General features: G+C 75.9%; 184 protein-coding genes and 4 pseudogenes (2 of these 188 only partly in view). 88 read left to right on the top strand and 100 right to left on the bottom strand.

The window, feature by feature from the left end:
* Together IE106_RS14075 and IE106_RS14070 are read left to right on the top strand one after the other, a co-directional pair.
* On the top strand, window positions 1-290 hold the 3' portion of the coding sequence (locus IE106_RS14075; protein WP_189533685.1) for a phage tail protein. Its footprint begins 4,318 nt before the window's first position; 290 of the gene's 4,608 nt are visible here — the last part of the coding sequence; the start codon falls outside the window, past its left edge; the stop codon is at window positions 288-290.
* Window positions 287-946, top strand: a complete 660-nt coding sequence (locus IE106_RS14070; protein ID WP_189533683.1) for a hypothetical protein — start codon at window positions 287-289, stop codon at window positions 944-946. Before IE106_RS14075 ends, IE106_RS14070 begins: the two co-directional genes overlap by 4 nt.
* Here the strand turns inward: IE106_RS14070 and IE106_RS14065 are convergent.
* Genes IE106_RS14065 through IE106_RS13965 form a run of 21 tightly spaced genes read right to left on the bottom strand, consistent with a single transcriptional unit; the run spans window position 934 to window position 25,406 of the window.
* Window positions 934-1,206 (bottom strand): hypothetical protein, encoded by a 273-nt coding sequence (locus IE106_RS14065; RefSeq protein WP_189533681.1) that lies wholly within the window; start codon window positions 1,204-1,206, stop codon window positions 934-936. The two genes, IE106_RS14070 and IE106_RS14065, sit on opposite strands and share 13 nt — an antisense overlap.
* A gap of 5 nt (window positions 1,207-1,211) precedes the next feature.
* Complete coding sequence (locus IE106_RS14060; protein WP_189533679.1) at window positions 1,212-3,410, bottom strand: ATP-binding protein; 2,199 nt, start codon at window positions 3,408-3,410, stop codon at window positions 1,212-1,214.
* A gap of 5 nt (window positions 3,411-3,415) precedes the next feature.
* Complete coding sequence (locus IE106_RS14055) at window positions 3,416-5,152, bottom strand: hypothetical protein (RefSeq protein ID WP_229840405.1); 1,737 nt, start codon at window positions 5,150-5,152, stop codon at window positions 3,416-3,418.
* The gene (locus IE106_RS30695; protein WP_189533677.1) at window positions 5,149-5,679 is read right to left on the bottom strand and encodes a hypothetical protein; all 531 of its coding nucleotides are present in this window, start codon (window positions 5,677-5,679) and stop codon (window positions 5,149-5,151) included. The genes IE106_RS14055 and IE106_RS30695 overlap by 4 nt, the downstream gene beginning before the upstream one ends.
* A 2-nt stretch (window positions 5,680-5,681) precedes the next feature.
* The gene (locus IE106_RS14045) at window positions 5,682-6,821 is read right to left on the bottom strand and encodes a hypothetical protein (protein WP_189533676.1); all 1,140 of its coding nucleotides are present in this window, start codon (window positions 6,819-6,821) and stop codon (window positions 5,682-5,684) included.
* Window positions 6,818-8,869 carry a hypothetical protein gene (locus IE106_RS14040; protein ID WP_189533674.1) on the bottom strand — a complete coding sequence of 684 codons (2,052 nt, stop codon included), beginning with the start codon at window positions 8,867-8,869 and terminating at the stop codon, window positions 6,818-6,820. Before IE106_RS14040 ends, IE106_RS14045 begins: the two co-directional genes overlap by 4 nt.
* A 2-nt stretch (window positions 8,870-8,871) precedes the next feature.
* The gene (locus IE106_RS14035; protein ID WP_189533671.1) at window positions 8,872-10,185 is read right to left on the bottom strand and encodes a hypothetical protein; all 1,314 of its coding nucleotides are present in this window, start codon (window positions 10,183-10,185) and stop codon (window positions 8,872-8,874) included.
* Between the two features lie 12 nt (window positions 10,186-10,197).
* On the bottom strand, window positions 10,198-12,159 hold the full coding sequence (locus tag IE106_RS14030) for a phage tail protein (protein WP_189533669.1): 1,962 nt from the start codon (window positions 12,157-12,159) through the stop codon (window positions 10,198-10,200).
* Window positions 12,156-14,195 carry a putative baseplate assembly protein gene (locus IE106_RS14025; protein ID WP_189533667.1) on the bottom strand — a complete coding sequence of 680 codons (2,040 nt, stop codon included), beginning with the start codon at window positions 14,193-14,195 and terminating at the stop codon, window positions 12,156-12,158. The genes IE106_RS14030 and IE106_RS14025 overlap by 4 nt, the downstream gene beginning before the upstream one ends.
* The gene (locus IE106_RS14020) at window positions 14,192-16,132 is read right to left on the bottom strand and encodes a putative baseplate assembly protein (RefSeq protein WP_189533665.1); all 1,941 of its coding nucleotides are present in this window, start codon (window positions 16,130-16,132) and stop codon (window positions 14,192-14,194) included. Before IE106_RS14020 ends, IE106_RS14025 begins: the two co-directional genes overlap by 4 nt.
* On the bottom strand, window positions 16,129-16,551 hold the full coding sequence (locus tag IE106_RS14015; protein ID WP_189533663.1) for a GPW/gp25 family protein: 423 nt from the start codon (window positions 16,549-16,551) through the stop codon (window positions 16,129-16,131). Before IE106_RS14015 ends, IE106_RS14020 begins: the two co-directional genes overlap by 4 nt.
* Complete coding sequence (locus IE106_RS14010) at window positions 16,548-17,249, bottom strand: phage baseplate assembly protein V (protein WP_189533661.1); 702 nt, start codon at window positions 17,247-17,249, stop codon at window positions 16,548-16,550. Before IE106_RS14010 ends, IE106_RS14015 begins: the two co-directional genes overlap by 4 nt.
* A complete protein-coding gene (locus IE106_RS14005) occupies window positions 17,246-18,427 on the bottom strand; it encodes a phage late control D family protein (RefSeq protein WP_189533659.1) in 1,182 nt (393 codons plus the stop codon). Before IE106_RS14005 ends, IE106_RS14010 begins: the two co-directional genes overlap by 4 nt.
* 10 nt (window positions 18,428-18,437) lie before the next feature.
* Window positions 18,438-19,109 carry a CIS tube protein gene (locus IE106_RS14000; RefSeq protein ID WP_189533657.1) on the bottom strand — a complete coding sequence of 224 codons (672 nt, stop codon included), beginning with the start codon at window positions 19,107-19,109 and terminating at the stop codon, window positions 18,438-18,440.
* Window positions 19,106-19,282 (bottom strand): putative phage tail protein, encoded by a 177-nt coding sequence (locus IE106_RS13995; protein ID WP_229840403.1) that lies wholly within the window; start codon window positions 19,280-19,282, stop codon window positions 19,106-19,108. The genes IE106_RS14000 and IE106_RS13995 overlap by 4 nt, the downstream gene beginning before the upstream one ends.
* Before the next feature lie 14 nt (window positions 19,283-19,296).
* Window positions 19,297-19,815: a phage tail protein gene (locus IE106_RS13990; RefSeq protein WP_189533653.1), complete on the bottom strand. Its 519-nt coding sequence runs from the start codon at window positions 19,813-19,815 to the stop codon at window positions 19,297-19,299.
* Window positions 19,812-21,335: a phage tail sheath subtilisin-like domain-containing protein gene (locus IE106_RS13985; protein WP_189533652.1), complete on the bottom strand. Its 1,524-nt coding sequence runs from the start codon at window positions 21,333-21,335 to the stop codon at window positions 19,812-19,814. Before IE106_RS13985 ends, IE106_RS13990 begins: the two co-directional genes overlap by 4 nt.
* Window position 21,336: 1 nt before the next feature.
* On the bottom strand, window positions 21,337-21,792 hold the full coding sequence (locus tag IE106_RS13980; RefSeq protein WP_189533650.1) for a phage tail protein: 456 nt from the start codon (window positions 21,790-21,792) through the stop codon (window positions 21,337-21,339).
* Window positions 21,793-21,823: 31 nt separating this feature from the next.
* Window positions 21,824-24,088 carry a phage tail sheath C-terminal domain-containing protein gene (locus tag IE106_RS13975; RefSeq protein ID WP_189533648.1) on the bottom strand — a complete coding sequence of 755 codons (2,265 nt, stop codon included), beginning with the start codon at window positions 24,086-24,088 and terminating at the stop codon, window positions 21,824-21,826.
* Window positions 24,089-24,099: 11 nt separating this feature from the next.
* Window positions 24,100-24,831: a carboxypeptidase-like regulatory domain-containing protein gene (locus IE106_RS13970; RefSeq protein WP_189533646.1), complete on the bottom strand. Its 732-nt coding sequence runs from the start codon at window positions 24,829-24,831 to the stop codon at window positions 24,100-24,102.
* Window positions 24,828-25,406: a Pvc16 family protein gene (locus IE106_RS13965; RefSeq protein ID WP_189533644.1), complete on the bottom strand. Its 579-nt coding sequence runs from the start codon at window positions 25,404-25,406 to the stop codon at window positions 24,828-24,830. The genes IE106_RS13970 and IE106_RS13965 overlap by 4 nt, the downstream gene beginning before the upstream one ends.
* A 222-nt stretch (window positions 25,407-25,628) precedes the next feature.
* Between IE106_RS13965 and IE106_RS13960 the strand changes: the two genes are divergently transcribed.
* From IE106_RS13960 to IE106_RS30975, 3 genes and pseudogenes are all read left to right on the top strand, one after another.
* On the top strand, window positions 25,629-25,826 hold the full coding sequence (locus IE106_RS13960; protein WP_189533642.1) for a hypothetical protein: 198 nt from the start codon (window positions 25,629-25,631) through the stop codon (window positions 25,824-25,826).
* Window positions 25,827-25,999: 173 nt separating this feature from the next.
* A complete protein-coding gene (locus IE106_RS13955) occupies window positions 26,000-26,728 on the top strand; it encodes an AfsR/SARP family transcriptional regulator (RefSeq protein ID WP_229840401.1) in 729 nt (242 codons plus the stop codon).
* Window positions 26,729-26,795: 67 nt separating this feature from the next.
* Window positions 26,796-26,975 (top strand): annotated as a pseudogene (locus tag IE106_RS30975) (transposase); the annotation flags it as partial.
* A gap of 46 nt (window positions 26,976-27,021) precedes the next feature.
* On the opposite strand, the pseudogene IE106_RS30970 reads toward IE106_RS30975, so the two are convergent.
* Window positions 27,022-27,315 (bottom strand): annotated as a pseudogene (locus IE106_RS30970) (glycosyltransferase); the annotation flags it as partial.
* Window positions 27,316-27,512: 197 nt separating this feature from the next.
* Here IE106_RS30970 and IE106_RS13945 point away from each other — a divergent pair.
* Window positions 27,513-27,839, top strand: coding sequence for a hypothetical protein (locus IE106_RS13945; protein ID WP_189533636.1), 327 nt, complete (start codon window positions 27,513-27,515; stop codon window positions 27,837-27,839).
* A 33-nt stretch (window positions 27,840-27,872) separates the two neighbouring features.
* Here the strand turns inward: IE106_RS13945 and IE106_RS13940 are convergent, their stop codons facing one another.
* Entirely contained in the window at window positions 27,873-28,100 is a 228-nt protein-coding gene (locus IE106_RS13940; RefSeq protein WP_189533635.1) for a hypothetical protein, read from the bottom strand.
* A 186-nt stretch (window positions 28,101-28,286) separates the two neighbouring features.
* On the opposite strand from IE106_RS13940, the gene IE106_RS13935 reads away from it, so the two are divergent.
* Window positions 28,287-28,553: a hypothetical protein gene (locus IE106_RS13935; RefSeq protein ID WP_189533633.1), complete on the top strand. Its 267-nt coding sequence runs from the start codon at window positions 28,287-28,289 to the stop codon at window positions 28,551-28,553.
* A 612-nt stretch (window positions 28,554-29,165) separates the two neighbouring features.
* Window positions 29,166-30,008: an alpha/beta fold hydrolase gene (locus tag IE106_RS13930; RefSeq protein WP_189533630.1), complete on the top strand. Its 843-nt coding sequence runs from the start codon at window positions 29,166-29,168 to the stop codon at window positions 30,006-30,008.
* Between the two features lie 223 nt (window positions 30,009-30,231).
* Here IE106_RS13930 and IE106_RS13925 read toward each other — a convergent pair whose 3' ends face one another.
* The 4 genes from IE106_RS13925 to IE106_RS13910 form a co-directional block, all read right to left on the bottom strand.
* Window positions 30,232-31,188, bottom strand: a complete 957-nt coding sequence (locus IE106_RS13925) for an anti-sigma factor RsbA family regulatory protein (RefSeq protein WP_189533628.1) — start codon at window positions 31,186-31,188, stop codon at window positions 30,232-30,234.
* Window positions 31,185-32,057 (bottom strand): MEDS domain-containing protein, encoded by an 873-nt coding sequence (locus IE106_RS13920; protein ID WP_229840399.1) that lies wholly within the window; start codon window positions 32,055-32,057, stop codon window positions 31,185-31,187. Before IE106_RS13920 ends, IE106_RS13925 begins: the two co-directional genes overlap by 4 nt.
* A gap of 219 nt (window positions 32,058-32,276) precedes the next feature.
* Window positions 32,277-32,564 (bottom strand): STAS domain-containing protein, encoded by a 288-nt coding sequence (locus IE106_RS13915; protein ID WP_189533626.1) that lies wholly within the window; start codon window positions 32,562-32,564, stop codon window positions 32,277-32,279.
* Window positions 32,564-36,538 (bottom strand): SpoIIE family protein phosphatase, encoded by a 3,975-nt coding sequence (locus IE106_RS13910; protein ID WP_229840468.1) that lies wholly within the window; start codon window positions 36,536-36,538, stop codon window positions 32,564-32,566. The genes IE106_RS13915 and IE106_RS13910 overlap by 1 nt, the downstream gene beginning before the upstream one ends.
* Before the next feature lie 739 nt (window positions 36,539-37,277).
* Between IE106_RS13910 and IE106_RS30330 the strand changes: the two genes are divergently transcribed.
* Window positions 37,278-37,634: an STAS domain-containing protein gene (locus IE106_RS30330; RefSeq protein WP_229840396.1), complete on the top strand. Its 357-nt coding sequence runs from the start codon at window positions 37,278-37,280 to the stop codon at window positions 37,632-37,634.
* Window positions 37,635-38,135: 501 nt separating this feature from the next.
* Here IE106_RS30330 and IE106_RS13900 read toward each other — a convergent pair.
* Window positions 38,136-39,170, bottom strand: a complete 1,035-nt coding sequence (locus tag IE106_RS13900; RefSeq protein ID WP_189533620.1) for a DNA topoisomerase IB — start codon at window positions 39,168-39,170, stop codon at window positions 38,136-38,138.
* A gap of 260 nt (window positions 39,171-39,430) precedes the next feature.
* Between IE106_RS13900 and IE106_RS13895 the strand changes: the two genes are divergently transcribed.
* Entirely contained in the window at window positions 39,431-40,003 is a 573-nt protein-coding gene (locus tag IE106_RS13895) for a GNAT family N-acetyltransferase (RefSeq protein WP_189533618.1), read from the top strand.
* 77 nt (window positions 40,004-40,080) lie between these two features.
* Here the strand turns inward: IE106_RS13895 and IE106_RS13890 are convergent, their stop codons facing one another.
* The 3 genes from IE106_RS13890 to IE106_RS13880 form a co-directional block, all read right to left on the bottom strand.
* Window positions 40,081-41,106 (bottom strand): hemolysin family protein, encoded by a 1,026-nt coding sequence (locus IE106_RS13890; protein ID WP_189533616.1) that lies wholly within the window; start codon window positions 41,104-41,106, stop codon window positions 40,081-40,083.
* The gene (locus IE106_RS13885) at window positions 41,103-42,455 is read right to left on the bottom strand and encodes a hemolysin family protein (protein WP_189533614.1); all 1,353 of its coding nucleotides are present in this window, start codon (window positions 42,453-42,455) and stop codon (window positions 41,103-41,105) included. Before IE106_RS13885 ends, IE106_RS13890 begins: the two co-directional genes overlap by 4 nt.
* A 337-nt stretch (window positions 42,456-42,792) precedes the next feature.
* The gene (locus IE106_RS13880) at window positions 42,793-47,064 is read right to left on the bottom strand and encodes a hypothetical protein (RefSeq protein WP_189533612.1); all 4,272 of its coding nucleotides are present in this window, start codon (window positions 47,062-47,064) and stop codon (window positions 42,793-42,795) included.
* A gap of 268 nt (window positions 47,065-47,332) precedes the next feature.
* Between IE106_RS13880 and IE106_RS13875 the strand changes: the two genes are divergently transcribed.
* Window positions 47,333-47,536 carry a hypothetical protein gene (locus IE106_RS13875; RefSeq protein ID WP_189533610.1) on the top strand — a complete coding sequence of 68 codons (204 nt, stop codon included), beginning with the start codon at window positions 47,333-47,335 and terminating at the stop codon, window positions 47,534-47,536.
* Window positions 47,537-47,906: 370 nt separating this feature from the next.
* On the opposite strand, the gene IE106_RS13870 is transcribed toward IE106_RS13875, so the two are convergent.
* A complete protein-coding gene (locus IE106_RS13870; protein WP_189533608.1) occupies window positions 47,907-48,302 on the bottom strand; it encodes a VOC family protein in 396 nt (131 codons plus the stop codon).
* 309 nt (window positions 48,303-48,611) lie between these two features.
* Here IE106_RS13870 and IE106_RS13865 point away from each other — a divergent pair, with 309 nt between their 5' ends.
* From IE106_RS13865 to IE106_RS13855, 3 genes are read left to right on the top strand one after another with little or no spacing between them, the layout of a single operon-like run.
* Window positions 48,612-49,295 (top strand): HemK2/MTQ2 family protein methyltransferase, encoded by a 684-nt coding sequence (locus IE106_RS13865; RefSeq protein ID WP_189533606.1) that lies wholly within the window; start codon window positions 48,612-48,614, stop codon window positions 49,293-49,295.
* Window positions 49,279-49,494, top strand: a complete 216-nt coding sequence (locus tag IE106_RS13860; protein WP_189533604.1) for a CDGSH iron-sulfur domain-containing protein — start codon at window positions 49,279-49,281, stop codon at window positions 49,492-49,494. Before IE106_RS13865 ends, IE106_RS13860 begins: the two co-directional genes overlap by 17 nt.
* A 3-nt stretch (window positions 49,495-49,497) precedes the next feature.
* Complete coding sequence (locus IE106_RS13855; RefSeq protein WP_189533602.1) at window positions 49,498-50,511, top strand: iron-containing redox enzyme family protein; 1,014 nt, start codon at window positions 49,498-49,500, stop codon at window positions 50,509-50,511.
* 258 nt (window positions 50,512-50,769) lie between these two features.
* Here the strand turns inward: IE106_RS13855 and IE106_RS13850 are convergent, their stop codons facing one another.
* The 3 genes from IE106_RS13850 to IE106_RS13840 form a co-directional block, all read right to left on the bottom strand.
* Complete coding sequence (locus IE106_RS13850) at window positions 50,770-50,940, bottom strand: DUF5670 family protein (RefSeq protein ID WP_023591223.1); 171 nt, start codon at window positions 50,938-50,940, stop codon at window positions 50,770-50,772.
* Window positions 50,941-51,026: 86 nt separating this feature from the next.
* Window positions 51,027-53,315 (bottom strand): ATP-binding cassette domain-containing protein, encoded by a 2,289-nt coding sequence (locus IE106_RS13845; RefSeq protein ID WP_189533600.1) that lies wholly within the window; start codon window positions 53,313-53,315, stop codon window positions 51,027-51,029.
* Window positions 53,316-53,486: 171 nt separating this feature from the next.
* On the bottom strand, window positions 53,487-54,194 hold the full coding sequence (locus tag IE106_RS13840) for an RNA polymerase sigma factor (RefSeq protein ID WP_189533598.1): 708 nt from the start codon (window positions 54,192-54,194) through the stop codon (window positions 53,487-53,489).
* Between the two features lie 153 nt (window positions 54,195-54,347).
* On the opposite strand from IE106_RS13840, the gene IE106_RS13835 reads away from it, so the two are divergent.
* The 4 genes from IE106_RS13835 to IE106_RS13820 all read left to right on the top strand — a co-directional run bounded on the left by IE106_RS13835 (window position 54,348) and on the right by IE106_RS13820 (window position 59,143).
* On the top strand, window positions 54,348-55,376 hold the full coding sequence (locus IE106_RS13835) for a MerR family transcriptional regulator (protein ID WP_189533596.1): 1,029 nt from the start codon (window positions 54,348-54,350) through the stop codon (window positions 55,374-55,376).
* 259 nt (window positions 55,377-55,635) lie between these two features.
* Window positions 55,636-56,856, top strand: a complete 1,221-nt coding sequence (locus IE106_RS13830) for an FAD-dependent oxidoreductase (protein WP_189533595.1) — start codon at window positions 55,636-55,638, stop codon at window positions 56,854-56,856.
* Window positions 56,853-57,587, top strand: a complete 735-nt coding sequence (locus IE106_RS13825) for a methyltransferase (protein WP_189533593.1) — start codon at window positions 56,853-56,855, stop codon at window positions 57,585-57,587. Before IE106_RS13830 ends, IE106_RS13825 begins: the two co-directional genes overlap by 4 nt.
* Complete coding sequence (locus IE106_RS13820) at window positions 57,584-59,143, top strand: FAD-dependent oxidoreductase (RefSeq protein WP_189533591.1); 1,560 nt, start codon at window positions 57,584-57,586, stop codon at window positions 59,141-59,143. The genes IE106_RS13825 and IE106_RS13820 overlap by 4 nt, the downstream gene beginning before the upstream one ends.
* Window positions 59,144-59,261: 118 nt before the next feature.
* On the opposite strand, the gene IE106_RS13815 is transcribed toward IE106_RS13820, so the two are convergent.
* The 6 genes from IE106_RS13815 to IE106_RS13790 form a co-directional block, all read right to left on the bottom strand.
* Window positions 59,262-60,266 carry a Rieske (2Fe-2S) protein gene (locus IE106_RS13815; protein WP_189533589.1) on the bottom strand — a complete coding sequence of 335 codons (1,005 nt, stop codon included), beginning with the start codon at window positions 60,264-60,266 and terminating at the stop codon, window positions 59,262-59,264.
* Window positions 60,263-61,270 (bottom strand): phytoene/squalene synthase family protein, encoded by a 1,008-nt coding sequence (locus IE106_RS13810; RefSeq protein WP_189533588.1) that lies wholly within the window; start codon window positions 61,268-61,270, stop codon window positions 60,263-60,265. The genes IE106_RS13815 and IE106_RS13810 overlap by 4 nt, the downstream gene beginning before the upstream one ends.
* Complete coding sequence (crtI, locus tag IE106_RS13805; protein WP_189533586.1) at window positions 61,257-62,807, bottom strand: phytoene desaturase family protein; 1,551 nt, start codon at window positions 62,805-62,807, stop codon at window positions 61,257-61,259. Before crtI ends, IE106_RS13810 begins: the two co-directional genes overlap by 14 nt.
* A complete protein-coding gene (locus IE106_RS13800; protein ID WP_189533584.1) occupies window positions 62,804-63,955 on the bottom strand; it encodes a polyprenyl synthetase family protein in 1,152 nt (383 codons plus the stop codon). Before IE106_RS13800 ends, crtI begins: the two co-directional genes overlap by 4 nt.
* A gap of 175 nt (window positions 63,956-64,130) precedes the next feature.
* A complete protein-coding gene (locus IE106_RS13795; protein ID WP_189533582.1) occupies window positions 64,131-65,021 on the bottom strand; it encodes an SDR family oxidoreductase in 891 nt (296 codons plus the stop codon).
* 293 nt (window positions 65,022-65,314) lie between these two features.
* The gene (locus IE106_RS13790) at window positions 65,315-65,878 is read right to left on the bottom strand and encodes a rhodanese-like domain-containing protein (RefSeq protein ID WP_189533580.1); all 564 of its coding nucleotides are present in this window, start codon (window positions 65,876-65,878) and stop codon (window positions 65,315-65,317) included.
* Between the two features lie 75 nt (window positions 65,879-65,953).
* On the opposite strand from IE106_RS13790, the gene IE106_RS13785 reads away from it, so the two are divergent.
* Complete coding sequence (locus IE106_RS13785; RefSeq protein WP_098750301.1) at window positions 65,954-66,235, top strand: metal-sensitive transcriptional regulator; 282 nt, start codon at window positions 65,954-65,956, stop codon at window positions 66,233-66,235.
* Window positions 66,236-66,265: 30 nt separating this feature from the next.
* Here IE106_RS13785 and IE106_RS13780 read toward each other — a convergent pair whose 3' ends face one another.
* The 4 genes from IE106_RS13780 to IE106_RS13765 all read right to left on the bottom strand — a co-directional run bounded on the left by IE106_RS13780 (window position 66,266) and on the right by IE106_RS13765 (window position 71,155).
* Window positions 66,266-67,018, bottom strand: a complete 753-nt coding sequence (locus tag IE106_RS13780; protein ID WP_189533578.1) for a TSUP family transporter — start codon at window positions 67,016-67,018, stop codon at window positions 66,266-66,268.
* 270 nt (window positions 67,019-67,288) lie between these two features.
* A complete protein-coding gene (locus IE106_RS13775; protein ID WP_189533576.1) occupies window positions 67,289-68,665 on the bottom strand; it encodes an MBL fold metallo-hydrolase in 1,377 nt (458 codons plus the stop codon).
* 337 nt (window positions 68,666-69,002) lie between these two features.
* On the bottom strand, window positions 69,003-70,052 hold the full coding sequence (locus IE106_RS13770; protein ID WP_189533574.1) for an NAD-dependent epimerase/dehydratase family protein: 1,050 nt from the start codon (window positions 70,050-70,052) through the stop codon (window positions 69,003-69,005).
* Window positions 70,049-71,155, bottom strand: a complete 1,107-nt coding sequence (locus tag IE106_RS13765; protein WP_189533572.1) for a GNAT family N-acetyltransferase — start codon at window positions 71,153-71,155, stop codon at window positions 70,049-70,051. Before IE106_RS13765 ends, IE106_RS13770 begins: the two co-directional genes overlap by 4 nt.
* Window positions 71,156-71,460: 305 nt before the next feature.
* Between IE106_RS13765 and IE106_RS13760 the strand changes: the two genes are divergently transcribed.
* The 8 genes from IE106_RS13760 (at window position 71,461) to IE106_RS13725 (ending at window position 79,718) form a co-directional block, all read left to right on the top strand.
* A complete protein-coding gene (locus IE106_RS13760) occupies window positions 71,461-73,266 on the top strand; it encodes an AMP-binding protein (RefSeq protein WP_189533570.1) in 1,806 nt (601 codons plus the stop codon).
* 47 nt (window positions 73,267-73,313) lie between these two features.
* Complete coding sequence (locus IE106_RS13755; protein ID WP_189533568.1) at window positions 73,314-73,595, top strand: acyl carrier protein; 282 nt, start codon at window positions 73,314-73,316, stop codon at window positions 73,593-73,595.
* An 18-nt stretch (window positions 73,596-73,613) separates the two neighbouring features.
* Window positions 73,614-74,825 carry an aminotransferase class I/II-fold pyridoxal phosphate-dependent enzyme gene (locus IE106_RS13750; protein WP_189533566.1) on the top strand — a complete coding sequence of 404 codons (1,212 nt, stop codon included), beginning with the start codon at window positions 73,614-73,616 and terminating at the stop codon, window positions 74,823-74,825.
* Window positions 74,822-77,047 carry an MMPL family transporter gene (locus IE106_RS13745; protein ID WP_189533564.1) on the top strand — a complete coding sequence of 742 codons (2,226 nt, stop codon included), beginning with the start codon at window positions 74,822-74,824 and terminating at the stop codon, window positions 77,045-77,047. The genes IE106_RS13750 and IE106_RS13745 overlap by 4 nt, the downstream gene beginning before the upstream one ends.
* A gap of 370 nt (window positions 77,048-77,417) precedes the next feature.
* Window positions 77,418-78,062 carry a tryptophan 2,3-dioxygenase family protein gene (locus tag IE106_RS13740; RefSeq protein ID WP_189533562.1) on the top strand — a complete coding sequence of 215 codons (645 nt, stop codon included), beginning with the start codon at window positions 77,418-77,420 and terminating at the stop codon, window positions 78,060-78,062.
* 159 nt (window positions 78,063-78,221) lie between these two features.
* Window positions 78,222-78,572, top strand: coding sequence for a PRC-barrel domain containing protein (locus IE106_RS13735; RefSeq protein ID WP_189533560.1), 351 nt, complete (start codon window positions 78,222-78,224; stop codon window positions 78,570-78,572).
* Window positions 78,573-78,606: 34 nt separating this feature from the next.
* Window positions 78,607-78,756, top strand: coding sequence for a hypothetical protein (locus tag IE106_RS13730; protein WP_189533558.1), 150 nt, complete (start codon window positions 78,607-78,609; stop codon window positions 78,754-78,756).
* Between the two features lie 188 nt (window positions 78,757-78,944).
* Window positions 78,945-79,718 carry an aminoglycoside phosphotransferase family protein gene (locus IE106_RS13725; RefSeq protein WP_189533556.1) on the top strand — a complete coding sequence of 258 codons (774 nt, stop codon included), beginning with the start codon at window positions 78,945-78,947 and terminating at the stop codon, window positions 79,716-79,718.
* A 752-nt stretch (window positions 79,719-80,470) separates the two neighbouring features.
* Here IE106_RS13725 and IE106_RS13720 read toward each other — a convergent pair.
* The gene (locus IE106_RS13720) at window positions 80,471-80,674 is read right to left on the bottom strand and encodes an MbtH family protein (RefSeq protein WP_189533554.1); all 204 of its coding nucleotides are present in this window, start codon (window positions 80,672-80,674) and stop codon (window positions 80,471-80,473) included.
* Between the two features lie 193 nt (window positions 80,675-80,867).
* Between IE106_RS13720 and IE106_RS13715 the strand changes: the two genes are divergently transcribed.
* The 9 genes from IE106_RS13715 to IE106_RS13675 all read left to right on the top strand — a co-directional run bounded on the left by IE106_RS13715 (window position 80,868) and on the right by IE106_RS13675 (window position 105,211).
* Window positions 80,868-83,309, top strand: a complete 2,442-nt coding sequence (locus IE106_RS13715) for a lantibiotic dehydratase family protein (protein WP_506004943.1) — start codon at window positions 80,868-80,870, stop codon at window positions 83,307-83,309.
* Entirely contained in the window at window positions 83,309-84,811 is a 1,503-nt protein-coding gene (locus IE106_RS13710) for an amino acid adenylation domain-containing protein (RefSeq protein WP_189533552.1), read from the top strand. Before IE106_RS13715 ends, IE106_RS13710 begins: the two co-directional genes overlap by 1 nt.
* A 20-nt stretch (window positions 84,812-84,831) precedes the next feature.
* On the top strand, window positions 84,832-85,824 hold the full coding sequence (locus IE106_RS13705) for a threonine ammonia-lyase (RefSeq protein ID WP_229840394.1): 993 nt from the start codon (window positions 84,832-84,834) through the stop codon (window positions 85,822-85,824).
* Window positions 85,821-86,111 carry an acyl carrier protein gene (locus IE106_RS13700; protein WP_189533548.1) on the top strand — a complete coding sequence of 97 codons (291 nt, stop codon included), beginning with the start codon at window positions 85,821-85,823 and terminating at the stop codon, window positions 86,109-86,111. Before IE106_RS13705 ends, IE106_RS13700 begins: the two co-directional genes overlap by 4 nt.
* A 5-nt stretch (window positions 86,112-86,116) precedes the next feature.
* Entirely contained in the window at window positions 86,117-88,426 is a 2,310-nt protein-coding gene (locus tag IE106_RS13695) for a lantibiotic dehydratase (RefSeq protein ID WP_189533546.1), read from the top strand.
* A gap of 345 nt (window positions 88,427-88,771) precedes the next feature.
* Complete coding sequence (locus tag IE106_RS13690; protein ID WP_189533544.1) at window positions 88,772-95,125, top strand: non-ribosomal peptide synthetase; 6,354 nt, start codon at window positions 88,772-88,774, stop codon at window positions 95,123-95,125.
* A gap of 132 nt (window positions 95,126-95,257) precedes the next feature.
* Window positions 95,258-102,577, top strand: a complete 7,320-nt coding sequence (locus IE106_RS13685; protein ID WP_189533542.1) for a non-ribosomal peptide synthetase — start codon at window positions 95,258-95,260, stop codon at window positions 102,575-102,577.
* On the top strand, window positions 102,574-103,914 hold the full coding sequence (locus IE106_RS13680; protein WP_189533540.1) for a cytochrome P450: 1,341 nt from the start codon (window positions 102,574-102,576) through the stop codon (window positions 103,912-103,914). Before IE106_RS13685 ends, IE106_RS13680 begins: the two co-directional genes overlap by 4 nt.
* Window positions 103,915-103,954: 40 nt before the next feature.
* The gene (locus IE106_RS13675; RefSeq protein WP_189533538.1) at window positions 103,955-105,211 is read left to right on the top strand and encodes an MFS transporter; all 1,257 of its coding nucleotides are present in this window, start codon (window positions 103,955-103,957) and stop codon (window positions 105,209-105,211) included.
* 93 nt (window positions 105,212-105,304) lie between these two features.
* On the opposite strand, the gene IE106_RS30690 is transcribed toward IE106_RS13675, so the two are convergent.
* The 3 genes from IE106_RS30690 to IE106_RS13660 all read right to left on the bottom strand — a co-directional run bounded on the left by IE106_RS30690 (window position 105,305) and on the right by IE106_RS13660 (window position 111,861).
* On the bottom strand, window positions 105,305-108,214 hold the full coding sequence (locus IE106_RS30690) for a helix-turn-helix transcriptional regulator (RefSeq protein WP_189533537.1): 2,910 nt from the start codon (window positions 108,212-108,214) through the stop codon (window positions 105,305-105,307).
* A 96-nt stretch (window positions 108,215-108,310) separates the two neighbouring features.
* Window positions 108,311-108,541 carry a hypothetical protein gene (locus tag IE106_RS13665; RefSeq protein WP_189533535.1) on the bottom strand — a complete coding sequence of 77 codons (231 nt, stop codon included), beginning with the start codon at window positions 108,539-108,541 and terminating at the stop codon, window positions 108,311-108,313.
* 65 nt (window positions 108,542-108,606) lie between these two features.
* A complete protein-coding gene (locus IE106_RS13660; RefSeq protein WP_229840392.1) occupies window positions 108,607-111,861 on the bottom strand; it encodes a type 2 lanthipeptide synthetase LanM family protein in 3,255 nt (1,084 codons plus the stop codon).
* Between the two features lie 459 nt (window positions 111,862-112,320).
* Here IE106_RS13660 and IE106_RS13655 point away from each other — a divergent pair, with 459 nt between their 5' ends.
* From IE106_RS13655 to IE106_RS13635, 5 genes are all read left to right on the top strand, one after another.
* Window positions 112,321-112,941, top strand: a complete 621-nt coding sequence (locus IE106_RS13655; RefSeq protein WP_189533531.1) for a helix-turn-helix transcriptional regulator — start codon at window positions 112,321-112,323, stop codon at window positions 112,939-112,941.
* 50 nt (window positions 112,942-112,991) lie between these two features.
* Window positions 112,992-113,546 (top strand): LuxR C-terminal-related transcriptional regulator, encoded by a 555-nt coding sequence (locus IE106_RS13650; protein WP_229840390.1) that lies wholly within the window; start codon window positions 112,992-112,994, stop codon window positions 113,544-113,546.
* Window positions 113,547-113,704: 158 nt separating this feature from the next.
* Window positions 113,705-114,130, top strand: coding sequence for a hypothetical protein (locus IE106_RS13645; protein ID WP_189533528.1), 426 nt, complete (start codon window positions 113,705-113,707; stop codon window positions 114,128-114,130).
* 72 nt (window positions 114,131-114,202) lie between these two features.
* Entirely contained in the window at window positions 114,203-114,784 is a 582-nt protein-coding gene (locus tag IE106_RS13640) for a carbonic anhydrase (RefSeq protein WP_189533526.1), read from the top strand.
* Window positions 114,785-114,798: 14 nt separating this feature from the next.
* A complete protein-coding gene (locus IE106_RS13635; RefSeq protein WP_189533524.1) occupies window positions 114,799-116,265 on the top strand; it encodes a SulP family inorganic anion transporter in 1,467 nt (488 codons plus the stop codon).
* A 146-nt stretch (window positions 116,266-116,411) separates the two neighbouring features.
* On the opposite strand, the gene IE106_RS13630 is transcribed toward IE106_RS13635, so the two are convergent.
* From IE106_RS13630 to IE106_RS13620, 3 genes are read right to left on the bottom strand one after another with little or no spacing between them, the layout of a single operon-like run.
* Window positions 116,412-117,104: a response regulator gene (locus IE106_RS13630; protein ID WP_189533522.1), complete on the bottom strand. Its 693-nt coding sequence runs from the start codon at window positions 117,102-117,104 to the stop codon at window positions 116,412-116,414.
* Window positions 117,097-118,326, bottom strand: a complete 1,230-nt coding sequence (locus IE106_RS13625) for a sensor histidine kinase (protein WP_189534123.1) — start codon at window positions 118,324-118,326, stop codon at window positions 117,097-117,099. Before IE106_RS13625 ends, IE106_RS13630 begins: the two co-directional genes overlap by 8 nt.
* Window positions 118,327-118,344: 18 nt before the next feature.
* A complete protein-coding gene (locus tag IE106_RS13620; protein ID WP_189533520.1) occupies window positions 118,345-119,244 on the bottom strand; it encodes a CPBP family intramembrane glutamic endopeptidase in 900 nt (299 codons plus the stop codon).
* Between the two features lie 374 nt (window positions 119,245-119,618).
* On the opposite strand from IE106_RS13620, the gene IE106_RS13615 reads away from it, so the two are divergent.
* The 5 genes from IE106_RS13615 to IE106_RS13595 all read left to right on the top strand — a co-directional run bounded on the left by IE106_RS13615 (window position 119,619) and on the right by IE106_RS13595 (window position 122,930).
* Window positions 119,619-120,176 carry a TetR/AcrR family transcriptional regulator gene (locus IE106_RS13615; protein WP_189533518.1) on the top strand — a complete coding sequence of 186 codons (558 nt, stop codon included), beginning with the start codon at window positions 119,619-119,621 and terminating at the stop codon, window positions 120,174-120,176.
* A complete protein-coding gene (locus IE106_RS13610; RefSeq protein ID WP_189533516.1) occupies window positions 120,173-120,583 on the top strand; it encodes a DUF6463 family protein in 411 nt (136 codons plus the stop codon). The genes IE106_RS13615 and IE106_RS13610 overlap by 4 nt, the downstream gene beginning before the upstream one ends.
* A 131-nt stretch (window positions 120,584-120,714) precedes the next feature.
* Entirely contained in the window at window positions 120,715-120,939 is a 225-nt protein-coding gene (locus tag IE106_RS13605) for a hypothetical protein (RefSeq protein ID WP_189533514.1), read from the top strand.
* A gap of 178 nt (window positions 120,940-121,117) precedes the next feature.
* Window positions 121,118-122,107, top strand: a complete 990-nt coding sequence (locus tag IE106_RS13600) for a TauD/TfdA family dioxygenase (protein ID WP_189533512.1) — start codon at window positions 121,118-121,120, stop codon at window positions 122,105-122,107.
* A gap of 70 nt (window positions 122,108-122,177) precedes the next feature.
* On the top strand, window positions 122,178-122,930 hold the full coding sequence (locus tag IE106_RS13595; protein WP_229840388.1) for a TSUP family transporter: 753 nt from the start codon (window positions 122,178-122,180) through the stop codon (window positions 122,928-122,930).
* 342 nt (window positions 122,931-123,272) lie between these two features.
* On the opposite strand, the gene IE106_RS13590 is transcribed toward IE106_RS13595, so the two are convergent.
* The gene (locus IE106_RS13590) at window positions 123,273-124,850 is read right to left on the bottom strand and encodes a glycoside hydrolase family 71 protein (RefSeq protein WP_189533508.1); all 1,578 of its coding nucleotides are present in this window, start codon (window positions 124,848-124,850) and stop codon (window positions 123,273-123,275) included.
* Window positions 124,851-125,072: 222 nt separating this feature from the next.
* On the opposite strand from IE106_RS13590, the gene IE106_RS13585 reads away from it, so the two are divergent.
* Entirely contained in the window at window positions 125,073-126,584 is a 1,512-nt protein-coding gene (locus IE106_RS13585; protein WP_189533505.1) for a bifunctional phosphatase PAP2/diacylglycerol kinase family protein, read from the top strand.
* 226 nt (window positions 126,585-126,810) lie between these two features.
* Here IE106_RS13585 and IE106_RS13580 read toward each other — a convergent pair whose 3' ends face one another.
* Window positions 126,811-127,743 carry a nucleoside hydrolase gene (locus tag IE106_RS13580; RefSeq protein WP_189533503.1) on the bottom strand — a complete coding sequence of 311 codons (933 nt, stop codon included), beginning with the start codon at window positions 127,741-127,743 and terminating at the stop codon, window positions 126,811-126,813.
* A 274-nt stretch (window positions 127,744-128,017) separates the two neighbouring features.
* Between IE106_RS13580 and IE106_RS13575 the strand changes: the two genes are divergently transcribed.
* From IE106_RS13575 to IE106_RS13555, 5 genes are all read left to right on the top strand, one after another.
* Window positions 128,018-128,644: a DUF6230 family protein gene (locus tag IE106_RS13575; protein ID WP_189533501.1), complete on the top strand. Its 627-nt coding sequence runs from the start codon at window positions 128,018-128,020 to the stop codon at window positions 128,642-128,644.
* 1 nt (window position 128,645) lies between these two features.
* A complete protein-coding gene (locus IE106_RS13570; RefSeq protein WP_229840385.1) occupies window positions 128,646-129,143 on the top strand; it encodes a DUF6114 domain-containing protein in 498 nt (165 codons plus the stop codon).
* 208 nt (window positions 129,144-129,351) lie between these two features.
* A complete protein-coding gene (locus tag IE106_RS13565) occupies window positions 129,352-130,026 on the top strand; it encodes a hypothetical protein (RefSeq protein WP_189533499.1) in 675 nt (224 codons plus the stop codon).
* A gap of 229 nt (window positions 130,027-130,255) precedes the next feature.
* Window positions 130,256-131,869 carry a phospholipase D family protein gene (locus IE106_RS13560; protein WP_189533498.1) on the top strand — a complete coding sequence of 538 codons (1,614 nt, stop codon included), beginning with the start codon at window positions 130,256-130,258 and terminating at the stop codon, window positions 131,867-131,869.
* Between the two features lie 56 nt (window positions 131,870-131,925).
* A complete protein-coding gene (locus IE106_RS13555; protein ID WP_189533496.1) occupies window positions 131,926-133,794 on the top strand; it encodes a SpoIIE family protein phosphatase in 1,869 nt (622 codons plus the stop codon).
* A gap of 27 nt (window positions 133,795-133,821) precedes the next feature.
* On the opposite strand, the pseudogene IE106_RS13550 reads toward IE106_RS13555, so the two are convergent.
* The 3 genes and pseudogenes from IE106_RS13550 to IE106_RS13540 all read right to left on the bottom strand — a co-directional run.
* Window positions 133,822-134,043, bottom strand: a pseudogene (locus IE106_RS13550) (DUF5133 domain-containing protein); the annotation flags it as partial.
* 72 nt (window positions 134,044-134,115) lie between these two features.
* Window positions 134,116-134,835 carry a GNAT family N-acetyltransferase gene (locus tag IE106_RS13545; RefSeq protein ID WP_189533492.1) on the bottom strand — a complete coding sequence of 240 codons (720 nt, stop codon included), beginning with the start codon at window positions 134,833-134,835 and terminating at the stop codon, window positions 134,116-134,118.
* Between the two features lie 256 nt (window positions 134,836-135,091).
* On the bottom strand, window positions 135,092-136,441 hold the full coding sequence (locus IE106_RS13540; protein WP_189533490.1) for a UDP-glucose dehydrogenase family protein: 1,350 nt from the start codon (window positions 136,439-136,441) through the stop codon (window positions 135,092-135,094).
* A 300-nt stretch (window positions 136,442-136,741) separates the two neighbouring features.
* Here IE106_RS13540 and IE106_RS13535 point away from each other — a divergent pair, with 300 nt between their 5' ends.
* Window positions 136,742-137,767, top strand: coding sequence for a hydroxyacid dehydrogenase (locus IE106_RS13535; protein WP_189533488.1), 1,026 nt, complete (start codon window positions 136,742-136,744; stop codon window positions 137,765-137,767).
* 73 nt (window positions 137,768-137,840) lie between these two features.
* On the opposite strand, the gene IE106_RS30685 is transcribed toward IE106_RS13535, so the two are convergent.
* Together IE106_RS30685 and IE106_RS13525 are read right to left on the bottom strand one after the other, a co-directional pair.
* Window positions 137,841-138,833 carry a helix-turn-helix domain-containing protein gene (locus IE106_RS30685; RefSeq protein WP_189533486.1) on the bottom strand — a complete coding sequence of 331 codons (993 nt, stop codon included), beginning with the start codon at window positions 138,831-138,833 and terminating at the stop codon, window positions 137,841-137,843.
* Between the two features lie 702 nt (window positions 138,834-139,535).
* Window positions 139,536-140,456: an adenosine kinase gene (locus IE106_RS13525; protein ID WP_189533484.1), complete on the bottom strand. Its 921-nt coding sequence runs from the start codon at window positions 140,454-140,456 to the stop codon at window positions 139,536-139,538.
* Between the two features lie 436 nt (window positions 140,457-140,892).
* Here IE106_RS13525 and IE106_RS13520 point away from each other — a divergent pair, with 436 nt between their 5' ends.
* On the top strand, window positions 140,893-142,122 hold the full coding sequence (locus IE106_RS13520) for a phosphodiester glycosidase family protein (RefSeq protein WP_189534102.1): 1,230 nt from the start codon (window positions 140,893-140,895) through the stop codon (window positions 142,120-142,122).
* A 36-nt stretch (window positions 142,123-142,158) separates the two neighbouring features.
* Here IE106_RS13520 and IE106_RS13515 read toward each other — a convergent pair whose 3' ends face one another.
* From IE106_RS13515 to IE106_RS13460, 12 genes are all read right to left on the bottom strand, one after another.
* Window positions 142,159-142,353: a hypothetical protein gene (locus IE106_RS13515; protein ID WP_189533482.1), complete on the bottom strand. Its 195-nt coding sequence runs from the start codon at window positions 142,351-142,353 to the stop codon at window positions 142,159-142,161.
* Between the two features lie 122 nt (window positions 142,354-142,475).
* The gene (locus IE106_RS13510) at window positions 142,476-143,186 is read right to left on the bottom strand and encodes an ABC transporter ATP-binding protein (RefSeq protein WP_189533480.1); all 711 of its coding nucleotides are present in this window, start codon (window positions 143,184-143,186) and stop codon (window positions 142,476-142,478) included.
* Complete coding sequence (locus IE106_RS13505; RefSeq protein ID WP_189534098.1) at window positions 143,179-144,243, bottom strand: ABC transporter ATP-binding protein; 1,065 nt, start codon at window positions 144,241-144,243, stop codon at window positions 143,179-143,181. The genes IE106_RS13510 and IE106_RS13505 overlap by 8 nt, the downstream gene beginning before the upstream one ends.
* 41 nt (window positions 144,244-144,284) lie before the next feature.
* Window positions 144,285-145,151 carry an ABC transporter permease gene (locus IE106_RS13500; RefSeq protein ID WP_189533478.1) on the bottom strand — a complete coding sequence of 289 codons (867 nt, stop codon included), beginning with the start codon at window positions 145,149-145,151 and terminating at the stop codon, window positions 144,285-144,287.
* Window positions 145,144-146,109 carry an ABC transporter permease gene (locus IE106_RS13495; protein ID WP_189534100.1) on the bottom strand — a complete coding sequence of 322 codons (966 nt, stop codon included), beginning with the start codon at window positions 146,107-146,109 and terminating at the stop codon, window positions 145,144-145,146. The genes IE106_RS13500 and IE106_RS13495 overlap by 8 nt, the downstream gene beginning before the upstream one ends.
* A gap of 38 nt (window positions 146,110-146,147) precedes the next feature.
* Window positions 146,148-147,749 carry an ABC transporter substrate-binding protein gene (locus IE106_RS13490; protein ID WP_189533476.1) on the bottom strand — a complete coding sequence of 534 codons (1,602 nt, stop codon included), beginning with the start codon at window positions 147,747-147,749 and terminating at the stop codon, window positions 146,148-146,150.
* An 87-nt stretch (window positions 147,750-147,836) separates the two neighbouring features.
* A complete protein-coding gene (locus tag IE106_RS13485) occupies window positions 147,837-148,916 on the bottom strand; it encodes an acyl-CoA dehydrogenase family protein (RefSeq protein ID WP_189533473.1) in 1,080 nt (359 codons plus the stop codon).
* Window positions 148,913-150,097 (bottom strand): acyl-CoA dehydrogenase family protein, encoded by a 1,185-nt coding sequence (locus IE106_RS13480; RefSeq protein ID WP_189533471.1) that lies wholly within the window; start codon window positions 150,095-150,097, stop codon window positions 148,913-148,915. The genes IE106_RS13485 and IE106_RS13480 overlap by 4 nt, the downstream gene beginning before the upstream one ends.
* Window positions 150,094-151,071, bottom strand: a complete 978-nt coding sequence (locus IE106_RS13475; protein ID WP_189533469.1) for an NADPH:quinone oxidoreductase family protein — start codon at window positions 151,069-151,071, stop codon at window positions 150,094-150,096. The genes IE106_RS13480 and IE106_RS13475 overlap by 4 nt, the downstream gene beginning before the upstream one ends.
* Window positions 151,072-151,220: 149 nt before the next feature.
* Window positions 151,221-151,988, bottom strand: a complete 768-nt coding sequence (locus IE106_RS13470; RefSeq protein ID WP_189533467.1) for a PIG-L deacetylase family protein — start codon at window positions 151,986-151,988, stop codon at window positions 151,221-151,223.
* A gap of 87 nt (window positions 151,989-152,075) precedes the next feature.
* Window positions 152,076-153,377 (bottom strand): alpha/beta fold hydrolase, encoded by a 1,302-nt coding sequence (locus IE106_RS13465; protein ID WP_189533465.1) that lies wholly within the window; start codon window positions 153,375-153,377, stop codon window positions 152,076-152,078.
* 136 nt (window positions 153,378-153,513) lie between these two features.
* Window positions 153,514-154,953 carry a cellulase family glycosylhydrolase gene (locus IE106_RS13460; protein WP_189533463.1) on the bottom strand — a complete coding sequence of 480 codons (1,440 nt, stop codon included), beginning with the start codon at window positions 154,951-154,953 and terminating at the stop codon, window positions 153,514-153,516.
* Between the two features lie 163 nt (window positions 154,954-155,116).
* On the opposite strand from IE106_RS13460, the gene IE106_RS13455 reads away from it, so the two are divergent.
* From IE106_RS13455 to IE106_RS13440, 4 genes are all read left to right on the top strand, one after another.
* Entirely contained in the window at window positions 155,117-156,088 is a 972-nt protein-coding gene (locus IE106_RS13455; RefSeq protein WP_189533461.1) for an acetylxylan esterase, read from the top strand.
* Window positions 156,089-156,203: 115 nt separating this feature from the next.
* Window positions 156,204-157,400, top strand: coding sequence for a Gfo/Idh/MocA family protein (locus tag IE106_RS13450; protein ID WP_229840383.1), 1,197 nt, complete (start codon window positions 156,204-156,206; stop codon window positions 157,398-157,400).
* Window positions 157,397-158,323, top strand: a complete 927-nt coding sequence (locus tag IE106_RS13445; RefSeq protein WP_189533459.1) for a DUF6807 domain-containing protein — start codon at window positions 157,397-157,399, stop codon at window positions 158,321-158,323. The genes IE106_RS13450 and IE106_RS13445 overlap by 4 nt, the downstream gene beginning before the upstream one ends.
* Window positions 158,324-158,465: 142 nt before the next feature.
* Window positions 158,466-158,915 carry a DUF4383 domain-containing protein gene (locus tag IE106_RS13440; RefSeq protein WP_189533457.1) on the top strand — a complete coding sequence of 150 codons (450 nt, stop codon included), beginning with the start codon at window positions 158,466-158,468 and terminating at the stop codon, window positions 158,913-158,915.
* A gap of 20 nt (window positions 158,916-158,935) precedes the next feature.
* Here the strand turns inward: IE106_RS13440 and IE106_RS13435 are convergent, their stop codons facing one another.
* The 4 genes from IE106_RS13435 to IE106_RS13420 are packed head-to-tail and all read right to left on the bottom strand — an operon-like array spanning window position 158,936 to window position 164,430.
* Entirely contained in the window at window positions 158,936-160,159 is a 1,224-nt protein-coding gene (locus IE106_RS13435) for a vWA domain-containing protein (protein ID WP_189533456.1), read from the bottom strand.
* A 10-nt stretch (window positions 160,160-160,169) separates the two neighbouring features.
* On the bottom strand, window positions 160,170-161,369 hold the full coding sequence (locus IE106_RS13430) for an AAA family ATPase (protein WP_189533454.1): 1,200 nt from the start codon (window positions 161,367-161,369) through the stop codon (window positions 160,170-160,172).
* On the bottom strand, window positions 161,366-163,258 hold the full coding sequence (locus IE106_RS13425; protein WP_189533450.1) for an ankyrin repeat domain-containing protein: 1,893 nt from the start codon (window positions 163,256-163,258) through the stop codon (window positions 161,366-161,368). Before IE106_RS13425 ends, IE106_RS13430 begins: the two co-directional genes overlap by 4 nt.
* Window positions 163,255-164,430, bottom strand: a complete 1,176-nt coding sequence (locus tag IE106_RS13420) for a leucine-rich repeat domain-containing protein (protein ID WP_189533448.1) — start codon at window positions 164,428-164,430, stop codon at window positions 163,255-163,257. The genes IE106_RS13425 and IE106_RS13420 overlap by 4 nt, the downstream gene beginning before the upstream one ends.
* Window positions 164,431-164,636: 206 nt before the next feature.
* Here IE106_RS13420 and IE106_RS13415 point away from each other — a divergent pair, with 206 nt between their 5' ends.
* The 7 genes from IE106_RS13415 to IE106_RS13385 all read left to right on the top strand — a co-directional run bounded on the left by IE106_RS13415 (window position 164,637) and on the right by IE106_RS13385 (window position 171,587).
* Window positions 164,637-165,782, top strand: a complete 1,146-nt coding sequence (locus IE106_RS13415) for a CapA family protein (RefSeq protein WP_189533446.1) — start codon at window positions 164,637-164,639, stop codon at window positions 165,780-165,782.
* A gap of 303 nt (window positions 165,783-166,085) precedes the next feature.
* A complete protein-coding gene (locus tag IE106_RS13410; RefSeq protein ID WP_229840381.1) occupies window positions 166,086-168,377 on the top strand; it encodes a sensor histidine kinase in 2,292 nt (763 codons plus the stop codon).
* Window positions 168,374-168,787 carry a roadblock/LC7 domain-containing protein gene (locus IE106_RS13405; RefSeq protein WP_189533442.1) on the top strand — a complete coding sequence of 138 codons (414 nt, stop codon included), beginning with the start codon at window positions 168,374-168,376 and terminating at the stop codon, window positions 168,785-168,787. Before IE106_RS13410 ends, IE106_RS13405 begins: the two co-directional genes overlap by 4 nt.
* Window positions 168,787-169,155 carry a DUF742 domain-containing protein gene (locus IE106_RS13400; protein ID WP_189533440.1) on the top strand — a complete coding sequence of 123 codons (369 nt, stop codon included), beginning with the start codon at window positions 168,787-168,789 and terminating at the stop codon, window positions 169,153-169,155. Before IE106_RS13405 ends, IE106_RS13400 begins: the two co-directional genes overlap by 1 nt.
* Window positions 169,142-169,741, top strand: coding sequence for a GTP-binding protein (locus tag IE106_RS13395; protein ID WP_189533437.1), 600 nt, complete (start codon window positions 169,142-169,144; stop codon window positions 169,739-169,741). The genes IE106_RS13400 and IE106_RS13395 overlap by 14 nt, the downstream gene beginning before the upstream one ends.
* 113 nt (window positions 169,742-169,854) lie before the next feature.
* A complete protein-coding gene (locus IE106_RS13390; RefSeq protein WP_189533435.1) occupies window positions 169,855-170,682 on the top strand; it encodes a pentapeptide repeat-containing protein in 828 nt (275 codons plus the stop codon).
* 89 nt (window positions 170,683-170,771) lie between these two features.
* Entirely contained in the window at window positions 170,772-171,587 is an 816-nt protein-coding gene (locus IE106_RS13385; protein WP_189533433.1) for a class I SAM-dependent methyltransferase, read from the top strand.
* 120 nt (window positions 171,588-171,707) lie between these two features.
* Here the strand turns inward: IE106_RS13385 and IE106_RS13380 are convergent.
* The 3 genes and pseudogenes from IE106_RS13380 to IE106_RS13370 all read right to left on the bottom strand — a co-directional run bounded on the left by IE106_RS13380 (window position 171,708) and on the right by IE106_RS13370 (window position 177,150).
* Window positions 171,708-174,622 (bottom strand): annotated as a pseudogene (locus IE106_RS13380) (ATP-binding protein).
* Between the two features lie 144 nt (window positions 174,623-174,766).
* Window positions 174,767-176,149: a cytochrome P450 gene (locus tag IE106_RS13375; RefSeq protein WP_189533431.1), complete on the bottom strand. Its 1,383-nt coding sequence runs from the start codon at window positions 176,147-176,149 to the stop codon at window positions 174,767-174,769.
* A gap of 11 nt (window positions 176,150-176,160) precedes the next feature.
* On the bottom strand, window positions 176,161-177,150 hold the full coding sequence (locus IE106_RS13370; protein ID WP_229840379.1) for a terpene synthase family protein: 990 nt from the start codon (window positions 177,148-177,150) through the stop codon (window positions 176,161-176,163).
* A 626-nt stretch (window positions 177,151-177,776) separates the two neighbouring features.
* Here IE106_RS13370 and IE106_RS13365 point away from each other — a divergent pair.
* The 3 genes from IE106_RS13365 to IE106_RS13355 all read left to right on the top strand — a co-directional run bounded on the left by IE106_RS13365 (window position 177,777) and on the right by IE106_RS13355 (window position 182,446).
* Entirely contained in the window at window positions 177,777-179,441 is a 1,665-nt protein-coding gene (locus IE106_RS13365) for a M4 family metallopeptidase (protein ID WP_189533427.1), read from the top strand.
* Between the two features lie 82 nt (window positions 179,442-179,523).
* Window positions 179,524-180,447, top strand: a complete 924-nt coding sequence (locus IE106_RS13360) for a helix-turn-helix domain-containing protein (protein ID WP_189533425.1) — start codon at window positions 179,524-179,526, stop codon at window positions 180,445-180,447.
* A 199-nt stretch (window positions 180,448-180,646) separates the two neighbouring features.
* On the top strand, window positions 180,647-182,446 hold the full coding sequence (locus IE106_RS13355; RefSeq protein ID WP_189533423.1) for a S8 family peptidase: 1,800 nt from the start codon (window positions 180,647-180,649) through the stop codon (window positions 182,444-182,446).
* Window positions 182,447-182,665: 219 nt separating this feature from the next.
* On the opposite strand, the gene IE106_RS30830 is transcribed toward IE106_RS13355, so the two are convergent.
* Window positions 182,666-183,400, bottom strand: a complete 735-nt coding sequence (locus IE106_RS30830) for an AAA family ATPase (RefSeq protein WP_189533421.1) — start codon at window positions 183,398-183,400, stop codon at window positions 182,666-182,668.
* Window positions 183,401-183,631: 231 nt separating this feature from the next.
* Between IE106_RS30830 and IE106_RS13345 the strand changes: the two genes are divergently transcribed.
* Window positions 183,632-184,603 carry an SDR family oxidoreductase gene (locus IE106_RS13345; protein ID WP_189533419.1) on the top strand — a complete coding sequence of 324 codons (972 nt, stop codon included), beginning with the start codon at window positions 183,632-183,634 and terminating at the stop codon, window positions 184,601-184,603.
* Between the two features lie 135 nt (window positions 184,604-184,738).
* Here IE106_RS13345 and IE106_RS13340 read toward each other — a convergent pair whose 3' ends face one another.
* From IE106_RS13340 to IE106_RS13320, 5 genes are all read right to left on the bottom strand, one after another.
* Window positions 184,739-186,349 (bottom strand): phytoene desaturase family protein, encoded by a 1,611-nt coding sequence (locus IE106_RS13340; protein ID WP_189533417.1) that lies wholly within the window; start codon window positions 186,347-186,349, stop codon window positions 184,739-184,741.
* A gap of 31 nt (window positions 186,350-186,380) precedes the next feature.
* A complete protein-coding gene (locus IE106_RS13335; RefSeq protein WP_189533414.1) occupies window positions 186,381-186,827 on the bottom strand; it encodes an SRPBCC family protein in 447 nt (148 codons plus the stop codon).
* A gap of 257 nt (window positions 186,828-187,084) precedes the next feature.
* The gene (locus tag IE106_RS13330; protein ID WP_189533412.1) at window positions 187,085-187,279 is read right to left on the bottom strand and encodes a hypothetical protein; all 195 of its coding nucleotides are present in this window, start codon (window positions 187,277-187,279) and stop codon (window positions 187,085-187,087) included.
* Window positions 187,280-187,332: 53 nt separating this feature from the next.
* Entirely contained in the window at window positions 187,333-188,625 is a 1,293-nt protein-coding gene (locus tag IE106_RS13325; protein ID WP_189533410.1) for an ROK family transcriptional regulator, read from the bottom strand.
* Between the two features lie 150 nt (window positions 188,626-188,775).
* The gene (locus tag IE106_RS13320) at window positions 188,776-191,556 is read right to left on the bottom strand and encodes an ABC transporter substrate-binding protein (RefSeq protein ID WP_229840377.1); all 2,781 of its coding nucleotides are present in this window, start codon (window positions 191,554-191,556) and stop codon (window positions 188,776-188,778) included.
* Between the two features lie 362 nt (window positions 191,557-191,918).
* Between IE106_RS13320 and IE106_RS13315 the strand changes: the two genes are divergently transcribed.
* The gene (locus IE106_RS13315) at window positions 191,919-192,743 is read left to right on the top strand and encodes a lysozyme (RefSeq protein WP_189533408.1); all 825 of its coding nucleotides are present in this window, start codon (window positions 191,919-191,921) and stop codon (window positions 192,741-192,743) included.
* Window positions 192,744-192,805: 62 nt separating this feature from the next.
* On the opposite strand, the gene IE106_RS13310 is transcribed toward IE106_RS13315, so the two are convergent.
* Entirely contained in the window at window positions 192,806-193,174 is a 369-nt protein-coding gene (locus IE106_RS13310) for a cupin domain-containing protein (RefSeq protein ID WP_189533406.1), read from the bottom strand.
* Between the two features lie 400 nt (window positions 193,175-193,574).
* On the opposite strand from IE106_RS13310, the gene IE106_RS13305 reads away from it, so the two are divergent.
* Window positions 193,575-195,455, top strand: a complete 1,881-nt coding sequence (locus tag IE106_RS13305) for a caspase family protein (RefSeq protein WP_189533404.1) — start codon at window positions 193,575-193,577, stop codon at window positions 195,453-195,455.
* Between the two features lie 19 nt (window positions 195,456-195,474).
* On the opposite strand, the gene IE106_RS13300 is transcribed toward IE106_RS13305, so the two are convergent.
* The 3 genes from IE106_RS13300 to IE106_RS13290 are packed head-to-tail and all read right to left on the bottom strand — an operon-like array spanning window position 195,475 to window position 200,716.
* The gene (locus IE106_RS13300) at window positions 195,475-197,043 is read right to left on the bottom strand and encodes a collagen-like domain-containing protein (protein ID WP_189533402.1); all 1,569 of its coding nucleotides are present in this window, start codon (window positions 197,041-197,043) and stop codon (window positions 195,475-195,477) included.
* On the bottom strand, window positions 197,040-199,367 hold the full coding sequence (locus IE106_RS13295) for a CHAT domain-containing protein (RefSeq protein WP_189533400.1): 2,328 nt from the start codon (window positions 199,365-199,367) through the stop codon (window positions 197,040-197,042). Before IE106_RS13295 ends, IE106_RS13300 begins: the two co-directional genes overlap by 4 nt.
* Before the next feature lie 29 nt (window positions 199,368-199,396).
* Window positions 199,397-200,716 carry a hypothetical protein gene (locus IE106_RS13290; RefSeq protein ID WP_189533399.1) on the bottom strand — a complete coding sequence of 440 codons (1,320 nt, stop codon included), beginning with the start codon at window positions 200,714-200,716 and terminating at the stop codon, window positions 199,397-199,399.
* Window positions 200,717-200,989: 273 nt separating this feature from the next.
* Between IE106_RS13290 and IE106_RS13285 the strand changes: the two genes are divergently transcribed.
* A complete protein-coding gene (locus IE106_RS13285) occupies window positions 200,990-201,322 on the top strand; it encodes a hypothetical protein (RefSeq protein WP_189533397.1) in 333 nt (110 codons plus the stop codon).
* A 41-nt stretch (window positions 201,323-201,363) separates the two neighbouring features.
* On the opposite strand, the gene IE106_RS13280 is transcribed toward IE106_RS13285, so the two are convergent.
* Window positions 201,364-202,143 carry a methyltransferase domain-containing protein gene (locus IE106_RS13280; RefSeq protein ID WP_189533395.1) on the bottom strand — a complete coding sequence of 260 codons (780 nt, stop codon included), beginning with the start codon at window positions 202,141-202,143 and terminating at the stop codon, window positions 201,364-201,366.
* 89 nt (window positions 202,144-202,232) lie between these two features.
* A complete protein-coding gene (locus tag IE106_RS13275; RefSeq protein ID WP_189533392.1) occupies window positions 202,233-203,000 on the bottom strand; it encodes a tetratricopeptide repeat protein in 768 nt (255 codons plus the stop codon).
* 353 nt (window positions 203,001-203,353) lie between these two features.
* On the opposite strand from IE106_RS13275, the gene IE106_RS13270 reads away from it, so the two are divergent.
* Both IE106_RS13270 and asnB read left to right on the top strand, forming a co-directional pair.
* Window positions 203,354-204,763: an MFS transporter gene (locus IE106_RS13270; RefSeq protein ID WP_229840375.1), complete on the top strand. Its 1,410-nt coding sequence runs from the start codon at window positions 203,354-203,356 to the stop codon at window positions 204,761-204,763.
* A 14-nt stretch (window positions 204,764-204,777) separates the two neighbouring features.
* Window positions 204,778-206,604 (top strand): asparagine synthase (glutamine-hydrolyzing), encoded by a 1,827-nt coding sequence (gene asnB, locus IE106_RS13265; RefSeq protein ID WP_189533390.1) that lies wholly within the window; start codon window positions 204,778-204,780, stop codon window positions 206,602-206,604.
* A 106-nt stretch (window positions 206,605-206,710) separates the two neighbouring features.
* Here asnB and IE106_RS13260 read toward each other — a convergent pair whose 3' ends face one another.
* The 4 genes from IE106_RS13260 to IE106_RS13245 form a co-directional block, all read right to left on the bottom strand.
* Window positions 206,711-207,460 (bottom strand): hypothetical protein, encoded by a 750-nt coding sequence (locus IE106_RS13260; protein ID WP_189533388.1) that lies wholly within the window; start codon window positions 207,458-207,460, stop codon window positions 206,711-206,713.
* A 319-nt stretch (window positions 207,461-207,779) separates the two neighbouring features.
* The gene (locus tag IE106_RS13255) at window positions 207,780-208,076 is read right to left on the bottom strand and encodes a hypothetical protein (RefSeq protein ID WP_189533386.1); all 297 of its coding nucleotides are present in this window, start codon (window positions 208,074-208,076) and stop codon (window positions 207,780-207,782) included.
* 148 nt (window positions 208,077-208,224) lie between these two features.
* Window positions 208,225-209,094, bottom strand: coding sequence for a DUF2637 domain-containing protein (locus IE106_RS13250; protein WP_189533385.1), 870 nt, complete (start codon window positions 209,092-209,094; stop codon window positions 208,225-208,227).
* Window positions 209,087-209,389, bottom strand: a complete 303-nt coding sequence (locus tag IE106_RS13245) for a hypothetical protein (RefSeq protein ID WP_189533382.1) — start codon at window positions 209,387-209,389, stop codon at window positions 209,087-209,089. Before IE106_RS13245 ends, IE106_RS13250 begins: the two co-directional genes overlap by 8 nt.
* 469 nt (window positions 209,390-209,858) lie before the next feature.
* On the opposite strand from IE106_RS13245, the gene IE106_RS13240 reads away from it, so the two are divergent.
* From IE106_RS13240 to IE106_RS13205, 8 genes are all read left to right on the top strand, one after another.
* On the top strand, window positions 209,859-211,175 hold the full coding sequence (locus tag IE106_RS13240; RefSeq protein ID WP_189533380.1) for an ABC transporter substrate-binding protein: 1,317 nt from the start codon (window positions 209,859-209,861) through the stop codon (window positions 211,173-211,175).
* 5 nt (window positions 211,176-211,180) lie between these two features.
* Window positions 211,181-212,185: a carbohydrate ABC transporter permease gene (locus IE106_RS13235; RefSeq protein ID WP_229840373.1), complete on the top strand. Its 1,005-nt coding sequence runs from the start codon at window positions 211,181-211,183 to the stop codon at window positions 212,183-212,185.
* The gene (locus IE106_RS13230; RefSeq protein ID WP_189533378.1) at window positions 212,178-213,062 is read left to right on the top strand and encodes a carbohydrate ABC transporter permease; all 885 of its coding nucleotides are present in this window, start codon (window positions 212,178-212,180) and stop codon (window positions 213,060-213,062) included. Before IE106_RS13235 ends, IE106_RS13230 begins: the two co-directional genes overlap by 8 nt.
* A gap of 38 nt (window positions 213,063-213,100) precedes the next feature.
* A complete protein-coding gene (locus IE106_RS13225; RefSeq protein ID WP_189533376.1) occupies window positions 213,101-214,480 on the top strand; it encodes a GH1 family beta-glucosidase in 1,380 nt (459 codons plus the stop codon).
* Between the two features lie 129 nt (window positions 214,481-214,609).
* Window positions 214,610-215,764 (top strand): S1 family peptidase, encoded by a 1,155-nt coding sequence (locus IE106_RS13220; protein WP_189533374.1) that lies wholly within the window; start codon window positions 214,610-214,612, stop codon window positions 215,762-215,764.
* A 301-nt stretch (window positions 215,765-216,065) separates the two neighbouring features.
* Entirely contained in the window at window positions 216,066-216,650 is a 585-nt protein-coding gene (locus IE106_RS13215) for a hypothetical protein (protein ID WP_229840370.1), read from the top strand.
* Between the two features lies 1 nt (window position 216,651).
* Window positions 216,652-217,098: a phage holin family protein gene (locus IE106_RS13210; RefSeq protein ID WP_189533372.1), complete on the top strand. Its 447-nt coding sequence runs from the start codon at window positions 216,652-216,654 to the stop codon at window positions 217,096-217,098.
* Window positions 217,074-217,730, top strand: a complete 657-nt coding sequence (locus tag IE106_RS13205; RefSeq protein WP_189533370.1) for a DUF3618 domain-containing protein — start codon at window positions 217,074-217,076, stop codon at window positions 217,728-217,730. Before IE106_RS13210 ends, IE106_RS13205 begins: the two co-directional genes overlap by 25 nt.
* A gap of 215 nt (window positions 217,731-217,945) precedes the next feature.
* Here the strand turns inward: IE106_RS13205 and IE106_RS13200 are convergent, their stop codons facing one another.
* Complete coding sequence (locus IE106_RS13200; RefSeq protein WP_229840367.1) at window positions 217,946-219,637, bottom strand: cellulase family glycosylhydrolase; 1,692 nt, start codon at window positions 219,635-219,637, stop codon at window positions 217,946-217,948.
* 189 nt (window positions 219,638-219,826) lie between these two features.
* Here IE106_RS13200 and IE106_RS13195 point away from each other — a divergent pair, with 189 nt between their 5' ends.
* A complete protein-coding gene (locus IE106_RS13195) occupies window positions 219,827-220,405 on the top strand; it encodes a PadR family transcriptional regulator (RefSeq protein WP_189533366.1) in 579 nt (192 codons plus the stop codon).
* 80 nt (window positions 220,406-220,485) lie between these two features.
* A complete protein-coding gene (locus IE106_RS13190) occupies window positions 220,486-222,207 on the top strand; it encodes an acyl-CoA dehydrogenase family protein (RefSeq protein WP_189533365.1) in 1,722 nt (573 codons plus the stop codon).
* 133 nt (window positions 222,208-222,340) lie between these two features.
* Here the strand turns inward: IE106_RS13190 and IE106_RS13185 are convergent, their stop codons facing one another.
* Window positions 222,341-222,961 carry a TetR/AcrR family transcriptional regulator gene (locus tag IE106_RS13185; RefSeq protein WP_189533363.1) on the bottom strand — a complete coding sequence of 207 codons (621 nt, stop codon included), beginning with the start codon at window positions 222,959-222,961 and terminating at the stop codon, window positions 222,341-222,343.
* A 125-nt stretch (window positions 222,962-223,086) separates the two neighbouring features.
* Here IE106_RS13185 and IE106_RS13180 point away from each other — a divergent pair, with 125 nt between their 5' ends.
* The 3 genes from IE106_RS13180 to IE106_RS13170 all read left to right on the top strand — a co-directional run bounded on the left by IE106_RS13180 (window position 223,087) and on the right by IE106_RS13170 (window position 226,675).
* Window positions 223,087-224,004, top strand: coding sequence for an alpha/beta fold hydrolase (locus IE106_RS13180; RefSeq protein ID WP_189533361.1), 918 nt, complete (start codon window positions 223,087-223,089; stop codon window positions 224,002-224,004).
* A 590-nt stretch (window positions 224,005-224,594) separates the two neighbouring features.
* The gene (gene ctaD / locus IE106_RS13175; RefSeq protein ID WP_189533359.1) at window positions 224,595-226,313 is read left to right on the top strand and encodes an aa3-type cytochrome oxidase subunit I; all 1,719 of its coding nucleotides are present in this window, start codon (window positions 224,595-224,597) and stop codon (window positions 226,311-226,313) included.
* A complete protein-coding gene (locus IE106_RS13170; protein ID WP_189533357.1) occupies window positions 226,310-226,675 on the top strand; it encodes a hypothetical protein in 366 nt (121 codons plus the stop codon). The genes ctaD and IE106_RS13170 overlap by 4 nt, the downstream gene beginning before the upstream one ends.
* On the opposite strand, the gene IE106_RS13165 is transcribed toward IE106_RS13170, so the two are convergent.
* The 4 genes from IE106_RS13165 to IE106_RS13150 all read right to left on the bottom strand — a co-directional run bounded on the left by IE106_RS13165 (window position 226,668) and on the right by IE106_RS13150 (window position 229,922).
* Complete coding sequence (locus IE106_RS13165) at window positions 226,668-227,519, bottom strand: cytochrome c oxidase assembly protein (protein ID WP_189533355.1); 852 nt, start codon at window positions 227,517-227,519, stop codon at window positions 226,668-226,670. The genes IE106_RS13170 and IE106_RS13165 overlap by 8 nt on opposite strands.
* Window positions 227,516-227,998 carry a DUF2243 domain-containing protein gene (locus IE106_RS13160; protein WP_189533353.1) on the bottom strand — a complete coding sequence of 161 codons (483 nt, stop codon included), beginning with the start codon at window positions 227,996-227,998 and terminating at the stop codon, window positions 227,516-227,518. Before IE106_RS13160 ends, IE106_RS13165 begins: the two co-directional genes overlap by 4 nt.
* Window positions 227,999-228,123: 125 nt before the next feature.
* A complete protein-coding gene (locus IE106_RS13155; protein WP_189533351.1) occupies window positions 228,124-228,714 on the bottom strand; it encodes a hemerythrin domain-containing protein in 591 nt (196 codons plus the stop codon).
* Window positions 228,715-228,722: 8 nt separating this feature from the next.
* On the bottom strand, window positions 228,723-229,922 hold the full coding sequence (locus IE106_RS13150; RefSeq protein ID WP_189533349.1) for a hypothetical protein: 1,200 nt from the start codon (window positions 229,920-229,922) through the stop codon (window positions 228,723-228,725).
* 324 nt (window positions 229,923-230,246) lie between these two features.
* Here IE106_RS13150 and IE106_RS13145 point away from each other — a divergent pair, with 324 nt between their 5' ends.
* Window positions 230,247-230,686: the 5' portion of a DUF1360 domain-containing protein gene (locus IE106_RS13145; protein WP_189533347.1), read on the top strand. 85 nt of this gene lie beyond the right edge of the window; only the first 440 of its 525 coding nucleotides appear in the window; it begins with the start codon at window positions 230,247-230,249; the stop codon falls past the right edge of the window.

Genomic DNA, 230,686 nt, shown 5'->3' with positions numbered 1-230,686 from the left:
TCGAGAACGTCGCGATGCTCATGGCCGACAACCCCAGGCTCACCGTGGAGAGCCAACGCGTACAGGCTGAGCTGCAACAGCTCGCGACAACCGTCGACCGGCTCGTCCGCAACGCGGAGCGGCAGCGCGACCCGCGGCGCAAACAGGCCGTCGAGAGAGCCCGGGACCTGACCCAGGACATCGTCAAGGCGATGACCGCGCCCGAGCTGCAGACCTTCTGGGAGAGTGTCCGTACCGCCCTCGACGATGCCATGAGGGACGCTCCGCAGAACGAAGGAGAGCCGCAGTGAATCCGGAGCACGTCGACCGCCTGCGGGAAGCGGCGTCGCGCGACGACTACGCCTCCATGGCCGACCTGGCGCGGGCACTGTACGAGACCGGGCTGGACCCGCGCGAGGTCCTGCGCGTGTGCTACGGCACCGGCTTCCCCGAAGAGGTCCTCACGATCGTCGACGCCGGGCTGTGGTCCCTCGACCTGCTGGCCTACTTCACCAACCAGCCCTGGCAGATGGCGGTCCCTCCCGACCGGGGCGGCCCCGCCGACGACCTCGACCCGATCGTCGACACCGAGCTGCTGGTCCTGGCCCTCGACCCGGACCTGATGCCGCTCGCGCAGATCCCCGCCGCCAAGGCCGGCGAGGACGACCGGATCCTCTGCTACCGCGTCGAGGAGCTCCGGGCGGGCCGCGCCACGGTCTTCTGCCTCCCCGCGGCGCCCTACCCCTACAGCGAGTTGCGGGACACCGAGGCGACACGCTGCGGCGACTCCCTGCTCGCGGTCCTGCACGAGGTGCACGCCGACGAGCTCCGCCGGCTTGAGGAGGAACTCCACCAGCCGTGGAACCGGGGCGCCGGGTCGGTGGACCGTAGGGAAGTGGAGCAGGCGCGCGAAGCCGTGGAACTGGTCCGGGAGCTGTGGCGGAGGGCGACGGCTCAGGAGGGCTGAACAGCCTTCGGCCGCGCTGCCCCCGCCACGCCCGTGGGCGGCAGCCCGACGGGACCCGCCTGGGCCGCCGCGCCCGCCACCGCCGCGTTGCCGACCTGGTCGTGCCCCGCCGCCAGGAGGCGCACGAAAGCGGTCTGCGGCTGCACCGGCCCCGTGGCCTGCGGCGTCTGGCGGGTCGCCGTCGCGGTGTCCTGGGCGCGGGCCGGGGGGACCTGCGCGAGGAGGCGGTGCAGCGAGAGCGGGGGTTCGGTGGGCAGCATGCGGGTCACCCCTGGGACGCGGCGTCGAGCAGGTGGGCGTGGGGGCCGAGTTCGGACGGGCGCAGCAGGCGGGCCTCGCGCTGGAACTGGCGCGTCACGCCGCGTACGACGTGCCGCATGCCGATCGCGTCGCCGCCGCCGTCCGCCGCGGCCAGGGCGGCGGTGCGGGCCGCCGCCGCGATGCCGGCACCCGTCATGTCGAGGCGGGCCAGCGCGTCGAGGTCCACGTCGGGGGCGAGCGGGGCCTCCCGGGGGAACGCCAGCCGCCACAGCCTGCGCCGCTCGGCCACGCCGGGGCGGGGGAAGTGGACCACGAAGTGGAAGCGCCGGGTGAACGCCGGGTCGATGTTGTCCTTGAGGTTGCTGGTGAGGATCACCAGGCCGTCGCTCGCCTCCAGGCGCTGGAGGAGGTAGCCGACCTCCAGGTTCGCGTACCGGTCGGTGCCGTGCTTGACGTCGCCGCGCTTGCCGAACAGGGCGTCGGCCTCGTCGAAGAGCAGCACCGCGTGGCTCTCCTCGGCCTGCCGGAACGCGGTCTCCATGTTCTTCTCCGTCTCCCCCACCCACTTGGAGACGACCTGGGCCAGGTCCACCTTGAGCAGTTCCAGGCCGAGCATGCCGGTGACGATCTCGGCGCTCATGGTCTTGCCGGTGCCCGGCTCGCCGGTGAAGAGCGCCTTGACCCCGCCGTGCGCCGAGCGGCGGGCGAAGCCCCAGGTCTCGGCGATCCGGGGCCAGGCGCGGAACGCCGAGGCGATCTCCAGGATCTGCTGGAACTGGACGTCGGGCAGCACTAGGTCGTCCACGGTGCGCCGGGGCGTGATCGAGCGCACGGCGCTGCCGCTGCGCCCCCGGGTGACGGTGGCGATGGCGGGTTCGACGTGGCCGGCGACCGGTTCGGGGCGGCCCTCGCCCGCCAGGCGCGCCCCGGCGTCCGCGACCGACGCCACGGCGCGCAGTTCCCCGCCGCTCATCCGGTACCGCACGGCGAGGTCCTCCAGGAGGGGGCCGTGCAGGTCCGGGAGGGCGGCCGACCACATGGCGCGACGGTCGGTGAACCCCGGTTCCGGAACGGTGAGTTCGGCGTACGCGCGGGTGGCGAGCAGGACCGCCGGGCGCCAGGGCCTGAGACCGGTGAGGCACACCGGCACGCGGGAGCGGAGCAGCGCGGCGGACACGGCGTCGGCGTGCTCCCGCCGCGGTTCGCCGTGCAGGTCGTCGGTGGGGATCCACAGCACCGCGCCCAGCGCGGCGGCCGTCCGCAGGTCGGCCTCGGGGTCCTCGGTCAGGGCCCGCAGCGATGCTCCGGCCGCCCGGACCAGGGCCTGTACGGCGTCGAGCTGTCCGTCGGGCGGGCGGCCCCACAGCCCGGCGAGGTCGATGCGGCCCGCGCCCAGGGCGCGGCCGAGGCGGGCGAGCCGGTCCGAGGACAGGTGCGGGGCGAGGAGGCGCGGGTCCGGTGGGGCGACCTCGCCGGGGTCGTGGCCGAGCAGGCCCACGTCGGTGCCCCAGCCCAGCAGGAAGTCCAGCACCCCGGGACCCGGGAGGAGTTCCTGGGCGAGGTCGACGGCGGCCTCTCCGTGGGCGCGCAGCAGACCGTACCGGCGCAGCGGCCCGGTCGGCCCGAGCGCGCGGCGCAGCGCGAGGCGGGCGGCGGCGCCCACGTCCCGGTCCTCTCCGAGCCGGTCCCCGGCGTCCTGGTTCTCCCCGTCCCGGTCTTCCCCGAGCCGGCCCTCCCCGTCCCGGTCCTCCTCGCTCAGGGCCACGACGGTGGCCAGCAGTTCCACGCTCGGCAGCCGTCGGTTCAGGTTGTCCACGACGTACGCGTAGATCCGCTCGTAGCCGCGGTCCAGTTCCGGCGCGGCCGCCAGCAGCAGCGCGTCCTGTTCGGCGCGGGACAGGCCGAACCGGGTGGCGAGCGCGTCCAGGGGCAGGACCCGGCCGTCGGCCGACGCGCGCCGCCTCAGTTCCCGCTCGGCCTCCGGCTCGGACCGCCGGGGCAGGCGCGGCCCGGTCATCGCGTCGGTGAAGGCGTGCACCTCGCCGAGCAGCACGTCGACCTGTTCGTCGGTCACGCAGTACGGCGTGAGGTCCGGCCGGGTGAGCCGGGCCGCGAGGCGCGCCTGCCGCTCGACGGCGGCGCGCAGCGCCCGGTGGACGTCCGCGAAACGGATCCGCAGGTGTTCCAGTGCCGGTTCGCCCATGGGGCTCATCCTCCGGAGAAGGTCAGGGCCCGCCCGCCCAGCCAGGGCACGTCGGGGACGTCGGCGAGCAGCCCGCCGCGCAGCAGGTCCGCGTGGCGCCGTCCCATCGGGACGCGGACCCGGACCGCGGCGGGCTCGAACCGGACGGTGGCCTCCAGGTCGGCGAAGCGGTCCAGGGCCAGCAGCGGGTCGGGGGTCTCGCGGTCGCGCCAGAGCGTCCAGGCGATCGTGGACAGGCCCAGGGCGGCGGCCAGGGTGACGGTGCGTTCCAGTGCGCCGTCCCGGGCGAGCGGCACCGCCCGGCGCTCGGTGACCAGGGCGGTGACCAGCTCGGCGAACCGGTCGGCGTGACCGGGCAGTCCGGCGGCCAGGCGCGGGTCCGGCAGCGGCCGCGCGGCGCCCGTCCACAGGGGCGTGCGCCAGGGCAGCCGCACGAGCGGGTCGCCGCGCAGCGGCCGTACGCCGGTCAGGAACGGCACGTCCGCCGAGGCCAGCTCGCGCAGGCAGCCGGGGGGCAGGGGGCCGCCGCAGACCAGCACGGGCGGCCGGTCGCAGGCCCGCCAGTGGGGCAGCAGCGCGGCGGTGTCCGACGCCCAGGCGATCGGGAAAACCCCCTGGGCGTCGAGGAGGAGCAGCCCGTCGTCGGTGCCGCCGAGCAGGAGCGGGTCGGCGGGGTCGTGGCCGCGGCACACGGAGAGCGCGAGGACGCCGTCGAGCACCGGGAGCGCGGGGCGCACGGCGTGGGCGAACGCGGCCAGCCCCTCCTCGGGGACGGGGGGTTCGAGTCCGGCGAAGGCGGCGGCCGCCTCGCCGTCGTGCTCCCCGCGGCGCCAGCCGCGCGCGGTCGCGCCGAGGGCCTTGTACGCCAGGGCCGCGGCGAACAGCGGCAGCTCCCCCGCCAGTTCGGCACCGGCCAGGGCGGGGCCGACCGCGTCGAGGTACCCGATGCGCGCCAGCGGGCCGACGAGCAGGAACGGCAGCACGGAGCGCACGTGCACCTCTCCGGTGGCGCGCGCCGCGGCGGCGCCGCCCCGCGGCGGGGCCGGTTCCCCGGCCGTGCGGTCGTACGGGCCGGTCAGGGACCGCACCAGCCGTGCCGCCTCCTCGCGGCCGGCCGGCCCGGCGTACGCGGCGAGCGGTCCGGGCGGGGCCGCGGCGCCGTCGCCCGCGGCCCCGGCGGGGAGGCGCCCGGCCGGCGCTCCGGGGCCGGCCCGCCGGGTGAGCTCCGTGAGCAGCCGGGCGGCCGCCGCGTCGCCGGCGCCGAGCAGGGCGAGCGCGTACAGCCCGAGCGTCTCCGCCGGCAGCAGCGCGAGCAGCGCGTCCAGTTCGCCCCGCTCGGCGAGTTCACCGAAGAGCGCGGCGGGCGCGGGTACCGCCCACGGGTCCGCCGCCTCGGCGAAGGACTCCCCGAACGGCACCGCGTCGGGGGGCGCCCCGCCGGGGGCCTCCGCCGTCGGGACCGGCGCGAAGTGGACCTCGGCGGGCGCCTGGGGCCGGCCGGGCCCACCCGCCCGGACGGTGACGGTCACCGGTTCGGTGATCTCCACGTCCGGGCCGTCGCCGGTCAGCTGCTCCGCGAAGTGGGCCGCCAGCATCTCCGGGAGCGTGTCGATCACCTCCCGCACCAGGCCGCGCGGATCCGGTCCCCAGCTCCACCCACCGCGGCGGACCACCGTCACCGTGCACCGGTGCACGGTGACCTCGCCGGCCTCCCCGGTGGCCCGTCCGGTGGGCGCGGTCACGTCACCCCCGCCTTCTCCAGGCGGCCCGCCCAGCCCGCCACGAGCACCAGCACGCCGTGCGTGCTGCCCGGGGCGAGGGTCACGGGCAGTTTCACCCGGTCCTGCTGGGCGGGGATCTCCCCGGCGAGCACCCGGGTGTCCTGGTCGTCGGAGACCAGGGCGACCACCCGGGCGGGCCGGGCCGCCGCGACCCGGACGGTGACGGTGAGGCCGTCCGCCGCCAGCGCGACGCCGCCGCCCCACTCGGCCAGGCGCAGCAGCGCGGGCCTGGGCGCGCCCTCGGCGGTCAGCTCGACCGCGAAGGCCAGCGGGTCGGTGAGGACCTCCGGTTCCTCGTCCACGGTCGCCACGGCGAGTTCCCCGGCGTTCAGCGGAAGGATGGCGGTGCGGCCGCCGCCGAGGGCGACCCGCAGCGGCAGCGCGCGCCCGACGAGCGCGGCGGCGTCGACGGGGGCGGCGGCGCCGGTCAGGGCCAGCGCGCCCACCACGTGGCCGGTGTCGGCCGCGTACACCACGGTGAGGGCCATCGTCAGGCACCGCCGTTCGTCGCCGCGACCGTCGCCAGGACGAGGAAGTCGACGGCCCCGGGCCGTTCGACGACCGAGGCCGGGACGGCCAGTGGGTCGTACAGACGCGTCCGGCACCTGACCCTGCGCTCGTCGTCCACGGCCGCCTCGACCGTGCTGACCAGCGTGGAGTCCGTCGCGGTCGGGGGTGTGCGCGGGGTCAGCCGCACGTGGACCACGACCCGGCCGTCGGCGACCTGCTCCGGGGTGACGCCGGCGGGCAGCGGCAGCAGCATCCCGTCGGTGGCGGTGCCGGACGTCACCAGGGTGCTGCCGGCCGGCATCCGGCCGCTGAAGCTGCCCTCGACGGTGAGGTTGCCGTTGGCGGCGACGGTCATCAGCGGGGCGACGGTGCCGCCGCCCCGGTACAGGCCGAAGACCAGGCCCGGCTGGTCGCCGCCGGACAGCACGAGCGCGGGCTCGCCCTCCCGGACCACCGGGCCCGTCCGCAGGGTGAGCGAGCCGGAGCGGGCCGCGACGGTGTCGGCGCGCACGCCCGTGAAGCGCACCCCCACTCCGCGCGCCTCGGTCTCCACGCCGCCGAAGTGGCCGTCCGTCCAGCGGACGTAGCCGAGCAGGACGAGCCAGCGGGCGGGCGGGGCGGCCGGTGGGGCGCCGACCGCGGGCGGCCGCTGCTCCTCGACCAGCCGTTCGTCGCCGAGGCGCCCGAAGAGGATCTGGTACGACTCCTCCACGCGCGTCCCGGTGGCGCCGCCGGCGCAGGAGACGGGCCCGGGGGTCCCGCCCGGTTTCCGGTCGGTCGCGGTGAGGAAGACCGGGTAGGGCTCGTCCGTGGGCCGGTCCGCGCCGTTGACCTCCTCGAAGTCGCTCTCGCGCAGCACGACCGGCTCGGTGACGACCACCTCGCGGCCGGTGCCGTCGACCGCGATCCCCGGCTCCACCCTCACCTCGGCGTGGCGGGCGTCGGTCAGCGGGTCGGTGCGGGGCTCGGCGACCAGGCCGAGCCCCTCGGCGATGCCCCACTCGTGCAGGTGCCGGGCGTGCCGGACGGCCAGGCCGCGCGCGTACTCCACGGTGGCCGACAGGTCCGCGGCGGCCAGTACCTGGCCCTCGTGGAAGGCGGGGCGCAGCGGGCCGGTCACGGCGCCTCCCCGGTCTTCCGGTTACGGGAGGGGCGGGTGCGCCTGGCCGGGGGCCCGGCGGGCCCGTCCTGGCCGGACGGCTCCCCCGCCGCCCCGCCCGGCGGGTCCCCCCGCGTCCCGTCCGGCGTCCCGTCGGGGTCCCGGCCGGGCGCCCGGTCCGACGCTCCCTCGAGTTCCGCGAGGCGCGGCCCGAGCCGTTCCGGGACCTGCTCCCGGAGGCGGGCCATCTGGGTCCGCGCGCCGGCCAGCTGGGTGCGCAGCCCCTCCAGCGCGGCGGTCAGGTCGGCGACGTGCGTCCGCAGCGCGGCCAGTTCGTGCATGCTGTCGGTCACTTCGCTGGGCGTCGTGTAGACCTGTTCGTGCAGCGCCTTGGGCGGTGTCTCCCCGGGGGCGGGGGTGAGCAGCAGGGACAGCATCTCCTCCAGGTCCCCGGTGCGCGGCCAGTCGCCGAGCAGCCCCTCGGCGTACGGGCGCACCACGTCGCCGTCCGGGGGGAGCGCCGGCCCGCGGTGCCGGGGCACGGGCCGGCAGCACAGCCGTTCGGCCAGTTCCCGCAGCCGGTAGAGCTTGGGCAGCCACTCGCCGTACGCCGAACCGCCCGGCAGCACCTGCTCGCGGGTGGCCGAGCAGACCCGTACGACGTCGCAGCCGTCCAGTTCCAGGTGGGCGAGCAGGACGTCGGCGTCCGCGCAGTCGCCGCAGGGCGGGTTGAGCGTGGCGCACGCCGTGTCGGTCAGGAAGCGCCGCAGGGCGGTGGTCAGGGCCGCCGCCGCTTCGGCGATCCGCTGCACCTCGGCGACGGTGGCCTTCTCCGTGCTGTCCCGGGGCGGGGCCGGCAGCGGTGGTGGCGCGTCGACGGCGGCGACCTCCGCGCGCAGCCGGCAGTCGCCGCTCTCGCCCGCCCGGTCCAGGCGGCCCAGCAGCCACTCCCGGACCAGGCCGAGGTCCGCCCGGAACTCCGCCCGCAGCGCGTGGCTCAGCGGGGTGCCCTGGGCCAGCATGCGCACTTCCAGCGGCGCGTCGGCGTCGCCCCGCTCCGGTACGACCCGGGCGGCCGTCTCGGTGACGACGGCGCGGGCGAGCGTGCGGCGCAGCGGGTCGGGCCACACCGCCTCCGTGTCGGTGCCGTCGAGCCGGTCGCACGCCGCGCCCAGGACGCCCCGGGCCTCCCGGACCGTGGCGAGGTCCGGGTACTCCCTCGTGAGCCGGTCCCGCCCGGCCGCGTCGTGGGTGTCGAAGCGGGCCACGGCACTGGCGAGCGCGCGGACGTGCTCGGTCATCTCGCGGGCCGCCGGCGGGGGCGGGGGGCCCTCGCCGGCCGTGTTCTCCCGCAGCCACGCCAGGGACGCGGCGTAGCGCCCGGCGTCGGCGGCGTCGAGGCGGAACGTCCGGCCCGTGCCGGCCGCGGCGGCGGACAGGGCGTCGAGGTAGTGGCCGAGCCGCCGGTCCCGGGTGCGTGCCCGGTCGGCCCGGGCGAGGTCGCCGATGCCGGCGAGCAGGCGGGTGCCGGGGTTGTGGCGGTGGTCCTCGGCGTCGTCGCACCTGACGACGAAGCGGAACCCCTCCTGGATCCGGGAGGGCACGCAGCCCGGCGAGGAGCAGGGCTCCTCCGTGGCGTACGGGGCCACCGGTTCGACGGGGAGCTCCTGGTAGCGCACGTAGAGGCCGTAGCGGCGCCCGCCCTCCTCGTCGCAGTCCTCGCCGCAGTCCACGCCGAGGGCGGCGACGCGCTGTTCCCGGACCAGGGCGCGCACGTCGACCTGTTCCGTGCAGGGCACCACGATGTCGTTCCCGGCGCAGTCGAGCGCGTGCCCGGGGTGCACCGCCACGGTTCCGCCGCCGCAGGGGGCGCAGGTGACGCCGAGGCCGCAGACGACGCCCGGTCCGTACAGGGAGCGGTTGCGCAGCCTGTCCTTCGCGGTCGTGTAGTCGACCAGGAGGCCGAGGTCGTCCTCGGTCAGCAGTTGGCCCGCGAAGAAGCGAGGGCGCACGAAGGCGGAGGTCCGGGTGGCGTCACCACCGCAGCCGCATCCGCAGTCTGTTCGCATGATCAGCGCTCCTTCACGAAGAACCAGCTCTCGAAGACGTCCCCGCCCGCGCCGGTGCCGGACGTCCAGGGACCGACGCCCGACGGGGGGAGGTCGCATCCGCCGCGGGCCCCGGGGGCGTCCGCGCGGGCGTCGATGGTCGGTACGCGTCCGCCGACGTGGGTGCCGTCGACCGGGCGGCGGCAGCGGTCCAGGACGAACGCGGCACGGACGGTGATCATGACGCGGTCGCCGTCCTGGAGCGTCTCGCGCGTGGTCTGGCGGTAGCGGAACCCCCGCGTGAACTCGCCGCAGCCGTCGTCCGGTTCGGCGAACGTGCCGCCCATGTACCAGGTGGAGGCGTTGCGGCCGCTGCCGCCCTCGATCACCTGGAGCTCCACCACTCCGGGCCGCAGGCAGTCGGTGCGCACGTCGCCGGAGAAGCGCACCACCAGCCCGGCGTCCTCGTTCTGGGTGCCGAGCAGCGCCTTGGCCTCGTCGACGGTGTAGGTGTGTCCGTGGATCCAGTTGATCCCGGTGATCACCGTGGGCACGTGGCGGCCGAACGGGCGGCGCACGTTCATGTGGATCCGGTCCCGGCGCACCGGCTCGTGCCAGTCCACGCGGTCGATCCGCGCCAGCCACAGCACCTTGTGCTCGCACCGCGAGCAGCAGGTGTCGCAGCGTTCGTCCACCGGCGGCTCGCAACCGGTGACGCAGACCCTGTAGCACTCCTCGGTCCAGCCGAACTCGCAGTCGGAGGTGTCCGCGCAGCCGTCGTCGTAGACGGCGCGGGTGGCCTCGACGGGCCGCTCGGCGTAGCGGACGCCGACCCAGACCGTGTCGGTGTCCCGCTCGTGGCGGGGCAGCGCCTTCCACAGGTCGATCACACAACCGCCCCGTACCACGACCTCGTTGCCCTCGCAGTCCACGGCGAGGCCGGAGGTGAGCCTCACCCTGGCCCTGCGCCGGGCGTGCTCCGCTTCCGCGCCGCTCTCCCCGGCCGGCGCGGATCCGTCGGCCTCCGCCGTGCGCCCGCCGGCCTCCCCCGCGTGCCCGCCGTCCGCGGCGTGCCCGTCGTCCGCCGGGTTCCCGTCGTCCGCCGGGTACCCGCCGCCGGGCGGGCAGTCGTCGTCCGGCGGCACCGGCTCCACGAACAGGCCGCACACCACGCCGTAGCCGAGCAGGCCGCGCATGCGCAGCCTGGCCTTCTCGAGGTGGTACGCCTGCTCGCGCTGGAAGTCCCGGGCGCCCAGCATCTGGCCGTGGAAGTACCGCAGCCTGCGCAGCGGCGGCACGTCGGGCCCCGCTGCCGCCGGTGTTCCCGTATCGGTCATCTCCCCGTCCTCTCAGGTCACTTGCGTATGCACACCGACGGCGGAGACGACTCCCACACCCACCCCTCGGCGCGATCCTCTGGGTCCCGGCCTGAGCACCCCGTCGCGGTTCAGCCGCAGCGAGCCACCGAGCACGGGGACCGGCAGCGGGACGAACGCGGTGTCCACGCCGACCGTGGAGCGGGAGCCGACGACGAAGCCGGCGCCGCCGGTCCGCACCGACCCCACCGTGTGCGCGGGCGCCTGGCGCTCCACCAGCCGCCGCAGCGCCCGTACGTCCGCCGATCCGTCGGGCAGGAGCACCCGGAACCGGTGCGCGTGGGCGGTGAGCGGGTCGGCGTCCGGATCGCCGAACGCGCGCAGCGGCGCCGCGCCCAGGGCCGAACCGCCGACCCGGAAGCGGCTCGCCGACCGGCCGAACAGCCTGACGGAGCCGAGCCCCCGGTCCGGCCCGGCGCCGCCGGGGGCCGCCCGCAGCCGCGCCCAGCGCCGGTCGGCCGCCTGCTCGTCGACGACCGGGGCCACCCCGAACACGATGCGCACCGCCTCCCGCAGCGCCCACGGCGTGCCGCGGCGCCGGTACAGCTCCGGGGCCGCGGCCAGCAGGGCGCGGCGGGTCCGCGCGTCCCAGCCCGCCTCGAACGACAGGCCCAGCAGGCCGGCGAGCCACGGCAGCACCCGGTCGGGCACGCCCGCCGGGTCGAGGAGGGCCGGGTACCGCTCGATGGCGCGGTCGAGTTCGGCGAAGGTGGCGTCGAACAGCGACAGGAAGCGCTCGGTGAAGTCGTCGGCCGCGGGGTCCTGGCGGAAGGCGGGCGGCAGCAGGTCGGCGCTGGTGGTCCGGGGGAAGTCCAGCCGGATCCGGTGCACCACCGGAGTCGCGCCGCCGTCGCCCGACAGCCGGAGCCTCAGCCGCAGGAAGCGGCCGGGCGGCTGGTCGACGAGGAAGTCCCCCACGCCCGGGGCGGCGGCCTGCCAGTCGCTCTCCTCGTGGTGGCCGTCCTCGGTCACCACGATCTCGGTGCGGACCGACGTGCCGGCCGGCACGTCGGCGTCGACGCGCACCCGGTGCCAGCGGCAGCGCGGGATACCGCTGTCGATCAGGGTGGTGACGTAGGAGCCGCCGGTCACGTACACGTCGGTCGCCGGCGGCCCGGCGTCCCGGGGCAGGCCCCGCCAGGTGTGGCAGCGGGTCTCGGGGCCGTCCGGGCCCTCCTCGTCCAGGCAGAAGCCGTCCTCGGTCGCCGAGGTGAGCGTGGACGGCGGCAGTTGTGCCGCCAGTTCCTCCACGGTGGCGGTGCGGAAGGGCCGGCCGGGGCCGCCCCGGTGGACGCTCAGCCGGGTGCCGTCGTCGGTGAGCAGCCACACCGTCCGCCCCGGCCCGGTGCGCAGGCCGACGACCTCGCCCCGGGCGCCGGTGCGCAGCACGCCGCGGAAGCCGCCCGTCGAGTCGAACCGGCGCAGGTCGGTGCTGCCCTGGCAGGCGATCAGGACCTCGTCGCCCGGCGCCATCGCGGCCCGGCGGGGCCGCCGCACCCGGATCACCCCGGCGAGCTGGGCGCCCTCCCGGCGCCACACGGACACCCGGTCGGTCCCCACCACGGCCAGCCGGTGTCCGCGCGCGGCGACCGAGACCGGCTCGCGCGGCCCGCCGGGGAGGCGGGCGGGCGGCCACACGGGGGTGAAGGCGCCGGTGCAGGCGTCGCGGCGCAGCAGCAGCCGCTCGCCGGGGACGAGCAGGTACCAGGCGCACGGCCCGCAGCCGGGCGCGAGGCGGGGGTCGGGGAACCACGGCAGCAGCCGGGCCCTGGTGGGGCCTTCCGGCGCGGGGCCGCGGTGGGCGAGCCGGATCCCGGCCGGGTCGTCGAACCCGACGACGCCGCCCGTGCCCGGCTCGCTCCCGGCGGGGGCCTCGTCCCAGCCGACGTACGCGTCGAGGAGGCGGAAGGTCGCGGGGAGCGGGGTGCACGTCATGGCCGGTCTCCTGCCGGGATCAGCAGCGGGCGTTCGGGCCAGACCAGTTCGTGGGGCCCGATCGCGTGGTCGGTGCAGGTGGGCAGCCGCACTCCGTCGACGGTGAGCGCGAGCCGGGAGACGGCCAGGACCCCGTCGACCGCGAGGAGGCGCCGGACCAGCGGGGTGTGCCGCAGCGTGCCGCCGAACGGCCAGCCCGCGCCGTCCTCCCCGCCGCGCAGCGGGTCCAGGTGGGTGCGCACCGCGTCGCCCGCCCTCGCCAGGACGGCGGCGCGGTCGAGGTCCGGGTCGAGGGCGAGGTGCGACTCGACGGCGACGCGGCGGTACCGCGCGGGGGCCGCGACCACGGTGACCCCGGCGGGGGCGGCCTCGCGGGTCAGGAAGTCGGCGACGGCCCGCAGGGTCGCGGCGGTGGGCACCGGCGGTTCCCCTCCGTCGTCGCCCGGTGGCACGACGAGGACGCCCACGACGCCGGGGATCGGCGCTCCGGGGAAGTCGGGGTGCAGGCCGGGCACGCCCCGGGCGCGGGCCACCGACGCGCCGGGCGCGCGGGTGGCCAGCAGGCCGTAGTCGGCCGGGGCCACGGCCCGTCCCCGGGCGCGCAGCTGTCCGACGCCCCGGCGCATCGTCTCGGCGTCGGGTTCGGCGTCCGTGCCCCCCGAGGACGGGAAGGGGTTGGTGACGCCGATGACGTACGGCAGGGCGGTCACCACGGCGTTGACGGCGCCGGCGCGCACGGCTCCGGCGCTGCCGCCGCCCACCCGGTAGCGGACGGCGCGGACGTTGCGGAAGCCCGGCGGTACGGCCGCGCCGTGGACCCCGTCGCCGAAGGCCACCTCGCCGCGCTCGTGGTCGACGGTGAAGACGCGGTCGTCGGCGCCGTGGGCGGCCAGGCTCTCCACCTCCCGCCAGCGGGTGGCGGATCCGGCCGCGGTGCCGAACACGTCGGCGCCGGCATCGTCGTCGACCTCGACGACCACGGACCCGGCGAGGACGGGCGCCTGACTGAGCCTCATGCGGCGGGAACCGCTCCCCCCGGTGTCCTGGATCGGCTGCAACGGCTCGTCCCTGATCGTGCGGGCGGCCGTGGCGGCGACCGTGTTCAGCCGCAGCCCGGACAGCACCGGGGCGGGTCCGTCGAAGGCCCCGTACGCGATCCGCAGGCGCAGCCAGCGCAGCGGGGGCCGCGGCCGGGCACCGGGCGGGCTGCCCGGCGCCCAGGTGCGCGGGACCCGCAGTTCGACGGTCCCGCTCGCCCGGAACCCGGCCGTGGAGTCGCGCACCAGCTCGGCGGGGACCAGCCGGGTGCCGTCCAGCACGTCCCAGCGCAGCAGCGGCGCGGGGGCGGGCGGCAGGGATGCCGGGCCGCCGGACCGCGCGGGCGCGGGCGGGGCGGCGGCCACCACGAAGCCCAGCGAGAGGCCGGGGTGGGGGGCGGCCGGCCCGGAGAGCCCGATCCACAGGCCGTCGCCGGGCTCCGGGTCCCGGCCGAACGGCGCGAACGGCCGGCCGGGCCCGGCCGGCCCCAGCGGCAGGGACTCCCGCATCCCGCGCTCCTGGACGACCAGGGCGGCGAGCGTGGCCGGGGTGGCGTACAGGTCCCGGTCCGTCTCGTACACCACCTGCCCGGCCGGACCGGACGCGGCGCTCTGGAACCCGGCCGGTACGAGGACGGAGGTGCCGTCCGGCGGGTTGACGGTGAACTCCAGGAGGACGGCCGCCGGCCCCGCCGGGCGCCGCCGCACCCCCGCCGTCACCAGGTGCTCGGCCAGTACCTTCTCCGGCAGCCGGTTGACCCGGGCGAGCACCGGCTCGGCCTGCGTGCCGAAGAGGCGGACGAGCGCGACCCCGGCGTCCTGGCGGTCGGGATCGGTCCAGTCCGGGGTGTGGCCCGCGATCCGGCCGCGCACACCGGCCCGGACCGCCTCGCGGGTCGCCTCGGTCAGCTCGGGCTGGACACCGGTCGGTCCGGGACCCGGGACGATCCGGCCCTCCTCCTCGCGCGCGGCCCTCTCCCACCACACCTCGCCGGTCACGCGAGCCCCTCCCCCGGTTCGACGGCGGACACGATCCGGGTGCGGACCGCCCGCAGGACGGGCAGGTCACCGGGCCCGATCGGCACTTCCCGGCAGTCCTCGTCCGGGTCCGCCCCGTCGAGTCCGATCGCCACGGCGGAGACGTTCGCGAGGTCGCCCAGCGCCTGCTGCGCGGCCCGCAGCAGGGCCGAGGGTCGCAGTGGCTCCCCGAACGGCCAGCCGTCCCGGCCGCCGCCCCCCACCAGCGGGTCGAGGAAGCGGCGCAGCGCCCCGGTGAGCACGGCGGACACCCGGGCGCGGTCGGCGGGGTCGCCCGACAGGTCGGCGCGCACCGCCACGTCGCGGTAGCGGGGGGCGCGGACGAAGACCTCCGAGGTGAGCAGCCGGGCCTGCTCCAGCCGGGCGGCGACCGCGCACAGCGTGCCCGGGTCGGGGTGCGGCGCGGCGACGAAGTCCTCGCGGTCCGGGTCGTCGCGCGGTACCGCCGGTACGAGGTGCACGGTGACCGCGCCGGGCACCGGGGAGCACGGGAAGCCGGGGTGCTCGCCCAGGGAGGCGTGGGCGCGGGCGACGGCGACGCCCGGTGTCGTACGGGCGAGGGTGACGAAGTCGTCGGCGGTGACCGCGCGGGTCACCTCGCCCAGGGAGGCGGCGGCGCGGCGGCGTGCCTCGGCGACGGTCTCCGGTTCGGCGCCGCCCTCGGCGCGCACGAGGTTGGCGGCGGTGACCGCCGCCGGGGACTCCTCGGCCGGGACCCAGTTCGCGGTCGTGCCGCCGTTGCCGTCCCGTCCGCCGCCGACGGCGTACTCGACGCTCGCGTCGCCGCCGGGGCGGGGTACGCGGCCGGTGAGTCCGTCGCCGAACACCACCGCGCCCTCGGCCCGGTCGAGTACGAAGATCCGGTCGGCCGGGCCGCCGAAGGCGAAGTCCGGTACCGGCCGCCACTCCTCCCCCGCGAGTCGCAGGCTCGCCTCGACGAGCCGTTCGGCGGCTTCCGGCAGCACCAGCCGCTGGCCGGGCAGCTTGAGCCAGGCGTCGATCTGCTCGCGGAGTTCGCCGGCGGGCGCGGTGCGCCGTCGGAGGTGGCGCGCGGCGGAGACGTTGACGGCGAGCTGGAGCAGGCGCGGCGGGGCGGCGTGGGTGGCGGCCGGGGTGGAGACGAGGACCCCGCTGTCCCGGGTGGTCCAGCCGGAGGGCGGGTGGAGCCGTACGACCCCGGAGCGCCTGAGCCCGGCCGTGCCGTCCTCGACCTCCTCGAACGGGCCGCACAGGTCGGTGCCCGGCCGGAACCAGGACCAGGTCAGCTCGGCGGGGGGCGGCACGTCGGCGACGGCCCCGGGCAGCCACGACGGCGCGGCCGCGGCGGGGGCGTCCAGCTCGAACAGCAGGCTGAGCGGACCGGGCGCGGGGTGCGCCCCGGTGAGCGGCAGCGTGAACCGGGCCCGCGCGGGGGCGCCGTCGGCGGCCAGGAGCGGGACGCCCCGGCGGGCCTGCAGGTCCGCCGTGCGGTCGCGGTCGGTCCACACGGTGGGCTGCGCGTCCTCGGCGAGCGGGAAGACGGCCACCCCGTCGTCGAGGGTGAAGACGACCCGCCCCGCCGGGTCACGGGTGAGTGCCGTGCCGGCGGGGACGACCGGGACGGCGGTCCCCGCCCGCCGGGCGGTGAGGCGCAGCACGGTGGCGGCGGGCCGGGCGGGGCGCGGGGGGTCGAGGCCGAGCAGCCGCAGCACGGCGACCACGAGCGCGTCGGGCAGCTGGTCGAGCCAGTACAGCCGCTGTTCGAGGAGGTAGGCGAAGAGTTCGAGGAGGGTGACGCCGGGGTCGACGGGCGCGTGCAGCGTCCAGGTGCCGTCCGACTCGGCGGGGACGCGGCGGCGGACGGCCGCCATCATGTCGGCCCAGGTGAGGTCGTCCAGCCGGGGGACGGGCAGGGTCACGGGGTCCTCCCGGTGGGGCCGGTGAGGCCCGTGAGCCCGGCGTAGAAGGGGAACACCAGGTTCGCCTTGGTGTTGCTGCGCCGGATGCGGTAGACGACCGAGACGGTGATCCGCGACTCGTCGGCCGGGTCGGCCTCCGCGCGGACCTCGTCGAGGTCCACCCTGGGCTCGTGGTCCCGGACGGCGGCGGCGATCGAGCGCTCCAGGTCGCGCAGGTTCTGCACGCTGCCGGGCGCGAAGACCAGCTCGTGGGCCCGCGTCCCGAGGTCCGGTCGCATGACCCGCTCGCCCGTGCCGGTGAGCAGCAGCGCCCTCAGGCAGTGTTCGATGCTCTCCTCGCCGACGGCGTAGCCCAGCCGCCCGGACGCGTCGGGCAGGATCGGGAACCGCCAGCCGGTCCCGAGGAACTCCTCGCTCATGCCGTCCTCGCCTTCCTGGCCAGTACGGCGGGGGTGAGGGGCGGGGTGGGCGGGCCGGTGGGCCCGGCGGGGGACGGGTGGGTGTGCGTGTTGAACGCCTGGAGCAGCGCGTTGCCGAGCACGAGGGGCTCGGTGGCGCCGCCGCCGAGGTCGATGGAGGGGGAGTCGACCGTCACCTTCGGCGCCTTGAGGGTGATCTCCCCCTGCGCGGTCACGGTCACGCTGCCGCCCTCGGCGGCGGTGACGCGGATCGCCTTGCCCTGGTCGTCGAGCTCCACCACGTGGCCGGCGGCCGACCTGATCCGGACGGCGGCGTCGGACCGGGTGTCGTCGAGGAGCACCTCGTGCCCGTGCCGGGTGCGGATGACCTTCTGGTCGCGGCCCCCGGTGCGGGCGGCCGGCGGTTTGTCCTCGCCGTTGTAGAGGCCGCCGAGCACGATCGGGAACCGCATGTCCCCGTGGACGAAGGCGACGAGGACCTCGTCGCCCTTCTCGGGTACGAACACGGTGCCGTAGCCGTGCCCGGCGTACGGCTGGCTGACGCGGACCCAGTCGGTGACCGTGACGTCGTCGAACCACGGGAACCTCAGTTTGACCCGGCCCTCGTCGTCGCCCTCGTTCTCCACGACGAGCGCCTCGACGACGCCGTAGTACCGCTTGTCGGTGCTGCGGGCCCGCGGTGTGGTCCTGCTGGTCACTGGTCCCCCTGGTGGATCCGCCGTCCGGTGAACTGGGTGAAGAACCCGCTGGTGTTGAGGGTGTGCTCGACCCGTTTGACGAAGTACATGCCGGAGAACCGGCGCCCGAGGCCGTGGATCTCCAGGTTGTCGCCGGGCCGCAGCTCGGGCAGGCCCGCCACCTTGCCGGTGGCGGTGATGAACTCGTAGGCCCGTTCCCGCAGCAGGCTGATCGCCAGTTCGCGGGCCTCCTGGTCGCTGCCGACCGGCGCGTCGACCAGCACCTCCTGGCGGCCCTGGAGCGTGGACTCGGCGACCTGCGGCCCGCTCTGCCCGTCGGCGGTGTTCTGCCCGGCCGGCAGGTTCTCCGCGGTCGCGGTGAACGCGATGGGCTGTTTGGCACGGGGGTCCCAGCCGCGCACCGTGACCTTGCTCACCTGCTGGGACACCGTCAGGGTCGGGGTGAACTCCAGCAGGTTGGGGACCAGCCCCTCGGGCTGGGCGGCGGGTCCGGTGGACAGTCCCGGCGCGTAGGCCAGCCGGTACACCCGGATGGGGCGCCCGTCGCGGCCGTCGGTCGGCCTGATGAAGTAGAGCGTGTCCTCGCCGGTCCCGGGGTCGGGCAGGATGTAGCAGTCGAAGTCCAGCCGCTTGGCCCGCTCCAGCAGGAACGTCGCGTCGTCCTGGTTCTTCTGCACCACCCGGTCGTGCGTCGGCCCCTCGCGGGTGACCTCGACCCTCAGGTGGTTGCGCTGGGCGATCTGCTCGGCGATCCGCCAGTCGGGCAGGTTGCGGTAGATCTTGGTCTCGTTCTCGGTCGGCTTGCGGTCCTTGAGGCGCAGCAGCCCGTCCACCCCGCTGACCTGGACGGTGGGGGACGCGCTCTCGGTGAACCTCGGGGCGAGCGTGGAGATGGTCCCGGTGGCGACAGTGAGCAGCCTGTCGGCGTAGCCGAGCCGTACCGAGACCCGGCCGCCGAGGCGGAAGTCCGGCGAGTCGCTGTGCTTGAACCGCAGGTTGGCGTCGTCCCAGTTGTTGAGGGTGAGGTCGAAGCCGGACATCTCGTCGATGTCCCGGTTCACCTTGATGTCGATGATGTCGTTCTTGGTGGCCGGGTCCATCTCCAGCCCCTCGATGCGCACGTCGAACTCGGGCGCGTACCGGTCGGGCGAGGCCACCTCGGGGGTGGGGGTGCTCATCGCGCGCTCCTCACGGCAGCCGGGGCACGGTCAGCACCCGGCCCGGCCGCAGGTCCCGCGGGTCGGTGATGCCGTTGGCGCGCGCCAGTTCCCGCCAGGCGTCGGGCCGCCGGTACAGGGCGCTGGAGATGGAGCTGAGCGTGTCGCCGCGGCGCACCACGTAGCTCTTCTCCACCGTGGGCGAGGAGCGCGGGGTGTCGGCGACCTGCAGGGCGGCCGGGCGGAACTCCTTGAGCGAGAGGTCCAGCAGGGCCCGCAGCGGTACGCCGTCGGGCCGGAACAGCTGGTAGTTGACGTCGAGTTTCTCCACGACACCGGTGAAGACCTCCTCGTCCCACACGAACCGCACGACCGGCGGCGCGTGTTCGCGGCTGTCGGGCCGCAGCAGGGCGCGCAGGGCGTCGACGTAGGACTTCCGCACGTTCTCCAGGGTGTCGGAGGTGTCGACGAGCGCCTGGACGGTGAGGGTCTCGGTGCCGCCGCGCACGTACTGCAGGGGCGGGGTCTCCAGGCCCGGGATGGTGATCTCGGCGAAGGTGTTGCTCTTGCTCAGCTTGTAGTCGGTCGGGTTGAACCGCAGCGGGATCCGCCGGCGCCGCTCGTCGGCGATCACCGGCCGGACGATCTCCAGGTGGGCCTGGGCCGCGCCCTGGCGGGCGAAGGACACGGGCGTCACGCTCACGGCCGGTCCTCCCCGTCGCCGAAGGAACGCTCGGCCTCGGTGCGCCTGGCACGGGCGCACGCGTCCTCGTACAGCCTCGACCAGGCCTGGATGTGCCGGTTGAACAGGCGGGTGAACACGGCACCGTCGTCGCCGTCCACCTGGAACCGCACTTCGAGATGGTGAATGGTCACCTTCGGCACGTCGGTCACCTCCCTCGGTTCGGCCGCGGCGAAAGGCTCGCCGCGGGGTCCTGAAGGACCTTGGTCAGTCCCTCGTGGGCGATCTCCAGTGACTCGACGGCGATCGCGTTCTGCTCGGCGTGCAGGTCCGGGCCGGTCCACTTGGCGGCGAGCCCGCCGTGGAACGCCCAGGCCGCGCCGGGCACCCCGTCCGGGCCGAGCACGATCACCGCCCCGTCGCGGCGGGCGCCCAGCGAGTCGGCGAGCCCGGCCTGGTACCAGGCCCACAGGCCCGGATCGCGCGCCACGCCGCGCTTGAGGACGAGCCGGTTCCACGAGTGGCGCAGCGGCAGCTGGTGTACCGAGTCGTTGCGGCCGCCCTCCGGGTAGCTCGTCACCTCCAGCTGGGCGCCCAGGCCGGTGACCTCCTGGAACGCTCCGGACGCGGCCAGCGGCAGCAGCAGTGCCTGTGCGGGCGGCAGGTACGCGTCGCCGGGGTCGAGGGTGACCAGGAAGCGGTACTTCGGCAGCGGGTCCCGGTTCACGCCTCGATCACCTCCAGGCCCCGGTCCTGGCCGAGGACGAGGCGCAGCCGGATGAACTCCATGGGGACGGCCGGGGCGACCTCGATCTCGCAGACGAGCAGCCCCGGGTCCTGCTCGGGCGGGTTGTTGGTGTCGTCGCACACCACCCGGAACGCCTGCTCGGGCCGCGCCCCGGCGAGCGCCCCGGTCCGGAAGGCGGAGAGCAGCACCGAGGTGACCGCCCTGACCAGGGTCAGCCGCAGTTCGGGTGAGTTGACGTCGAACACCAGCGGGCCCGCCACCCTCCGCACGGCGCGCACCAGGAGGTGCACCAGGCGGCGGTGGGCGATGTGGCGGGTGCGGGGGTCCGTGGAGAGGGTGCGGCCGCCCCACACCGTCAGGCCCCGCCCGCGGGTGCACCGCACCAGGTCGACGCCCGCGTCGAACAGCCGCACCTGCTGCGGTTCGGGGAACGCGGCCGCCAGGTCGACCGCCTCCAGGACCACGGCGTTGGCGGGCGTGTGGTGCGCCCCCCGCTCGCCGTCGAGGCGGGCGATGACGCCCAGGACGTGGCCGGAGGCGGGGACGGTGCGCAGTCCGCTGCCGGCGGGGGTGCGCAGCGCCGGGTGGTAGACGGCCGTGCAGCCGAGGAGCCGGCCGTCGCCGGTCGCCGCGAGCGTCCCCACCCAGTCGACCACCTCGTCCACGGAGGACAGCCGGGGCGGTACGTCCAGGACGGCCAGCCGGTCGTGCAGGGGGGCGATGCTGCGCAGGAGGGCGAGCACCACGTCCGTGTGCGCGCCGCCGGCCAGGTCGGTGCCGAGGTCCGGCAGCGCCACCAGCGCCGGTTCCGGGAGTTCCGCCTGGACGGCCACGGCGTCCTCGTACGCGCCGCGGGTGGGCGCGGAGTCGGTGCCGCCCGCGAGCGTCAGGTCCCAGGACACCGAGATCGGGCCGGGGCGCCCGGGGGGTGGCGGGGGCCCGTCCGGGACCAGCCGGACCAGCCGGGACGCGGTCAGCCGGTCCGCCGCTTCGGGGAGCGGCAGGCCGGGGAAGGCCTCGGGCGGCTCGCCGGGCACGTGGACCCGTACGCTCACCGTCGGCGGTCCGGCGACGGTGCTGGCCTGGTAGCGGATGGCGACCCGCCCGCCGTTGGCCCAGGTCCCCGGGCTGGTGGCGGTCACCTGGTAGCGCGTGGCGGGGAATCCGCCCAGCGGGCCGACCGTCCACCGGGCCCGGGCGGTGCCGGCCGGGCCGGACACGCGCACCACCCAGGCGGTGCGGCCGCCGTTCTCGAAGAAGCCGCGCAGGGCGTAGGGGGTGGCGAAGGCGCCGTCCTGGGGGTCCCTCGCGCCGGGCGTGCCCGGGGGAGGCCCGAAGGCGCCCACGACGTCGTTCCAGCTCTCCACCCGCACCGGGGCGCCGATCGGGCCCCGGCGGAGCCGGCCGAGGAACGCCGCCACGTCCGTGCGCAGCGGTTGCGCCTCGGAGCCGCGCGGCGCGGACGTCAGGGACACGCCGGGAAGCGCTTCACTGGTCATGTCAGACGTCGATCTCCAGCTTCTCGACCGCGAGGACGAGCGTCTCCATGGCGATCTCGTTCTTGGTGGCGCTCAGGGTGGGGCCGGTGTACTTGGTCGGCCAGGCGCGGTCGAAGTTCCAGCGCATGGCCTCCTGGCGGTTCTCGTCGAGGAGCACGATCGAACCGGACGTGCGCCGCACCTTGCCGTTGAGCGCCTCGACCACCCAGTTCCAGAAGCCGACGTGCCCGGTGACGCCGCGCTTGAAGGTGAGGTTGGTGTACTTCTTGAGGCCCGGGATCTTGCGGACGGTGGTGTCCTCGCTCCCGGTGCGGTACTCGATCGGCGGGATCTCCAGTTCGAGGCCGCTGGCCTCGGTGAAGGAGCCGCTCACCGCGACGCCGTCGTCGCTGACGTTGGTCACGATGATCTGGAAGTTGTAGGAAGCGTACGGGTCTTCCCTGGTCACGGGCGGCATGGCGGCCCCTCCTCAATCCTCGGTCGGACGCTCAGGTGAGCTGGGTCTCGCGGGTCTTCTGCTGGATCCGGAAGACGACGAACTCGGCGGGGAAGACCGGCGCGACGCCGATGACGCAGATGAGACGGCCGTTGGCCAGGTCGTCCTCGGTCATCGTGGTGCGGTCGCAGGCGACGAAGAACGCCTCGTCGGCGGTGGTGCCGGCGAGCGCGCCGCTGCGCCAGACCGTGGTGAGGAAGTTGGCGACCGTCTGGCGGACCAGGGCCCACAGCGACTCGTCGTTGGGTTCGAAGACCGCCCACTGGGTGCCCTCGTCGATCGACTCCTCCAGGAAGAGGAAGAGCCGCCGGACGTTGACGTACTTCCACGAGCTGTCCGAGGAGAGCGTGCGCGCGCCCCACACCCGGTGGCCGAGGCCGGGGAAGAACCGCAGCGCGTTGACGCCCTTCGGGTTCAGCAGGTCCTGGTGGCGCCTGGTGATGTCCTGGGCGAAGCCGTCGGTCTGCCGGATGCCCCGGACGACCACGTTGGCGGGCGCCTTGTGCACGCCCCGCTCCACGTCGACCCGGGCGTAGATCCCGGCCATGTGGCCCGACGGCGGCACCTCGACGTCGCGGTTGGCGGACGGGTCGCGGGTGACCAGCCACGGGTGGTACAGCGCCGCGTACTTGGTGTCGAAGGACTCGCGGAACGCCTGGACGCCCTCGATGTCGAGGCCGTCCTGCGGATCGAGGATCGCGAACCGGTCCTTGAGCAGTTCGCAGTGGGTGACCAGGCTCGACTCGACCGTGCCGGACCACATGCCGGGCACCGCGCAGACCGCGATCTCGTCGATGTCCTCCAGCGCGACGATCCCGGTGCGCCGCCCGCTGCCGCCGTCGGTGCCGACGAAGTCGGCCGCGCTCAGGGACTCGTACGCGTCGTCGCCGTCCGCCAGCGTCAGCCAGGAGCCCGTCGCGGGCACCGGGAACCGGGCGGGGTCGGTGGACAGGCCGGGCAGTGCGGTGGCCCGCACCAGCTGGGAGCGGCTCTCCAGGGCGGTCGCCAGGTTCGCCGGGGTGTCGCCGGAGAACCGCAGGTTGCCGAAGGTCTCGGTGACCGCGGCTCCACCCGGGTCGGTGAACCGGGTGCTGACCTCGGCCTCGATCAGGTGGATCCGGTCGGTCTCGAAGAACGTCCCCGGCACGTCGCGGTCGAAGGTGACGGCGTCGCCGGTGACCGCTTCGACGTTCACCGCGGTCAGGGCGGTGCCGTCGTCGAGCTGGACGACCGCGCCCTCGTACAGCCTGCCCGCGCCGCCGATCCGCAGGGTCCGCCCCGCCGCGGTGTTGCCCCGGCGCACCCGGCGCACCGTCAGGCCGGCGTCCCATGCGGTGTGGGTGGTGCCCGCCGGGAGGGTGAGGGTGACCTTGCCGTCGGCCGGCCGGCCGACCTGGACCCCGAACCGGTCGGGGCCGATCTGCACCCACGTGTCGGCGGGCAGTCCGTCGGGGTCGAGCCCGGTCACCGCGGCCACCTCGACCGTCCCGCTGTCCTCGGGCGCGTCCGCGACCAGGCGGGTGACGAACAGCCCGCCCTCCTGGGGCTCGGGCAGCACCGGCAGCGCCGCGCCGACCATCGGCCGGACCCGGACCTGGACGCCCCCGCCCCAGGTGCCGGGGCTGACCGCGGAGAACCGCAGCGTCTGTTCGTCGCCGCGCTGGCCGACCTGGACGTAGTCGCCGCGGGAGGCCCGGACCTCGGCGGGCAGCGGCTGGTCGAGGGTGATGCGGCGGGTGGCCATGTCGTAGCCGGAGACGGTCGCGGTGTGGACCGCCTGCTGGTCGTCGCCGCGGAAGACCTGGACCTGCTGCCCGGCCCCGGTGAAGCCGACCAGGTGGCCCAGTTGCAGGCGGGCGGCGCCCCGCGCGGCGTCGGTGGTGACCTGGCTGACCAGGCCCTGGCCCAGGGAGCCGGAGGCCGCCCTGGCTCCCCCGCCGACGACCCGCTTGACGTACAGGCGCCGGCCGCCGTTGTCGAAGAACCCCTTGACGGCCAGGGGGAACAGCCACCAGCGGCCGCCCTCGGAGGGGTCGTTCGCCCACGCGTCCCGCACGGACGCCTCGGGTTCGGGCAGGAAGCCGCCGAAGGTGTTCTGGAACTCCAGGAAGTTCGTGACCAGTTTGGGCTTGCCGGTGTACGGGCCGCGAGCGGTGACCCCGACCATCCCGGCGGTGCTGGTGCTCACCCCCGCGATCGGCCGCGGCCCCGCGTCGATCTCCTCGATGTAGACCCCGGGGCTCAGGTACTCGGCCATGAATGGGCTCCTCACTGCTCACGGATCTCGATGACGTGCTGGCGCTCCGCGTCCTGGGGCAGGTGCACGGTCAGCGTCCCGGTCCGGCCCGGCCGCTCGGTGGCCTCCAGGCGGAACGTCTCCTCGAGCGCGTGCTCGGCCGCCCTCTCCCCCTCCCACCGCAGGGCGAGCCGGAAGGCCCCCCGGGCGTCGGAGAGAGTGCGTTCGTGCCACGGCACCAGGTCCGGGCTCGTGCGGCCCCTGGCCTCGACGAGCGCGTTCGCCACGGGCGCCCCGGTGGTGGCGTCCCGTACGGCACCGCGGACCGTGCGCGCGCCCGGCGGGTGGGGGAAGGCGACCCCCGGCAGCAGCCGGACCAGCCGCGGGACGGCCTCGACGGAGGGCGGGTGGGTGTCGTCGTACGGGTGCACCGGGAACTCGACGCCGACGAGGTCGGCCGAGAACGGCCGGCCGTCGGCCGGGTACAGCGGCTGGTAGCCGGCGGCCGCGAGACGGACCCGGTGGCGCTCCGGCCGGGCGGCCCACGGCTCCGCCCGCCTGCCGAGTCCCGGGAAGGCGACGGCCCCGCTGGGCGTGCGCACCGCCCGGTCGTCCAGGGGCAGCCAGCGGCCGTCGGCGTCGTCGAACCGTTCGAGGCGGACCTCCACGCCCACGGTGCGCACCCGCCGCGCGTGGTCGTCGAACGGCACCAGCCAGACGGGGCTGTAGAGCGTCGACCGGGCGAGGGGCAGGAAGGCGGTCATGGCGTCGCCGTCCCCTCGATGGTCCGGCTGCGCACCGGCCGCACCGCCGTCTCCACGGCCGAGTCCAGGTCGACGACGCGGATCTCGTAGTTCAGCGAGAGCCGGTAGGGCTTCTGGATCGCGTACCAGACCCAGGACTTCTGGTCGAGGGTCAGCGGCGTCAGGGTGACGTGCAGCGACTCGGTGCTGCCCGCCAGGCCTCCGGACAGGTGCGCGCCGTCCAGGATCGCGTCGTCGTAGAAGGTCTGCAGAGCGCGTCCGAGCATCCGGTGCTGGGTCGCCTGGTCGCCGCCCCAGGGGGTGATCAGGTACCGCAGCAGCAGGGCCATCGGCGGCTTGCGGACGGTCGGCGGGTCGGGCGGCTGGGAGCGCACCGGGGGCCGGTTGCGCGAGGTGGGGTCCTCGGCGATCTCGTAGAGGAACACGGTGAGTTTGGGGGGCGGCGTCTGCACCGTCTCGGAGAGGTCGTTCAGTTCCGCGATCGGCGGCTCCACCTGGCTCAGCCCCCGCAGGGCCTGCGTGAGGGCCTTCACGATGACCGACGAGACGTCGGCGATCACACCGAAGTCACCCATGCGAAGCCCCCCTCGGTCCGGCGTGCGCTGACCACGTACGCCGAGAGGTCGGTCCGGCGTGCGTTGACCACGTACGTCGAGAGGATGCAGGGCCCCCTGTGATCCGTCCGCGACCCACCCGTCGTGCCGGCGTCACCCGTGCGTCCCCGCCGTGCGCGTTGACGTCACCGGGCACGGGGCGACGACGCCGGGGTGACACCGCCGGGGGACACTTCGTCTCTCATGGAGACCCCCTCAACGCGGTCCGGCGTCCTCGTGCTCCGGGTGTGGCTGGAAGACGGCAGGCCGGACGACTTCCGGGCGCGCATCATCCGGATCGTCGACGGGGAGCAGAAGCCCCCCGCCGCGGCGGGCAGGACCGCCGACGTCCTCCTGGCGGTGCGGAGCTGGCTCGATGAGCTGCTGGAACAGGACGGGTGACGTTTCCGCGACGTTCCGTTGATTCCCTTTTGACGCCGGACCCGATAATGGTCGGTCCTGCGGTCATGACGTGCCCGTAACATGGCGGGGGGAATTCGACGAGCCGCGCCGAAGATCACCAAACCGACACCGCTAACGGGGGGTCGATGAACGGACAAGCTCATCTTATTACTTTGCGGCTGCTCAAGGGCTTCGCGCTCGTGACAGGTCGCACAAGCATTCCGGTTTGTTCAAGTGTCCAGCGGCTTCTCGCGTTCCTGGCCCTGCAGGACATGCCGCGCTCCCGCGCCTACGTGGCGGGCACCCTCTGGCCGGACGTCACGATGTCACGCGCCAACGCGAACCTGAGGTCGTCCCTTTGGCGGGCCGCGCAGATGGGCCACCCCGTCCTCGACGTGTCCGCCCGCGAACTGGCCCTCTCCCGGCACATCGCCGTGGACCTGCGCGACGCGGTCGCACGCGCGCACCGACTGCTCGACAGCTCACGCCCGTGCGACGACATCCTCACCGTGCAGACGCTGGCGGACTTGTCGGCGGACCTCCTTCCGGAGTGGCCGGAAAATGACTGGATGCTGATAGAGCAGGAGCAATACCATCAGCTTCGGCTTTATGCCCTGGAAGCGATGACCGAACGGCTGACGTCGGCACAGCGCTACGGTGAAGCCGTCGCCGCCGGACTCGCCGCCGTACGCGCCGAACCCTTGCAGGAAAGCGCCCACCGGGTACTCGTGAAGGCGCATTTGGCCGCCGGCAACAGGGGCGCGGCACTGCACCAATACGAACAGTGCCGCCGCATCCTGCGGGAGGAACTGGGACTGGAGCCCTCCTCCTCGCTGAGAGCCCTCGTCCCGTTGCGCGCCGAGCACGGCGGACGGCCGCGGCTCCAGTCCTCCAGCACCTAGGCGGTTTCGTTCGGATCGGTTGGTCGTTGGTCCGGGTGTGCCGTTGGCTGATGCGCAATGAGCGCGGATCGAGCCGTCGCTCCCGGACCGGACGCCGAAGCGGGGTGGCCGCCGGCGGGATCATCGTGAGGTGATCGACGCGATCGCCTGCACGTTCCAGACCGGGACCCAGTGGGTGCATCCGCCGGAGGAGTACGGCGACTGGAGGGGTGTTCACCACCGGCTGCGGATGTGGGCCGTCGACGGTACCTGGGAGCGGTGGCGTACGCGGCCGGGTCGTCCAGGCGGCGGATCTCCCGTGCCCAGCCGGCGACGTCGTCGCGCTCAAGGTAGCTCGCCGCGCCGCCGAACGCCTCGCGCATCCCCGGCGCGGGGGCGGCGAGGACGGGGATGCCGGAGAGCATCGCTTCCGCTCCGGCGCGCCCGTAGGACTCGCACGCCGACGGCATGAGCAGCAGGCGGGTGCGGGCGCACAGGGCGCGCGGGTCCCCACGATCGATGAACTCCACGTTCGCGGGCACCGCATCCCACGCGGGGAGGACCACCAGGACGCGAAGGAGAGGCGCCTGGGCGGGCGACCGGGCCATAGGAGCTCCATCCCGGGGTGAGGGGAGTCGCCCGGCCCACAACCAGCAACGCCGATCGAGGCTATCCGCGCCCCTTCCGCGCGGGCCGCGCAACAGTGCGCCGTCCCCCACATGAAGAGGCTCGCCGGGAGGAACTGATCACATCACTACCGTCCCGAGCAGGCGTCAGAAGACGCCGTGCGACGACAGGCGCCCCCATGCGCAAGATCCTCACCACGCTCGGCACGCTGGCCACCGCCGGCCTGCTCGCCGTCGGGCTGACCACGTCAGCCGGCGCGGCCACCGGACAGATGCACGTCTCACAGGACGGCCAGACGAAGGTCTACGACAACCCGCCCGCTCGGGCCTGTATCAAGAGCGATCCCACGAAGGGTGACGTCACCTTCACCAATAGGATCGACGACTACGCCTATCTGACCGACGCCGCGTGCACGCGCCTCATCGAGGGCCCGGGAGACCCCTACCTGCGCAGGGGACAGACCCGCACCCTGCCCGCCGGAACCTCGGTGATGATCCGGGCCTGACGGAGGCGCCACGAAGCCGCGCTCCTCCGGCTCTCAATGATCTGAGATCTGGATGCACGGGGAGGGGAGGCCGTCAGCCTCGATGAAGGAGGCGTTCGCGACCTTACGGAAGGTCGTTTTTCCGTCCCCGTCCCGAAGGGAGATCACGACCGGGCATGCCCTGCCGTACGCGGCTGCCTCGAAGGACAGGATGTCGAGTAGTCGGGCGACGTACCACGTGCCACTGACGTCCATCGTCTCGCCGCTATCCGCCGGTTCCATCTCCGCTCCCTTGCCGCTGGATGCTGAACGATTCGGACTCACGGTGACACGTGCACGGTGCTGCGGCATGTCGAGAGGCGCCCCATTCACGGCGTAACCCTTCACGAATGGCCGTTCCGGGAAGGTGCGCGCCCGGCGCCACCGTGAGGGTGAGTGCCAGGACCGACCTCACCCCACGGAGGAACCATGGCTACGGAGCAGACGGGTGCCACGGGAAGGGATTTCGACCCGGACGCCCCCATCACGGTCAGGGAAATCGTCAACACGATGACGTCTCTCGCCAACGCGAACAACTGCTGGGACGATCACGTCTATGTCTGGACCCCGGGTGGGCCGCAGCACCTCTGGTACGCCTCGGGCGTAGGGGAGAACGTGACTACCGGAACCATCGAGATCACGGCCGAGAAGCCTGCGGACAGGGACCGTGCAACGCCCCTCTCCCGGACCGAGTGAGCTGGGCGGTTTCGTTTGGATCAGCGGGCGGACCAGAGGAAGACGCCTGCGATGTGGAGTCCGGCAAGGTGGACGGTCGCGGTCTTCTCGCAGCGGGTGGCGCTGCCGCGCCACCGACTGATCCAAACGAAACCGCCTGGCGCTCCCGCCGTGGACCGCGGCCTCCACGCCTGGTTCACGGCGTGCCTCCGGTGAGACCGGCCTGGGGCGGGTCCGCCCGGGGACGTCGCCGGGCGGGCCGGCGGAGCCGGTGGGCCGCGTCGTGCACGGGCCGGAGGGCGGCGTCGTGGCCGGGCGCCGGGCCCCGTCGCAGATGAGGGGGATCGACCCGGCCGGGGCCCGGCCGGCCGCCCTCCCCCGACGTGCCGCCATCCCCCGACGTGCCGCCGCGCGCCTCGTGCGTGAGCGATGAGTTCGGGCGGCGGATCGGGTCTGCCCCGGCATGACGCGAACCCTCACTGACGTCCCGCTCCCTCCCGGCGGCTCCCGCCCCGGTCCCGGCCCGGTCGGCGGTCCGGGCCACCGGTGGGGCGCCGCGCACGCCGGCGCAGCGGAGCACGGTCTCGGCGCCGGCCCCGCCGCGCCCGGCCCACGGCATCTCCCGGTGGTCCGATGACCACGGTCCACGTCCGGGGGATCGCCTTGGGCATCGAGTCGTTCGGCGACGACGACGCGCCCCTCGTCCTGCTCGCGGGCGGGACGACGATGCTCTCCTGGCCCGACGCGCTGTGCGAGCGCCTCGCCGCCGGCGGACGCCGCGTGGTGCGCTACGACCTGCGCGACAACGGGGAGTCGACGACGGCGGATCCGGAGGCGCCCGCCTACACCCTGCGCGACCTCGCCGCCGACGCGGCGGCCCTGGCCGGCGCGCTCGGCGGGGGGCCCGCGCACCTCGCGGGCATCGGCGTCGGCGGGATGGTCGCCCAGGTGGCCGCGCTCGACCATCCGGGCGCGTTCTCGGCGCTCACCCTGGTCGGCACCCGCCCGGTCGCCCCCGGCCCGCCCGACGACGACCTCCCCGACCACGACCGGGCGTCGATGGGGCGGCTGTTCGCGCGTCCGGTGCCCGACTGGACCGACCGCGAGGCGGTCGCGGAGTTCGCCGCCGCCGGTGCGGAGATCCTCGGCGACGACCCCGCCGCCGCGCGGGCGGCCGCCGCACGCGTCTGGGACCGCACGCCCGGCACCGCGCCCCCGGTCCAGAGGGCCAACCAGCTGGGCATGGTGTTCTCCCGGCTCGACTGCGCGCCCCGCTGGCGCGAGCGCCTGCCCGGGATCGGGGTCCCCGCGCTCATCGTCCACGGCCGCCGCGACCGGTTCTTCCCCGTCGGCAACGGCGAGGCGCTCGCACGCGAGATCCCCGGGGCGCGGCTGCTCGTCCTGGAGGAGGCCGCCACCGCGATCCCCGGTGCGGCGGTCGGCGAGGTCGCCGAGGCGATGCTCACGCTCGGGTAGGAGGCGGCGGGCGCGCGGCGGGCGTTCGCGGACCTCCGGGAGCGGTGGGCGGGACGCCCGTCGACGACGGGGCGGGCCGTGCGGCCGGCCGTTCCCGGCGGCGCCCCGGAGCCGGGTGCCGCGCGTCCCCCGCCGTGGCGGGGGCCGTGCCGGGAGAGGGCGGGGATCAGCCCGGCGAGGGCGATGCCGCCGCCCCGGCTGAACCCGGTGACGCTCCCCGGTCTCAGTCCGCCCTCATGTGCAGGCGCAGGACGAGTTCCCGCGCCGTCGCGCGGATCTCCACCAGGTCGCACAGCTGGTGCATGATCCAGACCCCGCGGCCACCGGTCGGCGCGTAGGGGTCGGGGCGGCGGCGGCCCGTGAGGGGATCGTCCAGGCGGCCCCGGTCGCTGATCTCCGCGACGAGCCCGCCGCCGGCCCTCCACATGCGCAGGGTCCCGCTGCCCCCGCCGTGGCGCACCGAGTTGCTGACCCCCTCGCTGACGGCGAGGAGCCAGTCCGTGCGGCGCGCCGGCGACAGTCCGGCGGCCGCCGCCCAGCGGTCGGCCTCGTCGCGCGTGGACGCCAGGTCCTGCTCCCCGAAGGGGACGACGACGGCGTCGGCCGGCTCGGGCAGCGGGACGTCGCAGTCGCGGCAGACCTCGTGCGGATCGGCGTAACGGGAGCTGGCGCGGTAGTCCCCCGGGGCACCGACCACCGGGTGGGTGCGGTACGCCTGTGCCAGCACGTCCTCGGGCAGCGCGGTGTCGTAGGGGCACAGGATGCTGGCCCGGCGCCCCTCGAAGGCGAGGTTGATGAGCGCCTCGTGGCGGGTCGCCTCCCAGGTCTCCGCCGGCGTGCGCCCGACCCAGATCGGCTCTCCCACGATCGACACCGGCGTGGCCGCCTCCTGGCGGTCGGCGAACTCCTGCAACATCGACAGGATCCGTCCCGGATTGCGTCCCGCCTCGGTCATGTCCACCCACGTGACGCGCTCGCGGTCGTCGGCGAGGGCGTCCTGCAGCAGCGGGAGGCGCACACCGGGCACGGCCACCAGCACGGACTGCCCGTCGTCCAACGCGCCCCGCACGAAGGCCCCGAGGCCGTCGAGGTACTCGTTCTCGGTGCCGTAGAACAGCGCCGGGTGGAAGAAGGCTTCCCGCCGGGCGGCTTCATCGGACGATCGTACGGAGGTCGTCATCGGCCCACGACCTCCATCACGGAACCGAGCGCGGGGAACAGCTCCAGCAGCCGCTCCAGTGACGGGGGTGGCTGCCGGACGTGCAGGCCCGCACCACCGGGCCGCCCCGCCGCCGCGTCGGCCAGGACGGCCAGCGACGCGGCGTCCAGGTGCCGCAGGGCCGTGAGGTCCATTTCCACCCGCGGTGCCGACGTCCCCCGGACGGCGGCGGCGACGGCGGCGACGGCGTCCCGCGTGTCGTACCCGGCCGACCCGGACATCAGGAAGCCGACGCGGTCGGCCAGCGGGGCCACGTGCAGGGTCGGTTCGGCGACGGGGTCCCCCCGGTGCGTCAGGTGCGCGCCCGCCAGGAGGTTCACGTACGCGTCGGGCAGCAGGCGGCGGTCGTAGAGGCACCAGGCCGTCAGCGGCAGCCGCTCGAAGACCTCCTGGTGGAGCCGCAGTTCGTACTCCAGCAGCCGGTCGGCGCCGACGGCGCCCCGCACGCCCCAGGACATCTCGCCGATCACCCGCAGTCCCCGGTGCCCCCGGGCGAAGGCCGCGTCGACCGCGTCGTGCCACAGGCCGATCATCGCGTCCGGATCGAACGCGGCGCCGGCGAGGTACGTCTGCGCGGCCACCGGCACCGCCAGCTGCCCGCGGGTCACGGCGGCCGTCGCGTCGATCCCCGCGTCGGCGAGGGTGCGCAGCACCCGCTCGGGGGCGGTGGTGTCCGCGAAGTACTGCACCTGCTCCCCCCGGTCCAGACCGCTGCGGACGAACCCGCAGAGGTGACGCGCCCACTGCCGGTCGTCGGAGACGACCACGCTGGAGTGGCGTCCCGCCGTCGACACCCGTGCGGGGAGTGCGGTCGCCTCCGATACCACCACCACGGCGCTCCCTCGTCCCGTCCGCTCCGGTCTGCCCGTCCATGGAAGCACACCGGGTTCGTACGGCCGTCCGACGCGCACGCGCCAGCCTACTGCCCGCCGGGCCGGAGGCCGGATCGTCCGGTCCCGCGCGCCCACAGGCCGCGCGCCGCGTCCGGTCGTCCCGGTGTCCCGGGCCCCGGTGTCCCCGGGGAAGCGCGGGGGACGGGGGAGCACGCGCTACAGGCCCTCGACGGTCGTGAGGCCGGCGAGGCCCGAGACGGTCAGCACGGGGGCGAGGAGGGGCGTGGCGACCAGTCCGACGCGTCCGGCGCGGGAGAAGAGCACGTTGAGGCCGGCGCTGTCGAGGTACTCGACCCCGGTGAGGTCGAGGACGACCTGGCCGGGTGCGCGGTCCAGGGCCTCGGCGAGGGCGTCGGCGTTGCTCAGGTCGATCTCGCCGACGGCCGTCAGCAGCGCGGTGCCGTCGGGCCGCCGACCGGGGGTCAGGGTGAGGGGAGTGGTCATCACGCGATCCTCGTGTGCATCTGGACGGTGGTGCCGTCGGCGCCGGTGGTGACGGTGACGTGCTGCATCATGGCCCTCATCAGCGTGATTCCGCGACCCCGGTGGGCGTTGGCCTCGGGTCGCGGGGTCTTCCACCGTCCCGTGTCCACGACGGTCAGGCGGAGGTCGTCCGCGGAGACCTCGGCCCGGAGCCGGATGGAGCCGCCCGGGTCGTGGCGGTGGCCGTGCTCGATGGCGTTGGCACAGGCCTCGCCGGCCGCGACGAGGACGTCCTGGGCCGTCCGCGGAGGGACGCCGCACCGTTCGAGCCAGGTCCGCAGGGCCCCGCGGACCGGCGCGAGCCGGGACGACTCGGCGGGGAAGGCCATGTCGAACGGCGCGGGGTACCGGTACAGCAGCAGCGCGACGTCGTCGTCGTACCCGTCCTCGGGGGCCAGGCGGGTCATGACCTCGGTGGCGAGGTCGTCGACGGCGGTGTTCCCGCCGTCCCGGAGGGTCTCGGCGGCCCGGTCGATGCCCGCGCTCAGCGGGCTGCGGCGGCGTTCGACGAGGCCGTCGGTGTACAGCATCAGGGTGGCGCGCGCCGGGATGACGCACTCCCCCTCGGGGCGCGCCGTGCCGGGGCGGACGGCCAGCGGGAGGGACCGCCCGTCCTCCAGGAGGCGGGTGGTGCCGTCGGCGCGGGCGAGGACGCCCGGCGGGTGCCCGGCGCTGGAGTAGGTCAGGTGCCCGGTCGCCGGGTCGAGGACGCCGCAGAACACGGTGGTGCACACGGCTCCGGGGATGCCCGCGGCGAAGTGGTCCAGCGTCATGAGGGCCCTGGCCGGGCCGGTGTCCTGGAGGAGCAGGGCGCGGCAGGCGCTCCGCAGCTGGCCCATGACGGTGGCCGCCTCCAGGCCCCGGCCGACGCAGTCCCCGACGACGATGCCGATGCGCCCGTCGGGCAGGGCGACGGTGTCGTACCAGTCGCCGCCCACCTCCAGGGGCGGCGTGGCCGGTTCGTAGCGGACGGCGAAGCCCTCGGGCAGGTGGGAGGGGCCGAGGATGGCCCGTTGCAGGGCGAGGGCGGTCTCGCGCTGCTGGTCGATCTGGTGGGCGCGGACCAGGCCCTGGGCCAGGTGCCCCGCCAGCAGCGACAGCAGCAGCCGGTCCTCCTCCGTGAAGGGCCGGGTCCGGTCCGGCTCGACCCACAGCACCATGGGGCCGTCGGGGTGCTCCAGGGTGACGCCCGCACCGGCGGCGTCGGTGACCGGTGTCAGCAGGGGCCGCGTGCGCAGGGCGGTGAGCGCCTCGCGCCGGTCGGCGGGCAGCCGCTCCCAGTCCGACGAGGGGTCCGTCGTGGTCAGGGCGGGGCCCGTGCGGGGGCCGAAGACGACGGCGAGGACCCGCCGGGCCCCCCACAGGCCCCTCAGCTCGTCCAGGGCGCCGGACAGCGCCTCGGGCAGGCTGGTGGCCCGCGACAGGCGCAGGCTCAGCGCCGTCAGGGCGGTGTCGCGCTGGACGGCGTGGTGCTCGGCGGTGACGTCCCGGAAGGTGCCGACGATCACGCGGCGTCCGGTCTCGGGGTCCTGGACCCGGTTGAAGGCGGCGTCGATCCACAGCCGGCGGCCGTCGCGGTGGGTGACGGGGGTGGTGCAGCGGCCGTGCCCCTCCCCCAGCATGCAGGCGAGGGCGTCGGCGGCCTGCCGGTGGGCGTCCGGTTCGCTGTCGGCCTTCGGCCACCACGGGTGGAACGGCGCGTAGGGCAGTTCGTCGGGACCGTAGCCGAGGATGTCGGTGAACGCCGCGTTGATCTCGATCACCGCGCCGTCCTCGTCGCAGACGAAGAACGCCTCCTGGAGGGAGTCGATCAGCGCGGTGCGCCAGCGGGCGTGGTGGGTGCGCAGACGGGACAGCTCGACGTTGGCCCGTACCCGGGCCAGGAGCTCCGCGGCCGCGAACGGTTTGACGAGGTAGTCGTCGGCGCCGGCCTGCAGGCCGTCGATGGAGGCCTCCTGACCGGCCCGGGCGGACAGCATCAGCACCGGTACGGCCGCGGTGCGCGGGTCCGCGCGCAGCTCCCGCACCAGGGTCAGCCCGTCCACGAGGGGCATCATCACGTCGCTGACCACGAGGTCGGGGGCATCGGCGCGCACGGCCCGCAGCGCTTCGTGCCCGTCGGCGACCGCCTCCACCCGGTACCCGGCGTCCCGCAGGATGCGGCCGAGGTACTCGCGCATGTCGGCGTTGTCGTCCGCGATCAGTACCCGCATCGGTACGGCGGGCCCGGGCGCGCCGCCCGGGGCCGGCGCCGCGGGGGGCTCCGGGTCGGGCGCGCCGGCGGGCAGCCAGCGCAGTGCCTCCTGGACGTACGGCTCGGAGGTGGCCGGGGCCGCCCCGGCGGAGATGGGCGGGGCCACTCGGGCGGGGGCGTCGGCGGGCAGGTGCTCCGCCCCGAAGGGCAGCCGGACGGTGAAGCGGGTGCCCTCTCCCAGGGTGCTGTCGACGGAGACGGTGCCGCCGTGCAGGCCGACGAACTCCCTGACCAGGGCGAGGCCGATGCCGCTGCCCTCGTTGGAGCGGGAGAGGGCGGACTCGACGCGGTGGAAGCGCTCGAAGAGCCTCGGCACCTCCTTGGCGGGCACGCCGATGCCCGTGTCGGCGACCGTGAGCACCGCGTGGCCGTCCTCGGCGCGGACCTCGACGCGGACGGACCCCTCGAAGGTGAACTTCAACGCGTTGCCGAGCAGGTTGAGGATGATCTTCTCCCACATGTCCCGGTCGAGGTGCACCGGCTCGGGCAGCGGGGGGCAGTCGACCTCGAACGCCAGGCCGGCCTTGTCCATCGCCGAGCGGAAGACGCCGGCCAGTTCGGCGGTGACCGCCGCCAGGTCGACGGGCTCGTACCGGGCGCGCATGCGTCCGGCCTCGATGCGGGAGAAGTCCAGCAGGTTGTTGACGAGTTTGCCCAGCCGCAGACCGTTGCGGTGGATGACGTCCAGTTCCTCGCGCACCCGGGGGTCGGTCTCGCCGAGTCGCGCGCGGAGTTCCGCCACCGGCCCCATGATCAGGGTCAGGGGGGTGCGGAACTCGTGGCTGATGTTGGAGAAGAAGGCGGTCTTCACGCGGTCCAGCTCCGCCAGTTCCTCGGCACGCCGCTGCTGGGCCCGGTAGCTGCGCGCGCCGGAGATCCCGGCCGCGACGTGTCCGGCGACCAGTTCGACGAACCCCCGGTACCCCGCGTCCAGGGGGCGGTAGCGGTTCAGTCCGGCGACCAGGAAACCGTGGGGTGCGCCGCCCTGCTGCTGCAGGGGGGTGACCAGGGCCCGGACGGGCGGCTTCGGCCACGGCCCCGTGGGGAGGGCGGCGAACGGGAGTCCTTCGAGGGCGAGTTCCCCCGGCTCCCCCCGGGCCGGGGCGGCGACCGGCCACGGCGCGTCCGTGTCGTCGGGCGCCAGGACCTCGGGCGCCGCGGGGTGCCCGGCGGGCAGTCCGGTGACCGCCACCCGGCGCGCGGTGCCGTCCGGCTGGAACAGGTACGTCAGGGTGAAGGGCAGGTCGCGCGGGTTGCGGTCGAGCTGCCGGCCGGCGAAGGCCAGCGTCTCCTCCTCGGTCCGTACGACGCTCGGGTCCGACCCCAGGTCCCGCAGCGTCGCCATGCGCCGTTCGCCTATGACCCGCTCGGTCTCCTCGCTGACCACGCACAGCATCCCGACCACCGTGCCGCAGTCGTCCCGCAACGGGCTGTAGGAGAAGGTGTGGTAGGTCTCCTCGGTGTACCCGGACCTCTCCAGGAACAGCAGCAGCGCCTCGTCCCAGGTGGCCTCGCCGGTGGTCAGCACCGCGTCGATGCGCGGACCGATGTCGTCCCAGATCTCCGCCCACACCTCGTCGGCCGGGCGGCCCAGGGCCCAGGGGTACTTCCGGCCCAGCGTGTCCCGCCGGTAGGCGGCGTTGCAGAAGAACGTCAGGTCGGGTCCCCACGCCATCCACATGGGGAACCGGGACGACAGCAGGATGCTCACCGCCGTCCGCAGGCTCTGCGGCCAGCCGTCCGGCGGCCCCAGCGGGGTGGCGGCCCAGTCGACCGCCGCGAGGTCCCCGCCGACCTCCCCGTCGGCGGCGAACACCCCGACGGCCGCCGCACCGGGCGTCGGCTGCCCGGTTCCTGTGGAACCCGCCACGGAAGACCCTCTCGTCCACGCTCGTCCTGCCCCGCCGCGACACGGGCGTCCGCAGGGCGGGCGCCGTCGGCCGGGAAGGCCGCCGCGGGAGCACGGGCCCGCGGCGGCTGCTGTCTGTACCGCGCTTCTTCCCACGAGAAAGTCGGTCACTCCGCAGGATAAATCCTCCGATTCGGGCACCAGTACTCGACATGGTGACGGAACGACCCAGGCGGAGAGCGGGCGATGGCATCCAGTCCACCGGCACGACCGCTCACGCCGTCCACCGGCGAGGACAGGCGTGCGGCCGTCCTCGCCGTCCCCTCGCCGAAGCGCGTACCGCGCAGCGCCCCTTGGCCCTCGGCGGCCTCGGGGTCCGCTCCCCCGACGCCGCGCCGATCACCGCCCCCGACGGGCGGCGCCCGGGCGCCGTCGACGCGCCGGGCCCCCGTCCCCGCCGGCCCGTGAGCGGCCGCCCGGCGCCCCACGGGGCCGGGCGGCGCCGGTCGCGGAGGAGCCGGCCCGCCCCCGTCCGTACCACCCTCGTCCCCTCATCCCGCCTGGAGAACCGGTGACCGATCCCTTCCTGACCATCGACCAGCAGATCCACGGGGCCGATCGGGTCCTGGTGAAGGTGGCCGGTGAACTCGACCACCACACCGCGCCCCGACTCAGCCGGTCGCTGGAGGGCATCCCCCTCACCCGTGGCGGCGTCCTCGTGCTCGACCTGTCCGGCCTCACCTACTGCGACTCCACCGGCATCACCGTGCTCATCACCGCCTACCACCGCACCGAGGCCGCCGGGTGCTCCCTGTTCCTGGCGGGGGTCGGCCACGACCTCCTCCGGGTCCTCCAGACCGTCGGTCTCGACCGGGTCTTCACGTTCCACCCCACCGCGCAGGAGGCCCTGGACGCCCCGCGCGACTGACGGGCGCGCCGGCCCCGCGCTCCCCCTCCTCCCCGGCGTCCCCGGCCCGCCGGGGAGGCGCCGTCGCGCCCCGTCCCCCTCCGGGTGCGACGGCGCCGGAGCGCACGCCGCTGTCCGAGCGGGTCGTGGACGTCCCCACCGGGGTCGAGGTCGCCTTCGGTACCGACGCCGGCACGTTCCCCCACGCCGACGACCGGCGCGAGTTCCCCACCCTGCGGGCCCACGGGTTCACCGCCCTGCGGGCGCTGCGCGCCGCGACCAGCGTCGCCGCCGACCTCCCGGAGCGGCCCGACCCCGGCCGGATCGCCCCCGGGGGCCACCGCCGACCTGATCGCCCTGCACGGCGACCCGTTCCGGGACACCGCCGCCACCGGGCGCGTCCGGTGCGTGAGGAAGGACGGCGGCGTCCGCCACCGGGCCGGGGCCCCCTGACCGCCGGACCACCGGCCCGGTGGCGGCGGGGCACGGCGGGCGGCCTCGGTGACGTCCCCACGCGCGGGGTCAGGCCGTCTCGGGCGGGCTCCCGGTCCGGAGCACGTGCAGCACGGCCCGCTCGACGGGCCCCTGGGTGGCGGGGACGCCGGACGCGCCCTCGTCCCCGAGGTACGGCAGGGCGGCGGCGACCGTGACGCCCTCCTCGTACAGCTCGATCACCCGCGGGTTGATGTAGGAGGCGCGGCAGACCGCCGGGGTGTTGCCGAGGTACCCGGAGACCTCGCGGCACGCGCGGGCGATGGCCCGCCGCCGGGCGCTCTCGCTGCGCGCGGCGGGCTGCGAGACGGCCAGCGCCACGGCGGCCATGACCGTGGCGTGCCAGGTGCGGAAGTCCTTGGCGGTGATCTCCAGACCGGCGATCTCCCTCAGGTACGCGTTGACGTCGGCGCCGGTCACGTCGCGCCAGGCGGGCCGCTCCCAGTAGGCGAGGAGCCGGTCCCCGCCGCCGCGGCGGCGCAGCAGCGCGGTGAGGCTGCGGCAGACGGCGGGGTCGACGACGGTCTGGGCCATCTCCCTGCCGTGCTTGCCGGTGTACGTGAAGAGGACGGCGCCGCCCCGGCAGCGGGAGTGCTCCCGCAGCAGCGTGGTGAGGCCGTAGCTGTTGTTGAGCTCCGCGTAGCGGTCGCTGCCGATGCGGAAGAAGCCGAAGTCGAGGAGGCGCACGGCGGTGGCCAGGACCCGCTGCCGGGTCAGGCCGCGGTCGCCCAGGTGGCCCTCGACGGTCTCCCGCACGGCGGGCAGGGCCTCGGCGACGTCGAGGACGTGCTCGTGCTTGGCCTGCTCCTGCTCGGCGCGGAACCGGGGGTGGTAGAGGTACTGGCGGCGGCCGGCCGTGTCGGTGCCGACGGCCTGGAGGTGGCCGTTGGGCCGGGCGCAGATCCACACGTCGTCCCAGGCGGGCGGGATGACCAGCGCGCGGATACGGTCCAGTTCGGCGGGGTCGCGCAGCGGCTGTCCCTGGGGGTCGAGGTAGCGGAAGCCGCGCCCGTGGCGGACACGGCGGTGACCGGGGTCGACGGGACGACTGTGGTGGAAACGCAACCCGGCCTCCGTGACGCGCACTGCGGGGGCGGACGAACGGCGCCGCGGCGCCCCGTCCGGTCGTCCGGGCGGACGACGTCCCTGCGGGTACCCGCGTATCGGGCCGACCCCTCCTGCGGGTCGCCCCCGGCCGGCGTCGTGCCCGGTCCCACGGCGTGGGGCCCGGCCCGTCGGGCCCCACCTCCCCTACCGCTCCGGCGGGTGCCGTGGGCCGGCTCCGCGCCCGGTGCGTTGTCGGTGCCGCGTGACATCGTGGGGTCATGACCATCGAAGTGCGCCCGGCTTCCGTCTTCGCCGACGTCCGCACCCTGCTCGGCCCGAAGTCGCCCGGGGCCAACGTCTGCTGGTGCCTGAGCTACCGGATCCCGTCCAAGCTCAACAACGAGCTCCGCGGCCCGGACCGCGGCGAGTACGTCGCCGGGCTGTGCCGCGAGGGCACCCCTCCGGGCGTGATCGCCTACGACGACGGCGAGCCGGTCGGCTGGGCCGCCGTCGCACCGCGCGCCGCCACCTCCTTCGCGCGCAGCCGCAGCATCCCGCACGTCGACGACCTCCCGGTCTGGTCGCTGTGGTGCGTGCGCGTACGCCCCGGCCACCGGAAGAAGGGGATCTCGCACGCCCTGATCGCCGGCGCGGTGGAGTTCGCCCGCGGCCACGGCGCGCCGGTGGTCGAGGCGTACCCCCTCGACAGCGGTGACGCCAGGGTCGACATGACGATGGCGTACGCGGGGATCCGGAGGAACTTCGAGCGCGCCGGGTTCGTCCACGCCGCCGACACCACCTCGGTGCTGGCCGGCCACCCCCGTGTCCTGATGCGGCTCGACCTGCGCTGACGGGTCGGGCCCGGGCCCCCGTACGGCACGGGGCCCGGGCCCGGTGCCGCACGGGCTCCGGCGGCCGCGGGATCCGCTCAGGTCGCGGGTTCGGCGGCGGGGCCGACGAGTTCCTCCAGGACGTCCTCCATGGTGACGAAACCGATGACGGTGCCCTTGTTGCCGGTGACGGCCGCCAGGTGGGTGCCGGCGGCGCGCATGGCGGTCATGGTGTCGTCGAGCGGGGTGTCGAGGGCGACCCTCGTCATCGGGTGCAGGGCGGTGCGGGGGAACGGCGCGGTGCGGTCGGCCGCGCCCAGGGCGTCCTTGATGTGGAGGTAGCCCAGCAGCGTCCCGCCGGGGCCGGTGACCGGCAGGCGGGAGAACCCGTGGGCTGCGGCGGCGCGTTCCAGGTCCTGCGGGGTGGTGGTGTGCGGGACGGTGGTCATGCGGTTGAGGGGGACCATGACCTCGCCGGCGGGTCGGGTGCCCAGTTCCAGCGCGTCGCGCAGCCGGTCGCCGTCCTCGGGGTCGAGGAGCCCGGCCTCGCTGGAGTCCCTGACCAGCCGCGCGAGCTGGTCGTCGGTGTAGACGGAGGCCACCTCGTCCTTCGGCTCGACCTTCAGCAGCCGCAGGATCGCGTTGGCGAACGCGTTGATCCCGAAGACGACCGGGCGCAGGGCCCGGGTGAGCGCGACGAGCGGGGGCCCCAGGAGCAGCGCGGTGGGCGCGGGCGCGGCCAGGGCGATGTTCTTGGGGACCATCTCGCCGACGAGCATGTGGAGGTACGTCGCCAGGGTCAGGGCGATGACGAAGGCGATGGGGTGGGTCAGGCCCTCGGGGACGCCGACGGCGTGGAACGGCGGTTCCAGCAGGTGGGCGATGGCCGGTTCGGCGACGGCTCCCAGCACCAGCGAGGAGACGGTGATGCCGAGCTGGGCGGTCGCCATCAGCGCCGAGAGGTGTTCCAGGCCCCACAGGGTGGTCCTGGCCCGCCGGTTCCCGGCGAGGGCGGCCGGTTCGATCTGGCTGCGGCGTACCGAGATCATCGCGAACTCGGCGCCGACGAAGAACGCGTTGGTCAGCAGGGTCAACGCGCCGACGAGGAGCTGGAGGGTGGTCATCGGGTCGCCTTCTCCCGCGTCGCGGTGGTCGTGTCGGCGCCGTCCGGCGCGGGGGCGGTGAGGCGGACGCGGTCGGCGCGGTGGTGCTCGACGTGGAGCACCGCGAGCTGCCAGCCGTCGACGTCGAGTCGGTCGGTCACGGTGGGGATGCGCTCCAGGCGGGTGGCGACGAGGCCGGCGAGGGTTTCGTACGGGCCGTCGGGGGCGGTCAGGCCGATCTCGGCGAGCTGGTCGAGGCGGATGCTGCCGTCGGCCTGCCAGACCCGGCGGCCGTCGGGCGCCGGGGCGTCCTCGGCGAGGTCGGGCGTCTCGTGCGGGTCGTGCTCGTCGCGGACCTCGCCGACGACCTCCTCGACGATGTCCTCGACGGTGGCGACGCCCGCCGTGCCGCCGTACTCGTCGATGACCACGGCCATGGTGTGGGTGGCGCGCAGGCGGCCCAGCAGTTTGTCCACGGGCAGGGAGTGCGGGACGAGCAGGGGTTCGGTGGCGAGGGCGGAGACGGGGGTGAGGGGGCGCTTCTCCTCGTCGAGGGCGAGCACGTCGCGGATGTGGACGGTGCCGACGACCTCGTCGAGGGTGTCGCGGTAGACGGGGAAGCGGGACAGGCCGGTGGCCAGGGTCAGGTTCGCGGCGTCGGCGGCCGTGGCGCGCAGTTCCAGCGCCTTGACGTCGACGCGCGGGGTCATGACGTTCTCCGCGGTCAGCTCGCCCAGGTGCAGGGTGCGCACGAACAGCTCGGCGGAGTCCTCCTCGATCGCCCCCTCGCGGGCGGAGTGCCGGGCGAGGGCGACGAGCTCGTCGGGGGTGCGGGCGGAGGCCAGCTCCTCGGCCGGCTCCAGTCCGAAGCGGCGCACGAGCCGGTTCGCGGTGTCGTTCAGGTGGTGGATCAGCGGGCCGAACGCGGCGGTGAAGGCGCGCTGCGGCGCCGCGACGACCTTGGCCACCGCCAGCGGGCGCGCGATCGCCCAGTTCTTCGGGACCAGCTCGCCCACCACCATGAGCACCACGGTGGAGGCGGCCACCCCGAGGAACGTGGAGAGGGTCGACACCGCGCCGGCGGGCAGGCCGGTGGCCTCCAGCGGTCCGTGGAGCAGGACCGAGACCGACGGCTCGGCCAGCATGCCGATGACCAGGGAGGTCACGGTGATGCCGAGCTGGGCGCCCGACAGCTGGAAGGTGAGGCGCCTGGCCGCCTTCAGCGCGCTGTCGGCGCCGCGCTCGCCGGCCTCGGCGGCACGCTCCAGTTCACCGCGTTCGACCGTGGTCAGCGAGAACTCGGCCGCGACGAAGACGGCGCAGGCCAGGGTGAGGGCGAGGGCGAGGAGCAGCAGGAGCACTTCGGTCACCGTGCCACCCCCCTCTCACCGGTCACGGGCGTGGGGGACGCGGCACGGCTGGTACTGGGAGGTTCACCCATTGCGGGTCTGCTGCTCCTTCTCGGTCACGGAGGCCGGGGGCCTCCGGTGGGCTTGCGGTGGGGCGGACGCCCCGACCCCCAAGGGTAAAGGAAGGGCAAAGTCCCCGGGAAGATCCCCCGGCCCGGAAACCCGCGCCCCGGGGACGGCGTCCGCGCCCTGCGGCGTGTTCCCCTCCCGCCCCGGGCGTACACCACACCCGCCCCGCCCGGGCGTCGCACCTCCCGGTGTCCCCCGCACCCGGGCGCCCCCCCCGTGCGCCGGCCGCTCAACCGGTCGGGCCTCCGCAGTCGGCGGGGGCCAGGACCGCGGGCCACCGCCTCTCCTCCAGGGGCGCCCTGCGGTACCGGACCGCGGCGTCGCGGAGTCCCGCCATGGCCAGGTCGCGGTAGGGGCTGCCGGCCAGCCTGCTCTCGGCGTCGGCCCGTACGTCCTCGTCGCGGCGGTGGGCGGCGGCCGTGTCCAGGGCCTTCTGCAGCATCGACCGCGGGCCGCCCGCCAGGCCCGCGACCAGCTCCAGCCAGTCGTCGCGCCCGGCCGTCACGGCGAGCCGGGTCAGCGGCTTCTGCCACTTCCACCCCAGGCGCGTGACGTGGTGGGGGTCGTCCAGGCCGCCACCGGCCGACTGCCGCGCCACGGCCAGGGTCACCTCGACGGCGCGGGACGGGTCCGTCGCGCAGAGGCGTTCGACGAGGAACCCCGCCCCCGTCTCGTGGATCGTGTCGGTACGGGTCGAGCGCGCGATCCGGGCCGTGACGGCCCCGACCGCCTGCGCGACGTCCTCGGCGGTCGCGAGCGGGGCGAACCGGCAGCGGAGGAACAGCCCGAGGAGGGCCGTGTCGGCGCCGGTCCCGTCCGGGACGTCCGCCGACGCCAGCGCGGCGTCCAGCTCCTCCCACCCGGGCTCCCCGCCCGCGGAGGCGACCGCGGAGACGTCGTGGCCGTTCCAGTCCCGCAGGACCCGCAGGAAGGTCCGCCAGTGCCCCCTGGTCACCCTCCCGGCCACCCGGGCCTGGGCGGCGAGCGCGGGCCGGTCGGCGGCCCCCAGCCGGACGAGGTGCCCCCACAGCCGCAGCGCCGCCGCCTTGGCCTCGGGGTCCGGGCAGGGCGCCGTCCCCCACAGGTCGGCGCACCACTCCGCCAGGCCGGGGCCGAACCGGTCGAACAGCGCGAGCCCGGCCGCGGACGGGGCGGGCTGCTCCAGGGTCGCCTTCGCCAGCTTCGCCAGCCACGGGACGTCGGCCTGGGGCACCCGGTGGCGCAGCGCCTCCTCCAGCAGTTCCGGGGCGTGGGGCGCGTGGTCGGCGAGGGCCGCCTGGATCAGCCCGCTCAACGCGTCGCGGACGCGGCGGCCGTGGTAGGGCCTGCCGCCCAGGAAGGCGGGCCACTCGTTGCCGCCGCGGACCTGTTGGTCGTGGCGGCCCTTCTCCAGGGCCCGCCAGCGTTCCAGCGCCACGAACGCCCTGGCGTGGCCCGCCGCCGCCAGGGGGACGACGAGCCGCGCGGCGCCGTGCAGCACGAGGAACGTCCCGTCCGTCCGGTCCTCCCCCCACGGGCGTCCGGCCGACGGCCAGGGCACGATCCGCGCCGACCGGGCGGGCGGCAGCCCGGAGACCCCGCCGACCGCGAAGCGCACGGCGGCGGCTCCCGCCCGGCCGCCCCGCGGGGAGGGCAGTCCACCGATGCGTTCGGCGCACCACTCCGCGGCGGCGCGCGTACCGGGGTCGTCGGCGGGCTCGGCGAGCAGCGGCGGCAGGAGGTGCGCGGCGACGTCGTCGACGACGTCCCTGCCCGCGCACAGCGCGACGGTCTCTTCCAGGAGTTCGGGGACCCCCTCGGGCGCCCGCCGGAGCCGTTCCCCCACCTGCCCGAGGACCGCCCGCAGCCGTGCCGCCTCGACGTCGAACGGCTTCGTCCCCTCGGCGGCCAGGGCCCGCACCACTTCCGCCGGGGTCCGCCCCGGGGCGGACGCGAACCAGTGGGCGTCGAGGGCCGCCTGGGCCCGGCGCCACTCCTCCGCCTGCGCCGGCGCGTCCCAGGCGTCGCCGTCCTCGTCGTCCCGGGCGGTCTCCTCGGCCCCGCCGTCGACCGCCTTGTCGGTGCCGAGGCGCTGGGCGATCCCGGCGGCGACCGGGAAGAGAGCGTCCCAGTCGGCGTCGCCGGAGCGCCGGAGGACCGCCGACACGCACTGCAGGGTCTGGATCCGGGACCGGTGCCGCTCGGCGAGGGCCAGCAGTTCGCGCATCCGGTCCGCGGCCCACTCGCTTCGGTGGTCCCCCAGGGCGTCGACCAGCCGCACCGCGTGGTTGCCGTGGCTGCCCGCGTCGTTCGCGCCCAGGCCGACCAGCCACGACCACAGGCACCGCGGCCCGCCGCAGCCGGCCGCCTCGGGTTCGCCGGGGGACACCCGGCGTTCCACGCACCGGGCGGTGTCCGCGCACAGGGTGCGCAGCAGCGACCGGACGGCGTCGGCGGTGCCCCGGTCGATCCGCCCGAAGCGGCACAGCAGGTCCAGGACGCGGCGTTCCATGCGGGAGTGGTGGCGCAGGACGACGGCCGCGTCCTCGACCACGCGCCGCGGGTCGGCGTGTTCGCGCGTCGGGAGGACGGCCAGCAGCTCCCGCACCATGGCCGTGGAGGCCCTTTCCCGCAGGTACCGGTGGAACCTCTCCCGGACGTCGCCGAACACGTCGTCCGGCAGCAGCGCGTAGGCGCGGACCGCGATCACCTGGAGGTCGACGTCCTCGCTGTCCAGGAGGTCCGTCAGCAGGTCCGCCGCGTCGTCGCGCACGCGCCCGTCCGCGCGCATGCCCTGGACGAGCGCCTGCTCGGCGACCACCGCCCGCAGGAAGTCGTCCGGGTGCGCCCGGAGGTGCCTGTCCAGCGCCGCGTAGTAGGACTGCCTCCTCTCCGATGCGAGGCGCACCAGGCACCGCCCGGCGGCGTACTCGAACAGCGTCTGGTGGAAGAAGCGGACGGCTCCCTCCCCCCGTCCGCCCGCCCCGGCGCCCAGGATCACGCTCCGTCCTTCGAGCCGGACCAGCTGCTCCAGCGGGTCGGCGTCCCCGGCCTCGGGGTTCGCCCCGGCCATGCGTGCCGCCGCGTCGCCCGCGGGCAGGGCCACCACGCCGTCGTGCAGCATGAGGCGGGCCAGGCCCTGCGCCGGCCACGACAGGTCGGCCGCCGCCGGCGCCGCGGTTCCCGCGGAGCCGTGGCGGGCGTCCTCGGCGACCCGCCGCTCCCAGTAGCGGTCGTACAGGCCCGCGGCGTCGATCTCGGGCTTGGGCGAGTGCGGTGCGTACACCTCGAACAGCATGCGCAGCGTCAGCGGCCTGGCGACGACCTCGCGGACGGGCAGGCCCCGCACGGCCGCCTCCAGCAGGGCGGCCACCGTCTCGGCGCGGGCCGCGGGGGGACCGTCCGGGAGGTAGCGGCGGCAGTACGCGGACAGCGCCCGCTCCAGTTCCCCGCCGTACCGGAAGTCCCCCAGCTGCAGGGCGACTTCGGAGGGCTGCCCGCCGAGCAGCCGCTGGAGGGCGGCGGCGTCGCGCGTACGGCAGGTCACGGCGAGCGGCACGCCCTGCTCGCGGCAGACGCCGACCACCTCGCGCAACCTGTCGCGGCCGTCCGCGGAGTGCAGGAGCAGGTCCGCCGTGTCCAGCAGGGCGACGATCCCGGCACGCGACTGGCGCTGGCGGGTGGCCAGTTCGAGGGAGTGGAGCAGCCGGCCCCCCTCCCCCGGGGAGAGCAGCAGTTCCGCGCGCAGCAGTACCGGCCGGACCGCCGCGCCCGCACGCCGCTCGTCCGACGGCGGCCTGGTGCGCCGCTCGTCGCGGGGACCGGCGGCCCTGCGGCCCTCGACGAGTTCCGCCAGGTACCACAGCAGGCTGGTCTTGCCGGTGCCCGCCTCCCCCAGGACCAGTTGCACGGGCTGCCCCGGCCGCCGGGCCGCGGCCTGCCGGAGCAGGACGCCCGCCAGGCGCTCCTCCGTGCCGCGGGCGACGTACACGTCCCGGAGGGACACCTCGGCGTCCCCCGGGCCCCGGCCGAGGAGCAGCGCCTCGCGCCGGGCGCGTGCGCTGGTCTCCTCCAGCAGCACCAGGTGGCTCCGGCCCCCGTCGCCGGCCGGCCCGGCCAGCCGCCCCATCTCCCTCGCCACCTCGGCGAGGGCGAGACGAAGGCCGAAGGGGAGGAGGTAGGGCTCACCGAGGCGGCTGAGCGCCTCCAGCACCGGCTGCCGGTCGCGGGTGGCCCCGGTGCCGCGCCGGAGGTCGGCGCGGAGCGCCTGGAAGGTCTGCCAGGGGAACGTCGTGATCCGGCCGGGCACCTTCGTGGCGGCGTTCCGGCGGTCGGCCTCCACCTGGCGGGCGATCACGGCGTGGACCCGCCGCCACACGGGCTCGCTCGTCCGGGGGCGCGGCGCGCCGGGTGAGGGCGGAGTGCGTCCGGGGGTCCGCGCGTCCACGAGGTCGTACAGGTGGCACAGGGCCAGCCGCAGGCACCTCACCGCCTCCTCGGCCACCACGTCCTCGACCGCCATCGGCTCCTCCGGGGGGATCGGCAGACGACACAGCGTAGGTCAAGTGGCCCCGGTACGCGGCCGGTTCCCCCGCGCGGCGCCCGCGGAACGGACCTCGCGGGAGTTGGGCGCGCGCCCGGCCGACCAGCGGCTTCACGACGCCTCCGCCGGGTGACCTCAGGGGAGTTGGGGCCCCCTGGCGCCCCGGCCCACGGTGGACGCGCACACCGGCCGGCCCGGGGTGCGGGCCCGCACCTCACCCGACTCGAGAAACGGTGAGGTCACCACGATGCGTCACGTCCGTTCCTGCTTCGTCCACGCTCTCCGGACCGCCGGCGAGCTCCTCTCCTGGCACCCCTCCCCCGAACTGCGCTTCCTGGCCCGGACCGTCGCCGCCCTCGTCGGTGACGAGGGCGTCCGCCTCTCGGTGCGCACCGCCGCCCGGGTGTACCGCGCCCGCCTCACGGCGCGGTGGGGCCGCCCGCGCGGGTGACGGGCCGCGGGGCGGGTCCTCCGGGGCCCGCCCCCTCCGCGCGGGACCCGTCCCGCCCGCGCCGGTCGCGGTACGCGGCGCGGGCGCCCGCCGCCGGTGGCGTCCTGCGGCCGGGACGGGGCGGGTGCGCCCGGCACCGGCCGCCCCCGGCTGCGCGGGCATCACCGCCGTGCCGCCGCTCAGCGCACGCGGCGGGTTCCGGGTACGCGGCCGGGTGATCCGTCCGGGCGCGGGAGCCACGGGGCGTCCGGGCCCAGGGCGGCCCGCACGTCACGGGGGCACACGATCCGGTCACGCAGCGTGTCGGTGCGGGTACCACGGGGCGGCGTCGCCGGTCGGGCACCCGCCGCTCCGGACGCCGGTACCGCCCTCAGGAGGCGGAGCGGCCCTCCTGCGCCACCAGGGTGAAGGAGTGTCCCGCCGGGTCGGCGTACGTACGCACGTCGCGGGGTCCCGAGTTCTCCTTCGTGTCCACCGGCCGCGCCCCCAGACCGACCGCCTCCCGCTCCGCCTCGTCCATGTCGGCCTCCGCGACCAGGATGTGGAGGTGCGCCTGCTGCGAGTCGTCCGGGCGCGGCCAGCTCGGCGGCGCGTACCCGTGGTCCCGCCGGATCGCCAGCTGTACGCCGTCGTGGCCGACGACCTCCACGAAATCGGGGTCGGCGCCGCGCCGCACGTCGGCGCCGAGCAGCCCGGCGTAGAACTCCGCCAACGCCTCCGGCTCGGAGCAGTCGAGGACCAGGACGCTTCTCTTCGATACCGTCATGGTCTCCCTTCTGCCCCCTGACCGCCGCAACACGCGCCGGGGTGCGGCGAGTTGCGGCGCGGCGGGGCGTACGGGGACGCGCCTGCGCACGCCACGGCGCGGTGCCCCGGCGTTCCGCGTCCCCCTCCCCGCGGCCCGTCCGCGCTCCGGTCCGGCGACACCCGCAGGTCGGCGGCCCCCGGGTCCCGCCGGCGGGGCCCGGGGCGCGGGCCGGGTCCGCCATGGATGAAAGCGGCGCCGACGGGCACCCGGGGATCAAGAACGCCGGGCGGCACCGGGCCGCCGGCACGACCTTTCCAGGGAGCCGGTATGCCGAGTCTGATGGACGCCGGCCGGGTCGGCGGGGCGCTGCTGCTCGCCCCCGGGGTGTACGCGCCGCAGTCCGACACGTTCCTCCTCCAGGAGGCCATCGAACGCGAGGACCTGCCGGCCGGCGCGGAGGTGCTCGACGTGGGCACCGGCAGCGGGGCGCTCGCCCTCGCCGCCGCGCGGCGGGGTGCCCGGGTGACCGCCGTGGACCGCTCGTGGCGCGCCGTGCTCACGGCCCGGCTGCACGCGCTCCTCGCCCGGCAGAGAGTGCGCGTCCTCCACGGGGACCTGCTGGAGCCCGCCGCGGGCCGCCGCTTCGACCTGATCGTGTGCAACCCGCCGTACGTCCCCTCCCCGCGGAAGCGGCCGCCCCGGCGGGGCGCCGCCGTCGCCTGGGACGCGGGCCACGACGGCCGGGCGGTGCTCGACCGGGTCTGTGACGGGGCGGCCGACCTGCTGCGGCCCTCGGGCGTCCTGCTGCTGGTGCACTCGGCGCTGAGCGGCGTCACGCCCACCCTCGAGCGGCTGGAGCGGGCGGGGCTGGTGGCGACCGTCGTCCGGCGCAGCTCCGTACCCTTCGGCCCCGTGCTGCGCTCACGCTCCGACTGGCTGGAGCGCCGGGGCCTGATCGCTCCCGGCCAGGAGAAGGAAGAACTGGTGATCATCCGTGCCCACCGCCCCTGAGGGACGTCCGTCCCCCGAGCCCTGCCGCGTCACGGTGACCAAGGAGGGCCCGCTGCTGCTCGACGGCCCGGTCGAGGTCACCCTCGACGACGGGACCGTCGTGCGGTCCGAGCGGTTCACCGTGGCGCTGTGCACCTGCCGCCGCAGCCGCGCCTACCCCTGGTGCGACACGAGCCACCGCCGACGTACGAAGAGGTGAACCATGCAGGACCGGATCCCGCACGCGGCCGACGCCCGTGAAGGCGAGCTGCCGCCCGCACGCGGAGAGGTGTCCGAGGGGGTGCTGGCCGCCCTGCGCGGCCCGGCGGGCGGCCCGGTGCCCGGCCCCGGCGCCGTGCGCACCGCCGACCCCCTGGGCGACGACCTCCAGCTGGCCCTCTACCTCTGCTACGAACTGCACTACCGGGGCTTTCACGGCGTCGACCCGGCCTGGGAGTGGGACCCGGGGCTCCTCGCGCTGCGCCAGGCGATGGAGGGCCGCTTCCTCGACGAGCTGCGCGCCCGGACGGAGGGCGGGCCCGACGTGGACGCCGCGCTCGACGCGCTGCTCGTGGAGCCCGTCGACGGCGACGGCGTCTCGCACTTCCTCAGGGACAAGGGCGAGCTGTGGCAGCTGAGGGAGTACGCCGCCCAGCGGTCCCTCTACCACCTCAAGGAGGCCGATCCGCACGCGTGGGTCATCCCCCGGCTGCACGGCAGGGCCAAGGCGGCGTTCGTGGCCGTCGAGTACGACGAGTTCGGAGGGGGCCGGCCCGAGCGGGTCCACGCGCGGCTCTTCGCCGACCTGATGACCGACCTGGGACTCGACACCCGCTACGGCCGGTACCTCGACCACGCTCCCGCCGAGATGCTGGCGAACGTCACCCTCATGTCGCTCCTCGGGCTGCACCGGGTCCACCGGGGTGCCCTGGTGGGGCACTTCGCCACCGTCGAGGTGACGTCGTCGCCGGGGTCCCGCCGGCTCGCCGAGGCCATGCGCCGCACCGGCGCGGGCCCGGCGGCGGAGCACTTCTACGCCGAGCACGTGACCGCCGACGCGGTGCACGAGCAGATCGTCCGCAGGGACGTCGTCGGCGGGCTGCTGTCCGACGAGCCGGCCCTCGCCCCCGACGTGGCCTTCGGGATCGCGGCCACCGTCCACCTGGAGGACCGCCTCGGGGAGCACCTGCTGGGTGCCTGGCGCGAAGGCGTCACGAGCCTGCGGAAACCGCTGTGAGACGGGGACGCGGGGCACGAGGGGAAAGGTGAGCGGGGCGGTCGGCGGCGCAGGTCGCCGGCCGCCCCTTCCGTTCGGCTCCGTCCGGTACGGGCGGCACGCCGGGGGTGGGGGCGGGGCGGGCCACGTCACGGGGCGACGGCGCGGGGCGGGGCCACCGGGCAGGCACGGTCCGGAGAAGCGGGGGGCGCGGACAGCGCCGCGGCCCGCCCCCGGTGTTTCGGGGGCGGGCCGCGGCGTCGGGCGCTCGGGCCCCGTCTACCAGCGGTACCAGCGGCCGCGCCGGCCGCCGGTGCCCGCCGAGCGCATGACGAAGCCCAGCAGCCACACCACCAGCAGGATGACCGCGACCCACCAGAGGGCTTCGAGCGCGAAGCCCGCACCGAACAGGATCAGGACGAGCAGAAGAACGAGAAGCAGGGGAACCATGATTATCAGCCTCCGCTCCCACGTGTGCCCCGTCACGGCGTGAACACACGTCCGCTTCCGTGGCCCCTCCGCCCGTCCCCGGCCCGTCAGCCCTCGACGTACCGGGCCAGGTACTCGCCGGTCAGGGTGGACCGGTCGGCGACGAGCTGCGCGGGGGTGCCCTGGAAGACGACGCGGCCCCCGTCGTGCCCGGCCCCCGGCCCCATGTCGATGACGTGGTCGGCGTGGGCCACGACGGCCAGGTGGTGCTCGATGACGATCACCGAGCGGCCCGCGTCCACGAGCCGGTCCAGCAGCGTCAGGAGGTGGGCGACGTCGGCCAGGTGCAGGCCGGTGGTCGGCTCGTCCAGGACGTAGACGCCGCCGTCGGACGCCATCTGCACGGCGAGCTTGAGGCGCTGCCGCTCCCCGCCGGACAGGGTCGTCAGGGGCTGGCCCAGCGTGAGGTAGCCGAGGCCGACCTCCCGCAGGCGCGTCAGGATCCTGTGCGCGGCCGGGACGCCCGCCGCGCCGTCCGCGGCGAAGAAGTCCGCGGCCTCGTCCACGGGCAGGGCCAGCACCTCGGCGATGTTCCTGCCGCCCAGGGTGTGCTTGAGCACCTCGGCCTGGAAGCGGTGGCCCTCGCACTCCTCGCAGACGGTCGCCACGCCGGCCATGAGGGCCAGGTCGGTGTAGACGACGCCGGCGCCCTTGCAGGCCGGGCAGGCGCCCTCGGAGTTCGCGCTGAACAGGGCCGCCTTGACCTTGTTGGCCTTGGCGAACGCGGTGCGGATCGGGTCGAGCAGCCCCGTGTAGGTGGCCGGGTTGGAGCGGCGCGAGCCCTTGATGGCCGTCTGGTCGACGACGACCACGCCGTCGGCGCGGGAGACGGCCCCGTGGACCAGGGAGCTCTTGCCCGATCCGGCGACGCCGGTCACCACGGTGAGCACGCCCAGGGGCACGTCGACGTCGACGCCCCGCAGGTTGTTGCGGTCGGCGCCGCGGATCGGCAGCACGCCGGCGGGAGTGCGGACCCGGTCCTTGAGGGCGGCCCGGTAGCCGAGGTGCCTGCCGGTGAGGGTGTCGGAGGCGCGCAGCCCGTCGACGTCGCCCTCGTAGCAGACCCGCCCGCCGGCGATGCCCGCGGCCGGGCCGAGGTCGACGACGTGGTCGGCGATCAGGATCGTCTCGGGCTTGTGCTCGACCACCAGGACGGTGTTGCCCTTGTCGCGCAGGCGCAGCAGCAGGTCGTTCATGCGGCGGATGTCGTGCGGGTGCAGGCCCACGGTGGGCTCGTCGAACACGTAGGTGACGTCCGTCAGGCTGGAGCCGAGGTGGCGGATCATCTTGACGCGCTGCGCCTCGCCGCCCGACAGCGTCCCGGAGGGGCGGTCCAGCGACAGGTATCCCAGGCCGACCTCGACGAAGGAGTCGAGGGTGCGGCGCAGGTTCTCCAGGAGCGGCGCCGCCGACGGCTCGTCCAGCCCGCGGACCCAGTCGGCCAGGTCGCTGATCTGCATGGCGCAGCACTCGGCGATGTTGACGCCGCGGATGCGGGAGGCCAGCGCGGCCGCGTTCAGGCGCGCCCCGCCGCACTCGGGGCAGGGCGCGAACGCGACGGCGCGCTCGACGAAGGCGCGCAGGTGCGGCTGCAGGGCGTCCTTGTCCTTGGAGAGGAGCGACTTGCGCACCCGGTGGACCAGCCCCTCGTACGAGAGGGTGGAACTGCCGACCTTGACCTTGGTCGACTCGCGGTGGAGCAGGTCGTGGAGCTCGGTCTCCGTGTAGTCGCGGAGCTTCTTGTCGGGGTCCAGGAAGCCCGAGCCCGCGTAGACGCCCACCAGCCAGCCGCCGGGGGTGTAGCCCGGTACCCGGATGGCCCCCTCGAGCAGGCTCCTGTCCCGGTCGACGAGGGCGTCGAGGTCGATGTCGGAGACCTGCCCGGTGCCCTCGCAGCGCGGGCAGGCGCCGGCGGGCTGGTTGAAGCTGTAGTGGAAGCCGGGGCCCGCGCTCGGCACTCCGAGGCGGGAGAACACGATGCGCAGCATGGCGTGGGCGTCGCTGGCGGTGCCCACGGTGGACCGGGACTGCGGCGTCATGCGTTCCTGGTCGACCACGATGGCGGGGGTCAGCCCCTCCAGGACGTCGGTGTCGGGGCGGGCGGCCTGCGGCATGAAGCCCTGGACGAAGGTGGAGTACGTCTCGTTGATCAGCCGCCGGGACTCCGCGGCGATCGTGCCGAAGACCAGGGAGCTCTTGCCGGATCCGGAGACCCCGGTGAACACGGTGAGGCGGCGCTTGGGGATCGCCACCGAGACGTCCCGCAGGTTGTTCGCCCGGGCGCCCAGGACGCGGATCAGGTCGTGGCTGTCGGCGGGGTGCGTCGTCGTGTCCATCGGATGGCCTCCGTTGCGCCGGAATGGGTCGGGGGTCCGAGGACGTCCGGGAGCCGTGGCGTGCCGCCGGCGCGGGCGCGGCACGGCGCCCCGGCGGACGGGACGGACCGGCGCCCCCCTGACCTGTACAGTGTACGCAGTTTACCGTCCCGACTCGAACTGCTGTTCACTTTAAGGCACTTGGGGCGCGGACGGCGGGGCGGGCGGCGTCCGGTCCGACGCGCCGCCCGCGGGGCGGGGCGCCGTCGCGGGGTCCGGCCCGATCCGGCGGCGCAGGACCTGCAGACCCCTGCGGGCGTGGCTCTTGACGGTGCCCAGCGGCACCCCGGTCAGCCGTGCGATCTGGTTCTGGGTCAGGTCCCCGTAGTAGGCCATGCACAGCACCTGCCGCTGCCCCTGCGGCAGCCGCGCGAGCTCGTCGGCGAGGAGGACGCGGTCCAGCACCGCGTCCGGCGCCGCGTCCGGGGCCGCGTCCGGGGCCGCCTCGCGCACCGCGCCCCCGGCCGGGGAGGGGGCCGCACCCGAGGAGCGGGCCACGGCCTCGGCGAGCCGCAGGCGGCGGGTCCGCCCCTCCAGCGCGTCCACGATCTTGCGGCGGGTGATCCCGCTCAGCCAGGCGCCGAGCGGGCCGCGTTCCGGGCGGAACCCGGCCCGGCCGCGCCAGGCGGCGGCGAAGACCTGCTGGGTGACGTCCTCCGCCTCGCGGGCGCCCCCGAGCGAACGGGCGGCCATCGCGTGGACGAGCGGGCTCCACCGCCGGTAGACGGCCTCGAAGGCGTGTTCGTCGGAGGCGAGGAGGCCGCGCCCCAGCTCCGCCTCGTCCGGCCCCCCGTCGACGGGGGGCCGCGCCTGGTCCGCAAGGCCCGTGGTCGTACCCATGGTCTCGTTCCTCCTGCGTCGACGGCACGCGCGGGATCGAAGGCCGTGCGCCGGTGAGCGCCCCCGGCTCGCGTGCCGTGACCCCGCGCCCCAGTCTTGGACGCACTAACGACGCAATCAACATGCATCGGTTGTGCGTCGTAACCTGGTCGCGTGAGCGGTGAAGACGACACGGACGACCGGCGCGGCGGCGGCCTCACCACCGGCGAGGTGGCCAGGCGCCTGGGCGTCGCGCCGACCACGGTCCGCTCCTGGGACCGCCGTTACGGGCTGGGGCCCGACGCGCACACCGGCGGCAGGCACCGCCGGTGGACGCCCGCGGACGTGGCGCGGCTGGAGCGGATGTGCGCGCTGACGGCGACCGGCCTGTCGCCCGCCGAGGCGGCGCGGCTGGCCCGCCGGGGCCCGGCGTCGGCCCCGGCACCCGGCCCGCCGCCGGGGTCGGCCCCGCCGGACGGCCCGCCCGCCGCGCCGGACGGCGTGCCCGCCCCACCGCCGCGTGCGGCCCGTCCGCGCGACCGGGCCCGTACCGGCCTCCAGTTGGGCGCGGTCCGGCAGGAGTGCCGGGGGCTGGCCCGCGCCGCGCTGCGCCTGGACGCCGTCGCGCTGGAGGAGATCCTGGCGACCGCGATCGCCGACCACGGGCTGGTGACCGCGTGGACCGAGGTCGCCATGCCGGCGCTGCAGGCCGTCGGCCGCAAGTGGGAGAGCTCGGGCGAGAAGTACGTGGAGGTCGAGCACTTCCTGTCCTGGCACGTGTCCGGCGCCCTGCGGCGGTCCGCCCCGACGGTGCCGCCCGGCGCGCCGGGCGGCACCGTCGTGCTCGCCTGCGTGCCCGGCGAGTACCACACCCTGCCGCTGGAGGCGCTGGCCGCCGCTCTCGCCGAACGCGGCGTGCCCGTGCGGATGTTCGGCGCGGCCCTGCCCGTGGAGGCGCTCGTCGAGGCCGTGCGCAGGACCGGGCCGGCGGCCGTGGGACTGTGGGCCCAGTCCCGGACGACCGCGAGCCGTCCCCTCGCCCAGCACGTGGCCGCCATGGAGTGGGGGGTGCGCGGGGCGCGCAGGCGGCCCGCCGTGCTGACGCTCGGGCCCGGCTGGGCCGGACGGGCGGTGCCGGGGCTGTCGCGTCCCGGCAGCCTCGCGGAGGCGCTGACCGCCTTCGAGGCAGTCGTCACGCGGTGACCGGCCGCGCGGGACCGGCCGGGGATCGCCCGATGGGACTACGGCCGTGGCGGCGCCTGGCCCTGGCGTCCACGACGTGGTCCGCTGGTTCCCGCCCCTCCGCATCCGCGGGCGTGCGGGCGGCCGAAGTGCGTACGTCAGCGGGACCTCGGCAGGGAGTGGGCATGGACATCGACGGGACGCCCGTACCGGCCGCCGGCGTGGACGGCGCCGCCCCCGCCGCCCGGAAGGGCGCGCCGGCCGCCGAAGGGCACGCCCGGTGAGCGGCGGCCCGCACGGGACGGACGGGACGGGGACGGACGTCGTGATCGTGGGCGGCGGGGCCTCGGGGCTGAGCCTGGCGCACCACCTGACGCGGACCGGGCGCACCGCCGTGACCGTGGTGGAGGCGCCGGACGGCCCGCTGCGCCCCGCGGAACGCACCTGGTGCTACTGGGACGAGGGGCCGGGCGAGTTCGACGACGCGGTCGTCGCCTCCTGGTCCCGGCTGCGGATCCACGGCCCGGACGGCCGCGTGGTCGCCGCGGACCCGGCGCCACTGCGCTACCGGATGCTGCGCTCGGCGTCCTTCGAGTCGCTGGTGCACTCCCGCCTGGCCCGCCACCCGCGGGCCCGGGTCGTCCGCGCGACGGCGCACGACGTGCGCGACGGGGAGCACGGGGCCGAGGTCCGCTGCACCGCGCCCGACGGCCGCGGACTGACCCTGCGGGCCGGGTACGTCTTCGACTCCCGGCCGCCGCGCCGGCTGCCGCCCGCCCGCACCACGCTGCTGCAGCACTTCCGCGGCTGGTTCGTGCGCACCGCCGCCCCGTGCTTCGACCCGCGCGTCGCGGACCTGATGGACTTCCGCGTGCCGCAGCCGCGCCACGGCCTCGCGTTCGGGTACGTGCTGCCCCTCGCCCCCGACCGGGCGCTCGTCGAGTACACGGAGTTCTCCCGGGCCCCGCTCGGCACGGCCGCGTACGAGGCGGCGCTCCGCCACTACACCGGCGAGGTGCTGCGGCTCGGCGCCCTGTCCGTGGAGTCCGCCGAGCAGGGGGTCATCCCCATGACCGACGCGCGCTTCCCCCGCCGCGTCGGACGGGCCGTGTTCCGCATCGGCGCCGCGGGCGGCGCGACCCGGCCGGCGACCGGCTACACCTTCGCCGCCGTGCAGCGGCAGAGCCGGGCGGTGGCCCGTGCGCTGGGCGAGGGGGGCGAGGTCGTGCCGCCCCCGCACGGCCGGCGGGCGCTCGCCATGGACGCGGTGCTGCTCCGGGCGCTGGACACCGGACGGGTGAACGGACCGGACTTCTTCACCGGCCTCTTCCGCCGCGTCCCGACCGAACGCCTGCTGCGCTTCCTCGACGGGGCCACCTCCCCGTGGGAGGAGTTCGGCATCGGTCTGCGCACCCCCGTCGGCCCCATGCTCCGCACCGCCGCCGAAGTCCCCTTCCTGCGGCGCCGCGCCGCCACCCGACCCGGAGAGAACCCCCTATGACCCTTCTGCGGGACCACGACCTGACCACCGCCTTCGACCACGCCGCCCCCGCCTACGACCGCCTGACGGCGGCCAACCCCGGCTACCACGCCGACCTGCGGCGCTCCGCGCGGCGCCTGCGGCTCCCGGACGAGGGGGCGGGGCTCCACCTGCTGGACCTCGGGTGCGGCACCGGCGCCTCGACGCGGGCGCTGCTGGAGGCCGCCCCCCGCGCGCGCGTCACGGCCGTCGACGCGTCGGCCGGCATGCTGCGCCGCGCCCTCGCCAAACCCTGGCCGGCGAACGTGCGCTTCCGGCACCTGACCGCCGAGGAACTGGCCGCGGACCCCGCCGGGGGCCCGTACGACGCCGTGTTCGCCGCGTACCTCTTCCGCAACGTCACCGACCCCGACGCCGTCCTCGCCTCGGTGCGCGCCCTGCTGCGGCCCGGCGGCCGCCTGGCGGTGCACGAGTACAGCCTCAGCGGGTCCCCCCTCCACCGCGCGCTGTGGACCGCGGTCTGCCGGGCGGTGATCATCCCGGCGGGGACCCTCACCGGGGACCGGGACCTCTACCACCACCTGTGGCGCAGCGTGCTCGCCTTCGACTCCGCACCCGCCTTCGCGGCCCGGCTGGCGCGCGCGGGGTTCGGCGGCGTGCGCACGCTGCCGGTCGCCGGGTGGCAGACCGGGGTGGTGCACACGTTCCTCGCCGGGAGCGGCCACCGCGGCGGACGGGAGGGCGGCCGATGAGCGCGGCCCGGCGGCGTTCCGGCGCCGCCCGCCGGGGCCGGGACCGGCGGGCGGAGGTCGTCCTCCCCGCCCCCGGCCGGGAACGCCTCACCGGGGACCGGCCGAGCGCCGCCGTGGTCGGCGGCGGCATCGCCGGCCTCGCCGCGGCGACCGCACTCGCCGAACGCGGCGTGCGCGTCACCCTCTACGAGCGGGAGGAGACGCTCGGCGGCCGCGTCAGGGGATGGCGCACCCGCCTGGCGGACGGCTCGGAGGCGACCATGAGCCGCGGCTTCCACGCCTTCTTCCGCCAGTACTACAACCTGCGCGGGCTGCTCCGGCGGACGGACCCGGGACTGGACCGGCTCGTACCGCTGCCCGACTACCCGCTGCGGCACCGCCGCGGCCTGACCGACGGGTTCGCGCGGGTGCCCCGTACGCCCCCGTGGAGCGCGCTCGGGTTCGCCGCGCTCAGCCCGACCTTCGGCTGGCGGGACCTGGCCGGCATGGCCCCGCGCGCCGCGCTGCCGCTGTTCGACGTGCGCGTGCCCGAGGTGTACGAGCGGTTCGACGGGGTGAGCGCGACCGACTTCCTGGAGCGGATCCGGTTCCCCGAGGCCGCCCGCCACCTGGCGTTCGAGGTGTTCTCCCGCAGCTTCTTCGCCGACCCGCGCCACCTGTCGGCGGCCGAGCTGATGTTGATGTTCCACGTCTACTTCCTCGGGTCCTCCGAGGGCCTGCTGTTCGACGTGCCGGGCGAGCCCTACCCGCAGGCGCTGTGGGAGCCCCTGGGCGGGTACCTGGAGGGGCTCGGCGTCGACGTGCGCGCCGGGACGCCGGTGCGCGGCGTCCGCCCGGACGGCGACGACCTGGTGGTGGGGACGGACGGGGGATCCGACCGCCACCGGGCGGTGGTGCTCGCCCTGGACCCCGGCGGGCTGCGCGCCCTGGTGGCCGCCTCCCCCGGGCTCGGCGGCGCCGCGTGGCGCGACGACGTCGCGTCCCTGCGCGACGCGCCGCCGTTCCTCGTCTCGCGGCTGTGGCTGGACCGGCCGGTGCGCCGGGACCGGCCCGGGTTCCTCGGCACCAGCGGCTACGGCGGCCTGGACAACGTCAGCGTCCTGGAGCGCTGGGAGGGCGAGGCGGCGCGCTGGGCCGCGCGCACCGGCGGGTCGGTGGTCGAACTGCACGCGTACGCCGTCGACCCCGGCGCCGAGCCGAAGGAGGTGCAGGACCGGCTCGTCGACCGGCTGCACGAGGTCTACCCCGAGACGCGCGACGCGCGGGCCGTCGACGCGCGGCACGAGTGGCGGGCCGACTGCCCGATGTTCCCCGTCGGCACCCACCACCGGCGCCCGGCCGTCCGCACGGCGCATCCGCGGGTCGTGACGGCCGGCGACGCGGTCCGCTGCGACCTGCCGGTCGCCCTGATGGAACGCGCGGCGACGACGGGTTTCCTCGCCGCCAACGCGCTCCTGGCCGACTGGGGCGTGCGGGGCCAGGTCCTGTGGACCGTCCCCCGCGCGGGGCGGACCGCCGCGCTGCGGGCCCTCGCCGCGCTGGCGGGGGCGGACTGAGGGCGCGGCCCGTGCCGCGTACGCCGCCGCGGCCCGGGCCCCGTACCCGCCCCGTACCCGCCGCGGCGCGGGCCGCGCCCGGCGGTGTGCGGGTGCTCCCCGGCCGCGGCGGGTGCGGTCAGCCGGGGAAGCGGCCGCTGCCGCGCAGCTCCCAGCGCCGCTCCGCGTAGGCCAGGTCGTCGCGCCACAGCCGGCCGGCCGTCCGGCGCACCAGCGGGCGCAGCAGCGGGGCGGCGGCCCGCGCCAGCGCGAAGCCGCGCCGGTCGGAGGCGGCGACGACCGCCTCCACGACGGCGGTCCTCGGCCGGGCCGACGCCGGCGCGGTGAGCGGGGTGGCGTGCGTCTCCACCACCGAGCCCACCCCCTCCCCCTCGGTGATGCGCATGACGACCGTGCGCGGCCCGGGCGCGGTGAACTCGGCGCGCACCGGTACGACGAGGCGGCCCGCCACACGGAACGACACCTCCACCGCGAACGCGTCCCGCGCGTCCCCCCGCGGCGCGTCCACGACGCGCAGGTCGACGAACGAGTACGGGTGGAACCACGAACCGTGCCACGGGTCCAGCCGGTTGGCGACCACGTCCTCCGGTTCGCACCGGCCCACCGCCGTGAACACGGCGTCCACCGCGCCACCGGGCACCGGGCGCGGCGGGACCACGGGGCGCTCCAGCGGTTCCTCGCCGCCCGCCCCGTCCAGGCGCACCCACACCAGCACCCCGTCGTCGTGGACCGGGAAGGGCTCCCACCCGGCGAAGGGGCCGCCGTCCAGGGCCAGTCCGTGCCAGTGGCACAGCAGCGTCCCGCACACGACCCGGCTGTCGCGCAGCGGGGCGCCCAGGTGGGGGCAGGCTCCCGGGCCCGCCCGCAGCGCGCCGGTCCCCGTCCGCCACAGGACGACCTCCACCCCGGCCACCGTCCTGCCGTGCGGGCGTCCGCCCACGACGTCCCGCGAGGCGCCGACGACGAACCAGTTGCCCGACGGCCGCGCGGAGGCCCGCTTGAGCGCGTCGGCGATCAGGGCCGGCTTCGCCTCCCGCCACGTGGGCCGCTGCTCGTTCCAGCGCGGGCCCCGGCGGATCCGCAGCGGGGAGGTCCAGCCGGCCGTGCCCTCGGCTTCGTTCATCGGACGCACCGCTCCCGTTCCGTCGGTCCTCCGCTCACCGGCGCGGGCGCCACCGGGGGCGGCGGCGCCGTCCGGGCGCGTACCCGGGCGCCCAGGACGTGCACGAGCCCCACCGCGGCGGTGGCGGCCCGGTGCCGGCGCGGCACCACCGAACGGCGGTGCAGCACGGCGTAGTCGTCGGCGGCGATCGCGTCGAGGATGCCGCCGTACAGGACGCGGGCCGCGCGGATGCAGGGCCGCACGCGGGGGTCGAGCAGGGCGATGCCCGGCTCCGCCTCCCGGTACACGCCCCGCGTGAGGTGTTCCGCGGCGACCAGCGCGGCGCGGATCCGCCGGTCGCGGCGGCCGGTGCGGCGGCTCCACTCCAGCAGGGCGCGGTCCACGCCGTGGGCGGCGAGCAGGTCCGCGGGGAGGTAGACCCGGCCGCGGTCCAGGTCCTCCCCCACGTCCCGGAGGAAGTTGGTGAGCTGGAACGCCACGCCGAGGGCCGCCGCGTGCGGGGCCGCCTCCTCGCGGGGCACGACCGTGCCGAGCACCGGCAGCATCTGCAGCCCGATCACGGCCGCCGAGCCGTGCATGTACGCGCGCAGGTCCGCGTACGTCGGGTAGTCCGTGACGCTCAGGTCGCTGCGCATGGAGGCCAGGAAGTCGGCGAACAGCCGGTGGTCGATCGCGTACCGGTCGGCGGTGTCCGCCACCGCCCGCACCACGGGCTCGCCGCCCCCGGCGCCGCGCAGCCCGTTCGCCAGGTCGCCCTCCAGGGCCCGCAGCCGCCGGTCCCGTTCCACGGGGGTCAGCCTGCGGGTCAGGTCGTCGACGATGTCGTCCGCCCAGCGGGCGAAGCCGTAGAGCGCGTGCACGGCGGGGCGGCGCTCGACGGGCAGCAGCCGGGTGGCGAGGAAGTACGTCCTGCCGTGCCGGGCGTTGAGCTGCCGGCACCGCGTGTACGCGGCGCGCAGGCGGGGGTCGGTGATCCCCGCCGCGTCCAGTTCACGACGGGTCATCGGCGTTGCCTTTCCGGGAGGGCACGGCGGTGCGGGCGGACGGGCCGGACGCGGCGGGGGCGCCGGTGATCCGGGCGGCGGCGAGCTTGCCGCTGACGAGGACGGTGGGGACGCCCACGCCGGGGGTGGTCCCGCATCCGGCGAGGACGACGTTGTCCCAGCCGCGCACGAGGTTGCGCGGCCGGAACGGGCCCGTCTGCGCGAAGGTGTGGGACACGGAGAACGGGGTGCCCGCCGCATGGCCCTGCGCCGCCCAGTCCATCGGGGTGACGAGCAGCTCCCGGTCGACGGAGGCGGCGAACCCGTCGAGGCCCCGGCGTTCGAGCTCGGCCACCAGCCCGTCCCGGTAGCGGGGTCCCAGCTCGCGCCACGACGCGGACGCCGGGCCGGTCGTGGTGTTCGGGCAGGGGGCCAGGACGTAGTGGAGGTGACGTCCTTCGGGGGCGAGGGACGGGTCGTGCGTCGTGGGCCGGGTGATCAGCAGCGACGGGTCGCTCATCAGGCTGCCCCGGCGCGTCAGTTCGTCGAAGGTCTCCTCCCAGGCGGTGCCGAAGGAGAGCGTGTGGTGGGCGAGCTCCGGCCACGTGCGGTGGGTGCCGGCGTGGAGGACGACGGCGGACGGGGAGTGCCGCAGCCGTACCGGCCGCCGGGGTGCCCGCCCCAGTAGGCGGTGGGCGACGGGCAGGTCCGGGGTGAGCACGACCGCGTCGCAGGCGATCCGCTCGCCCGTCGAGAGGTGGACCGCGCGGACCCGGCCCGCTCCGCGCTCCAGCCGCGTCACCTCCGCCGACCAGCGCAGCCGCGCCCCCGCCTCGCCCGCCGCGTCCGCCATGGCCCGCGGGAGGGCGTGCATGCCGCCGCGCGGGAAGTACACGCCCGCCACGGTGTCCATGTAGGCGATGACGGCGTACGCGGCGAGGGCCCGGGCGGGGGCCACCCCCGCGTACAGGGACTGGAAGGAGAAGACGCGCCGGAGGCGGGGGTCGGACAGGAAGGCGCCGATGCGCGGGGCGAGCCGTCCGAAGCCGCCCAGCGCCGCGAGCCGTGCGAGGTCGGGGTGGAGCAGCTGGAACGGGGAGTCGAAGTTGGCGTCGATGAACCGGCCCATCTGCACCCGGTACAGGCGTTCCAGCCAGGTCCGGAGCCTGCGGTAGCCCTCGGCCTCGGCGGGCCCGGCGAACCGCCGCACCTCCTCCTCCATGGCGTCGGCGTCGGTGTGGACGTCGAGGGACGAGCCGTCCGCGAAGCGCGCCCGGTACGCCGGGTGCAGCGCCACCAGTTCCAGCCGCCGGTACAGGCTGTCGCCGACGGCGGCGAACGCCTCGTCGGCCAGTTCCGGCATGGTGAGCACGGTGGGGCCGGTGTCGACGCGGTAGCCGCCGAACTCCACCCGGCCCGCCCGGCCGCCCGGTCCGGCCTCCCGCTCGACGACGGTCACCCGCCGGCCGGCGCCGAGCAGGTGGAGGGCGGCGGCGAGGCCGGAGAGTCCCGCGCCGACCACGACGACGTGGTCGGTCGGTCCGGACACGGTCCTCACGCGTCCTCCCCGGTACGGCCCGGCGCGGTGCCGGCCGCGATCTCCACCGAGGCGGCGAACTCCTCCCGCAGGGCGCGGTCCGCGCCGGTCGCCGCGAAGTGGTGCACGCTCATGGCCGCCAGTTCCCCGATCTTCGCCTCGACGACGGCGCGCGCCCCCGTCCGTTCCATCGCGGCGCGCATCCGGGCGACCGCCTCGTCCGTGACGGTCGGCCCCTCGGGCCGCAGGGCCTCGACCGCCTCCTCGTCGCCGGACGCCTCCGCGAGTGAGGAGGCGACGGCGAAGAGGTAGGTGAGCCTGCGTCCGCGCAGGTCCTCGCCGGCCGGCTTGCCCGTCACCGCGGGCTCCCCGAAGGCGCCGAGCAGGTCGTCGCGGAGCTGGAAGGCCAGCCCCGCGCAGCGCCCGGCGGAGTGCAGCGCGTCCAGGACGGCCACGTCGGCGCCGGCCAGGACCGCCCCCAGGGCGAGGGGCCGTTCGACGGTGTAGAGCGCGCTCTTGAGCGCGGCGATGGTGACGGCCTCGTCCATGCCGGACGCGCCCGTCGCCTGGGCGTGGACGTCGCGGTACTGTCCCGCGACCATCTCGCCGCGCATGGCCCGCCACTCGGCCAGCAGCGGTGCCGCGTGGGGCGTGCCGAACGCCGTCTCGGCGAGCAGGTCGTCCGCCCACGCCAGGGCCAGGTCGCCGGCGAGGACGGCGGCGGCGGTCGAGAAGTGCTCCGGGGTTCCCCGCATGCGGTCCGTGACGTGCATGCGGGCGAAGTCGGCCTGCACGGACGGCGCCCCGCGGCGCATCGGCGACTCGTCCATGACGTCGTCGTGTATGAGGGCGCACGCCTGGACGAGTTCGAGGGCCGCGCCGACCCGCAGCGCGGTCCGCGGGTCGCCGGTCCCGCCGGCCGCGCGCCAGCCGCACCACACGAAGGCCGCGCGCAGGCGTTTCCCGCGGCGCCGGGTGAACGCGGCGACGCGTCCGGCGACGTCCCGGGCGTACACCCGGTCCACCTCCCGCGCCTCGCGCAGCCGGACGGCGAGGTGTTCGGTGAGCACCTCCTCGACGGCCACGACGGCCTCGCGCACCGTGCGCGGCGCGTCGTCCCGCCCGGTCAGGCCGTCGCCGCAGGCCGTGTGCGTCCGCGTACCGGGCATGCGCGCCCCCTTCGTTCCTGTTCCCTGTCACCCGTGCTTCCGTCCGGGGCTCCGGCACGGATGCGCTCATCCCTGCCCCGTACGGCGCCCCGTCGCGGGGCGGCTCACCGGTACGGCCCACAGGGGAGGCGTCCGGGCGGCCCACCGCGCCGCCGGGTCGGGCGGACGGGGCCGGTCAGGGCCCGGGGGGAGGCGGGGGCTGGGCGGCGGCGCGGCCGCCCTCGCCGAGGAACCCGGTGGCCTCGAACGGGTGCTCGGCCGCGAGGCGCGGCAGCTCCCTGCGGGAGAGCGCGGTTACCACGGCCGGCATGGCGGCCCGGACGAGCTGGGTCGTGCGGAGCCAGGAGGGAACGTAGACGGCGGGCCGGCGCCGTTCGACCGCCCGGACCAGCCGGGCGGCCACGTAGGGGGCGGGGTGGACCCTGCGGGCGGGCGGCGGCATGTGGCCGCGCAGCTCGCGCAGGACGGCGTGCTCGTCGACGCCGCGGATCATGTCGGTTTCGGTCCAGTTGATGTAGGCGATGCCCACGCCCACGCGGCGGTGCGCGACCTCGGCGCGCAGGGAGTGCGCGAACGACTCGACGCCGGCCTTGGACGCGCAGTACGCGCTCATCATCGGCGCGGCGCCGATGGACGCGAGGGAGGCGACCTGGAGGAAGTAGCCGTGGGTCTCGAAGAGGTCTGGGAGGTACGAGCGGGCCGTGGCGGCGCTGCCCACCAGGTTCACCTCGACGACCCGGCGCCACACGGCCGGGTCCGACTCCGCGAAGGGCCCGCCCTCCGCCACGCCGGCGTTGGCGACGACCACGGAGGGCGGGCCGAGCCGCTCCCTGACCTCGGCGGCGACCTGTGCCATGCGCGCGTCGTCGGTGACGTCGGCCTCCCAGCACGCGGATTGGGTCGGCAGCCGTTCCCGCACCCGGGCGAGGGTCTCCTCCTCGCGTCCCAGCAGGGCCACCCGGGCGCCCCGGTCGGCCAGCAGGAGGGCGATCGCCTCTCCCAGGCCCCGCGCCGCGCCGGTCACGACGGCGGTGCGCCCCCGCAGCGGACTCGCCTGTGCTGCCATGGCACGACCTCCTCCGGCGCCGGGTACCTCCTCCTGCCACGCTAGGCGCGGTCCGCCGGGGCGGCCCGCCGAGACCGCCTCCCGCTACTCCGTCCACCCGGCCGCGGGTCCCGGCGGGGCCGCGGCGGCCGTCGGCCGCGCCGCCGCTTCGGGCGGCGCGGTCCGCTCCCCCGCGCCGTGCCGCTCGCGGACGTCGTGGAGGGAGGCCGGCGGACGTCCGGGAGCAGGGCGGAGCACCGCCCCCACCGCCTCGGGACGGTGGGGGCGGTGCTCCGGGCCCCGGTGGGGCGGTGTCAGCCGGTCAGGGCGGCGAGGGTGGCGTCCAGGTCGGTGGCCGCGGGCCGGTTGTGGGGGAGCCTGGCGAGGATCCCGGCCATGCCGCAGGTGTCGGTGAGGGCGGAGAACACCAGGCCGCCGGCGACGCCCGCGGAGAGCAGGCGGGCCGCGCTCCAGCGCTGTCCGGCGACGAGGCCGGTCAGGACGAGGGAGCCGGCGGCGAGGCGGACCTGGCGGTCCATGGCCCAGGGGGTGCGCGTGCCGGCGGGGCGGTGGACGTCGTGGCCGAGCCGGATCCAGGCGGTGGTGCCGCCGGTGAGGGTGGCGGCGGTGACGCCGTTCTCGGCCAGGCGCCGGCAGGCGGTCTCGGAACGGGCTCCGGAGGCGCACACGACGAGGAGGTCGCCGCGGCCGGCGGCGGTCCTCAGGGCGGGCAGGGCCGTGCCGAGGTGGTCGAGGGGGACGTTGTGGGCGCCGGGCAGGTGGCCGGAGGCGTACTCGCCGGGGGTGCGGACGTCGACGACGGTCAGCTCGTGGAGGCGGGCGTGGACCTGGTCGGCGGTCAGGGCGGTGGGGGTCACGGGAACTTCCTTTGTCCGATGGGGGCCACCCCTTCGGTACCATACCCAAGGGGGTATCGCGAAGGAGTGTGGTCCGTGGAACTGGCGATGGCGGCCGAGGAACTGAAGACGGTGGTCAACCGGCTGCGCAGGGCGCAGGGCCAGATCGCCGGCGTGATCAAGATGATCGAGGAGGGGCGGGACTGCGAGGACGTGGTCACGCAGCTCGCGGCGGCGTCCCGGGCGCTGGACAAGGCGGGTTTCGCCATCATCGCCACCGGTCTGCAGCACTGTCTGACCGATGAGGACATGGCCGCCTCCGGCGACCGGGAGCAGATGCGCGCCCGCCTGGAGAAGCTGTTCCTCTCCCTGGCCTGAGCCGGGGCTCTCCGGTACGGGCCGCGCGGTTCAGGTGAGGGCGTCGACGAGCATGAGGGCGGCCACGGCCAGCAGCACGACCGCGAAGGCGCGTTGCAGGAGGGTCCCGGTGACCTTGGCGGCGAGCCTCCTGCCGTCCCAGGCGCCGAGGATCGCGGCCCCGGCGAAGGGGGCGACGACCGCCCAGTCGACGCCGGCCGCGGTGGTGCCGCGGGTGGCCAGCGAGGCGAGCGAGTTCGCCGAGACGACCACCAGGCCGGTGCCGACGGCGGCCCGCATCTCGAAACCCATCACGGTGACCAGGGCGGGAACGGCGAGGAAGCCCCCGCCGACCCCGAGCAGGCCGGTCAGCGCGCCCAGTCCCGCGCCGGCGCCGGCGGCCCGGGCGGGCCGTGCCTGCGGGGCCGCCGGGCCGGTGGCGGCCGGGGCGGGGCGCAGCATCGCGACGGCGGCGGACGCGGCGACGACGGCGAACGCGGCGGTCAGCACGGGTTGCGGCAGGCGGGACGCGGCGGCTCCGGCAGCGGCGGCGGGCAGGAGCCCGGCCGCGGCGAGGAGCGCCCCGGCCCTCCAGCGCACGCCGCCGGCGCGGGCGTGGGCGTACAGGGCGGTGAGCGAGGTCGCGGTGACGACGAGCAGGGCGGCGGTGGTGGCGGCGGCCGGGGTGAAGCCGAGCAGGTAGACCAGCGCGGGCACCGCCAGGACGCCGCCGCCCCCGCCGAGGGCGCCCAGGGCGAGCCCGACCACCGCCCCGGCGGCCAGGGCCGGGATGAGCGCGCTCACGCGGCGACACCGCCGCTGCCGCCCTCGCCGGTGACCGGCGGGCCCTCGGGGGCCCGGGCCGTCGTGCCGCCGGTGACCGGCGGGCCCGCATGCGCCCGGGCGGTCGTGCCGCCGGTGGCGGCGGCTTCCGGGCCCCGGGCGGCCGGTGGCCCGGTCCTGCCGTCGCCGGGCCGCCGGCGGACCTGTTCGGGGGTGGGGCGGCCGGGGCCGCGGCGAGGAGGCGGGAACATCGTCTGATCACTTCCGTGCGGGTGGTGCGGAGGGGGGTGTTCAGGCGGCGCCGTCGGGCCGGGCGGGGGTGAGTCCCGCCTCGGTGGCGGCGGCGAAGCCGTCGTCGACGGCGACCACGTCCCGGCCGGCGGCGTCCAGCAGGGAGGCGGCGATCGCCGCGCGCATCCCGCCGGCGCAGTGCACCCACACCGTCCCGTCCGGTACCTCGCCGACGCGGCCGTGCAGTTCGTGGAGCGGGATGTGGACCGAGCCGTCGACGAAGCCGTCCGCGCGCTCGGAGTCGCGCCGCACGTCCAGGACGACCACGTCGTCGCCGCGTCCGCGGGCGTCGGCGAGGTCGGCGAAGCGGGCGCGGGGGAAGGAGACGAGCCGCTCGCCCTCGCGGACCCAGGCGGCCGGGTCGCCGGTGGCGGCGGCGGCCGGGCGGTCGATGCCGACCCGGACCAGCTCCCGCTGCGCGTCGGCGACCTGCTCGGGCGTCCCGGCCAGCAGGGTGACGGGCTTGCCCCACGGGATCAGCCAGGCCAGGTGGGTGGCGAGCCTGCCCCCGCCCTCGAAGTTGAACGATCCGGCGACGTGGCCCTCGGCGAAGGCGGTACGGCTGCGCAGGTCCACCACCCACTCCCCCGCGGCCAGCCGGGAGGCGATCTCCCCGGCGTCCGCGCGCTTCGGCGGGGTGAGGTCGACCGGTGCGGGGCCCGCGGCGTTGACCGGGCCCATGTGGGCGTAGTACGCGGGCACGTCGTCCAGGTCCGCGAGCGTCCGCGCGACGAAGGTGTCCACGTCCAGGGTCAGCGCGTCGTTGGTCTTCCGCTCCCGGCCGATCGTGGTCGCGTCCCCCTCCGCCTGCGCCGAGGAGCAGAAGCTGCCGAAGCCGTGGGTGGGCAGCACCGGCACCTCGTCGTCGAGCTCGTCGGCGAGGCGGTGCGCGGAGGCGTGCTGGGCCCGGGCCAGCCGCTCGGTCAGCCGCGGCTCGACCAGGTCCGGCCGGCCCGTGGTGCCGATCAGCAGCGACCCGCCGGTGAACACCGCGACGCCCCGGCCGTCCTCCTCCAGGACGTAGGAGGTGTGGTGCGGGGTGTGCCCGGGGGTGGCGATCGCGCGCAGCACCAGGCCCCCGTCGACCACCACGGTGTCGCCGTCGGCGACGGGGGTGCGGGCGAACGACACGTGTGCCCCGGCCGGCACCAGGTACCGGGCGCCGGTGACGCGCGCCAGCTCCAGACCGCCGGAGACGTAGTCGTTGTGCACGTGGGTCTCGGCCACGAAGGCGATGCGCACCCCGCGCCCGGCCGCCGCGGCGATGACCCGGTCGATGTCGCGCGGAGGGTCGACGACGACCGCGGCGCCGGGTCCGCCGGCCAGGTGGCTGCGGTTTCCCAGGCCTTCGGATTCCAGGGTGTCGACGAAGAACACGGCGGTGACTCCTTTCGGGCGGTGTACCCCGGGGGGTATCTGTCCCCCACCCTAACAGCAATACCCGGGGGGGTATTCCGAGGGTGCAGGTACCCGCTCCGGAGGCACCGGCCCGCTCCGCGCGGGCACCGGCGCCGGGAGGGGGGCCGGGCGACCGGCGGCCCGCCGGCGGCCGGTCCGGGGCGATTCGGAACCGGCTCAGGGCAGCCCGGACCGGCCCGGGACGCTCAGGGGCGGCTCAAGACGGCTCGGGGCGGCTCGGGCCGCGCGGGCACTCGCCGGCACGGCGGTGGTGCGGCGGCGGCACGGCGGTGGTGGTGCGGCGGCGGTGCGGCCGTCACCGGGTGGGGCGCGCCAGGTACCGGGCGACGCCCACGTCGAACGGGAGGGGCGGGGGAAGTTCCAGGGCCTGCCTGCCGTACTCGCCCGAGCACGTCCACACGGGGTGCCGCATCTCCCGCACCTTGTCCCTGGTCAGGGCCGGCAGGCGGCCCGACGGCAGCGTCACGGCCTCCGCGAGGGCGGCGGCCGCGCGCGCGGCGGCGAGGGGGACGGTCACCACGGGCGGGCGTCCGCGCCCCAGGGCGGCCGCCACCGTCCGGCAGATGGCGTCCCAGGTGTGCTCCGCCCCGTCCGAGAGGTAGTGGACGCCCGAGACGGGGTCGGCCGGCCGGAGCGGTCGCCCGTGCGCGCAGGCCGCGGTGAGCGCGGCGCACAGGTCGTCGACGTGCAGCAGCGAGTACCGTCCCGGCGCGCGCCCGGCCTGGACGGCGACGCCGGCCCGGACCATCGCCAGCACGGCGGGCAGGAAGGCGGGGTCCCCCGGGCCGTAGACGATGGGCGGGCGCAGGACGACGGCGCGCAGCGCGTCCGACACCTCGCGCACGGCCTGCTCCCCGGCGAGTTTGCTGCGGCCGTAGTGGGAGACGGGCGCGGCGGGCTGGTCCTCGGTGCGGGGCCGGCCGTCGGGCGAGGGGCCCCCGGCCGCCAGGGAGGAGCACAGCACCAGGCGCGGCGGGTCGGGCAGGGACGCGAGGGTGCCGGCGAGCCGCCGGGTGCCGTCGGCGTTGGTCCGCCAGTAGCCGCGCGCGGTCCGGGAGGAGACGGTCCCGGCCAGGTGGATCACGCAGTCGGCCCCCTCCGCGGCCGCGCGCAGCCCCGCACCGGTGCCGAGGTCCCCCACGGCGACGGCCACCCTGGCCGCGGTGAGCGCGCGGGTGCGCGAGGTGCCGCGCACCAGGGCGGTCACCTGGTGCCCGGCCGCGCGCAGGTGGCGGACGAGGCGCCGCCCCACGAAGCCGGTGGCGCCCGTCAGCAGGATGCGGGACGCGGGACCGGGCGGGCGGTCCGGCGGCCCGGGCGGTCCGGGTTCCCGACGGGTGTTCACAGGGCGTACCGGTAGAGGCGGTAGCGCTTGTGGGGCCGGGCGCCCAGGCGCCGCAGTGTGAGGGTGGCGGCCTCGTTGTCCTCCAGGACCCAGGAGATCTCCGCCGTGCGGTACCCGAGCCGCGCCGCCGCCTGGGAGGTCCGCACGCTGAGCAGGAGGCCGAGTCCCAGGAACCGGTGCTCGGCGCGCACGCCCTGCGCCATGACCCTGATGGCGTCGAGGCGCCTGCGGGCCCGCAGGAAGCGGAACAGGCCCGTCGGGACGCCGCAGGTGTGCATGCGGCCGCGGGCGGCCGCCAGCGCGGGGGCGACGTCCGGCAGGGCGAGGCTGAAGGCGGCCGGCTCGCCCCCCACCTCGGCGACGAGGGCGAGGTCGGGGACGAGGAGGGGGCGCAGCCTGCGCGCCTGGGCGTCGAACTCGCGGTCGGTGAGGGGGACGAAGCCCCAGTTCCGTTCCCAGGCGGAGTTGTACAGGGACCGGATCCTGTCGCACTCCGCCGGGAAGTCGCGCAGGTCCAGCGGGCGTACGGTGACGTCGCCCCGCCGTCCGGCGAACTCCGCGACGCGGCGGATCCGCTCCTGCTCGTGCAGCGTGGTGGCGGTCTCCCAGGCCAGCAGGTCCTTCGCCTTGGCCAGGCCGCACGCCGCGAACAGCTCGGCGTAGTACGGCGGGTGGTAGGGCATGCCCACGGCGGGCGGGCGGTCGAAACCGTCCACGAGGAGCCCGCACGGGTCGTTGGTCGTGAAGTCGGCGGGTCCCGTGACCGACTCGGCGCCGCGGGCGCGCAGCCAGCCGCCCGCGGCGTCGAACAGGGCCCGGGCCGCTTCGACGTCGGGCGCGCAGGCGAACAGGCCGAAGGAGCCCTCCTTCGCCCCGGCGGCGTCCCGGCGGCGGGGGTCGTCGACCGCCGCGACACGCCCGACGACGCGTCGGCCGCGGCGGGCGACGAGGAGCCGGACCTCCCCGTGGTCGAAGAACGGGTTCGCCTCCCGCCGTACGAGCCACCGCTGCTCACCGCGCAACGGGGGGACCCAGTGGGGCTCGTGGCGGTGGAGCCGGTAGGGGAGCTCCAGGAACCGCCGCCGCTCGGAACGGGTGCGCACCCGGTGCACGGTGACGCCGCTCTCCCCCCGGGCGGGGACGCCGCTCACCGGCGCCCGCCGGGCGGGGACGGCTCGCCCGCCGGTGCCGCGCGGCCGGGCGCGTCGCCGCCGGGGTCGCGGGAGGGCCGTACGGGCCTTCGGAAGCGGTGGAGACTCACCGTCACGTCCTTGATGACATATGAGACATATGGGAAATCTGATACCTAATGTAATGGACAGCAGCTTTGTGTAGCCGTAAGGAAGGGCCGGCGGGCACGGTGCCGGTCCCGCCGGAAGGCCCTTCCACCACCCGAGGAGATCGTCCGTTGGTCCAGGACCGTGGTACTCCCGCCGCCGACGCCCCTCCCTTCGCGACGCTCGTGGAAGCGGTCCGTGCGCACGCCGAGCGGGGGGTGGCGCAGACCGTGGGCGCGGCCGGCGACGACGAGCCCGACTACCCGGCGTTCTGGCGGAGGGCCGCGTGGGGCGCGGCCCGGCTGCGGGAGCACGGGGTGCGGCGCGGGGACCGGGTGGCCGTCGAGATGGACAGCTCCACCGCGGTGCTGGTGGCCGCGATGGCGGTGTGGTCGTGCGGCGCCGTGCTCGTCCCGGTCCTGGCGGCGGGCCGGCTGGCGCCCGAGACCCAGGACGGGCGCCGGGCGCTGGCCGCGATGCGGGCGGCCCGGGCCGGCTGGTGCCTGGCGGGCGCCGACCCGGACGCCTTCGCGGCCGCGGCGGCCGGAGCCGGCCTGCGGGTGACCGTACTGGCCGTGGAGGAGGTCGCCGCGCCCGGCGACCCCGCCCGCACCCCGCCCCACCCCCCGGCCTGCGGTCCGGACGACGCCGCGCTGGTCCAGTTCAGTTCCGGCAGCCTCGCCGCCCCCAAGGGTATCGTGCTCACCCACCGCAACCTGGCCGCCAACCTCCACGCCCTCACCCGCCGGGTCGAGCTGGTGGGCGGGCGCACCGCCATCTGGCTGCCGCTCTCCCACGACATGGGCCTGATCGGAAGCTACGCGGGCTCGCTCTACGGCGGTTCGGCCTTCCGCGCGCTGCCGCCCCGTACGTTCGTCCGCGACCCGCTGCGGTGGATCGAGGAACTGGCCGACTTCCGCGCGACCCACACCGGCGGGCCGCCCTTCGGCTACGAGATGGCCGTGCGCCGGGCCCGGCACGCCGGATCCCGTCTGGCCGGCCTCGACCTCTCCGCGCTGCGCGCCGGAGTCATCGGCGCCGAGCGCATCCCCCCGGAGCTGTGCGAACGCTTCGACGAGACCTTCGGCCCCCACGGCGCGCGCCGGCACGTCCTGCTGCCCGCGTACGGCCTGGCGGAGAACTGCGTGGCGGTCGCCTGCCGGGCGCCCCTGCGACCCGCCGGGCTGGCGGACTTCGACCCCACCGGCCTGGAACACGGGCTGCTCGTCCCGCTTCCGCCCCAGACGGTGCCCCGCGCCCGGCCGGCGGCCGACCGGGGCCCGGTCCGCCGGCTCATCGGGCACGGCGCCCCGCTCCCCGGTACGGACGTGCGGATCGTCTCCCCCGACGGCCTCCCCCTGCCCGAGGGACGCATCGGGGAGATCCGCATCGGGGGCGCGGCCGCCACCGCCCACACCCTGGACGCCGACGGGGAGACCAGGCCGGCCAGGGGGGAGGACGGGCTGGTGGGCACCGGCGACCTCGGCGCCCTCCTCGGGGGCGAGCTCTACGTCGTCGGCCGGTCCAAGGAGGTCGTGGCCCACGCCGGCCGGCTCGTCGCGGCGGTCGACATCGAGCAGACCGTCCTCGCGACCGCGCCCGACCTGCTCGCCGCCGCGGCCGCCGTCGCGGTGGACGCCGGCGACACCGCCGGCGACTCCCTCGTCGTCGTCCTCGAGTTGCACCGGCGCGCCTCCGGGGCGGAACAGGCCCGCCTCGCCGGCGACGTGCGCCTCGCCGTCCTGCGTGACTTCCGCCTGCCCGTGCGCGAGGTGCTCGTCGGGCGGCGCGGCAGCATGCCCCGCACCACCAGCGGCAAGGTCCGGCGACTGCGCCTGGCCTCCGACTACCTGGCCGGAGCGCTCCCCGCGGGCGTCACCCCGGCACCCGCCCCGGCGGGCGGGCCGGCCCCCGTGACGGGCCGCCGACCCGTGTGACCGGGACGACGCGCAGCAGCCCCGAAGAGCACCGAGACAGGAGAGCCGTGACCGACCACGCCACGCCCACCCTCAGCACCTGCCGCGACGACGTCAGGGAGATCGTCGCCACCCGCCTGGGGATCAGCGCCCAGGACCTGGACGAGGACACCACGCTGGAGCGCCTGGGGCTGGACTCCCTGCTGCTGGCCGAGACCGTCACCGCCGTCGAGGACCGCTACCGCGCGCCCGTGGACGTGCTCGCGCTGACGGACCACCTCTCGCCCATGACGCCGCTGTCCGCCGTCCTCGACGAACTCGCCCGCGCCGCCCACTCGTCCGGCAACTGACGTACGGAGGAAGCCGCCATGCACCTCGGCCCCGCGCTCACCAGCACGCTCGACCTCATCGACCGCTGGCGCAAGGAGGACACCTACCCCTTCTTCCCCGTCGTCTCCGAGGCGGCCGCCACCCGGGCCGTCATCCGGTCGGGCCGCCAGGACGCCGGTTCCCGGGCCGAGCAGCGGGTGACCGTCCTGGCGTCGGCGGACTACCTGGGCATCGGCCACCACCCCGACGTCCTGCGCGGCGCCACGGACGCGGTGCGCCGGTTCGGGACCAACACGTACGGCACCCAGGCCGTCGGCGGCTTCACCGTCCTGCACCACGCCCTGGAGGAGGCGGTCGCCGCCCACTTCGCCCGGCCCGCCGCCCTGCTCTTCCCCACCGGCATGCAGGCCAACCTCGGTGTCCTCGCCACCCTGGCCGGCCCGGGGGACACCGTCCTGAGCGACCAGTTCAGCCACGGCTCGATCGTGATGGGCGCCCGCCTGTCCGGAGCCGACACCCGCACCTTCCGGCACAACGACGCCGAGCACCTCGACCGCCTCCTCGCGGACGTCACCACCGGACGGCGCCTCGTCGTCGTCGACGGCCTCTACAGCGCCCACGGCGACCTGGCGCCCCTCGCCGACCTCGCCGAGGTCGCCGAGCGGCACGACGCCCTCCTCGTCGTCGACGAGGCCCACAGCGGCGGCGCCCTCGGGGAGAACGGGCGGGGGGCCGCCGAACTCCTGGCCGTCGAGGACCGCGTGCACGTCGTCACCGGCACCTTCAGCAAGGCGTTCGCCTCCACCGGCGGATTCGTCTGCGCCGGTGAGCGCGTCATCGACGCCCTGCGCCACAGCGCCGGCGCCTACCTCCTGTCCCTCGGGCTCCCGCCCGCCACCGTGGGCGCCGCCCTCGCGGCCGTCGGGGTCGTACGGCGGGAGGGCGCCGACCGGCGCGCGGCGCTGGCCCGCAACGCCCGGACCCTGCGCTCCCTGCTCCACCGGGCCCACGTGGACACCGCCGACTCCGCCGCCCACGTCGTGGTGGTGCCCACCGGCCTCGTCGACCGCACCGCCCGCATCGCCCGCGCCCTGGCCCGGCAGGGCCTGCTGGTGACGCCGCTCCTCCCGCCCGCCGTCCCGATCGGCGCGGCCCGCCTGCGCCTGGGCGTCACGGCCGGCCACACCGACGAGGACCTGGCCCTCGCCGCCCGGCTCGTGGCCGCCGCGTTGGCCCACGACCCACGGTGACCGTCCCCCGCCGTGCCTCACCGGCCACGACGGAAACCCGGCCCGGGCGCCGCGCCCGCGCCGTCGTCCTGATCGCCGTCCTGCTGACCTGCCTCGCCGCGCTCGGCGCCCGCGGGACCGCCGACCGGCTCTCCCAGGGCGGCTGGACGCCCGCGACGGCCGAGTCCCTGCGCGCCGACTCGCTCCTGGCCTCCGGGTTCGAGGCCGGCGCCCCCCACCTCGTCCTGCTGGCCGAGACCTCCGGATCCGTCGACGCGGCGGCCGCGAGCCGGGCGGGGCTCGCCCTGACCACCCGGATCGCCGCCGCCCCCCACACCGCGTGGATCCGCTCCTACTGGACCGGCCGCAACCCGGCGCTGCGGTCCGGTGACGGGCACAGCGCGATCGTGCTGGTCCGCTTCCACGGGGACGAGCAGGCCGTCCGCGCGGCCAGCAGGGCGACGGTCGCCCACCACGCGGGGCGCGCGGGGCCCCTGACGATCGCCGCCTCCGGCCAGGCCCCCGTGCTGTCCGAGACCGAACGGCTGAGCGCCAGGGGCCTGCTCCTCGCCGAGGTCGTCGCCGCGCCGCTGGTCCTGCTCGTCCTCCTCTGGGTCTTCGGCAGCCTCCTCGCCGCCCTCCTGCCGCTGCTCGTGGGGGCCTTCGCGGTCCTGGCCACCACCGCGGTCATCCACCGGCTCGCCGGTACGACGACCGTCTCGGTCTTCGCGCTCAGCATCACCACGGCGCTCGGCTTCGCCCTCGCGGTCGACTACAGCCTGCTCCTCGTCAGCCGCTTCCGGGAGGAGCACACCGCCGGCGCGCCGGTCGAGCGGGCCGTCCGCCGGACCCTGCGCACCGCCGGACGGGCCGTGGCCTTCTCCTCGGCCACCATCGCCGTCTCCCTGTGCGCCCTGCTGCTCTTCCCCCTGCCGCTGCTGCGTTCCATCGCGTACGGCGGCATCGCGGTGGTCCTGCTGTCCGCCGCCGGCTCCCTCGTCCTCCTGCCCGCCCTGCTCGTCCTCCTCGGACGGCACCTCGACCGCTGCGACCCCTTCGCCCGCCTGCGCCGTCCCGCCAGGCCCGTCTCCAGCGGCGCCTGGTACCGGCTCGCCCTCGCGGTCATGCGGCGCCCCACCGCGGTCGCCCTCGGCGTGCTCGCCCTGCTCGCCCTGCTCGCCTACCCGGCCACCCAGGTGCGCCTGGGCATGTACGACGACCGGATCCTGCCGCCCTCCTCACCCGTCGCCCAGGCGTCCCAGCGCCTGCGCGCCCGGTTCGCCACCGCCGCGCTCGACGACGCGACCGTCGTCCTGCCCGGCCTGCGCGTCACCGACCACGCCACCCGGCTGCACCCCTACGCCGCCGGCCTGTCCCGGATCCCGGGCGTACGCCAGGTGGACACCGCCACCGGCAGCTACCGGCACGGCCGGCACACGGCGCAGCCGGGACCGCAGGCGGCGCGCTTCACCTCCCCGGCCGGGACCTGGATCTCGCTGGCCTTCCACACCACGACCCCCTTCTCCCCGGAGGGGAGCCGCATCGCCCGGCAGGTCAGGGCGCAGCCCCCGCCCCATGCCGGGCCGGTGCTCGTCGGCGGGCCCGGCGCCCAACTGGCCGACACCACGCGGACGCTCACCGAACGCCTGCCGGCGGCCGTCGCGACGACCGTCGTCCTCACGTTCCTGCTGCTGGTGGCGTACACGCGCAGCGTCCTCATCCCCCTCAAGGCCCTCGTGCTCAACACGCTCACCCTCGCGGCGACGGCGGGCGTCCTCGTCGCGGTCTTCCAGCAGGGCGTGGGGGGCTTCGGCGGCGCGGCCACCGGCGGGGTGACCGACATCGTCGTCCCCAGCCTGATGTTCTGCGTCGCCTTCGGCCTCTCCATGGACTACGAGGTGTTCCTGCTCTCGCGCATCATCGAGGAGCACCGGAGCGGCCACCCGACGTCCACGGCCGTCGCCGTCGGGCTCCAGCACACCGGGCGGCTATTCACCTCGGCCGCCCTCGTCTTCGCCACCGTCATGGCCTGCCTGACCCTCTCCGACCTCGTCCTGCTCAAGCTGGTCGGGACGGGCCTGGCCGTGGCCGTCGTCCTCGACTGCACCCTGGTCCGGGCCCTCCTCGTCCCCGCCGCCATGCGGCTGGCCGGCCGCGCCAACTGGTGGACGCCGCGCGTCCGGCGCGGGCCGCGCCCGGGGGAGGTCCCCGCCCAGGCCGCCCCGTCCGGCACCTCCGCATAGGGGTGGGGGCGCGGCCGGGGCGCGCTGGACACGGGGTGCCCTCCCGGCTCCCCCCCCTGTGACCGCCCTCCGCCCGGGGCGCGCCGGTGCCAAGATCGAGTCGCCGCCGCCCGAGTGGGTGCCTAGCATGAAGTGCGGCCCCGCACGTCCCTGACCCGGGCCTTCCCCCAGCCGGCCGCCGAGACGCCGGAGGCGTCGTCCGCGGCTCGCGGCCCGCCGGGAGTGTCCGCCGGACGGTCCCATCGGTGCCTCCCCCGGTCCGCGGCGGACCGCCGGGCGGCTCGGGCGCCGGGTCCACGAACCGTCCCCCGTCCCCCGTCCCCCGTCCCCCGTGCCGGCGTGCCCTCCCCAGACCCCACGGAGGAGACACATGGGCAGTGAATACGGCCGCTACCTGCGACTCGACCGGCTGCTGGCCCTGCAGCAGCCGGTGACCGGCCCCGAAGCCGGGCGCAGGCACGACAGCGAGCACTTCTTCATCGTGGTGCACCAGGCCTCCGAACTGCTGCTGAAGCAGGTCCTGCTGGACGTGCACGCCGCGATCGGGGAGATGCGGGGAACGCGGGTCGACTGGCCGCTGGTGCGCGAGTACGTGGAACGGGCCGGCGCCCTGGTGGCGACGTTGAGGGACGTACTGCGCCTGTTCGAGCACCTTCCCGTGGACGAGTTCACCGCTTTCCGGCCGGGTCTGGGGAGCGCCAGCGCCGCCCAGTCGCACCAGTTCGCCTCCTTCCTCGCCCTGATGGGGATCGGTGAAGACCCCAGCCCGCTCACCGCCGCGCTGTGTTCCGCCGCGCAGCGGGAGGGCACCGGCTCGGAGGACTTCGCACGCGTGGTGCGCAGCCTGGGCGAACTGGCGTCGACCGTGGGGGAATGGCAGCGCGGGCACATCGGCGTCGCGGAGCGGTTCATCGCGGACGCGCCCGGGACCGGGGGGACGGCCGGTGTCGCCTGGCTGCGGCGGCGGCAGCGCCCGGCCCTCCCGGACCTGACCCGGTTCTCCCGCCCGCCCTGACCCGCCGGCCCTCCCGCGGCGCCGAGGACGTCCTGCGCGGCCCCGCGGCCCGGGCCCCGGGGGCCGCCCGCGGGCGCGCCGGGCAGGTATGGACACCGGCCCGCGGGGCAAGCGGGTGTCACACACCGGCCCCGCCCGGGGCGTAAGGAGGAGGGCGACGTGCACACGGACATCTGGGCCTGTCCCGAGGCGGCGAACTACACGCCCGGCACCGACCTGACCGGGTACAAGGTCGAGGCGACGGACGGCAGCGTCGGCAAGGTCGACAAGCACTCGGCCGAGGTCGGCGCGTGCTACCTCGTCGTGGACACCGGACCGTGGATCTTCGGCAGGCAGGTCCTCCTCCCCGCCGGGATCATCAGCTCCGTGGACGGCGAGCAGCGGACGGTCCACGTCTCCCGCACCAAGGAGGAGATCAAGGACGCTCCGGAGTACGTTCCGGACAGGCACGACCACGACGGCGGGCACCGCATGGAGTTCTCGGACTACTACCTGGCGTTCTTCCGCTGAGTGCCCGTCCCGCATCCCACGAGGAGGAGACCTCATGTCCGGTCTGATGAACCGACTCAAGGAGTTCGGCCGCAGCCCGCAGGGGCGGAAGCTGGCCGACCAGGCGCGGCGGGCCGCCGCCGACCCCCGCAAGCGGGAGCAGGCCCGCAGGCTGCTCGGCAAGCTGCGCAGCGGCCGCCACTGAGGCCACCGGCCCCCACCCCGTCACCCGCACGGACCACGGCGTCCGGGCGGGTGACGCCGTTTCCGGGGCCCGGCCCGTTCCCCGCGTCCGCGCGTCCGCTCCCGGGCGAGGCGCCGACGGCAGGCGCGGGGCGCCGTACGCGGGGAAATCCCGGTGCGGCCCCCGCGGGGATGCCCGAGGCTGGTCCGATGACCCGCGAACACGTCCTCCAGGAAGCGGCGCACCGCACCGTGGTGCGGGTGGGCGACACCGTGCGCAGACCGGTGCAGCCCTGGACGCCCGCCGTGCACGCCCTGCTGCGGCACCTCCAGGACGTCGGCTTCACGCGGGCGCCCCGGGTGCGGGGGGTGGACGGGCGGGGGCGGGAGGTGCTGGAGTACCTGCCCGGCGAGTCCGGTCCGGCGGGCTGGGCCAAGGTGGTGCCCGATGCCGGCCTCACCGCTTTCGCCCGGCTCCTGCGGGACTACCACCAGGCGGTCCGCGAGTTCCGGCCGCCGCCCGGCCTGCTCTGGTGCACCGGTGCGGGGACCGCGGACGAGGACGAGCCGGTCTGCCACGGGGACTTCGGGCCGTGGAACGTGGTCTGGAACGGCGGAGAGCCGACCGGGCTGCTCGACTTCGACTACGCGCGCCCGGCTCCCCCGCTGCACGACGTCGCCTACGCCCTGGAGTACGCGGCCCCGTTCAGGCCCGACACCGAGTGCGTGCGGTGGCTCGGGTACGCCGGCCCGCCCGACCGCCGCCGCCGGCTGGAGCTGTTCGCCGACGCGTACGGGCTCACGGACACCACCGGTCTGGTCGACGCGGTCATCGCCGTCCAGCTCACGACCCGCGACCTGGTGCGCTCCCTGGCCGCCCAGGGCCACCAGCCGCAGGCCGACCAGGTCCGCGCGGGCCTGCTCGACGCGCTGGCCCGGCGGGCCGCGTGGAGCAGGGCCCACCGCCACCTCTTCACCCGCTAGCGCTTCGTCAGGTCCGCCGCCCGCGGGGTCGCGAACGGCGCCCGGCCCCGCGCTTCCACGAGGCGTGCCGTCCCCCTGGCGGTCACGAACCCGGAAAGCGCCCGCCCGGATCGGCGGTACGGCGTACGCGCCGGTGACCGACCACCTCAAGGGACTCGGCACGGCGACCCCGCCGGCCGGCGGCTGCAGCGCCGGGAACCGGGACGCGACCAGGATCTACTCCCCGGCCGGCCGATCGAGCAGACCACCGTCAAGGACGACGGCAAGGTCTGGAAGGCCAAGTGGGAGACGAGGGGCAGCGCCCCGGGCACCGGGGTCGACGCCGACCACGAGCCCTGGAAGCTGATCGGCACCGTCGGCTGGCCCTTCCCGGCCACCCGGCCTGACGCTCCACGCCTTGATCGGATGACTGGAGAGTGCTTCCCACCCGCGACGACGGGACCTGTCCGGGGTCCTTCCGGCCGTACGGGAGGAAGCACTCTCCAGGTGAGCGGGCGCGTCGGGCCGTACCCGCGTGTCCGCGCCGGGGGTGGCGGCACCCGCGCTTTCCCCGACCGGCTCCCCGAGCCGGGGGTGAGGCGGTACGCGGCCTCGGGCGGCACCGTCGGGTGGACGGCGCGGACGAGCGGCCCGCCCCGTCCCGGCCGGCGCGGGAGGTCCCGGCGCGGCGCCCCGGAACGCACGGGCGCCCCGCACCCCACCAGGGGGCGCGGGGCGTCGCCGCGCGCGGCGGGCGGTCGTCCCGCCGGTGCTCAGCCGCCCGTCGACGCCAGGTGGCGGCGCAGGCTCAGCGGGCGCATGTCCGTCCAGACACGGCCGATGTGGTCCAGGCACTCCTGGCGCGACCCGGTCGTGCCCTCGGCGTGCCAGCCGGCGGGCAGCGGGCGGTCCGTCCTCCAGACGGAGTACTGCTCCTCGTCGTTGAGCACGACCCGGTACTCCTCGCTGTCGCTCATCTGCTCGGTCCTCCTCGGCTCGGTCGGTCGACGGACCCCAGCGTGGTGCCGGCGGCGGCCGGCCGACAGGGACAAACGCGCAGCAGCTCCGGCGGTGTGCGGTGCGGCTCCTTCCCTGGTGGGTGCGCGCGGCGGCGCGGCAGTGTCTGCGGGGCCACGAGCCACGTCCAGCCCCCTCGGAAGGAGTTCCGCCATGCCGGACATGCCGGAGACCGTTCACCTGCCCGTCGGGGGGTGGCGCCTGTGGGAACACTTCGCGCTGCGGGGGCCCGGCTTCCCGGCCGCCGGCGTACTGCGGCTGGCGCCGCCGGGCCTCGCCGAGGCGGCGGACAAGTTCACGCCGGGCGAGGAACCGGCCGGCCCCGAGTGGCGGGCGTTCACGGAGGACTTCGACGAGGGCGCCGTACGCACGGCGCGGCTGCTCCAGGAGATCGCCGCGAGCCCCCGGTTCCGGGCGGCGGTCGCCTGGCAGAACCCGGCCGTGCTGCGCACCGGGGTGGCGCCGTTCCTGGCGTGGACGCCGACGGCGGCCGGACGCACCAGCATGCCCCGGCAGCGCGAGGAACTGGTCGCCCACTACTGGCAGCGGTTCTGCGTGAAGAACGACACGATCGGCTTCTTCGGACCCGTCGGCTGGGGCCGCTGGGACCTCACCCGCGACGACGTGGCCGTCGACCCGGGCACCGGGTTCCTCGCGGACTCCCGGGTGTACTTCTCCAGCTGGGCGGTCGACGCGCTCGCCCGCACGCTCGACGCCGACCCGGCGCTGCGGGCGTGGGTGCCGCCGCGCCGCGTCCCGTTCGTCCGGGTCGAGGACGGCGCGGTGCGCGTGCCGGGCCGGCGGCCGCAGCCCGTCGCGGAACCCGACCGGGTGGTGCTGGGGCTGTGCGACGGGACGCGGACGGTCGCGCGGATCGCCGAGGCGGCGGGGGTGTCCGTCCGGGAGGCGGAGCGGTCCGTACGGGCGCTGGTGGCCGCGCGGTGGGTGCACTGGCGGCTGGAGGTCCCGGCCGGCACGTACCCGGAGCGCGAACTGCGGTCGGTCCTCGAACGGATCGGTGACCCGGCGGTCCGCGAGCCGGCCCTGGAGCGGCTGGCCGTGCTGGAGCGGGGCCGCGACGCGGTCCGGGCGGCCGGGACCGACGCCGAGGCCCTGACCTCGGCGCTCGGCGCGCTGGAGGCGGACTTCGCGGCGCTCACCGCCACCGAGGCGCAGCGCGCCAAGGGCGCGAGGACCGCGCCGTGCCGGGGGGTTGTGTACTCCGACTGCCGGCGGTCGGCGACCGCCGTGCTCGGCAGGTCCCTGCTCGGCGAACTCACCCCGCTCGCCCTGTGCCTGACGGCGGCCCGGTGGATGACGAACCGGGTCGCCGAGCGGATCCGGGAGCGGCTGCGCCCCCTGTACGAGCGGCTCGCCGCGGACGGGGGCCGGGTGGACCTGGCGTCCCTGTGGCTGGCGTGCCTGCCGTCGCCGCACCCGAAGGCGGAGGAGGACGTCGCCGCCGTGCAGGCGGAGCTGCGGGCGAAGTGGGCCCGGATCCTGGACGTGCCGGAGGGGGCGCGCCGGGTGCGGCTGTCGTCGGACGCCGTCGCCGGGCGGGTCCGGGCCGAGTTCGACGAGCCGGGCTCGGGCTGGTCGCTGGCCCGGTACTTCAGCCCGGACGTGCTCGTCCTCGCCGAGGACGCGGACGCGGTGGCCCGCGGCGACTTCGAACTGCTGCTGGGCGAGATGCACTGCGCGCTGAACACGATGGGCGCGTCCCTCTTCGTCCACCAGCACCCCGACCGCGCGGCCCTCGTCGCCGAGACCTCCCGCGACTTCCCCGCGCCCCGGCTGCTGCCCATGCTGCCCAAGGAGCTGCCGCTCAAGTGGTCCACCCGCAGCAGGCCCTCGCTGGAGCGGCCCGAGGACTACCACGTGGCGCTGGTGGACCACACCGGTGACCCGTTCCGGCAGCGCACGGTGCTCGCCGCCGACGTGGCGGTGGAGGACCGGGGCGGCGCGCTGGTCGCGGTCCTGCCGGACGGCGCCGTGTTCGACCTGCTCGACGTGTACGCCAACACGCTCACCCAGCGGGTGATGGACCGCTTCACGCTGCGGCCCGAGGGCGACCACACGCCGCGCGTCACCCTGGACCGGATGGTCGTGGCGCGCGAGACCTGGACGCTGCCGGTGGCGGACATGGGCTTCCGCGACGAGAAGTCGGAGGCGAGGCGGTTCGTGCGGGCCCGCGCCTGGGCGCGGGAACGGGACCTCCCGCGGTTCGTGTTCGTCGTGTCGCCGACCGAACCGCGCCCGTTCTACGTGGACTTCGACAGCCCCGTCTACGTCAACGTCTTCGCCAAGGCCGTGCGCCGGCTCGCCCGCCAGGACGCCGGGGCGCGGCTGGTGGTCAGCGAGATGCTGCCCACCCCCGAACAGGCGTGGCTGACGGACGACGAGGGCCGTGCGTACACCTCCGAGCTGCGGTTCGTCGCGGTCGACCAGACGGCCGTCGAGCGGACGGCGGACGAGCGGACGGCGGGTGCCCTGACGGCGGACGGCCCGGCAGTCGGCCCGGTGGACGGCCCGGGAGCCTTCGCGGGTGCGGTCGCGGGAGCCGTCGCGGGCGGCCGTGCGGAAGGAGCCGTGTGATGCGGACCTTCGTCGACGAGATCGCCGCGCACGCCGCGCGCGAACCGGGCCGGATCGCGGTGACGACCCCGGCCGGCGAACTGACCTACGCCGAACTGACCGCCCGCGTCGACGCCCTGGCCGGCGTGCTCGCCGCCCGGGGCGCCCGCGCCGAGACCGTGTGCGCGGTGGCCGTGGCGCGCGGCGTGGACGCGGTGATCGCCGTGGCCGCGGCCGTACGGTGCGGGGCGGCGTTCCTCACCCTCGACGTGGAGCAGCCGCCCCGGCGGCTGGCCGCGCTCGTCCGCAGCGGCGGCGCGGACCTGCTGGTCACCACCACGGCCCTCGCCGGCCGCCTCCGGCTGCCGGTGCCCGGCCGGCCCGTGCTCCTGGACCGGCCGGAGGCCGGCGCGGGCGGGACGGCGCCGGCGGGGCCGCCGGACGGGCGGGCCCTGGCCTACGTCAGCCACACCTCCGGTTCGACCGGCGAGCCGAGCCCCGTCCTGGTGGAGCACCGCGGGCTCGACTCCTACCTGCGGTTCGTCGCCCGGGACTTCGGCCTGGGCCCCGGGACGGTGGCGCTCCAGGTGGCGCCGCTCGGGTACGACGCGTCGGTGCGGGACACGTTCGCGCCGCTGCTCGCGGGCGGGCGGCTGGTCGTGGTGGACCGGTCCGCGGTCCTGCGGCCCGAGGAGTTCGGCGCGGCCGTACGGGACCACGGGGTGAACGCGCTGCTGAGCGTGACGCCGTCGTTCCTGGCGTTCCTGGCGGGCCGGCCGGACGGGGCGGGACTGCTGAACGGGGTGCGGCTGGTGGTGAGCAGCGGGGAGTCGCTGCGCCCGTTCCTGGCCGCGGGAGGCCGGTCGCTGGTCGGGGGCCGCCTCGTCAACCAGTACGGGCCGACGGAGTGCACGATGACCTCGACCCGGTACGAGGTGCCGGCCGATCCGGCGACCGGCTCCGACGTCGTCGGGACCCCGATCGACGGGGTGGTCGTCCGCCTGCTCGACGAGGACCTGCGGCCCGTGCCGGAGGGCGCGACGGGCGAGGTGTGCATCGGCGGGAACGGGGTCGCCCGCGGGTACCGGGGGCTCCCCGCCCGGACGGCGGAGTGCTTCGTGCCGGACCCGTCGGGGCCGCCGGGGTCCCGGCTGTACCGGACCGGCGACCTGGCCAGGAGCGGTCCCGGCGGGCTGCACCTGCTGGGGCGGCGTGACCGGCAGGTGAAGATCCGCGGCCACCGGGTCGACCCCGCCGAGGTCGAGGGCGCGCTGCTGGCGCACCCCGGCGTGACCGGGGCGGTCGTCACCCCCGCCGAGGACGGCCGAGGGAGGGTGTTCCTCGTCGCGCACGTCACCGGCGACCTGGGGGGCACGGACGACGGCGCGCTGCGCGCGCACCTCGCGGCGACCCTGCCGCCGCACCTGATGCCGCGCCGGTTCGTCCGGCTGGCCGAACTGCCCACGACGCGGAGCGGCAAGGCCGACCGGCGGGCCCTCGCGGACGCGGCGGGCCGGTCGTGAGGGCCGTGGGCGGCGGGCCGGTGCCCGCCGACGTGGAGCACGCGGCCGGCCGCATCGCCCCGTACGTCCGGCGCACCCCGCTGCTCCCGGGGCTGCCGGCCCCGGGGCGGCGGCGCAGCGGCTGGGGGCTGCTGCTGAAGGCCGAACACCTCCAGCACAGCGGGTCGTTCAAGCTGCGCGGGGCCGCCAACGCGGTGCTGGCGCTGGGGGCCCGCGGCATCGTCACCGGTTCCTCGGGCAACCACGGGATCGCCCTGGCGCGGCTGGCCGCGCCGACGGGGGTGCGGGTGACCGTGGTGCTGGCCGCCGGGACCAGCCCGGCCAAGGCCGCCCGCATCCACGCCCTGGGCGGGCGGACGGTGAGCGTGCGGGGCGGTGTCGCGGAACGCGAGGAGCGGGCCCGGGAGCTGGCCGAGGAGACCGGCGCGGTCCTCGTGCCGTCCTCGGACCACGAACTCGTCGTCGCGGGACAGGGCACGGTGGCCCGCGAGATCCTCGCCGACGTCCCCGACGTGCGGACCCTGTACGTGCCGGTCGGCGGCGGCGGGCTGCTGGCCGGGGCGTGCCTGGCCGCCCGCGACCACCCGGTGCGGATCGTGGGCGTCGAACCGGAGGCCGCGCCCCGCTACGCCCGGTCCCTGGCCGCGGGCCGGCCGCTGCGGCTGCCGCCCTGCGACACCGTCGCGGACGGGCTGCGGGCGCAGGCGCCCGGGGAGGTGCCGTTCGCCGTGGTCCGGGGCCGGGTCGACGACCTGGTCGCCGTGTCCGACGCCGAGATCCTCACCGCCACCGACCGGCTGCGCCGCCTGGGCGTCGAGGCGGAGCCCAGCGGCGCCGTCGCCCTCGCCGGGGCGCTGCGCGCGGGGCCCCGCCGCGAACGCGCCGTCGCCGTCGTCTCCGGCGGCAACACCCTGGCGGCCCTCACCGCCCGGACCGTCCCGGACGGCCCGACCCATCCGACCGCACCGACCGCACCGACCCGCGCGTGTCCCGAACTGGAGGAGACCCGATGAGCGAGACCACCACCACCCTGACCACCACCACCCCGACCACCGCCCCGGCGACCGTCGCCGCCACCACCGCGCTGCTCGTCGGCGTCTACCGGGACGCCCTGGGGGTGCCGGACCTGGACGAGCAGGGCGACTTCTACGAGAACGGCGGGGACTCGCTGACCGCGTTCCAGGTGACCGCACGGCTGCAGGACGCCCTGGGCGTCGAGGTGCCGGTGTCACTGGTCTTCGCGTACCCCACGCCGGCGGACCTCGCCGACGTCGTCCACACCGACCTCCTCCAGGGGTGAGGGCCGTGGGGGACGGGAGCGGGGTGCGGCTGCCCGGCGGACGCTGGCGGCTGTGGGAGCAGTTCGCCCTGCGGGGGCCCGGCTTCCCGGCCGCCGGGGTGCTGCGACTGGCCCCGCGGGGTCTGGCGGAGGCGGCCGACAAGTTCGTACGGGAGGACGCGCCGGACGGGGAGCCGGGCGGCCCGGAGTGGGCCGGCTTCGCCGGGCTGTTCGCCGAGGCGGCGGTGGAGACCGCGCACGACCTCCAGGACATCGCGCGGACGCCCGCGTTCCGGGAGGCCGTGGCGTGGCAGAACCGCCCGGTGCTCTCCTCGGGGGTGGCGCCGTTCCTGGCGTGGACGCCGACGGCGGCCGGACGCACCAGTATGCCCCGGCAGCGCGAGGAACTGGTCGCCCACTACTGGCAGCGGTTCTGCGTGAAGAACGACACGATCGGCTTCTTCGGACCCGTCGGCTGGGGCCGCTGGGACCTCGGTGAGGCCGGTGTCGGGGTGGACCCCGGCGAGGGCCTCCTCGCCTCGACGGAGGTGTACTTCGCCGGGTGGGCCGTCGACGCCCTCGCCGCGCGGATCGACGCCGACCCCGCGCTGCGGGAGTGGGTGGCGCCCCGCCGGGTGCCGTTCGTCCGGGTCTCGGGCCCCGAGGTGACCGTGCCGGGCCGTCCGGCGCGGTCCCTCGCCCCGGAGGAGGCCGCGGTGCTCGGCCTGTGCGACGGGGTGCGGCCCGCGCGGGACATCGGCGCCGCGCTGCCCGGCGTGGACGTGCCGGCCGTCCTCGCGGGCCTGGTGGCCCGCCGCTGGGTGGTGTGGAAGCTGGAGGTGCCGGCCGGCGCGCACCCGGAGCGGTCGCTGCGGGCCTGGCTCGAACGGGTCGGGGACGCACCGGCGCGACGGCGGTGGCTGGACGTGCTCGACGCGCTGGAGCGCGGCCGCGACCGCGTGCGGGCGGCCGCCGGAGCCGACGGGGTGACGGCCGCCCTGGCCGAACTGGAGGGGGAGTTCGCGGCGCTCACGGAGACGGCCGCCGTGCGGGAGAAGGCGGCCGGGACGGCGCCGTGCCGGGCGGTGGTGTACGCCGACTGCCGGCGCGCGGCCACGGTCCGCGCGGGCCGGGCCGTACACGGGGCGCTGGCGCCGCTGCGGCCGCTGCTCACCAGCGCGCGGTGGCTCACCGCGCACCTCGCCGAGGCGGTGGCGGCCGAGGCGCGGACGGTGTACGCGCGGCTGGCCGCCGAAGGGCCGGTGGACCTGGCGTCGTTCTGGTTCGCGTGCATGCCGGTCCTGCACGGCACGGCGCGGGCGCGGGCGGACGCGCTCCAGCGGGAGTTCCGCGACCGGTGGGCCTCCGTCCTGGCCGTGCCGCCCGGCGCCCGCCGCGTCCACAGGTCGCTGGACGACGTCGCGGGGCCGGTGGAGGAACGGTTCGGCGTCGCGCCGGGCACCGGCGCGGGCTGGACCGCGGCCCGCTACGCCAGTCCGGACGTCATGGTCGCGGCGACCGGCGCGGACGCCGTGGAGCGGGGCGACTTCCAGCTGGTGCTGGGCGAACTGCACCTGGCGGCCAACACGCTGGGCGCCTCCCTCTTCGTCCACCAGCACCCCGACCCCGGGGAGCTGGTGCGGCTCACCGACCGCGACCACCCCCGCCCCCGGCTGATGCCGCTGCTGCCGAAGGAGCACCGGTCGCGGCTGTCCGCCCGCACCCGGCACGCCCTGGTCCGCCCGGACGACTACCACGTGGCGCTGGTGGACCTGACCAGCGGTGCCGGCCGGCCCCGCACCGTGCTCAGCGCGGACGTGTCGGTGACCGAGCGGGACGGGGAGCTGGTGGTGGTCCTGCCGGACGGAGCCGAGTTCCCCGCCGTGGACGTGTTCGCCCACGTGCTGACCACGCTGGCGATGGACCTCTTCCAGGTCCTGCCGGAGGAGGAGCACACGCCGCGCGTGACGGTGGACCGCCTCGTGGTGGCGCGGGAGACCTGGCGGCTGCCGGGGCCCGACCTGGACTTCGCGCAGGAGAAGGACGAGGCGCGGCGGTTCGTACGGGCCCGCCGGTGGCGCGCGCGGCGCGGGCTGCCCCGGTTCGTCTTCGTGGTGCTGCCGACCGAACCGAGGCCGTTCTACGTGGACTTCGACAGCCCCGTCTACGTCAACATCCTCGCCAAGGCGGTGCGCAGGATGGCCCGGCGGGAGCCGGACGGCCGGGTGGTCGTCACGGAGATGCTGCCGACGCCCGAACAGGCGTGGCTCGTCGACGACCTGGGGCGGGCGTACACGTCCGAGCTGCGGTTCGTGGCGGTCGAGGAGGAGGAGTAGGGGTCCGTGCGTCCGCGCGGACGGCGGTGCGCCCGGCCGGGTCCCGGCGGGGCGCACCGCCGTCCGCGTGTCCGGGCCGGCGACGTGCGGGGCGTCGGGGCCGGCGGCGTGCGGGGTGTCGGGGCCGGTGGTGGGGGACGCGCCGGCGGGACGGGGCGTCGGGCCGACGACGTACGGGGCGTCCGGGCCGGTGGTGGAGGACGCGTGCTGCCGGGGCCGGGCGCCGGGGTGGTTCGCCGGGGCCGCGGGGGGGCGGGCTTCTGCGTGTGCGGCTGCGTCTTCTTCCCTACTGGGCCCGTGCCGCAGCCGGGAGGGTGGAGGAAACCCACCGCTTGGAGGCCCGCAGTGAAGGTTGGCGCAGCTGTTCGCACCGTATCGTCCGCACAGCGGAGGCTGTGGTTCCTGGACCAGCTCACCCGGGGTTCCGCCGACTCCCTGCTCCCCCTGGTGCTCCGGATCCGCGGCGCCCTCGACGTACCCGCCCTGGAGCGGGCGCTGGCGGGCGTCGTGGCCCGCCACGAGGTGCTGCGGACCCGGTTTGCCGCCGTGGGCGGGGAGCCCGTCCCGCAGGTCGACCCGCCGGGCGGCTTCACCCTCGGGCGGGTCGAGGTCGGCGGCGCCGACGAGCTGTTCGCCCAGGAGCTGACCCGTCCGCTCGACCTGACGGAGGAGCCGCCGCTGCGGGCCGTGCTCGCCCGGACCGGACCGGACGAGCACCTGCTGCTGGTCGTGGTCCACCACATCGCGGTGGACGGCTGGTCCTGGGACATCCTGCTGCGCGAGCTGTCCGCCGGGTACCGGGGCGAGGAGGTGGCGGCCCCGCCGCTGCAGTACGCGGACTTCGCGCGGGCCCGGTCGGAGCGCCTGGACGGGCCGCGCACGGAGCGCCTGCTGGGGTACTGGCGCGACCGGCTGGCCGGGGTGACCCCGCTGGAGCTGCCCACGGACCGCCCCCGCCCGCGGTTCTGGGACGGCGCGGGCGACGTGGTGCGCTTCGACCTGCCGGCCGCCCTGGTGGCCGGGGCGGACCGGCTGGCCCGCACGCACCGGGCCACGCGGTACATGGTGCTGCTCGCCGTGTACCAGGCGCTGCTGGGGCGGTACTCCGGCCGGTCGGACATCGCCGTGTGCACCACCCTCGCCGACCGGGGCGACCCCCGGGTGGCGGACGTGATCGGGCCGTTCGTCAACACGATCGTGCTGCGCACCGACCTGTCCGGCGACCCGTCGTTCGCGGAGCTGCTGGGCCGGGTCCGTGCGGGGGCACTGCGGGACCTCTCGCACGCCGAGGCGCCGTTCGACCGGGTCGTGCAGGCCGTGGGCGGGGCGCGCGACCTGTCGCGCCACCCGCTGGCGCAGGCGTCGTTCACGCTGCTCACCGCGCAGCGGCCGCCCGCGCTGGGCGGGCTGGACGTGGAGCTGGTCGCCCCGCCGCTGCGGGGCACGCCGCTGGACGTCTTCCTGGACCTGGGGGCGCGGGCGGACGGGACGGTCGCGGCGCGGCTCCAGTACTCCACGGCCCTGTTCGACGCCGGGACGATGCGCCGCTTCCGCGACGGGTACGCGGAGCTGCTGCGCGCCGTGGTGGCGGCGCCGGACGCGCCGCTGAGCGAGGCCGCGGGCCGCCTGGAGCCGCTCACCGGCCCCGGACGGGCGGCCCCCGGGGCGTCCGTGCCCGGGCCGCCCGGGACGGTGGCGGCCCCGGCCCCGGTGGTCGCGGCCGGGCGGGCGGCACCGTCCGAAGCGGCACCGTCCGAGGCGGTCGGGCGGGAGGCGCCCTTCGCCGTGGCGGGGGACGCCGGGGCGGTGGCCCTGGTGTGCGGGGACGAGTCGGTCCGGTACGGCGAACTGGACGCCCTCACCGGCGGGATGGCCGCCGCGCTCGCCGGGGACGGGGTGCGGCCCGGCGACCGCGTCGGGGTGCTGGTGCGGCGGGGTGTCGGGGCGGTCGCCGCGATGGCCGGCGTGTGGCGGGCGGGCGGGGCGTACGTACCGCTCGATCCCCGGCTGCCCGAGGAGCGGCTGCGGTTCATGGTGGCCGAGGCCGGGGTGCGGTGCGTCGTGGCCGACGCGTCGACCGCGGGCGCGGCGGCCGCGCTGGGCGTGCCGGTGCGGCCCGTGGAGTCCGTGCGGCCCGCCCCCGGGGCGCCGCGCCACGTCCCGTCCCCCGGGGAGCTGGCGTACGTCGTCTTCACCTCGGGCTCCACGGGCCGGCCCAAGGCCGTGGGCGTCGAGCACCGGGCGCTGTCCGCCCACGTCGCCGCCGTCCGCGAGGCCTTCGGCATCACCGCCGACGACCGGGTGCTGGCCTTCTCGTCCTTCTCCTTCGACGCCTCCTTCGACCAGCTGCTGCCCGCCCTGTCCCGGGGGGCGACGGTGGTGATCCGCCCCGACGAGCAGTGGCACCCGGCGCGGCTCGTCGAGGAGGTCCGCCGGCACGGGCTGACCGTGGTCAACCTGCCGCCCACCTACTGGGCCGAGTGGGCGCGGACGCTCACCGGGAACGCGGCCGCCGCCCTGGCCCCGCTGCGGCTGCTGGTCCTCGGCGGCGAGGCCGTCCCGCCCGGCCCGCTCGCCGCCTGGCGGGCCCGCGTCCCGCACGTGCGGGTGTGCAACGCGTACGGGCCGACGGAGACGACCGTCACGGCCACCGCGTACGACGTGCCGCCCGGCGCGGACACCCCCGACCGGGTCCCGATCGGCAGGCCCCTCGGCGGGCGCCGGGCCCACGTGGTGGACGACCGGGGCGAACCGGTGGCCCCCGGCGGGACGGGCGAGCTCCTCCTGGGCGGGCCCGAGCTGGCCCGCGGCTACCTCGGGCGGCCCGCGCTCACCGCGGAGCGGTTCGTACCCGACCCCTTCGGCGGTGCGGGCGGCCGGCTCTACCGGACCGGCGACCTGGTGCGGCTGCGCCCGGACGGGGAGCTGGAGTTCCTGGGGCGCGCCGACGACCAGGTGAAGGTGCGGGGCTTCCGGGTGGAGCTCGGCGAGGTCGAGGCCGCCCTGCGGGAGTGCCCGGGGGTGGTGGCGGCCGCCGTCGCGGCCCGGCCCGACGCGAGCGGGGCACTGGGCCTGGCCGGGTACGTGGTGGCGGAACCGCGGGACGCGGTCGGGCCGGCCGCGCTGCGGGCGTGGTGCGCGGGGAGGCTGCCGGAGCACGCGGTGCCGTCGGACTTCGCGGTGCTGGACGCGCTGCCGGTGAACGCCTCCGGCAAGCTCGACCGGGCGGCCCTGCCCGCCGTGGGCGGGGACCGGTCGGCGGGCGGCGCGGCGTACACGGCGCCGCGCGACACGACCGAGCGGGTGGTCGCGGAGATCTGGGCCGAGGTGCTGGGCGTGGAGCGCGTCGGCATCGACGACGGGTTCTTCGACCTGGGCGGGCACTCGTTGCTCGCGACGATGGCGGTGTCCAGGATCGCGGAGCGGCTGGGCCGCGAGGTGGAGCTGCGCACGCTGTTCGAGAACCCGAGCATCCGGGAGTTCGGCCCGCTGGTCGGCGCGGCGCGGCGGGCGGCGGCGGGCGGCGGGGTGGTGCCGGTGGACCGGTCGGGGCCGCTGCCGATGTCGTTCGCGCAGGAACGCATGTGGTTCCTGGACCGGATGTCGGACCGGGGCGAGGAGTACGTGCTCTGGTACTCCTGGCGGGTGCGCGGCGGGCTCGACCGCGCGGCCTGGCAGGGCGCCCTGGACGACGTGGTGGCGCGGCACGAGGTGCTGCGGACGGCCCTGGTCGAGGTGGACGGGCGGCCCGCGCAGCGGGTGCGCGGCGCGGTGGCGGTGCCGCTGGAGTGGTACGCGGTCGCGGCGGGCGGGGACGGCGGGGACGGGCTGCCGGACCTGGTGCGGGAGCGTGCCGCCGCCTTCGCGACCCGCCGGTTCGACCTCGCCGCGCCTCCGCTGCTGCGTTCGGGCGTGTGGGAGCTGGCCCCCGACGACCACGTCGCGGTCCTCGCCTTCCACCACGCGGCCACGGACGGCTGGTCCAAGGACGTGCTGCTCGGGGAGCTGACCGCCTGCTACACGGCGCGGCTCGCCGGGGAGCGGGCGGCGCTGCCCGAACTCCCGGTGCAGTACGGGGACTTCGCGGTGTGGCAGCGCGGCGCCGCGCAGGACGGCGCGTCGGACGGGCGGCTGGGCTACTGGGAGTCGGCGCTGTCCGGGCTGGCGCCGCTGGAGCTGCCGACGGACCGGCCGCGGCCCGCCGTGTGGTCGGGGCGGGGGGCGGCGGTCGAGGTGGACCTGGCGCCGTCCCTGCTGGCGGGGGTCGACGAGCTGGCCCGCCGGCACGGGGCGACCCGGTTCATGGTGCTGCTGGCCGTGGTGCAGGTGGTGCTGTCCCGCTGGTCGGGGCAGCACGACGTGGCGGTGGGCACCCCGGTGGCGGGGCGCGGCCAGCTGGAACTGGAGCGGCTGGTCGGGCTGTTCGTCAACACGGTGGTGCTCCGGGGCGACCTGTCGGGCGACCCGGCCTTCGGGGAGTTCCTCGGCCGGGTCCGCGAGACCGTGCTGGGCGCCTTCGACCACCAGGACGTGCCGTTCGAGCGGCTGGTGGAGCGGTTGCGGCCGGAGCGCGACGCGTCCCGCAACCCGCTGTTCCAGGTCATGTTCGACGTGCAGGAGAGCCCGGTCGGGGGGGTGCGCGCCGAGGGCCTGGACGTGGAGCCGTTCACGCTGCCGTGGCGGTCGGCGAAGTTCGACCTGACGGCGACGTTCCTGCTGTATCCCGACCGGTTCGCGCTGAACGTCGAGTACGCGTCGGACCTGTTCGACGCGGCCACGGCCACCCGCTTCGCCGGCCACGTGGGCCGCGTGCTGGAGTCCGCGCTCGCCGGCCCGGACCGGGCGGTGGGGCGGCTGGGGATGCTGTCCGACGAGGAGTACGCGGAGCTGGCCGGCCCGGTGGACGCGGCCCGCGCGACGGTGGCGCGGGTGGCTCCGTACGCGGTGGCGGGCGAGCCGGGGGCGGTCGCCCTGGTGTGCGGGGACGAGAGCCTGACGTACGGCGGGCTCGACTCCCTGGCCGGCGGCCTGGCCGGGGCGCTCGCCGCGGCCGGGGTGGGGCCGGAGACGGCGGTGGGCGTGTGCCTGGGTCGCGGGCTGTGGTCCGTCGTCGCCATGGCCGCGATCTGGCGGGCGGGCGGGGTGTACGTACCGCTCGACCCCCGGCTCCCCGAGGAGCGGCTGCGGTACATGGTCGACCGCGCCGGGGTGCGGCACGTCGTCACCGACGGCGCCACGGCCCCGCTGGCCGCCGGGCTGGGCGCGCCGCTCCTGACCGTGGAGTCGGTCCGCCCGGACCCGGACGGGCCCCGGCACGCGCCGTCGCCGCGCGAACTGGCGTGCACCATCTTCACCTCGGGGTCCACGGGCCGGCCCAAGGCGGTCGGCGTCGAGCACCACGCCCTGGCGGCGCACGCGCTGACCGCGCGGGAGCGGTTCGGGATCACCGCCGGGGACCGGGTGATGAACTTCGCGTCGTTCTCCTTCGACGCGTCGCTGGAGCAGGTCCTGCCCGCCCTGGGCGCCGGCGCGGCGGTGGTGATCCGCCCGGACGAGGTGTGGACGGTGGAGGAGCTGGCCGAGCGGGTCCGCGCCGAGCGGGTCACCGTCATGGAGGTGACGCCGTCGTACTGGGAGGAGATCGCCGCCCGGCTCGACACGGTCGCGGACGACCTCGCGGGGCTGCGGCTGGTCGTCACCGGCGGTGAGACGCTGCCGTCGGCGCCGCTGGCCCGGTGGTTCGCGCACCTGCCGCACGTACCGGTCCAGAACACGTACGGCCCGACCGAGTCGGTCATCTCGGCGACGTCCCGGCTGGTCACCGGACCGGTCGAGGGACGCGTGCCGATCGGCACCACCTGGGGGGAGCGCCGCGCGTACGTGGTGGACCCGCGGGGCGAGCTGGTGCCGGTGGGCGTGCCGGGCGAACTCCTCGTCGGCGGGCCCGAGCTGGCCCGCGGCTACCTCGGGCAGCCCGCGCTCACCGCGGACCGGTTCGTACCCGACCCCTTCGGCGGTGCGGGCGGCCGGCTCTACCGGACCGGCGACGTCGTGCGGCGCCTGCCGGACGGGGAGCTGGACTTCCTCGGCCGGACCGACCACCAGGTGAAGATCCGGGGCTTCCGCATCGAACCGGGCGAGGTCGAGGCCGTCCTCGAGTCGCACCCCGGTGTGCACGCCGCCGCCGTCCTCGTCCGCGAGGTACGCGGCGACCGGGCCCTGGTCGGGTACGCCGCCGGGCGGGGCCTGGACGCCGGGAAGCTCGCCGAGTGGTGCCGCGCCCACCTGCCCGGCTACATGGTGCCGGCCGCGTTCGTCCTGCTCGACGCGCTGCCGCGGACCGTGCAGGGCAAGCTCGACACCGCCGCCCTGCCCGACCCCGAACCGCCCGCGACGGCCGGGGCGGTGGCCCCGCGCACGCCGACCGAGGTGGTGACGGCCCAGGTCTGGGCCGAGGTGCTGGGCCTGACCCGGGTCGGGGTGCACGACGACTTCTTCGCCCTGGGCGGGCACTCGCTGCGCGCCGTCGCCGTCGCGTCCCGGCTGCGGGCCGCGTTCGACTGCCCGGTCCGGGTGCGCGACCTGTTCGAACACCCGACGGTCGAGCGGCTGGCCGTCGAGGTGGAGCGGCGCCTCGTCGAGCAGATCTCGGCGATGAGCGAGGACGAGATCGACCTGTCGCTGACGGCGGACCTCTGACGCCCCCGCCCCGGCGGCGGGCCACCCGCCGCCGGGGCGGGCCCCGCGCCTCCGCCGAGCCCCCGGCACGCGCCCCGGGCGCTGCCCCCTGACTGCTGACCACCGAACTCTCCGACGGGACGGAAACCCCTCATGACCACTGCACAGGCCGAACCCGCCACCACCCCCGCCGCCGGCCTCTCCCCCGCCGCGCGCCGCCTGCTGGAGCGCCGGCTGCGCGGCCGCGCCGGCGCGGCTCCGGCCGGGATACCCCGCCTCGACCCGCGTCCGGAGCGCGTCCCGCTGTCGGCGGCGCAGCAGCGCCTGTACTTCCTGCACCGCCTCGACCCGGACGGCGTCGAGTACCTGATGCCCGCGGCCTGGCGGTTCACCGGCCCGCTGGACACGGCCGCGCTCGACGGGGCGGTCCGCGACCTGGTCCGGCGCCACGAGCAGCTGCGGGTCGTCTTCACCGAGGAGGAGGGCGTCCCCGCGCAGCGCGTCCTCGACGCGGAACCCGCCGGCCTGGACGTGGTGGAGCTGCCCGCGAAGGTGCGGGAGGGGGGCGCCGACGCGCTCGCCGCCGCCGTCCGGGAGGTGGCGGCACAGCCCTTCGACCTCGCCTCCGAGCCCGGGTTCCGGGCCGTGCTGCTGCGGGTCGCGGACGACGACCACGTCCTGGTGCTCGCCCTGCACCACATCGTGGCGGACGGCTGGTCCCTCGACGTCCTGCTGCGCGACCTCACCGCGTTCCACCGGGCCAGGACCGAGGGCACGGACGCCGGCCTGCCCGTCCTGCCGATCGACTACACGGACTACGCGGTGTGGCAGCGCGGCGCCGACCACGGCGCCGACCTGGCCTACTGGCGGACCGCGCTCGCCGGCATGACCCCGCTGGAGCTGCCCACCGACCACCCCCGGCCCGCCGAGCGGTCCTACGCCGGCGCCCTGCACACCGTGGAGCTCCCCGCAGCGCTGACGGCCCGGCTGCGGGCGCTCGGCGAACGCGCCGACACGACCCCGTACATGACGCTGATGTCGGCGTTCCAGGCGGCGCTCGCGTTCCACAGCGGGCAGGACGACATCGCGATCGGCACCGTCGTCGCCAACCGGGAGCGGCCGGAGACGGAGCAGCTGACCGGGTTCTTCGTGAACACCCTGGTGGTGCGCACCGACCTGTCGGGCGACCCGACCTCCGACGAGCTGCTGGGCCGCACCCGCGAGAGCGTGCTGGGCGCGCTGTCGCACCAGGGCCTGCCCTTCGAGAAGGTCGTGGACGAGCTGAGCCCCGAGCGGGACCTGAGCCGCAACCCGCTGTTCCAGGTGCTGTTCACGCACACCCCCGCCCCGTCCGGCGCGTTCCGGCTCGGGGGTGTCGCGGGGGCGGCGTTCCCGGTCGACCTGACCACCGCGAAGTTCGACCTCACCCTGGACGTCCTGGAGGGCGAGGACCGGATCGCGCTGCGGTTCGTGTACCGCCCCGACCTGTTCACCGAGGAGTCGGTGTCCCGGTTCGCGGCGCACACCGTGGCGGTCCTGCGGGCCTTCGTCCGGGTGCCCAGCGTGCCGCTCAGCGAGATGGCGCTGCTCACCGACGAGGAGATCGGCGAGCTGCTGGGCCCGGACGGCCCCGCGAACCGGCCCGCATCGCCGGAGCCGGGGGCGCGGGAGGCCGCCGCGCCGCGCACCGTCCTGGAGCGGTTCGCCGAGCACGCGCGCCGCGCGCCCGGCGCGGTCGCCGTCTCGGGGGGCGGCCGCAGCCTGACGTACGCGGAACTGGACGCCGCCTCGCGGTCGCTGGCCCGCCGGCTGCGGGCGGCGGGCGCGGGGCCCGAGCAGCTGGTCGGGGTCTGCGCCGGGCGCGGTCCCGACCTGGCCGTGGCGCTGCTCGGCGTGTGGCGGGCGGGGGCGGCGTACCTGCCGCTGGACCCGTCGCACCCGCGGGCGCGGCGGGAGTTCACGGTCACCGACGCGGGCGTGTCCCTGGTGGTCGCGGACGGCGCGGGCCGCGCGGCGGTGGAGGGCCTGCCGGTGGAGGTGGTGGCCCTGGAGGACACCGGCGCGGCCCGGGACGGTACGGCCGGGGAGGGTGCGGCCGGGGCCGGGGACGGGGCCGGGGTGGAGGGCGCGCCGGACGCGGACCGTCTCGCGTACGTCATCCACACCTCCGGTTCGACGGGCCGGCCCAAGGGCGTGGAGCTCACCCACGGCAACCTCGCCTGGTTGCTGGACGCCGCCGACCGGCACTTCTCCTTCGGCGCGGACGACGTGTGGACGCTGGTGCACTCCCCCGCGTTCGACTTCTCCGTCTGGGAGCTGTGGGGGCCGCTGACCTCCGGCGGGCGGGTGGTGGTGCTCACCGACGAGGAGGTCCGCGACCCGGCGGCGGTGCTGCGGGTGCTGCGCGAGGAGCGGGTGACGGTGCTGAACCAGACGCCCGCCGCGTTCAAGGGGCTGCGGGCCCACATGGCGCAGTGCGGCGCGGTCTTCGCCGACCTGGCGCTGCGCACGGTGGTCTTCGGCGGGGACGCCTTCGACGCGCGCGACTACCGCGACTGGTTCGCCGTCCCGGAGGGCGAGCGGCCGGCACTGGTCAACATGTACGGCATCACCGAGACGACCGTGCACGTCACGTACCGGCCGATCACCGAGGCGGACACGAGGTCCCCGGTCAGCTCGCCGATCGGGCGGCCGCTGGCCGGGCAGCACGGCTACGTGCTCGACCGGTTCGGGCGGCTGGTGCCGCGCGGCACGGTCGGCGAGCTGTACGTGGCCGGCGGCGGTGTGGCGCGCGGCTACCGCAACCGCCCGGAGCTGTCCGCCGAGCGCTTCCCCGCCGACCCGTTCGGCCCCGGCGGGACCCGCATGTACCGCACGGGCGACCTGGTGAGGGTGCTGCCCGACGGCCAGCTCGCCTACGTGGGGCGGGCCGACCACCAGGTGAAGGTGCGGGGCTTCCGGATCGAACCGGGCGAGATCGAGGCGGCCCTGCGCGCCCTGCCCGGGGTGGCGGACGCCGCCGTGGTGGCCCGCACCGACCCGCAGGGCGGTGCCCGGCTCGTCGCCCACGTCGTGCTGACCGAGGGCCGGCCGCTGGACGCGGCGGACCTGCGGGACCGGCTGCGCCTGACCCTGCCGTCGTACATGGTGCCCGCGCTGTTCGTGCGGCACGACCGGCTGCCGCTCACCGCGAACGGCAAGGTCGACCGGGCCGCGCTGCGGGCGGTGGCGGGTGACGCGGCCGCCGCGCCCGCCGGGCACGTGCCGCCGCGGGGCGCGGCGGAGGAGGCGCTCGCCCGGGTGTGGGCGGAGGTGCTGGGCGTGGAACGGGTCGGCCGCACGGCGAACTTCTTCGACCTGGGCGGCGACTCGATCCTCGCGCTGCGGGTGATCGGCCTCGCCCGGTCGGCCGGACTCGCGCTGACCGTGCCGGACCTGTTCCGCGCGCCCACGCTGGGTGACCTGGCGCGGCGGGCGACCGCGGCCGACGGGGCGGCGCCCCCGGCGGTGGAGCCGTTCTCGCAGCTCGACCCGGCGGACCGGGCCCGGCTCCCGGAGGGGCTGGAGGACGCGTACCCGCTGACGATGCTCCAGGCGGGCATGCTGCACGAGATGCTCGCCGACGAGCGGCGCGGCGCGTACCACAACGTCACCGACCTCAAGATCACGATGCCGGAGGGCTTCGACCCGGCGGCGTTCCAGGCAGCGGTGGACGCGGTGGTGCGCGAGCACGGCATTCTGCGGACCTCGGTCGACCTGGTGTCGTTCTCCGAGCCGCTGCAGCTGGTGCACCGCGCCGCCGCGCTCCCGGTCGGCCACACGGACCTGCGGGGCCTGACCCGCGAGGAGCAGCGCGCGGCCCTGCGGCGCCACGTGGACGAGGAGTTCGGCCGGCGGTTCGACCTGGCGGCGGCGCCGCTGGTCCGGATCCACCTGCACCGCCTCACCGACCACGAGCTGCGGCTCACGCTCACGGACTGCCACGTCGTCCTGGACGGCTGGAGCCTCACGTCCCTCATCGCCGACCTGCTCGACCTGCACCGCCGGGCGGTGGCGCACGGCCGGGCGCCGCGGCTGCCCGCCGCGCCCCGGTTCGCCGAGTACGTGGCGCTGGAGCGCGCGGCGCTGCGCGACGAGGAGGGCCTGGAGTACTGGCGTACGGCGCTGGACTCGCTGGACCCGGTCCGGTTCACGCGGCGCGGCGCGCAGGACGCCGGCGACGGGGGCGCGGGGGAGGTGTACGAGACGAAGCGCTCGTACGCGGGGCTCGCCGGGCCCGTCGGGCGGCTCGCCCGGCAGGCGGGGGTGCCCCGGCGCACCGTGCTCCTGACCGCCTTCCACCATCTGATGAGCCTGTTCGCCGAGCGGGACGGCGCGGCGGGGCACGCGATCGGCCTGGTCACCAACGGCCGGCCGGAGCTGCCGGGCGCGGACCGGATGCGCGGGCTGTTCCTCAACACCGTGCCGTTCGGGGTGCGGCGCCCGGAGGGCAGCTGGCTGGAGTACGTGCGGGAGGTGTTCGCGGCGGAGCGGGAGATGCTGCCGCACCGGAGGGTGCCGCTGGCGCGGCTGGGGCGGATGCGGCCGGGCGAGCCGAGTCCCGTGCAGGCGGTGTTCAACTTCGTCAACTTCCACCGGCTGTCCGGCGACACGTGGGACGAGTCGATGGAGATCGCCCGAACCATGTTCCCGCTGCTGGTCAACGCGAGCGTGGACGGCTTCCAGCTCGACGCGGACCCCGCGTACGTGTCCCCCGCGACCGCGGACCAGCTCGCGGACCTGCTGTGCGGGGTGCTGGAGACCATGGTGGCCGCGCCGGACGCCCCCGTCTCCCGGCCCGCGCTGCGCGGCGCGGCGCGCGAGCGGGCGCTGGGCGAGTGGGCGCGCGGCCCCGTCGTGCCCGGTGAGGGGCTGATGTTCCACGAGTGCGTGGCCGGCCACGCCGCGCGGACCCCGGACGCGGTCGCCGTCGCGCACGGCGGGCAGGAGGTCACGTACGCCGCGCTGGACGGCGACGCCGAGCGGTTGGCGGCGCGGCTGCGGGCGCTCGGCACGGGCCCGGAGACGGTCGTCGGCATCTGCGCGGACCGCGGCCCGGACATGCTGCGGGCGGTGCTGGGCGTCCTCAAGGCGGGCGGGGCGTTCCTGCCGCTGGACCCGCAGCACCCCACCGAGCGGCTCGGTTTCACGGCGCGGGACAGCGGCATGCGGGTGCTGCTCACCCAGGCGCCGCTGGACGGCGCGGTGCCGTTCGACGGCCCGGTGCTGCTCCTGGACGACCCGGCGACGTGGACCGGGCCCGAGGCGGCCGCGCCGGCACCGGCGCCGTCCGTGGGCCCCGACGGCGCGGCGTACGTCATCTACACGTCCGGCTCGACGGGCACGCCCAAGGGCGCGGTGATCCCGCACCGCGGCCTGACCAACATGCTGGAGGGCCAGCGCGACCTGGTGGCGCCCACCCCGGCCGACCGGGTGCTGCAGTTCGCCTCGTTCAGCTTCGACGCGTCGATCCTGGAGATGACCTGGGCGCTGGCGAACGGCGGCCGCCTGTGCACCGCCCCGCGGGAGGCCCTGCGGCCCGGCCCCGACCTGGCGGCCACGCTGCGGGAGCACGGGATCACCGGCGCGATGCTGCCGCCGAGCGCGCTGGCGGTGCTCGGCGAGGACCGCTTCCCCGACCTGCGGGTGCTCCAGGTCGCCGGCGAGGCCTGCCCGGCGGAGCTGGCCAGGACGTGGTCGCGCGGCCGGCGGTTCCACAACGTGTACGGGCTGACCGAGACCTCCTCGTGGTCGGTCGCCGCCCGCCTCACCCCGGACTGCCGGCGCGCGCCCGTCGGCCGGCCGATCCGCAACACCCGGATCCACGTCCTCGACGACGGCCTCCAGCCGGTCCCGGTCGGTGTGCCCGGCGAGATCCACCTGGGCGGGCACGCCGTCGGCCGGGGCTACCTCGGCCGCCCGGAGCTGACCGCGGCGACGTTCGTCCCCGACCCGTACGGCGCCCCCGGCGACCGGCTGTGCCGCACCGGCGACATCGGCGTCCAGCGGCCCGACGGCCAGGTGGAGTGGCTGGGCCGGCGGGACGGCCAGGTCAAGCTGCGCGGGTTCCGCATCGAGCTGGGCGAGGTCGAGCACGCCCTGCGGGAGCTGCCCGAGGTGCGGCAGGCGGTGGTCCTGCTCCGCCGCGACCTGCCGGGGGGCGAACCGGCCCTGGTCGCCTACGTGGTGCCCCGCGAGGGCAGCGGGGCGGGCGAGGAGGAGCTGCGGCAGGGGCTGCGGGCGCGGGTGCCCGCGTACATGGTGCCGGCGTTCTTCGTCGTCCTCGGCTCCCTGCCGGTCAACACCAGCGGCAAGATCGACAAGCGGGCGCTCCCGCTGCCGTCCGCCGGGCGGGGCCGGGGCGGCGCCCCGTACGTCGCTCCCCGCACCCCCGCCGAGCTGGTGCTCGCCGAGGTGTGGCGCGGTGTCCTCGGCGTCGACGAGGTCGGGGTGCACGACGACTTCTTCCGGCTGGGCGGCAGCTCCCTGTCCACCGTCCGGGTGGCGGCGCAGGCGACGGCGCGCGGCCTGCGGGTGACCGTGCGGGACCTCATCGAGGCTCCGACGATCGCCCGGCTGGCGTCCCGGGCCGGGGCGGCGGCCGCGGCGGAGGTCCGGTCGGAGGTCCTGCTGCGCGACGGGGAGGGCGCGCCCCTGTGGTGCGTGCACCCGACCGGCGGCAGCGCCGCGTGGTACGTGCCGCTCGCCCGCGAACTGCCGCCGGGGCGGCCCGTGCGGGCGTTCCAGGCGCGCGGCCTGCTGGGCGGGGTGGACCCGACGACGGTGGCCGGGATCGCCGCCAACTACGTCGCCGAGATCACCGCGCACGGCGGGCGGGGGCCGCACGACCTGCTGGGCTGGTCCATGGGCGCCAACCTGGCGCTGGAGATGGCGACGCAGCTGTACGAGTCCGGGCACACGGTGGAACCGCTGGTGCTGATCGAGCCGTACCTGCCCAACCCGGTGGCGGCCGGGCGGCTCGCGGGCGTGGGCCGCGACATGGTGACGGCGCTGGGCCTGCGCGACCGGATCCGCGCGCTCGCCCCGTCGCCGGAGCGGGAGGCCGCGGTGGCGGAGCTGACCGCGCTGCTGCTGGGCGCGGGGATGAGCCCGAGCGAGGCGGCGCTGGTGGAGAACGCGCCGATCGAGGTGTGGCACTCGCTGCTGGTCGCGCTGGCCGGCTACCGGGTGCGTCCGTACCCCGGCCACGTCCACCTCGTGGTGGGCAGTACGGCGGCCGGGCTGCCGGAGGACGAGCCGATGCCCGGTCTGGACGTCGGATACCGGACCTACGTCGCACGGTGGCGCGAGCTGGCCCTGGGCGGGGTGACGGTCCATGTCACGGAGGGGGACCACATGTCGATGATGTCGGGGCGGCTGATGCCCACCACCGCCGCGGTGCTGGCGGGGATCGGGACGGGGGTCGTCCGATGACCGCGCCCACCACCACGGCGCCGGACGTGGCGGCCACCGGGACCCCGGACACGCCGACGGCCGCCGCCACGGCCGTGGCGGCCCCCACGGCGACGCGCCCCGCCGGGACCCCGGTGACGGGCTTCACCGAGCAGTACCTGCTCTCGCCGGCGGTGAACGCCGACCCGTACGGCTACCTCGACGCGCTGCGCGACCACGACCCCGTGTACTGGAGCGCGATGCACCGGGCGTGGCTGGTCACCGGCCACGACCACCTGGTGCGGTGCCTGCGCGACCCCGCCGTCTCGGCGGACCGGGTGCGTCCGCTGATGGACGCCGTGCCGGAGGGCGCCCGCGACGACGCGGAGCGGGCGTTCGGGATCCTGTCCCGCTGGATGGTGTTCAACGACCCGCCGGAGCACCGGCGCCTGCGCCAGGTGTTCCAGGACCAGTTCGCCGCCCGGGCGATCAACCGCTACCGCGGGTTCGTCGAACGCGCCACGCGGGCGATGGCCGACCGGCGGGCCGCGCCCGGCCGGGTCGGCGACCTGGTCGCGGACCTCGCCCGTCCGCTGCCGGCCCTGGTGTTCGCCCGCTGGCTGGGCGTGCCGCAGGCGCAGGCCCCGTCCTTCTGGTACTGGAACGCCCGGGTGGGCGACCTGGTGCTCGGCGCCGCCCAGGAGGAACGCGAGTACCGCACCTCCCTCCAGTCGCTGGTCAACCTGGAGGACTACCTCGCCGACCTGGTGCGGCAGCGCCGGGCGGAGCCGAAGGACGACCTGATCAGCGCCGTGCTGGCGGGCGGCCGCGTCGGGACGTCCGTCAGCGAGGAGGAGTTCGTCGGGATGCTGACGCAGATGGCCTTCGCCGGCGGCGAGACGACGAGCAACCTCGTCGCCAACACGCTGCTCGCGCTGCTGAGCCGGCCGGAGCAGCTGGCGGCGGTCCGCGAGGACCCGGCGGCGCTCGTGCCGGCGGCGGTGGAGGAGACGATGCGCTTCGACGGGCCGTCGAAGATGTCGATCCGGATCGCGGCGGGCGACCTCGACCTGGACGGCCGGGCGGTACGGGCCGGGGACCGGCTGTTCCTGGTCACGGCGGCCGCCAACCGGGACCCGGACCGCTTCCCCCACCCCGGCCGGTTCGACGTCCGGCGCGGCGACGGCGGGCCGCTGCACCTGGGCTTCGGGTTCGGCGCGCACTTCTGCGTCGGCGCGGCGCTCGCCCGGCTGGTCGCCGTCAGCGCGGTCGACGTGCTCGTACGGGAGCGTCCCGGTCTGGAGCTGGTCGACGAACCCCTGTCCTGGCAGCCGTCGCTGCTCAACCGCGCGCTGACGGCCCTGCCCGTCCGCTACTGACCATCCGCCGCCCGAACGGCGGCGCGACGAAGGGTTCGACATGGCGAACACTCTGACGAGCGCGGGGGCGCGTCTGTGGTCACCGGCCCGGCAGCGGTCGTTCCGGCTGCTCTGGATGGGCCAGTCCCTGTCCCTGCTCGGTGACGGTTTCAGCTACATCGCGTTCTCGTGGATCACCCTGGGCCTCACCGGTTCGACCCTGAGCCTCGGGTACGTGCTGGCGTTCCAGGCGGTGCCGCGCGCGGTGCTGACGCTGGTCGGCGGGTCGCTCAGCGACACGTGGTCGAGCCGGAGGCTGATGGCGTTCTCCAGCTGGGCGCGGGCCGTCCTGATGGTGACCGTGGGGTTCCTGGGGTTGGCGGGCTCGCTGACGGTGTGGATGCTGTGCGCGGCCGCCGCGCTGTTCGGCGCGGTGGACGCGTTCTTCCAGCCGGCCCGGGCGTCCATCCTGCCGACGGTGGTCGAGAAGGAGACGCTGGCGCCAGCCAACGCCCTGCTGGGGGTGGGCGCCAAGGTCTCGGCCGTGCTCGGCCCCGCCGTGGGCGGCCTGGTGGTGGCGGTGACGGACGCCCCGGTCGCGTTCCTCGTGGACGGCGTGTGCTTCGCGCTGTGCGGGCTGTGCGTGGCGGGCGTCAGGACGCTGCCCGCGGCCCCGGGGGACGGCGGGCCCCCGGCGGGGGCGGCCGCCCCCGCCGCCTCCCTGGCGGCCCGCATCCGGGAGGGGCTGCGCTACGCGTGGGAGGACCCCCGCATCCGTACCGTGCTGGTCGTCGACACGGCGGTGACGTTCTGTCACTCCGGCCCGTTCACGGTGGGGTTCGCGACCCTCGCCAAGATCGACCTGGCGGGCGGCTCCACCACCCTGGGGCTCCTCAACGGGGCCCTGGCGGGCGGGGCCATGCTGGGCGCCCTGGCCGGCGGGATGGTGGGCGGCCGGCCGCGGGTCGGGCTGCTGATCGCGGCGCTGGCCGGCTGGCTCGCCCTGGGCATGGGCGTGCTCGGGACGGTCGGGAGCACGGCGGCGGCGCTCGGCACGGTCCTGATGATGGGGTTCGGCATCGGCTTCCAGGGCGTGTTCGGCGTCAGCTGGATCCAGCGGAACATCGACGGGTCGGTGCTGAGCCGGGTGATCTCCGTGGACATGGTCCTCGGCTACGCCGTCGCCCCCCTGTCGCTCGTCGTCTGCGGGGCGCTGGCCCGGTCCGGCACGGGGCCGATGTTCGCGCTGACGGCGGTGGTCCTGACCCTGACGGCGCTGGGGGTGCTCGCCTCGCGGACCGTGCGGGAGATGCGCTGACGGGCCCGCGGACGGCCGTGGCCGCTGCGGACCGCACGCCCCGGCGGGGCCGTGCGGTCCGCGGCGGCGTGCCGGGCCCGGGGGGACGGCCGGTCAGGACGCGAAGGAGACGGAGAACTCGCACAGCGCCGCCCGGTTGCTCCGGCCGGTCTTCGTGCCCAGGCTGGCGATGTGCTTCTCGACCGTGCGGGGCGAGATGTACAGGCGGTCGGCTATCTCCTTGTTGCCCAGCCGCTCCGGGAGCAGCTGGAACACCTCGTACTCGCGGACCGTCACGCCGAGGGCGCGCAGTTCCTCGGGGATGCGGCTGCTGCCGGTGCGGTGCTGGTGGACGGGGGCGCCGAGGCGGCGCAGGGCGGCGCGGCAGGCGTTGGTGACGGCGGGGACGGAGGCCTGGTGGAAGTGGTGCTCGGCGCGGCGGAGCCAGGCGACGGGCTCGCCCCAGCCGTTCGCGTGGGCGTCCTCGGACAGCAGCCGCAGCGCGAGGTGGAGGGCGGTCGGGTACGGCTCGGCGGCGCGCAGCGCCTCGGCCGCGGCCTCTCCGGCCTCGGCGGGCCGGCCCTCCCGGCCGAGCAGCACCGCGTCGGCGAACAGCACGAACTGCCGGTTCCACCGCATGCGGCCCGGGGCGGTCGCGGCGATCTCCTCCTGGGCGGGCCGCCCGGCGTCCCCGGACAGCACGTCGAGGAGGACGCCGATGCCGTACCGGCCGCTCAGGTAGTACGTGCTGGGGTTGGCGTGCTCCAGCGCGGCCACGTCGCGCAACGCCCGTACGGCGCCGGGGCGGTCCTCCTCCATGAGGGAGCAGAAGGCCCGGGCGAGCCCGAGGGTCAGCGGCTCCTCCTGCGAACCGGCGCCCTCCCACTCGGCGAACGCGGCCAGCGCCCGCTCCATGGCGGGCCGGTCGCCCCGGTGGGCGGCCAGGGCCGCCTGGGCCATCAGCACGTACCGGCTGGCCGGGGCGAGGCGGAGCCGCTGGACGACGGCGAGGCACTCCTCGCCGGCGCGCCGGGCGGCGTCGAAGTCGCCGCGCAGGACGGCGTCGAGGACGAGGATGCCGTCGATGGTGTGGACGATGGTGGCCGAGCCGACCCGCAGCGCCTCCTCGCGGGCGGTGAGGAGCGGGGCGGTGCTGCCGTCGGTGAGCCAGTTGTTGCCGCCGATCCGGGTGAGCGCGTACATCCTCCGCAGGGGCAGGCGGTGCTGCTCGGCGGTGAGCAGGGCGGACTCCAGCAGGGCGGTCGACTCGTCGAAGTCCCGCTCCCGGGCGAGGGTGGCGAGCAGTTCCCACGCCTGGCAGACGGTGGCGGGCAGGGCGTGGCGCTCGGCGGCCTGGAGGGCGGAGCGGGCCAGTTTCTCGGCCTGCTGGGTGCAGTCGGGGCCGGGGGTGTCGAGGGCCAGGTAGGCGGCGGCGACGTCGACGAGGGCGGTGGCCCGCTCGTCGGGGTCGCGCCGCAGCAGCGCGCGGGCCTGGGCGATGGCGCGGTTGCCGTCCTCCCAGCGTCCGGCGGTGTGGGCGACCTTGGCGAGGCGGGTGTGCAGGGCGGCCAGGCGGTGGACGGTCAGGTCGGTCCCGGCGAGGGCGTTCAGCTCGCGGGCGAGGCCGAACGCCCGGCCGAAGTCGCCGGTCTCGGCGAGCGCCGGCAGCAGCGTCTCCAGGACCTCGGCGCGGCGGGTCGCCTCCCCGCTGTCGGCCAGCAGCCGCTCGGCGCGGGACAGCAGGGTGACGGCCGAGCTGATCGCGCCGGCGGCCAGGGCGCGCCGGCCGGCCTCCGCGAAGAGGCGCCCGGCCTCGGTGACGTCGCCCTCCTCGGAGCGCAGTCCGGCGGCGAGCTGGCACCAGTCGCCCTCCAGGTCCGGGTGGAGCGCCTGCACCGCGGCGGCCGCCCGGCCCGCGAGCTCCGCGCGTCGACCGGGGGTGAGCTGGGTGAACAGCGCCTCGACGGCGAGCGGGTGGCGGAAGGCGTACCAGTCGGGGGCGGGCTCGTCGGGGACGACGAGCCGGGAGGCGACTCCGGCGTGGAGGTGGCTGAGGAGTTCCCGGTCGTCGGCACCGGTGACGTCCTGGAGCACGGTGAGGGGGAAGCGGCGGCCGATCACGGCGGCCGCCGAGAACAGGTTCCTCCCCTGGGGGCCGAGCCGGTCGACCCGCTGGAGGAGGCCCTTGGCCGTGGAGGTGGAGACGTCGCCGCGGAGGTCGCCCACCACCTTCCAGCCGTCGTCCCCGTTGACCAGGGACCCGCCGGCGACCATGGACTGGAGGCGCTCCTCCACGAGGAGGGGGCTGCCCGCGCTGTCCTCCCACAGCCGTTCCAGGACGGCCGGCGGGACGCCCCGGGTGTCGGTGCCGAGCTGGGAGGCGGCGAGGGCGAAGACCTCGGCGCGGGTGAGGGACGCCAGGTCGAGGGTGGTGCCCACGCGCCGCCGGCGGGCCGACTCGGCCAGGTCGAGGGCGTCGCAGGGCTCGGTGCGGATGGTGGCCAGCAGGACGACGGGGGCCTGGTCGAGGTTGTCCACCAGGTACTCGACCACGGCCAGCGTCTCGGGGTCCGCGTCGTGCAGGTCCTCCAGGAGCAGCAGGGTGCCGCGGTCCCTGCCGGTGGCGATGAGCAGCCGGAGCACCGCCTCCCCGAGGACGATCATGGAGCTGCCGGCCTGGACGTCGCCTCCCCAGTCGGGGACGAGCCGCCCGAGGACCGGCCGGTAGGGGCCCAGCGGCAGGTCGTCCAGGGGTTCGCCACCGCGGAACAGCGACATCAGGGCCTCGGTGAGCGGCCGGAACGGGACGGCGGGGCCGGTGGTGGTGGACCGGCCCCGCAGTACGCGCATCCCGTGGTCGACGGCCATGCCGACCGCTTCGGCGGCGAGCCGGGTCTTGCCGATGCCCGCCTCGCCGACCAGGAACACCCCGCGCCCACGCTGTGCGCACGCGTCGTCCAACGCGCGGGCGAGTTCCCGTAATTGGGGGTCACGTCCGACGATGTGCGGAACATGTGAACGCATGAGCGCATGCTAGTGCTCACCACTGCGAACCGGTCAACGGGTACGGAAGGCACCCGTCGACCGCCGGGGTGTCCCGGCGGCGGGGCGGCGTCCGGGTCAGCCGTGCGCGTTGGGCAGGGAGACGCTGGTGTCGAAGGAGCTGAGGGTGATGACGATGCCGCTGGTGAGGACCATTCCGGACAGGGCGCGGGCCCGGGCGCAGGCCCGGTTTCGGCCGGAGAGGGCGATGCCGCCGGCGGGGTCGCCGGTGCGGGCGGCGGCGGTCTCCTCCGGGACGGCGGCGGACGAGGGGGTGGCGGACGAGGCGGTGACGGGGGTGTTCCGCATGGCGGGGTCGCCTTTCTCGTTGCTGGATGAGGGAGGGGAGGTACGGGGTGCCGGGCGGCCGGTGGTCAGCCGCGCCGGTGGGTGTCGAGGAGCAGGACGGAGGGGACCTCGTCCGGGAAGGCGAGCCTGAGCAGCTGGTGGCCGATGCCGGAGAGGCCGGTGAGCAGGCCCGGGGACGAGACGTGGCCGGGGGTGCCGCAGCGGTGGCCGTACTGTTCGAGGCCGCCGAGCACTTCGCCGGTGCGGCGGGTCAGCGCGTCCCGCGCGCCGTCGTGTCCGCGCGCGGCGAGCGCGGCCAGCAACTCCAGCGGGCCCGCCGCGCCGTGGCGGATGCTCAGGTCGCCGGGCCGGCCGGGCGCGCCGGCGAGGCGCACCCACCGGTCGGCGTCCGCGTCGGCGGGCAGGCCCCCGGTGGACGGCAGGGCGTCCAGGGCCGCCAGGGCGGTGCCGGACAGGCCCGCGTACCAGCCGAGCCCTCCGCCGGTGCCGCCTGAGTCGCCGGTCCCGCCTGAATCGCCGGTGCCGTCCTGACCGCCGGTGCCGTCCCGGTGCGGGGCGGCCGCGAGGGCGGAGCGCAGCAGGGCGGCGCCGGTCGCGGCGTACGGCTCCGGGGCGGCCCCCGGAGGACCGGCCGGGTCGGCGGGGAGCTCCGCCGCGTACCGCAGCAGGGCCCAGCCGACCCCGGCGCCGCCGTCGGCGAAGCCGGGACCGCCGAAGGGCCCGGCCGCCGGGCCGAGGAGCCGGCCGGCGAGCCGGTGGGCCAGGCCGGCCGCGGCGGGCGCGGCGCCGGTGCAGTGGGCGGCGAGGGCGGCGGCCAGCGCTCCGGCGAGACCGTCGGCGAGGCCGGCGGGCGGGTCACCGGGCAGGTCGTCGGGGCGCCCGCCGGGGTGCCCGTCCGGGGCGTCGCCGCACGCGGCACGTCCGAGGGCGTCCAGCGCGGTGGGCAGGTGGGCGAGCAGGTCGTCACCGAGCAGCGGGGCCAGCCGGGCGACGGCGTAGACGACGCCGCCCAGCCCGTGCAGGGCGCCCGGGCCCGCGGCGGCGCCCAGCCCGGGGTCGCCGGCCAGCGCGGCCAGCAGGTCCGGGAGGGGGCGCACGGCCTGCCGGGCGAGGTCGGTGTAGCGCTGCGCGCCGGCGAGGGAGCCGAGCTGGGCGAGGAACAGGGCGACACCGCAGTAGCCCTGCGCCAGCCCGCCGCCCATCGGCAGGACGGCCCAGTGGCCGGGGGTCACCTCCTCCAGGCCCAGCCAGTTGACGCGTCCGCCGCCGTGCACCGCGCGGGCCGCGATCTCGTCGGCGATGCCGCAGGCCGCGCTCAGCATGCGGGACGCGTCGGGCGCGACGGGCGCGACGGGGTGCACGGACAGTTCGGAACGCGGGCCGGTCGCCCCGGAGTTGGCCTGGGCGACGGCGAGCGTCGCGTTGACGATCCACTCCTGGTCGTAGCGGTCCACCTCGCCCATCGCCGCGATCTTGCCGCGCGCGGCGTCCAGGGCGGGCCGCGGGAGGAGCCCGTCGAGGCGTGCGCCGCGGGCCGTCCACACGGCCGCCCGCGCGGGGCGGTGGGCGAAGAAGGGCACGTCGCCGGCCCACAGGTCGGCGATCTCGTGCTCGACGAGCCGCTGCCGGGCGGGGTCGTGGGCGGACTCGGTCCACAGCAGGGAGAACACCGACTCCCGTGCCAGGGCGTCACCGAGGACGCCGGGGTGGGTGGACTCCTCCAGGAGCGTGGCGTAGAGGCGGGTGGAGCGGGCGATGAGCCGGCCCCTGCCGTCCGCCCAGCGGTCCAGGAGGCCGTCGAGGAGCTCGCCGCGGTGGGCGGCGATCGTCTCGTAGGCGGCCCGGAACCCCTCCAGCAGGGCGGCGCGGTGGTCGGCGTGCCGGACCGGCCGGGCGTCCGGGACGGGCCGGTTGTGGGCGGCGGCGCTGCGGACCGGGCCGCGCACCATGCGCATCCCGTCCGTACCGGAGTCCTCCCAGCGCATGCCGTCGCTGGGGTACGCCTCCCCGTCGGCGCCGCCCAGCCCGGAGATGTCGAGGGCGCCGTTGTCGCCGATGAGCAGGCTGGGCAGCAGGCAGGTGCGGTGGACCGAGACCCGCAGGGCCTCCGCGGCCGGGTCCGGGCCGGCGGTCGCCGCCTGCGGCAGGTCGGCGTGCAGCAGCGTCTCGGCGTCGACGAGGAGGGGCTGGTCGCCGCAGGCGATGACGTTCTCGTAGTGCATGTCCACGCCGTCGAGCGCGTACAGCAGGGCCAGCAGCGCGCCCTGGCGGCGGTAGAACCGGTCGAGTTCGAGGGGGCCGCGGCACCAGCGGTGCTCGATGAACTCCATCCAGCCGTGGTCGGCGCGGTGGACGGAGCGGGGGGTGCGCAGCCCGAGGCCGGGCGTCCTCCCGTTGAGCCAGGCCACGGCCCGGTCGAGCAGCGCGTGCTGGTCGAGGGGGCGGGGCTTGTAGACGACGGTGCGCCCCCCGGCGAAGTGGAGGAGGGCGACGGACCGGCCGCCCTGGTGGGCGTCGCCGCGGTCGAGGTCGACGCGGACGAGCGGGCCGGGGTCGGCGCCGTCGCACAGCTTCGCCACGATGGCGGCGCGGTCCTCGGCGTAGCGCGTCAGCAGCTCGGCCGTGGCCGCCGCCGTGTCGAGGCAGGTCTCGCCCAGCATCCGGGCGAGGACCGGGTAGCGGGCGAGGAGCGCGGCCAGCGCGCCGGGCGCGCGCAGGCCGTCGAGGAAGGCGGCGAACCTGTCGCGCGGGGTGGCGCCGGCCAACCGGCCGCCGGTACGGGCGTGGTGCAGCTCCGTGACGAGGGTACGGGCCGCCTGGCGGGCCAGCCGGCCGCCCAGCAGCGCGGTGAACGCCGTCCGGGCGGCGGCGGTCTCGCCGGGGGCGGTGCGGAGGTGCGCGGCGGTGGCGGCCCAGGCGGCCGCGACGAACGGCCGGAGCACCGGCAGGAACACGGCGGGCCCCTCGGCCCGCGCCGCGTCGCCCCGCGGCACCGGGCGCGGCGCGCGGAGGTCGGCGGCCAGGGCGCCCTCGACGAAGCGGGCCCACTCCGGCTTGGCGGTACGCGCCGCGAGGCGGCCGGCCGGCTCCGCGGCGAGCCCGAGGGCCACGTCCTCACCGACGCCGAGGGCGGCCAGGCGGCCGGCGAAACCCGCGGCGTCCCCGACGGACCACGGCACCGGGGTGTCCGCGCCGGGCGCGGCGACCGGCGCGGGGGCGTCCGGCGCGGCCAGCCGTTCCCGCAGGGTGAGGCCGGGGGCCCACCAGGCGGGAGGCAGCGGGCCGAGCTGAGCTTCTCGGGCGAGGGCGGTGTCAGTCACGGCAACGAAACTCCCAGAGCCCGGCGGCGGGCACATGGGGGCCGCTCCCCCATATTCTGCGGACGCGCCCCCGGGCGGGCGCGCGGGGGCGGGGGCCGCCCCCGCCTCCGGTACGCGTACGGCTTCCCCGTCCCGCGCCGCCGCGCCCCCTCCGCACCGCCGTCCCGCCGTACGGCGGCGGCTTCCCCGGCGCGGTTCCCCACCGGGCGGCGGCGGCTTTCCCCGCGCGGCCACCCGGCTCCTGGCCGTGAGGCGCCCGGCGCCGTCCCGCCGTACGACCGTGACCTCCCCGGCGCCACCCACCTCCTCTCCCCTGCCTCCCTCTCCCGCCGTGCCCGTCGCCCCCTCTCGTCCGGCCGGGCCGGCGGAAATGTGGGGGCGGGGGCCCGATGCCCGGCGCGGGGTCCGGCCGGACCCTGGGACCAGTGCCGCAACCACGTCGCATGTTTGGAGGACTCGGTGGGAGAACCCGTGCTCGTCAGCGTCGTCGCCCTGGACCCGGTGCTGGAGGCCGGCATCCGGAGCACTCTGTCGGCGTGTCCGGAGATCGCCCTCACCACCGCGGCGGACGAGCCGCGGGTCGTCGTGATGACCGTCGACCAGGTGTCCCCTTCCGAGGTGGACGCCCTGCGGTCGGTCCGTGCGGCCCCGTCCCAGCCGGAGGTGGTCCTCGTCGCCAGCCGGCTGGCCCCCGGGGACGCCCTGCACGCGCTGGCGGCCGGGGCGCGGGGCCTGCTGCGCCGCTGCGAGGCGGACGCCGCGCGGCTCACCCGGGCCGCGCTGGCGGCCGCGCGCGGCGACTGCACCCTGCCGCCCGACCTGCTGGACCAGCTGCTCAGACACGCGGAGACCGGCGGCGCGGGCGGGGCCTCCCCCGCGTGGGCGGGGGCGAGCCTGGACGACCGGGAGCGGTCGGTGCTGCGCCTGGTCGCGGACGGCCACGAGACGAACGAGATCGCCCGGCGCCTGTGCTACTCGCCCCGTACGGTGACGTCCGTCGTGCACGACATCACGCGGCGGTTCCGGCTGCGCAACCGGGCGCACGCCGTCGCCTACGCGCTGCGGACGGGGCTGCTGTGACGGCGCCGGCCCCGGTCGCGCCGCCGGCCCCGGCGGCGGGGGGCGTGCGGGTGCGCGTGGTCCAGGCGGCGGGCCGTCCGGCGGCGTCCGGGCGGGTCGGGGCGATGCTGCGCCAGGCGGGCATCGACCCGGCCCCCGGGCCTGGCGCGGTCACCGTGGTGGTCACCGCGACCGTCGAGGAGGCCGTGGCCCTGTGCCCCGGTGCCGGCGACCGGCTCCTGGCGGTCTGTGACACGGTGTCGGCGTCCGGTCTGCGGGAGGCGTTGCGGGCCGGTGTCCGCGCGGTCCTCCGCTCGTCGGACCTGACGCCCGCCCAGCTGGCGGCCGCCGTGCACGGTGCCTGGCACGGCGACAGCCGCGTACCGTACTCCGCGCTGGTCCGGTTGCTCGGCGGGGCGGCCGCCACCGACCCGCCGCGCCTGACGCCGCGCCAGCACTCGGTGCTCTCCCTGATGGCGGAGGGCCACGGCAACGCGGTGATAGCGCGGACCCTGTCGTGCTCGCCGCACACAGTGAAGAACACCGTGTACGAACTGATGGGCCGTCTGCAGGCCCGCACCCGCGCCCAGGCCGTGGCCTGCGCCGTCCGCTGGAGCCTGATCTAGCTTTTCCGCCAACCCGGGGATGCTTTCCGGTCGAGAATCCCCTCCGTTCACCGTGTCTTCACGGCCCTGCCCCCCAACGGATATTACTCTTCATTGACCATGGCTTTAGATTGCCTTGGCGAAGTCGGGTTCCGTTGCCGTGGAGGGAGGGTCGACGCGTGCGGTTATCGAAGCCGGCCAGGACGGCCCCGTCCGCCGTCCTGGCCCTCCTCGTCCTTCCCCTGGCGGTCCTCTCCCTCGTCCTCGTGCAGGCGCTGGTCTCCGCCGCCCCGGTGCAGGCCCGCGCCGCGGGCCCGTACACCGGCGCCGAGGCGCCCCGCGTCCACGCCCCGGCCACCGGGCAGCAGACGAGTGCCGGGACGAGGGAGTGCGAGCAGCCGGGAACCACCGTCAGCGGCACGGCGCGCGGCCGCGACCGGCACCGCGCCGGCGTCCACGCGCTCCTCTCCCCGACGGCCCTCCGCCCGTCCTGCACGGCGGAGGCGCAGGAGGACCGCCTGCGGGCCGGCCCGGCCCCCCTGCCGCACCGGGAGAGACCGCGCGCCGCACCCACCCAGGCCGCCCTCCAGGTCTTCCGCTGCTGAGCGGTGCCGCTCACCCGGCCCTGTTCCCATCGGTCCGACGCGCCGTGACGGCGCGCCAGGAGGAATCACCTGATGCAACCCCTCATCGACAACGCCCGCACGTTCGGACAGCGCCCTGAGGAGTTCGCCAAGCTCGCAGAAGGCCAGTCCCCCGAGGTCCTCTTCATCACCTGCTCCGACTCGCGGGTCGTCCCCGCCCTGATCACGGGCGCCCGCCCCGGCCAGCTGTTCGAGCTGCGCACCGCGGGCAACATCGTCCCCCCGTACACCACGGGACGCCCCACCGGCGAGGCGGCCACGATCGAGTACGCCGTCGAGGTCCTCGGCGTGCGCGACGTGGTGGTCTGCGGCCACTCCCACTGCGGCGCCGTGGGCGCGCTGGTGCGGGGCGACGACCTCAGCGCCGTGCCGGCGGTACGCGAGTGGCTGGCGCACGCCGCGCCCGAACCGTCGCCGGGCCCGGCCGACGACCCGGCCGTCGCCGACGCCGTACAGCACCACGTGCTGGCCCAGTTGCTGCGGCTGCGCTCGTACCCGTGCGTCGCGCAGCGCCTGCGGGACGGCCGGCTCACGCTGCGCGGCTGGTACTACGAGGTGCACACCGGGGCCGTACGGGAACACCGCGCGGCCACCGACACCTTCGAGTCCCTGTGAGGCGGGCGAACACCGTGCTGTCCCGATTCCCTCACCTGCGGCAGGACTTCGCCGCCTCCCTCGTCGTGTTCCTCGTCGCCGTCCCGCTGTGCCTGGGCGTCGCCGTCGCCTCCGGCGCGCCCGCCGAACTCGGCCTGGTCACCGGCATCGTGGGCGGTGTCGTCACCGGCCTGATGCGCGGCAGCAGCCTCCAGGTGTCCGGGCCGGCCGCGGGCATGACCGTGCTCGTCTTCGAAGCCGTCCACGAGTTCGGCCTGCCCGCCCTGGGCGTGATCGTGCTGCTGGCGGGAGCGCTCCAGATCGCCCTGGGCGTGCTGCGGTGGGGCCGCTGGTTCCGGGCCATCTCCGTGTCCGTCGTGGAGGGCATGCTCGCCGGCATCGGCCTCGTCATCATCGCCGGCCAGCTGTACGCGGCCGCCGGGGTGAAGGCCCCCGCCTCCGGACTGGACAAGATCATCGGCCTGCCCGGCGCGGTCGTGGAGGTCGTCGGCAGCCGTTCGGCGCTGGTCTCGCTCGCCATCGGCGCGGGCACCGTCGCCGTGATCGTGCTGTGGCAGCGCCTGCCGAAGCGGGTCCGCACGGTTCCGGGCGCGCTCGCCGCGGTCGTCCTGGCCACGGCCGCCACGCAGCTGTTCGCACTGCCGGTGGCGACCGTGCAGGTGGACGGACTGCTCGGCGCCGTCCAGCCGCCCGGCCTCGACGCCTTCGGGAAGCTGGGCGACGTCGCCCTGCTCGGCACCGCCCTCGCGTTCGCGCTGATCGCGTCGGCGGAGTCGCTGTTCAGCGCGGCGGCCGTGGACCGGCTGCACGACGGCCCGCGCACCCACTACGACAAGGAGCTGATCGCCCAGGGCACCGGCAACGCGGTCTGCGGCGTGCTCGGCGCGCTGCCGATGACCGCGGTGATCGTCCGCAGCTCGGCCAACGTGCAGGCGGGTGCCCGGACGAAGGCGTCCCGGGTGCTGCACGGCGTCTGGCTGCTGCTGTTCGCGGCGCTGCTGCCGGCCACCCTGGGCCTCATCCCCCTGGCGGCGCTCGCCGGCATCCTCGTCCACGCGGGCTGGAAGCTGATCCCGTTCCGGGCCGTCGCCTCCCTGTGGCGCGCGCACCGGGGCGAGGCGCTGATCCTGGTGGTGACGGCGGTGGCGATCGTCGCGGTGAACATGTTCGAGGGCGTGCTCATCGGTCTCGCCCTTTCCATCGCGAAGGCCGCGTGGGACGCGTCGCACATCAGGGTGACGGTCGTCGACAAGGGCGTCGGCCCCGTCCAGGCCCACCTGTCCGGCAACGCGACCTTCCTGCGCCTGCCGAAGATCCTGGACACCCTGGAGTCCCTCCCCCACGACCGCCCGGTCGAACTGGACCTCTCGGGTCTCCACCACCTCGACCACGCCTGCCGTACGGCTCTGGAGAACTGGTCGGAGCGTCACAGCGCGATGCTCGCCACCCCGGTGAGACCACCGGAGCCGTCCACCGTGTGACCGCGGCGGGGCCCGGCCGTCCCCGGGCCCCGTCGTCCACGGCACGGCGGGCGCGGGCGCCCGGCCCGGACGGGCCGGGCGCCCGCGCCCGACCGGTCGGCGTGCGTCGTACCCGCCTCGGTGTCCGGGGCGGCGAGCGCGTGGGCTCAGCCGGTGGGGGACGCCAGCCCGACCCGGTAGGCGAGGACGACGGCCTGGACCCGGTCGCGCAGGCCGAGTTTGGCCAGGATCCTCGACACGTAGGTCTTGACCGTCTCGGGGGTGATGAAGAGTTCCGCGGCGATCTCCGCGTTCGACAGCCCCTCAGCGATCTGCCGGAGCACCTCCAGCTCGCGCGGGGTCAGGGCCCGTACCACGTCGTCCCTGGCCGGCCGGGAGGTGTCGGCCGGGCGCAGGTGTTCGGCGAAGTGGCCGATGAGGTGGCGGGTCACGGCGGGGGCCAGCAGGGCCTCGCCCCTGGCGACCGTCCGGACGCCGTTGACCAGCTCCGCCGGGGGCGCGTCCTTGAGGAGGAAGCCGCTGGCCCCGGCACGCAGCGCGTCGTAGACGTAGGCGTCGACGTTGAAGGTGGTGACGACCAGCACCTTCGGCGGCGCCTCGGCGTCGGGACCGGCCAGTTGCCGGGTCGCCTGGATGCCGTCGAGCAGGGGCATCCGGATGTCCATCACCACCACGTCGGGGCGCAGGCGCCCTGCGGCCCGGACGGCCTCGTGCCCGTTCTCGGCCTCTCCGACGACCACCATGTCGGGCTGGGCGGAGAAGATGGTGACGTAGCCGGTGCGCACCAGCGCCTGGTCGTCGCAGACGAGCACACGGACGGGTGGCGGCGCGTCACTCACGGGGTCGCTCCGATGCGGGCCTGGACGGAATCGTGGCGTGGACCTCGAACCCGCCTTCGGGCCGGGGTCCGGCCTCCAGTTCACCACCGACCATCCGCGCCCGTGCACGCAGCCCCGCCAGTCCACGTCCGCCCGCGGGGTCCGGCTCCCGCGCGGCGGGCGCGGCCGCCGGGGAGGCGGCGGGCCCGTCGGTGGTCACCTTGATCTCGATGCGCTCCTCGCCGTGCCGGACCAGGACCCGTGTCGTCCGCCCGGCGGCGTGCTTCATCGCGTTGGTGAGCGCCTCCTGCACCACCCGGTACGCGGCCAGCTCCACGTCCACGGACTGCGCCCGCCGCTCGCCCTGCTCGCCGAACTCGACCGGCTGTCCCGACCTGCGGGCCCGTTCGACCAGGTCCCCGAGCCGGCCCAGGGTGGGTGCCCGGTCCGCGTGCGCCGGGTCCGCGGACGCCGACTCGCCGGTCGCCTCCAGCACGTCGAGCAGGTAGCGCAGCTCTGTCAGCGCCCGACGGCCGGTGTCGCTGACGGCCGAGAGTCCCTCGCCGGCCTTGTCCGGTGCGGAGGTGAGCAGGAACTGTGCCGCGTCCGCCTGGACCACCATGGCCGTCACATGATGGGTGACCACGTCGTGCAGCTCGCCGGCGATTCGTGCCCGCTCCGCGGACGTGGCCACCTCGGCGGCCAGCCGCCGCCGCTGCGCCTCCTCCGCACGCCGTGTGCGCGCGGTGCTCCCCACCAGCCAGAACGCGGCCAGGGTCAGATAGAACGCGAGGTAGTCCGCGATGCCCTGCGGTGAGCCGAGACGGTCCAGGACGAGGGCCAGCGCGGCGTAGCCCGCACTCACCGCGCCCGCCAGTCCACGGCGGAAGCGGACCTGGTGGGCCCCGGCCGAGTACAGGGCCGGATACAGCCCCAGGCTCCCGAACGTCGTCGCGAAGCCCAGCGCCTGGTGCGCGGCGAACGCGCCCGCGACGACGGCCAGACAGCCCGCGGGCCACCTCCGGCGGGCCGCCAGCGGCAGGGACTGGGCCAGGACCAGCCCGACGCCCAGCGCGCTGGCCGGCCGCTCGGGAAGATCCCCGATCTGCGCTCCGATGGGGGACAGGGTGGGCACGAAGGCCGACAGGGCCAGCACCAGGGCGAGGACGCCGTCCTTGAGGAGGACGTCCCGCTCCTCCCACCAGTCGAGCGGCGCACGGCGCCAGGGCGCCTGAGGGGACATCACCACCGTTTCCTCCGGTCAGCAGGGCTGCGTGTGTCGTGCGGATCGACGGGGCAGCAGACGCCCGCCGCGGCGGGCGAGGACGAACATCCGGACGGCGAGCAGCACACCGAGGACGACGGGCACCAGCGCCGCCTCCAGGCCGAAGCCACCGCCGGTCAGCAGAGCGGAGCCCTGCACGTCGACGGTGAACAGGCCCTCGGAGGCGTGCCCGGAGACCGGGATGCCGAGCAACTGCTCGGTGGTGTTCCAGGCGAAGTGCAGGCCCGCGACGAACCAGATGTTACGCCGCCACAGGAACGCGGCGCCGAGCATCAGGCCCGCCTCCAGAGCGATCGCCAGCGCACTCCACGCACTGGCTCCCGGAGTGCCCAGATGGGCGACGCCGAAGAACACCCCGGTGACCACGAGGGCGGCCCGGCTGCCCCGCAGCCGCTCCAGGGCCTGCAGCGCGAGACCGCGGAACAACAGCTCCTCGGTGACCGCGGTGCCGACCTGCACCATGACCGCGGACCAGACGACCGCCACGAGGCCATGGCCCGCCCAGGAGAACGAGTAGCCCCCGAGCGCCGTGATCAGCGAGACGGACACCAGCACGAAACCCAGGCCGATCGCGCCGCCCAGCAGCGCCTCCCGGCCGGCTCCCCGCCGGGCGATCTCCGGCGTCGAGCGTCCCGCGACACGGCGCATGACCAGCCAGTACACGGCCACCGCGGCCACCGCGCCCAGCACCGGAACCGGGCCAGGACCCGTGGCGGTCAGACCCGAGACCACGCCGACGCCGACCAGGCCCGTCAGCATCCAGCCGAGCGGAGAGCGGACGGTCCGGTCGAGAAGACCGCCGCGGGCGTCGTGACCGCCGGGGCCCGTGTCCGGGCCGGGGTCTCCGGCGTGCCGTGCGGTGGACGTTGTGCTCATCGTGGCCTCCCTGGAGCGGTCGCACGGGCTGCGACCCGACCACCACGCTAGGAATCCGGCGCCGTCCGCGAATCACCCCCACAGGGACGGCTCCTGTAGCTCTCACGGGGGACGCGCCCCGGAAAAGGGCCAGGCTCCCGTACGAGAGCGGGACACACGGCCGCCGCGGCGGCGGGGTCGAGGGGGCACGCCGCGGGTTCGAACCGGCCGCAGGGGGTGACGTGGGTCGAGAGCGCCGGCGCCGGGTTCGGCCCCCTCTCGTCCCGACCGTTTCCCCTTCCCCCCGTGCGCACCCCCACGACCGCGCTCCATACCATACCGTATGGTACGGTCGAGCGGAGGAAGCGGACAGCCGAGGAACGAGGGGGCCGCGCATGGCGAGCAGGCAGGACTGGCTGGAGGAGGGCTTCCGGGTGCTGAGCGAGGACGGCGCGCCCGCGCTGACCGTCGAGCGGCTCACCGCACGGCTCAAGCTGACCAAGGGGTCCTTCTACCACCACTTCAGGGGCATGGCCGGGTACAAGACCAACCTGCTCGCGCACTACGAGACCGAGCACACCGGCCGGTACGTCGCCGAGGCCGAGCGCGGCGGCGGAACGGCGGGCGCCAGGCTGCGCCACCTCCTCGAACTGGCCCTGGAGGACAAGGGCGTCAGCGACGGCCTGGAGATCGCCGTGCGGGCCTGGGCGCTGCAGGACGCCGAGGTGCGCGCCCTGCAGCTGCGCGTCGACCGGCTGCGCGTCGACTACCTGCGGGACCTGCTGCGCGAAGCCGGCGGCCCGGACACCGACACGGCGCCCCTGGCCCGCCTGCTGTACCTCCTGCTGGTGGGCGCCCAGCAGCTCGTACCGCCGCTGCCCGCCGAGGAGTTGCGGGAGGTCTACGCCCTGGCGCTGCGGCTCGCGCCGCAGGAGGAAGGAGCGCCCACGTGAACGGTCCGGCCCGCTGGACGCCCCGGCTGATCATCGTGACCGCGGTGCTGCACTTCGCCTGGGCCTTCGTCCAGCCCCACGACTGGGCGGGCATCGCCCGGGACGGCTTCTTCCGCACCACCGCCGACACCGGTGCGCCCGAGTACTTCGCGCGCGAGGCGAGCGTCTGGTTCATGGCCTGCGGGGTCACCTTCCTCGCCCTGGGCACGCTCGCCCACCACGCCCTGCGGACCACCGGCCGCCTGCCGGCCCAGATCGGCTGGTACCTGCTCGGCCTCGGCATACCGCTGTGCGTCTTCGCCTTCCCCCTCACCGGCGGCTGGGCGCTCGTCGCCCTCGGCGTCCTGGCACTGGTCGCGAGCCGCCGCACCGCCCCGGCACGGACACCCGGTCAGGACCCCCCGTGACCACACCGCCCGCCGGCCGGGTGACACGTCCACCCGGGTGGCACGGCCGGGTGGGTGGATCGCCCCGGCGGGGTGGGCGGCCCGGGGGCGAGCCGCGTTCCCGGCGGGGGCGGGGCTCCTATGCTCGGCGGGTGGACACCTTGAAGTGCACCCAGTGCGGGGCCGTCGGCCTGGAACCCGGATTCGTCGAGGACGACGGCGAGCACTCCCGCGGCTACGCCCGCTGGATCGCCGGCCCTCTGGAGCGCGGCGTGCTGGGCGGCGCCAAGCGCATGGGCCGCGCTCGCTGGCAGATCGATGCCGGCCGCTGCCCCCAGTGCGGCCACCTGGAGTTGTTCGCGCACGAGCGCGCCTGACGGCCCGGCCGGAGCCGGCGCTCCCGGAGCAGGGCCCCGGTCCGCTCCGGGAGCACCGGATGTCGGCCCGCGGACATCGTTCCGACACGGGGCGAACACCGAAGCGGCACCGGCCGCCCCTAGCCTCTTCCCCGCCTGCTCGACCAGGCACGTGACCTCGTGGGGAAGGAAGCGAACGGTGAGCGTGAAGACTCAGGCGTCCGACGGGTACCACCTCCGGGAGACCGAGAGGACCCGGATCTGGGAGCTGGCCACGAGGGCGGCTGGACTCCAGGGCGCCGAGACGGTCGACCTCGCGAACCTGCTGCTCGACGTGCCGGCGGAATTGCGCAGGACACTGGTCGACTTCTCGGGCGGCACGTCCTTGCAGGGCGTGGCGCTCGTCCGCGGCCTGCCCGTGGGCGACGTGCCCGCCACCCCCCTGGAGCACGGGGGCCGGCGGCTGGGCCCGCACGGCACGACCGGGCTGCTGACGCTGGTCGCCGACCTGCTGGGAACCCTCATCGGCTACGAGGACGAGAAGTCCGGCGCGCTGATCCACGAGGTGCACCCCGTCCCCGGGGAGGAACAGCGCATCGAGAACAGCGGTGCGGTGGCCTTCGACTTCCACACGGAGAACGTGCACCACCCGCTGCGCCCCGACTTCCTGGGGCTGCTGTGCCTGCGGCAGGACCACGAGGCGGTCGCGGCGACACGGGTGGCGTCCATACGCCGCGCGTACCCGCTGCTCACCCCCCGGCAGCGCGAACTCCTGCGCACGCCCGTCTTCAGCAGCGCCTACCCGACGTCGTTCTCCCGCAACATCGCCGGCCCCCGGCCGGCCTCCGGCCCCCACCCGGTGCTCTTCGGCGAGGAACCCGACCTCTTCATGCGGTTCGACTCGCACACCACCACCGCCGTCGACCCCGAGGCCCGCGCCGCCCTGAGGGCCCTGTCCGAGGCGCTCGAAGAGGTCTGCCAGGAGATCGTGCTCGCCCCCGGCGACCTCGTGGTGGTCGACAACCACATCGCGGCGCACGGCCGGTCGGCGTTCAGTCCCCGCTTCGACGGCCGGGACCGCTGGCTGCGGCGCTGCTGCTCGATCCGGGCGATCCCCCGCTGGACGGAGCGGATGATGCCCCGGCCCCGGGTGCTGCCCGCGCTGGCACGGATCTCGGGGGTGCTCTGACCGCGGGGGACGGGACCGGACGGCGGCGGACAGTGAACGAACAGGGGGCTGTGCCTTGGATGCTGTAGGAGTGAGCGGGCTGCTGGCCGCGGCGGCGGCCGCGGGCTGGGTGGACGCCGTGGTGGGCGGGGGTGGGCTCGTCCTCATCCCGGCGCTGATGGTCGCCTTCCCCCACCTTCCCCCCGCCGTGGCGCTGGGCACGAACAAGCTCACCGCCATCACCGGCACCACCGTCGCGGCCGTCACCTACGCGCGCCGCACCCGGCTGGACCGCTCCGTCGCCCTGCCGGCGGCCGGTCTGGCCGTGCCGGCCGCCGGGTTCGGGGCGCTCTCCGCCTCCTCGCTGCCCGCCGACTGGTTCAGGCCGGCCATCATGGCGCTGCTCATCGCGGTGGCGGTCTTCGTCACGGCGAGGCCGAACTTCGGAGCGCTCCAGGACCCGGACGCGGTCAGCCGGCGCCGGCGGCTGTTCGTCGTCGCCTTCGCCGGCTGCGGGATCGGCTTCTACGACGGCATCTTCGGCCCCGGCACCGGCACGTTCCTCATCATGGTGTTCACCAGCCTGCTGTCCCTGGAGTTCCTCCAGAGCTCGGCGCTGGCGAAGGTCGTCAACGTCGGCACGAACCTCGGGGCGCTCACCGTGTTCGCCGTCCAGGGCCAGGTGCTCTGGCTCCTCGGGGCCGCCATGGCCGTCTGCAACGTCGCGGGCGCCCGCATCGGGGCGAAGACGGCCCTGCGCCGCGGTTCCGGTTTCGTCCGCACCGTGCTGCTCGTGGTCGTGGCCTGCATGGTCGTCAAGCTGGGCATCGACCAGTTCGGGTGAGGCGCATGACCGGGAGCCGTACCACGGGGACGGCGCGGGGCTTCGACCCCGCGGGCAGGGGACTGCCCGACGGCGCCGAACTGTCGGAGAGGTACGACCCCGGCCGGCTGCGCGCCGAACTCGTGCGACCGGCCGGGCGGTACGGGTCCCCGCTGTCCGCCGCCGGACGCCGGGGGCGAGCGTGTCCGGCAGGCGGCACGTCTCGTCCTCGCGGCCGACGAACTCGCCCGGGTCGTCCGGCAGCCGGCAGGGGGCCTTGGGCCGTCCGGCAGCCGGCAGGGGGCCTTGGGCCGTCCGGCAGCCGGCAGGGGGCCTTGGGCCGTCCGGCGGCCGGACGGGGGGTCAGCGGCAGCAGGCCGGGGTGACGCGTCCGCTGGTCGCGGCGTAGTACTGGAGGTCCTGCACCTCGGGGTGGCGCACCACCCGGTACGGGAGTTCCGCGGCGGGCCCGGCGCGGCCGTCGCGCACCGCCGCGGCCGAGACCTCGCCGGGGCGCAGCGGCACCAGGACGGGGCGCACCCCGGCCGGGGCCGCGTGGGTGGTCGTGGACGGGCCGACGGTGACGCGGAGGGTCGCCGGCCGGGTGAGGAACGGCAGTACCTCCACCGTGTCGCGGGCCTCCGCGCTGCCCTCGCGCAGCGTCATCAGCCGGGTCTGGCCGCCGGTCGGGGTGGCGTGGGCGAACTGGGTGCGGGAGGTGAGGTACAGCGTGTCGCGCACGATCCTCGGCCACGCGCCGGTCTTGAAGCGGACCAGGTGGTACGAGACGAGGTCGAGGTAGGCGTGGCCGTTGTGCAGCGACGGGGCGAAGTGGCTGCCCTCGGAGTAGTCGTTCCAGGTGGTGAGCTGCACCCAGTCCGCGCCTCCCGTGATGGCGCGGTCCCAGGTGCCGCGGAGGGTGGCGGTGTTGCCGGCCTCGTCGTACACGCCCTGGTTGGGGCGGGCGTCCTGGACGGAGACGGGCTGCATCCACAGCTTGCCCAGCCGGTGGGCGAGCCGCGCGTCGCGGCCGGGGTCCGCCGGTTCGGTGTGGCTGCGGCTGCCCCAGTCGGAGAAGCCGTGGCTGATCGGGGCGTACTCCTCGTGGTGCGCGCCGAAGTCGAGGAAGAGCGGTACGAAGGCGGTCCGGACGCCGTGCCGTACCCGCAGGTCGTCGAGGAGGGCGGACCACCAGCCGACGCTCCTGGCCTCGGCCTTGAACGGGGAGACGACGAGCCGCCCGTCGTCGAGCCGGTGCGCGGCCGGGCTCCGGCCGAGTTCGGCGAGGGCGTCGGCGATCTCGCGGGGTCCCTCGGTGGTGAGGGACGCCATGTCCGGCATCAGCATGACCTTGAAGTCGGGGTCCACCGAGCGGGCGGCCTCCAGCAGGAGCCGGCAGCGTTCCCAGTTCCTGCCCGACAGGGCCAGCACGTCGAGGGTGAACCCGTCGAGGCCGGCGGCACGGGCGGTCCGCACCTCCTGCCGGAGGTTGGCCGCCTCCCAGTCGCCCGGCCGGGGGCGGACGGGCAGCGGGCGGTCGCGCAGGAGGCCGCCGTACGCGCGGTGCTTGCCGCCCTCGCCGTCCGGGGTCAGGTAGTGGCGGGCGTAGTAGTCGCGGTCCGGTTCCCCGTTGTCGAGGGAGAGGGGGTACGGGGTGAAGTAGTGCGCGAACACCAGCTTCCCGCCGGCCCGGAGGGCGGCGCGGTCCGGCATGTCGAACGGGAGCGCGGCGGTGGCGCCCGTGCGCGCCGGGTCCTCCGGGCGGTCCGGTCCGCCCGCGGTGTCCCCGGTGCCCGGGTCGTGGCCCCAGGCGGTGGCCAGGCCGGCGCACAGGACGGCGAGGAGCAGTCCCACCACGCCCCCCGCGACGTACCGGCCGCGCGGGCGGCCCCGCCGGTGGTGCCGCCGTGTCCCGTCGTGTCCGCCGTGTTCCGCCCGCATGCCGGCCCCTCTCCCCCCGCGCCCCGGTACGGGGCGCGCCGTACAGCAGTAGAGCGGAACGCCACGGGCCGGACAACCTCCTCCCACGAACGGGCGAACACGCGCCGTACGCCGCACGGCCGCGGCGCCACGACAGGCGTCGCACCGGTCGAGGCGGGTACGTTGGCGCCGTCGGGCACGTCCCGCGGGCCGGAGCGTCCGCGGGCAGGAGGAGGAGAGCCGATGCGAGAGGCACCCAGGGCGCGGAGCGTGCTCAGCCGACTGGACCGTGCGGTGTTCGCGCAGGTGGCGAGCCGTACCTGGCCCGCCGCCGAGCCCGTGCTGCCCCGCCTCAGCCGGTTCGCGGACCGGGGTGTGCTGTGGTGCGGCATCGCCGCCGGCGTGTGGGCGCTGGGCGGGGCGCGGGGCCGGCGGGCCGCGGCGCGCGGTGTGGCGTCGCTGGCGCTCGCCTCGGCCACGGTGAACACGCTGGCGAAGGGCGCGGTGCGGCGGCAGCGCCCGGTCATCGACCGGGTGCCGCTCGCGCGCCGGTTGCCCCGCCAGCCGCTGACCACGTCGTTCCCGTCCGGGCACTCGGCGTCCGCGGCCGCGTTCACGACGGGCGTCGTCCTGGAGTCGCGGGGGCTGGGCGCGGCGCTGGTGCCGGTGGCCGCGTCGGTCGCCTTCTCCCGCGTCTACACCGGGGTGCACTATCCGAGCGACGTGCTGGTGGGGATGGCGCTGGGGGTGGGCGCGGCGTTCGCGGTACGCGGACTGGTGCCGACGCGTGACCTCGTGCCCGTGCCCGCGCGGCCGCGCGCGAAGGTGCCGGCGCTGCCGGACGGGGACGGGCTGGTGGTCGTGGTGAACGCGTCCTCGGGTGCGGGGCCGCAGTTGGTGGACCCGGCGGTGCAGATCGCGACGCTGCTGCCGAAGGCCGAGGTGCTGCTGTGCCGCGGCGGCGTCGACTCGCTGACGGACCTCCTGGAGACGGCCGCGGCCGAGGCGGCCCGGCGGGGCGGGGTGTTCGGGGTGTGCGGCGGCGACGGCACGGTGAACGCGGCGGTGGCGCCCGCGCTGCGGCACCGGGTGCCGCTGCTGGTCCTGCCGGGCGGAACGTTCAACCACTTCGCCACCGACCTCGGGGTGGACACGGTGGCCGACGGCTGCCACGCGCTGGCGGAGGGGCACGCGGTGCGGGCCGACGTGGGCCGGGTCCGGCTGCACGGCGTGCGCGGGGCCGGCCGGGAGGGCCGGGAGCCGGTGTACTTCGTCAACACCTTCAGCCTGGGGGTGTATCCGGACCTGGTACGGCTCCGGGAGCGCTGGTCGCCGCGGATCGGCGGCCCCGCCGCCACGCTGCTGGGCGCCGCGCGGGTGCTGCGCACGGCGGTCCCGCTGCGCGCGGAGGTCAACGGGAAGCCGCGCTCCATGTGGTTCCTGTTCGCCGGCAACGGCGTCTACCGCAGTGTGGGGCTGGCGCCGCTGCGCCGCCACGACATGGCGGACGGGCTGCTGGACGTGCGGATCGCGCAGGCGGGCCGGCTGGCGCGGCCCCGGCTGCTGGCGACGGCGGCCGGCGGGCTGGCCCGTACGCGGCTGTACGCCGCCGCCCGCACGACCACGCTGCGCGTCACGGGCCTCCCCGCCGACACCCACATGGCGTACGACGGGGAGGTCGTGCCGGCGGCGCGGGGGCTGACGCTCGACAAGCTGCCGGAGGCGCTGACCGTCTACCGGCCGCTCACCGACTGAGGGCCGCCGGCCATCCGCTGCTCCGGTCCAGGGGGGTGGCGCCGGGTTCGGGGTGCCGTCGCCGTCGTGGGGGTGGCGGGCGGTCAGGCCGCCGCCGGGTCCTCGGGGACGGACGGGCCGGCGGGGCCGATGACGTCGCCGTGCGGCTCCGGGACCGGGGGTGCACGGCGTCGTCCGTCATCGGGGGCCGTCGCGGTCGACGCGGGGTCCGGGCGGGCGGCGGGGGTCAGCCGAGGGTGCGCACGGCGTCGACGATCAGGTCCCAGTACGCGTCCACGTCGACGTCCACGCCGACGTACGCGTTGGGGCGGGCCCCGGTGACGCCGTCGAGGTCGACGACGGTGGCGCCGCGCGTGTGGGTGCCCGTCAGCTCGATCGCCACGGGCGCGTGGACGAGCGTGACCAGGTCCGGGGCGACCAGGTGGGCGACGGTGAGCGGATCGTGCAGGGGCGGGGCGGGGAAGCCGAACACCTCGCGGTACGCGTCGCCGAAGTAGGTCAGCAGCTCGGCGCACACCCCGGCCAGCGGTGTGCCGAGCGCGCGGACGCGCGCGACGACCCGGGGGGTGGCGAGCGCCCGGTGGCTGACGTTGAGGCCGATCATGGTGAGGTGCAGTCCACTGCGGAAGACGACGTCGGCCGCCTCCGGGTCGGCGAGGACGTTGAACTCGGCGGCGGGCGTCCGGTTGCCGCGCCCGGTGGATCCGCCCATGAGGACGACGCGTTCGATCCTGTCCGCCAGTTCCGGGTGGGCGAGCAGGAACGCGGCGATGTTGGTGAGCGGCCCGGTCGGCACGAGCGTGACGGGCACGGGGTGGGCGCGGAGCGTGTCGCGGAGGAACGTGACCGCGTCGCGGCCGTCGACCGGCACGGTCGGCTCGCCGAAACCGGGCCCGTCGAGCCCCGACTCGCCGTGGATGTCGGGCGCGACGATGCCCGGCCCCCGCAAAGGACCGGCCATGCCGGCGGCGATCGGCACGCCCTCGATCCCGGCCACCGTGCACACGCGGCGGGCGTTCAGGGTGGTCTTCCCCACCGTCTGGTTGCCCGCCACGGTGGTGATCCCGAGCAGCTCGACGGCCGGGTGAGCTGCGGCGAGCAGGATGTTGAAGGCGTCGTCGTGCCCCGGGTCGCAGTCCAGGATCACGGGGATGGACATGGCGCCTCCTGAAGATCCGTCGAGTAGGCCGAAAAGCGTCGTTCGTCGACCTTGCCAACACCCACTGGCACTCTTACATTCAACCCGTCGGTAACACCCGCGAGTAGGTACGGCGTCAGACCACACCGCACGCGGTCGCTCTCCACTCACTCCGCTTTCCCGCGCACCGCCGCGTCCCTCCGGCGGCCCGCCTTCGAGCAGGTCTCCCGCTCCATCCGACATCCGTGGCCGACGGCCACCACGCGGCCGTGGACACCTAGAGAGGGGATATTTCATGAGAAACATACCGGAGACCGAGGCGGACGACGTCGTCGGCCGGATCCAGTGGAAACGCTTCGCCGCCCTGTCCGTGCCGGGGGTCGCCCTGACCGCCGCCCTCGGGGTCGCCCTGTCGAGCGGGGCCCTCGCGGCCTCCTTCGCCGTGTCGGGCCAGCAGTTCAAGGTGTCGGCGGACAGGCTGACCGGGGAGGGGTTCGCGCAGTACGGGGGCATCGACACGAACGCCCGCGAGGAACTGCTGCCCGTGGCCATCACCGCCATCAGCAAGGCCGAGCTGCACAACCTGTGCCAGTCCGTCGTCACGACGCTGCCGATCGTCGGGGACATCTCCCTGAACCTCACGGCGGGGAAGAAGAAGCCCGTGGAGGCCACCGGCCTCTTCGTGGACGCCACGCAGCTGTCGGGCGACGCCGGCTTCCACAACATCGAGATCGGCCGCGACGCCTCCACCCTCGACAAGGGACCGGAGGGCGCCCAGGGCATGCAGGACCTGTTCGGCCAGCAGGCCGACGACGTCACCATCACCGACCTGAAGCAGGTGGCCTGGGCGACGAACGCCGGCACGTTCAAGCTGTCCGGCCTGAACATGAAGATCACCAAGGGCAAGAAGGAATGCTTCTGACATGCCGTCACCGGCGGACGGGGCGACACGGCGGCCCCCGGCCGAGCCCCTGGACGAGACCCTGAACGGCCCCTCCCCCGCGCCCGCCGCCCCGGTCCGGGGCGGAGGACGGGAGAGGTGGCGCCGCTGGCGCAGGAGCCGGCCCTTCTGGGGCGGACTGCTGGCCGTCCTGGCCGGCGCGGAGATCTGCGCCATCCCCCTGGCCCCCCTGGAGGTGATGCTGCACCAGGGCATCGCCGGAGTCCCCTCCGTCCTCCTCGGAATTGTCATGATCATGCTAGGAATCTCGGTCTGGGTGTCCCCGCAGTACCGCTCGCTCGCGGGCGTCGTCACCACCCTGATCGCGGCCGCCGCGCTCGTCATGTCGAACCTGGGCGGGTTCCTGATCGGCACCCTCATGGGCATCGTGGGCGGCGCCATGATGTTCGCCTGGCAGCCGGTGGCGTCCCCGCGCCCCGCCGATCCCGCTCCCCCGCCCCCCGGCACCACGGGCGCCTGACGGGGCCGCTCCCCCGTCCCCCGACCTCTCGGACACCTGACGGGGCCGTACCCCCGGCCCCGTCACCGCTCGCCCCCGCACGGCTCGGCTCGCACCGCTCAGCCCCGCACCGCCCCCGTGGTCACCACGGCTCTCCGTACTTTCCCGGGCCCCCCACACCCGCATCGGTGCGACACCCCGTCACACCATCCCCGAAGGAGAACGCCACATGGCAACCCTCAGCACCCCCACCCGCAAGGCACTCTCCCTGGGCACCGGCCTGGCCGCGGCCGGCGCCCTGGTCTTCGCCGGCGCCACCGCCACCGCGGCGCAGGCCGCTCCGGCACTGGCCGGCTCCACCACCGTCACGCCCGCCGGGCACGGCTTCAAGGCCTCGCTGAGCGGCAAGGCGACCCTCAAGGCGGGATCGGTGACCGTCACCTGCTCCGTCTCCACGTCCAGCGGTACGGTCCCCGCGGCGCCCGGCAACCACAACGCCGCCGGCCCCGTCGTCAGCGCGATCACCCCGCCGACCTTCACCTCCTGCACCACCAGCATGCCGGGGGTCAGCGCCACCGTCACCACCAGCGGCTCGTGGGCCGTGTCCATGCAGCACGGCTCCCCGGTCGTCGCGTCGTTCACCGTCCCCGTCGGCGGTCTGGTCGTCAAGACGTCCGGCCTCGCCAGCTGCACCGTCACCGCGGCGCCCACCGCGCCCGCCCCGACGAGCGGCACGTGGAGCAACGGCGCACCGTCCTCCCTGGCGTTCGGCAACGCCCAGGTGCCCGTCAAGGTCGTCGGCGGCTTCGGCTGCCCGACCAGCGCCACCACCTCGTCCTTCTCGGCCACCTACCTGGTGACCGACACGACCGACCCGGCGCAGCAGATCACCGTCACCGGCTGATCCCCTCCCACCGGCCGGTCCCCCTCCCGCCGGCGGCGCCACCGCGCCGCCGGCGGGGCACGTGTGCGCCGCGGTGGCACCCCCGCCCCGCCCGTGAGGCCCGGTTCCGGTGCGGCCCCCGCGGGGCCGCACCGCCCGCCGCGCCGCGCGCGTGCGGGAAGCGCGGGTGAGCCGGTCCGGAGCGGGTACTCGGCGACGGCACGTCCGCACGGACGGAAGGGCCCGTGCCGTGGAACTCACCGACTGGCTGCTGACCGCGACGGAACGCGGCAACCCCGCCGTCCGCCTGGACGACCGGAGGGGCGAGGCCGCCTGGACCCGCGGCAACGAGGTACGCCCCCTCGTCCACGGCGCGACCTACTTCTCCGAGCTGCTCGGCGCGCTCCGGGCCCAGCGCGCCGGCGACCTGTGCCTGTTCACCGACTGGCGCGGCGACCCCGACCAGCTGCTCGACGGCGAGGGCACCGAGGTCGGCGAGGTGCTGGGCGAGGCCGCCCGCCGCGGCGTGATCGTCAAGGGGCTGGTGTGGCGGTCCCACCTGGACCGCCTCCGGTTCAGCGAGACCGAGAACCGCCACCTGGGCACGGAGATCGAGGCTGCGGGCGGCGAGTGCCTGCTCGACATGCGGGTGCGCCCCGGCGGCTCCCACCACCAGAAGTACGTCGTCCTGCGGCACCCCGGCCGCCCCGAGCGGGACGTGGCGTTCGTCGGCTGCACCGACCTGTGCCACAGCCGCCGCGACGACGCCTCCCACCGCGGCGACCCCCAGGCGCTGCCCATCGCCGCCGCGTACGGGCCGCGCCCGCCGTGGCACGACATCCAGCTCGCCGTGCGCGGGCCGGCGGTCGGCGACGTCGAGGCGTGCTTCCGCGAACGGTGGGACGACCCCGCGCCCCTCACCCGCAGCCCCCTCACCCGGCTGCGCGCGCTCCTCCACCACGAGGACACCGAGGCGGCGGCGCTCCCGCCCCAGCTGCCCGACCCGCCGCCGTGCGGCACGCACACCGTGCAGGTGCTGCGCACGTACCCGAGACGGCTGGTGCACGGCTACGACTTCGCCCCGGACGGGGAGCGGAGCATCGCGCGCGGCTACCTCAAGGCGCTGCGCCGCGCCCGCGCGCTGATCTACCTGGAGGACCAGTACCTGTGGTCCACGCACGTCGTGCGGTGCTTCGCGGAGGCACTGGCCGCCGAACCGGGACTGAGGCTGATCGCGGTCGTCCCCTCCCACCCCGAGCAGGACGGACGGCTGTCGTGGGCGGCGAACCTGGTCGGCAGGATCGCCGCCTTGGAGGGGCTGCGGGCGGCCGGCGGCGACCGGGTCGCCGTGTACGGGCTGGAGAACCACTCCGGGACACCCGTGTACGTCCACGCGAAGGTCTGCGTGATCGACGACGTGTGGGCCGTCGTCGGCTCCGACAACGTCAACCTGCGGTCGTGGACGCACGACTCCGAGCTGAGCTGCGCCGTCGTGGACGAGGCGCACGACGGGCGGGAGCCGGGGGACCCGGGCGGGACCGGCGACGGCGCCCGCCGCTACGCCCGGGAGCTGCGGCTGGCCCTGGCGCGCGAGCACCTGGACCTGGGGGCGCCCCCGGCGGAGGACGTCCCGGACCCGCTGTGCGACCCCGCCGGGGTGTTCCGGGCGTTCGCGGAGTCGGCGGCGGCCCTCGACGACTGGCACGCGGGCGGTTGCCGGGGGCCCCGCCCTCCGGGCCGGCTGCGCGCGTACCGCACCCCGGAGCTGAACCGGGTCGCGGCGGTGCTCTCCGCCCCGGCGTACCGGTTCCTCGTCGACCCGGACGGCCGTCCGCTCGGCCTGCGCCGCCGCAACGCCTACTGAACCGGCGCCGCGGCGGCTCCCGGGCGGCCCCGGGGGGTCTGTGCCATGCTCGGAAGGTGGACGAACCGCGTGTCCCGACGGACGGCGGCGCCTCGGACGCGGTGGCGCTCGCCCGGACCGTCGCGAGACTCCGCGCCCGGGTCGACGCGCTGGAGGAGACGCTCGCCACGAGCACCCTCAGGGAACGGGCGAAGGGCGCCCTCATGGCGTGGGAGGGCCTGTCGGCGCAGGCGGCGGAGGCCGCGCTGACGCGGCGCGCCGAGGAGCGGGGCCGCAGCGTGGCGGACGAGTGCTGGGCGGTCCTGGGCGCCACCCGCCGGGCCGGACGCACCGGCACCTCCCGGGGCGACGCGGCCGGTGGCGGTGCGGCCGGCGGGCCCGGGACGGCCGGGCCGGACGTGGACGCCGTGCAGGCCGTGTTCGACGGCCTGCCGGGTCCCGCCGTGCTGCTGACCCCGCTGTGGTCACCGGTCCCGGGCGAGGTGGAGGACTACCGGATCGACGCGGCCGCGCCCCGGTCCGCGGACCCCGCCGGCCGGCGCGGCGGGGAACTCGTCGGCCTGCGCGTCCTGGAGACGTACCCCGGGCTCGCCGGCACCGAACCGTGGCGCGGCTGCGCCGGTGTGCTGCTCACGGGCGTGCCGTACGAGAGCGGGCCGTTCCCGTACGAGACCGCCGGCGCGCCCCGGCGGACCACCTGGACGGTGCGTGCCGCGCGGCTGGGCGGGCGGCTCGTCGTCACCTGGGCCCGGCACGGCGACGCGGCCCGCGAGGCGCACCGCCGGCACCGCATGGAACGCCTCGGCGACCTGGGCTGGGCGGAGTGGAACGTGCGCACCGGCGAGGTGGCGTGGTCCGAGCAGACGTACCGGATCTTCGGCCGCGACCCGGCCGAGGCGCCGCCGACCTGCGAGGAACTCCCCTCGTACGTCGTGCCGGAGGACGCGCCGCGGCTCGCGGCCGCCGTGCGGCGGCTGCTGCGGGAGGGGCGCCCCCTGGACCGCACGTTCCGGATCGCGACGCCGGCCGGGGTGCGGCACCTGCGGCTCGTCGCGGAGCCCGCGGCCGGTGGGAGGGGCCCCGTCGACGAGGTCCACGCCCTCTGCCAGGACCTCACCGCGCAGCGGCGGGCCGAGCAGGCGCTGCTGGAGTCGGAGCGGGAGGTCCTCGCCCAGCAGGGCCTGTTGGAGGCGGAACGGGCACTGGCCGCGCGCCTCCAGCAGGCCCTGCTGCCCCGGCAGGAGGGGCCCCTGGTCGTCGCCGGGCTGCGGACGGAGGCGTTCTACCTCCCCGCGCAGGCCGGGCTCAGTGTCGGCGGTGACTGGTACAGCGCCGTGGAGCTGCCCGACGGCAGCGGGCTGTTCGTGATCGGTGACGTCGCCGGGCACGGCATCGACGCGGTCGCGACCATGGCCCAGCTGCGGTTCACCGCCAAGGGCATGGTCGTCACGGGTTCGCCGCTGCCGGACGCCCTGGTGCGGCTGAACGCGCTGCTGATGCACGCCCCGGAGGGCCGCCCCCTCACGGCGACGCTGGTCCTGGCGCGCTACCGGCCGTGGGACCGCAGCATGACCTGGGCGCAGGCCGGGCACCTGCCGCCGCTCCTCGTCCGCGGCGGCGTGGCGGGGTACCTGGCGCCGCCCGCCGGGATCATGCTGGGCGCCGCCCGGGACTGCTCGTACGAGGAGCGGCGGTTCACCGCGCTCCCCGGCGACCACCTGCTCCTCTACACCGACGGGCTGGTCGAGCGCCCGGGCGAGGACCTCGCCGTGGGGCTCGACCGGCTCGCCCGGCTGGCGGGCGGCGCGGTGCGCGGCGCGGCCGGGGCGGAGCACCTCACCGTACGGCTGACGGAGGCGCTGTCACCCACACGACGCGACGACATCTGCCTGCTGCACCTCACGCTGCCCGTCGACGGCGCCTGAGGTGCGGCCGGCGGGCACCGCGGGCCGGCTTATCACCGAGTCGTCCTCGGGGCGGGCGCCGGGCAGCCGGTGGCGGGCCGCGACGAGCGCCGCGTCGACGTCCCGCGTGCCCGTGGACACGCACAGGGTGTAGGCGACGTCCTCCAGACGCTGCCGCACCTGCGGTCCGCCGTTGTGGGCGTCGAGCTTGCTGAGCGCGGTGTACTCCTCGATCAGCTTCGTCAGGACGGCGGGGTGGGCCATCAGCACGACACGGCTCCTTTCGTACGGTCAGGGACGTGCATGTACCCGGCTTCCCCACCGTCACACGCGTGTCTTCCGTCAGGTGAGGAGCAGCTGCCCCGCCGCGTCGTCGTGGTTGCGGTGGGGGTGGGGGAACGGCGCCGGCGGGTGGGCGGTGGCGGACAGGCGCAGTTCGATGATGGAGCGGACCGTGGGCCACTCCTCGTGGAGGACCGAGTAGAAGGCGGTGTCGCGGACCACGCCGTCCAGGCCCCGCGAGTGGGCGCGGCGGACCCCCTCGCAGGTCGCGCCGAGACGTTCGATCGCCGCGCGGGAGCGGGCGTTGCGCGCGTCGGCGCGCAGCGTGATCCGGCGGACGCCCCAGGTATCGAAGGCGTGGCGGAGCATGAGCAGCTTCGCCTCCGTGTTGGCCCCGGTGCCCCGCGCGCAGCCGGCGATCCAGGTGTTGCCGATCTCGGCGGCGTCGGGCACGGCGGTGAGCGGGTCGCCGTACGGGACGCCGGTGACCGGGGGCCAGACCACCGGGCCGCGCCAGTAGTCCAGCTCCAGGAACCTGGTCGAGCCGACCACCCGCCCGTCGGCGACGGTGACCAGGGCGAACGGGAGCGCCCGGCCGGCCGCCTGATCGGTCAGCGCGCGGGCGATGTAGTCGTGTGACGCCTCCGGGCCGTCGGGCACCGGGGTGTAGGCGTACGCGGCGCGGTCCTGCGCGCCGGCCCAGGCGAGGCCCTCCGCGTGGCGCATGGCCAGCGGCTCCAGGCGCACGGTGCGCCCGGCAAGGACAACAGGTACTGGCACGGATCCTCGGGTCTTCCAGGAGCAGGGGAACTCCCGCGCCGGCAGGGCGGCACGCGAGTGATGGGGAGTGCTCGCCTTGCCGGGGCCGTCCGCGTCACTGGAGGTGCACGGGGCGGACGGACCGCTTCGGCACCGGGGCGAGGAGGAACAGTATGCAGCCAGCGCCCCTCCTGGAACAGAACCCCGCGCGAACCTCCGCGCACATGCCGGTGAAACCCGGCCGCAACGCGCTCACCAGCGGGTACGCGAGGTGCCGTCAGGCGCTGGGGGCGGCGTACGGCGCGCCGTCGCCGAAGGAGGTCGCGGCGCGGGCGGGGAGGCGGTTGCCGGCGCTGCGGTACGTGAGCGGGAGGCCCGCCAGGCGCTCCGGGAGCAGGCAGTTCTTGCCGTCGACGACGACGGCCGGGGCGGCGAGTTCGGTGGCGAGCAGCGACCAGTCGGCCTCGATGGTCTCGGGCCACTCGGTGAGGACGGCCACCGCGCGGGCGCCCCGCACGGCCGTCCGCAGGTCGGAGCAGGGCCGGGCGCCGGGGAACAGCCGGGCCAGCTCGTCGGGGTCCGTGGCGGGGTCCCAGACGCGGACGCCCGCCGCCTCGGCGAGCAGCTGCGGCACCACGACGCGGCTGGGCGCGGCGCGCATGTCGTCGCTCCACGGTTCGTAGCGGGCGCCGAGCACGGCGACCTCGCTGTGCGCGAGGTCCGCGCCGAGCTCCCGGCGCAGCGTGTCGCGGACGAGGGCGGCCTGGTCGCGGTTGACGTGGATGACGGCGTTCAGCAGCGGGGTGGGAAGCCCGCGGGAGGCGGCCCAGCGGGCGAGGGCCGCCGTGTCCTTGGGGAGGCAGGAGTCCCCGAAGCCGAGGCCGGGCTGGAGAAAGGCGTGGCCGATGCGCGGGTCGAGGCCGACGGCCTGCATCACCTGGTCGATGTCGAGGTCGGGGGTGGCGCACAGGCGCGCGCACTCGTTCGCGAAGCTGATCTTCGTGGCGAGGAAGGCGTTGCTGGCGTACTTGGTCATCTCGGCCGTGGTGGGCGTGGTGACCACCCAGGGGCAGGCCAGGGCCCCGTACAGGGCGTGGAGGACGTCCGTGACGGGCTGCGACCACACGCCGGCCACCACGCGCGAGGGGGTGGTCCAGTCGTCGAGGGCGCTGCCCTGGTTCAGGAACTCGGGGTTGTAGGCGTACCGGTCGCGGAGCCGGGGGTGCTCGGCCGTGAGGCGTTCGCTGGTACCGGGCGGCACGGTCGACTTCAGCACCACGTGCGGGGTGGGCAGCAGCTCGGCGACCTCGCCGAGGGCGGCCTTGACCTGGGAGAGGTCGGCCGTGCCGTCCTCGGCGGGCGGGGTGCCGACGGTGATGAGCACGACCTCGAAGGGTTCGGTGACGTGCGTGCGGGTCAGGTCGGGGGCGAAGCGGAGCCGTCCCGTCTCCAGGGCGAGGCCGAGCTCCTGCTGGAGGCCGGGTTCGGAGACGGGGGTGCGGCCCTCGGTGAGGGAACGCAGCCGCGCCGGGTCCTTCTCGATCCCGGTCACGTGGTGCCCCTGCCTGGCCAGGGCGACCGCTCCGGTCACGCCGACGTAGCCCTGACCGACGACGGCAACACGCATTCCCAGCCTCCTCAGACGACGGGCGGCGCCGGACACCGGCACCGCACGCCAGCCTGTCCAACGCCGGATCGCGCGGCCACCGGCGGAACGCCGGACGGGTGACGGCGCGCGGGCCGGGCGGGCCGCGGGCGGCCGACCGCAAGGGCGTCCGGGAGGTCCTGCACGACCGGCCGCCCGCACCCGGGCCCCCGCGCCTTCGGAGGTGCCGCACGACGCGTCGCCGCACCCGGCGGGGCCCGGTCTGGTCCACTGGGACGACCGCCGCGGGAGCGGTCCCGCGCCGACCACGGGAGCCGTCACATGACCACCCCCTCCACCCCCCGGCGGCCCCGGACCGTCCTCGCCATGGGGCCGCGGGTCCGGGACGCGCTGTTCGACGCGGCGGCGCTGGACCGGCTCGCCGCCGTCGCCGACACCGATCCGGCCCTGGTGGTGGGGGACTTCGCCGCCGCCGAGCACGCGGCCGCCCTCGCCGGGGCCGAGGCGCTGCTCACCGGCTGGGGCTGCCCGCCGCTGACGGCGGCCGCGCTGGAGCGGATGCCCCGGCTGCGTACGATCGTGCACGCCGCGGGCTCGGTGAGGCACCACGTCACCGACGCCTGCTGGGAGCGCGGGCTCACCGTCGCGTCGGCCGCCGCGGCCAACGCGCTGCCCGTCGCCGAGTACACGGTCGCCGCGATCCTGTTCACCGGGAAGCGGGTGTTCGACGCGCAGCGCGCCTACCGGGAGCAGCGCCGCCGGCTCGACCCGCTGGACCTGCTCGCCGGGGCCGGCAACTACCGCCGTACCGTGGGCGTCGTCGGGGCGTCCCGGATCGGCCGGCGGGTGATCGGGCTGCTGCGCCCCTTCGACCTGCGGGTGCTGCTGCACGACCCGTACGTGACGCGGGAGGAGGCCGGGCGGCTCGGCGCGCGGCCGGTGTCCCTGGACGAGTTGGCGCTCTCCAGCGACGTGGTGACGATCCACGCGCCGGAACTCCCCGCGACCCGGCACCTGTTCGACCGTGCGCGGCTCGCGCTGATGCCGGACGGGGCGACCCTGGTCAACACGGCGCGCGGCTCGCTGGTGGACACGGAGGCGCTGACGGCGGAGCTGGTGTCGGGACGGCTGAACGCCGTGCTGGACGTGACGGAACCGGAGGTGCCGCCGGCCGGCTCCCCGCTGTACGACCTGCCGAACGTGCTGCTGACCCCGCACGTGGCCGGTTCGCTCGGCAACGAGCTGGGCCGGCTGGCGCACGCGGCGCTGGACGAGCTGGAGCGGTACGGGCGGGGGCTGCCGTTCGCCGGTCCCGTACGGGCCGAGGAGCTGGCCCGCTCGGCGTGAGCCCCGGCCGCGGGCCCGCCGCGCCGGCCCCGGCCCGGCGGACCGGCCCCCGCGCGGCGGACCGGTGGTGCGGTCAGCCCCACTTTTGGCGGTCGGTCCGGTCGCAGGGCAGCGTCCGCAGCCCGGTGCCGCTGTCGTCCAGGCACTTCCCCGTCGCCCTGCTCCGCACCTCGACGGACTCGTCGCCCCACACCGTCAGGACCCACTCCCGGGCCCGCGCGCCGTCCGGGCCGCAGCGCACGGCGCGCGGCCCGGCGGCGGTGTCCTCCAGGCACCGCCCCGTGGCGTGGTTCGCCAGCCGGTGGGAGCCGTCGGTGAGGGCGTGCGCGGTCCACCACTGGTAGCTCATGCCGTTGCACTTGTAGGTGCGCAGCCGTTCGTCGAGGCTGTCGTCGAGGCAGCGGCCCGTCTGCCGGCTGACGAAGACGCGCCGGACGCGCGGCGCCGCCGTGCCCCCCGGCTCCCCGCCGCCCCCGTCCGCCGCCCGCACCGCCGGGACCCCGGCCGGTGGGGCGGGCGCGCGGGGCGCGGCGAGGGACATCAGCAGGGCGCCGAGGACGACACCGGAGACCGCGCCCGCCGCCGCGCACACCCAGCCGCGGGCCGGACGGGCGCGGACGGCGGCGGTCCACCACCGGGCCCCGCCGCCCGGCCCGGCGGTGGAGGGGCCGGGGGCGCCGGCCCGGGCGGCGGGACCGGCCGGGGGTACGGCGGCGGTGCCGGCCGGGGGTACGGCGGCGGTGCCGGTCGGGGGCGCGGTGACGGTGCCGGTCGGGCCGGGGACGGGATCCGCCGCCCCCTCGGGCCTGACCTGGCTGCGGTCGGCCGCCTCCCACAGCGCCCGGTACTCGGTCGGGTCGGCGCCCAGCGCCCGGCACAGGTCCCTGACCGTGGACCAGGGCGGGACGGTGCTCCCCCGGAAGTACCGCGACAGCGACGAGTCGCTGATCAGCACTTCCTGCTCCAGGGAGCGCAACGTCCGCCCGGAGCGCTGCTGGAGCGCCCGCAGGGCGCCGCCCAGGCGTTGCGCCGGCGTCCCCTGCCGGGGCCGCTCGCCCTCCGCCATGGCTCCCTCCTCCGCGGGGCCTCGCCGACCGCCCCGCACACCGTTCCGGACACCGGGACGACCAGGTCCCAGCAGGCCAGACCCTAGGGAGCGCGACATGGGCGAAGCAAACGGGACACTCTTGCGAAGGGTGACGGCCCGTCGCGAAGCCCCGGCGGCCGGCCCCGGCCACGGACCGGCGCGCCCGAGCGGGCGGGCGGTGCGGGGGCACGCCGGAAGCGGCGCCCGGACGGGGCGGTGACCGTGCGGGGCGGGCGGCCGTGCGGGGCGGCGGTGCCCGGCGGCACCGGGTGGGTCCGGCGCCACCGGGTGGGTCCGGGCGGGTCCGGGCGCGTTCGGCGGGCGGGGAGGCGGTCCGCGCCGGGGGTGTCCTGCCGAACGGCGTGTCCCCGCCGGGGGTGCGGGCGGTGGCGGCGACCGCAGGGGCCCGGCCGGGAATCACCCTTCGGGATCACCGTGAAGTCGCGTCCGGTTCACTACGGTGCGTCAGAACCGTTCATCCGCACCCGAGGAGCGATACGACGTGAGCCGTCCGCGTGCCGCCCCGTCCGCGCCGGCCGGTGGTCCGCGCACGTGGCGGCCGGTGGGCCGGGGCCTCCCCGGTGCGGTGGCGCCCTGACTCCGGCCGCCGCCCCCGCCTGCCGGTGGTACGGCGAGGGGGTGACCGCCCCGCCCCGGCGCGCGCCGGGGCGGGGCGTCGTGTCAGGACACGGCGTCCAGTTCGGCGACGCGGGCGAGCAGGGCGTCACGGCCGACGCCTTCGGCCCTGGTCGACGGCACCGTGCAGGCGTGGGCACCGGCCACCGCCCCGTACCGTGCGGACCTGCGCGGCGGCTCGCCGGACAGCCGGCCGAAGAGGTAGCCGACGGCGAAGGCGTCACCCGCGCCGTTGGAGTCCACGACCGGCGCCGGGGGCACCACGGCCGGGACGTGCGTCAGTTCGCCCTCCGCCAGCAGGTACGCGCCGTCCGCACCGGCCGTGGCGACGACCTCCCGGGCCCGGCCGCGCGCGACGATGCCCCGCATGGTCCGCTCGGGGTCGTCGAGGGCCGCGGCGGAGAGGAAGACGATGTCCGCGGCGTGGGCGAAGGTCTCGTGGTACGGGTTCTCCCCGTCCCAGTCGTGCAGGTCGGTCGAGACGGTGACCCCGGCCGACCGCAGCGCGGGCAGGGCGAGGGCGCACGGCTGGGTGATGGAGACGTGGGCGTGGCGGCTCGCCGAGGCGAGGGCGAGGACGGTCTCCTCGGGCAGCCGGTCCGCTTCGCTGCCGCGCGTCCCGTCGTACAGGGAGAGCCTGCGCCCGTCCGGCCCCACGAGGTTGACGGCGCGTTTGGTGCCGGTGGGCTGCGGGACCTCGGTGAGGGGGATGCCGTGGTCGCGGTGCAGGGCGCGGACGAGGTCGCCCTCGGGGTCGTCGCCGAGCATGTCGAGGTGGTGGGTGCGCAGCCCGAGCGCGTGCAGCCCGAGGGCGACGAAGTCGCCGGTCTGGCCGGCCCGGGTCTCGATGCCGGGCCGGATCAGGTAGCTGTCGGCGAAGGGCAGGGGCAGTTCGGGCACGTACACGATCGTGTCGACACCCGCGCCGCCGAGGACGAGGACGTCGATGTCCGGGGCGCTGCTCATGGGGTTCCTTTCGGGGCTGCCGCCGGGCGTCCGGCGGGCGGGCCGGAGGGCCGCGCCGCGCGGGACGCGGGCCGGGGCGGACGCCCCGGGGACGGAGGGCGGGAGGAGGGGGGTCCGGGCGGCGCGTTCCGCGCCCGGTTCGGGCGCGTGGGCGTACGGGCCCGGCCCCATGGTCTCCCCCCTCGAAGGCTGTGGGGGAAGGCTACCCGGCGGGCCGCCGGGTCGATCGGGGGCCGGTTCCCCGCGACCGGGGCGGGGAGGGTGGCGCCCCGCGGGCGCGGCCCAGGGGGATCCACCGGTACCGGACGTTTCCTGACGTGTCGTCGGCAGGGCGGTTCGCGGTGGTGTGCGGCGGGGCAGCTTCCCCGCGACCGGTGTGGGCGGTCCTGACACGTGGAGGTTCGTGGTCGTGAGAGGTCTGTGGCGGCGGGCCGGTGTGCTCGCCACGTTGCTGGGAGGCGCGCTGGTCGGCGCGGGGATCGCGACGCCGCCCGCCGCCGGTGCGGCCGGACGGGCGCCGGCCGCGGTCGCCGCGCCGAAGGCCCGGGCGGTCGCGCCGGGGGTCGGGTACCGCGTGCTGGACGTCCCGTCGTCCCGCGGCACCGCCCGGGTGCACCTGCTGTCGGTGGACCTGGGCGACCAGCGGGTGTCGGCGGGGCTGCTGTACCCGGGGGTGGTCGCGGCGCGGGCCCCGCTGTCGGCGCTCGCGGACGGTGCGGGCGCGGTCGCCGGGGTCAACGGCGACTTCTTCAACCTGTCGGAGGCCCAGCACCCCGGCGTGCCGGCGACGGGCGCCCCGGTCGGCCCGGCGGTGGCCGGCGGGAAGGCCCTGAAGGCCGCGGTGCCGCGCGGCCAGCGGTTCGGCCCGGCGCTGCCGCCCGGCACGAACACCCGCATGGTGCTGGGTGTCGACGGCGGCGGGAAGGCACGCCTCGGCGAGCTGGCGCTCACCGGGGAGGTCCGGGCGGCGGACGGGCGGCTCCCGCTGGGCGGGCTCAACCAGTACGCCCTGCCCGTCGGCTCCGTGGGCGTGTTCACCTCCCACTGGGGCACCGTGTCGCGGCTGCGGGCCACGTGCGGCACGGACACCGACCGGGGCGCGCCCTGCAGTTCGGAGACGTACGAGGTGAGGGTGCGCGGCGGCCGGGTCGTCGGGGTGGCGGACGCGCCGGGGGCCGGGGCGATCGCGGCGGGCACGCACGTCCTGGTGGGCCGCGAGGCGGGCGCGCGGTGGCTGCGGGGACTGGCGGTGGGCGACCTGGTGCAGGTGCGGTACGGGCTGGTGCCGGTGGGCGCGGAGCCGGGGGTGTCGTTCCGGTTCGCGGTGGGCGGCTACCCGGTCCTGCGCGGCGGGCAGCCGCTGGCGGGGATGGACGCGGCGACCGCCGCGGTGCGCTCGGCGGCGGGGGTCGCGGACGGCGGGCAGCGGCTGCTGCTGCTCGCGCTGGACGGCGGCCCGGAGTTCCGCACGGGGCTGACGGTGGTCGAACTGGCGGAGCTGCTGCGGGAGCTGGGCGCGTCGGACGGGATCAACCTGGACGGCGGCGGGTCGTCGACGCTGGTGGCCCGCGCGGACGGCGCCACCGCGGTACGGGTGCTGAACCGTCCCAGCGGGGGCGCCGAGCGGGCCGTGCCCAACGGGATCGGCGTGTTCGTCCGCCCGTGAGGCCGGTCCCGCGCGGGCGGACGGGCGGACGGTGTGCTAGGGCTTGACGTTGCTGACCACGTCGGCGGTGGCGGAGACCCCGTTGTAGATGGTCGGGGCGAGGCTCGTGCCGGCGAGGAAGAAGCCCAGCAGGGCGCAGACCACCGCGTGGGAGAGCTTGAGGCCGCCGCTGCGCAGGAAGACGATCGCCAGGATCGACAGAAGCAACACGACGGAGATGGTGACGGCCATGTGTCGTCCTCCTCGGCCCGGTGCCGCACGGGTCGTACGGCGTTCGGCGGCCAGTCTGGCCCAGGGGCGGCGCCGGACGGCCGTACGGCGCGTGGGCCGAACGGGTACGAATCGACCGGCCGTCAGACGCCCGCCCCGGCGGTCGCGTCCGCCTCCGCGGCCGGGGCCGGGGCCGGGGCTCCGGTGAGCGACGCCCAGTGCACGGTCCGGTCGCACCAGCGGTCCAGCAGGACCCGGTCGTGACCCACGGCGAGGAGCCCGGCGCCGTGTTCACGGCGGTACTCCTCGACGGCGGCGACCAGCGCGGCCGTGGTGGACGCGTCGAGCATGGCGGTCATCTCGTCGCACACCAGCCAGCGCGGGCGCAGCACCAGGGCGCGGGCGAGGCAGGCGCGCTGGAGCTGGCCGTCGCTGACCTCGTGGGGGCGGCGGGACAGCAGGTCGTCGGTGAGGCCGACGCGGTGGGCCAGTTCGGCGACGCGCCCCGCGGCCTCGGCGCGGCGTCCGGTGGCGCGCAGGGGTTCGGCGATCAGGTCGCGCAGGCGCAGCCGGGGGTCGGCGGAGAGGCGGGGCTGCTGGAAGACGACACCGATCGCGGTGCGCAGCTCGCGCGGCGCGCGGTGGCGCCAGCCGCGCACCGGGTGGCCGTCGACGGTGACGCGGCCCGCGTCGGGGCGGTGCAGCAGGGTGGCGACGCGGGCGAGGGTGGACTTGCCGCAGCCGCTCGGGCCGAGCAGGCCGACCGCCTCGCCGGGGGCGATGGTCAGCGAGACGTCCCGGAAGACGGGGTCGCGGCGGTCGTATCCGGCGGTGAGGGAGGCGAGTTCAAGCACGGGTGGTCTCCTCGGCGGCGATGTCGTCCGGCACCGCGTCGGCCGGTGCCGCGTCCTCGGGCGCGGTACCCGAGGGCCCGACGCCCGCGGACCCGACACCTGCGGGTCCGACACCTGCGGATCCGACACCTGCGGGCGCGGCCCCGTCCGGCGCGGCGTGGTGGCAGGCGACGCCGTCCGTGAGGCGCGGCAGCACCCGGCAGGCATCCGTGCGGCGGTCGCAGCGGGCGGCGAAGGCGCAGCCCTCCGGCAGGGCGCCCAGCTCCGGGGGCATGCCGGGGACGGGGGTGAAGTCCCGCTCCGGCAGGGCGGCGAGGAGGCCCCGCGCGTACGGGTGGCGGGGCCCGGCCGCGCCGAAGAAGCGGTCGGCGGCGGCCGTCTCGACGATCCGGCCCGCGTACATGACGGCGACCCGGTCCGCGATCCGCTCGGCCGCCGCCAGGTCGTGGGTGATCAGCAGCAGCGCCCGGCCCTCGTCGGCGTGGCGCCGCAGCTCGTCGACGGTCCGCTCGACGAGGTCGCGGTCGAGGCCGGTCGTCGGCTCGTCCGCGAGCAGCAGCGGCGCGTTCCCGACGAGGGCGAGGGCGGTGGCGGCCCGCTGCGCCTGGCCGCCCGACAGCTCGTGCGGGTGGTGGTCGAGGAGCCCGGCGGGGAACGAGGCCCGTCCGGCCGCCGCGACGGCGGCCGCGCGCAGCTCCGCCCGCGGGGTGCCGGTCAGTTCGCGCAGGGCCTCCTCCAGCTGCGCGCGCACGGTCCGCACGGGCGTCAGGTGGGCGGCCGGGGACTGCGGCACGAGGCCGACGCGCCGCCCCCGCACGGTGCGGGCGAGGGTGCGCTCGTCGGCGGCGAGCAGGTCGACGCCCGCGCCGGGGCCGTCGCCCGGGCCGGTGAGCACGGCGGTGCCGGCGGTCTGGGCGTTGCCGGGGAGGAGGCCGAGCAGCGCGGAGGCGAGGACGGACTTGCCGCAGCCGCTCTCGCCGACGAGGGCGAGGCACTCCCCCGCCGCGAGGTCGAAGTCCACGCCGCCGACCGCGGCGACGTGGCGGCCGCCGCGCATCCGGAAGCGTACGGACAGGTCCCTGACGGACAGCACCGGGGTCACAGCATCAGCTCCGATCGGCGTCGGGGGTTGAGCCGTTCCCGCCAGGCCCCGGCCAGGCCGGCGATGGCGAGGGTCGGGACGATCAGGAACAGTCCGGGGAACAGGGTGGGCCACCAGTCGCCGGCGAGCAGCGAACCGCGCGCCGTCTGCACGAGGTTGCCGAGGCTCGCCTGGTGGGCGGGCAGGCCCAGGCCGAGGAAGGACAGCGCGGACTCGTGCCACATGGCGTGCGGCACCATGAGGACGGCCGCGAGGCCGGCCTGCGGCAGCACCGCCGGCAGCAGGTGGCGAACGGTGACCCGCCACCGGGACGCGCCGCCGGCGATCGCCGCGTCGACGTACGGGCGGGAGCGCAGCGACAGCACCTCGGAGCGGACGATCCGGGCGGTGGACAGCCAGTGGGTGAGCGCGACGGACACGATGACGGGCCACACGCCGGGGCGGAACATCGCCACGACGAAGATGCCGAGCAGCAGGTGCGGTACGGACGAGAAGGTGTCGACCAGCCGCATCAGGAGCCGGTCGGCCCAGCCTCCGAAGGCCGCGGCCGCCGCGCCCACCGCCGTGCCGATGACGGTGGCGACGAGCGCCGCGACCAGGCCGACGAGGAGCGAGACGCGCAGGCCGTAGACGCAGCGCAGCAGCAGGTCGCGGCCGACGTCGTCGGTGCCGAAGGGGTGCGCGGGCGACGGCGGGCGGAGCTTCAGCGCCAGGTCGACGGCCTGCTGGTCGAGCCGGACCAGCGGCGGTACGAGCAGCACGGCGAGGACGACGGCCGCGACGATCACGGCGGAGACCGAGACCCGGACGGCGCGGGTGGAGCGGCGGGTGTCCCCGGGGGACCGCCAGGCGGGCTCAGCCATCGAATCCCACCCTCGGGTCGGCGAGTCCGTACAGCAGGTCGGACAGGAGGTTGCCGAGCAGCACCGCCGCCGTGGCGAGCACGGTCAGCGCGGCGAGCAGCGGGAAGTCCACCGAGGTGGCGGCCTGCACGGTGGCCGCCGCGATGCCCGGCCAGCTGAAGACGGACTCCACGAGCAGGGCGCCCGTGATGAGTTCGGGTACGCGCGAGCCGATGAGCGTGAGCATCGGGAGCATCCCGGACCGCAGGGCGTGCCCGAGGAGCACGGTGCGCTCGCTCAGGCCGCGGGCGCGGGCGCCCCGCACGGGGTCCTCGTCGAGCGCGTCGGCGACGCCCTGGCGTACGTACAGGAAGAACCAGGGCAGCTGGGAGACGCCGAGGACGAGGGCGGGCAGGACCAGGTGGGAGGCGACCTGCCCGAAGGTGACGGTCTCGCTGGCGGTGTCGGTGAGGCCGCCGGCGGGCAGCACGCCGAGCTCCAGGGCGAAGAACCAGATGGCGAGCAGCCCGAGCCAGAAGGCGGGGGCGGCTTCCAGGGTGTACGCGGCGGAGCTGACGCACCGGTCGAGCCAGCCGCCGCGGCGGCGGGCGGCCAGCACGCCCAGCGCCGTGCCGAGCAGGACGGCGACGGTGAAGGCGGTGGCGGCGAGCAGCACCGACCAGCCGATGCGTTCGCCGATCACGTCGGCGACGGGCTGGCGCATGACGCTGGAGTCGCCGAGGTCGCCGGTGAGGGCGGAGGTGAGCCAGTCCCACCAGCGGGGGACGAGCGGCCGGTCGACGCCCAGGTTGGCGCGCAGCTGGTCGAGGTTCTCCTGCGAGGCGGTGAGGCCGGCGGTGCCGGCGTACGCCTTGACGGGGTCGAAGGGGGACGCGGCGGCGACGGCGAAGACCGCGAACGTCACCAGCAGGAGCACGGGGACGGCGGCCAGGGCCCGCCGTCCCGTCATCCGGGCCATCGCCCCCCAGGGGAGGCGGCGGCCCGCTTGCTTGGCGGTCACTTCTTGGGCACCCAGTTCTCGATGTTCCACCAGGGGCCGGCGGCGAGGCCGTGGTCGTGCGGCTCGACCTGGGTGGACAGGCCCTCCCAGGAGTCGTTCACCACGTACAGGTGGTCGATGTGGGTGAGGAAGGTGTAGCCGGGGTTCTTCACCAGTTCGCGCTGGACCGTGTCGTACGCGGCCTTGCGGGCGGCCTTGTCGTCGGTCCTGCGGCCGTCTTCGAGGGCCTTGTCGACGACGGGGTTGTCGTACCAGGCCATGTTGTTGAAGCCGTCGCCGCCGAGGGTGGACTTGAGCAGCAGGTACTGGTCGAAGTCGGGGTCGCCGGGCGAGCCGCCGCCGGCGAGGACCGCGTCGTGCTTCATGCGCGGTTCGATGACCTCCCAGGTGCCGGCCTGGGTGGTGATGGCGATGCCGGCCTTCTTGGCGTCGGAGGCGTAGGCGAGGGCGTGGTCCTGGCGGAGCTTGTCGCCGGAGGGGTACCAGAGGGGGAAGGCGGCGCGGACGCCGTCCTTGACGCGGACGCCGTCGGGGCCGGGCTTCCAGCCGGCGTCGTCGAGGATCCTCTTCGCCCGGTCGAGGTCGTGGGCGCGCTCGGTGCCCTTGGTGAACCACTCGCTGTCGGTGGGCACCGGGCCGTAGGCGGGCTTCCCGGCGCCTTCGAGGATCTTGTCGACCATGGTCCGGCGGTCGACGGCGACGTCGAGGGCGCGGCGGATCGCGGTGTCGCCGGTGACCTCGTGGTGGGTGGGCAGGGTGACCAGGCGGTAGTCGTAGCTGGTCGCCTCGTACGTCTTCTTCGTCTTGTCGCCCTTGAAGCCCTTGGCGAGGTTCGGGGGCAGGACCGCGCCGTCGAGGTCGCCGGAGCGCAGGCGGGTGGCGCGGACGTCGTCGTCCTTGATGATCGCCATGGTGAACTTCTTCACCTCGGGCGCGCCGCCCCAGTAGTCGGGGTTGGCCCTGAAGCTGATCTTCTCGCCCTTGGACCAGCCGGTGAGGACGTACGGGCCGGTGCCGACGGGCCTGGTGGTGAAGGGGCCGCTGTTCACGTCCTGCTTCGCCGCGACGTGCTGGGGGGCGATGCCGAGGACGGTGCGCTCGGCGAAGGGCGCGTAGGGGTACTTCAGGGTGAAGACGACGGTGTGGTCGCCGACGGCCTTGACGTCCTTGAGGGCGTCCAGCTCGGTCTTGGAGGGGTTGTTCGTCTTCTCGTCGAGGATGGTGCGGTAGGTGAAGACGACGTCCGCGGCCGTGAAGGGCTTGCCGTCGCTGAAGTTCACGCCCTGGCGGAGCTCGTACGTGTAGGTGAGGCCGTCCGCGCTCACCTCGGGCAGCGCGACCGCGAGGGCGGGCTTCAGCTCCATGTCGGCGTCGAAGGCGAGGAGCCCGTCGAAGATCTTGGAGTTGCCGTCCTTGCCGTAGCCGAGGAGCGGGCTGAGCGAGTCGGGCTCGTAGGCGATGCCGACGACCACGCCGTCCTCGGCCGCGGGGCCGCCGGGGCTGCCCGGGTTCGAGCAGGCCGCCGCGGTGAGGGCCAGGGCTGTGGCCAGGGCCGCGGCGGCCGTGCCGCGTATCGGTCGGACGGTACGGGCGGTCATGTGCCACACCCCTTGTGAAAGATCAACTGTTGTTGCGAACGTCTCGCAATTAAACAGTATGTACAGGGGTGTGTCGCCAAGGGCCTCTTACGGGGTGGGGGCGGGCAGGTCCACGAGGGCGGCGAGGGCGCTCTTGTGGTGGCCGGCCGCCCCGTACGCGAGCTGGTCGGCCTTGGCGCGCTTGAGGTGGACGTGCGCCGGGTGCTCCCACGTCATGCCGGTGCCGCCGTGCAGTTGTACGCACTCCTCCGCCGCGTGGACGGCGACGCGGGCGCAGTACGCCTGGGCGACGGCCACCGCGAGGGGCGCCTCGGGGCTGCCGGTGGCGAGCGCGTCGGCGGCGTTGCGGGCGGCCGCGCGGGCTCCGGTGACCTCCAGCCACAGCTCGGCCATGCGGTGCTTGAGCGCCTGGAAGGAGCCGATCGGCCGGTTGAACTGGTGGCGGGTGCGGGTGTGCCGCACGGCCTCCTCCAGGCACCACTCGGCGAGGCCGAGCTGTTCGGAGGCGAGCAGGCCGGCCCCGGCGAGGAGCCCGGCCCGGACGGCCGCCCGGGAGGCGTCGGCGTCCGCGAGGCGGGTGCCGGAGGCGGTGGGCGTGACGGTGACGGTGGCGAGGGGACGGGTCAGGTCGAGCGGGGTCTGCGGCCGGACGGCGGCCTCCGCGGCGTCGACGGCGTACAGGCCGTCGGGGCGCGGGACGAGGAGGACGTCGGCGAGGGCGGCGTCGGCGACGGCGGTGGCCGTGCCCTCCGTGGGGACGGGGCCGCCCGGGCCGGTGGTGAGGGGGACGGCGAGGACGGCGGTCCGGCGGCCGGCGGCGAGGTCGGCGAGCAACGGCGCGGCCGGGTCGGACGGTCCGAGGGCGAGCAGCGTCCCGGTCGCGACGACGGAGCTGGTGAGGTAGGGCAGCGGGGCCACCGCGCGGCCCAGCTCCTCCAGTACGACGGCGGCCTCCCGGTGGCTCGCGCCCTGGCCGCCGAGCTCCTCGGGGACGAGGAGTCCGGCGGCGCCGATCTCCCCGGCGAGGGCGCGCCACAGCTCCGCGTCGTACGGGCCGTCCCCCTCCAGGCGGGCGGGCAGGGTGGCCGGGTCGGCACGGTCGGCGAGCAGGGCGCGTACGGCGGCCCGCAGGTCCGACTCGGTCTCGGAGTAGAGCAGATCCGTCATCGCGCGAGGTCCTTCCACGGGACGTCCTTGTCGTCGCGCGGCTCGGCGGGCAGTCCGAGGACGCGTTCGGCGACGATGTTCAGCAGTACTTCGCTCGTGCCGCCCTCGATGGAGTTGCCCTTCGAGCGCAGGTAGCGGTAGCCGGCCTCGCGGCCGGTGAAGTCGACCAGTTCGGGGCGGCGCATCGTCCAGTCGTCGTACAGCAGGCCGTCCTGCGCGAGGAGTTCCACCTCCAGGCCGCTGATCTGCTGGTTGAGGCGGGCGAAGGCGAGCTTCATGGCGCTGCCCTCGGGGCCGGGGCGGCCGACGGCGAGCTGCTGGCGCAGCCGTTCCCCGGTCAGCCGGGCGACCTCGGCCTCCACCCACAGGTCGAGGAGGCGCTGGTGCAGGTCGTGGGTGCGCAGCTCGGGGCGGTCGCGCCAGGTGCGGGCGGCGCGCCCGATCATGCCGCCTTCGCGGGGGATGCGGGCGCCGCCGATGGCGACGCGTTCGTTCATGAGCGTGGTGCGGGCGACGGCCCAGCCGTCGCCGACCTCGCCGAGGCGGTGGTCGTCGGGGATGCGCACGCCGGTGAGGAACACCTCGTTGAACTCGGCCTCGCCGGTGATCTGGCGCAGGGGCCTGACCTCCACGCCGGGGTCGGTCATGTCGCACAGGAAGTAGGTGATGCCGCGGTGCTTGGGGGCGTCGGGGTCGGTGCGGGCGATGAGGATCGCCCAGCGGGCGAGGTGCGCGCTGGAGGTCCACACCTTCTGCCCGTCGACGACCCAGCCGTCGCCGTCGCGGACGGCGCGGGTGCCGAGGGCGGCCAGGTCGGAGCCGGCGCCGGGCTCGCTGAACAGCTGGCACCACACCTCCTCGCCGGTCCACAGGGGGCGCAGGAAGCGGCGCTTCTGCTCCTCGGTCCCGTAGGCGAGGATCGTCGGCGCGGCCATGCCGAGGCCGATGCCGATGCGGCGCGGGTCGTTGTCGGGGGCGCCCGCGGCGGCGAGCTCGGCGTCGACGACGGCCTGGAGGGCGGGGGGCGCGCCGAGGCCGCCGAGGCCCTGCGGGTAGTGGACCCAGGCGAGGCCGGCGTCGAAGCGGGCGTTCAGGAAGTCGGCGCGGGCGGTGGTGGCGGGCGGGTGGGCGGCGAGGAGGGCGCGCACCCGGTCGCGCAGGTCGGCTGCGGTGACGGTCATCGGGGGGCTCCTTCCGGGGCGCCGGGCAGGACGACGAGGCGGCCGGTGGTGGTGCCGTCGGCGACGCGCCGGACGGCGGAGGCGGCATCGGCGAAGGGGACGCGTTCGCTGACGAGCGGCTTGATCAGGCCCTTCGCGGCGTGGGCGGTGAGGGTGTCGTGGCACTCGCGGACGGCGGCGGGGTCCATGCGGTTGTACAGGCCCCAGTGCAGGCCGAGGATCGCGTAGTTCTTGACCAGGGCGTGGTTGAGGGCGGGGGCGGGGATGTCGCCGCTGGCGAAGCCGACGACGACGATCCGGCCCTCGAAGGCGACGCACTTGGCGGAGGCGGCGTAGGCGGGGCCGCCGACCGGGTCGTAGACCACGTCCGCGCCGCGGCCGCCGGTGGCCTCCTTGACGGCGGTGACGACGTCGTCGGTGTGCCGGTCGACGACGGTGTCGCAGCCGAGGGCGCGGGCGACGGCGGCCTTGTCGGCGCCGCCGACGACGCCGATGACGCGGGCGCCGGCCGCCTTGCCGAGCTGGACGGCGGCGCTGCCGACCCCGCCGGCCGCGGCGTGGACGAGGAGGGTCTCGCCCTCGCGCAGGCCCGCGCGGCGGTGCAGGCCGAACCAGCCGGTCTGGTAGCCGATGTGCAGGGCGGCGGCCTCGGCGTCGTCGAGGGTCTCGGGCGCGGGGAGCACGGCGGCCTCGTCGGCCACGGCGTACTCGGCGAACCCGCCGTGCGGCAGGGCGGGCGTGGCGATCACGCGGCGGCCGTCCTCGGTCTCGGCGCAGATCTCGACGCCGGGGGTGAAGGGGAGCGGCGGGCGCACCTGGTAGTGGCCGCGGCACAGGAGGGCGTCCGGGAAGTTGACGTTCGCGGCCCGCACCCTCAGCAGCAGCTGCCCGGGGCCGGGCGTGGGCCGATCGGTCTCCTCGAGGCGCATCACCTCGCTCGGTTCGCCGTTCCGGTGCACGCGCCATGCCTGCATGAGGGCCTCCACAGAAGAGTCGGGCAGTACCGCAGTGGGTCGCATACTAAGCGGTCGCTTGCCGTCCTGGGAACCGTGCGGCCGGCCGCCGTACCGGAGGGCCCCGCCCCCGCGGCCGCCGCGCCGTACGGGCGGCCGCGGGGGCGGGGTCAGCGCGGGAACAGCTCGAAGGTGACGGCGGGCACGCCGCCGAACCGCTCGGCGGCCGACCGGGCGCCACCGGTGAGGAAGCTCCGGCAGTACGCCTCCGGCTCCTCGTCCGTCAGCGCCTCGATGTACGTGCGGTGCTCCAGCAGGGAGCGCACGGCACGCTCCAGACCGGGCCGCGCGTCGACGGCGTGGGTGGGGCGGGAGGACCCGGCGACGGCGACCCAGCGGACCCCGTCCCACGGTTCGAGGCCCCGCTCGGCCAGTTCGGGGAAGATCCAGCGGTTGCCCGCGTCGGCGGCCGCGTCGAGGGTGGCGCGCCCCACGGCGACGTGGTCGGGGGTGTTCCAGGCGGTCCCGCCCCAGGTGTCGCGGTGGTTGAGCGTGATGACCAGTTCGGGGCGGTGGCGGCGGATCGCGGCGGCGATGTCCCGGCGCAGGCCGGTCCCGTACTCGACGACGCCGTCCCGGTGGTCGAGAAACTCCACCTCGCCGACGCCGACGACCGCCGCGCTCGCCTGCTGCTCCCGCTCGCGCAGCGGCCCGCAGACGGCGGGCGCGAGGCCGTCGATCCCCGCCTCGCCCCGCGTGGCGAGCACGTACACCACCTCGCGCCCGGCGTCGGTCCAGCCGGCGACGGCCGCGGAGCAGCCGTACTCCAGGTCGTCGGGGTGCGCGACGACGGCGAGCGCCCTGCGCCACTCCTCGGGCATCGGCCGCAGCGGGGCGGCCGCCTGACGGTCCGTCGGTGGGTTCTCCTGATCGCTCATGGGCGCAGGATACGGTCGGCCCGGCCCCCGCCGGGCGGCGTCGCGCCACGGCGGCTGCCGTACGCGCGCGTGGACGCGCGGGGAGGGTCAGGCCTCGCCGCGGGCCAGGGACAGGAGCCGGTCCAGGACCCGGGTGCCGCTCGCCCGCACGCCGTCGTGCTCGTACTCGTCCGTCACCCAGGTGCGCAGGCCGCGGACGGCGCGGGCGGTGCGCAGGGAGTGGTCCGTGTCGACGTACATGTCGTCGTGGTAGACGGCCGCGGCGACCGGGACGGTGTTCGCGGCGAGGCGCGCCGGGTCGTACAGGGCGGGCCAGTCGGCGCGGGCGGCGAGCAGCTCGGCGGTCTCCCGCAGGGGCCGCAGGGCCGGATCGACCTCGAAGTGCCAGGGGTGGACGGTCTCCCCGGTGAACAGGAGCGGGGCGTCGCCGGCGAGCGCGGACGCCGCGTCGAACTCCGGGAACTCCTCGCGCACCCGCTCGGCGGCCCAGCCGGTCGGACCCTGTCCCTGGGCGTAGATCGCCTCGTGGAGGACGGCGTACAGCGGCCGGGAGGCGAAGGAGAGCTGGGAGCGCGCGGCCTCCAGGAACGCGTCGGACAGCGCGAGGCCGGCAGGGGTGCGGACGAAGGCGTCCTCCAGGAGGTAGTGCAGCTGGTGGCTGCCGTCACCGGTGCCGAGGAGGATGCCGAGGGACTGGAACGCCTCGACCGTCAGCCGGTGGCCGTCCGGCAGGACGGCGGGGCGCTCGGCGAGGTGGGCGGCGATCCGGCGGGCCCGTTCGACGTCCTGCGGGTAGCGCTCGTAGTGCGCCTCGTTCTTGCGCCGGATGCGCGGGTACGCGGCGCGGTAGACGTCGTCGGCGGTGGCGTCGAGGGACGGCAGGCCGCCGGTGACGACCACCGTGTCGAGTCCCTCGGGCGCGGTGGACAGGTAGTGGGTGGCGCAGAAGCCGCCGAAGCTCTGGCCGAGGACCGTCCACGGCGCGCCGCCGGTGAGCCGGCGGCGGATCAGTTCGCAGTCGCGCACGATGGAGTCGGCCCGGAAGTGGGCCAGGTAGCGGGCCTGTCCGGCCGGGCCGCCGCGCAGCGGCAGCGTCTGCCGGTCGGCCCGGGTGGACCGGCCGGTGCCGCGCTGGTCGAGGAGGAGCACCCGGTACTCCCGGACGGCGCGGTCCAGCCACGCCTGCCTGCCGGTGAAGCGGCGGGCCGCGCAGCCGGGGCCGCCCTCCAGGTACACCAGCCACGGCAGGCGGTCCGTGTCGGCCCGTCCGGCGGCGACGACTTCGCGTCCGTACACCTCGATCTGCTCGCCGGAGGGGTCGGCGTGGTCGAGGGGGACGGTGAAGTGGTGGTCGGTGAGGACGACGCCGGGCTGGCGGTAAGGGGGCACTGCTCCTCCTGTCGGATGCTCGCGGCGCGCCGGGGCGCGCGTGGGGGGCGCGCGGCCGGACGGCCGTGGCCCCCGCCCGCACAGTGGACCACAGCGGTCCGCGGCGGGCGGGGGCGGGGAGGGGCCGGGCTGCGGGTCAGCCCGTCGGGAAGTCGTCCGGGGTCCGGACGCGGTCGCGGACCCACACCCCGGCGGGCTTCAGCGACGCCGTGCCGGTCCAGGGGCCGTCGTTCGCGCAGGTGCCGGTCTTGAAGACGGCGCCGGAGCGGTGGTCGTCGGAGAAGTTCCAGTTGACCCAGCTGATCTTCTTCGCGGCCATCAGGTCGAGGTAGCGCTGCGCCATGACGAAGTCGTCGGCGCCCTCGCCCGCGTAGTCCTGCGTGCCGAACTCGGTGACGAAGACGGGCAGTCTGTCGGCGGCGCGGGAGAGGGTGGCCAGGTACGCGTCGCGGTGCGAGGAGGCGTAGAAGTGGAACGTGTACATGATGTTGGAGGCGTTCACCGGGGCGGCCACGACCTCCGACTCGTTCGCGCCCTCGGAGACGCCGAACGACGACCAGGCGCGGGTGCCGACGAGGACCGGGGTGTTCGGGTCGTGGGCGCGGATCACCGGGATCAGCTCCTCGGCGTAGCCCTTGATCCGGGACCAGCTCACGCCGCTGGGCTCGTTGGCGATCTCGTACAGCAGGTTCGTCCTGCCGCGGTGGCGCTGGGCGATCTCGGTGAAGAACGTCTTGGCGCGGCTGAGGTTGTGGTACGGGTCGCCGGGGTCGAGCATGTGCCAGTCGACGATGACGTACAGGCCGCGCGCGGTGGCCTGGTCGATGACGGAGTGGACCAGGTCGGTGTACTTGCGCGGGTCGGTCTCGTAGCCGCCCTCCTGGACGTACGTGGAGACGCGCAGGACGTCGGCCTTCCAGTCGCCGGCGAGGGCGTCGAGGGAGCCGGGCGTGACGCACCGGGCGTACCACTGCGTGCCGTGCGTGGACATGCCGCGCAACTGGACGGGCTTGCCGTACTGGTTGCAGAGCTTCGTGCCGCAGACCTTCAGCCGGCCGTTGACGGCGGCCGGCGTGGCCGTGTCGCCGGGGGCGGCCGGGGTGACGGCGAGGTGGTCCAGGTTGGGTCCGCCGGCGGTGCCGGCGGTGGCGCGGATCGTGTTGGCACCGGCCTTGAGGGAGGCGGTGACGCCGACCGTGCGCCAGGTGGTCCAGGCGCCCGTGGCGGGGAACGCCTTGGCGCGGGCGGTGGTCGTGCCGTTGACGGCGATGTCCAGGGGGCGGTCGGCGGCGGAGCCGTTGGCGTGGCGGAAGGTGAGGGTGACGGTGCCGGCCCGGGCGGCGTCGACGCGCCACTCGACGTGGCCGCCGCCGGTGTTGTCGTAGTCGACGAAGCCGGTGCCGGTGTAGCCGGCGTGGTCGGACGCCACGGTGCCGCCCGAGACGGTCGCCTGCTCGGCCTCGTGGGTCGTGGCGGCGGTCGCGGGCGGGGCGGTGGTGAGTCCGAGCAGCAGGGCGGTGGTGAGGGCGCCGGCTGCCGTGCCGAGCCCGCGTGTCCAGGTCCGTGCCGTTCTCATGGGGTCTCCGATGCGGATGGGGCTGAGAGCCGAGGACTGGAAGGAAACTTTCCTAACCAATGGGTAGCAGCTCGCCCGAGCGCGCCGCAAGGCCCCTGCCGGGACACGACCGGGCCGCGTAGGGTGCGCTCGTCCGATTCCGATGATCAAGAAGGATGCCCCGATGGCACGTTTCGATCTGCCGCTCGACGAGCTGCGCACCTACCGGAGTTCGTCCGTCGAGCCCGAGGACTTCGACGCGTTCTGGGCGGAGACGCTGGAGGAGGTCCGGTCCCACCCGCTCGGCGCGCGCTTCGAACCGGTCGACACCGGTCTCGCCACCGTGGAGGTGCACGACGTCACCTTCGCCGGCTTCGGGGGCCACCCCGTCAAGGGCTGGTTCGTCATACCCGCCGGGGTGACCGAACCGGTGCCGGTCGTCGTCGAGTTCGTCGGGTACGGCGGCGGGCGCGGCCTGCCCCACACCCACCTGCTGTGGGCGTCGGCCGGGTTCGCGCACTTCGTCATGGACACCCGGGGCCAGGGCAGCGGCTGGGCGGGCGGGGACACCCCCGACCCGGTGGGCAGCGGCCCCGCCGTGCCCGGCTTCATGACGCGGGGCGTCGAGGACCCGTCGGCGTACTACTACCGGCGGGTGTTCACCGACGCGGTGCGCGCCGTGGAGGCCGCCCGGTCGCACCCGCTGGCGGACGCCTCGCGCACGGCGGTGACCGGGACGAGCCAGGGCGGCGGGATCACCCTGGCCGTGGCCGGGCTGGTGCCGGACCTGGCGGCGGTCGCGCCCGACGTGCCGTTCCTGTGCGACTTCCCGCGCGCGACGACGGTGACGGACCGCCACCCGTACCGGGAGATCGGCCAGTACCTGAAGACCCACCGCGGGAGGGTCGAGCGGGTCGCGCGGACCCTCGCCTACTTCGACGGGGTGCACTTCGCGGCGCGCGCGACGGCGCCGGCGCTGTTCTCCGCCGCGCTGGAGGACCTGACGTGCCCGCCGTCGACGGTGTTCGCGGCGTTCAACGCGTACGCCCCGGACGACAAGCGGATCGAGGTGTACGCCTTCAACGACCACGAGGGCGGCGAGGCGTACCAGCAGGCGGCGCAACTGCGCTGGCTGCCGGGCAGGCTGACGGCCTGACCCGCCGGCCGGACCCGGCGCCCCCCGCCCCCTCCCCCGGTCTTGACGGGGAGCCGTCCCGGACCTAGGTTCTCCCCGTCGCGAGAAAGCGCTTACTGCACGTCTGGGGGGTGGGGTGACGTTCCGTTCGGACACCGTCCGCGTCGCCGTCGTCGGGACCGGGGCCATCGCCCGGCACGGCCACCTGCCGGCCCTCGCCGCGCTCGCGGCCGAGCAGCCGCTGGAGGTGGTGGCCGCGTGCGACGTGGACGCCGGGTCGGTCGCCGCGTTCTGCCGGGAGGCCGGTGTCCCGCACGCGTACACGGACCACGACCTGATGCTCGCCGAACGGCGGCCGGACCTGGTCGTGCTGTGCACCCCGCCCCGCTTCCACCGCGACCAGACCGTCGCCGCGCTGCGCGCCGGGGCGTGGGTGTGGTGCGAGAAGCCGCCGTGCCCCTCGCTGGCCGACTTCGACGCGATGGAGGCGGCGGAGGGCGCGGGCCCGGGACCCGGCCCGTACGCGGCGATCGTCTTCCAGCACCGCTTCGGGTCCGGCGCCCGGCACGTCGGGCGGCTGCTCGCCCGGGGCGCGCTGGGCCGGCCGCTGGTCGCCCACTGCCAGACCACCTGGTACCGCGACGCCGACTACTACGCGGTGCCGTGGCGCGGCCGCTGGGACACCGAGGGCGGCGGGACGTCCATGGGGCACGGCATCCACCAGATGGACCTGCTGCTCGACCTGCTCGGCCCGTGGGAGGAGATCCGCGCCATGGCCGGGCGGCTCGTCCACGACGTGGAGACGGAGGACGTGTCCACGGCACTGGTCCGGTTCGCCGGCGGGGCGCTGGCCACGGTCGTCAACAGCGTGCTGAGCCCCGACGAGGTGAGCCGCGTCCGGATCGACTGCGAGCGCGCCACCGTCGAGCTGACCCACCTGTACGGGTACGGCAACGCCGACTGGCGCATCACCCCCGCCCCCGGCGTCGACCCCGAGGAGGCGGCCCGCTGGCGGGACTTCGGCCCCGACGAGCCCAGCTCCCACCTGGCGCAGCTGCGCGGCCTCCTCGCCGACCTGCGCGCCGGGCGGCGCCCCCGCGGCAGCGGCCCGGACGGCCGCAAGAGCCTCGAACTCGTCACCGCCCTGTACAAGTCGGCGTTCACCGGGGCGGCGGTACGGGCCGGCGACATCGGTCCGGGCGACCCGTTCCACACGTCGCTGCACGGCGGCACCCCCGGCTGGGCACCCGCGACCGCTTCCTCCCCCGCCGCGATTCCCTCCCCCGCCGCGGCCGGCGGCACGGCGGCGGCGCGCGAGGAGGCCGCCCGGTGAGCGGCCTTCCGCCCCGGGTCGCGCACGCGCGCGGCGACCACGTGTCCGTCCTGGCGGGCGGGGTCGAGCTGCTGCGGTACGTGTACCGGCCCGAGGCCGCCTGGGAGGCCCCCAAGCCGTACGCCCACCCGCTGCGCACCCTGGCCGGGCACACCGTCACCGGGTACCGGCCGAACGACCACCGCTGGCACAAGGGCCTGCAGATGACGGCCTCGTACCTGTCCGGGCAGAACCTGTGGGGCGGCGACACGTACGTGTCGGGCGAGGGGTACGTCGCCCTGCCGGAGCGGGTCGGGTCCATGGCGCACCGGTCGTTCGACCGGCTCGACGCGCGGGGCGGCCGGGCCACCGTCGAGGAGCGGCTGACCTGGCACCCGCACGACGGGGAGACGTGGGCCGACGAGCTGCGCCGCATCGAGGTCCACGACGTGGACCCGGCGGCCGGCTGCTGGGCGCTGACCTGGTCCTCGGCGGTGACCAACCGGCGCGCCGAGCCGCTGCGGTTCGGCAGCCCCACGACGCGGGGGCGGGAGGCGGCCGGGTACACCGGGCTGTTCTGGCGCGGCCCCCGGGCTTTCCGGGGCGGCGCGGTCCTCGGTCCGGACTCCGAGGGCGACGCCCTGATGGGGGCCGAGGCGGAGTGGCTGGCGTACACCGGGGAGCACGACGGTGTCGACGGGCACGCCACGCTCGTCTTCGCGCACGCCCCGGAGAACGACCACACCGGCGCGGGCGGCGCGCACCCGGCGCACTGGTTCGTCCGCAGCGAGCCCTTCGCGGCGGTCGCGCCGTCGTTCGCGTTCCACGACGAGCTGGTGCTGCCGCCCGGCGGGACCCTGGCCCGCCGCTACCGGGTCCTCGTCGCGGACGGGGCGTGGGACCGGGCCCGGATCACCGCGCACCTGGCGGCCCTGGCCTGGTGACCGGTGCCGCCGTCGGAGTGGCGGGGGGCCCGGACACGGGGCGGGGTGGATAGGCTCCCTGGTGACCGGGGGCCCGGCGGGGCACCCGCCGGGTGCCGCGAGCACGGACCGGCCGCCCCGGCCGTCCGGTGGAAGGGCCGTCATGACCAGCGCACACCGTAGGACGTCCACACCAGGCTCCCCCGTGCGGCGCGCCGCGCTGCTGGTGGGGGTGGCCTTCCTGCTGATCGGCGCCCTGGGCTTCGTGCCCGGGGTCACGACCGACTACGACACGATGGCGTTCGCCGCCCACCGGTCGGACGCGAGGCTCCTGGGGCTGTTCCAGGTGTCGATCCTCCACAACATCGTGCACCTGCTGTTCGGCGTCGCCGGCGTCGTCTCGGCCCGCAGGGCGGCCGACGCCCGCCCGTACCTCGTCGTCGGCGGCCTGATCTACCTGGCGCTGTCGGTGTACGGGGTGATCATCGACCTGGACAGCGCCGCGAACTTCGTGCCCGTCAACACCGCCGACAACTGGCTGCACTTCGCGCTCGGGACGGGGATGACCGGTCTGGGCCTGCTGCTCCCCCGCCCGGCGGACGCCGACACCTGACGGCGCGCCGGTCCGGGCCGCTACGCCCCGTCCGGCAGCGGGACGCGCACCGTCTCCGCCCAGCCGGGCGGCTCCGGCGCGTACGGGCCGATCAGCGCCACCACGACCCGGCAGCCCGACGGCTCGCGGTCCGGCCAGGGGGTCATCCCGTCGGTGAGGACGACGACGACGTCCGGCCGGTCGCGCCGGGCCAACGCCGCCCCGATCCCGACGCGCAGGTCGGTCCCCCCGCCGCCGCCCAGCTCCACCTGGTCGGCGGAGGTCACCCGCGACACGGCGTGCACGTCGGCGTCGCAGGCGAGGACCGTGACCCGGTTGCCGCGCACGCCGACCTCGCGCAGCACACCGGTGATCTCCGCCATGGCCGCGGCGAGTTCGGCGTCGCCCATGGAGCCGGAGGTGTCCACGACGACGGCCACCCGCGGCAGCGGGCGGCGCAGGCTCGGCAGGACGACCCCGCGCAGCGCGGCGGACCGGCGGGAGGGGCGCCGGTACGTGTAGTCGACCGCGCCGCCGGCCCACGCGGCGGCCTCGCGCACGGCCCCGGCGAGCGCCCGGCGCCAGTCCACGACCGGTTCGAGGACCTGCTCCGCCCAGCGCCGCCAGCCGCCCGGCAGAGTGCCGCGGCCCCGCAGGTGGGCGCGCATGGCCTCGGCGGTCGCCCGGCGCAGGGCCTGCGCCTCGGTGGTGCCGATCCGGGCGGGGCCGCCCGGTCCGGTGAGGTCCCAGGGCGAACGGTGCCCGTGCGCGCCGGACCCGCAGTCGTGGGCCCGCACCTCGGGCGGCAGCCCGGTGACGTACTCCTCGAACAGCCGGCCCTCGGGCAGCCCGTAGCGGCGGGGCTCCACGCGGCCGGCCGGCAGGGGCAGGCCGTCGGCGAGGAGGTCGTCGTTGATCTCGCAGTCCTGGGCGACGTTGACGCGGTACCGGTCGCGCTGGTCGGCGGCCGGGAGCCGGCCGGCCCGGTCGTGGTGGTCGCGCAGCAGGTGGGCGGCCTCGTGGACCCACACGGCGGCCAGCTCGGCGACCGGGGTCGCGGCGACGAACGCGGGTGACGCGTAGCACCGCCAGTGCCGGTCCACGCCCATGGTGGGCACGTCGTGGCTCTCGACGACGGTCAGCGCGTACAGCGCCGACGCCAGGTACGGGCGGTCGGTCGCCGCGCGGTAGCGGGCGGCGAGCAGTTTCGTCCGGTCCAGGGCGGCGGGCGCGGTGCCGGGGCGGCCGGGCGGCGGGGCGGCCATGCGGGGTGCCTCAGCCGGCCAGGGCGCCGGACTGCCGGAGCAGGTCCACGAACCCGTCGATGCCGGGCGGCACGGGCCAGTCGGCCTCCCGCATCGCGGCGAGGTCGGTGGCGGCGCGGGCGGCCACGTCGGGGACGCCCGCCTCGACGGCCTTGGCGAGGACCGCCCAGCCGGCCTCCCAGCGCTCCCGGGTCGGGTCGCTCCGGACGGCGGAGACCACGGCGATGAGGAACGCCAGCTGCCGGTCCCCCCGCTCGGGCAGAGCGAACGCGTCGGGGTCGGCCAGGACCCGGTCGGGGTCCGGCAGGTCCAGGTGCTCCAGGTAGGACAGCAGCTCGATGCCCGCGCCCTCCCCCACGGCGCCCGTCAGCGCGGCGGCCAGGGCCTCCCGGCCGGTGCCGGTCGCGTAGGCGGTGGCGAGGAGGCGCAGCGCCATCTCCCAGGTGCGCGGCGAGGGCCACGCGCGGCCCCGGCTCTCGGCGTCCTCGGGGAGGTGGTGGACGAGGCCGGGGCGGGCGGTGAGGAAGGCGGAGACGGCGCCGCGGGCCCGGGCGACGGCGCCGGGCGCCTTGGCGGGGTCGACGACGGGGACGCCGGACTCCGGCCACGTGCCGGCCAGGCCGCGGGCGACCGTGCGCGGGTCGTGGGTCCAGTGGAGGTGCACGAACCGGTTGGCGAGCGGCGGGCTGAGGTGCCAGCCGTCCGCGGCGCTGGAGGGCGGGTTCGCGGCGGCGACGACGCGTACGGACGCGGGGAGGGGGAGGCTGCCGACGCGGCGTTCGAGGACGACGCGCAGGAGCGCGGCCTGCACGGCGGGCGGGGCGGACGACAACTCGTCGAAGAACAGCAGGCCGTGGCCGGTGCGGGCGAGGCGGACCGCCCAGTCCGGCGGGGCCATCGGCACGCCGGTCGTGGCCGGGTCGTCGCCGACGACGGGCAGGCCCGCGAAGTCGGACGGCTCGTGGACGCTGGCGATGACCGTCTCCAGCGGCAGCCCGAGCCCGGCGGCGAGCTGCCCGATCCCGGCGGACTTGCCGATGCCGGGCTCGCCCCAGAGGAGCACGGGCTGGTTGGCGGTGACGGCGAGGGCGAGGGCCTCCAGGCGCGGGTTGCCGGCGGGCTCGGTGCGGGTGGCGCCCAGCCGGGCGTTGAGGGCGTCGGCCGCGGCGAGGGGGCCGGGCACCGGGGAGGCCGCGGTCGTGGTGGTCATGCGTCGTCCTCCGCGTCGTCGTCCCCGGTGCCCCGGGGGGCACCGCCGCTCCCGCCCGGACCGCCGAACGGGTCGGGCCCGTGTTCCGGTTCCGGCCCGTCCGGCGGCTCCGGTTCGTGCCTCGGCTCGTCAGACGCGTCGGGCACGTCGAACAGGTCGGACGCGTCGTCGGAGCGCTCCCACCAGGAGGCGCCCAGGCCGGGGTGGTCCCGCAGGACCCGCTCCCGCAGGGACCGCAGGTCCGTGCGGCCGTACATGCGGACGAGGTGTGCCAGGGACCGCTCCTGCCCGTCGACCACGTCGACGCGGGCGCCGGCGGCCAGCAGCGCCTCGACGAGGGCGGCGCTCCCCCGGTCGTTGACGGCGGTGAACAGCGGGGTGCGGCCGAGGACGTCCCGCGCCTCCAGCTCCAGGCCCGCCGCCAGCAGCCGGGGCAGCAGCGCCTCGTGGTCCAGGAGGTTCAGCGCGTGCAGGAGGGTGCGGCCGTCGGCGTCGCGGACGTGCGGGTCGAGGCCCGCGTCCAGGAGCGCGGTCACCCCGGGGGTGTCGCCGTGCTGGGCGCGCAGGAACAGGTCCCGCCGCTGGGCCCGCAGCGCCTTGGGGAGCCGGGAGCCGCGGGAGGTCCATGCCTGCTGGGCGGCGAAGCAGCCGGTCACGGCGCCGCCGAAGGCGCGCAGCGCCCGCTCGCGGCGCTGCTCCTCCCCGGTGTGCGGCATGTGGAGGGCGCCGTCGCGGAACACGACCCGGTGCCACTCGCCGCGGCAGCGCACGCGGACCGGCTCGGGCGCGTCGGGGCCGGGTGGTCCGTACGCCGGCGCCGGCCCCGTCCCGGGCCCCTGCGGGTCGAGGGCGGGGAACAGGGAGCGGGCGACGAGCGGGTGCAGTTCCCGGGGCGTCACCCTGCCGCCGCGCAGCAGGTCGAGGTCGGGCAGGCGCCGCCAGTGCGCCTCCGCGAGGGCGGGCGCGCCCTCCACGGTCTCGCGCGTGACCTGCCGGATCCGGACCGGCGCGTCCGGTCCGGGCCCGGTGGGTTCGAACAGGATGACGGTCCGCCAGCCGAGCGGAACGGTGAAGCGGTCGCCGCGTCCGTGGGCGGCGAGGCGCCGCACCTCGGCCGCGACCCGGGCGACGTCCGTCGCGCGGCTCCCCAGGAGTCCGCCGGGGCCGACGGCGGGGGCGCGGTGGCGGGAGGGCGGCGGTGTCGGGTCGTAGTCGATGCCCGCCGCGGCGAACGCGGCCTCGAAGTCGCCCGCGTCGAAGGCCAGGTCGATCCATTCGCCGCGCCCGGCCGGGTCGCCGGGGCCGGGGTCGGCGGTGGGCAGTTCGACGGCGGACCGCAGGGTGCCGTCGGCGTGGCAGAACGGAGCCCGGTCCGGGCCGCCGCCCACCCGTTCGCGCAGTTCGCCGGCGCGCCGGGCGTCCCACAGGTGGCGGGCGGCCGTCCAGTCGTGGGTGGGGGCGGGGAAGCCCGGCCGGGCGCGGCGGGGCGTCCCGAGGCGCAGGGTGAGGCGCTGCGGGCCGGCGACCATGGGCGGGGTGGTGACGTACAGGTGGGGGCCGTGCCCGCCGGGCGGCCCGTACGCGGCGAGGACGACGTCCAGGTCGGGGGCGAGGGTCGTCCGGCCGCCGAGGACCCGGGGCAGGTGCCAGCGCAGCAGGTCGGGGGCGAGGTGGCGCAGGTCGTCGAGGAGCGCGGCGGCGGTGTCCGCGCCGTGCCGGCCGGCGACGCCCGCCGGGTCGAAGGCGAGGTCGACGTGGGCGGTGGCGCAGGCGGCGGCCCAGTCCCCGGCGAGGCGGTGCGCGGTGGCCCGCTCGATCATCCACCGGGGCACCGCGTAGCGGCGGGCACGCTGCCAGGAGCTCGCCTCGTCGGGGCGCGGGAGGCTCACCGGTGGACACTCCCTATCGCGCGCAGGTCGGGGTGGGCCGATCCGGCGGACGGGCGCAGGCGCTGGTGGAAGGAACGCTTCACCCGGCGGGGCAGGCCGGGGCCGAGACCGACGTACTCCAGCGGCGAGTCGTCGGGGACGGCGGCCAGGAGCACCTTCGCGCCGCGTCCGGTGAGCCCGGTGTGGCGGAGTTCGAGGCGGCGCAGGGGGCTGCCGGGCAGGGCCGCGGCGAGGGCGGCGGCGCCGTCGTCGCCGGTGTGGTTGGGGGGCGCGCCGAGGCTCCGCTCCGATCGGGGGCGGCCCAGGTCCAGGGTCTCGACGCCGTCGAGGGCGGCGGCGAGGGAGCGGGCCCCCGCGGGGCCGACGCCGTTGCCGCCGAGACCGAGGCGGAGGGGGCGGCCCGGGTCGGCGGCCCCGGCGAGGACGGCGGCGCCGTCGTCGCCGAGGTGGTTGGCGGGCAGGTACAGCTCGCGCACGCCGGCGTCGCGGGCGAGCGCGGCCAGGAGGGGCGCGGCGTCGGCGGTGAGGCCGTTGCCGCCGAGGAAGAGCCGCTCGACGGGGCGGTCGCGGCCGGTGAGCGCGTCGAGGAGGGCGCGCAGGCCGGCCGTGGTGAGGCCGGTGTTGACGAGGTCGAGGGTGCGCAGGGCGGTGTTGCGGCGCAGGGCGGCGGCGAGGGCCCGTACGCCGTCGTCGCCGACCGGGTTGCGCTTGAGCCACAGGGCGCGGACGGTGGCGTCGTCCGCGAGCCGGCCGGCGAGGGCGGCGGCGCCCTCGGGGCCGATGCGGTTGCAGCCGAGGTAGAGGGTGTGCAGGCCGTGGCCCTCGCGGAGGGCGGCGGCCACCGTGCGGGCGCCGTCGTCGCCGATGGCGTTGGTGCCCAGCAGGAGGTGCGCGGCGTGCGGGGAGGCGGCCGCGGCGGGGAGCAGGCGGGCGGCGCCGTCCGGGCCGAGGCCCTGCTTGCACAGGTCGACGCGGCCGTCCGCGCGCAGGGTGCCCAGCGGGTACGTCTCGTCGGCGCCGACCGGGCCGGCGGAGGCGAGCCGGACGAGCAGCGGGTCGAGGGCGGCCGGGTCGGCGAGCGGCAGGTCGGGGTGCTCGATCGCCGGGCAGCGCACGGGGGTTCCCCGCTCGGGCGCGGCCGCGCGCCGGGGGGAAGGGGTCGGCTCCGTCATCACCACTCCACCGGTTTCCTTCGCCGGTGCCCGGCGTTCGACGTCGTCCACGAGGGGAAGGCGGCAAGACCGGTCGGATTCGAACCGACGTCCTCCAGCTTGATGCTCGGGCGCGACGACCTCTGCGCTACGGGCTTGCCGCGCGTGATCATAGCGGTGCCCGCACACGTGTCCGACCGCCGGGGTGGGCGGTCTACGGTGGAGGCATGGGCGGGGAGTCGGCGGTGACCCTGTTCCTCTGCGGCGACGTGATGCTCGGGCGCGGAGTCGACCAGATCCTGCCCCACCCCGGCGACCCCACGCTGTGGGAGGAGTACGTCGGCGACGCCCGCGCGTACGTGGCGCTCGCCGAGGCCGCGCACGGTCCCGTGCCCCGCCCGGCCGCCCCGTCCTGGCCGTGGGGCGTGGCGCTGCCGCTGCTCGACGAGGCGGCGCCGGGGGTGCGCGTGGTGAACCTGGAGACGAGCGTCACCCGCCGCGGCACCCCGGAGCCGGGCAAGGCGGTGCACTACCGGATGACGCCCGAGAACCTGCCGTCGCTGGCCGCCGCCCGGCCCGACGTCTGCGTGCTCGCCAACAACCACGTCCTGGACTTCGGCCGGCAGGGGCTGCTGGACACCCTCGACGCGCTGGCCGCCGCGGGGCTGCGGACGGCGGGCGCCGGCCGGGACCTCGCCGGGGCGCGCCGCCCCGCCGCCGTCCCCCTGCCCGGCCCGGACGGCGGGCGGCGGGTGCTGGTGTTCGCGTGCGGGATGCCGTCGAGCGGCGTGCCCGAGGAGTGGGCGGCCGCGCCCGGCCGGCCCGGGGTGGACCTCGTGCCGGCCGCGACCGGGGCCGCCGCCGGGGCCGTCGTGCGCCGGGTGCGCCGGGCGCGGCGGCCCGGCGACCTGGTGGTGGTCTCCGTGCACTGGGGCTCCAACTGGGGGTACGGGGTGACGGAGGGTCAGGTGCGGTTCGCGCACGCGCTGGTCGACGGCGGGGTCGACGTGGTGCACGGCCATTCGTCGCACCACCCGCGCCCGCTGGAGGTGTACCGGGGGAAGCTGGTCCTGTACGGCTGCGGCGACCTCGTCGACGACTACGAGGGCATCACCGGGTACGAGGAGTACCGCGACGACCTGCGCCTGCTGTACCTCGCGGCGCTGGAGCCGGACACGGGCCGGCTGGCCGCGCTGCGGATGGCCCCCGTGCGGGCGCGGCGGCTGCGCCTGGAGCAGGCGTCGGACGCCGAGCGCGACTGGCTGCGGGCCACCCTGGACCGGGTGAGCCGCGGCTTCGGGGTGCGCGTGGTGGCCGAGTCCCGGGAGCGGGGCGGGATGCTGCGCGCCGTACCGGTCCGGCCTCCGTCTTGAGCGGTCCGCGCGGGGCCCTCGCGCCCCCTGCCCGAGCGCAGGCGGTCGCGTACGGCCACGGAACGCGCCCGGAATACCACGTTCCGATCATGACGACAACATGCCCCGAACCGGATCCGGCTGGTTATGATCGGCACCCCCACGCTCACCGGAGCCGGACCGGCGGTCCCCCGGCCCTCCCCAGGGCTGCGCCGAAGCCGGTCACCGTCCCGTCCCACTCCCGCCTCCCGCTCCCGAGGGCCGATGTCCGATAGAGAACCCCGGGGCGCACACAGCCCGTCGCCCCGCCGCCGACGGCGCGCCGTGCGCCTGCGCACGCTGCTCGTCCTGCTCGCCGTCGTGCCGAGCCTCGCGATGGCCGCCCAGGTCACGGTGACCGCCGACCGGCTGCTGGAACGGTCGGGGCACCTGCGTTCCGACGTGGCCGCCGGTGAGCGGATCGGCCTGCCCCTGCACGCGTTGATGACCGGGATGCAGGCGGAGCGCACGGCCACGGTCGCGCGGTGGTCCGACGCGTCCGCCTCCGAGGCCGCCCTGCACGCCCGGCGGACCGCCACGGACCGGGCGGACGCCGCGTTCCGCCGCGCCGCGGCACGCGGGGGCACCGGCTCCGAGGAGGCCGACCGGCGGATCCTCGAAGTACTGGCGGGCCTCGACGAACTGGGCGCGCAGCGGGAGCGGGCGGACTCCCGCACCGGCGGCCCGGACGGCACGCTCGCCTACTACAACGGGCTGATCGGCCAGATGATCCGCTTCTACCAGGACGCCTTCAGCCACACGGAGGACGGCGAGCTGTCGCAGGAGAGCCAGGTCGTCATCACCCTGTTCTCGGCCGCCGAGATGCTGGCGCAGCAGGACGCGTCGATCGCGCTGGCCGGCCCGTCGCGGGAGCTGCCCGCCCCCCGGTTCGCGGAGTTCGTCAACCTGGTCGGCGCGCACCGGTACCTGTACGACCGGTGGGTCGTGCCGTACCTGCCGCCCGAGGACGCCGAGCGGTACGCGCGGCTCATCGGCTCCGGGGCGTGGCAGACGAAGACGCGCATCGAGAACCGCGCCCTGTCCGACCACAAGGACCTGGCGACGAGGGTGCGGCTGCCCCGCGACGCGGCCGGCTGGGCCACCGCCCGGGCGGCGTGGGGCCCCCACCTGGAGGCGCTGAACTCCTCGCGGATACGGGGCCTGCTCGCGCACGGCGACGCGAAGGCCACCGCGTTGGAGACCGAGGTCGCCTGGCTGATCGCCGTCAGCACCGGGGCCCTGCTCGCCGTCGTGGGCATCGTCGCGGCCACCACCCGCCTGGTGCTGCGCAGGCTGCGCCTGCTGCACGACCGCACGGTGAGGGTCGCCGAGACCACCCTGCCGGACGTCGTGGCGCGGCTGCGGGAGGGCCGGCCGGTCGACGACGACGCCCTGCCGGCCGTGCGCGGCGAGCGGGACGAGGTCGGGCGGATCAGCGACGCCTTCGCCCGGGTCGTCGCCGTGTCCGTGGACGGCCACCGGCAGCTGGCGGCGGAGCGCCACGGCTTCGGCAGCTTCGCCTCGGGCATCGCGTCCCGCACCGGCAACCTGGTCAGCCGTCAGCTGGCGCTGACCGAGGAGCTCCAGGACGCCTTCGGCGGCGACGAGGAGCTGCTGGCGGGGCTGATGAAGACGGACCAGCTGACGGTCGGCATGCGGCGCCAGATCGAGAACCTGCTGATCCTCGCGGGCGGCGAGGTCCCCGACCCGCACACCGAGCCGATGCGCGTCGCCGACCTGCTGCGCGAGGCGGCGGCCGAGGTGGAGGAGTTCCGCCGGATCGACCGTCAGGCCCTGGACGAGGTCAGTGTGGAGGCGCGCGTCATCAGCCAGGTCAGCCACCTGCTGGCGGAGCTGCTGGACAACGCCACCCGCTTCTCGCCGCCCCGGTCGCGGGTGGTCGTCCGGGCCGAGCTGGTCGCCGACGGCCTGTCCGTCGAGGTCGAGGACCGGGGCCCACGCGTGAGCCCCGAGCGGTACGCGGAGATGAACGCGCGCCTGCACTCGGCGCCGCCGTACGCGGTGCTCGCGGAGAACGCGCACCGGCTGGGCCTCTTCGTGGTCGGCCACCTCGCCGACCAGCTGGGCGCGACGGTGACGCTGCGCCGGTCGGTGTACGGCGGCACGTCCGCCGTGGTGGTCGTCCCGGAGCGGCTGCTCGTCCCCACCGCGCAGGAGCCCGTACGGCCCGCCGCGTCCTCCCTCGCTCCCCCGCCCCTCCCCTCGCGGCCGCGCCCGGCCCCCGACGCCCCCTCCGACACGGCGGACGCGGCGGCCGGAACGACCGGGACGGACAGGGCGGACGGCGGCGCGGGGCCCGTGCCGGCCCCGCGGGCCGCACGCGCCACGACGGACGGCGGCGCCCGGCCCGCCCTGCCCGAGCGCGTACCGCAGACGCACCTGGCCGAGCAACTGCGCGTCCCGCGGACGGCCGCGGACGACGCCGGCGCCCGGGACACCGGCTCCGGCGGACCGGACCATGCCGAGGCGTCCCCCGAAGAGGTGGCCGACGCCTGGGCGGACTACGAAGACGGGACCCGGAAAGTGGAAGCGGAACTCCGACAGGATCAGCCATGACAACGACGAACGACATGATCTACAGCGTCCTGGACAACAACCTCAGCAGGATCGCCGGCGTCCAGGGCGCCGTGCTGCTGTCCAACGACGGCCTCATGCTCAGCGCCTACCTGCTGGACCGCCCGCAGGCGGAGCGCGTCGCCGCGGCCGCCTCGGGCATCGCCTCCACGATGAAGGCGATATCCCGCGAGGTCGACGGCGGCCGGGTGATCCGGCAGCTGGTCGAGATGGACGACCGGTACCTGTGCATCGTGGGGTGCGGCGAGGGCAGCACCCTCGTCGTGGTCACGTCCCGCAAGGCGCGTCTCGGCGAGCTCGGCGGTGAGGCCGTACGGACCGCCCAGGCGCTCGGCGAGTGGCTGGCCACGCCGGAGCGCGCCCAGACGCCTCCGTCGCCGACCGACGCGTAATGGCCGACGAGCCGCGGCGTTCGGGCCGCCGGCCGCGGCTGTACGCCCTCACCGACGGCCGCACGGCCGCGCCCCGGACCGTCCTCACGATGGACACGACGATCACGGCGGCCGTCGGTGAGGGCGACGACGCCCACGACGGGCTGCCCACCGAGTGGCAGCACGTCCTCGCCCTGTGCCCGCCCCCCGACGGGCGGGCGGTCGCCGAGGTCGCCGCGCGGATGGGCATGCGGCTGACCCCGATGACGCTCCTGCTCGGCGAGCTCGCGGACCGCGGGCTCCTCCGTCACCGGCCGCCGCTGGAGGGGGCCGAGACCATCGACGTCCACCTGCTCATGAGAATCAGGGACAACCTTGCCCGGATATGACCCCGCAGCCGCCCGCCAGGAGCCGGCCCCCGTCAAGATCCTCGTCGCCGGCGGCTTCGGGGTCGGCAAGACGACCCTGGTCGAGGCCGTGTCGGAGATCGAGCCGCTGCGCACCGAGGAGCGGCTGACGGCCGCCGGGATCGGCGTCGACGACCTCGACGGCATCGAGGCGAAGACGGCGACCACCGTGGCGATGGACTTCGGCCGGATCACCCTGGCCGACGCCGGGGTGGTCCTGTACCTGTTCGGGACACCTGGCCAGGAGCGCTTCTGGTTCATGTGGGACGACCTGCTGCACGGGGCGCTCGGCGCGGTCGTCCTGGTGGACACCCGGCGGCTGGAGCGGAGCTTCCCGGCCGTGGACTTCTTCGAGAACCGCGGCCTGCCGTTCGTGGTCGGCGCGAACTGCTTCCACGGGGAGCAGCCGTACACGGCCGACGAGATCCGGGCGGCGCTGCGGCTGCGCGACCCGGGGACGCCCGTGCTGATGCTCGACGCCCGGGCCCGCACCGACGTGCGCGACGTGCTGCTGTCCCTCCTCGACACGGTCATCGACCGGACCCGCGCCGCCACCGCCGCCCCCTGACCGCCCCCCCGGGGGGGGCGGCCGGTGCGGGCCGCTTCCCCGGGAAGGGGACAATGGGCACGTCCGTACGCCCCGTCGGGCGCCGCCGCACAGCCCGTAGGAGACCACCCGCCGTGTCCCCCCGCACCCCGCACACCGACCGAGCCGACCTGCGGGCGGACTGCGCCAGTTGCTTCGGGCTCTGCTGTGTGGCGCTGCCCTTCGCCAGGTCCGCCGACTTCGCCGCCGACAAGCCCGCCGGCACGCCCTGCGGGAACCTCGGCGGCGACTTCCGCTGCGGCATCCACGCGCGGCTGCGCGACAGCGGCTACACGGGCTGCACGGTCTTCGACTGCCTGGGGGCCGGGCAGAAGGTGTCCCAGGTGACGTTCGGCGGCCGCGACTGGCGGGCCGAGCCGGACTCGGCGCGCACGATGTTCGCGGTGTTCCCCGTCGTACGGCAGCTGCACGAGCTGCTGCGGTACGCGGCGGAGGCGCTGGACCTCGCGGCGGCGCGGCCCGTGCACCGGGAGCTGCGCCGCCACCACGACGCGATCGACGCCCTGACCCGCGGCGACGCTCAGGCCCTGTTGGCGCTGGACGTGCCGGCGCTGCGGGCGGAGGTGAACGTCCTGCTGCTGCGCGCCAGCGAGCTGGCCAGGTCCGGTGTGCCGGGGCGCCGCAGGGACCACCGGGGTGCCGACCTGATGGGGGCGCGGCTGCGCGGCGCGAAGCTGCGGGGCGCCAGCCTGCGCGGCGCCTACCTGATCGCCGCCGACCTGTCCGGCGCCGACCTGCGCGAGGCCGACCTGATCGGCGCGGACCTGCGGGACGCCGACCTGTCCGGCGCCGACCTGACCGGGGCGCTGTTCCTGACGCAGCCCCAGCTGACCGCCGCCCGGGGCGACGGCGCGACGCGGATCCCCGCCACGCTGCGGCGCCCGGGGCACTGGGCGGCGTAGCGCGGCGTGTCCCCGCCGCCCCGCGCGCCCCCGGGTGCACGGTGGACCGGCAGACGTCCGGTACGCGGGGGCACATCGAGGAGGGCACCATGCCACGGAGCGGGTTCGCACGGCCGTGGACGGACCGGTCGAGGCCGTCGTACAAGGTGCGCTACGCGCTGCGGCACCCGGAGCGGGTCGTGCCGTACGTGCGGCGGGCGGGCCGTGACCTGTGGCTGCGGCTGCGCAGCGGCGGCGACCACGTCGCGTACTACCGGGCGGTGATGGCGAGCGACACGGCCCGCAGCCCGGAGGCGGCGGTGGGCGGGGGGCCTTCGCGGGAGCGGTGGCTGGCCATCGGCCGGATGCAGTTCGACTACCTGGTGGAGCACGGGCTGCGCCCGCAGGACCGGATGCTGGAGATCGGGTGCGGCAACCTGCGGGCGGGCTGGCGGTTCATCGAGCACCTGGAGCCGGGCCACTACTACGGGATCGACATCTCGCCGGACATCCTGATCGAGGCGAAGAGGACGCTGGTGCGGTACGGGCTGCAGGACCGGATGCCCTACCTGACGCCGGTGGACGACCTGACGCTGGACTTCCTGCCGGACGGCTGGTTCACGGTGGTGCACGCGCACAGCGTGTTCTCGCACTCGCCGCCGGAGGTGATCGACGAGTGCCTGGCGCACGTGGGGCGGGTGCTGGCGCCGGGCGGGTTCTTCGACTTCACCTTCGACCGTACGGAGGGCGCCGAGCACCAGGTGCTGCGGGAGGACTTCTACTACCGGACCGAGACGCTGGTGCGGCTGGCGCGCAGGCACGGCCTGGAGGCGCGGTTCATGGAGGACTGGGAGCGGCTGCCGCACGGCCAGTCGAAGCTCCGGGTCACCCTTCCGCAGCCGGACGCCGACCGCGCGGCGCCCTGACCCGCCGGCCCCCTCGGCCCTCGGCCTCCGACCCGCCGCCTCCCCGACCGCCGGCCCTCCGACCCGCCGGTCCTCCGGCGCGGTGTCGCCGGAGGACCGGGGCCCGTCCGGCGGGTGGGGTCACAGGCCGAGGGAGCGGCGCAGGCCGAGCCGGTCGGTGCCGAGCTTGGTGAACACCGCCGACATCAGCTCCGACACGGTCTGCTCGTCGCTGCCGAGGCGGCCCGCGACGGCCGTGTTGTCGAGGCCCTTCGCGACGAGCAGGGCGGCCGCCTCCTCACGGGTGGTGAGGACGTCCCGCTCGGCGGTCGGCGGGCGCCGGGGCCGCAGGCCGGCGGCGGCGAGCTGGTTGCGGGCCCGGGTGGCGAGCGCGTCCGCGCCGCAGACGACGGCGGTCTCCATGCCGCGGTAGAGCTGCTGCGCGGCCTGGTCGAGGTCGCCCACGGAACGCAGCACCGTGCCGCGGTCGACCAGCGCGTGCGCCAGCTCGTACGCGGCGGGCGACTGCTCCAGGTGGTCGACGGCCTCGGTGAGCAGCGGGATCGCGCGGGCCGGATCGGAGGTCGCCGCGGCGACCCGCAGCGCCTGGCCGATCGCGCTGGCCGTGCCGAACGCACGGGCCCGGGCGACGGCCTCGTCGGCGTGGCGCCGTGCCTCCTGGGGCCGCCGGTCGACCAGGGCGAGGGCGAGGTCCAGCCGCCAGGGGCTCCAGGCCGGGTTCTGCGTGCCGCGCTGCTCCAGCCGGTCGCCGGCCGCCGTCAGCTGCTGGACCGCCTCGTCGATCCTGCCGCGGGCCAGCAGGAGCTTGCCGCGGACGACCTGCGGGTCGGGGTAGACGACGGTCTGGGGGACGTCCTCGCCGAACCGGTAGCCGTCGGCGATCCGCTGGGCCGCGTCGGTGCGACCCCGGGCGAGGAGCGTCTCGACGAGGGTGCCGACCGCGTACAGCTGGGCGGGGATGCCGTGACCGACGCGGTCGGCGATCTGCAGTCCGCTGCGGACGAAGTCCTCGGCCTCCGCGAGCCGTCCGCGCCGGAAGCGGATGTAGCCGAGGAGCGTGTACGCGAAGGAGAGGTGGGCGCCGCGCCAGCCCTTCGCCTCGAACTCGGCGATGCCGTCGTGGAACAGTTCCTCGGCGCGGCCGGGCTGGTCGCAGTACATCAGGGTGAGGGCGACGACGGCCGGCACCTCGAAGCCGAAGTCCTGGTCGGTCCAGCTCATCCCGCCGCGCAGGGCCTGCTCGGCGTAGCGGAGGGACTGGGCGACGGGCTCGCCGCGCAGGACGACGTCCCAGGCGCGCAGGCCGAGGATGTGCCGCTCCGCGAGGTCGCGGCCGGTGAGGCGCTTGGCGAACTGGGCCAGCAGTCGGGAGCGGCCGCGTGAGTCGTGCTCGGCGGCGTCGACCGCGTTCCACTTGAACTGCTCGGCCTGCATGCGCAGGCGCGTGCGGGAGCTGGTGGTGCGGCGGGCCTCCTGGGTGAGGAGTTCGGTGGCCTGCTCCATCTGGCCGGTGTGGGCGAGGGCCTGGGCGAGCCGGTACGTGACGGCCTCCCGCAGGTCCTGCCCGATCTTGGGCTCCTCCAGGGCGGCGCGCAGCTGGTTGACGGTGGTGGCGGGCTCGTGCGGCAGGTTGGCGGAGCCGAGTTCGAACAGGACCTGTGCCCGGTCCTCGATGTCCGGGGGTTCGCGCAGGGCGCGGGCGAGGTAGCGGCGGGCGGCCTCGGGCGCGCCCGCGGAGAAGCTGTCGCGGAGAAGCTGTCGCGGGCGGCGCGGCGGAGCTGCTGGACGACCCAGGGGTCGCCCTCCGGGTGCATCTCCAGCATGTGGCGGGCGGCGGCCGCGGCGCCGTGCCCCTCGTCGACGAGGGCCTGGGCGGCCACGCCGTGCATGCCGACGCGCACGCCGTGCGGGATCGACCGGTACACGGCGGTGGCGATCAGCGGGTGGTAGAACTCGACGACCCGCTCGCGCTTCAGGTTGGGCAGGACCGTCAGGATGCGGGCCGTGTCCAGCTGTTCGGCGGCGTCGTCGAGCTGGGAGTCGCCGAGCGCCGCGACGGTCCCGACGACGGCGGTGGGGACGCCGTTGCCGACGACCGCGGCGGCCCAGGCGAGGCGGACGGCGGAGGGGCCGAGCTGTTCGAGGCGTTCTATGAGGCCGCTGCCCTTGACGGCGGAGGCGAGGTCGCGCAGTTGCGGGATGCTCTCCTCGCGCGGGGCGAGGCCGCGGTCGCTGCCCTTCGCGGTGAGTTCGACGACCTCGAAGGGGTTGCCGCCGGTGATGGCCCAGCATTCGCGGCAGAAGATCTCGTCGGCGTGTTCCCCGAGGCGGGCGCGGACGATGCGGCTCACGGCGGCGGCGGTGAGCGGGGCCAGCTCGTGGGCGCGGGAGCGGTTGCGCGCGACGAGCTCGTGCAGGGGGAGGGCGGTCGTGGGGAGTTCGTCGGGGCGGCAGGCGACGGCGATCAGCATGCCGAGGTCGCGGGCGCGGGCGGCGAAGGCGATGAGCCAGGCGAGGGACTCGGGGTCGACCCAGTGGACGTCGTCGACGGTCAGGACGACGGGTCCGCTGCGGACGGAGAGGTTGGTGACGACCCAGTCCAGCCCGTCGCGGACGCCCTGCGGGTCGGGGTTGGCGTCGGGCTTGGGCGCGGACAGTCCGGTGGCCGGCGCGACGATGTCGTACCAGTCGCCGAGGATCTCGCGGCGCTCGTCCTCCGGCATGGCGGCGAAGACGGGCTGGACGAGCTGGCGCATCACGTGGAACGGGACCTGGCGCTCCTGTTCGCCGCCGCGCGCGGAGAGGACGGTGCAGCCGCGGTCGGCGGCGGACCGGCGGAGGAGGGTGAGGAGCGTGGTCTTCCCCAGCCCCGCCGGTCCGGCGAACCCGATCACCCCGCCCTGCCGGGAGGCGTGCCCGCCCTCGGAGGGGGTGCCGCACAGGTCGTCGAGTGCGTGCTCGATGGTGCGGAGTTCGGTCTCCCTCTCCAGCAGCGGGGCCGCCTCGCGTCCCCGCCGTCCTCCGGCCGTTGCCATGACTTGCCCCCTCCAGCACGTGCGGCCGAGTGTAGGGGCAAGGAGACAGGAAGTTGCCGCAGAGGACCATTCTTGCGGGAACACCGCCACCCGTACGAGGGCAGCGCTGTATCCTTCGCTGACGCGTTCGCCTCCGGCGCCGGTTCAGCGGCGCGGCACGGGGATCATGGGCAGCGCGTCGGGCAGCGGGATGCCGGCGGGCACCTCCTTCACGGTGGTGCCGGGGACGCTCGTCAGGCGCCACCGCCGGGCCACGCTCGCCACGGCGGTGAGGATCTCCGCGACGGCGAAGGCGTCCCCGATGCACTTGTGCTGGCCCGCGCCGAAGGGGATGAAGCTGTCGAGGCGCGGCAGCACCCGGGACGGGTCGGTGTCGTTCCAGCGTTCGGTGTCGAAGGCCGTGGGGTCCCGGAAGAGCTCCGGGTCGCGGTGGAGCGCGTAGGGGCTGTAGGCCAGTTCGGCGCCGGCGGGGATGTCGACGCCGCCCAGGGTGACCGGGGTGAGGGGCCGCCGGGTGAACAGCAGCGGCGAGTGGAGCCGCAGGGACTCCTCGAAGACGCTCTTGGTGTACGTGAGCGAGGCGAGGTCCTCGGGGCGCACGGGGCGGTCGCCGACGACCGCGTCGACCTCGGCGTGGACGCGCTTCTCCACGTCCGGGTGGCGGGCGAGTTCGTGGAAGATCCAGGAGAGCGTGGTGGAGGCCGTCTCCGTGCCGCCGAACAGGATGGTGATGAGCTCGTCGCGGACCTGCTCGGCGCTCATCGTGTCGCCGGTCTCCGGGTCGGTGCCGGCCAGCAGCAGGGAGATGAGGTCGTCGCGGCCGCGGTCCTCGGGGCCGTACTCGGCGACGACTTCGTCGATGATGGCGCGCAGGCGGAGGGCGGCGCCGTCGAAGCGCCGGTTCAGGGGGAGGGGCAGGCGGTCGAACGCCTTGGGCATGACCGTGCGGACGAGCATGCCCTCCAGGATGATCGGGAAGGACCGGTGGACCTCCTGGACCGCGGGCTGGTCCACGTCGCCGGAGAAGATCATCCCGGCGACGGAGGAGAGGGCGAACCGGCGCATCTCCCGGTCCACGCGGACCTGCCGGCCGGCGGTCCAGGAGGCGGCCATGGCCTCCGCCTCACGGCACATCAGCTCGGCGTACCGGGAGATGCGGTTGCGCTGGAACGCCGGCTGCATGAGCCGGCGCTGCTTGCGGTGCAGCGCCCCGTCGGTGGTGGCGATGCCGTTGCCGAAGAGGGGGCGCAGCTTCTCGAAGATCCTGCCGCGCCCGAACTTGTGGGCCTCGGCGACGAGGACGGTGTGGATGAGGTCGGGGTCGGTCAGGACGTGCAGGGGCCAGCCGCCGAGGTCGACGCGGACGACCGCGCCGACGTCGCGCAGCGACTCGAGGAAGGCGATCGGCCCCCGGGACAGCCGGAGGGCGTGGCCGACGACGGGCAGCCGGCCGGGCGCCACGGGCGCGCGGCCGCGCGGCGCGGTGCGGTCGGTGCGGTCGGTGCGGTCGGTGCGCGTACGGCTCATGGGACGTCCCCTCATGCCACTGAGACCAGGTCCGGGCGGGTGTAGGCGGCTTCGAGCCCCGCGGCGAACCGCTCGTCCCGGTACCGCGTGCAGTCGTGGCGCTGCCAGAGGTCGGCCCCGATCATCCAGTCCTCGTAGCCCCGGACGCGGCGTTCCACCGCGGTGCGGGCGGCGGGGTCGGTGACGCCGAGGGCGTCCAGGGCGCGGGGCAGGGCGCGGGAGGCGGCGAGGAAGTCCTCGACGCGGGCACGGATGCGCTCCTCGACGGCCCGTACGGCCTCGGACAGGGTGAGGCCGTGCCGATCGGCGAGGAGGACGGCGAGGTTGTTGGTGTCGCCGCAGGAGTGCTCCTTGGGGAGCGAGAAGACGTCGTTGCCCCAGGAGATGACGTCGATGGCGCTCCAGGCGAGCTCCTCCAGGGCGGGGCTCGCGTCGACCTCCTCGGGGACCTCGACGCCCTGGGCGGCCTCCACCATGTCCATCATGGGCAGCAGTTGGGAGCTGTGCCGGCGGGTCAGGACGTACTCCTCGACGGTGGGGCGGTGCCCGGGGCGCCGGTTGGCGGCCTCCTCGTCGAGGGAGCGCAGCATGCGCGGGACGTGGCGGCGGTAACGGTCCCGGAGCACGGGGGGCATCCCGGCCAGGATGCGGTCGCAGAGTTCGACGAAGGAGGACACCAGCGGGTTGCCGCGGGCGGAGGCGGGCACGTCGGCCGGCCGGCCGCCGACGTGGTGCGCGATGGCGTCGGAGAGGGGCTGCCAGCCGTCCAGGCGGCCGGACCTGATGAGCAGGTCGTGCTGGTCGTCGAGGACGAACGACCAGGCCATCCACTCGGCCAGCAGGACCAGTTCCCCGTAGGAGGCGCCGCGGCCGACGCGGGCGGCGAGGTGGCCGAAGCCGATGCCCGCGAACTGCTCGGTCGCCTCCGTCTCTATCAGGCCCCGACCGACGGCCCAGGCGGTCGCCTCGGCGTTGGCGCGGTCGCCCCTAGGGTCCTTCACACCCTCAAAGGGAAGGTGAAATTCCGGGATGGTGAAAGGGTCGAGATGGGGCATTGATCTCCCTCCGGAGGAAATCTCGGTCCGCATTCCCCGCTCACGCACCCTCGACCGGATACCGGTTTCGAGTTCGTGAACGGGGGCCTCCTGACCGCGACTTGCCTTGCTCACTCCGGCCGCAGAGCGGCCCGTTTCCCGTTCGGGCGGGAAGGCCGGGCCGCGCTTTGAAGCCATTCACGCCCATTAACCCGCACGGTGATCGGCACTGTCAATATAATCCGATCCCGCCCGCCCCGGGCTTCCGCTAATGCCGACGGATTATTCGGAAAGGCATATGCGGCGGCTTCGGTTCGCCCGATTCGGTGGGGGTTTCCGAGCCCGGTCCCGGGGCGCCGCCGGACGGCGCGCCCGCGGGCGCGCGCGCCGTGCGGCCGACCGGATCCCGGCGATCGCGACGTAGGCCGAAAAAACCCGACGTACCGTCAACCGATGTCCGCATAGCGGACGTCGGCCCACACCTTCAGGACAAGAGCTGGTCAAGAAGTTGACCAGCACCTGTCACATCAAGGTCATCTCCTGGCACTCTCGTCCCACCCCGTCCCCCCACGGAAACGAGAGAAGGAGACCGCGTGTCCCCGTACTCCCGCACCTCGCGGCGCACCACCCTGCGTGCCGCCGCCCTCGCCGCCACCGCCGCCATGGTCGTCGTGGGCGTGCAGTCCGGCACCGCCACGGCCACCGACGCCGCCCCCGGGTCCGCCCCCGCGGACCGCGCCGCGGCCGCGACGGCCGTCCCGCTCGCCGCCGGCGACCGGGTGGCCGCCCTCCGCTCGGCGCAGGCGGGCGCCGCCGCCACCGCCGAGCGGCTCGGGCTCGACACGGCCCGCGAGAAGCTGGTCGTCCGCGACGTGGTGAAGGACGCCGACGGCACCGTGCACACGCGCTACGAACGCACGTACGCGGGCATCCCGGTCCTCGGCGGCGACCTCGTGGTCCACACCGCCGGGAACGGCCGGAGCAAGGGCGTCACCAAGGCCACCCAGGCGAGGATCGCCGTCGCGAGCACCGACGCCGCCGTCGCCCCGGCCACCGCGCGCACGAGCGCCCTGGCCGCGGCCGCCGCCGACGACGAGAAGACCGGCACGCCGTCCGCCGCCGCGCCCCGCAAGGTCATATGGGCCGCGAGCGGCAAGCCGACGCTGGCGTACGAGACGGTCGTCCACGGCCTGCAGCACGACGGCACCCCGAGCGAGCTGCACGTCGTCACGGACGCCACCTCCGGCAAGGAGCTGTACGCGTACGAGGCGATCGAGACCGGCAGCGGCACCAGCCAGTACAGCGGGACCGTCCCGCTCGGCACCACCTCCGCCACCTCCGGCTTCACCCTCACCGACGGCGCCCGCGGCGGCCACCGGACGTACGACCTGAACGGCGGCACGTCGGGCACCGGCACGCTGTTCACCGACGCCGACGACACCTGGGGCAACGGCCTGCCGACGAACCGTCAGACCGCGGCCGTCGACGCCCACTACGGCGCCGCGCTCACCTGGGACTTCTACAAGTCCGAGCTGGGCCGCAACGGCATCGCCGGCGACGGCAAGGCCGCGTACTCCCGCGTCCACTACGGCAACGCGTACGTCAACGCCTTCTGGTCCGACCAGTGCTTCTGCATGACGTACGGCGACGGCGCGAACAACTCCCGGCCGCTGACGTCCATCGACGTGGCCGGCCACGAGATGACCCACGGCCTCACCTCCCGCACCGCGGGCCTGCGCTACAGCGGCGAGTCCGGCGGCCTGAACGAGGCGACCAGCGACATCCTCGGCACCTCCGTCGAGTTCTACGCCAACAACCCCAACGACCCGGGCGACTACCTCATCGGCGAGAAGGTCGACATCCGGGGCAACGGCACCCCGCTGCGGTACATGGACAAGCCCAGCAAGGACGGCAGCTCGGCCGACTACTGGTCCCGCACCCTGGGCAACCTCGACGTGCACCACTCGTCGGGCGTCGCCAACCACTTCTTCTACCTGCTGTCGGAGGGCAGCGGCACGAAGACGATCAACGGCGTCAGGTACGACTCGCCCACCTACGACGGCGCCGCCGTCACCGGCATCGGCCGCGCCAAGGCGTACCGGATCTGGTACAAGGCCCTGTCGGTGTACATGACGTCCAGCACCACCTACGCGGGCGCCCGCGCGGCGACGCTCAAGGCGGCGACCGACCTGTACGGCGCGAACGGCGCCGAGTACCAGGCCGTCGCCAGGGCCTGGGCCGCGGTCAACGTGAAGTAACGATTCGCCTCCACTCCCCCGCGGTACCTGGGCGCCCCCGCGCCCCGGTACCGTGGGGCTCCCGTCGAGGGAGGTGAACGCGATGCCCACCGAAGGGACCTGGAGCATCGGGGAGCTCGCCGAGCGCGCGGGCACCACCGTGAAGGCGGTGCGGTTCTACTCGGACCTGGGGCTGCTGCCGGAGACCTCGCGCAGCGCCGGCGGCCACCGCCGGTACGGCCCGGGGGCGCTGGACCGGCTGCGGCTGATCCGGTCGCTGCGCGGCCTCGACCTCCCGGTCGCGGAGGTCGGCCGGGTCCTGGACCGGGAGGACGCCCTGGAGGACGTCATCGCGGGCCGGTTGCGCGAACTGGGCTCCCGGATGGCGGCGTTGCGCTGGCGGGAGGCCGCCCTGCGGCTGCTGCGGGACTGCCCGGCGGAGGAGCGCCCCGACCGGCTGCGCCTGGTCGGGGCCCTGGACGCCCCGCCCAGTACGGCTCCGGTGGCGCGCTTCCTGCGGCGGGTGCTGCCGCCGCGGCTGCCGGCCCGGCTCGTCTCGTCGATCACCGACGCGGCGGTGCCGCCGCCCCCCGAGGACCCGACTCCCGCGCAGGTCCTGGCCTTCGCCCGGCTGAACGCCCTGGCGACGGACCCGGCCGGCGCGGTCAGCGTGTGCCGGCCGGTGGCGAGCACCCCGGAGGGGACGTGCCGTCCGGCGGTGCTGTACGACGGGCTCGTCGAGGCGTTCGCGCTGGCGGCGCCCGACGTGCGGGCGCGGCGCGGACCCTTCGAGGGGGAGGCGCTGGACTGTTTCGTGGCCGCCCACGCCGGGATGCGCGGCACCCGCGACACCCCGGAGTTCCGGCGGCGGCTGAGCCGTTTCCTCGACGAGGTCGCCCACCCCCGCATCGACCGCTTCTGGCAGCTCACCGCCGAGGCGGCCGCCTCCCCGGAGCCGACGTTCGGCGCCGTGGACGACTGGCTGCGCGCCGCGCTGGCCCGGCAGGTCGCCGAAGCCGGCCACTGACGGCCGGGCGCCCCGGTGGCCGGGCCGACCGCAAGGCCCTTTCCGGCCGTTGGGGAACGGCCGGGTACCGGGGTGCCGAACAGGTAGTGGCGAAACGGTACTTCCCTTGACGTGCCCGCGGATGAGATCTTGCGCCTCGACCACTTCTTCACCCCGGCCCGGCCGACGCCACCCGTGTCGCCGGGCCTTCGGAGGACACATGCTTCCCCACATATCCGCCGGGCTCAGGCGCTCGGCCGCCGTCGCCGCCCTCGGCGCGGCCGTCGCCCTCGCGGTCCCCGCGGCCCCCGCCGCGGCCACCCCGCAGACCCCGGCAGCCGCGCCGGCCGCCGCACCGGCCGCCGCGGCGGTCCCGGCCGGCACCTGGGCCGCGGGCACCCGCGCGTACCTGGTGATCACCGCTCCGGGAGACACCTCGGCCGTGCGCTCCGCCGTCACCGGCAACGGCGGCACGGTCTTCGCGCACTACGACGCGATCGGCGTCGTCGTCGCCCACTCCACGTCCACCGCCTTCGCCACCACGATGCGCGGCGTCGCCGGCGTGCAGCAGGTCGGCGCGACCCGCACCTCGGACGTACCGGCCGACGCGTACGCCCCGGCCCTGCCGACCGCCCCGGCGCAGACCCCGACGACGCTCACCGAGTCCAACCGCTGGGACATGACCCAGATCAAGGCGGACCAGGCGTGGGCGGTCACCACCGGCTCCGCCGCCGTCAAGGTCGGCGTCCTGGACACCGGCGTCGACGACCTCCACCAGGACATCGCCCCCAACTTCAACGCCGCCGACTCGGTCTCCTGCGCCTACGGCAGGCCCGACACCCGCACCGGCGCCTGGCGCGACGTGGGCACCCACGGCACCCACGTCGCGGGGACGATCGCCGCCGCGAAGAACGGCAAGGGCGTCGTCGGCGTCGCGCCGGGCGTGCGGATCTCCTCGGTCCGCATCGCCGAGCCGAACACCTCGATGTTCTACGCCGAGAACACCGTCTGCGGGTTCGTGTGGGCCGGCGACCACGGCTTCAAGGTCACCAACAACAGCTACTACACCGACCCGTGGATGTTCAACTGCCCGGACGACCCCGACCAGGCCGCCATCCTCGAGGGCGTCCGGCGGGCCCAGGCGTACGCCGAGGGCAAGGGCTCCCTGCAGGTCGCCGCCGCGGGCAACTCCGACTACGACCTGGCGAACAAGACCACCGACACGTCGAGCCCCAACGACTCCACCCCGGTGACCCGCCGGATCACCAACGCGTGCCTGGACATCCCGACCGAACTGCCGGGCGTCGTGACGGTCTCCGCCATGGGCCGCGGCAACGTGAAGGCGTCGTACTCCAACTTCGGCCGTGACGTCATCGACGTCGCCGCGCCGGGCGGCGACGGCTCGTCCGGCGTCTACTCGACGCTGCCGGGCGGCAAGTACGGCAACATGAACGGCACCTCGATGGCGTCGCCGCACGTGGCGGGCGTCGCCGCGCTGATGGCGAGCGTCGACCCCTCCCTCACCCCGGCCGACCTGCGCGCCCGGCTGGCGTCGCAGGCGACCGACACCGCCTGCCCGTCCGACGGCCGCTGCACGGGCACGACCGCGAAGAACGGGTTCTTCGGCGAGGGCCAGACCGACGCGCTGAAGGCCGTCGCGGGCGGGACGACGCCGGGCAGGTACTTCGAGAACCTCACCGACGTGGCCGTCCCCGACAACGCGACGGTGGAGAGCCCGATCGCCGTCACCGGACTGAGCGGCAACGCGCCGGCCGCCCTGAAGGTGGGCGTGGACATCAAGCACACCTACCGCGGTGACCTCGTCGTGTCGCTGGTGGCCCCCGACGGGACGGTGTACCTGCTGGAGGACTTCGCCAACGGCGACGGCGGCGACAACGTGGTCAAGACGTACACGGTCGACGCCTCCGCGGAGGCCGCGGCCGGCACCTGGAAGCTCCGCGTCCGGGACGTCGCGGCGCAGGACACCGGCAGGATCGACGCCTGGAACCTCACCTTCTAGGGGCTCCCTCCCCCGGGCGCGGCGCCGAGCCGCCCGGATGCGCTTCGGCGCCCGGGCGGCACGGCGGGTCCGCGACGACCGGGCCGGCCCCCACCCGCGAACAGGACGTCGCGGCGCACCCGGTGGTGGCCGGACCGGCCTCCCCGGGGCGCCGTCGGCGCGGCACGGCCCGGCCGGCCCGCGACGGCCGGGGCACGCCGCGGGCCGGCCGTCCGCCGGCTACTCCTCGTAGTCCTCGCGCTTGACGCCCGCCTCCTCCATCGCCTCCCGCAGGGAGCGGCCGGTGCCGCCGGGCTGCTGCTCCCGCCGCTCCTCGGTGTCGGTGGACTCGATGACGTCGTCCGTGGTGGTGGTCTTCGGCCGGTTCTCCTCGGGCACGGTCACCTCGGTACCTCCTCCGTGCGTCGGATCCTGCGCGTCGGTCGGCGGGTACCCGGGCGGCCCGGGGGGATGCCTCCGGGCGGCCGGGGCCTCCTCGCCGGGCGCCGGGCGCACGGCGAACCCGCCGCGGCCGTCGAACCGGACCTCCAGCACGGCGTCGAACCCGTCGGAGCGCGACGGTCCGCGCAGCCGGCCGAACGTGGCGCGGAGGCCCACCTCCGGCACCCGCTCCCGGCCCCGCCGTGCGGCGTTGCGGCGCAGCGCCGCCGCCACGTCCGGCGGGAACCAGTACGCCGTGGCGGTCGCGCCGTGGGCGCGGGCCGCCGCCAGCAGCGGGCCCCACTCCTCGGGGGACGGGTTGGTGTTGTCGACCGCAACCGGCCGGCCGGCGGCCAGGGCCTCCTCGACGAGGGCCATCTGCCGCCGCTGCTTGTTCCGGGCGCCGCGCGGGAACAGGTCCTTGCTCACCAGGTCGTACCGGTCGGCGAGGCACTGCCGGTAGAACGTCGACTTGCCGGACGCCTGCAGCCCGACGAGGACCGCCACGTCCGGCACCCCCTCCCGCTCCCGCATCGGCGCGCCTCCTCCCGGGTCGTGCGGCCGCCGCCCGCCGCCGTCCGGCGGGGCGGCACCCCGCTCCATACCAGCACGGCCGCGTGGGCTCCCGCCACGGCGGCGGCGCCCGCGCCCCGCGGGGCGGTGCGGTACGGGTCCCGGCGGGGCCGGTGGCGGGAGTGGGGCGGGCGGGCGCGGGTACTCCGTCCGGCGTCCGGGGGGCCGTCGAGGAGCGCACCGGAGGTCGCCGTGCACACCAAGGGCCTGGTCGTGGTCGTCACCGGGGCGTCCAGCGGGATCGGCAGGGCGACCGCGCTGGAGTTCGCCCGGCACGGTGCCGCGCTGGTGCTCGCCGCGCGCGGGACGGAGGCGCTGGAGGCGGTCGCCCGCGAGTGCCGCGCGCACCGGGGCGCCCGGGCGGTCGTCCAGCCGACCGACGTGGCGGACGAGGCGGCCGTCGCGGAGCTCGCCCGGCGCGCGGTACGGGAGTACGGGCGCGTCGACGTGTGGGTGAACGCGGCGGCGGTCGCCGTGTTCGGCGCCGTGGAGGACGTGCCGGCCGGCGAGGTGCGCCGCGTGCTCGACGTGAACGTGCTGGGGTGCGTCAACGCGGCGCGGGCGGTGCTGCCGGTGATGCGGCGGCAGGGCACGGGCGTGCTGGTCGACGTGTCGTCAGTGCTGGGCCTGGTCTCCTCGCCGTACAACAGCGCGTACACGATGTCGAAGCACGCGCTGCTGGCGTTCGACTCCTCGCTGCGGCAGGAGCTGCGGCTGGCGGGCGAGCGGGACGTCCGCGTGTGCACGGTGCTCCCGGCGACCGTCGACACGCCGTTCTTCCAGCACCTGGCCAACCGCACCGGCCGCCGGGTGCGGGCCATGCCGCCGGTCTACACCCCGCGCCGGGTGGCCCGGGCGATCGTGGGAGCCGTGCGCAGGCCGCGGCGCGAGGTCTTCGTGGGGGCGTCGGCGCGGTCCCTGCGGCTGGTCGTGGCGATCGGCCCGGGCGCGTGGGAGAGGGTGCTGGCGGCCAAGGTCGACCGCGACCACTTCGTACGGGGCGAGGCCGCCCCGCACCACGACGGGACGCTCTTCGCACCGCGGCCGGGGCCGGGCAGCGTGGGCGGCGGCTGGCACGGCACGGTCCGCACGGCGGGACGGCGTGCGGGTACGGCGGCGGTGGCCGCGGCGGTGGCCGGACTGGCGCGACGGGCCCGCCGCTGACGGGGCGGGAGGGGGGCACGGGGGACGGTGGCCCGCCGGGAGCCGCGCGGAGCCGCCCCACCCGGACGGCGCCGGCCCGCGGCACCCGGCCGGGACCGCTCGGAGGCCGTCAGCGGGGGCCACTCGGAGGGGCCGTCAGCGGCGGCGGACCAGGCGCCGCTGCCCCGCCGCGAGCAGCGTCGACACGGAGGCCCCGCTGGTCCGCAGCGCCGCCCGTGCCGCGTTGGCGCCGGGCGCGCCGTGCACGCCGCCGCCCGGGTGGGCGGACGCGGACGCCAGGTACAGGCCCCGCACCGGTGTCTCCGGGCGGCCGGCGGCCGGGGCGGGGCGGAACACCAGCTGCTGGTGGATCGCGGACGTGCCGCCGTTGATGGCGCCGTCGCGGAGGTTGGCGTCCATCGCCTCCAGTGTGGGCGGGGTCAGGACGCGGCGGGCCCGTACCGCCGCGCGGAAGCCGGGCGCGTACCGCTCGACGACCCCTTCCATGCGGTCCGCCATCCGCTGCCCGTCGTCCGGTGTCCACGCGCCGGTGATGCCGTCCGGGCCCGCGTCGCCCGCGATCGGGCGCGGCACGTGGGTGTACGCCCACGCCGACTCGGTGCCGGCGGGCGACCGGGACGGGTCGGCGGTGGTCATCTGGCCCATGACCAGGAACGGCCGGTCCGGGACCAGGTTCCTGGCGATCTGGGCGGCGGAGCGGGTGAGCTCGTCGACGCCGTCCGCGAGGTGCACGGTCCCGGCGCGGGCCGGGCCCTCGGCGGACCAGGGGACGGGCCGGTCCAGGACCCAGTCGACCTTCACCGTGCCGAGGTCCCACTGGAAGCGGCGCATGTCCTCGCGGAGCCGGGCGGGCAGGTGGTCCCAGGCGACGAGCCCGCCGTACAGGGCGGGCGCCGACACGTCGGCGAGGACGGCGCGGTGCGCGGTGACGGTCTCCCCGTCGGCGGTGCGGACGCCGCGCGCCCGGCCGTCGCGCACCACCACCTCGGTGACGCGCCGGCCGCAGCGGACGGTGCCGCCCCGCTCGGTGAGGCGGCGTACCAGCGCGCCGGTGAGGGCGCCCGCGCCGCCGGCGGGCACGGGGAAGCCGACGCTCTGGGCGAGCATGCACATCAGCCAGCCGAAGCCGCCGCCGAGGGCCGTCTCGGGCGACAGGTCGGCGTGCAGGGCGTTCCCGGCGAGCAGCAGCCGCCCGCCGTCCCCGGTGAAGGTCTCCTCGCCCAGCCGCCGCGCCGGCAGCAGGGCCATCCGGGCGAGGCGCAGGCCGTCGGCGGCGCCCAGCCGGGCGGCGAGCCTCAGGCCGGGCCTCACGGGCGGGAACGGCGTGAACAGGGCGCGCAGCGTGTCGGGGCCGACGCGGTCCCAGATGTCGCACAGGCCCTGCCAGGCGGCGCCGTCGCCGGGGGCGAAGGACTCCAGTCCGGCGGCCGTGCGCTCCGGGTCGCGTTCGAGTACGGCGCAGCGGCCGTCGAGCAGCGGGTGGGCGACGACGGCCGGGGCGTGGCTCCAGCGCAGGCCCCATTCGTGGAGGCGCAGGGAGCGGATGACCGGGGAGGCCGCGGTCAGCGGGTAGAAGGAGCTGAACAGGTCGCTCACGTGGTCGGGGTCGACGCCGCGGTCGCTGCGCACGGCGCCGCCCGGCTCGTCCTCGGTCTCCAGGACCTCCACCGTCCAGCCGCGGTCGGCGAGCAGGTTGGCGGCGACCAGCCCGTTGGGCCCGGCCCCCACGACGACGGCGTCGGGCATGGCAGGTTCCTCCCGCGTTCGGCGTCGGTGGTCAGGCGGTGGAGGCGCGCGTACCTTCGACGACCTCGGCGAGGCGGCGCAGCATGCGGCGGTGGCGGAGCTGGATGGCCGCTTCGAGGAGCGCGTTGTGGAGGCGCGCGCCGGGTCCCCGCAGGGGGTGCTCGTCGACGATGACGAGGGTCTCCTCGCCCCAGGGGTTGACCTCGATGGCGATGCGGGCGCTTCCGGCGGGTCCGCTCTTGGCCTCCAGTTCCAGCCGGTTCGGCGGCTCCAGGCGGCGGACCACGGTGGAGCCCTCCAGCCGGGCCGGTCCGAGCGCGACGGTGTACTGGAGGGCGGCGCCCACCTCGGGCCAGGTGCCGTACAGGGGGCGGGTCTCCTCGGTGCCGACGACCCACTCGGCGTACTTGTCGGGGTCGCTGAGTACCTCCCACACCGCCGAGGGCGGGGCCTGTATGAGGTGGTGCCGTACGGCCATGCCAACTCCTCCGTGGCCGGGGTCACCCGTGGGGCACGGAGTGACGGGCTGCGTCGTGACGGTCCGCGTCGGCGGACCCCTCACGGGTGACCCGGCAGCCGCCCGTCAAACCGCCGGCCCCGGCGGCGCGTCCCGCCGGTCGGGCCCGTGCGGAGCCGGCGGGGCACGCCGGGGCGCCCGCCCGCGAGGCCCCGTGCCGGGGCCCGGTGGGCGGGGCCGCCTCCCGTACGGCGTGGGCCCGTACGCGGCCGCCGCGCCTAGGACCCGTCCTCGGAGCCGTCCCCGTCCCGCTTCCGTACGGACTCCTGGGCGGTCCGGCTGGGGGTGAGGGAGTCGGCCGCCTCGCCGTCGGACTCGTCGGCCTTCCCGTCGTCGAGCCGGAGTTCGGCCTCCTCGAACTCGTGCAGGACCTCTTCCCCGGCGGTTCGCGGCGTGCGCTTCGTCTGTTCCATGCACCCCCGTGTTCCTCGCGCGCGACCGCCCTAACCCCGTCCGCGCGGGCGGGTCAGCCGAGGGCGCGGGCCTCCAGGGCGGCCTGCCAGGCGGGGGTCTGCGCGGGGCGGGCGGCCGCCGGGGGGCGGTGGCCGCCGGCTTCGAGGAAGACGGACAGGGGGAGGGTGGCCGCGCCGACCGTCACCGCGTCCGGCCCCAGGGCCCCGAGGTCCAGGGTGACCCGGTCCGCCGGGTACGACAGGGAGTAGGCGGTGGCGTGCGCGCGTACGTCGGCGAGGAAGCGCGGACCGAGCCGGAGCCCGGCCCAGCCGCCGACGAGGATCCTCTCCGGCTGGAACAGGTTGACGAGCCCCGACAACCCCGCGCCGAGGTACTCGGCGGCCTCCCGCAGCACCGCGCGGGCCACCGGGTCGGGGTCGCCGCCGGACGGCGGGTGGGCGGCGTCGGCGAGCGCGGCCAGCGCGGCCTCCTCGCCGGCGCCGGCCGGGGGCCGGCCTCCCGCCTCCCGCCACCGGTCGAGCAGGGCGCCCGCGCCGACGTACGCCTCCAGGCAGCCGGGCGCGCCGCAGCGGCAGCGGCGGCCGCCGACCTGGACGGTCAGGTGGCCCCACTCCAGGGCGCGGCCCTGCTGGGCGACGTCGGTGACGTGGCAGCCGCCCACGCCGGAGCCGAGGAGGACGACGGCGACGCTGCGGGCGCCGCGTCCGGCGCCGAACCACATCTCGGCCTGGCCGAGGGTCCTGGCCCCGTTCTCGATCAGGAACGGCACCGAGGCGGGCAGGCCGCTGGACCTCCTGAGCATCTCCTCCAGGGGGACCGCGTCCCAGCCGATGGTCTGGCCGTGGACGACGGCGCCGTGCTCGGGGGTGCGCTCCACGATGCCGGGCACGCCGACGCCGACGCCGAGGAGGGCCTCGGCGGCCACGCCCGCGCGGCGCAGCACCTCGCCGACGCCGTCGCGGACGTGGCCGACGATGCCGTCGACGTCGTAGCCGTCGCCGGTCAGGGGGCGTTCGGTACGGGCGAGTTCGGTGAGGGCCAGGTCGAACAGCTCGACGCGGACGCGGGTCTCGCCGACGTCGACGCCGACGAGGTGTCCGCTCGCCGGGGCGACGCGCACGAGGATGCGGGGGCGGCCGCCGTCCGACTCGACGCTGCCGGCCTCCTCGACCAGTCCGTCCGCGGTGAGGTCGCCGACGACGTTGCTGATGGTGCCGGAGCTGAGACCGGTGGCGGGGCCGAGCTCCTGGCGGCTGAGGGGCCCGTCGAAGTACAGGCGCCGCAGTACGGCGGCCCTGTTGCTCCTGCGCAGGTCGTAGACCGTGCGCCCGGTTCGTCCCGCCATCTCCCGCCCCTTTCCGCCGGCCCGTCGCGTCATTGTCCCCGCTCGGGCACACAGCGGCCGACATCACGCCGCACAGCTTAACTCACGTAGTGAATTAAGTCGTGACCAGCACCGCCGCACAAGGGCCGCCCGTGCGGCGGCACCCGCCCGTCAGGGGCAGGGGCGCCCTGGGCCGCTCCCCCACCGCTCGCGCACGTCGTCGCGGGCGACCGCCCCGCACAGCAGCACGGTCCGCGCGCCCGCCGGTCCGCCGCGCTCCACCGCGATCAGCTTCCGCCCGGTGAGCCGGCCGCCGCCCGCCGCGCCGTGCGCGTCGATCCAGCCGGTGGCGCCGTCGAGGCCGCCCCCGCCCAGCCCCTGGTACAGCACGGCCTGGAGCAGCCGCCGGTCGAGGCGGTCGTCGCGCCCGCCGGTACCCCGCCACGCCTGGTCGACCCCCTCGGCGAGGTAGCGCATGGCGTCCCAGGCGAGCGCGACGTGGGCGTCCTGGCGCATGTCGCCGGTACGGGCGCCGTGGTCCTTCGCGTACGTGCGGTCGTACGCGGCGAGGAAGGCCGCCGCCTCGCCGCTCTCGCGCGACAGGGCCGGCGCCCGGCCGTGCGAGACGTAGTACAGGTCCAGGCCGGGGAAGAGCTCCCAGGGGCGGCGCTCCTCGGTCAGCGCGTTGGTGACGTCGTCACCACCGAGGACGCTCAGCTTCGGGCAGGCCCGCGCGCCCCGGGCGAGTTCGCCCAGGAACAGCTGGAGGTCGCTGCCGCGCCCCGCCCACACGACGGCCGTGCCGGGTTCCTCGGCGACCGCGCGGCACACCTCGCGCGCCAGGTCGGCGAGGGTCGCGACCGGGGTGCCCGCCGGCGGGCCGGGCGCGGTGGACGGCTCGGGCGCGTCGGCCGGGGTGTACAGCAGCGTGGTGGTGCGCTCCTCGCCGTACGCGGCGCGGAAGGCGGCGGCGAGGCCGGCGCTGTAGACGTCGGACGGGTCGGCGACGAGCCGGACCCCCTTCGCCGGCCGGCCGGCGACCATGGGCGCGTACCGGACGAACGCCGCCATGACCTCCCCGGCGCGGGAGTTGGTGGGCGCGGTCTGGTAGTAGTGCTCGCCCTGGGCGAGGAGTTCGTCGGAGGTGCCGGACGTGCCGACCATCGGCAGGCCCGCCTCGTCGAAGACCCGCATCGCCTCGTAGGTGCGGCGACGGCTCTGGCCGAAGCCGAGGACGCCGACGATGGACCGGTCCCGGGCGGCGAGTTCGACGATCCGGTGGGCGACCTCCCGGGCGTCCTGGAAGCGGTCGCCCGCGTTGGCGGCGAGGACCCGCAGGGGCACCCGCTCCCCCGACCCGAGCGCCTGCGCGTTGACGAAGGACTGGGCCAGGGCGAGGCCGCGCAGTTCGGCGAGCGTGCCGCCGCGCACCGGGTCGTCGGCGTCCTTGCCGCCGCTGAGCGGCCCGAAGTAGACGACGGTACGGGCCTCGGGGCGGATGTCGCCGGGGGCGCGGCCGGCGAGTTCCCGCTCCACGGCCTTGTTCTGCCGCTCGATGCGCTGGAGCACGTCGCGCACCGCCCGCTCCCCGTCGGGCAGCGGCCGCTTCCCGTCCTTCGTGTCGAACGACTCCGCGCGCTCGGCGACGCCGACGCACTGCCCGTCGGTGCCGAGGAACGTGGAGCCCAGGCACGGGTCCGGGCCGCCGCGACCGAACGGCACGCCCGCCACCAGGCCCGCCGTCACCACCAGGGCGAGCAGCGCGGCGCCGAGGGCCGCGGCGACCTCGGCGCCCGGGCCCCAGCGGTGCGCGGGCGGCGCGAGCGTGGGCCAGCGGCCGAGCCAGTACGTCGCGGCCTGGTCGTCCTCCGGGCCCTCGGCCACGGGGACCACCATGCCGGAGGGGCGGCCCGGCGGGGTGCCGTGCTGGGCGATGTGCTCCAGTTCCGCGCCCGCGGCGGCCAGTCCGGGGGCCTCGATGTCGGGGATGCGGCTGGCGAGCGTGCGCACCCCGGCCGCCACCGCCAGGACCGAGGTGCACTGCAGGTCCTCCATGGCGGAGCGCAGTTCGCGCAGGAACCGCTGGACGCGGGACTCGGCGGGGCCGGCCTCCTCCACCAGCAGGACGAAGCGGCTGACGCGGCGCCGGCGCCACGGGTCGTACCAGCGCCGGCGGCTCGCGGCCTCCAGGTCGGCGAGGAGGGCGTGGACGAGGATGCGGTCGAGCTGCTCGGGGTCGCCGTCCGGGCCGCCGCCGACGAGGTCCAGCGCCGAGCGGAAGAAGTCGGCGGGCGGGGTGCCCTGCTGCTGGCGGACCCACTCCGCGTACCAGCGGCGGGTGCCGGAGCGGGCCCGGCCCAGCATGCGGCGGTTGGCGCGCCTGCCGTACAGGGCGCGGGGCAGCCGCTGGAAGAGCGGGCCGGCGACGAAGTTCCACAGCAGTTCGAGGAGCGTGCCGCCGTTGGCCTGGTCCCGGCCGCCGAGCCACCACAGGCCGTGGGCGAGCCCGGAGACCTCCCGGTGCTGGGCGTAGCAGTGGTCGCGCAGCTCCTTCGGGCGGCGCTCCATCAGGCCGCCGGCGGCGGGCGCGGTGACGACGGCGCGCAGCAGCCGGTACGAGGGCAGGTGGAGCCGGCCGCTGCCGTGCGGCATGGACTCGCCCAGCTGGTAGGCGATCTGCTCGTACAGTTCCAGCGGTGCGACGGCCGGGTCCCCGACGGCCTCCGTGAGGTAGGCGTGCGGCGCGAGCCGGCCGTGGCGGCCGGTGAGCCGGGACCTCAGCCCGGCGACGATGCGGCAGCCGGCCCGCCCGCCGTCCGGTTCGCTCAGCAGCACCACCGGGGCGCGGCCGCGCCCGCGGCGGGGCCGCACCACGAGTTTGTCGAAGGCGTCGACGAAGCGCTCGACACCCGGATAGGCCGGAATCCTGGCCTGTGGTTCCCCCGTTGACACGTGCGTACCCTCCCCCGGCCCGCGCCCCCGCGCGGGCGTCAAAGGTCGTTCCCCGGCTCGGCGGCGCGCAACCCCCTTTTCGGACAATCCGGTTCGACCGGGGGGACGGGGGATGCGGCCGGGTGTGTCTCCCTGGACGGGGGCCGGGGCCGGGGGGCGGGCGGTTTCGGCGCGGGGGCTGGTGGCGGCGCGCGGGGCCCGGAGTGAAAGTTCCGGCCACGTACGGGGGGTCGTCGCAGCTCGGCGCCGGTTTCGGAGGCGTAGACCAACGGCGGTGCCGCCCCGGCCTTCCGCGGTGCGTTCTACGTGCGTAGCGTGAACCGCCACCTGACATGTCCACACCAGGCTTTCGGAGGCACGCCATGCCCGTGCACAGATCCGGAACGACCCGAACCGCCATGGTCACGGCCCTGCTCGCCGTCCTGGCCCTCCTCCTGACCCTCCCGGGAGCGGCGAGCGCCGCCGACCGGCCCGGCAAGCCGCCCCGGGGCACCGCCCGGATGGGCGCGGGCGTCGCCGCCCACGACGGCGTCGGCGGCGTCCCGGCCGGCCCCCACGCCACCCAGACGGAGGGCGTGGACGTCTCCAGCCACCAGGGCAACGTCGACTGGCCCGCCCTGTGGACGAGCGGGGTGCGGTGGGCCTATGTGAAGGCCACCGAGGGGACGTACTACAAGAACCCCTACTTCCCCCAGCAGTACAACGGTTCGTACAACACCGGCATGATCCGGGGCGCCTACCACTTCGCGACCCCCGACACGGCCGGCGGCGCCGCCCAGGCCGACTACTTCGTCGACAACGGCGGCGGCTGGTCCCGCGACGGCATGACCCTGCCGGGCGCGCTCGACATCGAGTGGAACCCCTACGGCCCGGCCTGCTACGGCAAGACCCAGGCCGGCATGGTCGCGTGGATCCGCGACTTCCTCGCCCGCTACAGGTACCGCACCGGCCGCGACGCGGTGATCTACACGGCGACGAGCTGGTGGAAGCAGTGCACCGGCAACCACGGCGGCTTCGCCTCGGCGAACCCGCTGTGGATCGCCCGCTACGACACCACCGTCGGCGAACTCCCCGCCGGCTGGATCTACCACACGATGTGGCAGTACACCTCCTCGGGCCCGATCGTCGGCGACCACAACCGGTTCAACGGCGCCTACGACCGCGTCCAGGCCCTCGCCAACGGCTGACCGGCACCGTCCCGGGCGCGTGCGCGTGCGCGGGCGCCCGCGCACGCCCCCCGGCGTACGGGTCAGCCGCCGGACCGGGCGTACTCCCCGAAACCGGTCCAGTCCAGCGCCACGCAGGGCTCGTCGCCCAGCACCCACGCGTCGTGGCCCGGAGCGACGGACATGAAGTCGCCGGGGCCCAGTTCCACGCTCTCCCCGTCGTCCATCACGATCTTCATCCGGCCGCTGACCACGTACCCGGTGTGCGCGGCCTGACAGCTGTCGGTCCCCACGATCGGCTTGACGTGCTCGGACCAGCGCCAGCCGGGCTCGAAGACGGCGCGCCCCACGGGACCGCCGTCGGTGACCAGGAGGTCCAGCCGCCCCTTGCCGTCCTCGAAGGGACGGGTCTCGTCGGCGGCGTCGAAGCTCCTGCAGACCAGTCCTGCCATGATCGTCCGCCTCCCAGGAAGAGAGTCACGGCCCCGAGTCCTCCTCCAGGCTACGCGCGTACCGTGCGGTAGGGCGGCACCGGACGCGCGGCGCCGCGACCCGCCCCGCGGCGGCGGGCCGGCGGGCGGGCCCCGGACGGGGAAACCGGCCGGCCGCGGCGGGCGGCACCGGCGCCGCCGGGCCGGGCGGACGCCCCGCCCGGTGGCGGGAGGGCGGTCGCGGGCCCCGGGGCGTGTCCGCGAAGTTCCGGTCGGCCCGCCGACGCCTGGCACGCCCTGCGGGCGAACGGCGCTACGTTGAAGGCACTCCCCGGGTTCCCGGGAGTTCGCCGCCGCCCGGACGCCGGCCGCGCGCTTCCGCGCGGCGCGCGCCCGCACGCCCGCGCCGGAAGGACAGTCCGTGACGACGACCACCGCCCCCGCCGGAACCGCCCGGCGCGCCCTCGTCATCGCGAGCGAGACGTACGGGCTGCGCGGGTGCCGCAACGACGCCGAACTGGTCGGCGCCTCCCTGCGCGCCCACGGCTTCGACGTCCACCCGGTCCACGGGCCGGACGCGACGCGCGCCGGCATCCTCGGCGCGTACGAGGACCTCATCCGGGCCACCCGCCCCGGCGACGCCGCGCTCGTCTACTACGCGGGCCACGGCAGCACGCTCGACGAGGGCCCCGGCCGCCCGCCCGGCGCGCCGGAGGAGCTCCGGTTCCTCCTCCCCACCGACATCGACCGGAGCACCGCGGACGACTTCCGCGGCATCCTCGGCGACGAACTGAGCGTCCTGCAGTGGCGGCTGACGCTCAGGACCCGCAACGTGACCACGCTGCTGGACAGCTGCCACTCCGCGCGGATGTCCCGCGACCCCCTCCCGGAGGGGACGAACGTACGGGGCCGGCAGGCGCGTTGGCCGAGGGGCGCCGTGCGGCGGCGGCGGGCGGAGGCGGCCGGCCTGTTCCGCCGGCTGCGGGCGGAGCACCCCGACGAGCCCTGGTACGACGACAACCCGCACGCCGTGCGCCTGGTGGCCTGCTCGCCGGGGCAGCGGGCCTTCGAGGCGTACTCCCCCGAGTTCGGCGCGGTGCACGGCCTGTTCACGGCCGCCGTCGTCGCCGCCCTGGACGCCGGGCTGACCTGGCACATGCTCGGCGAACGCGTCCGGCACCGCGTGCTGACGCACCACGCCGACCAGCGGCCGGAGGCCGAAGGCCCCACGTCCCGCGTCCTGTTCGGCGAGGCGCGCCGCGAGCGGCCCACGGCGCTGCCGGTGCGCCTCCACCCGGGCACGGCGAGCGCCTGGCTGGACGGCGCGGCCCTGCACGGGATCGAGGTCGGCGACGCCTACCTGCTGGGCCCGCTGGGCGGCGCCCCCGACCCGGCCACCGCGCCCGTCGCCGTGGTGGTGGAGGTGCGGGACGGAGCCGCCCGGCTGGTGCGGCGGGACCGGCGGGCCGTGCCGGACGGAGCGGAGGCCCGTCCGGTGGGCACGGGCCGCCCCGCCGGCCCGGTGCGGCTGCGCGTCGACGGGGGCGCGGAGGCGCTGCCCCCCGGGTGGCCCGACCGGTGGCGGGCGGCCGTCCCCGGCCTGCGGACGGACACCGCGCCGGCCGTCGGCGACCTGGCGACGATCGTGGTCCGCCCGGACGGCGTCATGCTGTTCGACACCGCCGGACGGCCCCTGTACGAGCGGCCCCGGCCGCTGGACGGGGAGGCCGCCGCCCGCGTGGGCCGGGACGTGGAGGACCTGGCCGTCGCGGCGCGGCTGCGCGAGCTGGGGCCCGGATCCGTCCCGTACCGGCTGTCGGCCCCGGTCGCGTTCGACGCCGTCGTCGCGGCCACGGGCGCGCCCGTCCGGGACGCGGTGCTGCACCCCGGGGACCGGGTGCGGCTGCGCGTGCGGCACCTCGGGGCGGCCGGGGCGGGCACGCTCTACGCCAACGTCCTCGACCTGGGCGTGGGCGGCCGGGTGAGCGTGCTCAACACGGCGGAGCCGTCGGGGGTGGAGCTGGTGCCGGGCGAGTCGCGGTCGCTGGGCCGGTGGCCCGGCGGGGAGGACCCCGGCCTGCCCGTGTCCTGGCCGGCGGGGCTGCCGCGGGACGCCCCGCGGTTCGAGACGCTGACGGCGGTGTTCTCCGACCGGCCGCAGAACCTGGGGGTCCTGGTGCGGGAGGGGGTCGGCGGGCGGCGGGACGTCGTCGCCGCCCCGTCGCGGGACGCCACGCGGATGGCGGTGCTGCGCGTGACGTTCCTGCTGTGCCCGGGCGGGCCGGGGTGCGCCCACGCCTGAGCGCGTCCGGGCCGCCCGCTCAGGGCTCCTCGCCGGCGGCCTCCCGCAGGGTGCGCAGGACGAGGGCGCGGGGCACCGCGAAGAGCTCCGCGGGCCCCTCCACCTCCCCGGACACCAGCCAGTCGACGTGGTCGGCGGCGAACCGGGCCAGGGCGTCGGGGTCGCCGCAGTACAGCGGCACCGGCAGGAGGAGGGAGACGACGAGCGCGGTGTCCGGGTGGCGCGGCCCGTAGTGGTACGCCGCCGTGGCCGCCGTGTCGAAGGCGAGGTCGACGGCCTCGGTCCGCCTCCCCGCCGCGAGCAGCGCCTGCGCGAGCGTGCTGTGCACGGCGAGCGTCTCGCGGTGGTGCGGTCCCAGCGCCAGCCGGTAGCGGGTGCGCAGTTCCCCGATCGCGGTGACGGCCGCCCGCGCGTCCCCGGTCTCGCGCAGCGCGGCGAGCACGCGGTCGCGTCCGCCCCGCAGGTCGGCGAGGGTGGCGTCGAGCGGCCGGCCGGCCAGGTCCCGCTCGTCCTCCGGACCGTCGGGGCCGTCGGGGCCGCCGAGGTCGTGGGTGCTGTCGGGGTCGTGGGTGCTGTCGGGACCGTCGAGGTCGCCGGGACCCTCGGGGCCATGGGAGCCGTCCGAGGTGCCGGGACCCGCCGGGGTACCGGAAACGGGCGGGGTACCGGAAGTGGTCGGAGCCCCGGAAACGGACGGGGCCTCGGGACCGGCCGGGACCTCGGGATCGTCCGAGGCGCCGGGGCCGATCGGGCTCTCCGAACCGGCCGAGGCGCCGGCGCCGTCCGAGGTGCCGGAGCCGGCCAAGGCCCCGGGGCCGTCGGGGTGCTGAGGGCCGGGCTCCGGGCCGGGGCCGTCCTCGGGCAGCGGGACCTGCAGGAAGAGGCCGGCGCGCTCGTGCACCCGGCGGATCTGCCGGTACGCCTCCCGCCGGGCCCCGGGCAGGTCGAGCCCCCGCCCCAGCACGGCGCCGAGGAGGCGCAGCTCCCGCAGCAGGTCCGTGTCGGGCGTGCCGGTCTCCCGCACGACGGCCGCGAGGCGGTCGAGGAAGGCCCCGAGGAGGACGGTGGTGCGCCGCAGCTCGGTCCGGTACAGCCCCTGGAACCTCCGGCCCGCCTCGTCGGGGAAGCCCGGCCCGTCGACCATGCGCAGGCACAGGACGAGCCGGGTGAGGGCGACGCCCACGTCGTACAGAGCCCGGTCCGTCCCGTCGAACCGGCCCGCCACGTCGTACATGAGCGCGTCCATGCGCCGCGCGACCCGGGTGTGCTCCTCCCACACGGCGGTGTCGGGCTCCGGGCCCGCGGGAATGTGCGCCATGTCGGCCTCGAAGGCGAGGACGGTGCGGTGCGGGACGCCGAGGCGGACCAGTTCGTCGCGCACCCAGCGCACGATCTCGTCGACGCGGGGCTTCACCGGCCGGAGGCCGCGGTGGGCGGCGGCGTGGACGAACGCCAGCTGCCTCTCCGCGAACAGCTCGTACAGCTGTTCCAGGTCGCCGCCGAGCCACAGCGCCCAGGGCTGCTCGGGGGCGGTGTGCGCGGGTGGTGGTTCGATGTCGCGTCGCCGGGCGGCGGGGTCGGCGGTCACGGTGACACTCCGAAGGTCTGGAAGGCCGCCCAGTGGTACGGGTGGGCGGTGGCCGGGTCCTCGGCGACCCGCCGCCGCGCCGCGCGCAGGGCCGCCGCCGGGGTGCCGCCGGCCGCGAGGGCCTCGTGGAACGCCGACATCACCCGGGCGGTCGACGCGTCGTCCACCGCCCACAGGGGCGCGACCACGCAGCGGGCACCGGCCATGAGGAACACGCCGGGGAAGCCGACGTACTCGTCGCCGCCGGTGCTCAGGGAGCTGCCGGAGTGGCAGGCGGCGAGGACGACCAGCCGGGCGTTGAGCCGCAGTCCGCCCGCGTCCTGCGCCAGCAGGAACCGCGCGCGCGGCGGGCCGGACGCGATGCGGAGCGCGGAGTACTCGGGGTGGTCGGGGAAGGTCAGCCCGTGGCAGGCGATGTGGGCGACGTCGGCGTCCTCCAGGTTGGCGAGCGCCGGCCGCAGGGCGACCTCGTCGCCGACGAGGGTGGTGGCGTCGGCGAAGTGGCGTGCGGCGTCGAGGAGTTCGGCCCGCGCGTGGCGGAGGCTGCCGTCGGGGTCCGCCACCCCGACGAACCGTTCGACGCGCCGGCGCAGCCGCTTGCGCTCCAGGACGGCCGTCAGCACGCTCAGGCTGGGCACGTAGCCGAGGTCCCGGTCCTCGTCCAGGGGCCGCGCCCCGAGCACGCCGAGCGGCAGCCCCCACAGCGCGCCGGTGGGCACGACGGACAGCCGGGAGCCGCGGGCGGCGCCCCGCACCGGCTCGGTCAGGGCCCGCCCCAGGTACCGCGCGGCCTCCGAGCGCAGCGGGTCCCCGCCGGCCGGGTCGGTCAGCAGGCCGCGCAGCCGGGCGGCCGCCGCGTGGACGGCGTCCGTGTCGTACGGGGCGAGGAACCGCGGGCCGTCGCGGTCGAGGAGGACCACGGAGCCGGTCGGGGTGTAGAGCACCACCTCGTGCCCCCGCGGCAGCCGCGCGGCGACCTCGGCGGTGGTGACGGGGCGCGGGACCGGCGCGTCGGCCCCGGGTACGGCGGCGACGAGGCGCTCCTCCAGGACGCGGTCGCGCTCCCGGCGGTCGCGCATGGCGTGGCGGAGCAGCTTGGCGGTGGCGGGGCCGGGGGCGTCGAAGTGGCGGGCGAGGGCGTCGAAGAAACCCTCGTTGCCCTCGTCCGCCTCGGTGCGCAGGTCGTTCGGGGCGTGCGCCCAGCGGCGGGCGATCGGCGCCTGGTGGAGCAGCCCGCGGCTGGTGTTCCGCTCCAGTACGTCGAGGGCGGTCGCCCAGTCCCCCTCGTCCTGCGCGCGGCGGGCGGCGAGGAGGTACGTGAGGAAGTGCGCGGCGGACGCCTCCCGCTGGCGCACCTGCGAGCGGAGGCGGAGGCGTTCGGTCTCGATCCGGTCCGGCGGGGGGCCGGTGAGCAGCCGGTCCAGCACGGCGGCCCCGCCCTCCGAGAAGTCGACCTTGCAGGCGCAGCTCTCCCGCAGCCCCTCCCCGAAGGGGCCGAGCGTGTGGGCGTGGTCCCGGCACCACACGAGCCCCTCGGTGTCCCCCGTCGCGGCCCAGGCGCGCAGGGCCGCCGTGTAGGCGTCCCACCAGCGCCACCACGCCTCGTCGACGGCGCGGAGCTTGTCCAGCAGGTGCCGTACGGCGAGGTCGTCCCGTTCGTCGGCGGCGCAGCCGAGGGCGAAGACGAGGGCGTGGGCCACGCCCTCGGGGCGGTCGGCCCGGCGGAAGGCCGCCTCGGCCCGCTGGGCGTGTCCGACGACGCGGCGCAGGCGGCCGGGGTCCACGGGGGAGCCGGCCTCGTGCTCCAGTCGGCACAGCATCAGTTCCGCGTCGCCCTCGGCGGCGTGGTCGGCGTCCCGGCGGGCCGCTTCCGCGGCCCGCGCGAGGACCCGCGACGCCTCCTCGTGGCGGCGCAGCCGCAGCAGGGTCTCCCCGCGCCACAGCAGGGCCTCGGCGGAACCGCCGAGGCGGGCGGCCTCCTCGATGCCGGGGATCTCCGACGGGTCGTCCGCGACGTGGTCGAACAGGTCGCGGTACTCGCCCCGGGCGCGGACGAAGCGCAGGGTGTCGCGGTGGCAGGCGAAGGTCCAGGCCCAGGTGCCGGGCCGGGGGTCGCCTCCCGTCTCCGGCGCGTCGGGGGCCGTGGTGGCGAGCCGGTCGAGCACCTCGTCCACCCGGTCGCCGAGGAGGCCGGGGTGGGCGTCGAGGAGGTCCGCGCGCCGCCGCCAGTCGAAGGCGGCGACGTACGCGACGAGGGCCGCGCACAGCGGGTCGTCCCCGGGCGGGCCGAGCGCCGCCCACACGCCCTGGACGGCGGGGGCCAAGGCGGCCTCCCGCTGCCCGGCCGACCCGGTCACCGGGGGTTCCGGCCGGCGGGCGCGGCGGCGCGGCCGGACGCCCGGTCCGGGGCGCGGGGGTGGCTGCGGATCCAGGCGGTGCCGGTGAACCCCTTGGCGGGTACGGAGATCCCGGCCCGTTCGAACCCGGCGGGCGACAGGCCGTCGTACCCGTGGGGCGTGAGGTCCTGGTACAGCCGGTCGGAGAAGGCGGTCACGAGGTCGGTGTCCCGCTCCTCGGCCAGCCGGGTGCGCAGCGGGCCCGAGTCGAGGATGCGGAACAGTTCCACGACGGCCGCGCCGGCGTAGCCGCTCTCCGCCTCGTGCACGATGCCCTGGTGGAAGCAGGCCCGCATCCGCAGGGGCGTGCCGCCGTGGTCCCCCTCGGCGTTCACGGCGGCGAGGGCCTCGGCGGTGCCGGCCATGAGGCGCGGCACGGCCCTGGTCACGTCGGCGTCGGGGAGGAGCACGAGGAGGTACCCGTCGCCCTGGGCCTGCCGGCCGCAGCCGGCCCAGTCGACGCCGGCGTGGGCGCAGGCGGCCTTCACCACGCGCATCAGGGCGCGTTGGGCGCGGATCATGCCGGCGTTGTCGCGGGCGCTGTACTTCTCGATGTCGACGGCGTAGCACAGCCGGTGCTGTCCGGGCGGCAGTCCGCCGTCCGGGGTGGGCGGCTCGCGGAAGGCCGCGAGCGCCCCGGTGCCCGGTTCGGACGGGGCGGGGGCGAGGGAGGCGGCGAGCCAGGTGTCGGGGCGCGCGAGGCGGAAGGGCACCTCGTCGCGCGTCCGCACCTCCGCCCGCTCGTGGTCGCCGTCGGGCGACGGGTGGTCCAGTACGGCGCGCAGCGTGAGCCGGCCGTGCACCTCGGTGAAGCGGCCGGGCAGCCGGACGAGGGCCTGGGTCCACCGGCCGTCCGGGCGCAGTCCGGCGCGGCCGGCGCCGGCGCGGAACACCCAGCGGAGCCGGTTGCGGCCGAGGCCGAAGACGGACACCCGCTCGCCGCCGCCCGCGCCCGCTCCGGGGGCGGGCCGCAGGTCGAGGGCGCACAGGTCCTCGTCGTCGAAGGTGACGGCCAGTTCGACCTCCCGGTAGCCGTGGCCGTCGGGCGGCTCCTCCAGGTCGAAGGGGAAGCAGACGAGCGCGGTGCGGGGCCGCGGGCCTTCGGCGGGCAGGGCGTAGACCAGCGGCCGGGCGAGTGAGACGCCCCCGCCGGGCGGGCCGCCCCGCGGCGCCGTCGGCCCGGCCGGCACCAGTTCGGCGGCGGCCAGGAGGTCGTCCGGCACGTCGATGCCCGCGGTCCCGGCGCCGCCCGGCGTCCCGGGAAGGTCGGTGTCCACCGCTCGTCCCCCTCCGCGTCTCACAGGATCGCGGCCCGGGGGACGGACGTCCGCCTTCCCCCGTCGGCCGGTTCCCCACGCTACCGGAGCGCCGGTGCCCGGGCCCCGCGTCCGCTGATCCCGGGATCCTCGGACGCGGGAGGCGCCCTGTACGCCAACCGGGCGACAGGGAGCGGAAAAACCGTGCGGTGGCGCGCCGGGGCTGGGAGCCTCACCGACTGACCAGCCGCGCCGCGCCACGGCGGCGCAGGCGACCGGAGAGGAGCACCTCACGTGACAGGCACCCCCACGCGGATCGGTGAGCGGCACGTCGCGGCCGTCCTGGCCATGGGCGGCGGCCTCATGCTCGGGCCGGCGGCGGAGTCCGCCGGCCCCTCCGACGGGCCCGCGGTCCCGGGCCACCCGCCCGCCGGCGACCGGCCCGTGCCCGCCGGTGACCGGCTCGTGTACGCCACCGACCGGCTCGTGTCCGCCGGCGGCCGGCTCGCGGCCACCACCGACCGGTTCGCGCCCGCCGGCCGGTTCGCCGAGCCGGTGGCCGCCGCGGACCCCGCCGCGCCCGCCGCGCCCGTCCCGCCCGGCGGCGGGCCCCGCGGGACCCGGTGACCGGACGGGTCGTCACCCGCGTACGGGACGGGCGGGGCCGGTCAGGGGCGGCGCCCGGTGGTGACGAACATGGTCATCGCCACGACGAACGTCCCCTCCCGGTCCAGCCGTTCCAGCCCGCCCCGCCAGGCGCGGGCCTCGGCTTCGGAGACGACGCCGGCCGCGACGGCGACGGCCTCCGCGGGTTCGATCAGCAGGGGCTCGACCGGGGGCAGGGAGGAGAACGCCAGCGCCAGAGCGTGCACGGTGACGTCGGTGAAGCCCGCCCCCGCGAGGAGGGCGGGCATGCGGGTCCCCGCGCGGCCGTCGGCCATCGAGTCGGTGAGCGCGGTGACGACCGTGCGGGTCAGCGCCGGGTCCGGGGAGGCCATCACCGTGGAGTCGAAGTCCTGGTCGGCGACGACCGCGGTGCCGCCCGGCCGCAGGACGCGGCGGGCCTCCGCGAGGGCCCGCAGCGGATCGGCGATGTGCAGGTACGTGCGTTCCGCCCGGTACCAGTCGAGGCTCCCGTCCTCGAACGGCAGGGCGGCCGCGTCCCCGGTGGTGAACTCGCAGGCGGGGAAGCGCTTCCGGGCCGAGCGCACCATGGTGTCGCTGCGGTCCACGCCCACGGCGGGGCGGCCCAGCGCGGTCAGGTCGGCCACGGCGCGGCCCCGGCCGCAGCCCACGTCCACCCCCCGGCCCGGGGGGAGCGCGGCGTAGGTGTGCTCGCGGACGGCGGCCAGGGGCGGGAACGCCTCGGTCTTCTCCAGGTAGTCCAGGTGGGCTTGTGGGGTGGCGGCGGCGTCGATGTCGTCGAAGTCCCAGACGATTCGGGTCACGCGCCCCATGCAAACACCGGGCCGCGGGCACCCCGCAAGCCGCTAACTGGCCAAGGGCACAAGGGAGTTCACAGAAGGGCCGGAACGCGTCACCCGAGGTCCGCGAGGAGTTCGCGAGCCCGTTCGGCCGCCTGCCGGTGGTCGGAGTCGGCGGCCCGGCGGAACGCCGCGCGGGCCTCCTCCGCCTCTCCGAGGTCGGCGAGGAGGGTGCCGAGCTGGAGGGCGGCGCGGGGGGCGAACTCGGGGTGGCCGAAGTCGACGGCCCGCCGGTAGGCCGCCCGTGCGCCCTCCGTGTCGCCGAGCTGCGCGAGCAGGAAGCCGAGGTTGGAGGCGGCCATGGAGCCGGCGACCGGGTGGCCCGAGTCGACGGCCGTCTGGTAGGCGGCGCGGGCCTCTTCGTGGCGGCCCTGCTGCTTGAGCAGGTAGCCGAGGGAGAAGGCCGCCTCCGGCGCGTCCTCGGGGTGGCCGGAGGCGACGGCGCACTCGAGCGCCTCCCGCGCCCCTTCCACGTCGCCCTGGTCGAGGAGGAGTTCCCCGAGTCGCACCGCCGCGCGGGGGGCGGCGTCCACGTGGCCCGAGTCGAGGGCCCGCCGGTAGGCGGCCCGCGCGCCCTCCGTGTCGCCGAGCTGCGCGAGCAGGGAGCCGAGGTTGGCGGCGGCCAGTGGGGCGGCGTCCGGGTGGTCGGAGTCCGCGGCGTGCCGGTAGGCGGCCGCCGCGCCCCGCGGGTCGCCGTGTCCGGCCAGCAGGGTGCCGAGGTTGGTCGCGGCCATGGCGGCGATGCCGGGGTGGCCGGAGTCGATGGCGCTTTGGTAGGAGGTCCGCGCCCCCTCGACGTCACCGGCCTTCTCCAGCCACATTCCGTGACTGAGGTCGTATCCGGCCTTCCTCTCGGAAGTGGAATCACCACGCATGTCCCCGTCGCCCCTTCCAGAGCCGTTGCCGGGCGCGCTCCCCGCGCCGCGACGCCACCTGAGCAGCGAAGATCATCCTGCCAGTCCGGTGCGCCCGTCCACCGGCGGGAGCCGTTTCCCGGCCCGCCGACCCGCACCCTACCGACCCGTACATCGGAGGTTTCGGGCCCGTCGACCCTTCAACTTCAAGCCTGATCAACGCGATTCACCGAGGAGTGGGAACCAGCCGCTCTACGCTTCCGACTTACTGGAACGAGGCCGCCGTCGGTGGTGGCATATGACGAGGGGAAGGGCGGAGGGTGTCGGACAACGGTCGCGGTGCGGAACCAGCCGGTCACATACCGGAAGCCGGCGACCGCTGGCTCCTGGTGGCGGTGGCGGGCATGCTCGCCTTCGTGGCGATGCTCGACATGAACATCGTCAACATCGCGCTCGCCGCCATCTCCGACAGCCTGGACGTGTCGGCGGCGACCGCCCAGTGGGCCGTACTCGCGTACCAACTGCCCGTCGTGGCGCTGCTGCTGCCGGTGGGCCGGTGGCTGGACGGGGTGGGGCACCGGGCCGCGCTGCTGGTCGCGGCCGGCGGGTTCACCCTGTGCAGCGCGCTCGCCGCCGCCGCGCCGTGGGTGGCGTGGCTGATCGCCGCCCGGCTCGCCCAAGGGGTCTTCGGCGCGGTGCTGTTCGTGCTGATGCCGGTGCTGGCGATCCGCTCCGTACGGCCCGAGGCGCGCGGGCGGGCGATGAGCGTGCCCGCGACGCTGGGCCCGCTCGGCGCGGTGACCGGGCCGGCGGTGGGCGGGTTGCTGCTGGACCACCTGGGCTGGCGCGCGGTATTCCTCGTCAAGATCCCGGTGTGCCTGCTCGCGCTGGTGGTCGCCTGGCGGGCCATGCCGAAGGACGGCCGGCTGCGCTCCCTGGACGGCCGGGCGCTCGTCGACACGGCGCTGGTGGCGTCCGGTGTGACGGTCCTGCTCGTGTCGCTGACGCTGGCGTACGACGCGCCCGTGTGGCTGCTGCTGGCGCTCGCCGCCGTACCGCCGCTGTGGTGGTGGCTGCGCGGGCCGAGCGGCCGCCCGGTGACCGGTGCGCTGCGGGCGTCCGGCGCGTACCCGGCGCACGGCGCCGTGCTGGGCCTGGCGGCCGGGTTCGCGGCGATGCACTACGTGGCGGCCCTGCACCTCCAGCGGGACACGGGCTTCACGGCGACCGCGACCGGGTTGACGCTGCTGGCGTTCCCGCTCGGGATGGGGTTCGCCGGGCCGGTCGGCGGACGGCTCGCCGACCGCTACGGGGCCCGCCCGGTGGCCGTCGCGGGTGCCGCCCTCACCGCCGTGGGGCTGCTCCTGCTGGTTCCGCTCGACGACGGCTGGTCGCTGCCCGACATCGCGTGGCGGCTGGCGCTCGCGGGCCTCGGCATGGGCCTCAACGGCGGCCCGACGCAGGCCCTGGTCATGGGTTCCGCGCCACGGGAGCGGACCGCCACCGTCGCCTCGACGCTGCAGCTCGCCCGGAGCCTCGGCTTCACCCTCGGCCCCGCCCTGGCGACCGCCGCGTGGGGGCTGGCCGCCCCCGACGGCGGGGTGACCGCCGGGCTCGCGCTGGCCGCCGTCGCCGCCTGCGCCGCCGTCCCCCTGATCTCCCTCCGCGGCCGTACGGCCACCCCCCTGCCCGACGACAAGACCGATGCGGCCTCAGCCGCCCGCCCCTGACCTAGGAGTGCACCATGTGCGGAATCACCGGCTGGGTGTCGTTCCACCGCGACGCCCGGAACCAGACCCCCGTCATCGAGGCCATGACCGCCGCGCTCACGCCTCGCGGGCCCGACGCGGGCGGCGTGTGGGTCGGTGAGCGGGCCGCCATCGGCCACCGGCGCCTCGCCGTGATCGACATCGCCGGCGGCGTCCAGCCGATGCTGGACCGCCCGGACGACCCGGCCGTCGTCCTCACGTACAGCGGCGAGGTGTACAACCACCACGAGCTGCGCGCCGAGTTGCGGAACCTCGGCCACGTCTTCCACACCCGCAGCGACACCGAGGTCGTCCTGCGCGCGTACGCCCAGTGGGGCGAGGCGATGGCGGAGCACCTGGAGGGCATGTTCGCGTTCGCCGTCTGGGACGAGCGGGAGCAGCGGCTGCTGCTGGTGCGCGACCGGCTCGGCGTGAAGCCGCTGTTCTGGGCGGCCGTCGACGGCGGTCTGGCCTTCGGGTCCGAGCCGAAGTCGCTGTTCGCGCACCCCGAGATCCGGCCCCGGGTCGACGCGGACGGGCTGCGGGAGGCGTACAGCCTGCTGTTCAACACCGGCCCGACCGTGTGGTCCGGCGTCCGCGAGGTGGAGCCCGGCGGGCTGCTCGTCCTGGACCGGGACGGCATCCGCGAGTACCGCTACTGGCAGCTGGAGGCCACCGCCCACCGGGAGGACCGGGAGGCCACCATCGAGCGGGTCCGCGAGCTGGTCGGCTCGGCCGCCCGCAGCCAGCTGGAGGCCGACGTACCGCTGTGCAGCCTCATGTCCGGCGGCATCGACTCGACCGTCCTGACCGGTCTGCTCGCCGAGGAGCTGCGCCACCGCGAAGGCCCCGACGCCCGCATCCGCTCGTACGCGGTCGACTACAGCGACCAGGCGGAGGAGTTCACCGGCGACGTCCTGCGCACCGGCCACGACACCCCGTACGCCACCGAGGCCGGGGCCTTCATCGGCACGGACCACAGCACGGTCATCCTCGACCCGCGGGCCCTGCTCGACCCCGAGCACCGCAAGGCCGTCGTCATCGCGCGCGACTCGCCAATCGGCGTCGGCGACATGGACACGTCGCTGTACCTGCTCTTCGGGGAGATCCGCAAGCACTCCACCGTCGCGCTGTCCGGCGAGGCGGCCGACGAGGTGTTCGGCGGGTACCCGTGGTTCCACAACCCGAAGGCGCTCGCCGCGGAGACCTTCCCCTGGCTGCTGGTCACCGGCGACGACGCCGCCATGCCGATGAACCCGGAACTCCGCCTCGGCCTCGCCGAGTTCCGTGAGAACACGTACCGCGCCTCCCTGGACGCCGTGCCGCACCTCGACGACGAGACGCCCGAGGAGCACCGCCAGCGCGTCATGCAGCACGTGTCGCTGACGCGGTGGCTGCGCCAGCTCCTCCACCGCAAGGACCGCCTCAGCATGGCCCAGGGCCTGGAGGTCCGCGTCCCGTACTGCGACCACCGGCTCGTCGAGTACGCCTTCTCCACCCCGTGGGCGCTCAAGAGCTTCGACGGGCGGGAGAAGAGCCTCCTGCGGGCCGCGGGCGTCGGGTACGCGCCGGACTCGGTGCTGTACCGGCCGAAGAACCACTACCCGGCCACCCACCACCCCGACTACAACCGGGGCCTGCAGGACATGGCGCGGGACGCCCTCGCCCTCGACCAGGTCCGGACGCTGGCGGACGAGACCCTCATCAAGCCGTGCCTGGACACCGCGCCGGACCAGCTGGAGTGGGGCCACCGCCTGCGCCTGGAGCGCGTCGTGGACCTGGCGCTGTGGCTGGACCACTACAAGCCCGAACTGGTCCTCTGACCCGAGCCGCCACCCGTCGGCCGCGCCCGCGTCCCTCCCCGGGGCGCGGGCGCGGCCGTCGTGCCGCACGCCCGCCGGCCCGGTGGCGGCGGGCGCGTACCGGCGCTCACCGCGGCCGGCGGGCCGCGGGGACGCCGCGGCGCGGCCCGCGGAGCACGGCCCGTGCGGGGCGGCGGCGGAGCTGCCGCCAGGTCGCGGTGGGGCAGGGGCCCTGGGGCCGGTTCTTGAGGAAGTTCCGGTACGGCACCCGGCGCGGCCGCGCGGCCGTCTCCACCCAGTGCTCCTTGCCGGAGACGGTGTCCCATCCGTCGTTGGGCATGAAGACGTAACCGGGGCGGCCGCCCTTGTCCTGCGAGGTGATCTGCAGGACGTCGGCGTACCCCCAGCGGCGGTCGAGGACGACGCAGTAGTGCCGCGCCTCCTCGTCGCTGTCCCGGAAGGGCACCATCGCCAGCCACACCTCCCCCGGCAGCGGCCGGCCCCGCTCCCGCCGGCGCGCCACGCGGCGGAAGACCAGGGCGGTGACGCCGGCCGCGAGGCTCTCCAGGGTCGCGCCGAGGGACCAGTTGTCGGTGCCGACCAGGTCGCGGACCCACAGCGTCACCACCGCGCACAGCGTGAGCAGCAGCACCGTGCCGACGGCGAGCGCGGGCGCGCGGCCGGGGCGGCGGCGCCCGGCCGACCAGGCCACGGCGAACGCCGTCACCCCGGAGATCGCGGCCAGCACGGCCCGCTCCCCCGGGGTGGGGTACTGCGGCGGCGACTGCGCCGCCATCAGGTCGGAGACGGTCAGCGGCGTCGACAGCAGCTGCCCGAGGAGCGCGACCGCCAGCAGCAGGACCAGGCACCTCCCCATGGCGGGCCCTCCCCCTAGGCGGTGGCCGCGCGGGGGCGGTCGCCGCGGGTGGCCGCCGCGTGGCGGCGGGCGCCCTCCTCCGGCCGCGGGCCCTGGGCCGCCGGTGGGCCGCTCGGCCGCGGTGAGGGCCGGTCCGTGGGCGCCGCGCGTCTCCGCGCGGTCACCGGACCGGTCACCGGAGTCTGCCGTCGATGTGTCATCCGTTTCCCCCTCGTCTCCCCAGTCTCGCAGGGAAGCCCTTCCGGAGGGAGCGGTACGGAGACATCCGTGAAACCACGTATCCGCGCGGTGGTTCGAGCCCGGCGGGGCCGGTGGTCCGCTAGCCGCCGAAGCGGAGGTACGCCAGGCGGCACGCGCGGACCAGCCGTTTCCACAGGCGGGTGGGGGCCGGTGTCCCCCGTCCGGCGTCGCCCGTGCCGTCCGGGGGCGGTACGGGCACGGCGTGCCGGCGGGTGAGGAGCTGGGCGTTGGCCTCCAGGACGCGGATCATGTGGCGGCGGCGGCGCAGTTCGGCCGCGTCGAGCCGGGACATCCCGATCCGCAGGGACGAGCCGAACGCCGACACCATCGAGCACACGGACGCGCATGCCACGAGGAGCCACAGGGTGGTGTCCACAGGGGGTTTCCTTTCGTAGGTACCGCAGGGGCGGGGGCCGGCCCCGGTGTGTCGGGTGGCCCCGCTCGGGGGGCCGCGCCCTCCTCGCGGCGGAGCCACGGGCTCCGGTCGCCGCCCGTGGCTCCGCCCCGAGGAGGGGTGCCGCTTCTCAGAGGACGCGCTTGCCGGCGGAGGACTGGCGGGGCAGGTGGACCCCCGGGGGCTGGGTGGCCGCGTGGCCGGGGCGGACGGCCGACCGCGGGACGCGGCGGCCGCGCGTGGGCCTGCGGGGCGGCCTGGTCAGCGTGATGAGGCGGACCAGTTGGTGGAAGCAGGCCAGGGACGCCACCGTCGGCAGGGCGGCCGCGGCGGTGTCGGTGAAGGTGCGGGGCGCCTGGGCGATGCAGAGCAGCATCGCGGTGAGGGAGAACAGCAGGACGACGATCCAGGAGTGGGCGGCGCGGCGCTGGTGCACGGCGGCCCGCAGGATGGACAGGGACGCCACGAGCCACGGCCCGTACACGAGCAGGGGCCACCAGTTGACGACGTCGGCGGGGGTGCGGGCCTCGGCGATGTGGCGCAGCGGGTCGTAGGCGATGACGCCGCCGAAGACGCTCACCATGGAGACGAGGACGGCGGCCACCGCGGCGATCGAGTAACTGACCGTCGGCACCCAGCCGATGGTGATCCGGCGGGACTTGCGGTGTCCGGGGCCGGGGGCGCGGTGGAGGGGCGGCAGGTCGGCGGTGATCTGCGTCAGGCCCGGAAGGGGGTCGAGGTCGAGCGGGTAGTCGTCCTCCGGCCGGTGGACGGGCGGAGGGGGGTTCCGCTCGGCCGCGACGGCGTCCTGGAGCAGGGAGGCCAGTTCCTCCGCCGGGTCCCAGGAGGAGTCCAGCAGTCCGCCGGGGCCGCCGTATCCGGAGAGGTCCGTCTGCGGGACGGTCGGGTCCTCGGGTGACCGTGCCCAGGCCTGGGTGCCGGTGCGTTCGTGGAAGCCGTAGGGGTTGCCGAAGGACTCCCCGGCGCCGAAGTCACGCATGGTCGTGCAGCACCGCCCGCTCCCCGGCCGCGCCGCCCGGTGACAGGTCGGCCTTCTTCCACGACCACGAGAAATCGCGTTCGATGCGTTCCATCGCGGTGACGAATTCCTCCAGGACGGGAGCCGACCAGGTGAGGGAAACGGCTTTCTCCGTACTCCAGAGTTTTCCGTTGACTCCGCTGGAGAAGGTCGACGCGGGAATGAAGACGAAGTCGCCCATGGCCACGGGGCTGTGTGCCCAGGCGGGGACTCTGGCGCGACCGGAGGTATAGCTTTCGGTGAGCGTTGCTGCCATATCCCCCCTAACGCAACCCCGATCCCCTGGATGCGCGGCATCCGGGTGACGGCGGCCCTCCATTCGTGTGAACCGACGGCGTCTTATCAGTTCTGCACCACGGGGCCACTCGGACCGACTCAGACAACCCCCGGCAAATCACCCACGGCCTGCCGTTGATCATATTCTTCCTCCGGAATTCCGCGCCCCGCCGCGCGGGCCCCGGGCCCCGCGCCGGTCCACCGCCGCACGAGCGCGGCCCGGCGCCGCCGGGCGGCGGGGTCCTCCGCCCCTCGGGACGCACGGGGGCGCTCCGTGCCCCGCTCCGCTCCGCGCGCGGGCGCGTTCCGGTCGTCCGCCCCCGGTCGCCTCGGGCCGCGTCGAGGTCCGTGTCCCTGCTGCACCACCCTTGACGCGACCCCTCGCCCGGGGCTTAACTCACGTCGAAAATTAAGCCCTGATCCTTCTCCGGAAAGGGACACCTGAAGCCATGCGCAGATTCAGAGCCGTAGCCGGCGCCGCGGTCGCCGCAGCCCTGCTCGCCACCACGACCGCGTGCGGCGGGGGCTCCCCGACCGGGGGTGACGCGGACGCGTCGCCCCGGACGCTGACGTACTGGGCGTCCAACCAGGGGCCCAACCTGGAGGCCGACAGGAAGGTCCTCGAACCGGAGCTGCGGAAGTTCGAGGAGAGGACCGGCATCACGGTCGAACTGGAGGTCGTCCCCTGGCCCGACCTGCTCAACCGGATCATGGCCGCCACCACCTCCGGCCAGGGGCCCGACGTCCTGAACATCGGCAACACCTGGTCCTCGTCGCTCCAGGCGACGGGCGCGCTGCTGCCGTGGGACGAGGGGAACCTGGCGAGGATCGGCGGCCGCGAGCGGTTCGTCGAGGCCGCGTTCGCCTCGACGGGCACCGCCGGCCGGGCCCCGGCGGCCGTGCCGCTGTACTCGATGGCGTACGCGCTCTACTACAACAAGAAGATGTTCGCCGACGCCGGCGTCACCAGGCCGCCGGCCACCTGGGACGAGCTCGTCGCCACCGGCAAGAGGCTGTCCGGGAACGGCAGGTGGGCGCTGGGCGCGGAGGGCTCGAACCTCTCCAACAACATCCACCAGGTGTTCGTCCTCGGCAAGCAGCACGGCGCGGACTTCTTCGACGCACAGGGCAGGCCCGACTTCACCTCGGACGGCGCCGTCGCCGCGGTGAAGCAGTACGTCGACCTCATGGCCACCCACCGGATCGTCGCGCCGGGCAACGCCGAGTACGCGCAGAACCAGTCGCTGAGCGACTTCGCCAAGGGCAGGACGGCGATGGTGCTCTGGCAGGCCGCCGCCACCACCTTCGCCTCCCAGGGCATGGACGACAACGAGTGGGGCGTCGCCCCCGCACCGGTCCGATCCGGCGCCCCCGGCCGGGGCAGGAACGTCAACTCCATGGTCAGCGGCGTCAACCTGGCCGTCTTCGAGAACACCGACAACCTCGACGGCGCCCTGGAGTTCGTGGAGTTCATGACCAGCGACGAGGAGCAGCGGATCCTCTGCGGGAGGTACGGATCCGTTCCGCCGGTCAAGGCCGCGCAGGACGGTCCCGCCTTCGACCGCCCGGAGTTGAGGGTGCTGCGCGACACCCTCGCCACCAGCGCCGCCCCGCTCCCCCAGGTCCCGTCCGAGTCGCAGTTCGAGACGGTCGTCGGCACGGCCGTGAAGAACCTGTTCGCCGCGGCCGCGAGCGGCGACGCGGTGACCACCGAGTCGGTCAGGGCCGAACTCGACAAGGCCCAGCGGCAGATGCCCCGGCAGTGACCCCCGTGAAGACCACCACCACCCCGCACGCGCCCACCGCGGTGCCGGCCGCGCGGACACGCGCCCCCGGGACGGCGCGCGGCCCGCGCCGCCGACCCGGGCTGCTCCGCCGCACCGCCCTGCCGTACGTCCTGCTGCTGCCCGCGCTCGCGCTGGAGGTCCTCGTCCACCTGCTGCCGATCGTCATGGGCGTGCTGATGAGCTTCAAGGAGCTCACCCAGTTCCACCTCCGCGACTGGGGCGCCGCCCCGTGGCGGGGGCTCGGGAACTTCACCGCCGTCCTCGACCCCGGCGCCCCGGCCGGTGAGGCGCTGCTCCGGTCGTTCCTGACGACCTGCCTGTTCACCGTGGCCTCCGTCGGCCTGTGCTGGCTGCTCGGCACGGCGGCCGCCGTCTTCCTGCAGGAGGCGTTCCGGGGACGGGCGCTCCTGCGGGCCCTGTTCCTCGTGCCGTACGCGCTACCGGTGTACGCCGCGGTGATCACCTGGGCGTTCATGTTCCAGCGGGACGACGGCCTGGTCAACCACGTCCTCCACGACCAGCTGGGCCTCACCGGCAGCCCCCCGTTCTGGCTGCTCGGGGACAACAGCTTCTGGGCGCTGCTGGTCGTCTCCGTCTGGAAGGGCTGGCCGTTCGCCTTCCTCGTGGTCATGGCCGGCCTGCAGAACGTCCCGAGGGAGTTGTACGAGGCCGGGGCCCTGGACGGGGCCGGCACGTGGCGGCAGATCCGCGCGATCACCCTGCCGTCGCTCCGCCCGGTCAACCAGGTGCTCGTCCTGGTGCTGTTCCTGTGGACGTTCAACGACTTCAACACGCCGTTCGTGCTGTTCGGCAAGGCCGCGCCGGAGGCCGCGGACCTCGTCTCCGTCCACATCCACCAGTCGTCGTTCGCCACCTGGAACTTCGGCGCGGGCGCGGCCATGTCCGTCCTGCTGTTGTGCTTCCTGCTGCTGGTGACGGGCGTCTACCTGTTCCTCACCTCCCGGGGGAGGAAGGCCGCCGATGCCTAGCCCACCCGCGCGCCGGGACACCGCGCGCAGATCCCCGACGGCGGCGCCGCGCTCCTTCCTGTGGTCGCGCCGGATCTTCCTGACGCTGCTGTCGGGCTTCGTCCTGCTGCCCGTGTACGTCATGGTGTCCAGCTCGCTGAAGCCGCTCCAGGACGTGTCGGGCGCGTTCCGGTGGATGCCGAGCGAGCTGACCCTCCGGCCGTACGCCGACATCTGGAAGACCGTGCCGCTCGCGAAGTACTTCGTGAACTCCCTGGTCGTGGCGGGCGCGGCGACCGTCTGCTCAGTGGTCGTCGCGGTCTTCGCCGCCTACGCGGTGAGCCGGTACCGGTTCCGCGGCAAGCGCCTGTTCACGGTGTCCGTGCTGTCGACGCAGATGTTCCCCGGCATCCTCTTCCTGCTGCCGCTGTTCCTGATGTTCGTCCACATCGGCAACGCGACCGGGGTCGCCCTGTTCGGGTCGCGCGGCGGGCTGATCCTCACGTACCTGACCTTCTCGCTCCCGTTCTCCGTCTGGATGCTGATCGGGTACCTCGACTCCGTGCCGCGCGAGCTCGACGAGGCCGCGCTGGTCGACGGCTGCGGACCGCTGAGGGCGCTGTTCCTGGTGGTCGTGCCGGCCGCGGCGCCGGGGATCGTCGCCGTCGCCGTGTACGCGTTCATGACGGCGTGGGGCGAGGTGCTCTTCGCCTCCGTCATGACGAACGACACCACCCGCACGCTCGCCGTCGGCCTGCAGGGCTACTCCACGCAGAACGACGTGTACTGGAACCAGGTCATGGCCGCCTCGCTCGTCGTCAGCGTGCCCGTCGTCGCCGGCTTCCTGCTGCTCCAGCGCTACCTGGTGACCGGACTGACCGCCGGAGCCGTCAAGTGAACCGCCCCACCGCCCCCGTGACGTTCGAGAGGACCCCCGTGACCGAGTTCACCGACGCCGCAGCCTTCCCGCCGGACTTCGCGTGGGGGACCGCCACCTCGGCGTACCAGATCGAGGGCGCGGTCGCCGAGGACGGCCGCTCGCCGTCGATCTGGGACACCTTCTCCCACACCCCCGGGGCGGTCGACAACGACGACCACGGCGACACCGCCTGCGACCACTACCACCGCTGGCGCGAGGACGTCGCCCTGATGCGGCGGCTGGGCACCGACGCCTACCGGCTCTCCGTCGCCTGGCCCCGCGTCATGCCCGGCGGCGACGGCCCGGTGAACGCCCGGGGGCTCGACTTCTACGACCGGCTCGTCGACGGCCTCCTGGAGGCGGGCGTCACCCCGTCCGTCACCCTCTACCACTGGGACCTGCCCCAGGTGCTCCAGGACCGCGGGGGCTGGCCCGAGCGGGACACGGCCCACCACCTCGCCGCGTACGCGTCGGCCGTCGCGGAGCGGCTCGGGGACCGCGTCCGGCACTGGGCGACGCTCAACGAACCGCTGTGCTCGGCCTGGATCGGCCATCTGGAGGGGCGGATGGCGCCGGGCCTGACCGACCTCACCGCCGCCGTCCGCGCCTCGTACCACCTGCTGCTGGGCCACGGCCTGGCCGCCGCGGCCGTCCGCGCCGCCGCACCCGGGGCGCGGGTCGGCATCGTCAACAACCTGTCGACCGTGGCGCCGGCGAGCGACCGGGACGAGGACGTCGCCGCGGCCCGCCGCATGGACGGCCACACCAACCGCTGGTGGCTCGACCCCGTGCACGGCCGCGGCTTCCCCCCGGACATGCTCGACGTGTACGGCGTCGACCTCCCCGAGCGGGAAGGGGACGCGGCGGTCATCGCGGCGCCCCTCGACTGGCTGGGGCTCAACTACTACTTCCCGGTCACCGTCGCCGACGACCCCTCCGGCCCGGCGCCCTTCGCCCGGCAGGTCGAGCGGCCCGGCGCGCCCCGCACCGGCATGGGGTGGGAGGTCGACGCGGGCGGCATCGAGGCGCTGCTGATGCGCCTCACCGACGAGTACGGGGCGCGTCGGCTGTACGTGACGGAGAACGGCTCCTGCTACCCCGACGCGGTCCGCCCCGACGGCAGCGTCCACGACGAGGAGCGGGCCCGGTACCTGGAGGAGCACCTGGCCGCCTGCGCCCGCGCCGTCCGCAAGGGGGCGCCGCTGGCCGGTTACTTCGCCTGGTCGCTGCTGGACAACTTCGAGTGGGCGTACGGGTACGCGAAGCGGTTCGGGCTGGTCCACGTGGACTACGCGACGCAGCGGCGCACCGTCAAGACCAGCGGTCACCGCTACGCGGAGATCATCCGCGCGCACCGCGGGGCGGCCGGGTGCGGGGAGGGCGGGGGGCAGGTCTGAGCCGATCGAGGGCATTGGCATGGACCTGTCATTAAGGAGTCGGTACGCTCTTCCCTGCATCGCGTGAGAGCGCTCTCATACCGTTCTTCTCCACTCCGATCCCTGTCAGCCATGACGGAAGGGAATCCTGTGAGACGTACGACGATCCTGCGCACCGCACTGTCCTCCGCCCTGCTCCTCGCCACGGCGGCGCTCGGTTTCACCCCCGCCTCGGCCGCCGACCGGCCCGCGGCCCCCTCCCGCGCCGACGCCTCCCTCTCCCCCGGCCTGCTCACCGCGATGCGGCGCGACCTGGGGCTGACCGAGGAGCAGGCCGTGGACCGCCTCCGGGCCGAGACGGCGGCGCGCGGCGTCGAAGGGCCGGCGCGGCGGGCCGCCGGTGCCTCCTACGGCGGTTCGTGGTTCGAGGCGGACTCCGGCCGGCTCACCGTCGCGGTCACCGACCGGGCCAGGCGGGCCGCCGTGGAGGCGACCGGCGCCGACGCCGTGCTGGTACGCCACACCGCGCGGCAGCTCGACGCCGCCAAGGCCCGCATCGACCGGCTCGAAGCCCCGGCGGGCGTGGCGAGCTGGCACGTCGACCCGGAGGCGAACACGGTCGCCGTCCACGTGGTCGAAGGCCACCGGGACGACCCCGGCGTCCGGGCCTTCGTGGCGCGCGCCCACCGGGCGGGCCCCGTGACCGTCCGGACCACCGGGGACGCGCCCCGCACCTTCGCCGCGGGCACGGTGGGCGGGGACCCGTACTACACGGGGAACGTCCGCTGCTCCATCGGGTTCTCGGTGCACGGCGGCTTCGTCACGGCCGGGCACTGCGGTTCGCCGGGCGCGGCCGTGCACGGCTGGGACCGCAGCTACATCGGCACCTTCCAGGGGTCGTCCTTCCCCGAGAACGACTACGCGTGGGTGAGCGTGGGCAGCGGCTGGTGGACCGTGCCGGTCGTCCTGGGCTGGGGCACCGTCCCCGACCAGCTCGTGCGCGGCTCGGCCGAGGCGCCCGTCGGCGCGTCCGTGTGCCGCTCGGGGTCGACGACCCGCTGGCACTGCGGTGCCGTCCTCGCCAAGAACGAGACCGTCAACTACAGCCAGGGCGCGGTGCGCCAGATGACGAAGACCAGCGTCTGCGCCGAACCCGGTGACTCCGGGGGCTCCTTCATCAGCGGCGACCAGGCGCAGGGCGTCACCTCCGGCGGCTGGGGCAACTGCAGCGGCGGCGGTCAGACCTGGCACCAGCCGGTCAACGAGATCCTGAACCGCTACGGACTCCGGCTCCACACGACCTGACCCGCGCCGCGGCCACCGGGACCCGCGGGCGCCACCGACCTCCCCGGGCCCGCGGGAGGGCTCCGCACACGACCGTGCGGAGCCCTCCCGGTACGCCGCCCCGGGCCCGCGGCTCCTCCCCCGCGGTCCCCGGCTCCGTCGCCCCGGCTTCCCGCCCCGCTCCGCCGCACAGGACGGCGCGGGGCGGGAAGCCGGGGCGACCGCTGTTTTGCACGGGCGCCCGGTGGTACCCGCCGAGCCGGACACACAATCCGGCGGGCCCCGGCACCACGGGGGTCCGCGGCTGAAGGAGGAGTGGCTTATGACTGATGCCGGTCGGGTTCGGCAAACGGGCGAGGTCGCGAAGGAAGAGGCCTCGGTCACGGCCTCTCAGGCCGGACAGGCGGGCCGCGAGGTGGCCGGGAGCGCCGCCGAGCAGGCGAAGGCGGTCGCCGGTGAGGCCCGCCAGCAGGCGGGCAGCGCCATCCGCGACCTGCGCCGACGCGTCCGGGACGAGGGCCAGGGCCAGACGGAGCGGCTCGCCGGCACCGTACGGAAGTGGGCGGACGACCTCGAGGGCATGACGCAGAACGCGCCGGACGACTCCCCCGCCCGCGGTCTCGTCGCACAGGCCGCGAACGGCGGGCGCCGCGCCGCGGACTACCTGGACCAGCACGGTGTGGACGGCCTGGTGAGCGATCTCCAGGGCTTCGCACGCCGGCGGCCGGGCGTCTTCCTCGGCGGGGCGGTCCTGGCGGGCGTCATGGCCGGCCGCCTCATGAAGGCCGGCAAGGCCGCGCACTCCGGCGACGGCGACGCGCGGCAGGCGCCGGACACCGCGGAACCGGTCCTGCCACCGGGTGAACCGACACCCACGGAACTGCCCGAATACCCCCGGGTGGTGTGAGATGGCGACGATTTCCTCCCGCGCGCGCAGCGGCGCGCACACCCCGGCCTCGGAGGAGGTGCGCTCCGTGCGGGACCGCTCGGCCGGTGAGCTGCTGGCCGCGGTGACCGCGGACGTGCAGCACCTGTTCCGGCAGGAGGTCCGGCTGGCGAAGGCCGAGATCCAGGAGGAGGCCGCGAAGGCGGGGAAGGCCGCCGGGATGTTCGGCGGCGCGGGCTTCGCCGGCTACATGGTGGCCCTGTTCCTTTCCTTGGCGGCCGTGTTCGGGCTGGCCAACGTGATGGACGCCGGCTGGGCCGCGCTCATCGTCACCGCCGTGTGGGCGGTGATCGCGGCCGTGCTGTTCGTGCTCGGCCGGTCCCGCATGCGGGAGGTGTCGCCGAAGCCGGAGCGGACGATCGAGACACTGAAGGAGGACGCACAGTGGGCACGTCACCCGACCAAGTGAGGGCCGACATCGAGGCGACCCGTGACAGGCTGACGCAGAACGTCGACCGGCTGGCCGACCGGACCAGTCCCAAGCGGATGGTCCGCAGGCGTACGGATCGGGCCCGCTCGGCGGCCTCCGGCCTGCGGGCCCGGGTCATGGGCGTCGCCTCGGACACCGGCAGCGCGACCGCGGACCGGACGCGCCACGCGGCACGGTCCGCGCAGGACAGTGCCGGGCACGTGGGCGAGGCCGTCAGGCACGCCCCGGAGCAGGCGCTGCGGCAGACCCAGGGCAACCCGCTGGCGGCCGGGGTGATCGCGTTCGGCGCGGGGATGCTGGCCGCCTCCCTGCTGCCGGAGACCGAATCCGAGCAGCGGGCGGTGAACCGGCTCTCCGGCCGGGCCGGCGAGGTGATCGAGCCGGTCAAGACGGCGGCGATGGAGTCGGCGCACCGGCTGAAGGACGACGCCACGGAGACCGCCCGGCAGGCCGCCACGCAGGTCAAGGAGACCGCCGCGGAAGCCGCCCGCAGCACCGGCGAACAGGCCCGCGACCAGGCCGCGCACCTCAAGGAGCAGGCGCGCGAGTCCGGGCAGCACGTCGCCGGGGAGGTGCGCGGGCCGGGATCAGGCACCCCGGGTACCACCTAGTCCCCGCCGCTCTCCGGGCCGGCCCGGAGCCCGGGCCGGCCCGGCGGGACGCACCTGCGGGGAGACCGCGCGGCCCCGGCCGCGCCCGCGAGTCGCCGGAGGCACCGCCTCCGGCGACTCGCCCGTTCGGCGTCCCGCCCCGCCGGTGGCCCGCCCGGCCGATGGCGGGGCCGGACGGCGGGCCGGGAGGGCCAAGGGGGCGGAAGGGCCAGGGCTCAGGAGGTGGTGCAGGGGGCGCCGTCGAGGGTGAAGGCGGTCGGGGCGGTGTTGGTGGTGCCCCGCCCGCCGGTGAAGCCGACGGTGACCGTGCCGTTCGCGGGCACGGTGGACGTGTAGGAGGCCGGGACGACGCTCACCGCGGCGCCGTTCCGGGTGGCGGTGCCTCCCCACATGTGGCTGACGGTCTGGCCGTCGGGGAAGGCGAAGCCGAGCGTCCAGCCGCTGAGGGCGGTGGTGCCGGTGTTGCGGAGGGTGATCTCGCCCTGGAATCCGCCGGGCCACTCGCCGACGACGCGGTACCCCACGGAGCAGGACGCGCCGCCGCCCTCCTCGGTGGTGAGCGTGACGGTGGCGGAGCGGGGCGAGCGGTTCCCCGCGGCGTCCCGGGCGTACACGGCGAAGGTGTACGCGGTGCCGGCGGCGAGGCCGGTCAGGGTGGCGGTGGGGGTGGTGGAGGCGGCGACCCGGGTCTCGGTGCCGCCGGTGACGCGGACGACGTCGTAGCCGGTGACGCCGACGTCGTCGGTGGCCGCCGCCCAGGTCAGGGTGGCGGAGGTGGCCGTCACCGCGGAGGCGGCCGGGGTGCCGGGGGCGGTCGGGGCCCGGGTGTCGCCCGGGGCGCCCCCGCCGAAGACGGTGGCCTCGCGGGCGGTCCGGGCGATGCCGTCGGCACCGTGGAAGACGCGCTGCCCCCAGGAGCTGAGCCGGTCCGGGTCGAAGTCGATCGCCAGGTCGAGGACCGGGTCGGTGTTGCCGCTCCACGACCAGGCCAGGTAGCCGAGGCGGAGGCGCTCGGCGGCGGCCAGCATGGTGTCCTCGTCCGGGTCGCCCCACTGGTCGGGCGGCCCGCCGAACTCGCCGATGACCAACGGCAGCCCGGCGTCCACGAAGGCGTCCAGGTAGTCGGTGATCTCCGCGGCGGTGTCGAAGACGCTGTACATGTGGATCGAGAAGACCAGGTTGCCGGTGGGGTCGGCCTCGTGGACGGAGCGGGCGTCGGCACGCATGACGCCCTGCCAGTCCTGGCCCCAGTTCGGCGCGTCGACCATGATCGTGTGCTGGAGGCCGGCGGCGCGCAGCTTCTTGACGGCGGCGATCGTCGGCGCGGTCCAGCCGGCGGGGTCGGTGTTGCCCCAGGGCTCGTTGCCGATGTTGACGATGACGTAGTCCTCTTCGCCGGCGAGGACGTCCCGGAGGCTGATCCAGTAGTCGGCCGCGTGGTCGAGGGTGCCGGCGGCGGCCTCCTCGCCGTACCCGGTGGTGTCGTGCACCTCCAGGACGCAGATGAGCCGGTTCGCCTTGCACCGGTCGATGACGCCGGCCACGTCGGCGGGGTCGTTCCTCGTCCAGCGGTGGCCGTCGGAGAGGACGACGCGGACGGTGTTGGCGCCCAGCGCCTTGACGTCGGCCAGTGACTGCGTCTCGCCCGGGTACCAGGTGTGGGCGTGGTTGACGCCGCGCATGACGAAGTCGTTGCCGTTGCCCTCCACCAGGCGGCCGTCGCGGACGTGCAGGCCGGTGGCGGCCGTCCCGGGCGGCCGGGCGGCCTCGGCCGCCGGCTCGGCGGGGGCGGCGTGGGCGGTGGCGGGGCCGAGGACGGCCGGGACGACCAGCCCGAGGAAGGCGGCCAGCCCGCTCAGCAGACCGCCCGGGGACCTCTTCGGCGGGGTCCTTCGTGCTGTTCTCACTGCGACTCCAGGAAGTGAGCGCCGGAAGGGGGGTGCGTCCCACGCATGGGAGCGCTCCCATGACATCCTTATGCCGCGTACACGTCAATACTTCGAACACCCCGGCCCCGCACTCCCCTCCGCGTGAGCCGCGTCTCACCGGGGCGGCCCGGCTTGTATATGCAACTAGTTGCATAGGAGGATCCCGGCATGGCGCTCGACCACGCGATCCTCGTCTCCCTGCTGGAGAAGCCGGGCTCCGGTTACGAACTGGCCCGGCGGTTCGAGCGGTCCATCGGCTACTTCTGGACCGCCACCCACCAGCAGATCTACCGCGTGCTCAAGCGCATGGAGGCCGACGGCTGGGTCGACGTGCGCGGCGTGCCGCAGAGGACGCGCCCGGACAAGAAGGAGTACTCGGTCGCCGCCGCGGGCCGGGAGGCCCTCTCCCGGTGGCTGCACGACCCGATCGAACCCGAGAGCGTCCGGCACGACCTCGCCGTGAAGATCCGGGGCGCCGCCTTCGACGACCCGGCCGCCCTGGTCCGGGAGGTCGAGCGGCACCAGCGGATGCACCAGGACCGCCTCGCCCACTACCTGGCGGGCGAGGCGCGCGACTTCGGCCCACCGGCCGGCGCGACCGGCGCACCCGGTTCGCCCGTCCCGCCGGATCCCGGCCGGGAGCTGCAGCACGCGGTGCTCCGCGGCGGGATCGCGTACGAGCGGATGATGATCGACTGGCTCGACGACGTGCTGGCCACCCTCCACCGGCTGGCCCCCGGCCGCTGACCCCGTACCGGCGGACGGCCGTCCGCCGTGCCGCACGCGCCACCACCACGCACACCCCCGACCGGAAAGGCTGACCCCGCATGGCCGACTCCCTGCTGTTCAACCCGCGCACCTACGACCCGGCGCACTTCGACCCCGAGACCCGCAGGCTGCTGCGCGCCACCGTCGACTGGTTCGAGGACCGCGGCAAGCGCCGGCTGATCGAGGACTACCGCTCACGCGCCTGGCTGGGGGACTTCCTCGCGTTCGCGGCGAAGGAGCAGCTGTTCGCGACCTTCCTCACCCCCGCCTCCGAGGCCGGCGGCCACGCCGACAAGCGCTGGGACACGGCCCGGATCGCGGCGCTCAACGAGATCTTCGGCTTCTACGGCCTCGACTACTGGTACGCGTGGCAGGTCACCATCCTCGGCCTCGGCCCGGTCTGGCAGAGCGACAACGCCGCCGCCCGCGCCCGCGCCGCCGAACTGCTCGCCCAGGGCGAGGTGTTCGCGTTCGGCCTGTCCGAGAAGAGCCACGGCGCCGACATCTACTCCACCGACATGCTGCTGGAGCCCGACGGCGAGGGCGGCTTCCGCGCCAGCGGCTCCAAGTACTACATCGGCAACGGCAACGCCGCCGGCCTCGTCTCCGTCTTCGGCCGCCGCACGGACATCGAGGGTCCCGACGGCTACGTCTTCTTCGCCGCCGACAGCCGCCACCCGGCGTACCACCTGGTGAAGAACGTCGTCGACTCCTCGAAGTACGTCAGCGAGTTCCGCCTCGACGGCTACCCGGTCGGCCCCGACGACGTCCTCCACACCGGGCGCGCCGCGTTCGACGCCGCGCTCAACACCGTCAACGTCGGCAAGTTCAACCTGTGCACCGCCTCGATCGGCATCTGCGAGCACGCGATGTACGAGGCCGTGACGCACGCGCACAACCGGATCCTGTACGGCCGCCCCGTCACCGCGTTCCCGCACGTGCGCCGCGAGCTGACCGACGCCTACGTGCGCCTCGTCGGGATGAAGCTGTTCAGCGACCGCGCCGTCGACTACTTCCGCTCCGCGGGCCCCGACGACCGCCGGTACCTGCTGTTCAACCCGATGACGAAGATGAAGGTCACCACCGAGGGCGAGAAGGTCGTCGACCTCATGTGGGACGTCATCGCCGCCAAGGGCTTCGAGAAGGACACCTACTTCGCGCAGGCCGCCGCCGAGATCCGGAGCCTGCCGAAGCTGGAGGGCACGGTCCACGTCAACCTGGCGCTGATCCTCAAGTTCCTGCGCAACCACCTGCTGGACCCGGCCGGGTACGAGCCCGTGCCGACCCGGCTGGACGCCGCCGACGACGCCTTCCTCTTCCGGCAGGGGCCGGCCCGCGGCCTGGGCTCCGTCCGCTTCCACGACTGGCGGCCCGCGTTCGACGCGTACGCGCACCTGCCGAACACCAGCCGCTTCCGGGAGCAGGCGGACGCCCTCTGCGCGTTCGTCACCACCGCCGCCCCGGACGAGGAGCAGAGCCGCGACCTCGACCTGCTGCTCGCCGTCGGCCAGCTGTTCGCGCTGGTCGTGCACGGCCAGCTGATCCTGGAGCAGGCGGCCCTGACCGGGCTGGACGAGGACGTGCTCGACGAGCTGTTCGCCGTCCTGGTGCGGGACTTCTCCGCGTACGCCGTCGAGCTGCACGGCAAGGACTCGGCCACCGCCGAGCAGCAGCGCTGGGCCCTCGACGCGGTCCGCCGCCCGGTCGTCGACGCGGCCCGGTCGGCACGCGTCTGGGAGCGCGTCGAGGCGCTGTCCGGCACGTACGAGATGGCTCCCTGAGCGGACCCCCTGAGGTGCCGGCCGAGCGGGTCCGCCCGGCCGGCGCCGCCCGCCCCGACCGGGGCGGGCATGACGACACCCGTACGGCGGGGCCCGGCGAGCGGGGCCGCGCCGCCCCCGCCGCGCCGGGGCGTCACGCCCCGGCGGGAGGCCCGCCGGGGAAGATCCGGTCCAGGTGGTGGCGCAGGACCTCGGCGGCGGCCTCGGGGGTGCGCTGCCCGACGAGGACGCTGGTGCCGAGCCCCGCGGACAGGGCGAGCAGGCCGACCGCCTCCAGCCGGGCGTCCACGTCCGGCCGGGTGAGCCCCGCTTCCCGGGCCCGGTGCAGGAGGCCGGTCAGGGCGGCCTCGGCGGCGTCGGGGTCCCGGACGAACGGCTGGGCGGCGAGCGTCGGATCGGTCACGGCCAGCACGGCGTACGAGGTGTAGACGAGGTGGAAGGTGCGGCTCTCCTCGTCGGTCGGCAGCGACGCCGCCAGGAGCGCCTCGACCGTCGCGCGCGGGCCCGGGTCGTCCCCGGCCTCCCGGACCCGGGCGGCGACCCGTTCCCCGAACCGCGCGGCCAGGTGCCGGAGCCCGTGCAGCAGCAGCTTCTCCTTGGTCTCGAAGTAGTACTGCACCAGCCGCAGCGACACGCCCGCCTCCGCCGCCACGTCGCGCATCCCCACCGCGTGCAGCCCGCGCCGTCCCGCGACGCGCAGGAGCGCCTCGGCGATCTCGGCACGCCGTTCCTCGTGGTCCACGCGCTTCGGCATCGGTGTACGCCTCCCGTCCAGGGGTTCCTCCGCCCGTACCGGGCCGGCTTCTTGATGGTACAGCCGTACCACGTTGGTGGTACGGTCGTACCACCAACAGGCGATCCCTCCGGAGGTGGCGCACCGTGCCCGAGACCAGGACCAAGGACCGTGCCCGGCGCGACGTCGGGCGCTACGTGAGCGACGCCCTGCGGGAGCGGTACCTCGCCGCCTGCGACGCCGTCTTCGCCCTGGGGGCGCCGGCCGTCGCGGAGACCGACGTGGAGACGCCCTTCGGGACGACGCACGTCTACCGCCACGGGCCCGACGACCCGTCCGGCCGGGCTCGCACCCCCGTCGTCCTGGTGCACGGAGCGGGCAGCTGCTCCGCGATGTGGTACCCGAACACCCCCGCGCTCAGCGCCGCGCGCCCGGTCTACGCGATCGACACCCCGGGCGATCCGGGGCGCAGCGTGCACCGCGAGCCCCTGCACCGGCCCGAGCACGCCGCCCGGTGGCTGGACGAGACGCTCGACGGCCTCGGTCTCGACCGGGTGCACCTGGTCGGCTCCTCCTACGGCGGATGGCTGGCCCTGAACCAGGCACACCGCAGGCCGGACCGCCTCGCCTCGGTCACCCTGCTGGACCCGGGCGGGCTGGAGAAGGTGGGGCCGCGCTTCTTCGCCTGGATCTTCGCCAGCCTCTTCGCGACGTTCGCCCCCGCGGCGCTGCGCCCCCGGCTGGCGGCCTGGCTGGAGCAGCCGGTGCTGGTCGTGCCGGAGCTGCGGGCGATGATCCGGCTGGGGGTGCGCGCGTACCGCGTGCGGCGCCCGGCCCCGCTGCCCCTGACCGAAGCGGAACTGTCCTCCATCCGCACCCCGCTCTATCTGGTCATGGGCAGGCGGAGCCTCCTCGTGCACCCGCGGCGGCAGGTGGAGCGCGTGCCGCGCCTGGTACCGGGTGCCCGCGCCGAGATCGTCTCCGGCACCGGCCACGGCCCGCAGATCGACCACGCGGACGAGGTCAACCGCCGGATGCTGGCCTTCATGGACTCGGCCGAATGAGTGGCGTCGGCGCACCACCCCGGCGCGCGGCCCCGCCGCGCGCCGCTCAGGGGGCGACCGACACGGCGCCGTCGTAGCGCTCGACGACCGGGACCGGGTCCGACCTCCAGGACGAAAGGGGACGGGCGGCCGGCGAAGGAACCGATCAGCCGCACCCGGTCGCGGAGCGACTCCTCCGGCATCTCGTTGCCGCTCTGGCAGGCGTCGGCCAACCGCTCGTCGCCATGGGCCCGGTGCACACCGCACGACCCTTCCGGTGCCGCGACCCGGCGGCAAGACCCCGGCCCGCGTCCGCCGCACCGCCGGACCGCCGGGCCGCCGCGGCGGCCGTCCCGCGCCACGCCGGGCGCCTCCACGGCGGACGGCGGAGTCGGCGGAGCCGGGGAGGCGGCAGGGCGGTGACGGGGGCGGCGGGGCGAGGAGTCCGACGGGCCGGACGGGGGACACGCGCCCTTGCTCAGGGAATCGTATGAAATTGCTTGTTTCACGCTGGCTTGTCTCGTGTTGCCGGCAAGAATCCGATCCGTAATGTTCTTACGGTCGCGACGGGGGGCGATGGTCGCGTTCAGGTCGCCACTGATGGGATTCACATGGTCACATCCACGGAGCCGCCCACCCTCGTGCCCGTGAAGGGTCGTGGTCTGGGACGCATCGCCGTCGACTGGCTCACCACGACGGACCACAAGAAGATCGGGCACCTCTACCTGATCACGTCGTTCGGCTTCTTCCTGTTCGGCGGCCTGCTGGCCCTGATGCTGCGCGCGGAGCTGGCGCGTCCCGGGCTCCAGCTGATCTCCAACGAGCAGTACAACCAGACCTTCACCCTGCACGGCACGATCATGCTGCTGCTGTTCGCCACGCCGACCTTCGCCGGGTTCGCCAACGCGATCATGCCGTTGCAGATCGGCGCCCCGGACGTGGCCTTCCCGCGGCTGAACATGCTGTCGTACTGGCTGTTCCTCTTCGGCGGCCTCATCGTCGTCGCCAGCCTGCTGCAGCCCCAGGGCGCGGCCGACTTCGGGTGGACCGCGTACACACCGCTGAGCCGGCAGGAACGCTCGCCCAGTCCCGGCTCCGACCTGTGGATCATGGGTCTGGCGCTGTCCGGGTTCGGCACGATCCTCGGCGCGGTCAACTTCATCACCACGATCATCTGCATGCGGGCCCCCGGCATGACGATGTTCCGGATGCCGATCTTCACGTGGAACGTCCTGCTGACGTCCATCCTGGTCCTGCTCGCCTTCCCCGTCCTGGCCGCCGCCCTGCTGGTGCTGGAGTCGGACCGTCGGTTCGGCTCCCACGTCTTCTCACCGGAGAACGGCGGTTCGCTGCTGTGGCAGCACCTGTTCTGGTTCTTCGGCCATCCGGAGGTCTACATCCTCGCCCTGCCGTTCTTCGGGGTGGTCAGCGAGATCCTGCCGGTCTTCTCCCGCAAGCCGCTGTTCGGCTACATCGGACTGGTGGCCGCCACGATCGCCATCACCGGCCTGTCGGCGACGGTGTGGGCGCACCACATGTTCGCCACCGGGGCGGTGCTGCTGCCGTTCTTCTCCTTCATGACCTTCCTCATCGCCGTGCCGACCGGCGTGAAGTTCTTCAACTGGATCGGCACGCTGTGGAAGGGCAAGCTCAGCTTCGAGACTCCGATGCTGTGGTCGCTCGGCTTCCTGGTCACCTTCCTGTTCGGGGGGCTGACCGGCGTCATCCTCGGCTCCCCGCCCCTGGACTGGCACGTCACCGACAGCTACTTCGTCGTCGCGCACTTCCACTACGTCGTCTTCGGCACCGTGGTGTTCGCGATGTTCGCCGGATTCCACTTCTGGTGGCCGAAGATGACCGGCACCATGCTCGACGAACGCCTCGGCAAGATCCACTTCTGGACCCTGTTCGTCGGGTTCCACCTGACCTTCCTCGTCCAGCACTGGCTGGGTGCCGAGGGCATGCCCCGGCGCTACGCCGACTACCTCGCCGCCGACGGCTTCACCGGCCTCAACATGCTCTCCTCCATCGGCGCCTTCCTGCTGGGCCTGTCCACCCTGCCCTTCCTCTACAACGTGTGGAAGACCGCCAAGATCGGCAAGCGGATCGACGTCGACGACCCCTGGGGCTACGGCCGGTCCCTGGAGTGGGCCACCTCCTGCCCCGCCCCCCGCCACAACTTCCTCACCCTGCCCCGGATCCGCTCCGAGTCCCCCGCCTTCGACCTGCACCACCCCGAGATCACCGCCGTGGACCGCGGGTGGAACAAGGGCCGTGACGTGGTGGACCCCGACAACGCGACCATCGTCTCCGGCGAGGAGCACCGGTGACGCCGGGGCGCCCGCGGGAGCACGCCGGGACCGCGGCGGGCCTGACGCGCCTGGAGGGCTACCTCTCGGCCGAGGCCCACCTGCGCGAGGCCCGGCTGCAGGCCGAGGCCTTCGTCCTGCGACTGCCGTGGCTCTCCACCGCGCAGCAGGAGGAGGTCGCCCGCCGGTACGCGGAGGCGCACGTCGCCCAGGCCACGCAGGCGTTGAAGCAGGTGGCGCGCCGCTCCGCGGAGCTCCGCGACGAGTACAGCCGGCGGTACGAGCTGCTGCGCCGTCGCCTCCTGTGCGTCACCGTCGCCTCCCTGACCGGGGGCGTGGCGCTCCTCAGCGGTCTCGCCGCCTGGTTCCTCCCCCTCAGGTGAACCGGCGGCCCCCGGCCGCCGGTTCCAGGCGGCCGGGGGCGGCGGCGCGGCGGGCGCGCGGACGCAGGGCGCGGCCCCGGCGCGTGTACCACTCGACCGCGAGGACGCCGGCGAGGGCGAGTTCGACGAGGTCGCCACCGTAGTACATGAGCCGGGCACCGTCCCGCAGGTCGGAGGCGGCGAAGGCGGTGCCGGGCGGCGGCACGGCGTACAGCGTCTTCGCGAGGACGGCGTGGGCCGCGCCGGCGACGAACAGGGTGGTGCCCCGCACGGCCAGGCCCCACCGGTGGCGCACCGGATCGAGCCGGCACACGGAGAAGGCGAACAGCAGCCCGGCGGCCAGCAGGTGGGCCTGCACGGCGGCGCCCAGCACCGGCCGGTGGTGGGCGGCGGCCAGGAGCGGCGAGCGGTGCAGCAGCCACAGGCCGCCCATGTCCAGCAGCGCCGCCACGGGCGGGAAGAGCAGCCACGCGGCGGGCCGGGAGTGCGCCACCCCCAGGAACCCCCGCCGCACGCGCCCGGGCGGCACGGTCCGCAGCAGCAGCGTCAGGGGCCGTCCGAGCACCACGAGGACGGGAGCGGCCATGGCCGTGACGACGTGGTGCACCATGTGCGCGGTGAAGGGCCCGCCGGGAAGCGGCATCATCATCGCGTGGGCGATCGCCAGGCAGCCGGCGGCGAAGGACGCGTCGCGCCACTGGGGCCAGGCGTCGCCGCGAGCGCGCAGGCGGAGGGCGGCCAGGACGTAGGCGGCGGTCGCCGCCAGCGCCACCGCGGCGACCACCAGGCCGAAGGCCCCGGCCGGATGGCCGTCGGCGGCGGCCGCGGCGGCCGACGGCCTCACGCGTCCGCCCGCCGGTCACCCGTACGGCGGGCCCGTACGGCCAGTACGGCTCCGAGGAGCAGCAGGAGGAGCCCGGCGGCGTTCCACGCCCAGTCGTAGGGGGTGACGTCCACCCCGTAGCGGATCTGGTGCAGGCGCAGCAGCTTGTGGTCGACGACGCCGTCGAAGAGCTGGAAGCCGCCGAGGCCGAGGACGAACCCGGCCCGGGCGTGCGCCGGGGACAGCGCCCGCAGCCGGCGCAGGTCGGCGTAGAGGACCCCGCCGGCGACCAGGGCACCGAGTTCGGCGGTGTGCAGGAGTCCGTCCGACAGGAGGCCGATGCCCGGCGTGGAACGGTCGTAGAAGTGGTGCCAGTGCAGGATCTGGTGGAAGACGATCTCGTCGAGCGCGGCCATCAGGGCGGCGCCGATCAGCGCGAAGACCGCCAGGGAACGCCGCGTCCGGGGAGCGGTCGGGGGTGGGGCGGCTCCGTTCGGCATGGTGTGGTCCTCTCCCCTCCGCGCGGCTGCGCGCCTCTGTGTGATCCCGCCGCCCTCCCGGCGGCCCGCCCCGAGGAGGGCCGGTGCGCGTCCCGTCCGTGCGGCGCGCACCGGCCTCCGCCCGGTCAGCCGCCCATCGCCGAGCGCACCGCGTCCCTCGTACGGTCCATCAGCGCGGCGAGCGGCCCCAGCAGCACGTTGGCCGTGCCGGACTCCACGCCCGGGTGGGGGCGGGTCGGGGCCATCGCCTCGGCCGCCTTGACGCCGCGGGCCATCGCCGCGAGCCTGCCGGCGTCGCCGCTGCGCCGGATGTGGGTGAACTCGTAGCGTTCCTCGGCGCGGGCGTGCTCCTGGACCGCCGTCCGCAGCGCCCGCAGCCGCTCCGCGAAGTCCGGGGAGTCCGGGTCCGCCTCCTCCAGGGAGGCCAGGACCTCCTTGGCCTCGCGCTCCTCGGCGAGCCGCTCGTCGACGACCTGGTCGCCGCCCGGCAGGTTGCGGCGCGCGAAGGGGTGCACGACCTCCTCCTCCGCCGTCTCGTGCACGGCCAGGAGGCGGACCAGGCGGCGGAACGCGTCCCGCCGCTCGTCGCCCGTGGCGCTCTCCACCTCGTCGAAGAGGTTGCGGATGTCACCGTGCTGACGCATCAGCAGCGACACGACGTCGTCGTCCGTCGCGTTGTCGTCCCCGGCGTGCGGGGTGGGCGCGCTCGTCGCCATCGCTGTCCTCACTTCTCCCGCAGGGCCGGGTCGGGGTGCTCACCTTCGGTCTCCAGGCGGTACTCCCGGTCGAACATGTCCTGGTGTTCGGCCATGACCTGGTCGCTGGGCGGCGCCTCGTCGCCGTGGAGCCGCGCCTGCATCGCCTCGAACCGCTCGTGCGCCTCGCGTACGTAGCCGGCGCCCAGGGTGGTGAGGTCGATCTGGGTGGCCAGCAGTTCACGCACGTACGCCTTGTTCGGCTCGAAGGTGAGCACGTTCGGCAGCTCGGGCGCCAGCACCTCCGCCGGGTCGCGGCCGTCGTGGCGGCGCATCAGGTCGCAGGCGGCGTGCAGGTGCTCCAGCTCCATGTTCAGGTGCAGTTCCCAGATCGCCCTGACCTTGGGGTCGGACTCCTGCTCCATGAAGGAGTAGTAGAGGTAGCACTCGTTGTACTCGTGGTTGACCAGCTGCTCCCACCACGTCTCCCCGGGGTCGACGAGGGACTCGTAGTGGGTGACGTGCTCCTCCTCGATGAGGCCGATCTCCTGGTACAGCCGGCGGGCGATCGGCTCCATGTAGGTGGGGCCGGTGTTCATGTAGAAGTTCATCGTCTGCTGCTCCGCCGACATGATCGTCAGCGCGTGCAGCTTCGACAGCGGGTTCGTCGCGTCCTTGGCGTACGGGTCGCGGACGTTGTCGACCGGGTCGCGGTGGTGGAACCTGGTGGGCCGGCCGGGCATGACCTCGGTGAGCCCGTCGACGATCGACTCCGCCTTGCGGTGCTCGATCATCTCGTACAGGTTGGCGTACCGGTACAGGTGGTCGAAGTCCTCCAGCACGCCGAACTGGTACGCCTGCTTCAGGTACGGGTCCGGTTCCATCCGCGCCACCCAGGCGGTCAGGTCGACCGCGACCTGCTCGTAGGCGATCGTCGTCTCCAGCACCGACGAGACACCCGGCAGGAGCCAGTTGACCACCTTCTGCTGCTGCGCCTCGACGTAGCGGACCCGCGCCAGCTGCCGCTTGATCTCGGGGTCCGCCGTGTGGCGCGCCAGCTGGTGGCTGAACAGGATCGCCTCGACCTCGATGCCGTTCATGGTGATGATCCGGCAGCGGGTGTACGGGTCGCAGTGGTCGGGGTCGATCGGAGCGACGTCGAGCTCCCGCCAGCTGCGGACCTGGCGGTCCAGCGGGATGCCGCGTTGCTCCAAGGGGTTGAACGTCATGGACGATTCCTTCGCTGGTACGGGACCACAGGGGGAGACCGGATACCCGCGATACGCGTCCTATGAGGAGGAACGGCGCACAGTGCGGAAGTATGGCCGGTTCTTTTCCATCCCTACTGCGCCCGGTGGCGGACCACCAGCGTGGTGCTCCAGGTGGCCCACCCGCCCGCCGCACCGGACGACCGCGGCCCGGGGTTCCGGAGGCGCCTCGTCCCCGCGGGACGCAGCGCCTCGTCCCCGCAGGACGCAGGGGGATTCACGCGGGCGGGCGGGGGCACCCGTGGCAGGGCCCGCCGGTGGCCGAGGAGTGAGTGAGGGAACGGGATGTCGGAGCTGGTCACACGTGTCACCCAGAGGCTGCGCCACGCCTACGCACGGGAGGAGGACCCCTCCCCGGTGGGCGGGCACGCCGCCGCGCTCGCCGCCTTCGCCGGCTACACGGCGGCGTGGGCCGCGGCCGTACGGTCCCGGGGACGCCCGCTGCCCGAACGGCCGCAGCCGTGGGACCTGGCGCTGACGTCGGTGGCGACCTTCCGGCTGAGCCGGCTGGTGAGCAAGGGCGCGGTGACGCGCCCCCTGCGGGCGCCCTTCACGGAGTACGGGGGGCCGGAGGGGCCGGCCGAGGTGCACGAGGAGCCGCGCGACGGCGCCACGCACACGGTGGGCGAGCTCGTGTCGTGCCCCTTCTGCCTGAGCGTCTGGACCGTCACGACCCTGACCGCCGCCGGGCTGCTGTGGCCGCGGGCGACGCGGACGGTCACCGG

Source organism: Streptomyces roseolilacinus, from assembly GCF_014649335.1.
GTDB lineage: Bacteria > Actinomycetota > Actinomycetes > Streptomycetales > Streptomycetaceae > Streptomyces > Streptomyces roseolilacinus.
This window is presented reverse-complemented; position numbering and strand designations above follow the sequence as displayed.

Excerpts from the sequence above, each read along its gene's own strand:
- IE106_RS14065 (WP_189533681.1), bottom strand. The coding sequence starts at position 1,206 with ATGCTGCCCACCGAACCCCCGCTCTCGCTGCACCGCCTCCTCGCGCAG.
- IE106_RS14060 (WP_189533679.1), bottom strand. The coding sequence starts at position 3,410 with ATGGGCGAACCGGCACTGGAACACCTGCGGATCCGTTTCGCGGACGTC.
- IE106_RS30695 (WP_189533677.1), bottom strand. The coding sequence starts at position 5,679 with ATGGCCCTCACCGTGGTGTACGCGGCCGACACCGGCCACGTGGTGGGC.
- IE106_RS14040 (WP_189533674.1), bottom strand. The coding sequence starts at position 8,869 with ATGCGAACAGACTGCGGATGCGGCTGCGGTGGTGACGCCACCCGGACC.
- IE106_RS14035 (WP_189533671.1), bottom strand. The coding sequence starts at position 10,185 with ATGACCGATACGGGAACACCGGCGGCAGCGGGGCCCGACGTGCCGCCG.
- IE106_RS14030 (WP_189533669.1), bottom strand. The coding sequence starts at position 12,159 with ATGACGTGCACCCCGCTCCCCGCGACCTTCCGCCTCCTCGACGCGTAC.
- IE106_RS14015 (WP_189533663.1), bottom strand. The coding sequence starts at position 16,551 with ATGAGCGAGGAGTTCCTCGGGACCGGCTGGCGGTTCCCGATCCTGCCC.
- IE106_RS14005 (WP_189533659.1), bottom strand. The coding sequence starts at position 18,427 with ATGAGCACCCCCACCCCCGAGGTGGCCTCGCCCGACCGGTACGCGCCC.
- IE106_RS13985 (WP_189533652.1), bottom strand. The coding sequence starts at position 21,335 with ATGACCAGTGAAGCGCTTCCCGGCGTGTCCCTGACGTCCGCGCCGCGC.
- IE106_RS13980 (WP_189533650.1), bottom strand. The coding sequence starts at position 21,792 with ATGCCGCCCGTGACCAGGGAAGACCCGTACGCTTCCTACAACTTCCAG.
- IE106_RS13975 (WP_189533648.1), bottom strand. The coding sequence starts at position 24,088 with ATGGCCGAGTACCTGAGCCCCGGGGTCTACATCGAGGAGATCGACGCG.
- IE106_RS13970 (WP_189533646.1), bottom strand. The coding sequence starts at position 24,831 with ATGACCGCCTTCCTGCCCCTCGCCCGGTCGACGCTCTACAGCCCCGTC.
- IE106_RS13965 (WP_189533644.1), bottom strand. The coding sequence starts at position 25,406 with ATGGGTGACTTCGGTGTGATCGCCGACGTCTCGTCGGTCATCGTGAAG.
- IE106_RS13960 (WP_189533642.1), top strand. The coding sequence starts at position 25,629 with ATGGAGACCCCCTCAACGCGGTCCGGCGTCCTCGTGCTCCGGGTGTGG.
- IE106_RS13945 (WP_189533636.1), top strand. The coding sequence starts at position 27,513 with ATGCGCAAGATCCTCACCACGCTCGGCACGCTGGCCACCGCCGGCCTG.
- IE106_RS13940 (WP_189533635.1), bottom strand. The coding sequence starts at position 28,100 with ATGGAACCGGCGGATAGCGGCGAGACGATGGACGTCAGTGGCACGTGG.
- IE106_RS13935 (WP_189533633.1), top strand. The coding sequence starts at position 28,287 with ATGGCTACGGAGCAGACGGGTGCCACGGGAAGGGATTTCGACCCGGAC.
- IE106_RS13930 (WP_189533630.1), top strand. The coding sequence starts at position 29,166 with ATGACCACGGTCCACGTCCGGGGGATCGCCTTGGGCATCGAGTCGTTC.
- IE106_RS13925 (WP_189533628.1), bottom strand. The coding sequence starts at position 31,188 with ATGACGACCTCCGTACGATCGTCCGATGAAGCCGCCCGGCGGGAAGCC.
- IE106_RS13915 (WP_189533626.1), bottom strand. The coding sequence starts at position 32,564 with ATGACCACTCCCCTCACCCTGACCCCCGGTCGGCGGCCCGACGGCACC.
- IE106_RS13910 (WP_229840468.1), bottom strand. The coding sequence starts at position 36,538 with ATGTGGATGGCGTGGGGACCCGACCTGACGTTCTTCTGCAACGCCGCC.
- IE106_RS13895 (WP_189533618.1), top strand. The coding sequence starts at position 39,431 with ATGACCATCGAAGTGCGCCCGGCTTCCGTCTTCGCCGACGTCCGCACC.
- IE106_RS13890 (WP_189533616.1), bottom strand. The coding sequence starts at position 41,106 with ATGACCACCCTCCAGCTCCTCGTCGGCGCGTTGACCCTGCTGACCAAC.
- IE106_RS13880 (WP_189533612.1), bottom strand. The coding sequence starts at position 47,064 with ATGGCGGTCGAGGACGTGGTGGCCGAGGAGGCGGTGAGGTGCCTGCGG.
- IE106_RS13875 (WP_189533610.1), top strand. The coding sequence starts at position 47,333 with ATGCGTCACGTCCGTTCCTGCTTCGTCCACGCTCTCCGGACCGCCGGC.
- IE106_RS13870 (WP_189533608.1), bottom strand. The coding sequence starts at position 48,302 with ATGACGGTATCGAAGAGAAGCGTCCTGGTCCTCGACTGCTCCGAGCCG.
- IE106_RS13865 (WP_189533606.1), top strand. The coding sequence starts at position 48,612 with ATGCCGAGTCTGATGGACGCCGGCCGGGTCGGCGGGGCGCTGCTGCTC.
- IE106_RS13855 (WP_189533602.1), top strand. The coding sequence starts at position 49,498 with ATGCAGGACCGGATCCCGCACGCGGCCGACGCCCGTGAAGGCGAGCTG.
- IE106_RS13850 (WP_023591223.1), bottom strand. The coding sequence starts at position 50,940 with ATGGTTCCCCTGCTTCTCGTTCTTCTGCTCGTCCTGATCCTGTTCGGT.
- IE106_RS13845 (WP_189533600.1), bottom strand. The coding sequence starts at position 53,315 with ATGGACACGACGACGCACCCCGCCGACAGCCACGACCTGATCCGCGTC.
- IE106_RS13840 (WP_189533598.1), bottom strand. The coding sequence starts at position 54,194 with ATGGGTACGACCACGGGCCTTGCGGACCAGGCGCGGCCCCCCGTCGAC.
- IE106_RS13825 (WP_189533593.1), top strand. The coding sequence starts at position 56,853 with ATGACCCTTCTGCGGGACCACGACCTGACCACCGCCTTCGACCACGCC.
- IE106_RS13820 (WP_189533591.1), top strand. The coding sequence starts at position 57,584 with ATGAGCGCGGCCCGGCGGCGTTCCGGCGCCGCCCGCCGGGGCCGGGAC.
- IE106_RS13815 (WP_189533589.1), bottom strand. The coding sequence starts at position 60,266 with ATGAACGAAGCCGAGGGCACGGCCGGCTGGACCTCCCCGCTGCGGATC.
- IE106_RS13810 (WP_189533588.1), bottom strand. The coding sequence starts at position 61,270 with ATGACCCGTCGTGAACTGGACGCGGCGGGGATCACCGACCCCCGCCTG.
- IE106_RS13800 (WP_189533584.1), bottom strand. The coding sequence starts at position 63,955 with ATGCCCGGTACGCGGACGCACACGGCCTGCGGCGACGGCCTGACCGGG.
- IE106_RS13795 (WP_189533582.1), bottom strand. The coding sequence starts at position 65,021 with ATGGCAGCACAGGCGAGTCCGCTGCGGGGGCGCACCGCCGTCGTGACC.
- IE106_RS13750 (WP_189533566.1), top strand. The coding sequence starts at position 73,614 with ATGCACCTCGGCCCCGCGCTCACCAGCACGCTCGACCTCATCGACCGC.
- IE106_RS13740 (WP_189533562.1), top strand. The coding sequence starts at position 77,418 with ATGGGCAGTGAATACGGCCGCTACCTGCGACTCGACCGGCTGCTGGCC.
- IE106_RS13730 (WP_189533558.1), top strand. The coding sequence starts at position 78,607 with ATGTCCGGTCTGATGAACCGACTCAAGGAGTTCGGCCGCAGCCCGCAG.
- IE106_RS13725 (WP_189533556.1), top strand. The coding sequence starts at position 78,945 with ATGACCCGCGAACACGTCCTCCAGGAAGCGGCGCACCGCACCGTGGTG.
- IE106_RS13720 (WP_189533554.1), bottom strand. The coding sequence starts at position 80,674 with ATGAGCGACAGCGAGGAGTACCGGGTCGTGCTCAACGACGAGGAGCAG.
- IE106_RS13715 (WP_506004943.1), top strand. The coding sequence starts at position 80,868 with ATGCCGGACATGCCGGAGACCGTTCACCTGCCCGTCGGGGGGTGGCGC.
- IE106_RS13710 (WP_189533552.1), top strand. The coding sequence starts at position 83,309 with ATGCGGACCTTCGTCGACGAGATCGCCGCGCACGCCGCGCGCGAACCG.
- IE106_RS13700 (WP_189533548.1), top strand. The coding sequence starts at position 85,821 with ATGAGCGAGACCACCACCACCCTGACCACCACCACCCCGACCACCGCC.
- IE106_RS13685 (WP_189533542.1), top strand. The coding sequence starts at position 95,258 with ATGACCACTGCACAGGCCGAACCCGCCACCACCCCCGCCGCCGGCCTC.
- IE106_RS13680 (WP_189533540.1), top strand. The coding sequence starts at position 102,574 with ATGACCGCGCCCACCACCACGGCGCCGGACGTGGCGGCCACCGGGACC.
- IE106_RS13675 (WP_189533538.1), top strand. The coding sequence starts at position 103,955 with ATGGCGAACACTCTGACGAGCGCGGGGGCGCGTCTGTGGTCACCGGCC.
- IE106_RS30690 (WP_189533537.1), bottom strand. The coding sequence starts at position 108,214 with ATGCGTTCACATGTTCCGCACATCGTCGGACGTGACCCCCAATTACGG.
- IE106_RS13665 (WP_189533535.1), bottom strand. The coding sequence starts at position 108,541 with ATGCGGAACACCCCCGTCACCGCCTCGTCCGCCACCCCCTCGTCCGCC.
- IE106_RS13640 (WP_189533526.1), top strand. The coding sequence starts at position 114,203 with ATGCAACCCCTCATCGACAACGCCCGCACGTTCGGACAGCGCCCTGAG.
- IE106_RS13625 (WP_189534123.1), bottom strand. The coding sequence starts at position 118,326 with ATGTCCCCTCAGGCGCCCTGGCGCCGTGCGCCGCTCGACTGGTGGGAG.
- IE106_RS13620 (WP_189533520.1), bottom strand. The coding sequence starts at position 119,244 with ATGAGCACAACGTCCACCGCACGGCACGCCGGAGACCCCGGCCCGGAC.
- IE106_RS13615 (WP_189533518.1), top strand. The coding sequence starts at position 119,619 with ATGGCGAGCAGGCAGGACTGGCTGGAGGAGGGCTTCCGGGTGCTGAGC.
- IE106_RS13590 (WP_189533508.1), bottom strand. The coding sequence starts at position 124,850 with ATGCGGGCGGAACACGGCGGACACGACGGGACACGGCGGCACCACCGG.
- IE106_RS13585 (WP_189533505.1), top strand. The coding sequence starts at position 125,073 with ATGCGAGAGGCACCCAGGGCGCGGAGCGTGCTCAGCCGACTGGACCGT.
- IE106_RS13580 (WP_189533503.1), bottom strand. The coding sequence starts at position 127,743 with ATGTCCATCCCCGTGATCCTGGACTGCGACCCGGGGCACGACGACGCC.
- IE106_RS13575 (WP_189533501.1), top strand. The coding sequence starts at position 128,018 with ATGAGAAACATACCGGAGACCGAGGCGGACGACGTCGTCGGCCGGATC.
- IE106_RS13570 (WP_229840385.1), top strand. The coding sequence starts at position 128,646 with ATGCCGTCACCGGCGGACGGGGCGACACGGCGGCCCCCGGCCGAGCCC.
- IE106_RS13565 (WP_189533499.1), top strand. The coding sequence starts at position 129,352 with ATGGCAACCCTCAGCACCCCCACCCGCAAGGCACTCTCCCTGGGCACC.
- IE106_RS13540 (WP_189533490.1), bottom strand. The coding sequence starts at position 136,441 with ATGCGTGTTGCCGTCGTCGGTCAGGGCTACGTCGGCGTGACCGGAGCG.
- IE106_RS13535 (WP_189533488.1), top strand. The coding sequence starts at position 136,742 with ATGACCACCCCCTCCACCCCCCGGCGGCCCCGGACCGTCCTCGCCATG.
- IE106_RS30685 (WP_189533486.1), bottom strand. The coding sequence starts at position 138,833 with ATGGCGGAGGGCGAGCGGCCCCGGCAGGGGACGCCGGCGCAACGCCTG.
- IE106_RS13525 (WP_189533484.1), bottom strand. The coding sequence starts at position 140,456 with ATGAGCAGCGCCCCGGACATCGACGTCCTCGTCCTCGGCGGCGCGGGT.
- IE106_RS13515 (WP_189533482.1), bottom strand. The coding sequence starts at position 142,353 with ATGGCCGTCACCATCTCCGTCGTGTTGCTTCTGTCGATCCTGGCGATC.
- IE106_RS13505 (WP_189534098.1), bottom strand. The coding sequence starts at position 144,243 with ATGCGCGGCGGCCGCCACGTCGCCGCGGTCGGCGGCGTGGACTTCGAC.
- IE106_RS13500 (WP_189533478.1), bottom strand. The coding sequence starts at position 145,151 with ATGGCTGAGCCCGCCTGGCGGTCCCCCGGGGACACCCGCCGCTCCACC.
- IE106_RS13495 (WP_189534100.1), bottom strand. The coding sequence starts at position 146,109 with ATGGCCCGGATGACGGGACGGCGGGCCCTGGCCGCCGTCCCCGTGCTC.
- IE106_RS13490 (WP_189533476.1), bottom strand. The coding sequence starts at position 147,749 with ATGACCGCCCGTACCGTCCGACCGATACGCGGCACGGCCGCCGCGGCC.
- IE106_RS13485 (WP_189533473.1), bottom strand. The coding sequence starts at position 148,916 with ATGACGGATCTGCTCTACTCCGAGACCGAGTCGGACCTGCGGGCCGCC.
- IE106_RS13480 (WP_189533471.1), bottom strand. The coding sequence starts at position 150,097 with ATGACCGTCACCGCAGCCGACCTGCGCGACCGGGTGCGCGCCCTCCTC.
- IE106_RS13475 (WP_189533469.1), bottom strand. The coding sequence starts at position 151,071 with ATGCAGGCATGGCGCGTGCACCGGAACGGCGAACCGAGCGAGGTGATG.
- IE106_RS13470 (WP_189533467.1), bottom strand. The coding sequence starts at position 151,988 with ATGAGCGATCAGGAGAACCCACCGACGGACCGTCAGGCGGCCGCCCCG.
- IE106_RS13460 (WP_189533463.1), bottom strand. The coding sequence starts at position 154,953 with ATGAGAACGGCACGGACCTGGACACGCGGGCTCGGCACGGCAGCCGGC.
- IE106_RS13455 (WP_189533461.1), top strand. The coding sequence starts at position 155,117 with ATGGCACGTTTCGATCTGCCGCTCGACGAGCTGCGCACCTACCGGAGT.
- IE106_RS13440 (WP_189533457.1), top strand. The coding sequence starts at position 158,466 with ATGACCAGCGCACACCGTAGGACGTCCACACCAGGCTCCCCCGTGCGG.
- IE106_RS13435 (WP_189533456.1), bottom strand. The coding sequence starts at position 160,159 with ATGGCCGCCCCGCCGCCCGGCCGCCCCGGCACCGCGCCCGCCGCCCTG.
- IE106_RS13430 (WP_189533454.1), bottom strand. The coding sequence starts at position 161,369 with ATGACCACCACGACCGCGGCCTCCCCGGTGCCCGGCCCCCTCGCCGCG.
- IE106_RS13420 (WP_189533448.1), bottom strand. The coding sequence starts at position 164,430 with ATGACGGAGCCGACCCCTTCCCCCCGGCGCGCGGCCGCGCCCGAGCGG.
- IE106_RS13415 (WP_189533446.1), top strand. The coding sequence starts at position 164,637 with ATGGGCGGGGAGTCGGCGGTGACCCTGTTCCTCTGCGGCGACGTGATG.
- IE106_RS13405 (WP_189533442.1), top strand. The coding sequence starts at position 168,374 with ATGACAACGACGAACGACATGATCTACAGCGTCCTGGACAACAACCTC.
- IE106_RS13400 (WP_189533440.1), top strand. The coding sequence starts at position 168,787 with ATGGCCGACGAGCCGCGGCGTTCGGGCCGCCGGCCGCGGCTGTACGCC.
- IE106_RS13385 (WP_189533433.1), top strand. The coding sequence starts at position 170,772 with ATGCCACGGAGCGGGTTCGCACGGCCGTGGACGGACCGGTCGAGGCCG.
- IE106_RS13375 (WP_189533431.1), bottom strand. The coding sequence starts at position 176,149 with ATGAGCCGTACGCGCACCGACCGCACCGACCGCACCGACCGCACCGCG.
- IE106_RS13360 (WP_189533425.1), top strand. The coding sequence starts at position 179,524 with ATGCCCACCGAAGGGACCTGGAGCATCGGGGAGCTCGCCGAGCGCGCG.
- IE106_RS13355 (WP_189533423.1), top strand. The coding sequence starts at position 180,647 with ATGCTTCCCCACATATCCGCCGGGCTCAGGCGCTCGGCCGCCGTCGCC.
- IE106_RS30830 (WP_189533421.1), bottom strand. The coding sequence starts at position 183,400 with ATGCGGGAGCGGGAGGGGGTGCCGGACGTGGCGGTCCTCGTCGGGCTG.
- IE106_RS13340 (WP_189533417.1), bottom strand. The coding sequence starts at position 186,349 with ATGCCCGACGCCGTCGTCGTGGGGGCCGGGCCCAACGGGCTGGTCGCC.
- IE106_RS13335 (WP_189533414.1), bottom strand. The coding sequence starts at position 186,827 with ATGGCCGTACGGCACCACCTCATACAGGCCCCGCCCTCGGCGGTGTGG.
- IE106_RS13330 (WP_189533412.1), bottom strand. The coding sequence starts at position 187,279 with ATGGAACAGACGAAGCGCACGCCGCGAACCGCCGGGGAAGAGGTCCTG.
- IE106_RS13325 (WP_189533410.1), bottom strand. The coding sequence starts at position 188,625 with ATGGCGGGACGAACCGGGCGCACGGTCTACGACCTGCGCAGGAGCAAC.
- IE106_RS13315 (WP_189533408.1), top strand. The coding sequence starts at position 191,919 with ATGCCCGTGCACAGATCCGGAACGACCCGAACCGCCATGGTCACGGCC.
- IE106_RS13310 (WP_189533406.1), bottom strand. The coding sequence starts at position 193,174 with ATGGCAGGACTGGTCTGCAGGAGCTTCGACGCCGCCGACGAGACCCGT.
- IE106_RS13275 (WP_189533392.1), bottom strand. The coding sequence starts at position 203,000 with ATGTGGCTGGAGAAGGCCGGTGACGTCGAGGGGGCGCGGACCTCCTAC.
- asnB (WP_189533390.1), top strand. The coding sequence starts at position 204,778 with ATGTGCGGAATCACCGGCTGGGTGTCGTTCCACCGCGACGCCCGGAAC.
- IE106_RS13260 (WP_189533388.1), bottom strand. The coding sequence starts at position 207,460 with ATGGGGAGGTGCCTGGTCCTGCTGCTGGCGGTCGCGCTCCTCGGGCAG.
- IE106_RS13250 (WP_189533385.1), bottom strand. The coding sequence starts at position 209,094 with ATGCGTGACTTCGGCGCCGGGGAGTCCTTCGGCAACCCCTACGGCTTC.
- IE106_RS13245 (WP_189533382.1), bottom strand. The coding sequence starts at position 209,389 with ATGGCAGCAACGCTCACCGAAAGCTATACCTCCGGTCGCGCCAGAGTC.
- IE106_RS13240 (WP_189533380.1), top strand. The coding sequence starts at position 209,859 with ATGCGCAGATTCAGAGCCGTAGCCGGCGCCGCGGTCGCCGCAGCCCTG.
- IE106_RS13230 (WP_189533378.1), top strand. The coding sequence starts at position 212,178 with ATGCCTAGCCCACCCGCGCGCCGGGACACCGCGCGCAGATCCCCGACG.
- IE106_RS13215 (WP_229840370.1), top strand. The coding sequence starts at position 216,066 with ATGACTGATGCCGGTCGGGTTCGGCAAACGGGCGAGGTCGCGAAGGAA.
- IE106_RS13210 (WP_189533372.1), top strand. The coding sequence starts at position 216,652 with ATGGCGACGATTTCCTCCCGCGCGCGCAGCGGCGCGCACACCCCGGCC.
- IE106_RS13195 (WP_189533366.1), top strand. The coding sequence starts at position 219,827 with ATGGCGCTCGACCACGCGATCCTCGTCTCCCTGCTGGAGAAGCCGGGC.
- IE106_RS13190 (WP_189533365.1), top strand. The coding sequence starts at position 220,486 with ATGGCCGACTCCCTGCTGTTCAACCCGCGCACCTACGACCCGGCGCAC.
- IE106_RS13185 (WP_189533363.1), bottom strand. The coding sequence starts at position 222,961 with ATGCCGAAGCGCGTGGACCACGAGGAACGGCGTGCCGAGATCGCCGAG.
- ctaD (WP_189533359.1), top strand. The coding sequence starts at position 224,595 with ATGGTCACATCCACGGAGCCGCCCACCCTCGTGCCCGTGAAGGGTCGT.
- IE106_RS13160 (WP_189533353.1), bottom strand. The coding sequence starts at position 227,998 with ATGCCGAACGGAGCCGCCCCACCCCCGACCGCTCCCCGGACGCGGCGT.
- IE106_RS13155 (WP_189533351.1), bottom strand. The coding sequence starts at position 228,714 with ATGGCGACGAGCGCGCCCACCCCGCACGCCGGGGACGACAACGCGACG.
- IE106_RS13150 (WP_189533349.1), bottom strand. The coding sequence starts at position 229,922 with ATGACGTTCAACCCCTTGGAGCAACGCGGCATCCCGCTGGACCGCCAG.